Genomic DNA, 225715 nt, shown 5'->3' with positions numbered 1-225715 from the left:
CGATCTTGGATATGACAAATCGCTGGAAAGGGTAGCCGAAACCATTCCGGATGCCAAGGACCGGCTGGCCTATATCGCGACGCTGACCGAAAACTCGGCCGAGCGCGTGCTGAACGCCACCGACATCGCCAAACCGTTCCAGGACAATCTCGAACGCCAGGCGCAAGCGCTCAGCGAACGCTGGGAAAAGCTGTTCGCCAACCTGCTGAGCGTGGAAGAATTCAAGAACCTGGCGGCCGAAACCCGACAATACCTGAAGGACGTGCCCAGCCAGACCCAGGCGACCAATACCCAGTTGCTCGAAATCGTCATGGCGCAGGACTTCCAGGACCTGACCGGGCAGGTCATCAAGAAGATGATGGGCATGGTCAAGATTCTGGAAACCGAGCTGGTCAGCTTCCTGATCGAGTTCTCTCCCGACGAGAAAAAGGGCGAGCTCAACAGCAGCCTGCTGAACGGCCCCGTCATCAATCCGGAAGGCCGGACCGACGTGGTCAACAGCCAGCAGCAGGTAGACGATCTGCTGGAAAGCCTGGGCTTCTGAGCAACGCAAGCAAGAGCAGACAACGTACGACGCGTGGGGTGGAAAAATGAGCGAATTTGGCGGCATGGAAGAGTTGTTAGGGGACTTCCTGATGGAGTCCACCGACCTTCTGTCCGATGTGGACAACAAACTGGTCGAACTGGAAAAGCGTCCGGAAGACAAGGCGCTGCTCAATGATATCTTCCGCGGTTTCCATACCATCAAGGGCGGGGCGGGCTTTCTCAACGTCATCCCCATGGTCAACCTGTGCCACCGCACGGAAAACCTGTTCGACAAGCTGCGCAACGGCGAGCTGCACATCACCTCGGAAGTGATGGACGTGATTCTGGACGCGACCGGCATCGTGCGCGACATGTTCGGCACCCTGGGCCAGGGCCTGATGCCCGGCGACGCCGACCCCCGCATCTTGGCCGCGCTGGATGCCGCGCTGGCGGGCGAGCCGCTGACCGAAGCCGCGCCCGCCGCGCCGGAGCCGGCCGTCCAGCAAGCCGCTCCGGCCGCAGTCCCTGCCGCCGGCAGCCCGGACTGGAATCAGTTGTACCAAGCAGTCGCTCCCGCAGCCGCCGCTGCGGCCCCCGCGGCAGCGCCTGCCGCGCCAGTCGCCGCCGCGGCACCGGCGCCGGCGCGAGTGGATGCCCCGCCTCCGGCCGCCAAGCCGCCGGCTCCGAAGCCTGCGCAGCAAGCCAAGCCCAGCGGCAACGCTCCCGCCGCCAGCGGCCCGCAGGAAAACACCATCCGCATCGATACGGTGCGGCTCGACATGGTGCTCAACCTGTCCGGCGAAATCGGCTTGACCAAGAACCGCCTGACCACGCTGCGCACCGAAATTCTGCAAGGCAACCGCGACACCAACACGCTGCGCTCGCTGGACGAAGCCATCAGCCAGCTGGACCTGCTGGTGGGGGATCTGCAGAACGCGGTGATGAAAACCCGCATGCAACCTATCGGCCGCCTGTTCCAGAAATATCCGCGCTTGGCGCGCGACCTGGCGCGCCAATTGGGCAAGGAAGTGGAACTGGTGCTGTCCGGCGAGGAAACCGAGCTCGACAAGACCATGATCGAGGATCTGAACGATCCGCTGGTCCACCTGGTCCGCAACGCCGTCGACCATGGCATCGAGTCGCCTGAGGACCGAGTCGCCAGCGGCAAGAAGCCGCAAGCGCTGGTGCAATTGACCGCAGAACAGGTCGGCGACCACATCCTGATCGAGATCACCGACGACGGCAAGGGCATGAACCCGGACGCCCTGCGCCGCAAGGCGATCGAAAAGGGCCTGATCGATCAGGAAACCGCCAACTCGCTGGACGAGAAGCAGTGCCTGCAGCTGATCTTCCTGCCCGGCTTTTCCACCAAGGACCAGATTTCCAGCGTGTCCGGCCGCGGCGTCGGCATGGACGTGGTGCGCACCAACATCCAGAAACTGAACGGCCGCATCGACATCAACTCGGTAGGCGGCGAAGGCACCCGCATCAGCATCTCGCTGCCGCTGACCCTCGCCATCCTGCCAGTGCTGGTGGTGCGCGCCTGCAATCAACCGTTCGCCGTTCCGCTCGCCATGGTGCGCGAAATCATCACCATCGACAGCGGCGCCATCCAGGAGGTCTCGGGCAAGCCCACCATCGTGGTGCGCGATGAAATCCTGCCGCTGAAGACGCTGGCCGGCCTGCTGGGCTGGGCGCCGACGCAGAAGCCATACTTCGGCGTGCTGATGCAGTCCGCGGAAAAGTCCTTCATCCTGGCGATCGACTCCTTCGTCGGCCGCGACGACGTGGTGATCAAGCCGCTGCAGAACATCCGCCCCAAAGGCGTCGCCGGCGCGACGCTGTCCGGCGATGGCTCAGTCGTGCTGGTGCTCGATATGGAAGACCTGCTCGCCTCCAGCGAAAGCAACAACACCACGGTGCGGACGACGGATGTGATTGCCACCTAAGCTCACAGTAAGGTGCAAGAATGACCTCAAACACTGCCTTCATCGGACGGCAGCCGGTTCTGAACCGCAATCAGCAGCTCATAGGTTATGAGCTGCTTTTTCGTCCCAGCGGCGACGCAGTGGGCGTCGGCAAGCACACCGAGCTGCAGGCCGACACCGACGTATTGGTGAACACGCTCAACAATATGGGCACCAGCTGGCTGATAGGCAACAAGCTGGCCTTCATCAATATCGGCGAGACGATGCTCAACAGCGAGTTCCTTGAGCTGCTGCCGCCGCGCCGCATCATCCTCGACATCTCGCCGCGCATCGTGCCCAGCAACGAGTTGCTGTCGCGCGCGCGCCATCTGCGCGCGATGGGTTTCGGCATCGCGCTGGACGACTTCAGCTTCGAATCGCCGGCCGCCGCCTTCCTCGAACTCGCCAACTACGTCAAGCTGGACATCCAAAACCAGGACACCACCCGCTTCCAGATGCTGGCGGCGCGGCTGCGCAGCTACCCGCTGATCCGCATTGCCGAACGGGTGGAAACCCACGCCCAATTCCACCTGTGCAAGGAGCTGGGCATGGACGGCTTCCAGGGCTATTACTTCGCCAAGCCGGAAACGCTGGCCGCCAAGGTGATCCACCCCACCTTCAGCAACACCCTGGAGCTGCTCAACCTGCTGCGGCTGGATGCCGACATCCGCGACATCGAACAGGTGCTCAAGCGCGACGTGGCGCTGTCCTACAAGCTGCTGCGCTACGTGAACTCGGCGGCGGCGGGGCTCAACACCTCGATCAGCTCGTTCTCGCACGCCGTCACCGTGCTGGGTTACCAGAAGCTTTACCGCTGGCTGACCCTGCTGCTGGTCACCGCCTCCGACGACAACCATGCGCCGCCGGCGCTGCAGAAAACCGCGGTCACCCGCGGCCGCTTCATGGAGCTGCTGGGCATCACGCTGGGCGAACGCCACGACGTCAACGACAATCTGTTCATCGTCGGCCTGTTCAGCCTGCTGGACGTGCTGTTCGACATGCCGATGGACAAGATCATCGAACATCTGCAACTGCCCACTCCCATCACCGACGCGCTGCTGCACGAGCGCGGCGCCATGAGCCACTACCTGCGGCTGGCCAAGGCCTGCGAGGACGGCGGGCTAGATGGCGTGCCGCAATTGTGCGACCAACTGGGGCTCTCCAGCGAACAGCTGAACCAGGCCCACATCTCCGCGCTCGCCTGGGTGGAGGAACTGGGCTTATAATCCACAGCCTTGCAAGGTTGCCTCAAGCCCAATGAAACTGTTAGCCCTAGACACCTCCACCACCTATCTCTCCCTGGCGCTGAGCCTGGAAACGGAAACGCTGGTCTTCCACGAATGCGTCGCGCAGAAGCACGCCGAGCGCACGCTGCCGGAGGTGTCGCGCCTGCTCGCCGAGGCCGGCGTCGCGCTGTCGTCGCTGGACGGCATCGTCTTCGGCCAGGGCCCGGGCTCCTTCACCGGCCTGCGCATCGCCTGCGGCCTGGCCCAGGGCCTGGCCTACTCAGCCGACCTGCCCGTCACCGGCATCCCGACGCTGGACAATCTGGCCTGGCAAGCTGGAGAAGGCCAGGTGCTGGTCTGCTTCGACGCCCGCATGCAACAGGTCTACACCGCGCTCTACCAGACCGGCGCCGACTGGCGGCGCCTGTCGCCGATCAGCGTGATGTCCCCTGAAGACATCCGCCTCCCCGCCGGCACCACCCTGCTCGCCGGCGATGGCTTCGACAGCTATCCGCAGCTATTGGCCGACAGCCGCGCGCAATTGCCGCTGTCGCCCTTCCCGCGCCCCCATGCCGAAGCCTACATCCGCCTGGCCGAAAGCGGCCGCTATCCGGCCGGCCACCCGCGCGAGGCGGAACTGCTCTACGTACGCAACAAAGTGGCGCTGACCTCGGTCGAGCAGCAGCAGGTCCGCAGCCGATGAGCGTGGTCCGCCCGTTCAGCCCGGACGATCCGCAACGACTGGCCGATATCGAGCGGCAAGCCGCCGGGCACGCCTGGAGCGCTGGCCAGTACCGCGACGCCATCGCCGCCGGCTACCCATGCTACGGCGTATTCGACGACAGCGACGCGCTGCAAGGCTTCATGCTGGTGATGCGCGCGCTGGATGAAGCTGAGATCCTCAACATCGTCATCGCCAAATCGAATCAGGGGCTAGGGCTGGGTCGCCAGTTGCTGCGGCACGCGATGCTGGACCTCGCCGCCTCCGGCTGCCGCCGCCTGTTTCTCGAAGTGCGCGAAAGCAACGCCCCCGCCCTGCGCCTGTACCAGCATTGCCAGTTCCGCCAGTGCGGCATGCGCAAACACTATTACCCGACCCAGGATGGCCGCGAGCACGCCATCCTGATGGAGGCCGCCCTGTGAGCCGCAACAGCCTGCTGCAGCAAACCATGGGCCTGGGCCCGGCTTGGCAGCCGCGCGACGGCTGGTTCGAACAACACCCGGCGCTGCTGCTGCGCGCCCAGGCCGCCGCTCTGCCCGATGCCGAAGCGGAAACCTCGGCCCCAGCCATCGACGTCGCGCCGCAAGTCGCCATCGCCTCCATCCCGGCGGAAACGCCCAAGGCGGAAACGCTGCGCGAGCCCGCCCAGCCGCAGCCGGCGCCCGAGGCGGTGCCCGCCCCTGCCGCCCGCAGCGAAATGCCCCTGCTCGACTGGCCGCAGCTGGAGCGCCAGGTTGCCGACTGCCAGCGCTGCCGCCTGTGCGAAACCCGCATCCAGACGGTATTCGGCCGCGGCAATCCCAAGGCGCGCTGGCTGCTGATAGGCGAAGCGCCGGGCGAACAGGAGGACAGGCAGGGCCTGCCTTTCGTCGGCAAGGCAGGACAGCTGCTCGACAATATGCTGGCCGCCACCGGACTCGATCGCGAGCAGGACGTCTACATCGCCAACGTGCTCAAATGCCGGCCTCCGGGCAACCGCAATCCGGCCCCGGATGAAATCGCCGCCTGCCACGGCTATCTGCAGCAGCAGATCCGCCACATCCAGCCGACGCTGATCCTGGCGCTGGGCCGCTTCGCCGCCCAAACCCTGCTGCAGACCGAGGAGTCGATCGGTCGGCTGCGCGGCCGCGTCCACCGTTACCAGGACCTGCCGATGGTGGTCAGCTACCACCCCGCCTACCTGCTGCGCAATCAACCGGACAAAGCCAAGGCCTGGCAGGATCTGCTACTGGCCAGGCGCATCTTCCAACAGGCCGCCGGCCGCGGCTGATCCGCCCCGCCGCCAGCCATGAACGCGAAAAAGCCAGTCCGTGGACTGGCTTTTTCGCATGCACTCGCCGGCGGACGGGCCGCAGGCAATAAAAAACCCTTCTCCGTGCACCAGAGAAGGGCTCTTCAACCAACCGGAAACAAGGCTTACTTCAGCTTGGTTTCTTTGTACAGAACGTGCTTGCGGGCGACGGGATCAAACTTCTTGATCTCCATCTTTTCCGGCATAGTGCGCTTGTTCTTGGTGGTGGTGTAGAAGTGGCCGGTACCAGCAGTGGATTCCAGCTTGATTTTATCGCGCATGATGTGTACCTCAGTGCTTTATCTGGTTGACCGCTCAGATCTCGCCGCGAGCGCGCAGATCAGCCAGCACTACATCGATGCCAACTTTATCGATGGTACGCAGTGCAGCGTTGGATACGCGCAGGCGCACCCAGCGGTTTTCGCTCTCTACCCAGAACTTGCGATATTGCAGGTTCGGCAGGAAACGACGTTTAGTCTTGTTGTTGGCGTGGGAAACGTTGTTCCCGGTCATCGGACGCTTGCCGGTGACTTTGCAAACACGCGCCATGGTTAAACTCCCAAAACCGGTAAAAGCTGGATTTATAACATAAATAAAGCCAGACATTCAAGCATAAAACGCACCCTTGGTGCTGCCGGGTGCGATTCTCGTTCAAACATTCGGCGGGGATTGTAACGGATTCGCCACAGCGACGCGAGCACTATCTCCACAGCCGGCGTCCAGTGTTGCATTCTTTCCCGCAACAAGATGGCCACAGGTGATTTAACTTGCGACAAATTCAGGGTAAAATCCCGGATTCCCATAGAGCCGTAATCTCATGACCAAGTACATCTTCGTAACCGGCGGTGTGGTGTCCTCCCTGGGTAAGGGCATTGCCGCCGCGTCCATCGCCGCCATCCTCGAATCCCGCGGGCTGAAAGTCACCATGCTGAAGCTCGACCCGTACATCAACGTCGACCCGGGCACCATGAGCCCATTCCAGCATGGCGAAGTCTTCGTGACCGAAGACGGCGCGGAAACCGACCTGGACCTCGGCCACTACGAACGCTTCATCCAGGCCAAGATGAAGAAGAGCAACAACTTCACCACCGGCCAGGTGTACGAATCGGTCATCACCAAGGAACGCCGCGGCGACTACCTGGGCGGCACCGTGCAGGTGATTCCGCACATCACCGACGAAATCAAGCTGAAGATGAAGGAAGGCGCCGCTGACGCCGACATCGCCATCGTCGAAATCGGCGGCACGGTCGGCGACATCGAATCGCTGCCCTTCCTGGAAGCCATCCGCCAGATGCGCTCCAACCACGGCCGCAAGAACACGCTGTACGTGCACCTGTCCTACGTGCCCTACATCGCCACCGCCGGCGAAATCAAGACCAAGCCGACCCAGCACTCGGTGAAGGAACTGCGCGAAATCGGCATTCAGCCGGACATCCTGCTGTGCCGGATGGACCGCGAGCTGCCGGAAGACGAAAAACGCAAGATCGCGCTGTTCTGCAACGTCGAAGAGAACGCGGTGATCGGCTGTTACGACTCCGACTCCATCTACAAGGTGCCGGGCATGCTGCACGCCCAGGGCATCGACGACATCATCGCCGAACAGCTGCAACTGGACCTGCCCAAGGCCGATCTCGCCGTATGGGACGGCATCATCGACGCCATCCAGCATCCGGACCACGCCATCAACATCGCGATGGTGGGCAAGTACGTCGATCTGACCGAATCGTACAAGTCGCTGACCGAAGCACTGAAGCACGCCGGCATCCACACCCGCACCAGCGTCAACATCATCTATGTCGACTCCGAAGAGATCGATCGCGACGGCGCCGACTCGCTGAAGGACATGGACGCCATCCTGGTGCCGGGCGGCTTCGGCAAGCGCGGCGTGGAAGGCAAGATCAAGGCGGTGAAGTTCGCCCGCGAGAACAACATCCCCTACCTGGGCATCTGCCTGGGCATGCAGATCGCGCTGATCGAATACGCGCGCGACGTGGCGGGCCTCGCCGGCGCCAACTCCACCGAATTCGACCTCGACACCAACTACCCGGTGGTGGCGCTGATCGACGAGTGGGTGAACCACGACGGCAAGGTGGAAAAGCGCGACGAGAACTCCAACCTGGGCGGCACCATGCGCCTGGGCGGCCAGCAATGCGACCTGGTCGACGGCTCGCTGGCGGCGCGCGTCTACGGCAACACCGAGATCGTCGAGCGCCACCGCCACCGCTACGAAGTGAACAACTACTACATCCAGCGCCTGGAGCAAGCCGGCCTGACCATCAGCGGCCGTTCTTCCGGCCACGAAAAGCTGGTGGAAACCGTCGAGCTGGCCAACCACCGCTGGTTCTTTGCCTGCCAGTTCCACCCCGAGTTCACCTCCACTCCGCGCGACGGCCACCCGCTGTTCATCGCCTACGTGAAGGCCGCTCTGGCATACCAGGCTGACAAGCAAGGAAACTGAAGTAGATGAAATTGTGCGGATTTGAAGTCGGCCTGCAGCAGCCGCTGTTCCTGATCGCCGGTCCCAGCGTGATCGAAAGCGAACAGATGGCGCTGGACACCGCCGGCCAGCTGAAGGAGATCGCCCACGCGCTGGGCATCCACTTCATCTACAAGTCGAGCTACGACAAGGCCAGCTACACCTACGGCGGCTCGTTCCGCGGCTTCGGCATCGACGAAGGCCTGCGCATCCTGTCCGAGGTGAAGCGCCAGATCGAAGTGCCGGTGCTGACCGACGTCCACACCGAAAACGAAGTGGTCCAGGTGGCCAGCGTGGTGGACGTGCTGCAGACGCCGGCCTTCCTCAGCAGCCAGGCCGACTTCATCCGCGCAGTCGCCCAATGCGGCAAACCGGCAAACATCAAGAAGGGCCAGTTCATGGCCCCTGGCGACATGAGCCAGGTCATCCTCAAGGCCCGCGAAGCGGCGCGCGAAGCCGGCCTGGAGGAAGACAGCTTCATGGTCTGCGAGCGCGGCGCCTCGTTCGGCTACAACAACATGGTATCCGACATGCGCTCGCTCAGCATGTTGCGCGAAACCGGCTGTCCGGTGGTGTACGACGCCACCCACTCGGTCCAATTGCCCGGCAACGCCGCCGCCAGCCAGCGCCATTTCGTGCCGGTGCTGGCGCGCGCCGCGGTGGCCGCCGGCATCGCCGGCATCTTCCTGGAAACCCATCCGGCCCCCGCCCGCGCGATGTCCGACGGCCTCAACGCCTGGCCGCTGGCTCGCATCAAGGAATTGCTGACCACGCTCAAGGCGATGGACGAGCTGGTCAAGCAAACTCCCTGGCCTGAGCACTCGCTGTAATACACAGCCGGTAGAGTCCGCCGGGCAGGCCCGGCGAACCGCCTCTGCAAGTTCAACCGAAAGCTATGAAGGGAAAGACAATGAGTTCGATCGTTGACGTGGTAGCTCGCGAAATCCTGGACTCCCGCGGCAATCCGACCGTGGAAGCGGACGTATTGCTGGAATCCGGCGTGATGGGCCGCGCGGCGGTGCCGTCCGGCGCCTCCACCGGCACCCGGGAAGCCCTGGAACTGCGCGATGGCGACAAGAGCCGCTACCTGGGCAAGGGCGTGCTGAAGGCCGTAGACAACATCAATACCGAGATCTGCGAAGCGATCATCGGCCTGGACGCCTCCGACCAGACCTTCATCGACAAGACCCTGATCGAACTCGACGGCACCGAGACCAAGTCCCGCCTCGGCGCCAACGCCATGCTGGCCGTTTCGATGGCCGTGGCCCGCGCCGCCGCCGAAGACGCCGGCCTGCCGCTATACCGCTACCTGGGCGGCGCCGGCCCGATGGCGCTGCCGGTGCCGATGATGAACGTCATCAACGGCGGCGAACACGCGAACAACACCCTGGACATCCAGGAATTCATGATCATCCCGGTGGGCGCGCAAACCTTCCGCGAAGCGCTGCGCATGGGCGCCGAGATCTTCCACAACCTGCAGAAGATCTGCGACAAGAAGGGCTACGCCACCACCGTCGGCGACGAAGGCGGCTTCGCCCCCAACCTGGAAAGCCACGAAGACGCGATCAAGCTGATCCTGGAAGCCGTCGACACCGCCGGCTACGTCGCCGGCCAGGACGTGATGATCGCGCTGGACTGCGCCGCCTCCGAATTCTTCCGCGACGGCAAGTACCACCTGACCGCCGAGAAGCTGTCGCTGAGCTCGGAAGAGTTCGCCGACTACCTGGAAAACCTGGCCGACAAGTACCCGATCATCTCGATCGAGGACGGCATGTCCGAGCAGGACTGGGACGGCTGGAAGCTGCTGACCGAGCGTCTGGGCCAGAAGGTGCAGATCGTCGGCGACGACGTGTTCGTCACCAATCCGAAGATCCTGGCAGAAGGCATCGCCAAAGGCGTGGCCAACTCGCTGCTGGTGAAGGTGAATCAGATCGGCACGCTGTCGGAAACCCTGAAAGCAGTTGATCTGGCCAAGCGTTCCCGCTATACCTGCGTTATGAGCCACCGCTCGGGCGAGACCGAAGACAGCACCATCGCCGATCTGGCAGTCGCCACCAACTGCATGCAGATCAAGACCGGCTCCCTGTCGCGTTCCGACCGCATGGCCAAGTACAACCAACTGCTGCGCATCGAGGAAGAGTTGGGCGACGCCGCCCACTACCCGGGCCGCGCGGCTTTCTACCATCTGAAGTGATTGCATGCGCTGGCTGACCGTGACCCTGGTAACCGTGATCCTTGCCTTGCAATGGCCGCTGTGGTTCGGCAAGGGCAGTTGGCTCAGGGTCTGGCAGCTGGACAAACAGCTGCAGGAACAGCGGGCGACCACCCAAAAGCTGGTCGCCCGCAATGCCGCCCTTGACGCCGAAGTGCGCGACCTCAAGCAAGGCAGCGATGCGATAGAGGAAAGAGCTCGTAACGAACTTGGCATGATTCGCAACGGCGAAGTGTTCTTCCAACTGCTGGATCCCAGCAAGAACACCCCGCTGCCGAGTCACCCGATAACGGACACTCACTCCCACTGACAACCCATGATGGCAGGCCGCCTTAAAAGCACCAAGGTTTGGGCAATGACGACACAAAACCCTATCGAAGTGGCACGTGAAACCCTGAAGCAGCTGTCCACGCGGAAACTGCTGCCGACGCCGGAAAACTTCGAGCGGGTTTACCACGAGTTGACGCAAACCCCGATGGTGCGCGACAACAAGCTGGCCGTATTGCTATTGCGGGCGCTGGAAACCTTGCCGCAGGACAACGTCCAGGCCAAGGTCACCCTGTCGCGCCTGCGCCAGGCCCTGGACGAAAGCCGCTGGGAGCAGGCGCCGCAGCTCGTCATCGATTTCCTGCGCGGCAGCTTCGCCACCCAGCAGCTGTCGCAAAGCTGGGGCCTGCTGATCCAGAACCTGATGCGCAGCTGGGAAACCCGCCAGCCCGACCTGCCGCAACACCACAAGCAAAGCGCGCTGGAACGCGTGCTGATCAATTACGGCAATCAGCCGGAAGAACTCAACCAGAAACTGACCGCGCTGCTGCAAAACTGGAACGCCGCGCCCTCCCTCCGGGAAACCACCCCGCAGCCGGATGGCGCCGCGGATGCGGCGGATACCGGCGCGCCCGCCGCCGTTTCCGACAACTGGCTGTCGTGGCAGCGCACGCTGGCTTTCGCGCTCAAGCACGGACTGGAGCCGCGGCTGGCCAGCTACCCCGATCTGGTGGACTGCCTGGAAGGCCTGCTCAAGGAGCTGGACGGCGTCGCCGACGACGCCAGCCTCAACGCCTTCATGCCCAAGCTCAGGGCCTTCATGATCAAGCTGGAGCTGCAGTCGCAGCAGGAAGGCCGCCTCGCCTCCGGGCTCACCAACCTGTTGCGGCTGATGCTGGACAATGTGGCGGAGCTGAACCGCTCCGACGAATACCTGCTGGGCCAGGTCAGCTCGCTGCAGGAGCTGCTCACCCACGAACCGCTGTCGATGCAGCAGGTCTACCAGCTGGAAACCAGCCTGAAGGAAGTGATACGCAAGCAAGGCATGCTGAAAAGCTCGCTGGACGAAGCCGCCAGCTCGCTGCGCGCCTTGCTCGACCGCTTCGTCAGCCGGCTGGCGCTGATGACCGACAGCACCGACGAGTTCCACGCCAAGATCCAGACCCACAGCGAAAAGCTGAAGCAAACCAGCAATGTCGACGACCTGGGCGGCATCATCAGCGCGCTGATGGAAGACACCTCGATGATGCAGCTCGACCTCACCCGCTCGCGCGACGAGCTGATTTCCGCCAAGGAGCAGGTGGAAGCCGCCGAGCACCGCATCCACGAACTGGAAAACGCGCTGGAGGCCGCCAGCGCCAAGGTGAAGGAAGACCAGCTGACCGGCGCCTACAACCGCCGCGGCCTGGCCGAATATTTCCAGCGCGAGATCGGCCGCGCCGAGCGCACCGCGGCGCCGCTGTCGGTGGCGCTGATAGATGTCGACAACTTCAAGCAGCTGAACGACCGCTATGGCCACCTGGCCGGCGACGACGCGCTGAAATACCTGGTGGACACCATCAAGCACAGCCTGCGCCCGGCCGACATCGTCGCCCGCTTCGGCGGCGAGGAATTCGTGATCCTGATGCCGGACACGCCGGAGAACGAAGCCATCCTGACGGTGCAAAGGCTGCAACGCGAACTGACCAAAACCTTCTTCCTGGCCAACAACGACAAGCTGTTGATCACCTTCAGCGCCGGCGTCGCCCGCTGGCATCTGGGCGAACAGGAAACCGACGTGCTGGAGCGCGCCGACCACGCGATGTACCAGGCCAAGATCAACGGCAAGAACCGGGTCTGTTCCGCCGAGGAAGCGCTGGAGTAAGCAGACGCGGCCATGCGGAAGCGGGCAGGCGGCTCAGCCGCCTTTTTTCATGCCCTTGCCGGCGGCGGCGCGCTGGCGCCGCACTTCCTTGGGGTCGGCCAGCAGCGCGCGGTAGATCTCCACCCGGTCATGCTGGCGCAGCGGCGCGTCCGGCTTGACCGCCTTGCCGAAGACGCCCAGCTTCAGCGTGGCCATGTCCAGCTCCGGACACTGCGCCAGAATGCCGGACTCGGCCGTAGCCTGCGCCGCGGTGGCGCCTGCCGGCAGCCGCAGCGGCACCAGCCACTGCCGGTCCGGCCGCGCGTACGCCACTTCCACCTCCAACGTCTCAATCATTGCCGTACTTCCTGTCCGCTTCCTGGATGAAGGCGTCCACCAACGAACCCGAAATATGGCCGAACACCGGGCCGATCAGCTTCTCCAGGATGCGGCTGGAAAACTGGTAGCGCAGGCTGAATTCTATCTTGCAGCCGAAATCGCCCAGCGGCTTGAAGCGCCACAAACCCTCCAGCGACTCGAAAGGCCCGTCGACCAGCTCCATGTGGATGGACTCGTTCTCGACATTGCGGTTGCGGGTGGTGAAGTGCTGGCGCACCTTCAGGTAGTCGATGTGCAGGCTGGCCACCACCTGCCCCTCACCGCGCGACAACACCTCGGTCTTGCCGCACCAGGGCAGGAAACGGCTGTAGTGTTCGATATCGTCCACCAGCGCATACATCTGCGCCGGCGTGTGCGCCACCAGGACGCTTTTTTCGACATGCTGCATCGGCAAAAACCCGGCGCGGCCGGGGTCTCGGATCTGACAATCAAGCCGCAATTCTAGCAAAAACCGCCCCGCTCCGCCTTGGCGGCGGCCGCCAAGACGATATCTTCACGTCAAACCACTGAAAAGGCACGACTTTGGTTGCGCGCCGGCTTCTGCTACAATGGCGGATTCAAAGGAACCCGCCACACATGAGCATCATCCAGAACCGCAAGGCTTTCCACGACTACTTCATCGAGGAAGAACTCGAGGCCGGGCTTGTGCTGGAAGGGTGGGAGGTCAAGGCGATCCGCGCCGGCCGCGTGCAGCTGAAGGAAAGCTACGTCGACTGGAAAAACGGCGCCTTCTGGCTGATAGGCTGCCACATCACCCCTCTGCAATCCGCTTCCACCCACGTCAATCCCGACCCGGTGCGTCCGCGCAAGCTGCTGCTGTCGCAGGCCGAGATCAACCGTTTCATCGGCAAGGTGGAACGCGCCGGCTACACCATGATGGCGCTGGACCTCCACTACTCCAAGGGCAACGTCAAGGCCAATGTCGGCTTGGCCAAGGGCAAGAAGCTGCACGACAAGCGCGATACCGAGAAAGACCGCGAATGGCAGCGCGAGAAACAGCGCGTGATGAAGAGCCACCGGGGCGCGGCATGAAACGCGGCGCCGCCCTGCCCATCGCGCTGATCTGCCTGGGATGCGTCTGGCTGCTGAAAAGCACCGCCCTGCTGCCCAACACCACCACCCTGCTCGCCCTGCTGCTGTTCGCGGCGGGCGTGCTGCTATTGGCGCAGGACGGGTTCAACAAATCCACGCTGGTGACCAGCCCGATGCTGGCCTACACCGGCGCCGCCGTCTACGCGGTCGATCAGCTGGGCCTGCGCGTCAGCCACTTCGCGGCGGTGGGCATGGTGCTGATGGGCGTGCTGATGCTGGTGGCGCGCAGCGACGGCATACCGGAACGCCGCGAACCCCCGCGCCGGCTGCCGCCGGGCGACGACTGAGCGCACGCCGCCGCCAGTCTGAAAGACAAGTTTTTTTTCAAGCATTGACGATAATGGCTGTAACGGCCTGCATTACTTTTCAAGGATAGGCATGGACAAGATCCTCATTCTCGACTTCGGCTCCCAGGTCACCCAGCTGATCGCCCGCCGCGTACGCGAAGCTCACGTTTACTGTGAGCTTCATTCTTTCGACATGCCCATCGAAGAGATCAAGGCCTTCGCGCCCAAGGCCATCATCCTGTCCGGCGGCCCCAATTCGGTGTACGAATCCGACTACCAGGCCGACCCCAAGCTGTTCGAGCTGGGCGTGCCGGTGCTGGGCATCTGCTACGGCATGCAATTCATGGCCCAGACCCTGGGCGGCAAGGTGGAAAGCGGCGACAAGCGCGAGTTCGGCTACGCCCAGATCAAGGCCCGGCACCACTCCAAGCTGCTGGAAGGCCTGCAAGACCAGATCGATGACGCCGGCAACGGCTTCCTCGACGTGTGGATGAGCCACGGCGACAAAGTCACCACGCTGCCAGCCGGCTTCCAAGTCATCGCCGAGACCCCGTCCTGCCCGTACGCGGCGATGGCCGACGAGGCCCGCGGCTTCTACGGCGTGCAGTTCCACCCGGAAGTCACCCACACCAAGCGCGGCACCGAGATGATCCACCGCTTCGTGCTGCACGTGGCCGGCTGCAAACCCAGTTGGACCATGCCCAACTACATCGACGAAGCGGTGAAGAAGATCCGCGACCAAGTCGGCGACGAGGAAGTCATCCTCGGCCTGTCCGGCGGCGTGGACTCCTCGGTGGCCGCCGCGCTGATACACCGCGCCATCGGCGACCAACTGACCTGCGTCTTCGTCGACCACGGCCTGCTGCGTCTGAACGAAGGCAAGATGGTGATGGAAATGTTCGCGCAGAACCTGGGCGTCAAGGTGGTCCATGTGCAGGCCGAAGCCGATTTCATGGCCAAGCTGGCCGGCGAAAGCGACCCGGAGAAGAAGCGCAAGATCATCGGCGCGGAATTCATCGAAGTGTTCGACCGCGAATCCGGCAAGCTGACCAACGCCAAGTGGCTGGCCCAGGGCACCATCTACCCGGACGTGATCGAATCGGCCGGCGCCAAGACCAAAAAGGCGCACACCATCAAGAGCCACCACAATGTGGGCGGCCTGCCGGAAGACATGAACCTGAAGCTGCTGGAGCCGCTGCGCGAGCTGTTCAAGGACGAAGTGCGCCAGCTGGGCGTAGCCTTGGGCCTGCCGCACGACATGGTCTACCGCCACCCCTTCCCGGGCCCAGGCCTGGGCGTGCGCATCCTCGGCGAAGTGAAGAAGGAATACGCCGACCTGTTGCGCCAGGCCGACGCCATCTTCATCGAAGAGCTGCGCAACACCGTCGACGAGAAGACCGGCAAGAACTGGTACGAGCTGACCAGCCAGGCCTTCGCCGTGTTCCTGCCGGTGAAGTCGGTCGGCGTGATGGGCGACGGCCGGACCTACGACTACGTCGTCGCATTGCGCGCCGTGGTGACCAGCGACTTCATGACCGCGCACTGGGCCGAGCTGCCGTACAGCCTGCTGGGCCGCGCGTCCAACCGCATCATCAACGAAGTGCGCGGCATCAACCGCGTGGTCTACGACGTGTCCGGCAAGCCGCCGGCGACCATCGAGTGGGAATGATTCCGCGTCTCGCAATCGCTGGCGCGGACTAGCGCCAAGCCCCCCCTGAAACCCGCATTCGTGCGGGTTTTTTCATGCCTTCGTCTGGCAATGACTGGCAAGAATTGGCAATGCCAAGCGCTTAATTGTCGTGGCATCGCAGTCGGCATGCTTGTTTCGTGACGCCACGACCTTCGTTATGCCATGCCAAGCCAAACCGGCCACGCAAGAAACACATTGCTGCGGAGAAATCTCCAGCCCTCGGGCAGCCCAATGAGGCTCTTGGGGTGTCTAGGAAAGGACAAGCGATTCAGTTATTCTCCACCACCAATGGTATTTTCATGGTATTGGCTGGAGGCGCTGCCGCTTGACTGGCCAACACCACCAAGAGCGCCTGTAGCGACTTCATGGCATCGGCGTTGCGCGCCTGTCGGGCCCGGGGGATTGCCGCTGCGCGGGCTACTGAAACATCAAACCAAGGAAACGAGTCATGTGGAAATCGACGGCCGCCGCCCTTGCCCTGCTGATCCTCGCTGGCGCTGCCAGCGCTGGCGAACAGAGCGCCTGCGAACGCCTGCTGCGGAAATTGGGCCCGCAACTCGCCGACGCCAGTTGCGTCGAAAGCCCCGACCTGACGACTCGCAACTCCAACACCACGCCAGCCAACGACTCGCTGCCCGGCCTGCCGCCTTCGGCGTTCATGCCGCAAGCCGACCGCGACATACTCGTGGCGGATCCCGCCCACAGGCCGCCGATCAAGAAGGCGGTCCCCGGCTTGCAGATTCAGGCCCGTTTCGCCAAGGATCCGCTGGGGCAGGCGCGCTTCCTGCTGCGGCTGCCCAAGGACTGGAACGGCCGCCTTGTAGTGGCCGGCGCCTCCGGCGCCCGCAGCGAATTCAACGGCGACTTCGTCTGGAGCGATTACGTGCTGCAGAAAGGCTATGCCTATGCGTCGCAAAACAAGGGCGTGCTCAGCGCGTACGCGAGCACGGCGGCGGATCCGCTGGCCTGCCGCACTGGGACGCCGGACAATCCCCACTATGTCCACTACTACGACGATGATCCAGGCCAGGAATTCACCCGCTGGCGCGACTTCATGGTGATGGCTTCCGACTTGGCGCGCCGCGGCGTAGAGGCGCAGTATGGCCGCAAGCCGCGCTATACCTATGCGGTCGGCGCGTCGAACGGCGGCTATCAGGTGCGCCGCGCGATCGAAACCGCGCCGGAATCCTTCGACGGCGGCGTGGAGTGGGCCGGCACCTTCGTCGATCCCCGCGGGCCGAATCTGCTGACTGGCCTGCCTCCGGCCCTCCTCAACTACCCCGACTATCTCGCCTCCGGCCGCTCGCCCACCAGCACCGCCGCCTTGAACATCCTGGCGGCCGGCTATCCGCCCGATCTCGTAGCCGATACAGCAAATGGCCGGGTCTCGCTATGGGGCAATCACCATGACTCATTCTGGGAGCCCACGCAATGCCAATGGCAAAAGCGCCTGGATCCTGGCTACAACACCTATGGCGCCGGGCCGGACAGGTACAACTACTTGGCGCGGCTGTCCGCCTCGAAGGTGGGCGCCAATGTGGCGGCCATCGCCACCGACGGCAAGATCAAGCGTCCGCTGATCACGGTCGCCGGCACGATGGATGCGTTGCTGCCCATCGACCTCCATGCGCGTGCCTATGCGCGGCAGGTTGCCGCGGAGGGCGGCGAGCACGCCCAAGCCTATCGCCTCTACGAGATCCAGAACGGCAATCACGTCGAGCGCTACGCGAGCCTGTTCCCGCAGCTTGAGCTGGTCGAGCCGCACGCGCAGCGCGCCTTCGACTTGCTGGTCCGCTTTGTCGAACAGAAAACGCCGCTACCGCCCGGCCAATGCGTCGCTCGCGGCGGCACCATCGGCGATGCGCCTGCGCAGCCGGGGCACTGCCCAAATTTGCTGGCGCCTTGAGGCGTCCGCCATCAGGGTTTGCGGGTCAATGTCGCGAGGCATGATCGCTAGCGTGTTTAAAGGAATGCTGAAATGTTGAAAGCCACCGTCGGGAAGAAGCCAACCACTTCTTTCCGGACGTTCATTGGCGTAGGGATGGCGCTGTGCCATCTGACGATGAGCGCCGACGCTCGGGCCGACGACAACACCATCAGATGGCAAATGCCGGGCAATCCGCCGGTCACCATCACCGACGGCCCCGACAAGGGCCAGGGGTACGCGGACGTGTTTCTGCGATATTTCATTGAGCGCGCGCCCGAGTACAACAGCGTGATTGAACGCGCCAGCTTGGCGCGCGTCTCCGGCCTGATGAAGCAGGGAGAGCACGTTTGCCAGCCTAGCCTGCTCAAGACAGTAGAGCGCGAAGCGTATATGGAATTCAGCGACCCGGTCGAATTCGTGCTGCCGTATTACATCGTAATGCGATCGGATCGGACGGCCCGCCTGAAGGCCTACCGCGATGCCGACGGCGCCATAGACATCGCCCGGCTGATGCATGACCTATCGTTGACCACGGTCCGCCAAGAGATGCGGGGCTACCCGCCCGTCGTTCTGTCAGCCTTCACCGCGGCGGCCGGGCAGAAGAACATCCTCCAGACGAGCGCCGACGACGTGGGGCCTTTCAGCCAGCTGGCCAGCGGATGGGTGGACTACATCATCGCCTATCCGGACGAGGTCTATTGGTTCGCCAGGCACTTGAAACTGCCGACATCAATCAAGTTTGTTTACTTTCCCATCGCCGGCCACCCCAAATACACGATCGGCTATGCGGCTTGCACCAAGGGCGCTTGGGGACGGAAGATCGTCAAGCGGGTCAATGAAATCGTTGCCAAAGCCGGCAGACGTCCCCCGTGGATCGACGCCGAAGCCCGCTTGCTTGATCCGGAAGCGGCCAAACGCTACGAGGAGGTCTACGCCCGCTATTCTCCGTTCCGCAGGCAGGCCGACTAAACATGGATGCCAATCGCCAGGCAAAGGATAACGCCCAATCGCGCAACTCCCCTTTGATTTTCATGCCGCAGCGCGGCCTCGCGCGGCGCATGCTGGTCTGGATCATCTGCATCAGCACGACGGCGGCGCTGATCGCGACCTCGGTGCAATTGTTCTTCGACTACCGCAGCGATGTGTCCGAACTCGAGCAGGGCATGCGCTACATCGAGCAGAGCCAGCTGCCTGGCCTGGCCGACGCGGCCTGGAACTTCAACGTCGCCGGCATGCAGGTGCAGCTCGACGGCATCGGCCATTCCCCCTGGGTCGCCGGCGCCACGATCCACTACGGCCCCAGCCAGTCGGCCGCGCTGACAACCGGGCAGCTGGATGCTGACGCGGGGAGGCTCTTCAAGTACGTCTTGCGGCGCAACGGGGTGGTCGTTGGCAAGATCTACATCGAGCCCAATCTGCACACGCTCTATAGCCGCACCCTGGATCGCATTGGCATCGTATTGGCGACGCAGGGCGGCAAGTCGCTGGTGACTTCGATCAGCATCCTCTTGCTGATTTCCTGGATGATCACGCGGCATTTGACCCAGATGGCGGAGTTCGCCAGATCCTTCGAGCCGGGCAAGAGTTTCACGCCTTTTGTGCTACGCCGGCGCCCGCAAGGGCTGCGCGATGAGCTGAGCGTGCTGGTCGATGGACTCAACGATGCCTATGCCCGACTCCAAAAAGCGCACGAATTCCAGGTGCGCCACAACGAGATCCTGAGCCAGCAAGTCGAACTGCGAACGGCCGAACTGCTCGAAGCCCACCAGCAGCTGGCCCTGCTGGCCGTAACCGACAAGCTGACCGGCACGGTCAACCGCCGGGGCCTGGACGAGGTGTTCAAAAACGCCATGGCGCTGGCCGACCCTGACAGCCGTCCGCTTGCGATCATCCTGACCGACATCGACAGCTTCAAGTCCGTCAACGACAGCCGCGGGCATCTGGCGGGAGACGCCCTGCTTCAGGAATTCACCGGCATCTTGAATCGCGTGGTGCGGGCGACCGACACCGTGGGTCGCTGGGGCGGCGAAGAATTCCTGATTCTTTGTCCTCAGACCACTCTGGAACAGGCCTTGCGCCTGGCCGAGCACATGCGCGCCAGTGTGCAGGCGCATGCCTTTGCCGGGATAGGCAGCAAGACCAGCAGCTTCGGCGTCGCGGTTCTGCGCCAGGGAGAAACTGCGGACGATCTGGTGAGGCGGGCAGATGAAGCCCTGTATCAGGCCAAGAAGAGCGGGCGCAACAGAGTCTGCTCGGAAGCCCCGGATATCGTGAGCTGAACGTGAAAGAGATTCGGGTTCGCATGCGACGCAGAGCGTCGCGCTCCTAGCGCCCAAGCCTGGACTTCATGTAGGCCGCCTTTCATCGCGCCGCCTGAGTCCAAATGAAAATCCGGGTGCCGCGCGCAAGACCAATCATCAAACGGGAATCCATCCCTTCGCTCCGCCACCTCACCGCCCCGCTCCCGCGGGGCGTTTTTCATTGCCGGCTCCGCCAGGCTTGGCTGGCTTGTTCGCCGCCGCGCCTCAGCAAGATCAACACCATCAGCGCCGACAGCAAGGCCAGCGCTCCGGCCAGCAGCGCCCGCACCGGCAGGCTGCGCCATCCCAGCTGCGGCCCCTGCGGCAAGGCCGTCGTGAACAGGGCCGGCATGATGGTGAAGCAGATGGCGGCCGGCCAGCCGCCATCTGCCGCCTAAATCCCAGGTGCTCATGGAGCGGCTATTGTCCATGGCTGACGCCGCGCCGCCTATCGATGCCAGGGGAATATTATTATTCCCGCGGGATGCGATTCCCGCGCTAAACTGGCGGCCATGCAAACCAACCGCCCCGGCTCGCGGCGCCGCGCTTTCGCAGCGATGCGCCGACGGGGCTTTTTACAGCGGCCGGCCGATATCGGCGGCCCCAGCACTCCGTGATTGCCCATGACTGACTCCCGCTCGACAACCCTCACCCGCGCCGACTACCAGACCCTGGGCCTGGCGGCGCTGGGCGGCGCGCTGGAAATCTACGATTTCATCATCTTCGCCTTCTTCGCCACCACCCTCAGCAAGCTGTTCTTCCCGCCGCACATGCCGGAATGGCTGCGCCTGCTGCAGACCTTCGGCATCTTCGCCACCGGCTACCTGGCGCGGCCGCTGGGCGGCATCCTGATGGCCCATTTCGCCGACCGGCTGGGCCGCAAGCGCATCTTCAGCCTGACCATCCTGCTGATGGCCGGCCCTTGCCTGATCATCGGCCTGATGCCCACCTACACCGACATCGGCATCGCCGCCCCGCTGCTGCTGCTGGCCCTGCGCATCCTGCAGGGCGCGGCGGTGGGCGGGGAGGTGCCCAGCGCCTGGTCCTTCGTCGCCGAGCATGCGCCGCTACAACACCGCGGCTACGCGCTGGGGGTGCTGCAGGCCGGCCTGACCTTCGGCTACCTGCTGGGCGCGCTCACCGCCACCATCCTCGCCCGCGTGTTCACGCCGCAGGAAATGCTGGAATACGGCTGGCGCATCCCCTTCCTCCTGGGCGGGCCCTTCGGCCTTCTCGGCGTGTGGCTGCGCCGCTGGCTGGCCGAAACGCCTATCTTCCTGGCTATGCGCAGCCGCCAGGCGGAACAGGTCAGCTACCCCTTGCTGACGATCCTGAAGGAACACCGCGCTACCCTGCTGCCTGCGGCGCTGCTAACCTGCGTGCTCACCTCCGCCGTGGTGGTGCTGGTGGTGGTGACGCCCACATTGCTGCAGCAGCGCTTCGGCATGAGCGCCGACCATGCCTTCGGCCTCAGCAGCATAGGCATCGTATTTCTCAACCTGGGCTGCATCGTCGCCGGCCACGCCTGCGACCGCATCGGCCACCGCCGCAGCCTGCTGCTGTACAGCCTGTTGCTGCCGCTAGGCGTGGGGCTGCTCTACGCCTGCCTGATAGATGGCTGGGGCTGGCCGGGCCTGGCTTACGCCGTCGCCGGGCTATGTTGCGGCATCGTCGGCGTGGTGCCATCCATCATGGTGGCCATGTTCCCGGCCAAGGTGCGCGTATCCGGCATTTCCTTCACCTACAACATCGCCTATTCGATCTGGGCCAGCGTCACGCCGCTGCTGTTGATCGCCGCCATGCCCTGGAGTCCGTGGATCTGCGTCGCGTATTGCGCGGCAGTGGCGCTGGCGGGCATGTCCTGCGCCCGCGCCGCGCGGCCTGCACGGGAACCTTCGCTGGACGAAGCGCTCTACCAACGCGGATGAACCGCTTGACCAGGCGGTTTGACGCGGCCGCACCAGCCTGTTAGCTTGGTTTGACGCGGCCGGTCCACGCCGCGTCTGCGTTTTGAGTTGTCTTCTTTCATCATTGCCAGGAGGTCGCCATGTCGAATGCCGCCATCGCCAAGGAAAAAGAACAGCTGCTGGATGACGTACGCCAGGTTTTGGCCAGCACCGAAGAACTGATCGACGCCGCCGCCGACGACGGCAGCGCGCACAGCAAGGAATTGCGCAAACGCCTCAGCGAAAAGCTGGGCACCGCCAAGGCCAAGCTGCGCGACGCCGAAGTCGCCGTGGTCGGCAGGGCCAAGGAAGCCGCCAAGGCCACCGACGAATACGTGCACGAAAACCCGTGGAAATCCATAGGCATCGCCGCCGGCGTGGGCTTCCTGCTGGGCATGCTGGTCTCGCGCCGCTGACCGGCATGTCGGAACCGACCCGCCCGCCCCGTCCCGGCACCCTGCGCTCCTTCGCCAACGGGGCGGCGGCGCTGCTGCTCACCCGCGCCGAACTGATGGCGCTGGAGGCGCAGGAATGGAAGGACGACATCGTCGGCAATCTGCTGCAAGGCATGCTGGGGGTGGTGTTGCTGGGCTGCGGCCTGATCGCCGCGGTGCTGGCGCTGTGGGCGCTGACGCCGGTCGAATGGCGGCTGGCGGTGATGGCCGGTCTGGCCCTGCTGCTGGGCGGCGCCGGTGCCGCGCTGCTGCTTGGCCTGCGGCGCAAGCTGCGCGAGCAGCCGGCGCCGTTCGCCGTCACCCTGGAAGAGGCCCGCAAAGACTGGGCCGCGCTGGGGCCGGGGGGGGAGCGGCCATGACGCCGCAGGACCGCGCGCTGAAAAAACAGCTGCTGGTGATGAAGGGCGAAGCCCTGCGCGTCAAGCTGAAGCTGGAAAAACAGAAATTGCTGGAGCCGCTGCGCTGGGCCGGCGAGGGTTTCGCGCTGTGGCGCGCCCCTGGCCAGCTAGGCGCCGCGCTCGATATTCTGGGCAAGCTGCTGCCGAACGAAAAGCTGGGCCGCTGGCTCAAAGGCGGCGGCCGGCTGCTGGCCGCCTGGCGTCTGTTCGGCCGCTGGCTCAAGCGCTGAGCGCGCGGCCCGTCTCCCGATCAGGCGTTCGCCGCGCCGGCATCCGCCGACACATTGATATTCACATCCATCTGGCCGTTGAGCGCCGCCATCGCCTCAGGACCGCCCTTCAGGATCTTGTCGACATCCTCCAGATCCTTGTCCGCCCGCTTCATATCGTCTTTCAGGTCGCGCGAATTCGGGTCTTTCTGAGTTTGCAGCTGCTGCGCCATCTGCTTGATGAAGGCCTGCACCATCTTCAGCACCTGTCGGATCTGCTCGATGTCCGGATCGCCGGCCACCGGGTTGCCGTTGGCCAGCATGTTGCGCAGCGCCGCCTGCGGGTCGACATTGCCGGAATCTCCCTGCGCGTCGGTCTGCCCGGGGGCTTGCGCGTTCGCATTCGCGTCGGCCGCCGACGCCTCCTGCGCGGTGTTCTGGCCGGACGCGGCTTGCTGCGCGTCGGCTCCGTCAGCGGCGGCAGGCGCCGCCTGGGCCGACGAAGCCGCGGCGGCCGCCTCCGCGCTTGCCGCCTGCGCGTCCGAGTCGCCTCCAGAGCCCGCATCCGAACCTGCGGAAGCCTCGGCGGCGGAAGATGCCGCGGCCCCGCCGGACGCCTGATCCCCGCCCACATTGACCGCCATCTGCTGGTCGGCCGCGTTCTGGGTCATGCTGCTGACCAGGTCTTTCAACTCGCGCGCCAGGCGCGCCAGCTGGGTGGCAAGCGCCCGCAAACTCGCCTTGTCGCGGGTGACCATCATCATCTGGCGCAGCGCATCCGCCTGCTGCTTGAGCATTTTTTTCTGGATGTCGTCGGCCTGCGGGCTCTGGCGCTGGGCCGGGCGGTTCAGGTCCACCCGCAGCTTTTGCATGTAGTCCTGCCAGCCGCGGTTCAGCGCCTGCTGCAAATCGTTGGGGGCAGTGGACAGCCGGGCGGCCTGTGACTGGGCCTGGGCGTCGGCGGAGGAAGACGACGGCGCGGCATCGGTGGACGGCTTGGCGGCGATGCTCGTCCTCTGCCACAGATCCAGCCTGGACACGGAGGATTGGGGAGTGATCACGGACATGATTCGGCTTTCTGCTATTTTTCAACTCATATCGGCAACAATTTGGTTTTCTTGATGCCAATCGGCATGTTGGCGGCAACAGCCTGCTCGGCCGCCGGGCGCGCCGGCTTGGTCGCCGCCGCCAAACCGGCGATAATGGCAAGATCCCGCAACCGCATCCGCCCGATCCCGTGACGCTGACCTCCCCCCCGCTTCCTCCCTCGGCCCTCGCCTGGCTGGCCGAACAGGACATCCATTCCCAGCCGCAGCTGCAAGCGCGCGGCGCGGTCACCGCTTTCCTGCTGCTGAAGGCGGCCGGCCATACCGTGACCCGCCGCCTGCTGTTCGCGCTGGAGGCCGCGGCGCGCGGCATCCACTGGCAGCAGCTGGAAGAAAGCGACAAGGCGGCGTTGCTGCGCCGCCTGGCCGAGCACCCGCCGGTGTCCCTGCCCCCTCCGCTGGCGGCAAGCCTGGACTACCTGCGGCAGGCGCGAGAGCTGGCGGCGCAGGCCGCGACCGAGGGCGAGGTGCCGGTCGGCGCGCTGGTGGTGAAGAACGGGGAAATCATCGGCCGCGGCTACAACCAGCCTATCGGCCGCCACGACCCGTCCGCCCACGCCGAAATGCAGGCGCTGCGCGACGCCGCGGCGCGCTTGGGCAACTACCGGCTGGACGGCTGCGACCTGTACGTCACGCTGGAGCCCTGTCCGATGTGCAGCGGCGCCATCCTGCACGCGCGCATCGCGCGGGTGGTCTACGGCGCGCGCGACGCCAAGACCGGCGCGGCCGGCAGCACCGTCGACCTGTTCGCCGATCCGCGGCTCAACCACCACGCGGCAGTGTTCGGCGGCGTGGACGCCGACGCCTGCGCCGAGCAGCTGTCCGCCTTCTTCCGCCAGCGCCGCCAAGATGCGGCGGGAGGCTGAGATGCGTTGCCTCCTCGTCCTGCTGCTGGCCGGCCTCGCCCATTCGTGCCTGGCGGCCGACGACGCCGCCGCGCTGATTCTGCAGGCGCAGACGGCGGCGCCGCTGCAAGCCACCCACCCCAATGCCCGCCATTACGGCGAGCCGTGGATCTGGGTAGGAGTGCGATCGCAGACGCTGCGGCTGCTGGACGGCTGGGGCCGGGTAGAAAAGGAATACGCGGTATCGACCGCGAAAAACGGCGTCGGCGAAATGAGCGGCAGCTACCAGACGCCGCGCGGCTGGCACACGGTCTGCGACAAGATCGGCGCCGGCGCGGCGGAAAACACCATCATCTTCCGCCGCCAGGTGACGCCGTGGAAGTACACGCCGGAACTGCACGCCCAGTATCCGAACAAGGACTGGATCCTGACCCGCATCCTGTGGCTGTGCGGCCAGGAGCCCGGCATCAACCAAGGCGGGGATGTCGACAGCTACGACCGCGCCATCTACATCCACGGCGCCGGCGATCATGTACCATGGGGCAGGCCCAGCTCGCTGGGCTGCGTCCGCATGAAGAACCACGATGTGATTGAACTGTTCGATGCCGCGCCGACCGGCATCGATGTATGGATAGACGAGAACGCCTGATGCACTCCGCACTGACCCTGAGCACCCCCGCGCTGCTGTTCCCCGCCATTTCCCTGCTGCTGCTGGCCTACACCAACCGCTTTCTGGGCCTGGCCGGCATCATCCGCAACCTGTACGAAGAGTACCGCGACAGCCAGGACCCGAAAATCCTGCGCCAGATCGGCAATCTGCGCACCCGCATCACGCTGATCAAGTGGATGCAGTTTCTCGGCATCGGCAGCCTGTTTCTCTGCACGGTGGCGATGTTCCAGGTCTACACCGGCTGGCAGGCATGGGGGGAGATCACCTTCGGCGTCAGCCTGCTGTGCATGATAGGCTCGCTGGCGGTATCGCTGCTGGAATTGGTGCGCTCGTCCGACGCGCTCAACATCCTGCTGTCCGACCTGCAGGCAGAATACGAGCGCCGGCGCTGACTCAGCAGCCGTAGCCGGGGAAATCCTGCGGCGCGTCCTTGCGCGCCACCATCAGGTGCAGCGGCAGCTCCACCCGCCGCGTCTGGCTGGGCGAGCCCCAGGCGCGCGCGATGCGCAGGCTGGCGTCGTCCAGGATGTTCTCCCCCAGCGCCTGCTTGCACAGCTTGCTGGCCGAAGTGGTATTGAGAAAGCCGAGGAAATGCTCCAGCGTCCAGTCGTTGACGATGGAAAAGCTGGGCGCTTTCAATAGCGGCAGCGGACAGCCGCTGCTGCGAAAATCATCCCACAACAGCTGGCAGCGGCTGGACCAGAACGGCTCGATGATCGACCACAGCACGCTGCAGGCGCGGTCTATCTCCGGCGTCACCACGCAGTGGTGATAGCCCCAGGCGGCGAAGATGCCGCCCGGCTTCAACACCCGCCGCACCTCCGGCCAGAACGAAGGATGGTGGAACCAATGCAAGGCCTGCGACACGCAGACCAGGTCGAAGCAGTCGTCGTCGAACGGCGTCACCTCCGCCGGGCATTCGCGGTAATACACCTGGGTGTGCGGTTCGGCCGCAGACAGCTGGTTGGAGCTGATATCGGTGGCGTCCACCCGGGCGAAACTCTGCCCCAAGCGCACCGCGGTCTGGCCGCTGCCGGTCGCGCAATCCCATGCCCGCGCATAGCCGGGGCACAGCGGCAGCAGCCAGCCATACAGCGCCTCCGGGTAGGAAGGACGATAACGCGCGTACAGATCGGCGTACAGGCTGAAGGTGGCGACGGAGGCGGGAGACATATTCATTACTCGTTAGGTAAAAACACTGAAACAATGCCGTGAACATTTTCAGTATGTATGACGCAAGCGTCAGATTTGCAAGACAAAAATCAATATTTCCTCTCCGGCTGCAAGTGGTTGCAGCCAAGCAGCAACACCAAGCCCTCCAATCGGCTTCCCCTGCCCAGCGGCCCGCTCCTCGAGCGCCCGCGCCTTCGCTTTCAGCGCGCAACTTTCTCTTTTCCGCATATCGGCACGCGCTGACAGCCAATACCGCAAATGACATAATAAGAACAATTACATAATTAAAACGATTTTTTACTCCAAATTCAAAGTTTGGAGCCTTCCGTGAAACATGATAATGAAAGTGCACAGCATGCCGACCTTTACGCGCAAGCTTCTTCCCCTTTTGACCCTCAGCGTTCTCGCAGCCTGCGGCGGCGGCGGCTCCGGCAGCTCTGGCAGCGCGCCCTCCCAAAACAACAATGCCTCGGCTCGCTACCATGTCGCCGGCCAGGTGCAAAAAGGGCCATTCATTTTCGGCTCGCAAATCTGGATTTCCGAGCTGGACGACAAGCTGTCGCCGACCGGCAAAGTCTATATGACGCAAACCAAGGATGACCTGGGCAACTTCGGCATTCCCGGCTCCGTCAACACGAAACTGGTGGAGCTGACCGGCAGCGGCTATTACATGAACGAGTTGACCGGCACGCTATCCACCGCGCCGGTCACTCTGAATGCGGTGGCAGACCTGAGCGTGTCCAAATCGCTGACCATCAATCTGCTGACCACCTTGCAAGCGCCGCGCTTGAAGGCATTGATGGCTGGCGGCAGCGACTATCAAACCGCATACAACCAGTCGCGCAACGAAGTGCTGGCGGTATTCGGCATAGATCCCGCCAAAGTCGACAGTCTCGGCTCATTGTTCGATATGCGCATCAACGGCAATGCGGATCAAGACTCCATCTTGCTGGCAACCTCTGTCATTCTATCTCAGGCAGCGAAAAATCAGGCTTTGCAAGCCAATACCGATACTGCCGAACTGTCCCACCTGATCAGCACCATCGCCAGCGACCTAGCCAATAACGGCAAACTGTCCTCCCAATCGCTGCAAGATCAACTCTCCGTTGCCGCCACCCAGATCGACTTGGACGCGGTAAGGAGGAACGTCGAAACCTATTACACCAAGCGTGGTATCCAACTGGTCGCGCCCAAGTTTGAAGAATGGATCGACAAAGACAACAGCCAGACCATTCCGCGCAGGCTTGTTCCCACTAGCGGCTTGTCTTTCCAGGACAGCGCCGACGCCAATCCGGAGCAGATCTACTCCAGCAACGCAGTGAAAATATCTGGTTTGAAAGATGGCCAGGCTGCCATCCTGAGGTTGAATGGAACCGGCACGCTTCTGAAGAATGACAAGGCCGTCACGACGGACTCGTTTGTTAAAAACAATGATGTCATACAACTGAAAGATGCCGCGCCATCGTTCAACGAAGAAAAAAGCAATACGGTCCAAATAGGCTCCAGCACCGCCACTTGGAAAATAAAGAGCGCATCCACCCACCTCAGGATTGATGATCAGAACGGTGGCCTGTTCCCCGCCCCCGGCGTCGAGCAAGCCTATATATTTCTTCACCAAAGCCAGTTCATTGCCTTCCGATTTACTCCAAGCGCGGATTTCATCGCCAAATACTCGGGGGTCGATGTCAATGCCGTAGGCGGCGCCGTAGTCTCCAACCTCAGCATCTACTCCGATAACAATAACAACCCTGACCAAGCATTGATCACTTCGAATGAGAAAACCAGCCTGTACAAGAAGTTGATTACCGGAGGCTCGGTCAGAGAGTTCATCCCCAACTCGGTTCAATATCGTCTTGGCTCTAGTGGAGTTCAACTCAAAGCCAATAAGAATTACTGGATAGTGCTAGCGATGACAGTCCCGGACTTTCCCATGGCGGGACTTCAAGGGGGAAAGGGAAAAACATCGCAATATGATGGAACACTGAAACTCAGCAAGAATGGAACGATGTGGTGCTCGCAACCCTCTGAAAGAGACACGCCCTGCTTCAACAATTACATATCGCCAGCATCATTCTGGCTAGCCGATTAAGCCCAACAAAAAAGCCGCCTTTCCAAGGCGGCTTTTTTTCATCCATACCATGCTGACGCATGGCTCAGGATGGTCTTCCCGGCATGCGAATCACAACGCCGCGCTCACCGGAATCTTGCCGATCTTCACCCGCCATTCCGCCGGGCCGGTGTTATGCACCGAGGTGCCACAGGAATCCACCGCCACCGTCACCGGCATGTCCTTGACCTCGAATTCGTAGATCGCCTCCATGCCCAGATCGGCGAAGCCCACCACCTTGGACGCCTTGATCGCCTTGGACACCAGGTAGGCGGAGCCGCCGACGGCCATCAGGTACACAGCCTTGTTGTCCTTGATCGCCTCGATCGCCGCCGGGCCGCGCTCGGCCTTGCCTATCATGCCCAAGAGCCCCGTCTGCTCCAGCATCTGGCGGGTGAACTTGTCCATGCGGGTGGCGGTGGTCGGGCCGGCCGGGCCGACGACTTCCTCGCGCACCGGATCCACCGGGCCGACGTAGTAGATGAAGCGGTTGGTGAAGTCCACCGGCAGCTTCTCGCCCTTGTTCAGCATGTCCACCATGCGCTTGTGGGCGGCATCGCGGCCGGTCAGGATTTTGCCGTTCAAGAGCAGCACGTCGCCCGGCTGCCAGCTGGCCACTTCTTCGCGGGTGATCTTGTCCAAGTCGACGCGCTTGCCGTTGGACGGGTCGTAAGTGATGTCCGGCCAGTCTTCCAGGCTAGGCGGCTCCAGATGCGCCGGGCCGTTGCCGTCCAGGTGGAAATGGATGTGGCGGGTGGCGGCGCAGTTCGGAATCATCGCCACCGGCAAGGACGCCGCATGAGTCGGGTAGTCCAGGATCTTGACGTCCAGCACCGTGGTCAGGCCGCCCAGGCCCTGCGCGCCGATGCCCAGCGCGTTGACCTTCTCGAACAGCTCCAGGCGCAGCGCTTCGACGCGGGACAATTCCTCGCCGGCGGCGGCCTTGGCCTTCAGTTCGTGGATGTCGACGTGGTCCATCAACGACTCTTTCGCCAGCAGCATCGCCTTTTCCGGCGTGCCGCCGATGCCCAGGCCGAGGATGCCCGGCGGACACCAGCCGGCGCCCATGGTCGGCACGGTTTTCAGCACCCAGTCGACGATGGAGTCGGACGGATTCAGCATCACCATCTTCGACTTGTTCTCCGAACCGCCGCCCTTGGCCGCGCAGATCACCTCCACCTGGTCGCCTTCGACGATCTCGAAGTGCACCACCGCCGGGGTGTTGTCCTTGGAGTTCTGGCGCTTGCCGGCCGGGTCCAGCAGCACCGAGGCGCGCAGCTTGTTGTCCGGATGGTTGTAGGCGCGGCGCACGCCTTCGTTGACCATCTCCTGCACGCTGAGCTGGGCGTCCCACTGCACTTTCATGCCCACTTTCAGGAACACCACGGCGATGCCGGTATCCTGGCAGATCGGGCGCTGCCCTTCCGCGCACATGCGGCTGTTGACCAGGATCTGCGCCATCGCGTCCTTGGCGGCGGCGCTCTCCTCGTTCAGGTAGGCCTGGTACAGCGCGTCGATATAGTCTTTCGGGTGGTAGCAGCTGATGTACTGGAAGGCATCGGCGATGCTCTGGATGAAGTCGTCCTGCCGGATGATGGTCATAAGGCTGTCTCGAGAAACCGGGCGCCGAGGCGGCCGCCCGTGAATTACCCCGCCGCCGGCGCCTCGCTCTGCCTGCGCCCAGCGGCAACTAAAAACCTGGTTCTGATTGTAACACTCTCCGTCATGAACTTTGACCCCGGACAAGGCGCGATGCCGGCCATTCTGCGCGGCGCGCCATGAAAAAAGCCGCCCGGCTCTCGCCGCGGCGGCTGCATATTGGCGAAGGCCGGCGCTCACTCGCTGGTGCTGGTGTTCCAGTACGCCTGGCTGATGTAGGGATGGGCGGCCAGCGCGGCGGCGATGCGGTCCAGCTCGTCGGAATCCACCGATGTCGCCAGCAAGGTGGCCGTCATCTCCACCTCGTCGTCGCTGAACGATTCCACGTCCAGGTCGCCCACCGGGTAGTTGGCCTGCTCCAGCAGTTCGCCCACCTGCGCCAGCGCCCGCTTCTGCTCGTCGCGGCTGGCGATCACGCACAACTGATAGGTGACTTCGCTGGTTTCATCGTCGATCGGCCGGCGGTTGATGGAATTCACCACCGGCCGCAGCAGCGTATTCACCGCCAGCACGAACAGCGTGGTGAGCAGCGCCTGGCCCAGCATGCCCGCCCCGGCGCAGGCGCCGGTGGCGGCCGAGCCCCACAGCGTGGCGGCGGTGTTCAGGCCGCGCACGTTCAGCCCTTCCTTCATGATGGTGCCGGCGCCGAGGAAGCCCACGCCGGACACCACGTAGGCCACCACGCGGGAAGCGCTGCCGGCTCCATCCAGTTGCAAGGCCATGTTGACGAAGGCCGCCGCGCTCACCGCCACCAGCGCGTTGGTGCGCAAGCCGGCGGTGCGCTGGCGGTATTGCCGCTCCAGGCCGATCACGGTGCCGGAGACGAAGGCCGTCGCCAGGCAGATCAAGGTATGCAACATGCCGAACAGATCAAGATCGAACAGATTGTGCAGGTTGTAATGCATGCGCCCTCCTGCTTGTTGAATGTTGTTGTCTAAGGTACGTGCATCGTGGCATTCGATGAAAACCACCATGCCCAGGCCCTAATGCGAAAACCGCCCGTAAGGGGCGGCTTCGCACCGCCGGCGCGCGGAATCCGCGTCGCCGGCCACACCTTAACCCGCCTGTCAGTGGGCGAGCAAGGCGACCTCCGCCACCTTGTACACCACCATGATGACCGCCACCACCAGATAGCCGCGCAGCACGCCCATCCACAGACGGTTGCTGCGCGACAGCACCATGGGCTTCAGCTGCGCCAGCGGCGGCATTCGCCAGTTGTGCATGTACAGCTTGCTCGGCTTGGCTTCTTCGGCCAGGTCGGCGCCGGTTTCGGCGTCGCGGCGCAGCTTGACGGTGTGCGCGGCGATCACCACGATGCCGCCGACGATGCCGCCGCCCACCAGGATGTTGATGATGGTCTGGCTGCTGATGTCCGGCCACAGTACGGAAGCGGTCAGGATCACCGACAGCAGTACCAGCACCGCGGCGACGGCGCCGGTGAACAGATTGGTCCAGCGGCCGTTCACCCACGGGCCCAGCACTTCCTTGTCGTTGCACAGCAGCAGCAGGAACACCGATGCGGACGGCAGCAGCACGCCGGCCAGGGTTTGCACCGCGTTGGTCAGCAGGCCCAGCGGCACGCCCGGAATCAGCACCAGCGCGGCGGCGCCGGCGATCAGCAGGAAGTAAACCAGGTAGAAAGCGCGCGCGTCGCTCGGCTTGCGATGCAGCGAGTGCTTCATGTTCAGCACGTCGGCCAGCGCATAGGCGGTGGACAGCGATACCGCGCTGGCGCCGATCAGGCTGGCGTCGATCAAGGCCACCGAGAACAGCACGCCGGCCAGATGGCTGTGGTACTTGCCCAGGCCCGCGGCCACGGCGCCGGCGTCCTGGAAATTGCCGAATTCCGGCTTGCCGGCGAACAGCGCGGCGGCCATGGCGATGATGGCGATGGCGCCGATCAGCACCATCACGATGCCCAGCCACAGGTCGGCGCGCTCGTACTTGATGAAGCGCGGCGTGATGCGCTTGTCGATCACGTAGCTTTGCTGAAAGAACAGCTGCCACGGCGCCACGGTGGTGCCGACGATGCCGATGATCAGCAACATCACGTCGGACAGCTTGCCGCCGGCCGGCATGCCGGGCACGAACAGGTCATGGCCGATCTGCGCCATCGGCGGGTGCACCATCATGAACACCGGCACCAGCAGCAGGCTGAACACCACCAATATCATCGAGAAGCGCTCGAAACGGCGGAAATCGCCGGTACTGGCCGCGGCCATCACCAGCAGCGCGGCCGCCACCACCCCCCACTCCTTGGGCAAGCCCAGGTACTGCAGCGCCAGCGTGATGCCGATGAATTCGGTGACGATGGTCAGCGCGTTCAGCAGGAACAGGTCGATGGCGCTGAAAGCGCCCCAGAATTTGCCGAAGCGCTCCAGGATCAGCCGGGCGTGGCCGACGCCGGTGACCGCGCCCAGGCGCAGCACCATTTCCTGGTTCACATACAGCACCGGGATCAGCAGGATCAGCGTCCACAGCAAGGAGGTGCCGTAGTTCTGGCCGGCCTGCGAATACGTGCTGAAGGCGCCGGCGTCGTTGTCGCCCACCATCACGATCAGGCCGGGGCCCAGGATGGCCAGCAGCGTGCGCAGACGCTGCCAAATGCCCTTGCGAGCCGCCACATCGCCGTGGCGGATGGTGCCGAACGCACCGCGGATGTCGCCGATGTGGGCGCTATCCAGTACAGCTTCGTTTTTGATTGGATTGGTCATTGTCATCTCCCGACCGGCGGCCAAGGGAGGGCCGCCCGTCGTTTTGCAAGCAAACGAAGGCATGCGGGCATGGCGCGGCCTCGCCATCGGAACGGGGCACCAGCCGCCGTCCGCGGCAAACGCGGCATGCGCAAACCTGACTCGGCGCTCCGTGCATGGCGGAGCGCAGTAATCAAGCAGTAACTAGCAACAATGGTATGGGTAGATACGCGGCGGCAGCCCGTATGGCTGCCCAAGATGCGCACCGTCTCGCCTCGCGGCAAGACAGCGGCCATTCAGAATGGAAGCTATGCCTTTGCCGGTCGGCACGACCCTGTCGTTAACCAACTACTACTGCAACTTTCCAAGGCATCAGCCCCCAGTAACGAAAACGCCGCGATGTTAATCCCGCGGCGGAAAACACGTCAACCACCTGATGACATCGCGATTTTGCGGCGCAACAGGCCGGCCGGCAGCAAACTGCCACAAGCCGCCGCGCCGCCTCTCTCAGCAAAAAATTTCATCCCGCAACTGCACTATGCGCGCAATAAAAAGCCAAATCGCCACGGTAATTTTTTGTGAACAAAATGTATTATTTATTTACAAAAGCCTCCCTGCGCGCCGGCCGCAACCGCAAAACCCCCTGCCCCATCGCCACGCCCAGCAGGATCAGGCCGCCGCCGACCCAGTGGTAATGGTGGATGGTCTCGCCCAGCATCGCGCTGGCCATCAAGGCGGTGAACAAAGGCAACAGGTTCATGAAGATGGCGGTGCGGTCGCTGCCCAGCTTCTGGATGCCGTGCATCCACAGATAGGCGGCAAACAGCGAGGAGCCGATGCCGGCGAACAGCACCAGCCCCGCGCCCTCGGCCGGAATGGCCATGCTGCGCGCGGTCAGCGTGAGCGGCAGCAACAGCAGCACCGCCAGGCTGGCCTGCAGATAGAGGTTGACCCAGGAGCCGAACGGCGGCGCCCAGCGCCGCAGCAAAATGCCGTACAGCGCGTAGGACGCCGCGCCGGCCAGGATCAGCCCGTCGCCGATATTGATGCCGTTGGACAACAGGCCGAGCGGATCGCCCTTGCCCAGCAGATACACCACGCCGGACAGCGACACCGCCACGCCCAGCCAGGCCGGCGCGGATACCTTCTGGCGGAACACCGCGGCGTTCAGCAGCAGGCCCAGCAGCGGCACCATCGCGGTGATCACCCCCATATTGGTGGCGCTGGTGCTGTGCGCCGCGTAATAGGCCAGGCACTGGAACATCACCATGCCCAACGCCGACAGCGCCAGAAACTTGCCCAGCCAGGGCTTCAGCTCGCGCGCGCGGCGGCGCACCGTCGGCAGGCAGAACGGCGTCAGCACCAACGCCGCCACCAGCCAGCGGTAAATGGAGATCGCCGCCGGGTCCAGCACGTTCGCGGCGGCTTTGGAGACAATCACGTTGGCGGCCCAGATCAGCACCGCCAGCAGGGGAAACAGCATGGCCATCACAGCCTCCTTCTATTCGATGCCATCCATTCTAAAGTCGTCTGTTATGGACGATATAATGCAAAACAGACAATCCGCTCAGGCAAACCGGACAAGATGAGCCCAGACCAGGACGACTACTTCGCCAGCGACGCCGCGCTGCCGGAACCCGCGCCGCTGACCTTCCGCTACCACCGCTTCACGCCGAAAAGCGAATTCGCCCGCCACCGCCACCGCTGGGGCCAGCTCAGCCGCATCAATCTGGGCCTGGTGGAGCTGCTGCTGGACGACGGCAAGGTGGTGGCACCGGCGCAATACCTGCTGTGGACGCCGCCGGAAGTGCCACACGCCGCTTATGTGCGGCAAGCCATGCACTACATCTCGATCTACGTCAGCGGCGACATCGCCGCGCGGCTGCCGGCCCACACCTGCCTGATCGAACAGACGCCGCTGGTGCGCGCGCTGCTCGACGATTTCGCCCAGCGCCGCATCGTCTCTCCCGTCGATCCATGGGACATCCGCCAGGCCGAGCTGCTATGCCAGCGGCTGCTGGAATCGGGCCGCGAGGCCAGCTATCTGCCGGACAGCGGCCAGAAACTGCTGCGGCCGATACTGGACGCCATCCGCCACGACCCGAGCGACGCGACGCCGCTGAAAGCATGGGCGGAACGGGTGTTCAGCACCGAACGCACGCTGGCACGGCTGTTCCAGCGCGAGCTGGGCATGAGCTTCGGCCAGTGGCGCGGCCGGGCGCGGCTGCTGGAGGCGCTGTCGCGGCTGAAGCAGGGCGACAGCGTGCAGGACATCTCGGCGCGGCTGGGCTACGCCACGCCGTCGGCCTTCATCGCCATGTTCCAGAAACAGCTGGGCGCGTCGCCGGAACGCTATCGCCGGCAGCTGCTGGAAGGCGGCCAGTGGGACGAGCTCAGCGCTTGAACAAGGCCAGCGCCAGCTCGCGCTGCGCGGCGTGGTCGACGATGGGGTGCGGGTAGTCGCGCCCCAACTGGATGCCGGCGTCCCGCAGCTGCTCCGGCTTCGCCTGCCACGGCGCGTGGATCAGCTTGTCCGGCAGCCGCGCCAGCTCCGGCGCGTAGCGGCGGATGAAGCGGCCGTCGGGGTCGAACTTCTCGCTCTGGCTGACCGGGTTGAAAATGCGGAAATAAGGCTGGGCGTCGCAGCCGGTGCTGGCCGCCCACTGCCAGCCGCCGTTATTGGCCGCTAGGTCGAAGTCCAGCAGTTTCTCGGCGAAATAGCGCTCGCCCCAGCGCCAGTCTATCAACAGGTCTTTCACCAGAAAGCTGGCCGCCACCATGCGCAGCCGGTTGTGCATGTAGCCGCTGCGGTTCAGCTGCCGCATCGCCGCGTCCACCAGCGGATAGCCGGTGCGCCCTTCCCGCCAGGCCGCGAACCAATCCGCATCATTGGGAAACGGCAGCGCGTCGTATTCCGGCTTGAACGCGTGGCCCACCACATCCGGCCGATGCCACAGCACCTGCTGGTAGAAATCGCGCCAGATCAGCTCGCTCAGCCAGGTCATCGCGCCCTCGCCGCCGTCATGCCAGGCATAGGCCGCCAGCCGGCGGATGGAGATGGTGCCGAAACGCAGGTGGACGCTGAGGTAGGACACGCCCTTGACGCCGGGGAAGTCGCGCTGCGTCTTGTATCGGCCGATCCGGCTGGCGAAGTCGGCGAACAAGGCCTCCGCGCCGTCCGCGCCCGCCCGCACCGGCAGCGCGGACAGATCGCTGGGCAGAAAGCCGATGTCGGCCAGGCTCGGCATCGCCTCGGTCTGGCGCGGCAAGAGCGCGTCCAGATAGCGCCGCACCGGGTAGGCCTGCAGATGAAACGGCGTCAGCGTTTTCAGCCAGGCGTTCTTGTACGGCGTGAACACCGAGAACGGCTTGCCGGCGCCGGTCAGCACCTCGTCGGTGTCGAAGATCGCCTGGTCCTTCGCCGCATGGAAAGCGATGCCGCGCTCGGACAAGCGCCGCGCCACCTCGGCGTCGCGTTCGCGCGCCGCCGGCTCGTAGTCGCGGTTGCAGAACACCGCGTCGGCGCCCAGTTGTGCCGCCAACTTCGGGATTTCGTCGGCCGGCAGGCCATGGCGCACCAGCAGATCGCCGCCCAGCGCGTTCAGCTCCGCCTTCAGCGCCGCCACGCTCTGGTGGATGAAATCGACGCGGCGGTCGTCGCGCGGCAGCGCGTCCAGAATCGCGGCGTCGAACACGAACACCGGCGCCGCCGCCTCGCTGAGCTTCAGCGCGTGGTAGAAGGCGGCGTGGTCGTCCAGCCGCAAGTCGCGGCGCAGCCACACCAGCGCCATCCGATAGCGTTTGCTCATATTGGGTCTCTTTCGGCGGATGGGGACGCGGTCAGGCCGGCATCCCACGGCGGCGCGTCGCCGCCCAGTTTTTCGTCCAGAAAATCGATGAAGGCGCGCGCCTTGGCCGGCAGGCCGCGCTGCGGATACACCGCGTGGACGGCGTGCGCGGGCAGCGGGTAAGCGCTCAGCACCTCCACCAGCCGGCCGGCCGCCAGGTCCGCGCCGACGATGAAAGTGGGCATTTCGCAAATGCCCAGTCCGGCCAGCAGCGCGTCGCGCCTGGCCTCGCTGTTGTTGACCTGGTAATTGCCGCGCGGCGGCACGCGGATTTCGCCGTCCGGCCCGCTGAAAACCCAGCTGGCGCCGCCGCGGTAATAGGAATAATGGATGCAGTTGTGCCCGACCAGCTCCGCCGGATGCGCCGGCGCGCCATGCGCGGCCAGATAGGCTGGCGACGCGCACACCACCACCCGGCACGGCGCCAGACGGCGCGCCACCATGCGGTTGTCCGGCAAATTGCCGATGCGCACCGCCAGGTCGTAACCGCCCTCCACCAGGTCCACCATCCGGTCGTCCATCGCCAGATCCAGCTGGATGTCCGGGTAGCGGCGCAGGAATTCGGCCACCAGCGGCGACAGGTGCAGGCGGCCGAAAGCCATCGGCGCGGCGACGCGCAGCAAGCCTTGCGGCCGCCCCTGCAGGCCGGCGGCCGCCTCTTCCGCCTCATTCGCCAGCGCCAGGGCGGCGCGGGCGCGGTCGTAATAGCGCTCGCCGGCTTCGGTCAGGCTCAGGCTGCGGGTGGTGCGCTGCAGCAGGCGCACGTTCAGCCCGGCCTCCAGTTGCTGGACGCGCTTGCTGACCGCGGATTTGGTCAGCCCCAGCCGTTCGGCGGCGGCAGAGAAACTGCCGGCCTCGACCACGGCGACGAAGATCGGCATCGCGGTGAAATGCTCCATTCAATTGTCCACTTTTTATCCGAAATCAGTTTCCACAAATACGGATTATCAGTCAATGGGACACAATGTACAGTTCCGGCATCCCGCTTCGCCAACCGTCAAGCCAGCCGGCCGCGCGGCGCGCGGATTCAAAAAAAGGATTTCGCCATGCCCTCCCATCCCCTGCCCGCCCGGCCGCTCAGCGATTACGCGCTGGGCGCGCTGGCCTTGTCCGCCGGCGCGCTGCTGGCCCTGATGATCCACTGCAACAGCCGGCTGGCGGCCGCCAGCGATCCGTTGACCGCCTCCTGGATCGCCCACGCCGCAGGCACCTTCGCCGCCTGGCTGCTATGGGCGGCCTGGCGGCGTCCCGGGCCTGCCGCCGGACCGGCGCCGCGCTGGGCGTATCTGGGCGGCGTGCCCGGCGCGCTGACGGTGGCGCTGGCCGCCATCGCCGTCAACAGCCCGCTGGGCCTGGCCGGCACGCTGGCGCTGGCCATGGTCGGGCAGGTGCTCTTCGGCCTGCTGGCGGACCATTTCGGCTGGCTCGGCATGCTGCGGCGCCGGCTGGGCCGCAGCGATGCGCTGGCGGCGCTGCTGGTGTTGGCCGGTTGCGCCATACTGATTTTCGGAGCCTGAGTCATGCTGATCGTCATCGCCGCCGCCATCGCCAACGGCCTGTGCATAGGCGGCAGCCGCGCCGTCAACGGCAAACTGGGCCAACATCGCGGCGCGCTGGTCGCGTCGTTCTGGAACCATCTGGGCGGCCTGCTGTTTCTCAGCCTGCTGCTGGCCGCGTCGGGGGCAATGCCGCGCCTGCCGGCGCACGCCCCCTGGCACGCCTGGTGCGGCGGCGTCATCGGCGCGCTGTTCGTCGCGCTCAACAGCTTCGCGCTGCCGCGGCTGGGCACGATGAAAACCGCGCTGCTGGTGATCGCCGGCCAGATGCTGGCTGGCGTGCTGATCGACCACCTGGCTGCGGGCGGCGGCAAATCCGCGCCTATCCAGCTGGCCGGCGCCGCATTGATCGCGCTGGGCCTGTTCGCGTCCCGGCGCGCCGCGGCTCAGGCTTCCCAACCGCCGACAGCGGCGCGGCAGGCCTGAAACCCGTCCATCAGCCGCGCGGCGCCAGCATGATCACCGCCATCCCGGCCAGCGCCAGCCCGCAGCCCAACGCGTCCCAGCGGTCCGGCCGGATGCCGTCCACCAGCCACAGCCAGCCCAGCGCCACCGTGATGTAAACCCCGCCGTAAGCCGCGTAGACGCGGCCGGCGGCGGCCGGGTGCAGCGTCAGCAACCAGGCGAACAGCGCCAGCGATGCCGCCGCCGGCGCCAACAGCCAAACCGGCTTGCCTTGGCGCAACACCAGCCAGGGCAGATAGCAGCCGACGATTTCCGCCAGCGCGGTCAAGGCGAACAAGCCGCCCATCCGCAATAAATTCGATATCAGTTCCACGCGCTCTTTCTTCTTTGCGCCGCCCTCCCGGCGGCCGGCCATTGTACCGTTTCGCTATCGGCGCGATTTGAAAAGGCAAATTCCCAGGCGGCGCGCGCCGGCCTAACATCCAGCTACGCATATGACATAAAAAGGAGCAAGCCATGACGCCATTCGCTATCAGAGGGATAGACCATATCGTGCTGCGGGTACGCGACCCGGAAGGCTCGGCGCGGTTTTACCGCGAAGTGCTGGGCTGCGAGGTGGTGAAGCGGCAGGAAAGCCTGGGCCTGGTTCATCTGGACGCCGGCAGCGCGTTGATCGACCTGTTGAACGCCGAGGCGGCCGACGGCGGCACCGCCAATGTCGACCATTTCTGCCTGCGCGTCGAACCGTTCGACGAAATCGCCATCCTGGCGCATCTGGCCAGCCATGGCATCGAGGCGGAGCCGGCCAGGCAGCGCTTCGGCGCCGAAGGCCGCGGGCCGTCGGTCTATCTGCCCGATCCGGACGGCAATGTGATAGAGCTCAAAGGCCCGCCCTCTGCCTGAGCGCCGGACAAGCCGCGGTGCATGCGGATGATGGCCTCGCCGGTGGGGCTGGCGATGATGTCGCGCAGCGTGTAGCCGTCCAGCGTCTGGAAAAAGGCCTGCAGCGCGGCATCCAGCGCCACTTTCAGCCGGCAACCGCCGAACAGCGCGCACGGCGGCTCGGCGCAGTCGATCAACTGCGACAAGCCTTCCAGCGTGCGCACCACCTCGCCCAGCCGGTAGTGCTCCGGCGGTTTCGCCAGCGCCAGGCCGCCGCCCTTGCCGCGGCTGGTCGCCAGCCAGCCCTGCTGCGCCATGAAGTGCACCACCTTGACCAGGTGGTTGCGCGAAATGACGAAGCGCTCGGCGATCTCCGGGATGGTGGCCAGTTGGCCGGGCTCCAGCCCGGTCAGGTACATCAGCACGCGCAGGCCGAGGTCGGTGAAACGGGTCAGTTGCATGATGAGTGCCGCATCGATGGGGTTCACAGGAATCAATGGCCGGCAGCATACCCCGGATCGGCGCTCCGCCTCAATCGGCCCGGGCCCGGCTCAGTCCGCAGACGGATTGGAGCCGAACACCTCGTAATGGATGCGCGCCGGCGCCACGCCTTGCCGCAGCAGGCTGCCGCGCTGGACATCCATGAAGCCAAGCGGGCCGCACAGGTAGTAATCGGCGTCCGGCAGCAGCGCCAATTCGCGCAGCGCGTCCAGTTGCAGCCGTCCCGCCGCGTGGTAATCCACCCCGGCCAGATCCTGCGCCCGCGGCTGCTCGTAGCAGATGTGCAGCTTGAGCCGCGCATGGCGCTCCGCCAATTGGCGCAGCTTGTGCTTCATCGCATGCGCGCCGCCATGGCGCGCGGCGTGCAGGAAGCGGATTTCGCGCTGGCCGCCCTGGCGCAGCAATTGGCCCAGCATCGCCAGCATCGGCGTCTGGCCGACGCCGGCGCTGATCAGCACCACCGGCCCGGCGCCGTCTTCGTTCAGGCAGAAATCGCCCTGCGGCGCGCTCAGTTCCAGCACGTCGCCCACCGCCACTTCGCGGTGCAGCAGATTGGACATCCGCCCGGCCGGCTTGCCCGGGCCGGCATCCTCGCGTTTGACGGAAATGCGCAGGTGCTCGCCGTTGGGCGCATCGGACAGGCTGTACTGGCGCGGCTGGCTCAGTCCCCATTCCGGCACGAAGCGCTTCACCGACACGTACTGGCCGGGCCGGAAGCCGGGCAAGGCGCCGCCATCGCTCGGCTCCAGGTAGAACGAAGCGATTTCCTCGCTCTCCGCCTCCTTGCGCACCACCCGGAACGGCCGCCAGCCGCTCCAGCCGCCATCGGCGTTGACCGTGTCCCGGTACAAATCGTTTTCCAGCCCAGCCATCAACGCCGCCAACTGGCCATAGGCCTCGGCCCAAGCCTGGATCAGGTCGTCGCCGGCGGCATCGCCCAGCACTTCGCGAATGGAAGCCAGCAAATGCTTGCCGACGATAGGATAGTGCTCGGCGCGGATGCCCAGGCTGACATGCTTGTGCGCGACGCGGGTCAGCACCGGCAACAGCGGCGACGGATCATCGATATGCTGCGCGTAGGCCAGCACCGCCATCGCCAGCGCCTGCTGCTGCTGGCCGGAATGCTGATGACCCTGGTTGAACAGGTGTTTCAGCTCCGGATTGTGCTCGAACATGCGGCGGTAGAAATGGCTGGTCAACGCCACGCCGTGTTGTTGCAATACCGGCACGGTAGCCTTAACCAGGGCACGAGTGGATGCGCTCAGCATATTGACTCCTTTAAGATTTATATTAAATATATCTTTAATAGCCGGAAAAAGCCTCTCTGCGAGAGGCCTCCGATTTAAGATGTAAAAATAATACATCTTATTTTGATCCCTGTCAGCACCACCATCGCGATTCAGTGGCCGCTATAGGCTGCGGCCGGGTTTTCACTCGGCGCGGCTCAAGAGAAATCGAAGTCGATCACCTGATAGAAGGCGTTGCCGGTATCGGCCACCTCCCACACCGCCAGCACCACGTGATAGCCCTGCCGCTGCGGCATCCGCATCATGTGGATGGTCGGCTCCGGCGGCATCAGTTCGGCGCTGTGCTCCCAATAGGGCTGGGCGCTCATCTCCACCTTGTAGAAAGGCTCGGACTCGAACTGCGCGCGGCTCAACGGCTGGTTCGGATTCCAGTCCGCCTTGGTGATGAAGTAGTTCCAGCGCCGGGTCAGGTGGCGGGCGTGGTAGCTCCACTGAAACTCCATCTCCTGGCCGGACTTGGCCGGATGCTTGGCCCAGCGCTCGGCGCTTTGCTCGTCCAGCACCGCCGAGTGCGCCTGGCCGGCGCTGGCGATCTTGCCGTCGGCCGGCGGCGCCGCGTTGGGGGTATCGGTCGGCGCCAGCGGATCCATCAGGCCGGCCACCGCCGCCGGGAAAAACTTGCCGCTTTCCAGGCCATTGACGTGCCAGCTTTGCAGCGGGCACTGCGCGTTGACGCCGTCCACGCAGAGCTGGCCGCGCGACTCCGGCTTGAACACCTGGCCATGTCTGGGTTGCATGCCGGCTTTCGATTCCATCTTGGTTTGGCTCATGAAAACCCCCTTGGTTAATGTCAGGAAATACAGCCGGCGCCGCCAAGCGGCGGCGAAGCGGCTGCCCGCAGCGTAGCCATTCCGCCACGACTGCTGGCTGGCCTTTTTGACTGGCGCGCCGGGGCCAAGCGGCTGCTGCTGGCCATTCTGCCGGCCCCGCTGCGCCATTCACGGCCGCTCTCACGCCAGCATCGCCAGTCATGCCTGTTAATTCGAACATGCCATTTGAGATTTATTTGATATATTTAGTAGTAAAACTACATTGACATCAGGCAAAACCTGTAGTCGAGGGCAGACAAAACTACAAATGGAGACTACCTCATGCGCCACCCCTTACCTGCGCGTCCCGCCCTGCTGGGCTTGTTGATCGCCAGCCTGTTCAGTCCTCTCGCCCATGCCGCCGAAGCCTTCGGCAGCCCCGGCGACACGCCAGTGCGCGGCCCAGCGGCCAAATCCTTTGTCGGCACCGCCGTCGGCAGCCCATCCAAGGTGTACTTCACCGGCTATCGCGGCGTGGTGTCAGAGGTGTACTACCCGGTGCTGGACACGCCGGAATCGGTGGACTTGCAGTTTCTGGTGGGCGACGCCGGCAAGACTTTCGTCGATGAGGAAAAGCGCCAGGCCTACTCCGCCGGGCAAACCGACGCCCGCACCATGAGCTGGATCGCCAGCACTGGCAACGCCGGCCACAACTGGCAGATCAGCAAGCGCATCTTCGCCGACCCCAATCACGACACGCTGATCCAGCGCGTGACCTTCACCGCGCTGAACGGCCACACCGTCGGCGACTTCAATCTCTACGTCCTGTTCAAGCCTTATCTCGACAACGCCGGCAGCGGCAACAGCGCGCAGACCGTGGCGGCCGCCGGCGGCTACGCGCTGGCAGCCAGCCACAACAGCCGCGCCTCCGCGCTGATGGCCAGCCAGCCATGGAAAACGGTCAACGGCCAAGCCATGCTGTCCAACGGCTTCGTCGGCCAGAGCGACGGCTGGACCGATCTGATAGGCAGCGGCGACAACACCATGGACTGGAGCTTCAGTTCCGCCACCAATGGCAATGTGGCGCAGACAGGCTGGCTGGACCTGGGCGATCCCACCGCCACCAGCGTGTCCTTCGACGTGGCGCTGGGCTTCGGCGCCAGCCAGAGCGACGCCGTCAACAGCGCCGCCGCCTCGCTGGGCTCCGACCTCACCGCCGCCCAGCAACAGTACGACAAGGCCTGGCACGCCTACACCGCCGGCCTGTCCACCCAGGGCGGCCTGGCCGACGACCGCTACTACCTGGCGGCGATGACGCTGAAAACCATGCAGGACAAGAGCAACGGCGCGATGATCGCCGGCATCGGCACGCCGTGGGGCGAGACCCAGGGCGACGCCAACCAGGGCGGCTACCACCTGGTGTGGCCGCGCGACCTGTTCAAGTTCGCCAACGCCTTGACCACCGCCGGCGACACCGCCACCGCCACCACGGTGGTCAATTACCTGTTCAACACCCTGCAGCAGGCCAGCAACTGCGGCGCGGCCGAATACAACGCCGCCGGCTGCGCGGCCGGCTACAGCCGCGTCGGCCGCTTCCCGCAAAACGCCTGGATCAGCGGCTGGCCTTACTGGCAAGGCACCCAGATGGACGAGCAGGCGATGCCCATCCTGCTGGCCTGGCGGCTAGGGTCGGCCGTGTCCAATCCGCTATGGCCCAAAATCAAGCTGACCGCCGACTACATCGTCGCCACCGGCCCGTGGAGCTATCAGGAACGCTGGGAAGAGAATTCCGGCTATTCGCCGTCCACCCTCGCCGCCGAGATCGCCGGCCTGGTGGCCGCCGCCGACATCGCCCGCAACAATGGCGACGACGCCAGCGCCGGCCGCTATTTGTCCGCGGCGGACTATTGGCAGCAAAGCGTCGCCGCCTGGACCTACACCACCAGCGGCAGCTTCGGCAACGGCAGCTACTATCTCCGCATCAACCCGGCCGCGCGCGCCGGCAGCGGCGCCGACCGCGCCAGCTTCAACCCGTCCGCCGGGCCGGACACGCCGCAAACGCTGATGGTGAAAAACGGCGGCGGCAACCACGACGCCCGCCGCGTGGTGGACGGCGGCTTCCTGGAGCTGGTGCGCATGGGCGTCAAGCGCGCCAACGACCCCACCATCGTCAACACCATCAATGTGTTCGACAGCGTGCTGGGACAGAATCTGGCGCTGCCCGGCGCGCCCGCCCTGCCGTATAACGCCTGGTTCCGCTACAACTTCGACGGCTACGGCGAACACAACGACGGCAGCGATTTCAACGGCACGGGCGCCGGCCGCCTGTGGCCGATCTTCACCGCCGAGCGCGGCATGTACGAGATCGCCCGCCAAGGCAGCGCTGCCGCCGGCCAGCCCTACTTCGCCACGCTGAAGCTGCTGGCCACGCCGGAAGGCATGCTGCCGGAACAAGTGTGGTCCAACAGCGCCATGTTGCCGGACGGCTGGGCGGTGAGCACGCCGGCCGGCTATCTGCCTGGCGCGCCGACCAAGTCGATGGCGCCGCTGAACTGGGCGATGGGCGAATACATCAGCCTGCTGGCCTCTATCCACGCCGGACGGGTGGTCGACATCCCGCAAGTGGTGTGCGCGCGCTACAACAACTGCCGCGCCGCGCCCAAGGCCGGCGAGGTGCCGGTTGACATCAACGTGACCGCCAGCACCCAATGGGGCCAGCAGATCTACGTCACCGGCAACGCGCGCGCTTTGGGCAACTGGAACACCGATCTGGGCATTCCGCTGGACGCGGCCGCTTACCCGGCTTGGCAAAACGGCGTCAACCTGCCGGCCGGCCAGCAGATCGCCTACAAGTACTACCGCAAGAACGCCGACGGCAGCGTGACTTGGGAAAGCCTGTCCGGCAACCGCAGCCTGCAGACGCCGGCCAGCGGCAGCCTTAACCTGAACGACCAGGTGAGCTGGTGACCCCGCGCCGCGCCTGGACTGCCGCCCTGCTATTGACCGCGGCGGCGGCCGGCGGCGCGGTCTGGCGGCTATGGCCGGCGCAGGCGCCCTCGCCGCCGCCGGCTGTCGCCAAGCGGCCTGCCGCCATTTTGCCGACCCGACCCATCGTCCATCAGGCCACGCCGGCCCAGCCCTGGCGGCCGCCCGCGCGCCCGGCCCTGCCGCCGGTGAAGAAAGGCGGCAACAGCTGGCGGCCGGAGGCGGCGCCGGTGGCGGCCAAGGTGGAAGTCCAGCGCGGCGCGCCGGACATGCCGGACGCGCAGCCTCTGCCCAGGCCGCCCGATCCTTGATCCCGCCGGCGCAGGCCCGCTCCGGCGGGCCTTTTTCTTGCTTGATCTGCGTCGTTCCCGCGACCGAACCCCATCGTCAAATCAAGACACAAGGAGAATCAAGATGCCGCACCGGGAAGTCTTCGCGCTCGACGCCGCGCAAACCGAAGCCTGGCTGCCGGAATTGGCCGAACTGCTGCACGCCTGCGTGCATGGAGGCGCCAGCATCCATTTCGTGCAGCCTTTCACTCTGGAGCAAGCCACCGCCTTCTGGCGCGACAGCACCCTGCTCGGCGTCGCCGGCGGCGGCCGCGTGCTGCTGGCCGCGCTGGTGGATGGAGAACTGGCCGGCAGCGCGCAGTTGGACTGCGGCACCCCGCCCAACCAGCCGCACCGCGCCGAGGTATGCAAGCTTTTGGTGCATCCGGACTACCGCCGCCAGGGCGTCGCCCGCGCCTTGATGGCAGAGCTGGAGGCGCAGGCGCGCCTGCGCAAGCGCAGCCTGCTGACGCTGGACACCGCCAGCGGCGACCATGCCGAACCGCTCTATCTGTCATTGGGCTATCAGGAGGCCGGACGGATTCCCGGCTACGCCTGGGACGGCCGCGGCGAAAAACTGCAGGCCACCACGCTGATGTACAAGACGCTTTAGACGCGAAAAAGCCGGGCAAGCCCGGCTTTTGCTGTTTGTAAAAGTCCTCCGCTCACACGCGTTGCTCGGCCAGCGCTTTCTTGCCGCCCCAGCCCAGCAGGCGCAGAGCGAAGCATCCCAGATACAGCACGCCCAGCGCGAACGCGATGTCGCCCGGCACCCGCAGCCACACCAGGTTCTGCATCAGCGCCGAGTGCACCACCTCCGGCGAACGCGCGTACCACAGGCCATGCTCGACGCTGGCCCAGGCCTGGTAGATGCCGGATGGCAGGATGGACAGAAACACCATCATGAACAAGCCGATATTGAGCAGCCAGAACGCCGGCTTCAGCAGGCGGTTGTCCCATCGCTGCGCATCAGACACCCCGCGCAGGCAAAACAGCATCAGCCCTATGCCCAGCATGCCGTAGACGCCGAACAGCGCCGCGTGGCCGTGGGCCGGCGTCATGTTCAGGCCCTGCACGTAGTACAGCGAGATCGGCGGATTGATGGCGAAGCCCAGCAGGCCCGCGCCCACCGTGTTCCACACGCCGACGGCGACGAAGCACAGGATCGCCCACTTGTAGCGCTCCACCCATGGCGCGGCGCCGGCCCGGCGGTAAGTCTGCCAGCCCTCGAAACCCACCAGCGCCAGCGGCACCACCTCGAACGCCGAGAATACCGCGCCGACGGAGATCACCGCGGTGGACGCGCCGGTGAAATACAGGTGGTGCAGCGTGCCCAGGATGCCGCCGAACAGGAAAACCATGGTTTCCAGCACGATGGCGCGGTTGGCGCTGCTCATGCGGATCAGGCCCAGCCGCGCGAAGATCAGCGCCACCACCGCGGTGGCGAAAACCTCGAAGAAGCCCTCCACCCACAGGTGCACCAGCCACCAGCGCCAGTACTCGATCATCGAATAATGGGTGCGCTGGCCCCAGGCCAGCGAGGTGGCGTAAAACAGGCCGATGCAGGCCGCGGACAGCAGCAGCATCGCGATCAGGCTGCGGCCTTCGGTTTCCTTATCGCGCAGCGCAGGCAGCAGCGCGCGCGCCACCAGAAACAGCCAGAACAACAAGCCGACGAACAGCAGGATTTGCCACACCCGCCCCATGCTGGTGTAGGCCAGCCCCTGGTTGCCGATCCAGAAGCTGAAATCGGTGCCCAGACGCTGCAAGGTACCCACCCAGCCGGTGACGGTGGAACCGACGACGATGAAGACCAGCGCCCAGAACAGCGCGTCCACGCCCAGCTTCTGATGCTTGGGCTCATGACCGGACAATAGCGGCGCGATGTAGAGGCCGGTGGCCAGCCAGGCGGTGGCGATCCACAGCACGCCGAACTGGGTGTGGATGGTGCGGCTCACCACCCAGGGCAGCACCTCGGCCAACGGGATGCCGAAGAAGCTGTGGCCTTCCACCGCGTAGTGAGCGGTGATGGCGCCCATGCCCACCTGGGTCAGCAACAGGCCGATCACCACATAAAAATACTTGCGGGTGGCGCGCATCGACGGCGTGGCCTTGAGCCGGCCCAGCGGGTCGGCATCCGGCACCTGCGCGGGCTCCTCGCCTTCGCCGGCGGCCATGTGGTACCACACCATCGCGGCGATGCCCGCCAGCATCAGGATCACGCTGGCGATCGACCACATGCCGTTGGCGGCGGTCGGCGCGTTGCCGACCAGCGGCTCATGCGGCCAGTTATTGGTGTAGGACACGCCAGCTTCGCCGGGACGGTCGGCGGCGGCGGACCAGGCGGACCAGAAGAAGAACGCCGATACCGCCACGCGGTCGTCGGCCGACGGCAGCGCGTCGGCAGTCATCGCGTACTGCTCGCGCAGCGTGTCGAAGGCCGGATCGGCGCTGTACAGGCCCTGGTAATGCCGGGCCGTTTCGCGCGCGGCGGCTGCGCGGGCCGCGCTTAGCGTCAGCGTGCCGCTGGCCGCGTCATAGCCGTTGGCGCGCATCTCGCGGCGCAGTTCGGCGTCCAGCATGCCTTGCCGGCCGATATCCAACTGCGCGTAAGCCATGCCGAAACGCTGCCGCGCCCAATCCTCGCGCAGCGCCAGCGCCTCGCGGTGCAGCCAGTCGGCCGACCAGTCCGGCGCCACATAGCTGCCATGTCCCCACACCGTGCCCAATTGCTGGCCGCCGGACGCCAGCCAGGCTTGCTGGCCGCGGCGGATCTGCTCGCCGGTGAACAAAGCCTTGCCGCCGACATCCCGCACCATGGCGGGAATCGGCGGCGCAGCCTGGTAAATCTCCCTGCCCATGTAAAGCAGGGCCGAAAACGACAGCAGGCACACCAGTGCCAGCCATCCCCATAAACGCCGTGTCGATCGCATACGCTCCCCCTTTCGCAGGGCCGGGACATGAAATTAAAAATGCATGATACATACACCTTTAAAAGATGTATAGTTTGCACATTTTTAAATTTCAAATACCCCGCGCCAAGAGCAAACCGCCTTGCCGGCAGCCTGTCGGCTCAAGCCGCTTTGGCACTCGCATGCGCAACGCCGTGCGGACAAGTTCCCGACCGCGGCGGCCGCATCGAAGTCATTCGTACTTTAGGACAGGTCCAGCCATCGCAGACCAATCATGCATCACCCAAGCAGCAGGCCGGTGGTCAAGCCAGACGGCATGGCATCGAATACCTGAAAGAAAACTGCAAAAATCCTGCCATCTGCCAACCTATCGCCATCGCCGCCGCAGCCGCTTGGCGCCGCGGCAATTTCTGAATATCCGCCATCGCCGCCCGGATCGCCACCCGTAGCAATACGCATTGGCCAAGCGGCTCCGGACGCCGCCGCCTCGCCGCATCCCCCTGTGCTATATGCAAGAACAGGCCGGGAGCCATGCAAAAGGCATGTCCCGTTGTGACGATAAAAACAGGAACCAAGGTGATGGCCATGTCGACAAGATACCCCGCTCTGCTGCTAGTGCTGCTGAGCCTGGCCGGCTGCAAGGAGTCGCAGCCCAAGCCCGGCACCGTGCTGGATGAGGCCAAACAGGCCAAACGCACCGCGGAATCGTTCCCCGCCGCCGACGAGGACTATTTCCACGCGATGGACAGCGGCGTGAAGCTGGATGCCGACGAAGTGAAAGGCCGCAACACCTGGCTGGTCTGGACCGGCGGCAACGATAGGCTGTGGGACACCCTGGCCACCGTCAGCGTCGGCAACCTCGACCTGCTCAAGACCCTGTCCTCCCATCCCGGCCTCAAATTCGGCCGGGACAGCCGCTGGGACTACCTGGGCCTGGTCAACGAACCCTGTTTTGAAAAGGCCACCGGCCCCGACCCGCAGCGTTTCGGCCTGTGGCTGGACCACCGCAGCGCCAACTGCCCGAAGGACCCCTTCGAGAACGAGCAGAAATATCCCGGCGTGGCGCTGGGCGCCCGCGGCAAGAACCTGCCTGCCGGCTCTTACTACGGCTACGCCACCGGGGTGGTGGGACTGCGGCTTTTCCCCAACCCCGCCTTCGACGAAGCCGCGGCGAAAAAATGGGACCCCAAGCGCTATTACGAAGACCCCAGCTATTACAACGACAAGGACCTGATCCGGCCCTACCGGGTGGGGATGTCGTGCGCGTTCTGCCACGTCGGCCCCAATCCAGTGAATCCGCCGGCTAATCCGGAGCATCCGAAGTGGGAAAACCTCAGCTCCAATGTCGGCGCGCAGTACTTCTGGGTGGACCGGATCTTCTCCTGGCAGGCCGATCCCGGCAATTTCGCCTTCCAACTTTTCCATACCGCGCGTCCGGGCACGCTCGACACCTCGCTGATCTCGACCGACTCCATCAATAACCCGCGCACCATGAACGCCGTCTACGACCTGGTCCCGCGGCTGGAGCTGGCCAAGCGCTGGGGCAAGGAAACCCTGGCCGGCGGCGGCCTCGACAACAAACAGTTCAACGACTTCGTCAAGGATGGGCCGCTGACCCAGTTCTACAAAGCGCCAAACACCGTCTGGACGCCGCGGGTGCTGAAGGATGGCTCGGACTCGGTCGGGGCGCTTGGCGCATTGAACCGGGTGTATCTGAACATCGGCCTGTTCAGCGAAGAATGGCTATTGCACTTCCGTCCGCTGATCGGCGGCAAAACCATCACGCCGATAGAGATCAAGGTCGCCAACAAAAACTCGGTCTACTGGCAGGCCACGGAAAACCAGACGCCCGACATGGCCCTGTTCTTCCTGAAAAGCACCGACCCGCACAAGCTCAAGGACGCGCCCGGCGGCGAACAATACCTTAGCAAGGACGCCGCCCAGCTGACCCGCGGCAAGGTGGTGTTCGCCGAAAACTGCGCGCGCTGCCACTCCAGCAAGCTGCCGCCCGAAGTACCGGCGCTGGACCCGACCCAGGGTTGCGCCGGGCCCGACTACCTGAGCTGCTTCAACAAGTACTGGGAGTCGACCAAGACCGAGCGCTTCAAATCCGAGATGCGGAAAATCGTGCTGGCCGACGACTTCCTGAAAGACAACTACCTGTCCACCGAGCTGCGCGTGCCGGTGACGCTGCTGGAAACCAACGCCTGCAGCCCGCTGGCCCGCAATGCGCTGAAGGACAATATCTGGGACAACTTCTCGTCGCAAACCTACAAGGACCTGCCGTCGGTGGGCAGCATCACCGTCCACAACCCGTTCACCGGCCAGCCCTGGCAGTACAAGATGCCGGCCGGCGGACGCGGCTACACCCGGCCCGCCTCGCTGATCAGCGTCTGGTCGACCGCGCCCTTCCTGCTCAACAACACCGTGGGCAAGTTCAACCCCAGCCCCTCGGTGGCCGGACGCATGGACTCGTTCAACGACTCCATCCGCCAGATGCTGTGGCCGGAAACCCGGCAGAAGGATTCGGTGCTGGGCGACAAGGTGCCGGGCGTGATAGACCGCACCACCGCGCGCAGCTACCTGCGAGTGCCGATAGGCTATCTGCCTGACTCCCTGCAGGAACTTCAAGGCCCGCTGCAACGCTATCTGCCCTGGCTGTTCGGCGACGACTCGCTGGAAATCGGCCCGATCCCGGCCGGCACCCCGGTCAACCTGATCGCCAACCTGGAGCTGGTGCTGGAAAACCCCAGCCTGGGCGAGCGGCTGAAACACGACAAAAAGCTGGTATCGGTATTGCTCAAGCTGATCCACGACCTGAAGGCGCTGCCCAAGGACGCCAGCGACGAGGAAGCGCGCAAGGTATTCGCCAACCTAGCCCAGCCGCTGCTGGAGCTGAGCACCTGCCCCGACTTCGTCGTCAACCGCGGCCATTATTTCGGCACCCGCTACATGAAGGGCGAAGCCGGGCTGAGCGATAGCGACAAGCTGGCGCTGATCGAATTCCTGAAAACCTTCTGAGGATGGCGGGCATGAGCGCGGACAGCAATCGTTCCACCGATTACGAATACATCGTCGTCGGCTCCGGCGCGGGCGGCGGCACCCTGGCCGCCCGGCTGGCCGAGGAAGGGCATAGCGTGCTGCTGCTGGAAGCAGGCGGCGACCCGTACCGGCTGCAAGGGGGGGATGCCTGGCAGCCGGACGCCGACCGGCTGCCGGACGACTACAATGTGCCGGTGTTCCACGCGCTGGCGTCGGAAAACAAGGCGATGAAGCTGGATTACTTCGTCCGCCACTATCGCAACGACGAACAACAGCGGCGCGACCCCAAGTACCGGGCCGAGTGGGATGGCCAGCGGGTGGACGGCGTGCTCTACCCGCGCTCCGGCACGCTGGGCGGCTGCACCGCCCACAACGCCATGATCACCGTCTACCCGCACAACGCCGACTGGGACAACATCGCCCAGCTGACCGGCGACGCCAGTTGGGCGTCCGGCCTGATGCGCCGCTATTTCCAAAAACTGGAAAACTGCCACCACCGCCCGCTGTACCGCTGGCTGGGCAAGTTCTGCATCAACCCCACCCGCCACGGCTGGAAAGGCTGGCTGCAAACGGAAAAAGCGATACCGGAGTCCGCGCTGGGCGACGCCGGCCTGGTCGACACCCTGCTGGTCTCGCTGGACAAGGCCTTCAACGAGGTGGACGTGCCGCACAGCAGCTGGCGCTGGTTGCTGCAGGGGCAGGCCGATCCCAACGACTGGCGGCTGGTGCGCGACAACGCCGTCGGCGTCTGCTACCCGCCGCTGGCCACCCGCAACCACCAGCGCAACGGCAGCCGCGAGCGGGTAATCGATGTGGCGCAACGCTTCCCTAACCGCCTGCACATAGAGCTGGACGCGCTGGCCACCCAGGTGCTGTTCGACGAGCGCAACCGCGCCACCGGCGTCGAATACCTGAAGGGAGAAAAGCTCTACCGCGCCTTCCACCAGCCGGGCAGCGGCGGCGAAAAACGCGCAGCCCGCGCCAGCCGCGAAGTCATCCTGTGCGGCGGCGCGTTCAACACCCCGCAATTGCTGATGCTGTCCGGCATCGGCCCGGCCGCGCACCTGCAGCAGCACGGCATCCCGGTGCGGGTGGACCTGCCCGGCGTGGGGCAGAACCTGCAGGACCGCTACGAAGTAGGCGTGGTCAATCGGATGAACTTCAAGCACTGGGAAGTGCTGAAAGGCGCGGAATTCGCCAAGGGCGACCCGCAATACCAGCAATGGGAGCAAGGCCGCAAGGGCGTCTACACCACCAATGGCGCGGTGCTGGCCGTGATCAAGCGCTCGGCCAAGGAAAGGCCGCTTCCCGACCTGTTCTGCTTCGCGCTGCTGGGCCTGTTCAAAGGCTACTTCCCCGGTTACTCCCGGCTGTTTCCCGAACACCTGAACTACCTGACCTGGGCGATTCTCAAGGCCCACACCAACAACCGCGCCGGCACCGTGACGCTGCGCTCGGCCGACCCGCGCGACCCGCCGCAAATCGACTTCCACTACTTCGAGGAGGGCAGCGCCGGCGGCGAACAAGACCTGGACTCGGTGGTGGACGGGATCAAGTTCGTGCGCACCCTGACCGCCGATCTGAAAAAACAAAAGCTGATCGCGGAAGAAGAGCTGCCAGGGGATGCGGTGCAAACCGACGATGAACTGCGTCAGTTTGTCCGCGACAACGCCTGGGGCCACCATGCCTCCTGCAGCTGCGCGATAGGCCCGCGCGAACAGAACGGCGTGCTGGACAGCGATTTCAGGGTATACGGGGTGCACGGCCTGCGGGTGGTCGACGCCTCGGTGTTTCCGCGCATCCCCGGTTTCTTCATCGTTTCCGCCGTCTACATGATCGCGGAAAAGGCGGCGGACGCCATCCTGGCCGACGCCGGATGACCACTCCTCCAACCCGGACAAGCCAGGTCAACGGAAAGCGCAAGCATGGACTCCCAAGCTGAGACATCTCTCTCCAAATGGCAAGACGTATTGCGGGCAGAACGGGCCAGCATCGCCGCGGCCAGGCAGGCCGAGGACATACCACGCCCAGCCGGCCCCGACGGCGCCGACATCCCCCAGGACGCCATGATAGGGCTGGCCTTCTCCGGCGGCGGCATACGCAGCGCCACCTTCAATCTGGGCGTGCTGCAGGCGCTGGCCAAAACCGGCTGGCTGCAGCAAATGGACTATCTGTCCACCGTGTCCGGCGGCGGCTATATAGGCAGCTGGCTATCCGCGCTGAAGCGCCGGCTGCGGCCCAAGGAAACCATAAACCAGACGCTGACCGATCTGCAGGGCCGGGCGCCGGCCATTCAGTTCCTGCGCGAGTACAGCAACTACCTGACGCCGAAAACCGGCCTGTTCAGCCTGGACACCCTGTCCGCGGTCGTCACCTACGGCCGCAACCTGGTTCTCAACCAGTTCGTGCTGCTGTGCTTCCTGACCGCGCTGTTGCTATGCCCGCACATGCTGGTGGCGTTCGCCGGCTACGCCGCCACCTACCCCGGCGGCGACATGATGTCGCTGGCGGTGGCCGTGCTGGCCGCCATTTTCTCCGCGCGGCAGGCCCGCGACACAGTGAACGACGGTTTGCAGGCCGCCAAACCCGCCGCCGCGTCCACCAGCGTGGCCTTGCTGCTGATCTTCGTCTACGCGGTGTCCATCCTGGCGCTGTCCCGGCTGAAGCAAGGCAATCTGGCGTGGCATGAACTGTCCCTGACGCCATTCCTGCTGATCTGCAGCCCGGCTTACGCGCTCTACTGGGCGATTCTGGCGCACGGCTTCACCCAGCTGAACAATCGCGGCTACCGGCGCAGCGTGTGCTGGGCGCTGCTGGCCGGCTTGATCGGCGGCGGCGGGTTGTGGCTGATGCTGCAGGCGCTGGACTATCTGCTGCCGGTGCGGCAAGAGCCGTTCCTGGCCTGGCATGTGATCGGCTTCGGCTTCGTGCTGCTGCCGGCAGCCTTCATCATGACCGCAACCGCGCATATCGGCCTGGTCAAACGCAGCTTTTCGGAACTGCAGCGCGAATGGTGGTCGCGGCTGGGCGCGCTGCTGCTGGTGAGCGACCTGGCGCTGCTGCTGGTTTTCGCCATGGTGGCGCTGGCGCTGCCCTTGGTCGAGGTGGCCGACGACTGGATACGCAACGCGGTATTGCCGGCCTGGCTGCTGTCCACGCTGGCCGCAGTATGGCAAGGCCAGTCCGCCGCCACCAGCGGCAAGGAAAAGGGGGATTGGCGCGAATGGGTGGCCAAGATCGGGCCCTATGTGTTCATCGCCGGCCTGCTGCTGCTGGTCAGCGCGCTGCTGAGCTGGCTGCTGACCTATTTCAAAACCACCGGCGCCCAGTGGGCGCTAAGCGACAATCCCTGTCCCGACTACCGCTGCGACCTCGCCGAGTGGGCCAGCCTGCACTTCCAGGCCTCGCACGACGCCGGCCACGGCGGCCTGTTGTACCTGCTGCTGCTGGCGGCCAGCCTGGCGGTCGGCATTTTCGCCTCGTCGCGGATAGACATCAACGTCTTCTCCTTGCACAACTTCTACCGCAACCGGCTGACCCGTTGCTACCTGGGCGCCAGCAACCGCCTGCGATCGGAGCGCGTCAATCGCTTCACCGGCTTTTGCGCCGAAGACGACATGGCGATGTCCGAGCTGGCCAGGGCGAATCCGGTGCAGCGCCCCTACCACCTGATCAACACCGCTCTCAACCTGGTATCCGGCTCCGACCTGGCCTGGCAGCAACGCAAGGCCGCGTCCTTCACTTTCTCGCCGCTGTATTGCGGCTACAAATTCCCGGACACCGCTCCGCACCCGGTAGACGTGTTTGTCCGCACCGCCGACTACCTGCAGGACGACCCCTCGGCGCTGGAGGCGGGCCCGATGCTGGGCTCGCTGGTGGCCACCTCCGGCGCGGCGGTCAGCCCCAACCAGGGCTACCACAGCTCGCCGGCGGTGAGCTTCCTGCTGACGGTGTTCAATGTCAGGCTGGGCCGCTGGTGCCCCAACCCCAACCGGGCCAGCGCCGCCCAACTGCGGGAAATGTCGCCGCCGGTCAGCTGGCGCTACCTGCTGGACGAATTGTTCGGCCGGACCAACGCCGAATCGGGCTTCGTCTACCTGAGCGACGGCGGCCATTTTGAAAACCTGGGCATCTACGAACTGGCGCGGCGCGAATGCGCGCTGATCATCGCCTGCGACGCCGGCCAGGACGAAAACATGACCTTCGAAGACCTGGGCAACGCGATACGCAAATGCCGGATAGACCTGGGCGCGGAAATCCGCATCGATGTGGACAGCATCCGCATCGATGCCACCACCGGCTACAGTCCGTCGTGCTGCCAAATGGGCGACATCTTCTACGCGTCAGGCAAGCGCGGCCGGCTGCTGTACCTGAAACCCTGCCTACGCGGCCACGGCGCCGAGCCGGTGGACGTGCTGCAGTACAAGGCGGCGAACCCGTCCTTCCCGCACCAATCCACGTTGAACCAATGGTTCGACGAGTCGCAATTCGAAAGCTATCGCAAGCTGGGCCTGTGCATAGGAGAAACCGCGCTGGCCGAATTAAGCCGCCCCGCCAGGGCGCCTGATGCAGCAGATCCGGCCTAGCCCGCCTGCCGCCGCCGGGGTCCGGCCCCCTGAACCCGGACCCGCTCGCGCTCGGCATCGAACCGCGCGCAGGCTGACGAAATCCAGCCGGCGAAGGCCTGGGTTTCCCGCCGCGATGGGTCGCGGCCAAGCAGCGCATAGCGCGCCGGCGACGCCACCCAGCGGCCGAACACATCCACCAGCCTGCCGCTTTGCAGCTCGTCCCACACCAGCGCGGTGCGGGCCATCGCCACGCCCTCGTGGTTCAACGCCATGCCCAGCGCCAGGCTGGACAGGTTGAACTGCGCGCCGCCCAGCAGCGGCAGCCAATCGGGCCGCGCCGCCTGCAGCCATAGCCGCCATTCGGCGAAAGCTTCGGCCCCGTCCCAGGGCGAGGCGTCATGCAGCATCGCGATGCCATCCATGGATTCGCCGGCGGCGAAGGCCGGATGGCGCGCCAGGTAAGCCGGCGTGGCGACCGGCAGCAGGTATTCGTCCAGCAACGGTACCGCCTGCGGCGGGACATGGCTCGCGGCGTCGTAGCGGATGGCGATGTCCGCCCCGGCCATGCCGCCATCCGGCGGCTGAAACTCCGCCAGCAGCCGCAACGGCACCTCAGGCGCCAGGCGTTGGAATTCGGTCAAGCGCGGCATCAGCCAGCGCAGCGCGAAGGAAGGCACGCAGCTCAGTTGCAGCGGGGCCGCGTCCGCACCCAATCGCGCCAGGGTCTGCTCGATTTCGCCCAGCGCGGCGGAAACCGTCCGCAGCAGCGCGCCGCCCTTGTCGGTCAGCCCCAGCGCGCTGCCGCGCGCGAACAGCCGGTAGCCCAGCCGCTCCTCCAGCTTGCGGACCTGCTGACTGACCGCGCTTTGCGTCAGATGCAATTCCTGCGCCGCCCGGGTGAAACTGAGCAGGCGTCCGGCGGCCTCGAAACTCCTGAGCGCGCCCAACATGGATGAATCCAGCATCGGCATTAGCCTGGCTAATGATGTAAACAGCAATTATCGCTTCCGGCCCGCGGCTTGTCTCGCTACGATTGACCGGTCAATCACTTCACGCCGCCTCTTTGCCATGCCCCCTTCCCTCCCCGCCTCGCTATCAGCCCAGCTGCTGTCGAAACGCGCCATGCTATGGCTAAACGATCAGGCCGGCGTCGCGCCGATGCCGCCGCGTCCGCAAGCCGCCGATATCGAATCCGCCCGAACGCGGCTGCAGCGCTGCCAAGGCCTGCTGGCGCGCTTGTTTCCCGACTTGTCCGCCTGCGGCGGCGTCATCGCGTCGCCGCTGCTGCCGTTGGCCAAGCTGCAACAAGCGCAAGGCGGCGACGCCGCGCGGGAAGGCGCATGGCTGCTGAAAGCCGACCATGCGCTGCCGGTGGCCGGCTCGATCAAGGCCAGGGGCGGTTTTCACGAGGTGCTGGCGCTGGCGGAGGAATTAGCCCTGCGCCACGGCCTGCTGGATGCGGCCGGCGACCGCGCCGCGCTGGCGGAACCCGCTGCGCGCGCCTGCTTCTCCCAATACACCGTGATGGTCGGCAGCACCGGCAATCTGGGCATGAGCATCGGGCTGATCGCCGCCGCGCTGGGATTCCGCGCCGTGGTCCACATGTCGGTGGAAGCCAAAGCCTGGAAGAAGGACAGGCTGCGCCGCCACGGCGTGCAGGTAATCGAGCACGCCGGCGATTACGCGCAAGCCGTCGCCGCCGGCCGCGCCGCCGCCGCGGCCGATCCGGCCACGCATTTCGTCGACGACGAGCAATCGCTGGCGCTGTTTCTCGGCTACGCCGCCGCCGCCCGCGAATTGGCGGAGCAATTGCGCGCCGCCGGCCGCGCGGTGGACGCCGAGCGCCCGCTGTTCGTCTACCTGCCTTGCGGCGTCGGCGGCGCGCCCGGCGGCATCGCCTTCGGCCTGAAGGCGCTGTACGGCGAGCATGTCCACTGCTTCTTCGCCGAACCGGCCGCCTCGCCCTGCATGCTGGTGCAACTGGCCACCGGCGCCGCCGCCCCGGTATCGGTTTACGATATCGGCCTGGACAACCGCACCGAGGCCGACGGCCTGGCGGTGGGCCTGGCATCGCCGCTGGCCAGCCCGCTGATGGCCAGGCTGCTGTCCGGCGTGTTCACCGTGGAGGACGCGCAGCTGTTCACCGGGCTGCTCCAGTTGTTCGAAACCGAGGGCATCGCGCTGGAACCATCCGCCGCCGCCGGCCTGCCCGGCCCGGACTGGATCTGCCGCTCGGCGGCCGGCCGCGCCTATCTCGACCTCCACGGCCTGGCCGGCCGGCTGGGCAGCGCCACTCACGTGATCTGGTCTACCGGCGGCTCGCTGGTGCCGGAAGCCGAACATGAGCGCTTCCGCGCCGAAGGCCGCCGCCTGCGGGATCGCCAAGCCCAATAACACCGGGCCTCGCGCCGGAAAATGGCCGCGCGCGGACAGCCTGACTGTCTGTTGCGCGCCACAACCACGGCTGGAGAATTCGCCTCCGGCTTGAAACTAGACGACTGGTCTAGTAGTATCAAGCCATGTCACGAGCCAACCACACCGCCGATACCCGCGAACACCTGCTTGCTACAGGAGAGGAAATCATCCTGGGCAAAGGCTTCGCCGCTGTCGGCCTGGCGGAAATCCTGTCCAGCGCCGGCGTGCCCAAGGGGTCGTTCTACCATTACTTCCAGTCCAAGGAAGGATATGGCGTGGAGTTGCTGCGTCGTTATTTCCTCAATTACGACGAGCAGCTGGTGCTGCGGCTGCGGCCGGAAGCCGGCCCCGCCCGCGACTCGCTGCTCAAGTATTTCAACGGCTGGGTCAGCCAGCACCGCTGCGATGCGCAAAGCCATACCTGCCTGGCGGTGAAGCTGGCGGCGGAAGTGTCCGATCTGTCCGAGCCGATGCGCGAAGCGCTGGCGGAAGGCATGGGCCGGGTGATTTCCCGCCTGGCCGACGCCATCCGCCGCGGCCAGCAAGAAGGCAGCCTGTGCGTGCATCTGCCGGCGGACGAACTTGCCGCCAGCCTGTACAGCCTGTGGGTGGGAAGCGCGCTCTTGTACAAGGTGCAACGCTCCGCCCAGCCCATGCTCAATGCGCTGAAGCTGACCGAAACCATGTTGAAGGTTCCCTCCGCCGCCAACTGCGGCGCCTGAGCCGCTTGAACCGCCCGCTGCTTGCAGCGGGCTTTGTTGACACACAATCTAGACGACCGGTCTATTAAATGGAGTTGTCATGAACGAAACCTTGCAACTGATGCAGCAACACCGCAGCGTGCGCAGCTATCAGGACAAGCCCATTTCCCAGCAAACGCTGGACGCGGTGCTGGACGCCGCCTGGAAGGGCCCCACCTCGATCAACGGCCAGCAAGTCTCGCTGGTGGTGGTGCAGGACGCCGAACAGCGCCAGCGCATCGCCGAAATCGCCGGCGGCCAGCCCTGGATCGCCCAGGCGCCGGTCTTCATCGCCGTGGTGATCGATTTCCACAAAACCCGGCTGGGCGTGGAGATGGCCGGCGCCCAGCAGACGATACACAACAGCGTGGAAGCCTTCGCCGTGGGCGCGGTGGATGCCGGCATCGCGCTGGGCAATCTGATGACCGCCGCGCGCTCCGCCGGGCTCGGCGTGGTGCCGATCGGCGGCATCCGCCGCGATCCGCAGGCAATGATAGAACTGTTGCAATTGCCGGAACTGACCTTCCCGCTGGTGGGCCTGGCGCTGGGCCACCCCGATCAGGAAGGCAGCGTGAAGCCCCGTCTGCCGCGCGACAGCTTCGTCCACAACGGCCAGTACCAGGCGGAAGCCCTGCCCGGCCACATCGCCGCCTACGACGAAACCCTGCGCCAGTACTGGCAAGACATCGGCCGCGGCGACGGCGAGCCCTGGAGCCGCAATACCGCCGGCTACTACCGCAACGTTTACTTCCCCAAGGTTGCCCCCGTCGCGCGCAGCCAGGGTTTTGGCTTCGATCAATAAGCCGCTTTTTCATCCTCGAGGATCCCGACATGCAAGCCGATAAACTGTTCACCCCGCTGATCATGGGCGCCGTCACTCTGGCCAACCGCGTGGCGATGGCGCCGCTGACCCGCCTGCGCAACATCGAGCCGGGCGACGTGCCCGGCCCGCTGGCCAAGGAATACTACCGCCAGCGCGCCAGCGCCGGCCTGATCGTGGCCGAAGGCACCCACATCTCGCCCACCGCCAAGGGCTACGCCGGCGCGCCCGGCATCTATAGCGAAGAGCAGGTGAAAGCCTGGAGCGAAGTGACCGGCGCCGTGCACGAGGCCGGCGGCAAGATCGCGCTGCAGCTGTGGCACACCGGCCGCATCTCGCACCGCTCGCTGCAACCTAACGGCGACGCGCCGGTCGGCCCGTCCGCCATCCAGGCCGACAGCCGCACCAATATCCGCGCCGCCGACGGCAGCTTGGTGCGCGAGCAATGCGACACGCCGCGCGCGCTGGAAATCGAGGAAATCGACGACATCCTCGAAGACTACCGCCGCGCCACCGACAACGCGCGCCGCGCCGGCTTCGATCTGGTGGAAATCCACGGCGCCCACGGCTATCTGCTGGACCAGTTCCTGTCGCCGCAGGCCAATGTCCGCGCCGACCAGTATGGCGGCAGCGTGGAAAACCGCGCCCGCTTCCTGTTGCAGGTCGTCGACGCCGTGGTCGGCGAATGGGACGCCGCCCACGTCGGCATCCGCATCTCGCCGCTGGGCATCTTCAATGGCGTCAGCAACACCGACCAACTGGAGATGGCGCTGTACCTGGCCGAGCAGCTGGCCAAGCGCAAGCTCGCCTTCCTCCACATCTCCGAACCCGACTGGGCCGGCGGCCCCAAGCTGGACGAAACTTTCCGCGCCGAGCTGCGCAAACGCTACCCGGGCGTGATCGTCGGCGCCGGCGGCTACACCGCGGAGAAAGCCGAAACCCTGATCAAGCAAGGTTATATCGACGCCGCCGCCTTCGGCCGCAGCTACATCGCCAACCCGGACCTGGTGGAGCGGCTGAAACGCAACGCGCCGCTGAACCCGCCGCAAGCGGAAACCTTCTACGGCGGCGGCGCGGAAGGCTATACCGACTACCCCGCGCTGTAAGCTCCCAAGCAAGCCCCGCCTGCCGGCGGGGCTTTTCCACGGCTGCTCAGCCTATCGACGCCTGCGCCTGGCGTTCGACGATGGCGCTGGCGATCCGCAGCGCCAGCGCGCCGGCATCGGCGATAGACTGGTTCTGCGCGGCGACCTGCGCGCCTTCGAACACCAGCATCAGCTCGCTCGCCGTATCCTCCGGCGACGCGAGGCCGGCGGCCCGGCACAAGCCCGCCAGCCGCCGCCACTGGCCTTGCTTGTATTCCGCTATCAGCTTGCGGCCGACGTGCTCTCTGTCCGGCAGCTCCGCGATCGAATTGATGAACGGACAGCCGCGGTGCGACCAGGCGCCGGCGTCGTCGGCGAAAAAGGCCGCCCACCCCAGAATCTGCGCGCGCGGATCGCCGGCGTGCTCGGCCGCTATGGCGTCGAACGCGCGCCAGTAGCCGGCTATCACCTGGCGCAGCCATTCCGCCAGCAGCGCGTCTTTCGACTGGAAGTGTCGATACAGCGCCATCTTGGTGGTATTCGCCCGGGCGGCGATCGCCTCGACGCCGGTCGCGCGGATGCCATCGTTGTAAAACAGTTCGCCTGCCGCCTCGAGGAGACGCTCCCGCGGCGGGACCGAAGAATCGGCCGCTTTTCGCTTGTTCATTTTGCCATCCGTCTTGACGATGATACCGATCGGTATCATCATTCCCATGCAGTGATACCGAACGGTATCACTCCTCTCCGGCTCATGTCGAGCCGGAGCATCCGCCATGGGAATCAGCGATGCAACTTTCGGAATATGCGCAATACGACGCGGTGGGCCTGGGCCAGCTTGTCGCGCGGGGCGAAGTCAGCCCGCAAGAATTGGCCGAAACGGCGCTGCGGGCGTGCGCGGCGGTCAATCCTCACATCAACGCAGTCATCGAAACCTGGCAGCCCGAGCTGGCCGACGCCGCCGCGGCGCTGGAGCGCGGATCGCCGCTAGCCGGCGTGCCCTTCCTGATAAAGGACGTCGGCGTCGCCATGGCGGGCAGAAAGATAGAATTCGGCAGCCGGCTGGCGCAGGGCTTCACCGCCGCCGCCGACTCCATCCTGATGCGGCGCTTCCGCCAAGCGGGGCTGGCCACGCTGGGGCGGACCACCACGCCCGAATTCGCCTGGAGCGGCACCACCGAATCCGCGCTCTGCGGCCCGACCCGCAACCCCTGGAACGCGGCGCGCGGCGCGGGCGGCTCCAGCGGCGGCGCCGCGGCGGCGGTGGCCGCCGGTATCGTGCCGATCGCGCATGCGACCGACGCCGCCGGCTCCATCCGCATCCCGGCCGCCGCCAGCGGCGTGTTCGGCCTCAAGCCCACGCGTGGCCGCGTATCCAATGGCCCGATTCTCGACGAGGCCATCCACGGCCTGGCCGCGCAGCTGGGCGTCAGCCGCTCGGTGCGCGACAGCGCCGCGCTGCTCGACGCCGCGCGCGGCGCGGACGGCGGCCAGCCCTTCTCCATCGCGGAACCCGCCGGCAGTTATTTCGCGCAAGTCGGCGCCGAGCCTGGCCGGCTGCGGATAGGCGTGATGGCGCAAGCCTGGGGCGGCCAGCGCACCGCCGCCGCCGTCCTCGAGCGGCTGGCCGAAGCGACGCGGCTGTGCGAATCGCTCGGCCACATCGTAGAGGAAGCGGCGCTTCCCCTGGGTTGCAGCTGGGACGCCTTCGTCCATGCCAGCTCCGTGCTATGGGCCGCCAACATCGCAGTGTGGATCGACGACATGGCGGCAGCCACCGGACGGCAGATCGACCTGTCCACGCTGGAGCAGCAGACGCTGGCCGTCTACCGGACCGGACATGGGATGCGCGGCGTCGAGATCGTGCGGGCGCTGGACTTGCGCAACGCCGTCACCCGCAGCGTCGCGGCTTTCTTCACGCGCTACGATCTGCTGCTGACGCCGACGCTGCCCGAGCTGGCGCCGCCCATCGGCAGTTATGCCGCCGACACGGCAAGCATGGACGGCCATCAATGGACCGCGCATGTGATGGGCGGTTCGCCGTTCACGCCGGCATTCAACGCCGCAGGCGTGCCGGCCATGTCGGTGCCCTTGTTCCAGGATGCGGCGTCGGCGTTGCCGGTCGGCATGCAGTTCGTCGCGCCGGCCGGACGCGAGGACAGGCTGTTCCGGCTGGCCGGCCAGCTGGAGCGCAGCCTGCCGTGGGCGGACCGCAAGCCCGCCATCTGGGCTGGCCGCGATCCACGCGCGGAACCCGCTTGCCGCCATGATGACAACAGGATTTGAAACGCGCTACAGTCTGGGATTGGCCGCCGCCGCGAGCGGCGCGCCGCCACAACAGAAAGCCCTGCACGCCGCCGGCGGCAAGGGCTCCGCCCCCAGGAGAACATCATGAAGACCAGACTGCTCGCATCCGCGGCCCTGCTGTTGGCCACGCAGGCTCACGCGGCGGCAGATCCCTACCTATGGCTGGAGAACATCCAGGGCAAGGATGCGCTGCAATGGGTGAAGCAGCAGAACGAGCACACCAGCCGGGAAGTGGAGAACTGGCAAGATTTCTCCGCGCTGAAGCAAGGCATCCTGTCCGTTCTCGACTCCGGCGCCCGCATTCCCGCCATCGAAAAGATAGGCGGCCGCTACTACAACTTCTGGCGCGACGCCCAGCATCCGCGCGGACTGTGGCGCAGTGCCACGCTGGACGAATACCGCAAGGCCGACCCCGCCTGGGAAACCGTGCTGGACCTGGACCAGCTGGCCAAGGATGAAAAAGAAAACTGGGTATGGCAGGGCGCCGACTGCGTCAAGCCCAGGCAAGACCGCTGCCTGATCCGCCTGAGCCGCGGCGGCGGCGACGCCGCGGTGGTGCGCGAGTTCGACCTGCCGGCCAAGCGCTTCCTCGCCGACGGCTTCGTGGTGCCGGAAGCCAAGAGCGAAGTCAACTGGGCCGACCGCGACACACTGTACGTCGCCACCGATTTCGGCAAGGGCACGCTGACCGCCTCCGGCTACCCGCGCATCGTCAAGGCATGGAAGCGCGGTCAGCCGCTGGCCGACGCCGCCACGCTGTTCGAGGGCAAGCAAACCGACATCTCGGTCAACGCCGACGGCATCGACACCGCCGGCCAGCACTACGACGTGATCAGCCAGGGCACCAGCTTCTTCACCAACGACACCTATCTGAAGCGCGACGGCAAATGGCTGAAGCTGGACAAGCCCGGCCATGTCGAGGCGTCTTTCCACGGCGCCTGGCTGCTGTTGCGGCCGCGCCAGAACTGGCAGGTCGGCGGCCATGACTGGAAGGCCGGCAGCCTGCTGGCGGTGAAGGTGGACGACTACCTGCAAGGCAAGCGCGATTTCGCCGCGCTGTTCCAACCGACCGCCACCACCTCGCTGGGCGGCAGCGCCGGCACCCGCGACGCGCTGATCCTGACCGTGCTCGACAACGTCAAGAGCCGGCTGGTGGAATGGAAGGTGGCGGACGGCAAGTGGCGCTCGCGCCCGGTGGCCGCGCCCGGCTACGGCAGCATAGACGTCAGCCCGGTGGACAGCGACAGCTCCAATGACTACTTCTTCACCTTCACCGACTTCCTGACGCCGACCTCGCTGTCGCTGGCCCACATCGGCAGCGACGCGCGCGAGCCGCTGAAGCAGCAGCCGGCCTTCTTCGACGCCAAGCCCTACCGCATCCAGCAGTTCTTCGCCCGCTCCAACGACGGCACCCGGGTGCCTTACTTCGTGGTGGCGCGCAAAGACTTGAAGCTCAACGGCAAGAACCCGACCCTGCTATACGGCTACGGCGGCTTCGAGGTTTCGCTGACGCCCTATTACAGCGGCGCCTTGGGCAAGGCCTGGCTGGAGCGAGGCGGCGTCTACGTGCTGGGCAACATCCGCGGCGGCGGCGAATACGGCCCGGCCTGGCATGAGGCGGCGCTGAAACACAAGCGCCAGAAAGCCTACGACGATTTCTCGTCCATCGCCAAAGACCTGTCGCGCCGCGGCATCGCCGACGCGCGCCACCTGGGCATCAAGGGCGGCAGCAACGGCGGCCTGCTGATGGGCGTGATGCTGACCAAGTATCCGCAACTGTTCCACGCCATCGTCTGCCAGGTGCCGCTCTTGGACATGAAGCGCTTCAACAAGCTGCTGGCCGGCGCCAGCTGGATGGACGAATACGGCAACCCGGACCAGCCGTCCGACTGGGCCTACATCAAGCGCTACTCGCCGTACCAGAACATTCGCCCCGGCACCCGCTACCCGGCCACGCTGTTCGTCACCTCCACGCTGGACGACCGCGTTCATCCCGGCCATGCCCGCAAGATGTTCGCCGCGATGAAGCAGATCGGCGCCGACGTCCGCTACTACGAGCGCACCGAGGGCGGCCACGGCTCCGCCGCCAATCACGACGAAGAGGCGCGCATCGCCGCGATGGAATACGCGTTCTTGTGGAAGCAACTGCGCTGAATCCGCTCCAGGCCCCGCTCCGACGGGGCTTTTTTCATCCGCGCCGCCGGCCGGCGAATGCAATTTGAATGAGTCGCGCCGCTTCCTATAATGGTCAATGAGGCCCGCTGCCGGCCCCAACCTCCCCGGTTTTTTTTCAGGAGCGGCAACTTGTCCACCTTCCGTTCCCGCATCTGGTCGCGGCCCGAACTGCGCGTTGCCGTCGTTTTCGTCTGCACGATGATCGCGGTCACCGCGGCGGTGGTGTTCCAGACCGGCCTGCACCAGCGCCAGCAGCTGTTGTCCGCCTACCAGATCCGCCTGGGCTACGTCACCCACACCCGCGACGCCATCCTGCGCAACCAATTCGACCAACTGGCGCGCGACGTGCGTTTCCTCAGCGCCACCCCGCCGGTCTCCGGCATCGTCCGCGCCAGCGCGCACGGCGGCGTCGACCCGCAGGAAAACTCCACGATGGCGGCCTGGCACAGCCGCCTCGCCTCCATCTTCAGCGCCTTCCTCGCCGCCAATCCCGAATTTTCCTCTGTCCGCTTCATCGGCATCGCCAACGATGGCAAAGAACTGGCGCGGGTGGAGCGCAATGCCCAAGACCAGGTGGAGGTCACCCCCGCGGCGAAACTGCAGGCGCACGGCGACCGCGACTACATGCAGGAAACCATCCGCCTGGAAACCGGGCAGGTGTACTTCTCCGACATCAACCTAGGCTCCCGCCACCGCGACGCCAGCGGCAACACCGCGGTGCCGACCATCCGGGTGGCCACGCCGATACGCGACGCCGGCGGCAAAACCTTCGGCATCGTCATCATCAATTTCGACGCCCGCAATCTGCTGGCCTCGCTGTTCCAGAGCATCCCGGTGGAACTGAAGCTTTACGTCACCAATCAGGGCGGCGACTACCTGGCCCAACCCGACCCCAGCCGCGTCTTCGGCTTCGAAAAGAACCTGCAATGGCGCTGGAGCGACGACTTCCAGCCGACCACCCCGTTGCTGGGGCAGCCGGAAGGCCTGCAGGCCTACTCGTCGCCGCACGGCACCGCCTATGTGCGCTCGATCAACATCCCGTTCAACCCGGCCTTCCCCAACCACTACTGCACCGTGTACGCGGTGCTGCCTGACGAGGCGGTGGCGGGCATGGTGGCCACCACCCGGCGCGCCACGCTGGCCACCTCGCTGGGCATCTTCCTGCTGATCGGCGCCGTCGCCTCGCTCTACCTGAGGAAATACCGGCAGGCCAGCGCGCGGCAGGCCGAACTGGCCGCCATCGTGGAAAGCTCGCACGACGCCATCATCGGCTGCACGCCCGACGGCACCGTCAGCAGCTGGAACGCCGGCGCCGAAAAAATGTTCCTCTACCCGGCCGCGGAAACGCTTTCCCGCAAATTGACCGAGCTGATCGTGCCGCCCGAGATCGAACCGCTGCTGCGGGAACTGCGCCAGGATGGCGTGCAGAACAGCTTCAACAGCTCACTCCACACCCGCGAAGGCCTGCTGCTGGACGTCGCCATCACCATGTCGCCGATCCAAAGCCGCGACAACCGGCTAAGCGGCTTCGCGCTGACCATCCGCGACATCACCGACCAGAAAGCCACTGAAAAGCGCATCCGCGAGTTGAACGCCTCGCTGGAGCAACAGGTGGAGGCGCGCACCGCGCAAATCCGCATTTACTCGGCGCTGCAGAACGCCATCCTGGCCAATGCCGGCTACGCCATCATCGCCACCGATCTCTCCGGCATGATCACGCTGTTCAATCCAGCGGCGGAACGCATGCTGGGATACCGCGCCGACGAGATGATAGGCCGGCAGCCGCTGACGCGGCTGCACCGCCAGAGCGAGCTGGCCGCGCAGGCGGCCAGCTTGTCGCAGGAGCTGAGCGAGGAAATCCAGGCCGGCTTCGATGCCATCGTCGCCCGCTCCCGCCACGGCCTGAGCAATGAAAGCCAGTGGACCTACACCCGCCGCGACGGCCGCCTGTTCCCGGTGCAGCTGACCGTCTCCACTCTGGAAAACGAGGCCGGCGAGGCAAGCGGCTATCTCGGCATCGCGGCCGACATCACCGAGCGCGAACAGGACCGGCGCGCGCTGGAGTCGGCGCGCGACCAACTGGAAAAAGCCGCCGAGGTGGCCGAACTGGGCATCTGGCGTTGGGAGATCAACAGCGACACCCTGGAATGGAATGACCGGATGTTCGAGATTTACGACATCCCCAAATCCTTCAGGGTGTTCGGCCTGTACTACAACCACTGGCGCTCTCGCGTCCACCCGGACGATATCGCGATGGCCGAACACAAGCTGCAGGGCGCGCTGGAAGGCAGCGACGTCTACAACCCCACCTTCCGCATCGTCCGCCAGGACGGCGAAATCCGCTACCTGCAGGCCGCGGCGCTGATCGAATACGAAGCCGACGGCAAGCCCGGCCGCGTGCTGGGCATCAACCGCGACATCACCAGCCAGCGGGAGCAGGAGGACTGGCTGCTGGAGGCCAAGGCCGCCGCCGACAGCGCCAACCGCGCCAAATCGGAATTCCTGGCCAATATGAGCCATGAAATCCGCACGCCGATGAACGCCATTCTCGGCATGCTGCAGCTGCTGCAGCAGACCGGGCTGGACAACCGCCAGGCGGACTACACCGACAAGGCCGCCACGGCGGCGCGCACCTTGCTGGCCATCCTCAACGACATCCTGGACTTCTCGCGGGTCGAGGCCGGCAAGCTCACGCTGGACCCTCACCCCTTCAGCATCGACAAGCTGCTGCGCGACATCGGCGTGATCCTGTCCGCCAATGTCGGCGACAAGGATGTCGAGATCCTGTTCGACATCGATCCGGCGCTGCCGGACGAAATCGTCGCCGACGCCCTGCGTCTGCAACAGATCCTGATCAACCTGTCCGGCAACGCCATCAAGTTCACCGAGCGCGGGGAAGTGGTGCTGTCGGCCCGGCTGCAACAACAGGACGAGAACCGGCTGACCATCGCCTTCGCCATCCGCGACACCGGCATCGGGATTTCTGCCGAACAATGCCAGCGCATCTTCGAAGGCTTTTCGCAAGCCGAAACCTCCACCGCCCGCCGCTACGGCGGCTCCGGCCTGGGCCTGGCGATCAGCCAGCGCCTGGTCAGCCTGATGGGCGGCCAGCTGAGCGTGGCAAGCGAGCAAGGCCAGGGCAGCACCTTCAGCTTCACCATCGAATGCGAGACGGCGCAGCCCCCCCCGCTGGCTCCGCCCGCCGGCATCGTCTCGCTGCATAATCTGAGCTGCCTGGTGATAGAGGACAACGACACCGCCAGGCAAACGCAAAGCGCCATCCTGCGCTCCTTCGGCTGGCAGGTGGATGTCGCCGGCAGCGGCGAGGAAGCGCTGGCCATGGTGGCCGAAGGGCGGGACTACAACATCGTCCTGATAGACTGGAAGATGCCCGGCATGGATGGCTGGGAAACCTGCAGCCGGCTGCGCGCGATGCAAAGCGGCCGGCACACCCCTGTCATCGTGATGGTGAGCGCCTACGGGCGCGAACTGTTCGCCCAGCGGCAACAGCGCGACCCCGATCTGTTCGACAGCATGCTGGTGAAACCGGTCACCGCCTCGATGCTGTTCGACGCCGTCGCCGACGCCCAGGCCAGCCATGGCGAGCCCGCGCCGACGCCGATCCGCCCGGCGAACCTCGCCCCCCGGCTGAGCAGGCTGCGCCTGCTGCTGGTGGAGGACAACCCGACCAACCAGCAGGTCGCCCGCGAACTACTGGGCCACGAAGGCGCGGAAGTGGCGGTGGCCGATTGCGGCCAGGCGGCGCTGCAGGCAGTGCATGACGCCGCGCCGCTATACGATCTGGTGCTGATGGACATCCAGATGCCGGACATGGACGGCTACACCGTCACCCGGCGCATACGCGCCGACCATCCCGCCGACCAACTGCCCATCATCGCCATGACCGCCAATGTGATGCCGGCGGACCGCGAGGCCGCGCTAGAGGCCGGAATGAACGACCACGTCGGCAAGCCCTTCGATCTGGCGCAGCTGGTGGAAGTGATCCAGCGCCATACCGGCAGGCCCGCCGCGCCGCCGCCGGCCCCTCCCCCGCAACCGCGGCCCGCGGACGGCAAGCAAACGCTGAACAGCCAGGCCGCCATCCCGCGCTTCGGCGGCAATCTGCAGATCTACCGCCATACCCTGCTCAGTTTCTGCGATGAAATCCATTCGCTGCTGCGCGACCTGGAGGATGCCCGCGCCAGCCAGCGCCGGGACAAGGCCGTCCAGGCCCTGCACACCCTGAAGGGCCTGGCCGCCACCGTCGGCGCCGAAGAATTGGCGGCGCTGGCCGCGGCGGAGGAAAAAACCATGCGCGACCCGGAACAGCGCTGGCCCGACAATCCGGAGCCGCTGCGCCAGGCCGCGCAGCGGGCGGAAGCCGCCGCCCAGGAAGAGGCGGAACGGCTTCCCCATGGCGCGGCGCCCGCCGCGCGGGCCGACACGGACGCCGAAGACCTGCACATCGGCCTCGCCAGCCTGCGGCACATGCTGAATACGGCTAATCTTGAAGCGATGCATGTCTTCGAGCAGCTGCGCCAGCAGCATTACCACGCCATGCCGGGCGAGTTCGACCAGCTCAGCGACGCCATCATGAGGATGAACTTCGCTGCGGCGGCCCGCCTGTGCGCGGATATCCTGCAACGAGCCAAGGTGGATCAGCTATGAGCGCCAATCTATCCGCAGAAGCCCCCGCCCCGGCCTTTCACCGCGGCCGGATACTGGTCGTGGACGATCAGCCCAGCAATATCATGGTCGCCCACCAGATATTGCAGTCCGAACATGAGGTATTCATGGCCACCAGCGGCGAACAAGCGCTGGCTTTCTGTCAGAATGCCCCGCCCGACCTGCTGCTGCTGGATGTGGAAATGCCGGGCATGAACGGCATGGAGGTGTGCCGGCACCTGAAACAGGAGCCCGCCACCCAGGGCATACCGGTCATTTTCGTGACCGGCCATCAAAGCCAGGAACAGGAGGCGGCCTGCTGGGAGGCCGGCGCGGTAGATTTCGTCACCAAGCCGGTGACGCCGGCCACCTTGCGCAACCGGGTCAACGTCCACCTCACCTTGAAACACCAGGCCGACCAGTTGCGTGCGCTGGCCTTCACCGACGGGCTGACCGGCATCGCCAACCGGCGCTACTTCGACGCGCAATTCGACAAGGTCTGGCGTCATTGCCTGCGCCACGGCTCGTCCTTGGCCTTGATCATGTCCGATGTCGATCATTTCAAGAAATACAATGATCGCTACGGGCACACGATGGGCGACGAATGCCTGCGCCAGATCGCCCGCACCCTGCAGCTGCAGCTGAACCGGCCTTACGACCTGGCCGCGCGCTTCGGCGGCGAGGAATTCGTCTGCCTGATGCCGGAAACCAGCCTGGCCGGCGCGGTGTCGGTGGCCATCAAGATGGAGGCGGCGATCCGCGCGCTGCAGATCGAACACGCCGATTCGCAACCGGACCACACCGTCACCCTCAGCCTGGGCGTGGCCGCCATGGCGCCGGATGCGGACAGCGACGGCCGGCATCTGATGAAAATGGCCGACGACCAGCTCTATCTGGCCAAGAATACCGGCCGCGGCCGCATCTGCGCCGTCTAGCCGCGGAGCCGCTCAATGCGGGCGCGGGTGGCGAATCACCAGCAAGGAAATGTCGTCGCTGGCCGCGCCGCCTTGCATATGGGCCGTCACCGCCTCCAGCACGCTTTCTCCTATCCGCGCCGGCCAGCCCTTGCCCGCGGCCGCCACCACGCCCGGCAGGCCAAACATCTCTCCGGCGCCGTTTTTCGCCTCGGTGATGCCGTCGGAGCTGACCACCAGCACTTGGGAAGGCCGCCATTCCAGCGACTGCATCGAATCGTCGAACGCCTCCGACGGCAGAATGCCTAACGGGGGATGGGAGGATTTGCAGCTGCCTATCACCTGGGCCTGGTCGTTGAACAGCAACACGCAGGGCACGCCCCCGTTCCAGATGTTCAGCCGCCGCCCTTCCGGTTCGATGGCGATCAGCGCCGCGGCGACGAAACGCCCGCCCGGCAGCAGGCGGTGCAGCTTCTGATTGACCCCCCTGGCGATCTCGGCCATGCCGCAGCCGGCCAGGGTCATTTCATAGAAGCAATCGATAGCCGGCAGCGCGCTGATGGCCGCCGTCAGGCCATGGCCGGTGCAGTCGGCCAACATGATGTGTTCGCCGCCGGATGGCGGCTGGCAGATGATGATCAGGTCGCCGTTGAAGCTGGCGGCAGGGCTCAGGTATTGCCAGACATACTCCGGCTGGGATGTGCGCTGGCCGATCAGCCGCTCGATCAGTTCCAGCGCCAGCTGCTGCTCGACCTCGTTCTCGCGGAAGTACTTTTCCAGCCGCACCGCGTCCTGGTTGATCTGGTTCTGCATCTCGGCGATGCGCAGGAAGACATGGATCTTGGCCGACAGCAAATCGAAGCTCACCGGCTTGGCCAGGTAGTCGTCGCCGCCCGATTTCAACCCGCCGACCACGCTTTCCAGTTCGTTCAGGCTGGTCAGGAAAATGATGGGCACCCAGTGTTCGCCGAACATCCGCCGCAGCTCGGCCGTCGCCTGCAGGCCGTCCATTTCGGGCATGATGACATCCATCAGGATCAGGTCCGGCAGATGATCCCGACAATAGGCCACCGCCTCCAGGCCATTCTTGGCCGACACGCACCGATATCCCAGTTCCATGATGAACTGTTCGATGAAATACCGGTTGGTGGCGCTATCCTCTACCAGCAAGATGGTCGTCGACGACATCGCTCCCTCTAGCCTTGTCCGCTGCCGGTCGGCATGACATCGCGTCCCGGCTGCACGCCGGACCGCCTCCTGTCGATAGCATAGCCCACTATCCGCCCGCGCTGCGGCACATCTATCGCACCAGTCCCGTAGGCCATGCCGCGGCGCAACCAAAATGCAAACATCCCCGCCGGCGGCATCGCGCGCGGCGGGGATGGGCGTGCTCAGACAATCGTCCGCTTACTGCTGCGCCGGGGTGTTCTCGGCGAAGTATTCATGGTTGTCGGCATTGTCCAAGGCCTGGGCCGGGTTGCTCTTGGCCAGGCTCTTGGCGCCGGCCTGGCCATAGACATGGTCCTGGGTGCCCGCCACCACGGTGAAGTGCGACAACTCATGCACCAGGGTGCCGCCCTTGGAGTCGGTGCCCTTGGTCGGCGCGGTCCAGAAAGCGCCGCACAGATAGACGGTGTACGGCTGCCCCGGATAGACGTAGGCATAAGTGCCGCCGTCGGTGCAGCTGCAATCCAGCTTGATCGGCTTGCTGTCCAGCGCATCCTTGATGTTGACGTAATGCGACTTGGCGGTGGTCCAGTTGGCCTGGCTGTACTTGCCGAACCAAGTGGTGAAGCGCGGCGTGCCGGACGGCGTGCCGGCCAGGTAGGCCGCCGTTTCGCTGGCCATGGCGCTGGCGGCCAGCACGCCGTCGCGCGATTGCGACTGCTGGCTGACCGAGCAATTGCCGGCGTAGCTGACGCCGCTGACCGCGCTGCGGCTGAGCACCTGCCACTCCTGCTTGGCCGCCTTGGACTTGGTCAGCAAGGGGCTGACGCTGCCGGCGCTGTAGGCGCCCACCACATTGGAGGAAATGGCCTCGTCGGCCTGCGGCGCGGCCGCCTGCTTGGCATTGACGCCCGCCGGCAGGCTGCGGTTGAGCACCTTGTTGCTGCTGCTTTCAAAACGGACGCTCAGCTGGCCCGGCTTGGACAGGTCGTAATACTCGGACACCCTCACCTTGGCGTTCAGCGTGGCGCCGGGCGCCAGCGCCACGGTGTCGCGCAGCGACGGCACCACGCGCTTGTAGCGCGGGCCCAGGTACTCGGCCGGCTTGCCGTTCACATTCACCGCCAGAAACTGCTCCTGCAGTTCCTTGCCGGGCACGAACCAGCGGTACACGTGCAAGGTCTCCTTGCCGGTATTGCGGTAAGTCAAAGCGACGTCAACGTCCTGACCCGCGCTGACCACCGGCTGCCCCAGGCTGACCTGCAGGTCGCCGGCGTGAGCGGCGGAAGCCGCCAACAGCAAAGCCGCGGCCACGGCTGGCAATCTCTTGTCCATTGTTTTCCCCTTATTGGATGGGTATTTTCTAAATCACGGAAAGTTATAAAGCACGCATTCATCATGCGCAGATAATTAATTGCATGAACAAGTCATGATCGCAATCAATAAAATTACCGGCGTTGCAATATTTCCACATGTCATAAAAATGGCGCCATTTCGCCGCCAACATCGCCGGGCTATAGTGGGGTAAAATTTAAGGTTTCCTGCGCCGGGTGAGACCGATCCCGGCGCGCTGTCGCAACCCTCGACTGTTTTTCGACGGACTATGAATCAAGCATCTGAAAAAGCCCTGGTAGTGCTCTCCGGCGGCCAGGACTCCACCACCTGCCTGTACTGGGCGCTGCGGCGCTTCGGCGCCGGCAATGTAGAAGCGGTGACCTTCGACTACGGCCAGCGCCACCGCGTGGAATTGGCCGCCGCGAAGAAAATCGCCGCCCTCGCCGGCGTGCGCCAGACCGTGCTGCCGATCGATACCTTCGCCGCCATCGGCGGCAATGCGCTGACCGACGACGGCATCGCGCCGGAAACCGGCGCGCGCGACGACGACGCGCTGCCCAATACCTTCGTGCCGGGCCGCAATCTGGTATTTCTCACCTTCGCCGCCGCCTTCGGCTATACCCGCGGCGCCCGCCACCTGGTGACCGGCGTGGCCCAGACCGACTACTCCGGCTACCCGGACTGCCGCGAAAACACCCTGAAAGCGCTGGAAGTGGCGCTGCGCCTCGGCATGGACAGCCGGGTCGAGCTGCACACGCCGTTGATGTACCTGTCCAAGGCCGAAACCGTGACGCTGGCGCAACAGGTGGGGGCCATGGAAGCCCTGGCCTGGAGCCATACCTGTTACAACGGCGAGGTGCCGCCCTGCGGCCACTGCGCCTCCTGCGAACTGCGCGCCAAAGGCTTCGCCGAGGCCGGCGTGGCCGACCCGCTGGTATCCCGCTGCCAGGCCGAAGCGCAAGGAAACTGACATGCACGCCTGTTACATGATGGCCGGCGCCGGCTTCGAAGCGGCGCGGCAGCTGCATGCCGCCCCCGGCCGCGAAGCGCGCCCGCACGGCCACAGCTTCCGTCTCGGCGTCCGCGCCGAAGCCCAATACACCGATCAGACGACGCTGCAAGCCGCGGTTGAAGCCGCGGCGGCGGCGCTCGACTATGCCGACTTGAACACCGCGCTGGCCGCCTGCGACGATCTGGCGCTAGCCCGCCACCTGGCCGAGGCCCTGCCCCATCCGGCGGCCATCCGGCTGCAAAGCGCGCCGGACCGCGGCGTGATGCTGGACGGCGCCCAAGCGCTGGTCTGGCTGAATACTTCGTTCGAGGCCGCCCACCATCTGCCGCACGTGCCGTCCGGCCACAAATGCGGCCGCCTGCACGGCCACGGCTTCGGCGTGCGCATCGTCGCCGACGCCGCGCGCTGCGGCCAGGACGACTTGGCGCGCGCCTGGGCGCCGCTGCGCGGCCGCCTCAACCACCGCTACCTGAACGATATCGCCGGCCTCGACAATCCCACCAGCGAAGTGCTGGCGCAATGGCTGCACCAGCAATTGCGGGACGCGCTGCCCGGCCTCGCCTGGGTGGAAGTGCGGGAGACCCACAGCGCCGGCAGCCAGTTCGACGGCAAACGCTTCCGCATCTGGAAGGAACAGCGCTTCGAAAGCGCGATGCCGTTCGACGCCGCCGGCAATTACACCGGCCACAGCTACCTGGTGCGCCTGATGCTGTCCGGCGGCATCGACCGCACCATGGGCTGGCTGCTGGACTTCGGCGACGTCAAGGACCGCTTCAAGCCGATCTACCGCCAGCTGGACCACAATCCGCTGGACAAGCTGGCCGGGCTGCGCAGCCGGGACAACGCCGCGGTGGCGGAATGGGTCCACGCCCAGCTGTCGCCGCTGGTGCCGGAGCTGGCTCGCGTCGACCTGATGGAAAACGAAAACGCCGGCGTCTCGCTGCATTTCCATCAGGACATGCGCTGGCCGCTGCTGTAAGCCATTCACATCGGGAACCGCAGTGACTACCTATACCGTCAAGGAAATTTTCTACACGCTGCAAGGCGAGGGCCGCCAGGCCGGCCGCGCCGCGGTGTTCTGCCGCTTCGCCGGCTGCAATCTGTGGTCGGGCCGCGAGGAAGACCGCGCCAAGGCCGTTTGCCGATTCTGCGACACCGACTTCGTCGGCGCCGGCCCTGACGGCGGCAAGTTCGACGGCGCCGAGGCCCTGGCCAAGCGCATCGCCGCCGAATGGCCGCAAGACGCCGGCGGCTCGCCCTACGTGGTGTGCACCGGCGGCGAGCCGCTGCTGCAATTGGATGCGGAGTTGGTCGACGCCTTGCACACCGAAGGCTTCGAGATCGCCGTCGAAACCAACGGCACCGTCGCCGCGCCCGCCGGGCTGGACTGGATCTGCGTCAGTCCCAAGGCCGGTTCGGAGCTGAAACAGCTGGCGGGCGACGAGCTGAAGCTGGTCTATCCGCAAGCCGCCCAGATGCCGGAAAGCGTCGCCCATCTGGACTTCGGCACCTTCTACCTGCAGCCTATGGACGGCCCCGACCTGGCCGCCAACACCCGCGCCGCCATCGCCTACTGCATGGCGCATCCGCAGTGGCGGCTATCGGTGCAAACCCACAAGGTGGTGAATATCCGCTGATCGACAACAGGCCTCCTCCGGGGCCTGTTTTTTTACCGCGCCGCGCGCGGCTCATCAGGCCTCCGCCTCCCCGCCCCCGCCAGCTCGCATCAAGCGCGGCCCGCCGCCCTATCGGGCACAAGGTCCGGCCGCGGCTATGTATCGATCATGAAGCCGACTATAACGACAGCAGCGTCCGCAACCGATGCCGCGCGGCAAATTTTTTCCGCCGCCGCGTAAGAAAGCCGGAAGCGCCCCGACTCAACCATTGTCAGGCGATGTTTCAGCGCGACAAGGCTGTAAGCATCCGCCGCTTCCGGCGACCAATCGCCATCACCCGAAACGGGTGAACTACCCAGGAGAAAGCCATGAACCGCAACAAGACTCTGATCGCCACCGCCTTCGGCGCCGTCATCGCCATGGGCGCTCTCGCCAGCGCGCCGGCTGCCGCCGCCGACAAGGACCAGTGCTTCGGCATCGCCAAAGCCGGCCAGAACGACTGCAAGAACGCCAGCCACGCCTGCGCAGGCCAGGCCAAGACCGACAACGACCCCGCCGACTTCAAGCTGGTGCCGGCCGGCACTTGCCAGCAGATGGGCGGTCAAACCAAGCCGATGTGATTTTCCAGAGTGGCAAGGCCATTCGCTTTGAGTACCATACGCCCACCCGATGGCAGCCGCGCTGCCGGGCAATCAACCCCAAGGAGTCAGACATGAAACAGAGCAAAGCCCTCATCGCCTCCGCGCTCGGCGCCGTCATCGCCATGGGCGCTCTCGCCAGCGCGCCGGCCGCCGCCGCCGACAAGGAAAAGTGTTACGGCATCGCCCAGGCCGGCAAGAATGACTGCGCCTCGGCGACCGGCGCCCACTCCTGCGCCGGCCAGGCCAAGATGGACAAGGACCCGGGCGACTGGAAATACGTAGCCAAGGGCAGCTGCGAGAAAATGGGCGGCAGCACCACCGTCAAGAAATAAGTCCCCCGCCCAGGCCCGCCGCGCGGCGGGCCTCCCCTCTCAGGAAAGCATCGATGCCCCCCCTGCCCAATGTCTGCGGCATAGGCCTGCGCGCCCCGCATTACCGCGAAGCACTGGAAACCCTGCCGCCCCTTGGCTGGGTAGAGGTGCACAGCGAAAATTTCTTCGACGGCGGCACCCCGCTCGCCATGCTGCGGCGCGTGGCCGAAAACTGGCCGCTGTCCCTGCACGGCGTAGGCCTGGGCCTGGGCTCCTGTCCGCGCCCCGACGCCGGTCATCTGGCCTCGTTGAAGCGCTTGGTGGACGAGCTGTCCCCGGCCTCCGTTTCCGAACATCTGTCTTTCAATCATTCGCCGTCGCGCTATGTGAACGATTTGCTGCCGGTACCCTACACCCGGGCCGCCCTCGACGCCGTCGCCGGCCACGTCATGGAAACCCAGGACGCGCTGCGCCGCCCCATCCTGCTGGAAAACCTGTCCAGCTACGTCGAATTTCCCGGCAATGAAATGAACGAGGGCGAATTCCTGGCCGAGCTGGTGCGTCTCACCGGCTGCGGCATCCTTCTGGACGTCAACAACCTCTACGTCAACCGCATCAATCTGGGCACAGACACCCGCGCCGTGCTGTCCGCGCTGCCGGCCGAAGCGATAGGCGAAATCCATCTCGCCGGCTACAGCGAGCGCGAAGGCATGCTGGTGGACACCCACAGCCAGCCGGTGCACGAAGGCGTCTGGCAGCTGTTCCGCGAAGTGATCCGCCAGATCGGCCCGCGGCCGACGCTGATAGAGTGGGATCTGGACATACCGCCGCTGGCGGTGTTGGAGGCCGAGGCCGCCAAGGCCCAGGCGCTGCTGGAGGCCCGACATGAACTGGCATGACTGGCAAAGCGCGCTGCTGGAAGCCATCGCCGATCCGGCCCAGCCCGCGCCTGCCGCCGAACTGGGCCTGCGCGCCGACGGGCTGGCGGTCTACCGCAACAACTACCGTGTCGGCCTGATCGACACGCTGGCCCACAGCCACCCGGTCTGCCGGCAACTGGTGGGCGAGGAGTTTTTCACCGCCCTAGCGCGGGAGTACGTCAAGACTCACGCCTCGCACAGCGGCAATCTGCATCTGTACGGCGCGTCGTTTTCCGATTTCATCGCCGGCTTCGAGCACTGCCGCGAGCTGCCCTATCTGGCTGACGTCGCCCGCCTGGAATGGGCCGCGCACCGCAGCTATTACGCCGCCGACGCCGAGGCGCTGGACAGCGGCGCGCTGGCGGCCTTCGCGCCGGAACAATGGGAGCAGCTGATTTTCACGCCGCTGCCCGGCGTGGCGCTATGCGCCGCCGACAGCCCGGCGCTCAGCATCTGGCTCGCCCACCGCGACGGCGGCTCGCTGGAAGGCATATTGCAACGCCCGGCCGAAAACGCACTGGTGTTCCGCCTGCGCGGCGAAGTCCAGGCGCAAGCGCTGGACCCCGCCCGCTACTCCTTCTACGCCGCGCTGTTCGCCGGGGCGGCGTTGGAACGCGCCATCCCCCCGGCGCTGCAGACCGACGAAAACTTCGACCTGCAAGCGGCCTTGTTCGGCCTGTTCCAACCCGCCCTGCTCTCGTCCATCCATCTACAAGGCGCACCCGCATGAATAAACTTATCCAGGCGCCGGTTTGCGGCTACCAGCTGCTGATCCGCTGCGCCAACCTGCTGCAACCCCTGGTGCTGCTGCTGTTGCGGCTATGGATCGCCAATGTGTTCTTCAGCTCCGGCCTGACCAAGATCGCCGACTGGGACGTGACGCTGGCCCTGTTCAGCGACGAATACCACGTGCCGCTGCTGCCGCCCGCCGTCGCCGCGGTGATGGCCACCTGCGGCGAGCTGGGCCTGTCCTCGCTGCTGGCGGCGGGACTGGGCGGCCGCTTCGCCGCCGCCGGACTGTTCATTCTCAACGCCGTCGCCGTCATCAGCTACCCTGACCTGACCGAGGCCACGCGCCAGTTCCACTATTTCTGGGGCGCGCAGATCCTGGTGCTGCTGGCTTTCGGCCCCGGACTGCTGTCCTTGGACCGGTTGGTGCAATGGCGGCTGCAAAAACGCGGCGGCGCAGAAGGCTGACAAAACCCGCCGGCCAGGCGGTAAACGGCGCAAGACGTGGCATAATAAAGCCAATCCTTCCCATGCCGACCGCACCATGAGCGCACAGAAAACCCTGGTAGTCCTCGCCCCGCAACCGGACCCGCAACATCTCGCCGACATCGCCCGCCTGGCCGGCGGCCAGCCTACCGTCGGCGAGGGAGCCGCGCGCATCCGCGCAGTCCTGCCGGAACACCGCCGGCAAGCGATCGAACAGTGCCGGCGCCACGGCTACGACGCTGCCTACGTCGACAGCGACAAGCGCTTGGGCGACTTCGGCCTGCTGGTGTCCGACATGGACTCCACACTGATCAACATCGAATGCATCGATGAAATCGCCGACATCAAGGGCCTCAAACCGCAAGTGGCGGAAATCACCGAGCGGGCGATGCGCGGCGAACTCGACTTCGGCGCCGCGCTGAAGGAAAGGGTGGCGCTGCTGGCGGGCCTGCCGGAGTCGGCGCTGGAACAGGTATACCGCGAGCGGCTGCGGCTGAATCCCGGCGCCGAGGCGCTGCTGGCCGCCTGCCGCGGCCTGGGGATCAAGACCCTGCTGGTGTCGGGCGGCTTCACCTATTTCACCGACAGGCTGAAGGCCGACTACGGCCTCGACTACGCCTACGCCAACCAGCTGGAGATCGTCGACGGCCGCCTGACCGGCCGCTTGACCGGCGACATCATCGACGCCGCCGCCAAGCAGCGGCTGCTGATGGCGACCCGCGACGCGCTGCAGCTGCGGGCCGACCAGGTGTTGGCGGTCGGCGACGGCGCCAACGACCTGCCTATGCTGCGGGAGGCCGGCGTCGGCATCGCCTATCACGCCAAACCCATGGTCAGCGCCGAGGCCGACATCGCGATCGAACGCGGCGGCCTGGACGCCATTCTGCAGCTATTTCTCTGAGCGACGGACATGCAAGACGCCAAAGCGCCGGACCTTCCGCAACTGGACACCGTCAGTTTCGACGCCGACCTGCCGTTTCAAGTCCAGGAGCGCGAAGGCGACTATTCGCCGCGACTGCAAAGAGAAACCCGGCTGGCGCTGCGCGTGCTGGCCGCGCCGGGAGAAACGCCCGATGACAGCAACCCCGTGCTGCTGCGGCTGGAGGCCAAGCTGGACCTGGCGCTGGAAGTCTCCCTGCTGGAGCGCCACCCCGACCGCCCCGCCTGCACGCCCTGCCGCCTGGGCCTGAGCGCGGTGGCCTGGTGCGACAGCCGGGCCTGGGCGCCGGGCCAAGCGCTGCTGATCTCGCTCTACCCCAACCCGGACTCGGCGCTCAGCCTATGCCTGAACGGCCGCGTGATCCAGTGCGATAGCCAATCGCCGCAGCGCCATCTGCTGGTGGCCGACATCAGCGGATCGTTCGACCTGGACACCCACCTGATGTGGGAAAAGTGGGTGTTCCGCCGCCACCGCCGCGCCATACTGGAGCGCTGAGACGGCAGCCCCTCAGCCGCCGGTCATCGACATGAAGCGCACCAGCTTCTGTGGCTGCTCGCGAAACTCATGGCGCTCCGGCTTCAGCTCTATCGCCTGCCGAATCGCCGCCTCCAGGCCGGCATCGTCTATGCCGGCGCGCAACAGTGGCCGCAGCTCCATTTTTTCCTCCTGCCCCAAACACATGTACAACGTGCCGTCCACCGACAGGCGCACGCGGTTGCAGGTGGCGCAGAAGTGTTGCGAGATCGGGGTGATCACGCCCAGCGAGAAAGCGCCGTCGGCGCTGCTCCAGTAGCGGGCCGGACCGCCGCCCAAGGAGACGGCCTGCGCCGATAAGCCAAACTGCCGGCTCAGCCGTTGCAGCACCGGCTGCAGATCCAGATATTGCGCGGCGCGGCCGGTATCGCCCATCGGCATCGCCTCGATCAGCCGCAATACCAGGCCATGCTCGATGCAGAAGGCCACCATAGACTCGATGTCCTGCTCGTTGACCCCGCGCATCGCCACCATATTGATCTTGATCGGCGCGAAACCGGCCTCCTTGGCCGCCATCAGGCCATCCAGCACGCGCGGCAGGCTGTCGCGGCCGGTAATCCGTTCGACGCAGTCGCGGCGCAGGGAATCCAGGCTGAGGTTCAGCCGGCGCACGCCGGCCTGCTTCAACTCCAGAGCGTGGCGCCGCAGCTGGGTGCCATTGGTGGTCAGCGACAAATCCTCCAGCCCGGGCAGGGCAGACAGCCTGGCCGCCAGTTGCGGCAGATTGCGTCTGAGCAGCGGTTCGCCGCCGGTCAGGCGCACGCGGCGGGTGCCCAGCCGGGCGAATACGGCGACCACTCGCTCGATCTCGTCGAAAGTCAGCCAGTTGGCCGGCTCCTCGAAACCCTTGAAACCCTTGGGCAGACAATAGTTGCAGCGCAAGTCGCAGCGGTCGGTCACCGACAGCCGCAGGTACTCGATGGCTCGACCAAAACGGTCAATCAGCATGCCTCCTCCAACCCCTTCTTCCACTTGATTCCTTCTTAGTCGCCATTTCAGACGCGATCTGTCGCGATTCCGGTTCTTATACGCCGCCGGACATCGCAACAGCTAACAAGCTCTATCTGAATTGTACTGCAGTCGCCATGACTTCACCGTCCAACATCATCGGTAGCCAACAAAACCCAATCGCATAAAACGCCAGCAAGGCTGGACCAGCCTTGCAAGCCCTTTCATCAGGCAAAATGCATCAAACCAACCGCAAAATAGAATGAAAGCACAATCAATTTAATATTGAGATCAACAACTTAGCAATAATTTACTGACAAATTTGTCACACAGAATGTTACAAAAACACTCAACTTGTCACAATTCGCCGTTCTTATACTGGTCCCGCCAGTTTATTCAAACTGGATATCCGGCACTCATCAAAACAAGCCGCGCAAACGGCGAAAGCCGCCGGATAGGGCCGCCATCCGCCGCGCCGGCGGCAAGCGGTCCGGACCCTCAAAGGAGAACTAGAAACATGGCAAATGCCTTCAAAATAAAAATGGTGGTCGCCGCCCTGGCGGCAGCGGTTTCTTCCAGCGCGATGGCCGCCGCCGCCCTCGATCTGGGCAAGGTGGAACAAGCCGCGCCATCCAAAACCTTGACCGTGACCGTAGCGCTCAACCTGCGCGACCGTGATGCCGCCACCCGTTATCTGCAGGCCGTTCACAGCCCGGCGGACGCCAACTACCACAAATTCCTGACCCCGGCCGAATTTCGCTCCCGCTTCGCGCCCAACGACGCCACCGTCAACCGCGTCAGCGCCCGCTTGCAAGCCGCCGGCCTGACCGTGAAGCGCATAGGCAGCACCCTGCTGCAAGTCAGCGGCCCGGCCGCCACCGTGCAGCAAGCCTTCGGCGCAGAAGTCCACGTATTCCAGAACAAGACCGCCGTGCAGGGCACCGCCCGCTACATCGCCCCGGTGCGCGCCGGCACGCCCAAGGTCGACCTGAGCGACGTGCAGGCCGTCATCGGCCTGGACAGCCGCCCGCACTTCCGCCCGCACCTGCGCCAGGTTCCCAACCACCTGCAACCGTCGCTGAGCAAGGGCGCCAGCGCCGTCACCAGCGGCAACGCCCCCGGCCAGTGGACCGTGACCGACCTGGCGCGCCACTACGACATCACCCCGCTCTACAACAAGGGCATCCATGGCAAGGGCAGCACCATCGGCATCGTCACCCTGGCCAGCTTCACCCCATCCGACGCCTTCCAGTACTGGAGCGCAGTCGGCCTCAGCACCGACCCCAACCGCCTGAGCGTAGTCAACATCGACGGCGGCCCGGGCGCGCCCAGCGATGCCGGCGGTTCCGACGAGACCACGCTGGACGTCGAACAGTCCGGCGGCATCGCGCCGGACGCCAAGATCATCGTCTACCAGGCGCCCAACACCACCCAAGGCTTCGTCGACGCTTTCGCGCAGGCGATTGAAAGCAATGCCGCCGACACCGTATCGGTAAGCTGGGGCGAATGGGAATGGTTCGACCAGCAAAGCCAAGCGGTGGACCCGGTGAACGGCAAGACCACCAATGTGCTGCAGGCCTACCACGACCTGTTCCTGCAGGCCGCGCTGCAAGGCCAAACCCTGTTCGCGGCGTCCGGCGACTCCGGCGCCTACGATGTCAACCGCGCCGCGCCGCTGCCGCAATACAACAAGGTATTGTCGGTGGACAGCCCGGCCAACCAGCAATTCATCACCGCCGCCGGCGCCACCACCGTGCCCACCACCCTCACCTTCCACCCCAACGGCAAGGAAATGAAGGTGAAGATCTCCAGCGAGCGCGCCTGGGGATGGGACTACCTGAGCGGCCTGTGCAAGGCGCTGGGCAAAGACCAAGTAGCGTGCGGCATCTTCCCGGTGGGCGATGGCGGCGGCGTCAGCGGCTTCATCAGCCGCCCGTTCTACCAGAACTGGATTCCTGGCATGCAGAACACCCCGGCCGGCCAGCAACTGGTGGATACCAGCCAGACCCCGCCGCAGGTGATAGGCAGCATCCCGGCCAACTTCAAGGGCCGCAACCTGCCTGACATCTCGATGAACGGCGACCCGGAAACCGGCTACGTGGTGTACTACACCTCCGACAAGACCGGCTTCTCCATCCAGAGCAACAGCGGCGGCACCAGCTTCGTCGCGCCGCAACTGGCCGGCATCACCGCGCTGCTCAACCAGTCGATGGGCGGCCGCCTGGGCCTGCTCAACTTCTCGCTGTACAGCCTGCTGGCGACCGGCCACGCCTACCACGGCTCCGGCCACCACGGCGCGCCGCTGCGCGACATCACCGCCGGCGGCAACTGGGGCTACAACGCGCATCGCGGCTACGATCAGGCCACCGGCGTCGGCGCGCCCGACGTCGCCAACCTGGACGCGGCGCTGCATCGCTACTTCTGGTTCTGATCCGGCCCTCGTGTCGGCAATGCAAACGGCCTTCGCTCGCGAAGGCCGTTTTTCCATTGGGCGCGAAGCGCATCTGCCGCCGCAGGATCTCTGACCGCTTCTTTGCTGCCATGCCGCCGATCAGGCGGCAAATCGGCGGGACGGGATAAGCGTTGCCCCCACGGCAACATGCGCGGATGCGCATGATTGCACCCCTGCCGCCGCGCGCCGCGGCTGTAACAGGCCGCAGTGGTTTAAGCGGCAGCGCGCCGCTTTGCGCCCATGAAAAAAGCGCCCGCGCAGCGGACGCTTTCTGCCGGATAAGGACTTAGCGGCAACGATGATGGCGATGCTTGTGCCGGCAGCGATAGCGGCCGTCGCCGCGCGCTTCGCGGCTGCCCGACTTGCCATAACCGTTGCCGATGGCCGCTCCGGCGCCGCCGCCTATCGCCCCGCCAATGATGGCGCCGTCGCGCCCACCCACCGAATGGCCGATTGCAGCGCCAGCCGCGCCGCCCAGGGCGCCGCCGACGATGGTATTGGTCGCGGTGTCGGCAAACGCCGCGGAGGCGGACAAGGCCAGACCGGCGGCCAGTATCAGAATGCTTGGCTTCATTTCATACACCCGCTTGAAAATTGAAGCCCGAGCATAAGGCTTGCGCCGGCAGTCGTCTGTATCTAAATGTTAGCGATTGTTCGCATTTTGTTTAGCAGCCCGCTCCTTCACTGCTGCAAATAGTCATACACCACCGATCCCAGGTCCAGCGTCAGATCGCAGATGAAATGCCGCGCCGACAGCACCTCCAATACCGGCAAGTCCGCCACCGGCGCCAGCGCGTGGGGATGCAGCTCCAGGGAAGCCGGCGCGCTCCAAGCGCCTTTTATCACCACATTGCTGGTATGGTAGCGCACCAATTCGCAGATCCGCGGCGTGCCGTCGACGTGCGGAATGATCTTCAACAGGAAATTGGGTTCAGCCAGGCTGGCCTCCAGCGCCACCTGGTCGAGCTGCTGGTATTTGTAGCCCATGGTGCCGGTGGCGATGCGCAGGGGGCCGAAATCCAGGCTGCCGATCAGGGTGTCGCCGCAAACCTCCAGCTTCGGCCGGCCCGCTTTCTTGGGAAACCCCCATAACTCGCGTCCTCCAGCCAGCGGCGGCTGATCATCAAGAAACATCGCATGGGAATAACTGCCGCGCACGCCGCGGAACGTGACCGGAATCACCTGTCCGCTTTCCGAATAATCGCCGAAGCCGGTGGAGTCCGGCATCCGGATGAACTCATATTTGACGATATCGCCATCCGCCTGCAACGGCTCCGGCAATACCGCCTGGATCGCATCGGGATCGGTGCGGTAAGTGATGACCATATACTCGCGGTTGTAAAACCGGTACGGTCCCGGCGGGTAGGCCGGGCTGGTAAGGGGCATGGCGAAGGCACGGCTACGCACTTCATGCGGCTTCATAGAGAGGACTCCTTGGAAAACACACAGAATGGCAAAATATGCCGAACGGGTGATTCAAGCTAGATGATTCAACATATTCCGCGGCTGACTCCATCTCAATACGCAAAACTGCTAGGCTTCCCCCCGCCAACGCGCCCGCATAGCTTGCCGTGTTGACTCCGGCCCTCGCCCCGCCTCATCATGGCCATGGCGCGAACATCCACGCCACATCAACCACAGGACAAAACATGAACGCCGCCAAGAAAATCCGCCGCTTCCTGGAGGAAGGGCACGATCCTCAGCAAATGCAGGTGCTCAAGGAATTGGCGGCCGCCCTGGAAATGGGCCGCTCCTTCGATTTGAGCCAGCTGTACGATATCGATATGCGCTACTTCGAAGTCGCTATCGACCTGTTGAAAGACTGGCGTTTCGATCATCACATCAGCGCGCGCAGCAAGTTGCTGGAGCAACTGCTGACCGAAATCGCCCCCTCGCAACAAGCCGCACCCGCAACGGAAGAGCGCGGCAGGGAAAAACGCAAAGGCTAAGCCAGGGAAGGCGCGACGGCCTTCCAGCACTGTTGGGCAGCGCTGTCGCAGCCAAGTTCCAGCAACACCATCACCCGCCATGCCTCCCAAGCGTCAACCGGATTGGCAGCCCCAAGCAGAATGGCGTCGCGCACCCCGGCGTAATACCGCATGTAGTCGCCGGCGCCAGCCGGCCTTTCGACAGCCTCGCTCCCCGCGAGCAGCAAGCGCCCCGGCCGCGGGTCCCCTCCCCATCCCGCCTGTCCAGGCCGATCGCCTGCCTTCAACGCATCCTCCTGCGTATCCAAACCATATTTGGCATAGCTGCCCGCGGTGCCGTGGATGATGAAACGCGGCCCGGCATCCGCCGCCAAGGCGCTGGCATGCAAAATCACCCGCTTGTCGGCATAACGCAACTGGGCATGGAACCAGTCATCCGCCTGGGCCCCATCGCGCAAAGCGGCCAGCTCCAGAGAAATCGCCTCTGGCAAGCCCCACAGCTGCACCGCCTGGTCCAGCAAGTGCGGCCCCAGGTCATACCACAAGCCCGCGCCCGCCTGCGCCGACTCTCGCCAGCGTTGCCGCACATGCGGCCGATAACGGTCAAAATGGGACTCAAAATGCGTTACCCTCCCCAGCACCCCATCAGCCAACAGCTGCCGCACCGCGAGAAAATCCGCGTCCCAACGCCGATTGTGGAATACCGACAATAACAACCCGGCCTGCTCGGCCTGGAGCGCCAACCCGCGAGCCTCCACCGCCCTCACCGTAAACGGTTTGTCCACCACGACATGCTTTCCCGCCGCCAGCGCGGCGCTGGCCAGGGCGAAATGACTATCGTTCGGGGTGGCGATCACCACCAGATCCACCTCGCTCCCTGTCAACAACGCCTCAGGAGATGGAAAAACCTGCGCGGCCGGCAATGCGCTGCGAACCAGCTCGGCCCTGCTGGATGCCACCGCGGCCAGCTTGATGCCAGGCGTCGCCGACAGGAGCGGCGCATGAAACGTCGCACCCGCATAGCCAAAACCCATCAGACCCACTCTCAATTGATCAGGCATATTTTTCTCCGGCAATGAACGCATGATACGGCTAGCTGGCAATGTAAAAAACCCCAGCCGAACGGATGGGGTTGAGAACAAAGTGAGACATGCATAGGCACTGACAGGGCCATTCCATCGAACCAGGCTCTCTCCCCCTCGTCCCGCCAAAGCGGTGAGGCACATGACCGGGCCGGAAACGGCAAAGCCCCGCGGGGCGGGGCAGAAACGCAGAAACCCCAGCTCATCGAGCTGGGGTTCTGTATGGGGCGTCTGGCGGTGTCCTACTTTCACATGGCGAATGCCACACTATCATCGGCGCTAAGGCGTTTCACGGTCCTGTTCGGGATGGGAAGGCGTGGGACCACCTCGCTATGGCCACCAGACATAAACTGTACAAACTTAAAGAAGCCCGAACCCGTCTCTCAGACAGATTCGCATATATTCGGTATTTGACGTACGTCGCACATCCACTCTCTTGTGTCTCAGTTTCCCAAGCCACTCAAATGATAGGATCAAGCCTCACGAGCAATTAGTATCGGTTAGCTTCACGCCTCACAGCGCTTCCACACCCGACCTATCAACGTCCTGGTCTCGAACGACTCTTCAGGGAGGTCAAGCCTCCAGGGAAGTCTCATCTTCAGGCAAGTTTCCCGCTTAGATGCTTTCAGCGGTTATCTCTTCCGAACTTAGCTACCCGGCGATGCCACTGGCGTGACAACCGGTACACCAGAGGTTCGTCCACTCCGGTCCTCTCGTACTAGGAGCAGCCCCCGTCAAACTTCCAACGCCCACTGCAGATAGGGACCAAACTGTCTCACGACGTTTTGAACCCAGCTCACGTACCACTTTAAATGGCGAACAGCCATACCCTTGGGACCGGCTACAGCCCCAGGATGTGATGAGCCGACATCGAGGTGCCAAACACCGCCGTCGATGTGAACTCTTGGGCGGTATCAGCCTGTTATCCCCGGAGTACCTTTTATCCGTTGAGCGATGGCCCTTCCATTCAGAACCACCGGATCACTATGTCCTGCTTTCGCACCTGCTCGACTTGTCGGTCTCGCAGTTAAGCTACCTTTTGCCATTGCACTATCAGCACGATTTCCGACCGTACCTAGGTAACCTTCGAACTCCTCCGTTACACTTTGGGAGGAGACCGCCCCAGTCAAACTGCCTACCATGCACTGTCCCCAATCCGGATCACGGACCAAGGTTAGAACCTCAAAGGGGTCAGGGTGGTATTTCAAGGTCGGCTCCACCAGAACTAGCGTCCTGGCTTCAAAGCCTCCCACCTATCCTACACAAACCACTTCAAAGTCCAATGCAAAGCTACAGTAAAGGTTCACGGGGTCTTTCCGTCTAGCAGCGGGTAGATTGCATCTTCACAAACACTTCAACTTCGCTGAGTCTCAGGAGGAGACAGTGTGGCCATCGTTACGCCATTCGTGCGGGTCGGAACTTACCCGACAAGGAATTTCGCTACCTTAGGACCGTTATAGTTACGGCCGCCGTTTACTGGGGCTTCGATCAAGAGCTTGCACCCCATCACTTAACCTTCCAGCACCGGGCAGGCGTCACACCGTATACGTCCACTTTCGTGTTGGCACAGTGCTGTGTTTTTGTTAAACAGTCGCAGCCACCGATTCTCTGCGACCTGTCAAAGCTTCGGACGCGAAGTCCTACACCTCAACAGGCATACCTTCTCCCGAAGTTACGGTATCAATTTGCCGAGTTCCTTCTCCTGAGTTCTCTCAAGCGCCTTAGAATTCTCATCCTGCCCACCTGTGTCGGTTTGCGGTACGGTTCTTGTGCAGCTGAAGCTTAGTGGCTTTTCCTGGAAGCGTGGTATCAGTCACTTCAGGTCCGTAGACCCTCGTTATCACGTCTCGGCGTTAAAGAAGAGCGGATTTGCCTACTCTTCACGCCTACCGGCTTGAACAGACTATTCCAACAGTCTGCTGACCTAACCTTCTCCGTCCCCACATCGCACTGCACAAAAGTACGGGAATTTTAACCCGTTTCCCATCGACTACGCTTTTCAGCCTCGCCTTAGGGGCCGACTCACCCTACGCCGATGAACGTTGCGTAGGAAACCTTGGGCTTTCGGCGAGCGGGCTTTTCACCCGCTTTATCGCTACTCATGTCAGCATTCGCACTTCTGATATCTCCAGCATCCCTTACGAGACACCTTCACAGACCTACAGAACGCTCCCCTACCACGGACGCTTACGCGCCCATCCGCAGCTTCGGTTATCAGTTTGAGCCCCGTTACATCTTCCGCGCAGGACGACTCGACCAGTGAGCTATTACGCTTTCTTTAAATGATGGCTGCTTCTAAGCCAACATCCTGGCTGTCTATGCCTTCCCACTTCGTTTACCACTTAACTGATCATTTGGGACCTTAGCTGGCGGTCTGGGTTGTTTCCCTCTTGACGATGGACGTTAGCACCCACCGTCTGTCTCCCATGCTTGCACTTTCCGGTATTCAGAGTTTGCCATGGTTTGGTAAATCGCAATGACCCCCTAGCCATAACAGTGCTTTACCCCCGGAAGTGATACATGAGGCACTACCTAAATAGTTTTCGGGGAGAACCAGCTATCTCCGAGTTTGTTTAGCCTTTCACCCCTATCCACAGCTCATCCCCTAGTTTTGCAACACTAGTGGGTTCGGACCTCCAGTGCGTGTTACCGCACCTTCATCCTGGCCATGGATAGATCACTCGGTTTCGGGTCTACGCCCAGCAACTAAAGCGCCCTATTCGGACTCGGTTTCCCTACGCCTCCCCTATTCGGTTAAGCTTGCTACTGAACGTAAGTCGCTGACCCATTATACAAAAGGTACGCAGTCACGGAACAAGTCCGCTCCCACTGTTTGTATGCATCCGGTTTCAGGTTCTATTTCACTCCCCTCCCGGGGTTCTTTTCGCCTTTCCCTCACGGTACTGGTTCACTATCGGTCGATCACGAGTATTTAGCCTTGGAGGATGGTCCCCCCATATTCAGACAGGATTTCGCGTGTCCCGCCCTACTTCTCGTATGCTTAGTACCAAGAATGCGTTTTCGTGTACGGGGCTATCACCCACTACGGCGGTCCTTTCCATGAACCTTCCACTAACGCAATCTCTATCACATACAGGCTGTTCCGCGTTCGCTCGCCACTACTTACGGAATCTCGGTTGATTTCTTTTCCTTCAGCTACTTAGATGTTTCAGTTCGCTGAGTTCGCTTCCTCTGACCTATGTATTCAGTCAGGGATGACCCCTAAGGGCCGGGTTTCCCCATTCGGATATCGCGGGATCAAAGCTCTATTGCCAGCTCCCCCGCGCTTTTCGCAGGCTTACACGTCCTTCATCGCCTGTGATCGCCAAGGCATCCACCAGATGCACTTAGTCGCTTGACCCTATCATTTCAGCAGCCTAAGCCACTAAAACAACAAGTGTGTTTGTGCGACGACTGCACCGCCCCTTTTGATATGGCGACGCAGCCTTTGATACAATCAAATACCCAAGATGACGATTCATTCAACGAAAGACTTAACTCTCGCTGTTTGTTTCGCCGTCTTAATATATTCGGCTTCTTCAGTTTGTTAAAGATCGGGCGTATTGCTGAGCAGCTTTCGCTGCACGCGAACAACGCAAACAGAATCAAACTCGATCAAGTTCGTTTTTGTTTGCACTGTAAGTGGTGGAGGATGACGGGATCGAACCGACGACCCCCTGCTTGCAAAGCAGGTGCTCTCCCAACTGAGCTAATCCCCCAACTGGTGGGTCTGGTAGGACTCGAACCTACGACCCCTGCGTTATCAACACAGTGCTCTAACCAGCTGAGCTACAAACCCAGTCAACTTCTCAGCACTGAATCTCTTCGATCCAGCTGCCCTTAACGCGAATAACCGATAGGCTGTAAGTGCTTGGCGATCGCCTTCTCTAGAAAGGAGGTGATCCAGCCGCAGGTTCCCCTACGGCTACCTTGTTACGACTTCACCCCAGTCATGAATCCCACCGTGGTAAGCGGCCTCCTTGCGGTTAGCCTACCCACTTCTGGTGAAACTCACTCCCATGGTGTGACGGGCGGTGTGTACAAGACCCGGGAACGTATTCACCGCAGCATGCTGATCTGCGATTACTAGCGATTCCGACTTCACGCACTCGAGTTGCAGAGTGCGATCCGGACTACGATCGGTTTTATGAGATTGGCACCACCTCGCGGCTTAGCGACCCTCTGTACCGACCATTGTATGACGTGTGAAGCCCTGCTCATAAGGGCCATGAGGACTTGACGTCATCCCCACCTTCCTCCGGTTTGTCACCGGCAGTCTCATTAGAGTGCCCAACTAAATGATGGCAACTAATGACAAGGGTTGCGCTCGTTGCGGGACTTAACCCAACATCTCACGACACGAGCTGACGACAGCCATGCAGCACCTGTGTTACGGCTCCCTTTCGGGCACCAAGATATCTCTACCAAGTTCCGTACATGTCAAGAGCAGGTAAGGTTTTTCGCGTTGCATCGAATTAATCCACATCATCCACCGCTTGTGCGGGTCCCCGTCAATTCCTTTGAGTTTTAACCTTGCGGCCGTACTCCCCAGGCGGTCAATTTCACGCGTTAGCTACGCTACCAAGGATTCAAACCCCCAACAGCTAATTGACATCGTTTAGGGCGTGGACTACCAGGGTATCTAATCCTGTTTGCTCCCCACGCTTTCGTGCATGAGCGTCAGTGTCATCCCAGGGGGCTGCCTTCGCCATCGGTATTCCTCCGCATCTCTACGCATTTCACTGCTACACGCGGAATTCTACCCCCCTCTGACGCACTCTAGTCTTGCAGTCTCCAATGCCGTTCCCAGGTTGAGCCCGGGGCTTTCACATCAGACTTGCAAAACCGCCTGCGCACGCTTTACGCCCAGTAATTCCGATTAACGCTTGCACCCTACGTATTACCGCGGCTGCTGGCACGTAGTTAGCCGGTGCTTATTCTTCCGGTACTGTCATCCCCGCCAGGTATTAACCAGCGGGATTTCCTCCCGAACAAAAGTCCTTTACAACCCGAAGGCCTTCTTCAGACACGCGGCATGGCTGGATCAGGCTTGCGCCCATTGTCCAAAATTCCCCACTGCTGCCTCCCGTAGGAGTCTGGGCCGTGTCTCAGTCCCAGTGTGGCGGATCATCCTCTCAGACCCGCTACTGATCGTCGCCTTGGTGAGCTCTTACCTCACCAACTAGCTAATCAGACATCGGCTGCTCGTATAACGTGAGGCCTTACGGTCCCCCACTTTCCCCCTCAGGGCGTATGCGGTATTAATCCGGCTTTCGCCGAGCTATCCCCCATTACACGGTACATTCCGATGCGTTACTCACCCGTTCGCCACTCGTCAGCGGTGCAAGCACCCTGTTACCGTTCGACTTGCATGTGTAAAGCATGCCGCCAGCGTTCAATCTGAGCCAGGATCAAACTCTTCAGTTCAATCTCATAGCAAATTTTCTGGCACGCAAGTTCAAAGAAATAAACAAGTATCTCTTGTCTCTTGCAGTGCAAGTTTTTGGCTTTCGCCAAACACTTACACCTATCGGTTATTCTGTCTGTTAAAGAGCGGTGCCGATCGCTGCGTCGTCATCACCGGAACCGTTTCGTTTCCGCTGTTTCGTTCGCTGCGTCAGCTGAGGAGGCGAACTATACGCCCGGGACCCGCACCCGTCAACACCTTTCGCGACAAAAATTGAAAGATTTTCGGCGGAAATCGCTAAGTGGCTGATATGTAACAAAACCATAACTTCAGCAGGCCGCAAAAAGTCTCCCTCTGGCACCCGAGCCGCCGTGGAGCCTCTTTCTCCGCCAGCCCGAAAGCACAAAAAAAAATCGGCCAGCGCGATCTGCGCTGGCCGGTCTTGGATACCTATTAATATAGATAGCGTCCAATCACTCCTCGTCGCGACGCTTGCCATTCCCCTTGATCGCCACACGACGCTTGCGTGCCGCCGGCTGCCTTTCCTCCCCGACAACAGGCGTGGACGTCGCAGCGCTGACTTGAGCTTCAGGCTCTGCTTGAGCAGCAGGCTTCGCTTGAGCAGCAGGCTTCGCTTGAGCAGCAGGCTTCGCTTGAGCAGCAGGCTTCGCTTGAGCAGCAGGCTTACCCTGCTCGACGGCCTGAGCGGCTGGCGCAGCGACAGCTTCAGCCGCACGGTTCCGCCCCGCAGTTTGGCGGCTACGTCCCTTTGGCGCCGCCGGCAAGCCTGCCGGCTTGCTTTCCCGCGCCTCCGGCGCTTCCGCCGCGGGCGCTGCTCGGTTTCCGCGACTGCGCCGCGACGACCTGGGCGCATCGCCTTCGGTCTTGCCAGAGGCAGCCGACGTCTCTGAAACGACTGGCGTTTCGCGCACCAGCGCGAAATCCACCTGGGCGCTTTCCAGATTGGCGCCCATCACTTTAACGGTCAACGCGTCGCCCAGCCGGTACTGCATGCCGCTCTTCTCGCCGACTATCGCCTGGATGTCCTTCTTGAAGTGGAAGTAGTCCTTGCCCAACTCGGAGATATGCACCAAACCTTCGACATACACGTCGTCCAGCAACACAAATACGCCGAAGCTTGTGACCGCGCTGATCTTGCCCTGGAAAACCTCGCCCACCTTGTCGCGCATATAGTAGGTTTTCAGCCAGGACTCGACGTCGCGGCTGGCATCGTCGGCGCGGCGCTCGGTCATCGAACAATGCACGCCCAAGGCAGCCCACTTGCCCGGCTTGTACTTTTCGTTCTTCAGCACCGCCTTGATCGCGCGGTGCACCAGCAAGTCGGGGTAACGGCGGATAGGCGAGGTGAAATGGGTATATGCCTCGTACGCCAAGCCGAAGTGGCCGTTGTTCTCCTGGGTGTACACCGCCTGCTGCATCGAGCGCAGCAGCATGGTCTGCAGCACCGGCGCGTCGGAGCGGCCGTGGATCTGCTCCGCCAAAACGGCGTAATCCTTGGCGCTGGGCTTGTCCGCGCCGCCCAGCGTCAGGCCGACCAGGCGCAGATAGGCGCGCAGGTTTTCCAGTTTTTCCGGCGTCGGCCCCTCGTGCACCCGGTACAGCGCCTTGTGGCCGCTCTTCAGCAGGAAATCCGCCGAGCAGACGTTGGCCGCCAGCATGCACTCTTCGATCAGGCGATGCGCGTCGTTGCGCACCACCGGCACGATGCGGTCAATCTTGCCGCTATCGTTGAAGATCATCTGGGTTTCGACCGAATCGAACTCGATGGCGCCGCGCTTGGCGCGCGCCGCCAGCAGAATCTTGAACAGCGCGTACAAATCTTTCACGTGCGGCAGCATCGGATGATCGCTGCCGTTCTGCAGCCAATCCCACACCTGGTTGTAGGTCAACCGGGCCTTGGAGCGCATCACCGCCGGATAGAACTGGTACTTCTTCACTTCGCCCTTGGCGTTGATCTGCATGTCGCAGACCATGCACATGCGCTCCACATCCGGATTGAGCGAGCAGATGCCATTGGACAACGCCTCCGGCAGCATCGGGATCACCCGGCGCGGGAAGTAAACCGAGGTGCCGCGATTGAGCGCCTCCTTATCCAATGCGTCTGCCGGCTGCACATAGAAGCTGACGTCGGCGATGGCCACCACCAGGCGGAAGCCCTTGCCTTTCTTTTCCGCGTACACCGCGTCGTCGAAATCGCGCGCGGTTTCGCCATCGATGGTGACCAGCGGCAGCTCGCGCAAATCGACGCGATCCTTGCTCCAATCCTTCTTGCGCACTTTCTTCGGCGTTTCCTTCGCCTGCAGCAGCGCGTCGTCGGGGAAGCGGTGCGGCAGATCGTGCTTGCGCAGCGCGATCTCGATCTCCATGCCCGGATCGGCATAATTGCCCAGAACCTCCGTCACCTGGCCGACCGGCTGGTGGTGGGCATCCGGCTGCTGCAGGATCTCCACCATCACCACCTGGCCCTCCTTGGCGCCGGCCTCGCCGCCCGGTTCGATCAGAATACTATGGTTGATGCGCTTGTCTTCCGGCAGCACCACCCACACGCCGCGCTCGCGCTGGATGCGGCCGACCAGGCGGGTGACCGCGTGCTCCAGCACCTCCACGATGCGGCCCTCCTGCCGGCCGCGCCTGTCCACGCCCGACGGCCGCACCATCACGCGATCGCCGTGCATCACTTTTTTCATTTCGCGTTCAGGCAGGAAGATATCCGCGCCGGAACCTTCGCCCTCATCCGGCATCGCGAAGCCGAAGCCATCGCGGTGGCCGGACACCTTGCAGCGGACCAGATCCAGTTTCTGGGCGACGCAGACCGCGCCCTTGCGATTGATGATGACCTCGCCGTCACGCTCCATCGCGCGCAGGCGGCGTTCAAAGTAGAGAATCTCGGCCGGAGCGATCGACAGCATCTGCGCCAATTCGTCCGGAAACAGCGGCACCCCCTGCTCGGCGAGAATCTGCATCAAGAACTCGCGGCTGGGCAAGGGATTGGAATATTTGAGTTTTTCCCGCTCCAGGAAAGGATCCTGGTCACGCAGGGAAAGCTTTTTTTGTTTTTTTTGCGATTCAGCCATTGACACCCTCAATATTATGTCTATAATTCGCATCTCGTTGCAGCTATGCAACAGATGATACAGCAAAGCGATGCCCAGGTGGCGGAATTGGTAGACGCACTAGGTTCAGGTCCTAGCGCCCGCAAGGGTGTGGAAGTTCGAGTCTTCTCTTGGGCACCATCTTACTATTGTAAGCTTGTCGCTTTGCTGGCATCATAAAATCTGGTTGGCCCAGGTGGCGGAATTGGTAGACGCACTAGGTTCAGGTCCTAGCGCCCGCAAGGGTGTGGAAGTTCGAGTCTTCTCTTGGGCACCAACATGATTTATAGTATGTAAGGCCTTACAGCCAGCAGTATTTTGTTGCCCAGGTGGCGGAATTGGTAGACGCACTAGGTTCAGGTCCTAGCGCCCGCAAGGGTGTGGAAGTTCGAGTCTTCTCTTGGGCACCAACAAAATTCAGTAAGGTCAGCGCTTAGCCGCTGGCTGGAAGTAGACAATTTGCTTTGCCCAGGTGGCGGAATTGGTAGACGCACTAGGTTCAGGTCCTAGCGCCCGCAAGGGTGTGGAAGTTCGAGTCTTCTCTTGGGCACCAAATGAAAAAAGCCGCAGATCTCTGATCTGCGGCTTTTTTGCGTTTGTCGTCCCCGCGAGGGAAGCCGGCGTCGTCGGCCCCCTGCTTCTGTTTACTTTTCCTCTCCGCCCTCATGGCCCGCCGATACCTGCTGGCCGGCATCCCGCTCCAGGCTGAGGAACAGCAGGCTGGACAAGGCGGTCAGGCTGCCCATGAACAGGAAGGCGTGGCCGAAATCGCCGGCCGTCAGCTGCTGATGGCCCTGCAGCCAGGACGCGGCCTGCAAGGCAAACGCCCCCACCGTCACGCCAAAGCCCGCCGCCAGCTGTTGCGCGACGCTGGACAGGCTGGTGGCTTGGCTCAGTCTATCCTTGTCCACATCGGCGAATGTGATGGCGTTGAGGCTGGTGAACTGCAGCGAGCGCAGACAACCGCCCAGCACGAACACCATCAGCAACACCCAATGCGGCGTGTCCGCCTGGAACAGCGCGTACACCGCCACCGAGCAACCAGCCAGAATGCTGTTCAACACCAGCACCCGGCGGAAACCGAAGCGCTGCAGCACCTTGGCCACTATCGTTTTCATTCCTATCGCGCCCATCGCGGTGGAGCAAGTGAGCAGGCCGGATTCAAACGGCGAAAAACCGAAGCCCAACTGCAACATCAGCGGCAACAGGAAGGGAATGGTGCCGATCCCGACGCGGAACATGAAGCCCCCGACCACCCCGGCATTGAAAGTGGGCAGCCTCAGCAGCGACAAGTCCAGCAGCGGATGCTGCTGGCGGCGGTAATGCCACAGGTAGATCAGCAGCAGCGCGCCCCCCAGCAGGCTGAGCCAGATCGACGCCGTCACCGACAACATGTGCTTGCCCTCGGTGGCCAGCCCCAACATCAGCATCGACAGGCCGGCGCCGGTCAGCAGGAAGCCCCACCAATCCAGCCGCGGCACCTCGTCCTCTTTCAGATTGGCGATGAAACGGCCGGCCAGAGCCAGCCCCAGCAGACCAATGGGGATGTTGATCAGAAAAATCCAGCGCCAATGGAAATAGGTGCTGATGAAGCCGCCCAGCGGCGGCCCAATCACCGGCCCCAGCAGCGCCGGCACCGTCAGATAGCTGAGCGCCCGCACCAGGTCCGCCTTGTCTATGGTGCGCAGAATCACCAGCCGTCCGACCGGCACCATCATCGCGCCGCCTATGCCTTGCAGAAAGCGCGCCATCACGAAGCCGTGCAGGCTGCTGGTGACGGCGCACAGCAGCGATCCCAGCATGAACACCAGAATGGCGGAACGGAAAATGCGGCGCGCGCCGAAGCGGTCGGCCATCCAGCCGCTGATCGGGATGAACACCGCCAGGCTGACCAGATAAGACGTCAGCGCCAGTTTCAGCGAGATCGGATCGACGCCGAGCTCCAGCGCGATGACGGGCAAAGAAGTGGAGATCACGGTGGCGTCCATGTTTTCCATGAACAGGGCCGTGGCGACAATCAACGGCGTCAGCATGCCGGGGGCGATTTTCAACTGCATGACGAAGGGATGAGGGTGACTAGTCATCCAGTTTACCATCTGGAACCGCGCAAAGCCGTACGGACAAAAACAAAAGCCACCCGGACACCGGGTGGCTGATCTCGGTCTGTGCGCCTTATTTGCGGTCGAAAGCCAACGCGCTGGTGAAGTCGCCCATCGGACGGCCGCCGTTGCGCACCAGGGCGGCATCGCGCCCCGCCACGCCCGGCAACGCCTTCAGCCCGAAACGTCGGGTCAGGAAGCGCAGGATGGAGCCGGTATCGTACTGGGTATGGTCGACATAGCCTTTCTTGGCGAAAGGCGAAATCAGGATGGCCGGAATGCGGGTGCCCGGCCCCCAGCGGTCGCCCTTCGGCACTTGCGCGTGGTCGTAGAAACCGCCGTTTTCGTCATAGGTCACCACCACCAGCATATTGCTCCACTGCGGGCTTTGCTGCAGCTTGGCGATCACCGAAGCGATATGGGCGTCGCCGTCGGCCACGCTGGCGTAGCCGGAATGCTGATTCAAGTTGCCCTGCGGCTTGTAGAAGGCCACTTGCGGCAACTTGCCGGCCGCGGCGTCCGCCAGGAAGCTCTGGTCGAAATCCTTCAGATGCGCATTGCGGTAATCCGCCTGCGCGGCGGGATCGAAAGCGGCGAAATAGTTGAAGGGCTGGTGGTGCGGCTGGAAGTTGGGTTGGCTGCCGTTATAGATATTGCCGCGATCGGCCAGCGAAGCCGCCCAGCCGCCGGAATACCAGGCCCAGCTGATTTTCTTGGCGTCCAGACGATCGGCGATCGTCGCCTGGCTTTGCGCCGGCAGCGTGGTCGACTTGCTTGGATCGGCATACTGGGCCTTGTCCGCCGGCGCATTGCCGCTGGGCTGGAACGGCGGCTGCATGGTGTTCACCGCATAGTATTTGCCGGCGCTGTCCTTCGGCGTCAGGTTGCCGTCATTCAGGTATTTGGCAGTGCCGGACAACACCGAAGCCGGCGCATTGGCGGCCGGCGTCAGACGCAGGAAATTGCCTTTCGCATCGGTGTCTATCGCCGAGATGCTGCCCTTGGCCGGCGAAGTATCCGCATTCGGATATTCCGGCGCGCAGGCGCAAACCAGATATTGGTGATTGAGGAAGGAGCCGCCGAAAGCGCCCATGAAGAAATTGTCGGCCAGCGTGTACTGCTGCGCCAGCTTCCACATCGCCATCTGGCTGCCGTCGTAATAGCCCATAGACAAGCCGCCGGCGTCGGAATAGGCGGCGAATTTGTCATTGGCGCCGCCATTGATCTGCATCTGGTTGTTATAGAAGCGGTGCACCAAGTCGCGCGTCACCACCGATTGCGGCACCACCACGCCGGTGCCGTTCAGGCCCTTGGGGTCGTCGATCTGGAACGGCTTGTTGGCGAAATTCATGGTCTGCGCCTGGGTCAGCGTCACCGTCTGGCCGGCGGCGGTCAGGCCTCCCCAGGTGGGCGGCAATACCGGCAGCGCGGAATTGTCGAAATCCTTCTGCGGCGAGTACTGGCCCCTGGATGCCGGATTCACGCCCGGAATGCCGTCGGCGCCGGGGAACAGGCCGTACAGATTGTCGAAGCCGCGGTTTTCGGCGTAGATCACCACCACGTTCTTGATGTCGCTCAGCGCCATGCGCTTGTGCAGGCTGGCCTTGATGTCGCCGCCGTTGCCCGCCTCCTTCACCGCGTCCGCGATCGCGTCGATGTTCTGGTTGATGGCCGCCTTCAGCGTCGCCTTGATGTCGGGATCGCTTTCCTTGTTATGGTCTGCCATCACCTTGTCCGCAGGCACGCCCAGGCGGTCGGCCACCGCATTGCGCGCCGCGTTCAGATCGCCGCCGTTGCTGTCCATCAGATCCGCCACTTCCGTCGTCAGCGAACTGACCACACCGCCGCTGTTCGCCGGCGCGCGGAATACCAGCGGCTGGGTCACCGCCGCCGCTGTGCCGGTATCGGGATCGTAGCGGGTGGCGTCGGTGCCCACCTCCACCACCAGCGCGCCGCGGCCGTTCAAGCTGAACGCGCCGTTGTCGTCGGTATAGGCGCTGGGCTCTCCCGCGTCGCAACGGCCGTTGCCATTGCTATCGAGACACACTTTGGCATGGCGGAAATAGCTGCCGGTGACCACGCCGCTGGTGGCGTTGGCGGAAGGGCTGGAAGAGCTGCCGCAGGCGCTCAGCACGGCGGCGCTGATCAGGGTCAGCGCCAGTCCACAGGTCAGGCGATTCATCGCGCATTTCCTAAATTTAAGAAGGGAAGCGCGGATTATCACCATGGAATGTTACACTCCATTTACATTCTGTTAATTTTCTTCGTAGTGGAACAATCGCCGCAGCCATCGCGCGATTTCATATTTTTGTCATTTTTTTGCCTTACAGTCGCCGCCAACTCATCCTCCGCCCATGCCATGCACGCTTCCACCCCCTGGTTATTGACCCTCAGCTTGATTGTCGGCGGCGCCCTGGCCGTCTCCGCGGCAGCCTCGCACGCCACCCCGGCCGCCAAACCGGCATACGCCGACGCCAGCTACACGCCCGGCGCCCATCCGCCATCCGCCAAACAACTGGAAGCACTGGGCAAGCAATTGTTCTTCGATCGCGGCCTGTCGGCATCGGGCCGGATGTCCTGCGCCAGCTGCCACAGCCCCGACCACGCCTACGGCCCGCCCAACGGCCTCGCCGCGCAGCTTGGCGGCATGGATGGCAAGCAGCCGGGCACCCGCGCCGTGCCGTCCTTGCGTTATCTGCAGAACGTGCCAGCCTTCAGCGAACACTTTCACGACAACGACGGCAACGACAGCGAAGACGCCGGCCCCACCGGCGGCTTCACCTGGGACGGCCGCGCAGATTCCACCCATAGCCAAGCCGCGCTGCCTCTGCTGGCCGCCAACGAAATGGCCAACGGTACGGCGGAAAACGTCGCCAGGAAACTGCAGGCATCGCCCGTGGCCGCCACTTTCCGCCAACTATTCGGCAAGGATGTCTTCCAGCGCCCGAAGCAAGCCTTCGACAAGGCCGTGCTGGCGCTGGAAGTATTCCAGCAGAATCCCGCCGAGTTTTATCCCTATAGCAGCAAGTACGATGCCTATTTGCGCGGCCAGGCCCAGCTCTCCGCCGCGGAAATGCGCGGCCTGAGGGTTTTCAATGACCCGGCCAAGGGCAATTGCGCGTCCTGCCACCTGAGCCAGCGCAGCGAGAGCGGCGCCTTCCCCTCCTTCAGCGACTTCGGCCACATCGCGGTCGGCGCGCCGCGCAATCCGGACATCGCCGCCAACCGCGACGGCCACTATTACGACCTGGGGCTGTGCGGCCCGGCCCGCACCGACTTCCGCAACCGCGCCGACTACTGCGGCCTGTTCCGCACGCCGGGCCTGCGCAACGTCGCCACCCGCAAAGTGTTTTTCCACAACGGCGTCTTCCACGACTTGCGCCAGGTGCTGCGCTTCTACGCCGAACGCGACGTGAAGCCGGAAAAATGGTACCCGGCCGGCCAGAATGGCAAACTGGCCAAGTTCGACGACCTGCCGGCGCGCTACCAGGGCAACGTCAATATGGAAGCGCCGTTCGGCGGCAAGAAAGGCGGCAAGCCGGCCTATGGCGAACGCGACATCGACGACATGCTGGCTTTCCTGAAAACGCTGAACGACGGCTATCAGCCGGGCAAGCGCGGCTGAGCGCGGAGGCAGCCCCGCACTGCCCATCTCCACCTATGATGAACAGATACACAGGCGCCATAGGAGAATCGCCATGACTGTGCAGCGCATCGTCGCCAACCTCGCCGCCGCCGACCCCGCCCGCGCCGACGCGTTCTACCGCGGCCTGCTGGGCCTGGACCTCATCATGGACCACGGCTGGATCCGCACCTATGGAGCCGACAGCCGAATGCAAACCCAGCTCAGCTTCGCCAGCGAAGGCGGCTCCGGCGCGCCGCTGCCTGCGCTGTCGATCGAAGTCGACAACCTGGACCAGGTTCTAGCGCGCGCGCGTGAAGCCGGCGTCGCCATCGAATACGGCCCGGCCAGCGAGCCGTGGGGCGTGCGGCGCTTCTTCGTCCGCGATCCGTTCGGCACCCTCGTCAACATCCTGCAGCACGAATAGCGCGCCGCCGGCCGCGCCGGGCAAACAAAAAGCCCACCGCGTCGCGGTGGGCTTATTCATGCGGCAACCGTAGGGCTTACAGGCCGTAGGGGTGATCCAGCACGATGGTCTCTTCGCGGTCCGGACCGGTGGAGACGATGGCAACCGGCGCGCCGCATACTTCGGCGATGCGGGTCAGGTAGGCCTGGGCGTTGACCGGCAGGTCTTCCCAGCGCTTGGCGCCGAAAGTGGATTCGGTCCAGCCCGGCATGCTCTCGTAGATCGGTTCGCACTTGGTCACCGCGTCGGAGCCGAACGGCAGGATGTCCACGCGCTGGCCGTCCAGCATGTAGCCGACGCACAGCTTGATCTCTTCCAGGCCATCCATCACGTCCAGCTTGGTCACGCACAGGCCGGTCACGCCGTTGATCTGGATGGAGCGCTTCAGCGCGGCGGCATCGAACCAGCCGCAGCGGCGCGGGCGGCCGGTGACCGAGCCGAACTCGTTGCCGCGCTTGGCCAGGAACATGCCGATCTCGTTGTCCTGCTCGGTCGGGAACGGGCCGGAGCCGACGCGGGTGGTGTAGCCCTTGACGATGCCCAGCACGTAGTTGAGCATCTGCGGCGCCACGCCGGCGCCCGGCGCGGCCGCGCCGGCCACGCAGTTGGACGAGGTGACGAAGGGGTAGGTGCCGTGGTCGATGTCCAGCAGCGTGCCTTGCGCGCCTTCGAACAACAGCGGCACGCCGGCCTGGTTCATGTCGTACAGCGTGCGCGACACATCCGCCACCATCGGCTTGATGCGCTCGGCCAGCAGCATGGTCTGCGCCAGGATGTCGTCGAAGCTTACCGGCTCGGCCTGGAACAGCTGGGTCAGCAGGAAGTTGTAGTAATCGACGTTTTCGCGCAGCTTGACGGCGAAGCCGGCCGGGTCGAACAGGTCGATCACCTTCAGCGCGCGGCGCGCCACCTTGTCTTCGTAGCAGGGGCCGATGCCGCGGCCGGTGGTGCCGATCTTGGCTTCGCCCTTGGCGGCTTCGCGCGCCTGGTCCAGCGCTACGTGATACGGCAGGATCAGCGGGCAGCCTTCGGCGATCTTCAGGCGGGCGGTCACGTTGACGCCGGCCTCTTCCAGTTCGCCGATTTCCTTCAGCAGCGCCTCGGGCGACAGCACTACGCCATTGCCGATGTAGCATTCCACGTCGGGACGCAGGATGCCGGACGGGATCAGGCGCAGCACGGTTTTCTTGCCGCCGACCACCAGGGTGTGGCCAGCGTTGTGGCCGCCCTGGAAGCGCACGACCGCGCGCGCGTGGTCGGTCAGCCAGTCAACGATCTTGCCCTTGCCTTCGTCACCCCACTGGGTGCCAATCACGACAACGTTCTTGGACATTGGAAAAAACCTCTTCTTCAGTCAGATTCAAACAAAAATCAGTTAAAAGGAGCCAGTTGCCATCCATCGGCAGCAGGCACCAGCTCGCGGTCGCAATTAAGCGCCACCGCGGACTCTCCCAGGTAGTCGACCACCACCATTTCGCCGGCGGCGCGCAGGCGCGCCACCTCTTCCGCCGCGGCCGGCAGATGGCGGGCCGCCACCCGCACGCCGCGGGACGAGTCCCGCTCCGGCAGGATGCGCACCAGATCGCGCAGATCCAGGCTGAAGCCGGTGGCGGGACGGGCGCGGCCGAAACGGCGGCCCACGTTGTCGTAGCGGCCGCCGCGGGCGATGGCGTCGGACCAGCCCGGCGCATAGGCGGCGAACATCAAGCCGGTATGGTAGAAATCGCCGCGCAGCTCCGCCAGATCGAAGCTCAGCTCCACCCGGCCTTGCACCGCGCGGGCGATGGCAGCCAGCTGCATCAGGCCCAGCTCGACCTCCGGCAGCGAAGGCAGGCGGGTGCGCGCCTTGTCCAGCACGCTGGCCGGGCCATACAGCTCCGGCAGCGCGAGGAAGGCGCTCTTGTACGGCTCGGCCACGCCGGCCACCAGCTCGGCAATGCTCGCGACGTCCTTGTTCTGCAGCAGGCTGAACAGCTCGCGCGTCACCTCCGGCGCCAGGCCGGCGGCGGCGGCCAGGCCGCGGAAGATGGCGATATGGCCGACATCCAGCCTTAGCTTCTTCACGCCGGCTTTTTCCAGCGTCGACAGCATCAGGTCGATGATTTCCAGGTCGGCCTCGATGCCGGCGTAGCCATACAGCTCGGCCCCCACCTGCAGCGGCTCGCGCGAGCTGGTCAGGCCGGACGGACGGCTGTGCACCACGCTGCCGGCGTAGCACAGGCGGGTGACGCCGGTGCGGCCGCCCAGCAGGTGGGCGTCGATGCGCGCCACCTGCGGCGTGATGTCGGCGCGCAGGCCGAGCTGGCGTCCGGACAGCTGGTCATCCAGCTTGAAGGTTTTCAGGTCCAGCGTGACGTCGCCTTCGCTGACCAGGGAATCGATGTACTCGATCAGCGGCGGCAGCACCAGCTCGTAGCCGGCCACGCGGAAGCCTTCCAGCATCGCGGCCTTGGCCGACTCAACCTGCCGGGCGGTGGCCGGCAGGATGTCGGCGATATATTCGGGTAACAGCCAGTTGCGCATTTCGTTTCAACAGAATAAAAGGCGGGGTGGTCGCCCGCCTTGTTATCAGCAAACTGGCCAGGTCGCCCCGGCCAGTCTTCTTAAAAACCTCAGATTGTCAGTCCGCTACTTGCCTTTGCCCTGCCCCGCCTGCGGATTCTTCAGGTACTTGAAGAAGTCGCTGCTCGGGTCCAGCACCAGCACATCGCTCTTGTTCTTGAACGATTCCTTGTAGGCGTCCATGCTGCGCCAGAACGCGTAGAACTCCGGGTTCTTGCCGTAAGCCTCGGCGTAAATCGCCGCCGCCTTGGCGTCGCCCTGCCCCTTCAGCGCCTGCGCCTTGCTGTAAGCCTCCGCCAGGATCACCTCGCGCTGCTTGTCGGCTTCGGCCCGCACCCGCTCTGCGTCGGCAGCGCCTTCGCTGCGCAGCTGGCTGGCCACGGTACGACGCTCGGACTGCATGCGGTCGTAGACGGAACTGCTTATTTTATCCGGAAAATCGACGCGTTTTAAGCGCACGTCGAGAATTTCCACACCTATTTTACGCGCATCCGCGTCCGCGCGCTTGCGAACCGTCTCCATCACCTGGTCGCGCTGGCCGGAAATGACGTCGGCAACCGTTTTCTGGCCGAACTCGGCGCGCAGGCCGTCATTGATGGTTTGCTTCAGGCGCGCCACCGCGGCGGCCTCGGAACCAACGCTCTTATAGAACTGTGACACATCTACCACACGCCACTTCACGAAGCTGTCCACCAGCACGTTCTTCTTCTCGCGGGTGTTGAACAGCTCGGGCGCTTCGGCGTCGATGGTCTGCACGCGGCGATCGAAATAACGGACGTTCTGCAGCAGCGGAATCTTGAACTGGATGCCCGGCTGGGAGATCACCTTCACGACCTCGCCGAACTGGAATACCAGCGCGAACTGGCGCTGATCGACGGTAAACAGCGACAGGCTGGCGACAAACAACGCGCCCACGACCGCCACCACGGCGGGAATCATTCTTTCCATCATCGCTCCGCTCCAAAGAAATCGCGACCGCGCGAAATTTCGCGCCCGTTCTTAGCCGCCGGCGGCGTGGCCGTGGCGGGAGCGGAGGCTGCGGGAGCCTGCGGCGCGGCGGGGGATGCGGGAGCCGACATCTGCATCAGCTTGTCCAGCGGCAGGTAGAGCAGGTTATTGCCGCCCTTTTGATCGACCAGCACCTTGCTGCTGCTGTTCATGATTTGCTGCATCATGTCCAGGTACATGCGCTCGCGCATGACCTTGGGCGCCTTGTTGTATTCGGACAACACTTGTTTGAAACGCTCGGCGTCGCCCTGGGCGCGCGCCACCACCTGCTGCTGGTAGCCTTCGGCTTCCTGCTGCAGCCGCGCCGCCATGCCCTTGGCCTTGGGCACCACCTCGTTGGCGTAGGCCATGCCCTCGTTCAGCAGCTTGTCCTTGTCCTGGCCGGCCTTCACCGCGTCGTCGAACGCCGCCAGCACCGCTTGCGGCGGCTGCACGTCGTTGATGTTGACCTTGGCGATGCGGATGCCCACCGCGTAGCGGTCGAGCACGTCCTGGATCACCTTGCGCGCTTCGGCGGCGATCTGGGCGCGGCCTTCGTTCAGCACGAAGTCCACCTTGTTGCGGCCCACCACCTCGCGGATCGCGGTTTCCGCCGCCTGCTTGACGATGTCCTTGGCGTCGCGCTCGCGCGCGGCGTTGTTGAACAGGAAGGCGCGCGCGTCCTTGATGTCGTACTGCACCGACAGCTGCACATCGATGATGTTCTGGTCGGCGGTCAGCATCAGCGACTCTTCCGGCACGCGGTTCTGCGCGCTGCCGCGATAGCCGACTTCCACGCTGCGCAACTCGGTCAGGTTGACGATTTCCACCTTTTCGAACGGATACGGCGCATGCCATTGCAGGCCGGGTTCGGTCAGGCGATTGAAGCTGCCCAGGCGCAGCACCACGCCCTCTTCGCGGGCGTCCACCACGTAAAAGCCGCTGGCCAGCCACAAGGCTGCCAGCACGCCGACCACGGCGAGGGCGCCGCCTTTGTAGGATGGCGGCGCGCCGGCGCCGCCCGGGCGGCCGGCGGTAGGCTTCGCCCCCAATAGGCGGGCCAGTTTCTGGTTCAGGTTACGGAACACTTCATCGAGGTCCGGCGGCCCATTCTGGCCGTTCCGGCCACGGTTCGGGTCATTCTGCGACATGCTCGTATGGTTCTTTATGGTTATTTGCGGAAGGTTGCACCCTTTCGGCAATCGCCTCGCGCAAGAGTTCCAGCCCGATGCCCTTCAGCGCCGACACCCGCACCGCGGCGATTTCGCCGTTTTCGCCGCGTTCGATTTCCGGCGGCAGATCCTTCAAGTCGCACTTGTTCCACACGATCAGCTGCGGGATGCCGTCGGCGTCGATCTCGGCCAGCACCTTGTTCACCTCGTCGATCTGCGCGTCGCGCGTCTCGTTGGCGCAATCGACCACGTGCAGCAGCAGATCGGCTTGCACCGTTTCCTCCAGCGTGGCGCGGAAGGCCGCCACCAAGGTGTGGGGCAGGTCGCGGATGAAGCCGACGGTGTCGGACAGCACCACCGAGCAATCGTGATGGAGGAACAGCTTGCGGCTGGTGGTGTCCAGCGTGGCGAACAGCTGGTCGGCGGCGTAGATGTTGGCCTTGGTCAGCGCATTGAACAGCGTGGACTTGCCGGCGTTGGTGTAGCCGACGATGGACACCGAGGCGATGCCGGCGCGGGTGCGGCTCTTGCGCTGGGTGCTGCGCTGGCGCTGCACCTGGGCCAACCGGTCCTTCAGCGACTTCACCCGGATGCCGAGCAGGCGGCGGTCGGTCTCCAGCTGCGTTTCGCCGGGACCGCGCAGGCCGATGCCGCCCTTTTGCCGCTCCAGGTGGGTCCAGCCGCGCACCAGGCGGGTGGACAGGTGCGACAGCTGCGCCAGCTCCACCTGCAGCTTGCCTTCGTGGCTGCGCGCGCGCTGGGCGAAGATGTCGAGAATCAGGCTGTTGCGGTCTATCACCCGGCATTGCAGCGCGCGCTCCAAATTGCGCTCCTGGCCGGGGGACAAGGCGTGATTGAAGATCACCACATTGGCGCCGGTGGCGCGCACCACGGCGGCAATCTCCTCCACCTTGCCCTTGCCGGCGAACAAGGCGGCGTCCGGGCGCTGGCGCTTGCCCTCCACCTTGCCCAGAATCTCCACATTGCTGCTGCGCACCAGCTCGGCGCACTCCGCAACGCTTTCCTGGTAATCGGCATCACCAAAATCCAGGCTGACCAGAACGGCCTGGTCGCCTAAGTCGGGACGATCAAACACGGTTTGCTACACCATATTGAGTACGGCGATAAATGACAAAGGCCGAGTGACCGCATCTTGCGATGCGGCCAATCGGCCCGGTCTGTGCGGCGGCGCCTTAAGCGTCCTGCGCCTGTTCCTGCTTTTGCGCCGGATGTTCGTGCGGGATGCTGACCGGGCGGGCCGGCACCACGGTGGAGATGGCGTGCTTATAGACCATCTGGGTCACAGTGTTCTTCAGCAGCACCACGTACTGGTCGAAGGATTCGACCTGACCCTGCAGCTTGATGCCGTTGACCAGATAGATGGAGACCGGCACGTGTTCCTTGCGCAGGATATTCAGGAACGGGTCTTGTAACATTTGCCCTTTAGAGCTCATTCGTTTTTCTCCGAATCGTTGATTGTTGTATTGACTATGCAGCGAACAGCGGCGGCCTGCTTATTTTTAGCAGAAAACATTCCGCCGTACTATTTTTTGCTGCTTTTGCCGTAGCGAACTTCTTTTTCCCTGCCCCGCATCTTGGACATCGGCTTGGGCTTGGCGCGAGACTTTTCCTTGCCTTCCTCGGTGTCGAACGGGTTTTCCGACGACTTGTACTGCACCCTCAGCGGGGTACCCTGCAGTTTGAACACTTTCCGGAAAGTATGTTCCAGATAGCGGGTGTAACTGGCCGGTATATTGTCCAGCGCGTTGCCGTGCACGACGATGATCGGCGGGTTCTGGCCGCCCTGGTGCGCATAGCGCATCTTGGGACGGATCAGGCCCGAACGCGGCGGCTGCTGGCGCTCCAGCGCCACCTGCAACACCCGCGTCAGCTTCGGCGTCGCCAGCTTCACCATCGCCGCGCGATAGGCTTCGTCGATGGATTTGAACAAGTCTGCCACACCGCGGCCCTCGATGGCCGAGATGTAATGAAACTTCGCAAAATCGAGGAAGTTCAGCTTGCGGGCGATCTCGCGGCGAACATTGTCCTTCTGCTCGCTGTCCAGGTTGTCCCACTTGTTGACCGCCACCACCAGCGCGCGCCCCGCCTCCAGCGCGAAGCCGGCGATGGTGGCGTCCTGCTCGGAGATGTCCAGCTGCGCGTCCAGCACCAGCACCGCGACGTTGGCGTCTTCGATCGCCTTCATGGTCTTGATGACGGAAAACTTCTCCAGCATCTCGTTGACCTTGGCGCGGCGGCGCACGCCTGCGGTGTCGATGATGGTATAGGTATGGCCTTCGCGCTCAAAATCAATATAGATGCTGTCGCGCGTGGTGCCGGCCTGGTCGAATGCGATCACCCGCTCTTCGCCCAGGATGGCGTTCACCAGCGTGGATTTGCCGACATTGGGCCGGCCGATGACGGCAAACTTCGGATGGCGGCTTTCTTCTTCCTCCACTTCGTCAGGGAAGGTTTCCAGCACCAGTTCCATCAGTTCGCGCACGCCGTCGCCGTGGGCGGCGGAAATCACCAGCGGCTCGCCCAGCGCCAGTTCGTGGAACTCGGCGCCGGCGATGGCGTGGCGCATGCCCTCGGCCTTGTTGACCGCCAGGTAGACCGGACGGTCAAGCTGGCGCAGGCGGTTGGCGATGATCTTGTCTTGCGGCGTCAGGCCGGAGCGGCCGTCCACCAGGAACACCACGGCGTCCGCCTCGTCGACGGCCTGCAGCGTCTGCTTGGCCATTTCGAACAGGATGCCTTCGTCGACCACCGGCTCGAAACCGCCGGTGTCGACCACCAGGTACGGCTTCTCGCCCACGCGGCCTTGGCCGTAGTGGCGGTCGCGCGTCAGGCCCGGCTGGTCGGCGACCAAGGCGTCGCGGCTGCGGGTCAGCCGGTTGAAGAGGGTCGACTTGCCCACATTTGGGCGGCCGACCAGAGCTACGGTAGGTTTCATGTAATACTGCTTTTTATCCCAGATTCAGCATCGCCAGGCGGCCGTCCTGCCCCTGGATCAGGGCGGAGGAACCGAGCGATACCGGTTGATTGACCGGCCCGGAGGTGCCGATCTTGCTGCGTCCGACAATGCTGCCGCTCTCGTTGGATAGCAGATGGGCATAGCCTTCGCCATCCACAACCAGCACGAAGCGCCCGATCATGGCCGGGCCGGAAACATTGCGGTACTTGAGTTCATCGTTTTTCCAGAGATTGCGCCCGCTCTGGCGGTCGTAAGCCCAGATCGAGCCGTCCTCGGCCGTCACGTAGACATTGCGCGCGTCCATGGCCAAACCGCGGCTGGACGACACCTCGCGGCCCCACAACAGGCTGCCGTTGCGCGCCTCGAAGCAGGCGACGCGGCCCTGGTAGGCCACCGCGCACACCTGGCCGCCGTCGTAAGCCGGGCGGCTGGTCACGTCGGTGACGCGCTCCAGCTCGGTGGCGCCGCGCGGCGTGGCCACCGCGCCTTGCCACAGCGTGTTGCCGGTCTGCGGATTGACGATGTCCAGGCGGCCGCCGGCCTGCCCCACCATCACCGCCTCCTTGCCCACCGCGCGCATCGAACCGTTGTTGCGCACGGTCAGTTGCGGCAGCACATTGCCCACCGACCACTGCTGCTTGCCGTCCGCCAGGCTGAAGCCGGTCAGGCGGGCGTCGTTGGTGCGCACCACCACGATGTCGCCGGCGATCTGCGGCGCCTCCAGCATCAGGCTGGTCAGCGGCTGCTGCCAGACGATCTTGCCGCTCTTGCGGTCCACCGCCAGCAGCTTGGCGTCGGCGCTGCCGACCAGCACCACGTCGCCGCTGACGGCGACGCCGCTGGCGAGCGCGCGCTTGAGCGCCACATCGGCCTGCACGCGGCCGCTGAGCGCGTCGACGCTGCGGATGCGGCCTTCGGCGTCGGCGCTCACCACATTGCCGCTATCGTAGACCGGCAGGAAGCTGGACGCCGGGCCCGCCTGCTGCAGCGACCATTTCACATCCAGCGCCTGCAGCGGCTTGATGTTGGCCAGCGGCGTCGGCTGGAACTGGGAAGAGCCTTCGAACCAGCTGGCGCAGCCGGCCAGCAGCATCGAGGACAGAACGGTGGTAAGCAACAGTTGGCGGCGCATGCGGTCAGGCTCCCAGCGCGTCGAGTTTGGTCTGGACCAGCTGGCGGACCGGGCTTTCTTCCACCAGCTTGGCCAGGGCGGCCTTGTAAGCGTCGCGGGCGGCGGCGTTGTCGCCCTTGGCGACGAACACATCGCCCTTCAGCTCCAGGTACTGCGCGTCGAAAGCGGCCGGGTGCTCCTGATTCAGCTCGGAGATGGCGGCGTCGTACTGCTTCTGATCCAGGTGCAGCGAGGCCAGGCGCATGCGGGCGATGGCCTGGATCGCCTCATCCTTGCCGTTTTTCGCCGCCCATTCCAGCTGGCTGGCCGCCAGCGCCGGGTCGTTCTTGTCGAACGCGGCCTTGGCCAGCACCAGCGCGCTGCGGCTGGCGTAGATGGTGCCGGCGTATTCGCCCTGCAGCAGCTGGGCCGCGGACTTCAGCTTGGCGATGTCCTTGGCGGCCACCGCGCTGTCCACCGCCTCATAGGCTGCGGCGGCTTTCTCGGACTGCTCCTTCTGGTGCCACTGGTAGCCCTTGAAGCCGAAGGTGCCCAGGCAAACCGCCAGCACCGCGCCGCCGATCAGCTTGCCCCATTGCTGCCAGAATGCCTTCAGCGAATCGATCTGTTCCTGTTCCTGCAAGTCGAACGCCATTGCGTTCCCCTTTCTATCAAGCTTTCAGAGTGGCGAGGGTGGCCAGAACCGCATCGGCCGCCACGGTCTGCTGGGCGATGTCGGCGCGCAGCGCCTTGATCACCACCTGACCGGCCTGGATTTCGTTTTCACCGACGATCAGCGCGAACTCGGCGCCGCTGCCGTCAGCCTTTTTCATTTGCGACTTGAAGCTGGCTTCGCCCAGATGCTGCACCACCGAGTAGCCGGCGGCGCGCAGGGTTTGCGCCAGTTTCATCGAGTACAGGCCTGCGCCCTCGCCCTGGTTGACCAGGTAGACATCGACGCTGCGCTGCGCCGGCAACAGGTTCTTGTCCTGCAACAGCAGGAGCACGCGCTCCATGCCCATGCCGAAGCCGATGCCGGGCGCGGCCTTGCCGCCCAGTTGCTCCACCAGTCCGTCGTAGCGGCCGCCGGCGCAGACGGTGCCCTGGGCGCCCAGCTCGCTGGTCACCCACTCGAACACCGAGCGGTTATAGTAATCGAGACCGCGCACCAAGCGCGGATTTTCGACGAATTCTATGCCCAGCGCGGCGATCATCGCCTTCCAGCCGGCATAGTGGGCGCGCGACTCCTCGCCCAGGTAGTCGGACAACTTGGGCGCGTTGTCGGCCATCTCCTGCAGCGCCGGGTTCTTGGTGTCCAGCACGCGCAGCGGGTTGGTGTACAGGCGGCGCTTGCCGTCCTCGTCCAGGATGTCGACGTGGCCCTCCAGATACGCGATCAGCGCCTCGCGGTGGGCGGCGCGCTCTTCGGCGTTGCCCAGCGAGTTGATCTCCAGCCGCACGTACTGGCTGATGCCCAGGCGGCGCCACAGATCGGCGGTCATCGCGATGATTTCGGCGTCGATGTCCGGACCGGCCAGGCCCAGCGCCTCCACGCCCACCTGGTGGAACTGGCGGTAGCGGCCCTTCTGCGGGCGCTCATGGCGGTACATCGGCCCCATGTACCACAGCTTGGGCGCGGCGTTGTAGAGCAGATTGTGCTCGACCACCGCGCGCAGGGTGCCGGCGGTGCCTTCCGGGCGCAGCGTCAGGCTGTCGCCGTTCAGGCTGTCTACGAAGGTGTACATTTCCTTCTCGACGATGTCGGTCACCTCGCCGATGGAGCGCACGAACAGCGGCGTGCCCTCGACGATGGGGGTGCGGATGTTCTGGTAGCCGTAATCGGCCAGCAGCTTGCGCAGCACCCCTTCAAAATATTCCCACTGGTACGACTCGGCCGGCAGCACATCGTTCATGCCCTTGACCGCTTGGTATTTCTGACTCATTGCTGTCTTCTTGTATCCGCTTGATCTGAATTATCTGGCGTCCACCGGACGGATGGGAATGGTGCGAGGCGCCGGCGCCTCGCGGCGCTTGGCGCCGCCCTCGCCGTAACGGGTTCGCACATAGTCGTCGACGATGGCGGTGAATTCCGCCGGGATGTTGTCGCCCTTCAGCGTCACATCCTTCTGGCCATCGACATACACCGGCGCCACCGGCACTTCGCCGGTGCCGGGCAAGCTGATGCCGATGTCGGCGAGCTTGGATTCGCCCGGGCCGTTCACCACGCAACCCATCACCGCCACTTTCATGTCCTCGACGCCCGGGTACTGCAAGCGCCATACCGGCATCTGCTCGCGCAGATAGCCCTGGATATGGTCGGCCAGTTCCTGGAAGAAAGTGCTGGTGGTGCGGCCGCAGCCGGGACAGGCGGTGACCAGCGGCGTGAAGCTGCGCAGGCCCATGGTCTGCAGCAGCTCCTGCGCCACCACCACTTCCTTGGTGCGCGCCTCGCCCGGCTGCGGCGTCAGCGAGATGCGGATGGTGTCGCCGATGCCTTCCTGCAGCAATACCGCCAGCGCGGCGCTGGAGGCGACGATGCCCTTGCTGCCCATGCCGGCCTCGGTCAGCCCCAGGTGCAAGGGGTAATCGCAGCGGCCGCCCAACTCGCGGTAGACGCTGATCAGATCCTGCACATTGCTGACCTTGCACGACAGAATGATGTTGTTCGGCGACAGGCCGAGCTCCACCGCTTTCTCGGCCGACTCCAGCGCCGACACGATCAGCGCCTCCTGCATCAGCTTGGGCAGCGGCAGCGGCTGGGCGGCGCGGCTGTTGGCGTCCATCATCCGCGCCAGCAGCGCCTGGTCCAGGCTGCCCCAGTTGACGCCGATGCGCACCGCCTTGTCATGCTCCATCGCGGTGCGGATCATGAAGGCGAACTTGTCGTCGCCCTTGGCGCCCTTGCCGACATTGCCCGGGTTGATCCGGTACTTGGCCAGCGCCTTCGCGCAGTCCGGGAATTCCTTCAGCAGGCGGTCGCCGTTGAAGTGGAAATCGCCGACCAGCGGCGCGTCGCAGCCCATATCGTCGAGCCGGCGGCGAATTTCCGCCACCTGGGCCGCAGCCTCCGGCGAGTTGACGGTGATGCGCACGACTTCGGAGCCGGCCTGAGCCAGCTGGTACACCTGTTCCACAGTGGCGGCCGCGTCGGCGGTGTCGGTATTGGTCATCGACTGCACCACCACCGGCGCGTCCGAGCCCACCAAAACATGCCCCACCCGCACCTGGCGGGTCAGGCGGCGCGCGATGTTCACGCTATCCATTCGCTACCCTACGCATTACTTGAGTTGAATCTTGGCGGTGGTGCCGCGGATCTTGCCGCTCAAATCCACCGGCTTGCCGTTGTAGTTCAGTTCCACCTGGCTGGCGTTGCCCACCACCACCTTGAACGGCGCGAGGCCGGTCACTTCGGTGGCGTTGCCCGGCTGCATCACCTGATAGATCAGGCGGCGGCCATTGGCGTCCTGCACCGACACCCAGGCCGCGTCCTTGACATTGACGCTGACGCGGTCACTTCCTTCTGCCTGCGGCGCGCTGGCGGCGGCAGGCTTGGCGACTTTTACCGCGGCCGCGGCGCTGGCCACGGGCTTCGCCACTGGCTTGGCGGCGGCCTGCGGAGCCGACGCCTGCGGCTTGCCCTGCGCAGCGGGCGCCGGAGCCGCGGCAACCGGCGCGGAAGCGGCCTTGTCCGCTGCGGGCGCAACGGCCTGCGCGGCCGAGGCCTCACGTTGCTGGGTCAGCATCGGCGCCAGCTGGTTGTCGGCGCTGCCGGCCTGCTTGGCGGCGGAGTCGGCGTCGCGGTTGGCGTACCAGGCGCCGCCGCCGGCCAATGCGGCCGCCACCACCAGCAAGGCCAACCATTTGCCGGCGCCGCCGCCGGCCGGCGCCGGTTCCGGCTCTTCCGCTTCATGAGCGGTTTCGCGCGCCGCGGTGCCCTTGACCAGATTGGCCACTTCATTGACCGCGGATGGGAAATGCTGCTCCAGCGCCTGCATCAGCGGCTCGGGATCCACTTCCAGAAAGCGCGCGTAATTGCGGACAAAGCCGCGGACGAAGGTCGCGCCCGGCAGCGCGTCGAAATCGTCGCGTTCTATTGCGTCCAATTGCCTGAGCGACAGTTTCAGCCTGTCAGCCACTTCCCCCAGGCCAAGGCCGGCCGCTTCGCGGGCGGCTTTCAAGCGGGCGCCGATACCGCTGGGCATAGGCGAGTCGTGATGTTCGATTTTTTTTTCCATCCTCAGCTTCCACTCAACAGCAGTTGTGTTTCCCTGGAGTCCGGATACCGGTTTTTCAGCGCATTGGCGCATTCGCCTTCCAAAGCGCCGTCACCGGTCTTGCGGGCGATTCTGGCTCCCAGCCACAGGTCGGCCGCGGTCAAACCGTTTTGGCCGCCGTTGCGCAGCCGTCCGAAATAGAAGGCGGCGAGCTTGGCGTTGCCCAGGCCCAGGTGCATTTCGGCCAGTTCGCGCAGCGCCGGCGCATAGTCCGGCGCCAGCCGCAGCGCGCCCAGCAGGTAATCGTTGGCCTGCTCGGTTTGCCCCAGCTTGGCGCTGCAGCGCCCCAGATTGAGGTAGGCCGCTTGCGGCGCGTCGTACAGCGGATTGGCCAGCGCCTTCTGGAACAGCGCCAGCGAATCCTGTGCCCGGCCGTGCTCGCACAGGAACAGACCGTAATTGTTGTTGGCTTCCGAATTGGCCGGATCCAGCCGCAGCGCCTGCCGGAAGTCGTCTTCGGCCAGACCGTTCTGCTGCAGCAGGCCCAGCACGTAGGCGCGGGTCACGTAGGCGGTGATGAAGGACGGATCCGCCTTCACCGCCTGGTTGGCGTTGTCCAGCGCCGATTTCAGATTGCCGATGCGGGCATACTCCACCGCCAGCTGGCTGCGGATCTGCGCCAGCTCGCGGACGTTGCCCGCGGCCATGGCGAAAGTGGAAACGCCAAATGCCAACAGCCATCCAGCCCACCACTTTCGCCATGTCATCATAGTTTCTTGTCCTCGACTATCTGCATCCACTTGGCCTGGCGCCGCGTCTTGTCCTGCACCTGGCCGGCCAGCTGGCCGCAGGCGGCGTCGATGTCGTCGCCGCGCGTCTTGCGCACCGTGACCACATATCCTCGTTCTTGCAGAATTTCACGGAAAATGCGAATCGCGTTGTTGCTGGAGCGATCATAACCCGAGTTAGGGAACGGGTTGAACGGGATCAGGTTGAACTTGCACGGCACCTCCCGCACCAATTCCAGCAATTGGCGAGCATGTTCCGGTCTATCGTTGACCCCGTCAAGCATCACATATTCGAAGGTGATGAAATCGCGCGGCGCCTTTTCCAGATAGCGACGGCAGGCCGCCATCAGCTCCGCCAGCGGATATTTCTTGTTGATGGGCACGATTTCGTCGCGGATCGCGTCGTTCGGCGCATGCAGCGACACCGCCAGCGCCACCGGGCACTCCTCGCGCAGCCGGTCCATTTGCGGCACCAGGCCGGAGGTGGACAGCGTCACGCGGCGGCGGCTCAAACCGTAGCCATGGTCGTCCAGCATGATCTGCATCGCGCTGACCACGTTGTCGAAGTTGGCCAGCGGCTCGCCCATGCCCATCATCACCACGTTGGACACCACACGCTCGTTTTTCGGCGTCACGCCCATCGCCTTGTTCGCCCACCACAGCTGGCCGATGATCTCGGCGGTGCTGAGGTTGCGGTTGAATCCCTGGCGGCCGGTGGAGCAGAACGTGCACTCCAGCGCGCAACCCACCTGGGATGACACGCACAAGGTGCCGCGGTCGTCTTCCGGAATGAACACGGTTTCCACACCGTTGCCGGTGCCGACGTCGAGCAGCCACTTGCGGGTGCCATCACTGGACTCCTGCCCGGTCATCAGCGAAGGCACGCCCACCACGGCGCGCTCGTGCAGCTTGGCGCGCAGGCTCTTGGCAAGGTCGGTCATCGCGTCGAAATCGGCTTCGGCCATCTGGTGCATCCAGCGCATCACTTGCTTGGCGCGGAACGGCTTCTCGCCCATTTCTGCGAAATGCTGGGTGAGTTGGTCCAGATTGAAGTCGAGCAGGTTGGTTTTCATGCAATCCTCAAGAGGGAAAAGAGGCCGCCTCAGACGACGGCAGCCTCCGGTCGATCAACTACCTATATCTGAGATTAGCGCGAGCTGATCTCGGAAGCGGCGAAGAAGTAGGCCACTTCGATGGCAGCGTTTTCCACGCTGTCGGAACCGTGAACGGCGTTGGCGTCGATCGATTCGGCGAAATCGGCGCGGATGGTGCCGGCGTCAGCCTTCTTCGGGTCGGTGGCGCCCATCAGTTCGCGGTTCTTCAGCACGGCGTTTTCGCCCTCCAGCGCCTGGATCATCACCGGGCCGGAAACCATGAAGTCAACCAGGTCCTTGAAGAAAGGACGCTCTTTGTGCACGGCGTAGAAGCCCTCGGCTTCGGCGCGCGACAGCTGCTTCATCTTGGCGGCCACGACCTTCAGGCCGGCGGACTCGAAGCGGTCGTAGATTTTGCCGATGACGTTCTTGGCTACGGCGTCCGGCTTAACGATGGACAAGGTACGTTCAATTGCCATATAAATTCTCCCTAACGACAAGACAAGTGGCTAAACTTGAGTATTATTACGCCACTCGGGTTACCCAATTCTGACGAACCCGCTATTTTAGCAGTGTTTTCAAACACGTGCTGCACATTCCATCCAGGCACCATGCGCGAACAAAACCAACAGCAACCGCCGGCCGACGGCGACAATGAATCCGACCTCAACAGCAAGCTGAAAAAACGGCTATGGATCGCCGGCGGGCTGGTTGCCGTCGCGCTGGCCGCGATTCCGCTGATGGACGCGCTGACCAAACCCAAGATGGACATGAGCAGCGACGCGCAAAGCCCCAGCTCCGGCAAGATCGTCAAACCGGCGGCATCCAGCCCGTCAGCCGGCGCCATCGCGCTGCCCAAAGCCGCCAGCGCCGCCGCGGAGCAAAGCAGCGCCCCCGCCGCCGAACCCGCCAGCCGCGCGCCGGCGACGCCGGCCGAAACCAGCCCCGCCAGCCCGGACCTCAGCAAGACCCCAGCCGTCGCCAACCAGCAGGCCAGCCGCCACGCCGGCGCCTCCCACCCCGCAGCGCAGAACAAGCCGGCCGCGCCGGAAAAAACGCCGCCAGCCGCCCGCGAAGCGCCGCCGCAAACCGCCCGCCAGCCGCCCCCTCCCACCCGCAACGCCGCGGCCGCCCCGCAGCCCGCCGCCCAGCAAGAGGCGCCGCCGGCCAAAATCGCCGCCGAAGCCCCCGCCAAGGCGCAGCCCGCCGGCAGCTCGGTCGGCTACCAGGTGCAACTGGGCCTGTTCGCCAGCATGGGCAACGCGCAAAAGCTGGTCAAAGACCTGCAAAAACACGGCATCGCCGCCCACACCGTCACCCGCGTGCAATTGGGCCCCTTCAAAACCCGCGCCGAAGCCGACGACGCGATGAGCAAGCTGCGCAGCCTGGGCTATTCGCCACTGCTGGCCGCCGAAGGCCAATAAGCCGGACAGCAAAAAGGCCCGCTAAGCGGGCCTTTTTTATTTATGCTGCCGATTTCATTCGGATATTCAAACAAGCGCATTCACCGGCGCGCCATGCGAAAAGCCCCCAAGCTTTCGCCTGGGGGCTTTTCATATTTCTGGCAGGCGATACAGGGCTCGAACCTGTGACCCTCGGAATCAAAATCCGATGCTCTACCAACTGAGCTAACCGCCAACACTATCTCGCTTCGTTTCCGTCGCGAGAGAAGACAATATTACCTGCGCTCTTTTATTCATGCAAGCGTTTTTTTGATTCTTTTTGAATTTCAATCAAAATCGCTTGCCGCAGATAAATTCGGAAAACAGAACTGGCTTTTCCGTTTGTCGGAATGGTGCCGGTAAGAGGAGTCGAACCCCCGACCTTCGCATTACGAATGCGCTGCTCTACCAACTGAGCTATACCGGCAAACCAACTTGTTAAAAAAGCCCTGATTCTCGTTTTGGAAAATCAAGGCTTTTTTTGAATCCTGGTCGGAGTGAGAGGATTCGAACCTCCGGCCTCTACGTCCCGAACGTAGCGCTCTACCAGGCTAAGCTACACTCCGATTCACTTCATTTCCGACTTGCGTCGAGAGAAGGTAATTTACAGCAGATTTAACTTTTGCACAAGCTATTTTGTTTAACTGGTCGGAGTGAGAGGATTCGAACCTCCGGCCTCTACGTCCCGAACGTAGCGCTCTACCAGGCTAAGCTACACTCCGACGACCGGCTAAACTGCTTGCCTCCGAAAAACTGCTGCTGCATCGCTTGCTGCGGTACAATCAGCGGCTTCAGAGGACGCGCATTATGGAACAAATATGTGGTTTAGGCAACTATCTTTTTATCGTTTGAACGCAGAAAGCCTGGTCGACGCTGACAAGCTGTTGCAGGCATTGGAAAAACGTCCGTTCCAGCCCTGCATGGGACTGGATTGGTTCAGCGAAGGCTGGGTGGCGCCGGCCGGCCATCTGGACGCTCCGGTCTATGCCGCGCGCGGCAGCTTGATGGTGTCGATGCGGCGCGAAGACAAGGTGCTGCCCGCCTCCGTCATCCGCGACTTCGTCGACATGAAAGTGCAGGAGATAGAAGACAAGGAGCTGCGCAAGGTTGGCCGCAAGGAGAAACTGGCGCTGAAGGAACAGGTCACCGACGACCTGCTGCCGCGCGCCTTCGTGCGCAGCGGCCGCACCAGCGCCTATCTGGACATCCAGCGCGGCTGGCTGATGGTGGACTCCGGCACCGCCAGCAAGGCCGAGGCGCTGGTTTCCAAGCTGCGCGAGGCGCTGCCGCCCTTCCCCGCCGCCCTGCCGCGCACCAAGCTGGCGCCGCACGCGGCGATGACCGACTGGCTGGCGGCCGGCGAAGCGCCGGGCGGCTTCGAGCTGGACGCCGATTGCGAACTGAAGGACAGCAGCGAAAACGGCGCGGTGGTGCGCTGCAGCCGCATCGACCTCACCAGCGACGAAATCCGCCAGCACATCGCCACCGGCAAGCAGGCCACCAAGCTGGGCCTGATCTGGAATGAAAAGATCCGCTTCCAGCTGACCGACACGCTGCAACTGAAGCGCATCCAGTTCTTGGACGTGCTGCAGGAGGAAGCCAGCCAGGCTGGCGACGACCGCGAAAGCCTGTTCGCCGCCACCTTCCTCTTGATGAGCGAAGAGCTGGGCGAACTGGTCAGCGCGCTGGTGGAGGCGCTGGGCGGCCTGGAGGACAGCCAGGCGCTGCCGGCGCTGGACCAGCCGCAGGCCGAAGCCGCGCCCGCCTCCGGCAGCGTCGACGTCCCCTGGGACTGAGCCCGCCGCCATCCTCTCCGAACCCGGCCATGCCGGGTTTTTTTACGTCCGGCGTCGGCGCGAGATTGAACAAAAGCCGGCCATAGCTTAAATCTAACTATCAAACAGAAACAATTAATTTAACAAAGCTATGAAACTTGCGGATACTGCAGCCATCCACTATCGGGAGCGTGTCATGAAGCAAAGTTGGCGCAACGCCTTGCTGGAAATGTGGTCCGGCTTCGCCTGGCTGCAATGAGTTCCCTTCCGTAGATTCGCCCACTCAAGGAGAAAGCAGGATGAGCAAGCACAACCTCACCACCGCCGCCGGCGCGCCGGTCGTCGACAACCAGAACGTGCAGACTGCCGGCCCGCGCGGTCCGATGCTGCTGCAGGATGTCTGGTACCTGGAGAAACTGGCCCACTTCGACCGCGAAGTGATTCCTGAGCGGCGGATGCACGCCAAGGGATCCGGCGCCTTCGGCACTTTCACCGTCACCCATGACATCAGCCGCTACACCCGCGCCGCGCTGTTTTCCGACATCGGCAAGCAGACCGACCTGTTCCTGCGCTTCTCCACCGTGGCAGGCGAGCGCGGCGCGGCCGACGCCGAACGCGACATCCGCGGCTTCGCCGTCAAGTTCTACACCGAGGAAGGCAACTGGGACCTGGTGGGCAACAACACGCCGGTATTCTTCCTGCGCGACCCGCTGAAATTCCCCGACCTCAACCGCGCGGTGAAGCGCAATCCGTACACCAATATGCGCGACGCCAACGCCAACTGGGACTTCTGGACCCTGTTGCCGGAGGCGCTGCACCAGGTCACCATCGTGATGAGCGACCGCGGCATCCCGGCCAGCTACCGCCACATGCACGGCTTCGGCAGCCACACCTTCAGCCTGATCAGCGCCAAGGGCGAGCGCCACTGGGTGAAGTTCCACTTCCACACCCAGCAAGGCATCCAGAACCTCAGCGACGCCGAGGCCGAGGCGCTGGTGGGCCGCGATCGCGAAAGCGCGCAGCGCGATCTGCTGGAAAGCATAGAGCGCGGCGATTTCCCGCGCTGGACCCTGTACATCCAGGTGATGACCGAAGCCCAGGCCGACGCTTGTCCCTTCAATCCCTTCGACCTGACCAAGGTGTGGTCGCACAAGGCCTATCCGCTGATCGAAGTGGGCGTGCTGGAGCTGAACCGCAATCCGCAAAACTACTTCGCCGAGGTGGAGCAAGCGGCATTCAACCCGGCCAACGTGGTGCCGGGCATCAGCTTCTCGCCCGACCGCATGCTGCAAGGCCGCTTGTTCGCCTACGGCGACGCCGAGCGCTACCGGCTGGGCGTCAATCACCACCTGATCCCGGTCAACGCGCCGCGCTGCCCCTTCCACAACAGCTACCACCGCGACGGCGCGATGCGGGTGGACAACAACGCCGGCGCCACCATCGGCTACGAACCCAACAGCCAGGGCAAGTGGCAGCAGCAGCCGGCATACGACGAACCGCCGCTGGCGCTGCAAGGCAACGCCTACCACTACGACTTCCGCGCCGACGACGACGATTACTACAGCCAGCCCGGCGCGCTGTTCCGGCTGATGACGCCGGCCCAGCAACAAGTGCTGTTCGACAACACCGCCCGCGCGATGGGCGGCGTCGACGAGGCGATCCAGCGCCGCCACATCGCCAACTGCGCCAAAGCCGATCCCGCCTACGGCGCCGGCGTGGCCAAGGCGCTGGGCCTGAAGATCTGACGCTGAGCTGAACGGCCGGCCGGGCGAAAGCTCCGCCGGCTTTTTCTTCCTTCTTGATTTAAATGATAATCATTATCATTATTATGGAAAGCCATTCACGTGAGAGTTGCCATGCAAACCGTCAGCCCCTTCCCTTCCCGCCACAAGGCGGGCAAAACCGCCCCCTCGCCGCGCCGCCGCTGGCGGCGTTGGCTGGGCCTGGCCATCTTCTGCGCCGGCTGCCTGCTGTGGCTGCAACACGGCGTAGCCCCCGCGCCGCGCCCCGTGGCGGCATCGGCCGCGCGTTGAGCCGATATTTATTGAACCAAAGTAAACAATTAAGTGAGAAAACCAGCGTTTTTTTAACCGCCATGCCGGCGTAAGCTGTTGCCATACCCTCATTGCAGGCAACAGATCATGACTACCCGACAACCCTCGCTGTTCATTTCCCACGGCGCGCCGACGCTGCCGATAGAAGACAGCCCCACCCGCCACTTCCTGGAGCAACTGGGCCGCGACTGGCCGCGCCCGCGCGCCATCGTCATCGTGTCCGCCCACTGGGAGGCCCGCGCTCTCACCGTCAATCTGCAGCCCCGGCCCGATACGATGTACGACTTCGGCGGCTTCCCGCCGGTGCTGCGCACGCTGCGCTACCCCGCCGCCACCGACGCGGCGCTGGCAGAGCGCGTGGTCGGCCTGCTGGACCAAGCCGGCCTGCCGGTGGCCGCCACCGCCGAGCGGCCGCTGGACCACGGCATGTGGACGCCGCTGCTGCTGATGTTCCCCCAGGCCGACATCCCGCTGGTGATGATCTCGCTGCACCACCAGGCCGGCGCCGCCGAGCACTACGCGCTGGGCCAGGCCTTGCGCCCGCTGCGCGACGACAACGTGCTGGTGATAGGCAGCGGCAGCTACACCCATAATCTGTGGGAGCTGAGCCCGGAAGGCAGCGAACGCGCGCCTTGGGCGGCGGGCTTCGCCGACTGGATGGACCAGGCGCTGCGGGACAACCGCCGCGACGACATCATCCACTGGCAACAGCGCGCGCCCTATCCGAACGAAAACCATCCCAGCGACGAACACTTCCAGCCGCTGCTGGTGGCGCTAGGCGCATCGAACGACGAAGCGGCGCCGGTCAAGCTGCACGACGACTGGCGGATGGGTTCGCTGTCGATGGCGTGCTGGCGCTTCGATTGAGCGAACCGCGCCTACAGGGTGCGCAGCCTGCCGCGGAAGTCATCGAGGCGGCGGTAGCCCTTGGCCCGCATCAGCGCCGCCAGCTCGGCGGCGATGCGGGCGAAAGCGCCCGGCCCTTCCTGATGCAGGCAAGTGCCCACCTGCACCGCGCGCGCGCCGGCCAGGATGTGCATGAAAGCTTCGCGGCCGCTTTTCACCCCGCCGCAGCCGACCACGTCCTTGCCCGGCAGCAGCCGGCAAAACTCGCGCACATTGGCCAGCGCGGTCGGCAGCACGTAATCGCCGCCCAGTCCGCCCAGGCCATCCTTGGGCTTGATCACCACCGCTTCGCTGTCGACATCCACCACCAGGCCGTTGCCGATTGAATTGATGCAGGTGACGAAGGCCAGCCGCCGGTGGCGGTTCAATATCTCCGCCATCGCGGCGAAATGGGCGGGATCGAAGTAAGGCGGCAGCTTGACGCCGTACAGTCCGGGATAAGCGGCGTCGAACGCGTCCAGCGCTTCGGCCGTCGCCCCGAAGTCGTAGCCCAGTTGCGGCTTGCCCGGCACATTGGGGCAGGACAGATTGATCTCCGGCAGCGCCGGCAGGCCTGCCTCCGCCAAACGGCGCAACATCGCGCAGTTGTCGTCCAGCGTCAGACCGGACAAGGACAGGAACAGCGGCTTGCCGCCGCCGTCGCCATAGCGCCGGGCGAAATCCAGGTAATAGTCGAAGCCGCGATTGGGCAAGCCCATCGAATTGATGCTGCCCAGCGGCGTCGGATGGTAGCGCGGCTCGGGGTTGCCGTCGCGCGGCGCCAGCGTCGCGCTCTTGGTGATCAGCGCGGCGGCGGCGGAAGCGCGCAGCGCCGCCAACTCGTCCTCCTCGCGGCACCAGACGCCGGAGGCGTTGTACAGGCAGCCGGGCATGGCGCGGCCCAGCCAGGTGACGGACAGGTCTACCGCATGGTCGTCGGACATCGGGATCTTTCAATTGAGAATGGAATGCCCTGGATTGTGCGGAAAAACGCCGGCCGCGGCGCTGAGCGCGGTCAAGACCTGCGCGCGCGGCAAAGAAAATGCCCGGCTTGGCCGGGCATGTGGTCGATGGCGGCGAACGCTTACATCTGCGCCTGCTGGTAATTCGCCAGGCCGGTCATCTCGATCAGCTTCAGCTGCTGCTCCAGCCAGTGGGCGTGATCGTTCTCGGTTTCCTCCAGCAGCACCATCAGCGCGTCGCGGGTGACGTAGTCGCGCACGCTCTCGCAATGGGCGACCACTTCCTTCAGCAAGGCGCCGACACGGTATTCCACCTCCAGATCGGCCTTCAGCATCGTCGGCACGTCTTCGCCCACCTGGATCGGCACGCGGCGCGCCACATTGGGCTTGCCTTGCAGGAACAGGGTGCGGGCGATCAGCGCGCGGGCATGCTCCAGTTCGTCCTCGCGCTCATGGTCGATGCGTTCGAACAGCTTGTTCAGCCCCATGTCCTTGTACATCTCGGCATGGATGAAATACTGGTCGGCGGCGGACAGCTCTTCGGCCAGCAGGTCGTTGAGCAGCGCTATGGTCTTGGGATCGCCTTGCATATTGTTACCTTGTTGTTCTGGTGACTCAAGCCGTCATTCTAGGCGCTCAGCGCGCCAGATGCACCCCCTGGTAGAAGGCGAACGACAGCAGCCAGGCCAACAGCACCGACCAGCCGGCCGACATCGCGGCGAAGCCCCAGCTCTTGGATTCGCGCTGCATCGCCGCCACCGTGGACAGGCAGGGCACGTACACCAGCGTGAAGATCAGGAAGCTCATCGCCGACGCCCAGTCCAGATGCTGGACCAGCGCCCCGCCCAGGCCAGCCTCCGACACGCCGTAGATCACCGCCAGGCTGCCCAGCAGGATCTCCTTGGCGATGAAGCCGAACAGCAGCGCCACCGCCAGCTCGGCGCGGATGCCTATCGGGTCCAGCAGCGGCGACATCGCCTCGCCCAGCGCATAGGCCAGCGTCTTGCCGCCGCCGGCCGGAATGTGGGTCAGCAGCCACACCATCACCACGCCGGCCAGGATGAAAGTGGAGGCCAGGCGCAAAAAGGCGCTGACCTCGCCCGTCGCCCGCGCCAGCATGTGGCGCGCGCCGGGCAACCGGTACGGCGGCACCTCCAGCAAGAAAGCCTCGTCGCCGCGATAGCGATGCTTGAACACCCAGGCGGTGACGATGGCGGCGACGAAAGTCATCAGATACAGGCTGGACACCACCCATGGCGCCTGGCTTTTGCTGAACAGGATGCCGGCGAAGAACACCACTACCTGCAGCCGCGCCGAGCACAAGGAAAACGGGATCACCAGCATGGTCAGCAGCCGCTGCTTGCGCTCGCGCATGACCCGGGTGCCCAGGATGGCCGGCACATTACAGCCGAAGCCCATCAGCTGCATCACGAAGCCGCGGCCGTCCAGCCCCAGCCTGGCCATCATCGCGTCGGTCAGGAATGCCGCGCGCGCCAGATAGCCGCTATCCTCCACCATCGCCATCAGCACGAAGAACACGAACAGAATGGGCGCGAAAGTCAGCACCGTGGCCACCCCCTGCCACACGCCGTCCAGCAACAGGCTCTGCAGAATGGCCGGCACGGAAGAAAGCGCCGGCGCCAGCGCGTGGTCCTTGACCCAGTCCAGGCCGCCGCCGACCGCGTCCTGCAGCGGCGTGCCGATCTGGTAAGTGAGATTGAACAGCAGCGCCATGAAGGCGAAAAACAAGGGCAGGCCCAGCCACGGGTGCAGCAGCCAGCGGTCGACCTTTTCCGTCAGCAGCGTCGGCAGCACCGGCGGCAGCCGCCAGCAGCCGTCCAGCTGGCGGCGGGCCAGGTCTATCGCCTGCTGCGATTCCGGCACGCTCTCCAGTTGCGCGTGAACAGCCGGCTCAGCGCGGGAGGCCAGCCGGTTCAGCCCCTCCATCAGCCTGGGCCAGCCTTCCATCCGCTTGGCCGAGATCAGGACAACCGGCGTCCGCAGCCGCTCGGACAGCGCGTCCGCGTCGATGGACACCCCCAGCAGCCTGGCCTCGTCGGCCATGTTCAACGCCAGCAGGCAAGGCAGGCCGCTGGCTATCATTTGCAAGGCCAGCGGCAACTGGCGATCCAGCTGGCTGGCGTTGAGCACCAGCACCGCGCCGTCGAATGGCGCGGCCAGCAGCACGTCGCGCACCACCGCCTCGTCGTCGGAATAGCCGGTCAGGTCGTTGATGCCGGGCAGGTCGACCAGCTCCACCATCTTGCCGCCAAGCAGCAAGCGGGCGCTGATCAGGTCCACGGTGAGGCCGGGCCAGTTGCCCACCCGCTGCGACATGCCAGTCAGACGGTTGAACAGGGTGGACTTGCCGGTATTGGGCAGGCCTATCAGGGCGAAGCGCTTCATGCCGCGGCCCTCACCTGGATGCGGCGCGCCAGGCTGCGGCGCAACAGGAAGCGGGTGGCCCCCACCTCCAGCAATAGCGGGCCGCCCCAGGGCGCGGCCTTGAGCAGATGGAAGCGGCCGCCCGGCACCAGGCCGAAGGCCGCCACGCGGCGGAACACCTCGTCGGCCAGATCCAGGCTGGCCACCACGCCGGCTTGGCCGGCGGGAAAAACATCCAGAGAAGGCATGGGTTGAGAATCCTGACAATAACGCGAATAATTTGCATTAGTATATCCGCCTCGCCGCGCCCGCCCTGCGGCAAATCGTCGCAATCCGCGCCGCGCTTGACCCTGGTCAAGCCCGCCTCGCCGCCGCGCCAAAGGCAATGCCTTGCCATTTCCATAGCCTGGCGATGCGCTAAGCGGTTAAAATCGCAGCCATTGCGAAATCGACACACAGGCCCAAAACCATGAGCATCAAATCGGACAAGTGGATCCGCCGCATGGCGGACGAGCACGGCATGATAGAGCCGTTCGAAGCCAACCAGGTGAAAATGGCCGCCGACGGCCAGAAGCTGATCTCCTACGGCACCTCCAGCTACGGCTACGATATCCGCTGCGCCGACGAATTCAAGGTGTTCACCAATATCAACAGCACCATCGTCGATCCGAAGAGCTTCGACCCGAACTCCTTCGTCGAAGTGTCGGGCAAAGGCTATTGCATCATCCCGCCCAACAGCTTCGCGCTGGCGCGCACGGTGGAATACTTCCGCATTCCGCGCAGCGTGCTGACCGTTTGCCTCGGCAAGTCCACCTACGCGCGCTGCGGCATCATCGTCAATGTCACCCCGTTCGAACCGGAATGGGAAGGCTATGTGACGCTGGAGTTTTCCAACACCACGCCGCTGCCGGCCAAGATCTACGCCAACGAGGGCGTGGCGCAAGTGCTGTTCTTCGAATCGGACGAAGTCTGCGACGTGTCGTACAAGGACCGCGCCGGCAAATACCAGGGCCAGGTGGGCGTCACCCTGCCCCGCCCCTGAACGCGACTCGTCGCACGGGAAAAGGATGGCCTCGGCCATCCTTTTTTGTTTGCGCCGCATGCAAAAGCCGCTCGCATTTTCCGGCATCTGTTCTAGGCTAAACAAAGGGTTAGCCGACATCCCGGTTGTGCCAACCCTTTGCACAGCAAGCTGTTTCTTCTTGGGGCGTCGCGGTTCCCCCTTGCCGCTGCGCCCCCTTTTTATGCCTCGCGCCCCCGTCTTCTCTCGCCAGAGCCGCCGATTTCGCGGCACAATCCGGCCATGAACCTATACGACTTCTCCTTCCGCCGCCTGGACGGCGTCGAACAGCCTCTGGCCGGCTATCGCGGCAAGGTCATGCTGCTGGTCAACACCGCCAGCCAATGCGGCTTCACGCCGCAGTACGCCGGGCTGGAACAACTGCACCAGCGCTTCGCGGACCAGGGGCTGGTGGTGATCGGCTTTCCCTGCAACCAGTTCGGCCGCCAGGAGCCGGGCGACGCCGCCCAAATCGGCGCGTTCTGCCAGAAGAACTACGGCGTGGATTTCACGATGGCGGACAAGGTGGAGGTCAACGGCGGCGGCGCCCACCCGCTGTGGGCCTATCTGAAACAGCAGAAGCGCGGCCTGCTGGGCCGGCCGGTGCGCTGGAACTTCAGCAAATTCCTGGTGGACCGCCAGGGCCGGGTGGTGGCGCGCTTCGCGCCGTTCACCCGCCCGGACAAGCTGGCCGCCAACATAGAGGCGCTGCTGAAATGACGGAAACCAGGCGGCTCGCGCCGGCCTGGTTTCGCTATCCCGCCGCGACGGCGGGGATGGGGCGGCGCCGCCCCGTTCAAGAATCTATGCAACGCCTGGCGTGCGCCGCCAGCAGGTCGAGATCGTCATCCAGATGCTCCTGGATGTCCGCCAGCGCCGCGCGCAGCACCGCAGCGGCCAGTTCCGCCTGATCGCCGTTGAACACATGCGCCAGGACTCTCAGCTCGCGGCAAGCGGTGATGTCCAGCGGCACTTCCAAGGTGCGCACCGCCACCAGCTCCAACTCGGCCATCGCGTCAGGATCCCCGGCGCGCTGAGTTTCCAACTCCGCCAGCAAGGTCTTCAAGGCCAATCCCATTCCGCCCTCCCTGTCAGTTCGCCATTCCGCCGGGCTCGCGCCCGGCCCCACGGTCAACCGCACCCGCCCATGCGCCCGCGCCGGCCGGCAAACGCGGACTCTTTGAACATAGGCCAAGCCGGCGAGAAAAGCAGCGCCTAGCAGCGGGCCTCGAAGCCGGCCAGAACATTGACCACATTGGTGCCTATTGGCTCCACCGCGTAGCCGCCTTCCAGGCAGAACAAGGTCGGCAGCTTCAGACCGGCCAGCCTGGCGCCCAGGGTGACGAAGTCGGGCGAATCCAGCCGGAAACGCGAGATCGGATCGCCCTGATAGGTGTCGACGCCCAGCGACACCACCAGCGCCTCGGCGCCGAAGCGAGCGATCTGCTCCAGCGCGCAGTCCAGCGCGACAAACCAGGTGCTGACGCAGGCGCCGGCCGGCAGCGGAAAGTTGAAGTTGTAGCCCAGCCCCTCGCCCGTGCCCTTTTCGTCGGCGAAACCGAGAAAAAACGGGTACTCGGTGGCCGGGTCGCCGTGTATCGACAGAAACAGCACATCGGAACGCGCATAAAAGATGTCCTGGGTGCCGTTGCCGTGGTGATAGTCGACATCCAGCACCGCCACCTTGCGCAGGCCGTGCTCGCGCAGCGCCTGCGCGGCGATGGCGGCGTTGTTGAAGAAACAATAGCCGCCGCAATAGTCGCGCGCGGCATGATGGCCGGGCGGCCGGGTCAGCGCGAACGCCGCCCGCTCGCCGCCGATCAGCCGCTCCACCCCGGTGAGCGCGCAATCGGCGGCGGCGGTGATGGCCGGCCAGGTGCCGGCGGTGAGCGGCGTGCCGCAATCCATCGAGTAATAGCAGAGCTGGCCTTCCACCTGCTCCGGCACCCTTTCGCGCAGCCGGCGGATCTGCCACATCTTGGGCAGCGCGTCGTGGTAGCGTCCCAGCGCGCTCCAGCGCTGCCAGGCGCTTTCCAGGAAGCGGACATAGCCGTCGTCATGCACGGCGAGGATCGGCGCCAGGCCATGGCGGCGCGGGTGGATCACGTCGCCCAGCTCACGCTCGCGCACGGCGGCCAGCACCATGTCGGCGCGGGATGGGGTTTCAAAGCAGGGCTTGAGGGTGCCGTCGATCAGCTCGGCGCGGCCGTGCTGCAGGCGATGGGATTCGGAATAGATGGTGAGCATGATTTTTCCAGGTTTGGAAAACTTCATGCTCCCGCCGCGGCCGCGCCGCGGTCAATCGCTGATGCCGTCAAACTTGCGCCAGCGCAAGCGCCGTTCAGGACACCTCGCCCGCCACGTAATACCAGCGGCCGTCCTCGCAGACGAAGCGGCTGACCTCGCGCAGTTTTTCCGCCTTGCCGCCCACCTTGTAGCGGGCGACGAATTCGACGATGCCGGCGGCGTCGCCGGCCAGTCCCGCCTCGCAGCGCAACACCTCCAGCGCGATCCACTTGACCACCCCGGCGTCCTCGGCCAGATCCAGCGCGGCCGGCCGCGTCGACGCGTGCCAGGTCGCCAGCAGGTAATCTTCCCGGCCCAGCGCGTAGGCGCTGAAGCGCGAACGCATCAAGGCCTGGGCGCTGGGCGCCGGCGGCGCGTCGGCCGCCAGATACCGGCCGCAGCAGGCGGACAGCTCGCCGCCGCCGCAGGGACAGGCGGCCTTGGCTTGTTTCTTCGACTTCATCAGTAACCCAGCGGCGGCAAACCGTACAGTTTCAGCAGAAAATTGGTGAAAGCCGGATCGGCAGGCTTGGGCGAATACTTCGGCCAGCGCCGCATCCACTCGCGCAGGTGCTGCTCGAGCCGGGAGCGGAAGGCGTCGGAATCGATGCGGCCTGCCTCGCGCTCGACCGTCAACTGGCGGTAGACCGCGAAGTTGTCGTTGTCGACCGGGTTGGCGCCGGCTATCCGCAGCCGGGCGGCGCCCAGCTGGTCGGCGGCGGCGGTGCGGGTGAGCGCGCCGCTCTTCACCTGGTCGGCCAGGCGGTTGGCCTCGGCCAGCAATTGATCGACCTTGTCGGCGGCGCGCGACGGCGCCGGCCGGGACGAAGCCCCCGTGCCGGAATGGACCGGCGCCCCCAGTTGCTGCAGCGCGCTGCACGCGGTCAGCGAACCGAGCAGGGAGAAAGCGATAAGCTGTCTTTTCATGCCGGCCATTGTAGCCCGCCCTGCCCGCGCGCCGTCAACGGCAAAGACATGGCGATGGATGGCGCGGACATGAAAAAGCCCGGCGCGGGCCGGGCTGGATGGCGGCGGATGGCTCAGGCCAGATGTTCGAACAGCGCCGTGGACAGATAGCGCTCGCCGAACGACGGAATCACCACCACGATCAGCTTGCCGGCGTTTTCCGGCCGTTTGGCCAGTTGCAGCGCCGACCACACCGCCGCGCCGGACGAGATGCCGACCAGGATGCCTTCCTTGGTGGCCACTTCGCGCGCGGTCTGCATCGCGTCGTCGTTCTTGACGCGGATGATCTCGTCGTAAATGCCGGTATTCAGGATGGCCGGCACGAAGCCCGCGCCTATGCCCTGGATCGGGTGCGGCCCCTTGGCGCCGCCGGACAGCACCGGCGAGGCGTCCGGCTCCACCGCGACGATCTGCACGCCGGGCTTCCTCGCCTTCAACACCTCGCCGACGCCGGTGATGGTGCCGCCGGTGCCCACGCCGGCCACGAAGATGTCGACCTGGCCGTCGGTGTCGTTCCACACTTCTTCGGCGGTGGTATGGCGGTGGATTTCCGGATTGGCCGGGTTCTCGAACTGCTGTGGCATGAAATAGGTGTCGGGAAACTCGTCGACCAGCGCCTTGGCCTTGGCGATGGCGCCGCCCATGCCGTCCGGCCCCGGGGTCAGGATCAGCTCGGCGCCGTAGGCCTTCAGCAGTTGCCGGCGTTCCTTGCTCATGGTTTCCGGCATGGTGATCGCCAGCTTGTAGCCGCGCGCCGCGCACACCATCGCCAGGCCGATGCCGGTATTGCCGGAGGTGGGCTCGACGATGACGGTGTTCGGGCCGATCTTGCCGGCCTTCTCCGCCGCGTCCAGCATCGCCACCGCGATGCGGTCCTTGACGCTGTGCGCCGGGTTGAAGAACTCCAGCTTGGCCACCACGGTGGCGCCGACGCCGTCGGTGACGCGGTTGAGCCTGACCAGCGGCGTGTTGCCGATCAGGTCGGTAATGGTATGGGCGATGCGCATAGTCTTATTCCTCATTTGCCGACAATATCTGCAATGATATTCCCCAGCATCATAATCAATCGCTAGAATCCCACCTAATATTGTTTGCTTATATCCAGCAAACCAACAAAACACATCCCGCATGGCCGCGCCGCGCGGCTTTGTTATAGTCAATGGAAACACAGGCCAGACACCCATGCCCACCCAGGAAACCCTGATTCCGCTAGCCGGCTGGCGCCGCAAGCTTTACATCGTCATCTACGAGGCCGATACCCGCGCCGGCCGCCTGTTCGACCTGACGCTGACGCTGGCCATCCTGATTTCCGTCGCCTGCGTGATGCTGGAAAGCGTGGCCGCCGTGCGGCAGCGCTACGGCACGCTGCTGAGCGTATTGGACTGGGCTTTCACGATACTGTTCACCGTCGAGTACGCGTTGCGGCTGATCTGCGTGCACAAGCCGCTGCGCTACGTGAAAAGCTTTTTCGGCGTGATCGACCTCTTGTCCATCCTGCCGCTGTACCTGGGCCTGTTCATCCCGGAAAGCCGCTTCCTGGCCGACGTGCGCATACTGCGCCTGCTCAGGATGTTCCGCATACTCAAACTCAGCCGCCACCTGAGCGAGGCGCTGGAGCTGCGGCGCGCACTGGCCGCCAGCCGGCGCAAGATCACGGTGTTCCTCGCCACCGTCATCTTGCTGGTGATCATCCTGGGCACGCTGATGTACGTGATCGAGGGGCCGGAGCACGGCTTCACCAGCATCCCGATCAGCATCTACTGGGCCATCGTCACCCTGACCACGGTGGGCTTCGGCGACATCACGCCCAAAACGCCGCTGGGCCAGGCGCTGGCCAGCCTGGTGATGATCACCGGCTACGGCATCATCGCGGTGCCCACCGGCATCGTCACCGCCGAAATCGCCCGCAGCAAGCCCGCCGCCAACGCCGACAACCAGTCGGCCACCCGGCTGTGCCCGCATTGCTTCAGCGAGGGCCATGACTGGGACGCCCGCTTCTGCAAGCACTGCGGCGGCCAGCTGCCGCGCCCCGCCCGCGACCAAGTCAGCTGAGCGCCCGCCGATAGGCGGCCAGCGCCCGCGCGTCGAACGCCACCAGCCGCACCAGGCGCAGGCTATGCGGCCCGCGCCGCAGCCAGTCGCGCAGCGCCGCAGCCGCCACCCTGCAGGCATGGTCGAGCGGATAGCCGTAAGCGCCGCAGCTGATAGCTGGAAACGCGATGCTGGCTATGCCCTGCTGCTCCGCCAACGCCAGGCAGCTGCGGTAGCAGGCGGCCAGCAGGGCCGCCTCGCCGCAAGCGCCTCCCCGCCAAACCGGACCGACGGTATGGATCACATAACGCGCCGGCAGCAGATAGCCTTGGGTCAAGCGCGCCTCGCCGGTCGGACAACCGCCCAAGCCGCGGCACTCGGCCAGCAAGCCTGGTCCGGCGGCGCGATGGATGGCGCCGTCCACGCCGCCGCCGCCCAGCAGGCTGCTGTTGGCGGCATTGACGATGGCGTCCACCTGCTGCGCGGTGATATCGCCCTGACAGCACTGCAACCAGTCGCTTTGCATGAATCCGTCCTCCCTCACCCATGAACGGGATGATGCGCTGCCAAGCGCCCTGGCTCTTGGTATCATGTCGCACTGGCCCGCCGCCGCCGCGCGACAACCTGTTGCATACCAGTCAGCGCCCGAAAGCCGGTTTGCTGCTGCGCAAATAGCAAGCGTTTACTCGAGCCTGCGGCGGAAAAACATCATGCCATTGGCAATACCACGCCGCCGCGCCAAGCGGATGCAGGCCCCTCGGGCAACGCCCCTCGTTTCCGCCCCGAGCTGTGGATAACTTTGTTGATAAGCCGGTGCATAGCTGGCGCGGATGCCCGTCGGCACAGGCTTGCGGCGATTTTTTCACTCGGGGATTGATTTTTGCAAGCCATTGATTCGATTATGTTTTAACTCCGATATCAAACACTACGCAAGCGTTGCCCCCGAGGTGGACATTGAATAATTACTCCAGCGAGCCATTGTGGATCACTTGACAAGACAGAATTTTTTTGATCGCAGCCAGGATGTGATCAGCGTCTCCTCTCTCAACCGCATGGCGCGCGACTTGCTGGAAGCCGGCATTCCGCCGGTATGGATAGGCGGAGAAATCTCCAATCTGACGCTGGCCGCTTCCGGCCACGCCTACTTCTCGCTGAAGGACGGCGGCGCGCAGGTGCGTTGCGTGATGTTCCGCCACAAGGTGTCGGCGCTGCCTTTCCGTCCCCGCGAAGGCATGCAGGTGGAGCTGCGCGGCCAGGTGACGCTGTACGAGGCGCGCGGCGATTTTCAGATCAATGTCGGCGAGATGCGCTCGGCTGGCCTGGGGCGGCTATTCGAAGCCTTCGAGCGGCTGAAGGCCAAACTGCAAGCGGAAGGGCTGTTCGATAACGGCCGCAAGCGCGAGCTGCCCGCCCACCCCGCCGCCATCGGCATCGTCACCTCGCCGGCAGCCGCCGCGCTGCGCGACGTGGTCAGCACGCTGCGCCGCCGCATGCCCGGCATTCCGCTGATCCTCTACCCGGCCCAGGTGCAGGGCGAAGGATCGGCGCAGCAAATCGCCAAGGCCATCCAGACCGCGGGAGAACGGCGCGAGGTGGAGGTGCTGATCGTCTGCCGCGGCGGCGGCAGCATAGAGGACTTGTGGTCGTTCAACGAGGAAGTCGTCGCCCGCGCCGTGGCCGCTTGCCCGATTCCCACCGTCAGCGGCGTCGGCCATGAAACCGATTTCACCATCTGCGACTTCGTCGCCGACCGCCGCGCGCCGACCCCCACCGCCGCCGCGGAACTAGTGTCGCCCAACCGCGAGCACCTGGCCATGCAGCTGGAACAGACCCGCCGCGGACTGGAGCGCGCGCTGAGCCGGCTGCTGATGGACAAGACCCAGCAACTGGACTTTCTGGGCCGCCGCCTGCTGCATCCGGGCGCCAAGCTGCAGGCGCGGCGCGAACGGCTGGCTGCGCTGTCGCAAGGGCTGCGCCGGCGCGTCGACGCCGCCTTCGAACAAGGCCGCTGGCGGCTGCAGCTGGCTGGCAGCCGCATGGCCCGCCATCAGCCCGATTTCGGCGCCCTGTCGCAATCGCTGCGGCAACGGCAAGACCGGCTGCAGCGCGCGCGCGACAGGCTGCTGGACAACCGCCGCCAGCAGCTGGCGCAGCTGTCCGCCACGCTGACCGCCCTCAACCCGGAGGCGGTGCTGGCGCGCGGCTACGCCATCGTGCAAAAGCGCGACGGCAAGGCGGTGAAGCATCCGTCCGAGCTGCTCAACCACGAGAAAGTGACATTGCGGCTGGCCGAGGGCAGCACCGAGGCCCGCATCGAGCATCCGCAGGGGGCGCAGCCGGAACTGCCTTTCTGAGCGCAGCAATCAGCAGCGGGACGCGCTTGCGTCCTTCCCAGCCTCAGGGCTTGCCGAACGAGGTAACCGGGCTGCCGCGATGAATCTGGTCGGCCAAGTCCTGCATCGCCTGGTCCGTCAACACCTCGGTCTTCCCGCCGCGGTGCGGAATATTGCTGCCGGTGAGATACTTCGGCTCTTCGCGCCCGGAGTCATCGCCTGCCACGGCGCTGGCGCCGGGCGTTGTGGCGCAAGCGGCCAGCAACAGGGCGCAAGATAGCAAGGGCATCAGTTTGGCAAGGTTCATCGCGGCTTTATCCATGGTTGAGTCATCGGCGGGAGCCTGCCCTGGCGCGGTAGCCAAGCCGCAGGCTGACGTTTTATGCAAACATGCTATTCAAGCCCGCGCCGAATGTAAATGCCAGGCACCATCCCCGACAAAAAAAGCCTGCGACCATCGCAGGCTTTTTTCTTGTCGGCCGCGCCAAAGCGCCATCAAGCTTGCCGCAGCGCCGGCGGCAGAGCGAACACCGTGCTCTCCTCTACGCCGGGCAATTCGGCAACCTGGCCGATGCCGAAAGTCTTGATGCGGTCTATCACCGCCTGCACCAGCACTTCCGGCGCGCTGGCCCCGGCGGTGAGGCCCACCCGCTGCTTGCCGACAAACCATTGCGGCTCCAGCAGGCTGGCATTGTCCACCATATAGGCGTCCACGCCCTTCAACGCCGCCACTTCGCGCAAGCGGTTGGAGTTGGAGCTGTTGGGCGAGCCCACCACGATCACGATGTCGCAGTCCTCCGCCAGCTGCTTGACCGCATCCTGGCGGTTTTGCGTGGCGTAGCAGATATCGTCCTTCTTCGGACTGTGTATCGCCGGGAAGCGGGCTTTCAGCGCTTCGATGATGTCGCGGGTCTCATCCACCGACAAGGTAGTCTGGCTGACATAGGACAGCGCGTCCGGCCGCGCCACCTGGAGCGTGGCGACATCGGCGACGGTCTGCACCAGGTACATGCCGCCATCCACCTGGCCCATGGTGCCCTCCACCTCCGGATGGCCGGCGTGGCCTATCATGATGATTTCCATGCCGGCCTTGTGCATGCGCTTCACTTCCACGTGCACCTTGGTCACCAGCGGACAGGTGGCGTCGAACACCTGCAGCCCCAGCGCCTCGGCCTCGGCGCGCACCGACAGCGGCACGCCGTGCGCGGAATAGATCAAGGTGCTGCCTGCCGGCACGTCCTTCAACTCCTCGATGAACACCGCGCCCTTGCCGCGCAGGTCATCCACCACGAAACGGTTGTGCACCACTTCGTGGCGCACGTAGATGGGCGCGCCGTACAGCTCGATGGCGCGCTCGACGATGGCGATGGCTCGGTCAACGCCAGCGCAGAAGCCGCGCGGATTGGCGAGCATGATGGTCTTCGTCATCCGTATTTCCTCGATCCGGCCGCGCGAAAGCGTTGCCGGCGTAGCCGCGCATGGCCCGCCCGCGGGCCATCGCGATGTTTCCCGCCATCGCGCTCAGCGCGACGGTTTTTTAAAGCTGTCCAGCACCATCAAGGCGGCGCCGACGCAGATGAAGGAGTCCGCCAGATTGAACGCCGGGTAGTACCACTGGTTGTAGTAGTGGACCATGATGAAATCGATCACATGGCCATAGGCCAGACGGTCGATCACATTGCCCAGCGCCCCGCCGATGATGAAGGCGGCGGCCAGGTTCATCAGGCCGGAGAAGCGGCCCTTGACGATATTCCAGCCCAGCCAGCCCGACACCGCGAACGCGAGCACGGTGAACAGATACTTCTGCCAGCCGCCGGCATCGTGCAGGAAGCTGAAGGCCGCGCCCGGATTGTAAACCAGCGTGAAGCTGAAAAAGCCTTCCACTACCGAGCGGACTTCGCCGTACTGGAAATGGCCGTTGAAATAAAGCTTGCTGAACTGGTCGAGCACGATGACCAGCGCCGCCAGCACGAACCATTTGGACCAGCGGCGGGCCCCAGGCATAGTCATTGCAGAATCCATCAATCAGTTTCCATGGGCTGGCGGGGCCGCCATGGCGGCCCCGCGTCAGACGGTCAGGCGTGGCGGCGATGCTCGCCCTGGCCGTCCAGATTGTCGACGCAGCGGCCGCAGACCGCGCCGTGGCCAGCCTGGCGGCCCACGTCGGCGCGGTAGTGCCAGCAACGCTCGCACTTGTCGTGCGTCGAGGCGTGAACTCGCACCGCGACTTCCGTCGCCTCCTTGACGCTGGCCTTGGAGACGATCAGCACGAACTTCAGCTCGTCGCCCAGGCTCAGCAACTGCTGCGCCTGCGCGACCGGCGCGTCGATCTCGATTTCGGCCTGCAGCGAGGAGCCCAGCTTGTCGGCGCTGCGCAGTTCTTCGATTTGCTTGTTGACCTGCGCGCGCAGCTCGCGGATGGCCTGCCACTTGCCGGCCAGCGCCTGTTCGCGCTCCGGCGCCTGGCTCGGGAACTCATGCCAGATGTGGTACAGCGTCGATTCTTCCTCGCTGTCCACCAGCACGTTCCACGCCTCGTCGGCGGTGAAGCACAGTATGGGCGCCACCATCAGCAACAGGCTGCGGGTGATGTGATACAAGGCGGTCTGCGCGCTGCGGCGGGCGTGGCTGTCGGCCTGGGTGGTGTACAGGCGGTCCTTGATCACGTCCAGGTAGAATGCGCCCAGGTCTTCCGAACAGTAGCCGACCACGTCCTGCACCACGTGGTGGAAGGCGTAGCGGGAGTACAGCTCGCCCACCACTTTTTCCTGCACCTCGCGGGCGCGCAGCAGCGCGTACTGGTCGAGTTCCACCATGTCCGCCAGCGGCACCGTGTTCTCCAGCGGGCTGAAATCGGACAGATTGGCCAGCAGGAAGCGGATGGTGTTGCGCAGGCGGCGGTAGCTTTCGGTGGTGCGCTTCAGGATTTCCTGCGACAGCGACATGTCGCCGGAGTAGTCGGCGCTGGCCACCCACAAGCGCAGGATGTCCGCGCCCAGCGTGCCGCATATTTCCTCGGGCGCGATGCCGTTGCCCTTGGACTTGGACATCTTGTAGCCCTTGTCATCGACAGTGAAGCCGTGGGTCAACAGCTGCTTGTACGGCGCGCGGCCGATGGTGGCGCAGCCGGTCTTCAGCGACGACTGGAACCAGCCGCGGTGCTGGTCGGAGCCTTCCAGGTACAGGTCGGCCGGCCAGGCCAGCTCCGGGCGCTGCTTCAGCACCGCGAAGTGGGTGGCGCCGGAGTCGAACCACACGTCCAGCGTGTCGGTCAGCTTGCGGTATTGCTCGGCCTCGTCGCCCAGCAATTCCTTGGCGTCCAGGCTGAACCAGGCTTCGATGCCCTGCTGCTCGATGCGCAGCGCCACTTCTTCCAGCAGCTGGGCGGAGCGCGGATGCAGCTCGCCCGATTCCTTGTGGATGAAGAAGGTCATCGGCACGCCCCAGTTGCGCTGGCGCGATACGCACCAGTCGGGGCTGTTCTTGATCATCGCGTCCAGGCGGGCGCGGCCCCAGGACGGGAAGAATTCGGTGGCGTCCACCGCGCGCTGGCTGACTTCGCGCAGCGTCTCGCCGCCATTGGCCTGGCGGTCCATGCTGATGAACCACTGCGGCGTGGCGCGGAAGATGATAGGCGTCTTGTGGCGCCAGCAATGCGGGTAGCTGTGCTCCAGCTTGGCCTTGTGCACCAGCGCGCCGTGCGATTCCAGCGTTTCGATCACGCGCGGATTGGCGTCCCATACCAGCATGCCGGCGAAGATTTCGGTGGTGCTCTTGTAGCGGCCGTCGTCGGCCACCGGATTGGCGATCGGCAGCTTGTACTGCAGACCGGCCTGGAAGTCTTCCAGGCCGTGGGCCGGCGCGGTGTGCACCAGGCCGGTGCCGGCGTCGGTGGTGACGTGATCGCCCAGGATCACCGGCACCTGGCGGGCATAGAACGGGTGCTGCAGCTGGATCAGCTCCAGCGCCTCGCCCTTGGCTTCGCCCAGCACGCGGTACTCGTCCACGCCGTAGCGCTTCATCGCCGACTCGACCAGATCCTTGCCCAGAATCAGCTTGCCCCTGGGCGTGTCCACCAGCTGGTAATCCAGATTGGCGCCGGCGGCGACCGCCTGGTTGGCCGGCAGCGTCCACGGCGTGGTGGTCCAGATCACCGCCATCGCGCCATTGGCGTCGGCGCCGAAAGCGGCGCCGGCCTTGTCGGCGTCGACTACCTTGAAGCCGACGTCGATCGCCGGCGACACCTTGTCTTCGTATTCCACTTCGGCTTCGGCCAGCGACGAGCCGCACTCGATGCACCAGTGCACCGGCTTCTCGCCCTTGGTCAGGTAGCCGTTTTCATGGATCTTGCCGAGGGTGCGGACGATGTCGGCCTCGGTCTTGAAGTCCATGGTCAGATAGGGATTGTCCCAGTCGCCCAGCACGCCCAGGCGGATGAAGCCCTTCTTCTGGCGCGCCACCTGCTCCTTGGCGTATTCGCGGCACAGCTCGCGGAACTTGGCGGCTGGAATGTCCTTGCCGTGCAGCTTTTCCACCATCAGCTCGATCGGCAGGCCGTGGCAGTCCCAGCCCGGCACGTAAGGCGCGTCGAAACCGGCCAGCGTCTTGGAGCGGACGATGATGTCCTTCAGCACCTTGTTGACCGCGTGGCCCAGGTGGATGTCGTTGTTGGCGTACGGCGGGCCGTCATGCAGGATGAACTTGGGACGGCCGGCGGACAGCTTGCGCAGCTTTTCATAGCGCTTCTCTTCCTGCCAGCGCTTGACCCAGGCCGGTTCGCGTTTGGCCAGATCCCCGCGCATGGCGAAGGGTGTATCCAGCAGGTTTACGGTTTTACGATAATCGATGCTCATGCCTGCTCTCGCTGCAAACTTGTCAAATAGGTCTTGGCACTGGCCGCGTCGCGCTCTATCTGCGCCACCAGTGTCGCCAAATCATCATAGCGCGCTTCATCGCGCAGCTTCTTCAGGAATCGTACGGTCAGACGCTTGCCGTAGAGGTCGCCGGCAAAATCGAACAGGTGCACTTCCAGCTTGTAGTCAGGCGTGTCGCTGACCGTGGGGTTCAGCCCCAGGCTGGCCACGCCGCCCAGGCGGCCGAACGGCGTATCCGCCTCCACCACGAATACCCCCTGCAATGCCGGCTTCAGGTGCGGCAGATGGATGTTCGCGGTCGGAAAGCCTATGGTACGCCCCAGTTTCTTGCCATGCATCACCTTGCCCGATATCCGGTAGCAGCTGCCCAGCAGCGAAGTCGCGGAATCCAGGTCGCCGGCGGCCAGCCTCTCCCGCACCAGGGTGCTGGAAGCGCGCTCGCCCTGCACCAGCACCGACGGCATCGCTTCGGTGGCGAAATGCGGACAGGACGCCAGCAAGTCGAAATTCCCCTTGCGGGCAAAGCCAAACTGGAAATCATCGCCGATCAGCAGGTAACGGGTTTTCAGCTCCTCAACCAGCACTTTGTCGACAAATTCGCCGGCCGGCATATTCGAGAAGCTGTGGTTGAAGCGGTAGACGAACACATAGTCGACCAGGCCCAACTCCTCCAGCATCACGAACTTGTCGCGCAGCGTCGACAGGCGCGCCGGCGGGTTGCCGCGGCTGAAGAACTCGCGCGGGTGCGGCTCGAAAGTCAGCAAGGCGGTCGGCATGCCGCGCGCGCGCGCCTCAAGGCGCAACCGTTCCAGCATGCGTCGGTGCCCCTGGTGCACGCCATCGAAGTTGCCGATGGTCAAGGCGCAGCCCGGCAGGGCGAAGCGACGCGGATCTCCCAGAAATACCTGCATTGGCGGTCTTTACATACATCCTGAAACCTTCGATTGTATCCGCCAGCGGTCAATAGCGTCCAGCCGTTATCGGCTGCGCAAAAAAACAAAAAACCCCGCGCGAAGCACGGGGTTTTTTTTGATTCAAACCGGAACGATTAGTTAGCCGGCTTTTCGACTACGGATTCTTTAACCGCGTCGATCACAACTTCTACGCGACGATCAGACTCGATGCAAGCCTTGATCTCGGCGTTTTGCTTCTTGTTCTTCACGTAGCGCGGGAACTTGGCCTTGCACTCTTCGGTCATCTTGGCTTCAGCCTTGCCCTTGCCTACGGCAGTGATCTTCTCGGCCGGAACGCCAGCGTTCTCGAAGTAAGCCTTGACAGCGTCAGCGCGCTTCTGGGACAGAGCGTTGTTCAGCTTGTCGGAACCCATGAAGTCGGTGTAACCGTCGATTTCAACACCGTTCAGGTGGCCTTGGCCGGCGTGAGCCTTCAGCTTGGCGACCAGCGGGTCCAGTTCGTTCTTGGCGTCCGGACGCAGGGTGTTCTTGTTGAAGTCGAACAGAACCTTGGCGGACAGGGTAACTTTTTCCTTCACGGAAACCATAACCGGCTTCGGCGCTTCTTTTACGACTACCGGCTTGGCCGCTTCGCGATCGCCGCACTCAACCAGGCCGTCCTTGGCCTTGTCGAAGTAGGTGGTCTTCCAGCATTCGCCGTAGCTGTTGCGGGTCACTGCGTCGGTGGATTGGTCTACGGCGTAACCCGGTTTAGCAGCAAAAGCGCTAGCAGAAACCAACAGGGCGGCAACCAGTGCGCTCAGTTTCAGCTGTTTAGTCATGTTATTCCCTCTTTAATCTATAAAATGGGTAGCAATGCGGGCTGACGCAAAGACCACGCGAACAAGTTGACTGCAAACATCAGAGATGGCTACATGCTGTGTTAATGCAGTTAACCCGCACTATAGGAATGCAGCAACACCATGTCAACACGGGGCACGGCGCAAAGTCATTATAGCGTTGCATAAATACATCACATTTCGCTAATGATTTGCGCAACCTGTCTCCCCTATGCGACACATTACTGTTATGTGACGCGTCTGCGAAACAGTGGCAATGGCTGTCGATATGTTACTTGATAGCTATCGCTGAAAGTATTGTAATAATCACCATCCCCCAGCGCTTTGCCATCCTTGATCTGGAAAGCATCGAACCCCACCTGCCACAAGGGTCGGATCAAATCCGCCCACACATCGCCCACCGCTCTCAGCTCGCCGGCATAATCATAGCGTTCGCGCAGCAGCCTGGCGAGGCTGTATCCACGGCCGTCGGTGAATGCCGGAAAGTCAATGGCAATCAGGACAAGGTCGGCCAGGTACGGCTCCAGCAGCGCCGGATCGTCGTCCGGCGCCAGGCACACCCCGACCCGGCCGCCGCGCGCCTGCCATTTGCCGGCATCCGCCAGCCAAGCGGCCAGCGGGACGATCACGTCGCTATCGGCGGGAGATGCCGGCAAGGCGCCCTGCTCGTCCGGCAGCAAGCGCGTCCAGCCGTCCGCGCGGATGCGTCCATCCTTAATGTACTGGGGCATACACCCTCTCCTTGAAAGGCTCCACGCCGACGCGGCGCAGCGTATCGATAAAGGGCTCGCCCGCCTGGCGGCGCTCCAGGTAGACCTGCATGATTTTCGAGAACGCGCGCGGCACATCGGCCTGGGCGAACGAGGGGCCGATCACCTTGCCTATGGTGGTATCCCGCCCCTGGCTGCCGCCCAGCGTGATCTGGTACCACTCCTCGCCGTTCTTGTCGACGCCGAGAATGCCGATATTGCCGATATGGTGGTGGCCGCAGGCATTCATGCAGCCGGAGAAGTTGCAGGCGATGTCGCCCAGGTCGTACAGGTAGTCCAGGTCGTCGAAGGTCTGCTGGATGGCGTTGGCCACCGGGATGGAACGGGCATTGGCCAGCGAGCAGAAGTCGCCGCCGGGGCAGCTGATGATGTCGGTCAAGAGGCCGATATTGGGCGTGGCCATCCGCGCCTGGCGCGCCTCCAGCCACAAGGCGTGCAGATCCTTCTGCGCCACGTCCGGCAACACCAGGTTCTGCTCGTGCGCCACCCGCAATTCGCCGAAGCCGAAGCGGTCGGCCCAGTCGGCGGCGGCGTCCATCTGCGCGTCGGTGATGTCTCCGGGCGGCGCGCCGGTTTCCTTCAGCGACAGGATCACCGAGCGGTAGCCCGTCTGGCGGTGGGGCCGGGTATTGCGCTCATACCAGCGGGCGAAAGCCTTGTCTTCGGCCAGCGCCGATCGCAGCGCTTCCGGCATGTCCGCCAGCGGCTGGTAGTCCGGATCGACGAAGAAGCTGGCGTAATGGGCGACGTCCTCATCGCGCAAGGTGGACGGGCCGTCCTTCAGGTGCAGCCATTCGTCCTCGACCTTGGCGGCGAAGCCTTCGCGCGTCATCGCCTTGACCAGGATCTTGATGCGCGCCTTGTATTTGTTGTCGCGGCGGCCGAAGCGGTTGTACACCCGCAGCACCGCGTCCAGATAGGTCAAGAGATGCTGGCGCGGCAGGAATTCGCGCACCACCTCGCCCACCATGGGCGTGCGGCCCAGGCCGCCGCCCACCATCACGCGGAAGCCCACTTCGCCGGCTTCGTTGCGGCTGACATGCAGGCCGATGTCGTGGACCATGGTGGCGGCGCGGTCTTCCTCGCTGCCCGATACCGCGATCTTGAACTTGCGCGGCAGGAAGCTGAACTCCGGGTGCATGGTGCTCCACTGGCGGATGATCTCGCAGTAGGGGCGCGGGTCGAACAGCTGGTCGGCCGCCACGCCGGCGAAGGCGTCGGTGGTGGTGTTGCGCACGCAGTTGCCGGAAGTCTGGATCGCGTGCATCTCCACTGTCGACAGTTCTTCCAGGATGTCCGGCACGCTGGAGAGCACCGGCCAGTTGAACTGGATGTTCTGCCGGGTGGTGAGGTGGCCGTAGCCCTTGTCGTAGCGGCGGGCGATGTCGGCCAGCTTGCGCAGCTGCTCGCTGCGCAGATGGCCGTAGGGAATGGCCACCCGCAACATCGGCGCGTGGCGCTGGATATAGAGGCCATTCATCAGCCGCAGCGGCCGGAATTCGTCTTCGGACAGCTCGCCTGCCAGGAAACGGCGGGTCTGGTCGCGGAACTGGGCGACGCGTTCCTTCACCAGGCGATGGTCTACTTCGTCATATCGATACATGTTTGGATTCCAGCGGGAATGCCGACGGCTGCGGGCCGGCAGGATCAGACGGGGCGTTGCAGCGGGCTGGCTTTCACATGCAGCCCGCATTCCTTGGTTTCCGGGTTTTCCCACCACCAGCGGCCGGCGCGGATATCCTCGCCGACGCTGATGGCGCGGGTACAGGGCGCGCAGCCTATCGACGGGTAATGGCGGTCGTGCAGCGCGTTGTACGGCACCTGGCGTTCGCGCAGGTACTGCCATACCTCGGCCTCGGTCCAGTCCAGCAGCGGGCTGAATTTCTGCAAGCCGTTGTCGGCGTCGTATTCCTGGCTGGCCAGATCCTGCCGGGTCGGGGACTGTTCGCGCCGCAGGCCGGTGATCCAGGCCGAGCGGCCCGCCAGCGCGCGCCTGAGCGGCTCGATCTTGCGCACCTGGCAACAGGACTTGCGCAGATCGACGCTTTGGTAGAAACCATTGATGCCGTGCAGGTTGACGTATTGCTCGGTGGCGGCGGTGTCGGGGAAATAGACCCTGACCGGGTGCCCGGGGTAGCGTTCAGCCACCTGCTGCATCAACGCGTAGGTTTCCGCCGGCAGCCGGCCGGTATCCAGGCTGAAGCTCTGCAGCGGCAGGCCCAGGCTGGCGATCAGGTCGGTCAGCACCATGTCTTCGGCGCCGTAGCTGTTGGCGAGCGCCGCGTCGGGATGCGCTTGGGCTATGGTTTTCAGCAGGGCCGTGGTGGCGGCGAGTTTGGACTCCAGGCTCATCGAGCGCTCCGGGGATGGTTCGAGGGTATCCTAACCAAAGCGCTTATAAACCTAAAAGAATATTGTGTTAGTATTTAATTACTACAGGTTTTATAGAGGGCAGGCCGACAAAATGAAGCTACAACAACTTCGCTACCTGGTGGAAGTGGCCAAGCAGGGGCTGAACGTTTCCGAAGCCGCTGAGAAGCTGCACACCTCGCAGCCCGGCATATCCAAGCAGATCCGCCTGCTGGAGGACGAGCTGGGCATCCAGGTGTTCATCCGCAACGGCAAGCGGGTGGTGTCGGTGTCCGAGCCGGGCAAGGAAGTGCTGCGCATTTCCGAGCGCATCCTGCGCGAAGCGCAAAATCTCAAGCGGGTCGGCGACGAATTCTCCCGCGAGTCGGAAGGCGCGCTGACCATCGCCACCACCCACACCCAGGCGCGCTACGCGCTGCCGCAGGCCATCGCCGAATTCGTGCGCCGCTATCCCAAGGTGCGGCTGTCGCTGAAACAGGGCAGCCCGACGCAGATCTGCGAAATGGTGGTGTCCGGCGAAGCCGACCTCGCCATCGCCACCGAGGGCATCTCGCTGTACAAGGAACTGGCGATGCTGCCCTGTTATGAGTGGAACCGCTCGGTGGTAGTGCCGCGCGGCCACCCGCTCAGCCAGCTGGACCGCAAGATGACGCTGGCCGACATCGCCGACTACCCGATCGTCACCTACGATTTCGCCTTCGCCGGCCGCTCCAAGATCAACAAATCGTTCGCCGACCAGGGCCTGACGCCCAATGTGGTGCTGACCGCCATCGACACCGACGTGATCAAGACCTACGTCTCGCTCGGCCTCGGCATCGGCATCATCGCCAGTATGGCCTTCGAGCCGGAACGCGACCAGAACCTGGTGGCGATCGACGCCGGCCACCTGTTCGAGCCGTCGACCACCAAGATCGGCATCCGCAAGGACGCCTATCTGCGCGGTTTCGCCTACACTTTCGTCGAGCTGTTCGCGCCGCACCTGCACCGCCGCGAGGTGGATTCCGCGCTGCTGGCCCACGAGGGCGAGCTGGACGACTAGCCGCATCCGCGCCGCCAACGACAACGCCCCGGCAAGCCGGGGCGTTTTTCATGGACGGACCGGGCGCTTACAGCGTCAGGCCGCCTGTCACCTCGATCGCGGCGCCGTTGATGTAGCTGGCCTCGTCCGACGCCAGGAAGGCGTAAACGTTGGCGATCTCCGCCGGATCGGCCATGCGGCGCATCGGCACCTTGTCTTCCATAGCCTGCAGCACCTTCTCCGGCATCGCCTTCAGAATGGGGGTGGCGACGAAGCCCGGGCACACCGCGTTGGCGCGGATGCCCTTCTTGCCCAGCTCCTTGGCCCAGGTCTTGACGAAGCCGATCACGCCGAACTTGGCCGCAGCGTAGTTGGTTTGGCCGAAGTTGCCGTAGACGCCCACCACCGACGAGGCGTTCAGAATCACGCCGCCGCCCTGCTCCACCATGGTGTCCACCACGGCGCGGGCACAGTTGTAGACGCCCTTCAGGTTGATGTCGATCACCTTGTCGAACTGGTCTTCGCTCATCTTGATCAACTGCGCGTCCTGGACGATGCCGGCGTTGTTGACCAGTACGTCGATGCGGCCGCAGCGGGTTTTCAAGTCGGCCACCATGTCGGCGATCTGGGCCTTGTCGGTCACATCCACCCGATAGCCGTAGGCCTCGCCGCCCAGCGCCTTCAGTTCATCGACGACGGTCTTGACCGCGTCCGGGTTCAGGTCGCACACCGCGACGATGGCGCCTTCCTTGACGAATTTCTCGGCGGTGGCCTTGCCGATGCCGCTGGCCGAACCGGTGATGATGGACACTTTCCCTTTTAAACGCATGGTATTCCCTTCTTTCACTTTGCAGATCTCACCAGGTCACCAGGACGGATGAGCACGTGATGTCTCCAGCATCGGCCTTCCTGGCCGGGTCCCTGATTATTGTTGTCGCGCCGGGGACGGCGCCCATGAAAAAGCGGGAGTTTGTGCACCGCAATATAGCGCACGCCCTCCCGCCGGTAAAGCTACGGCCTGTGACAGACCGTATCCAAATTTACTCCAGACCCTTGCTGGCCAGGTAATCTTCGTAATTGCCGGTGTAGTAGTCGTAGCCGCCCTTGCCGTCCAGCTCCAGCACATGGGTGGCCAGGCTGCTGACGAACTGGCGGTCGTGCGAAACGAAGATCAGCGTGCCCTTGTACTTTTCCAGCGCCATGTTCAGGGATTCGATCGACTCCATGTCCATGTGGTTGGTCGGCTCGTCCATGATCATCACGTTCGGCTTCTGCAGGATCAGCTTGCCGTACAGCATGCGGCCCTTCTCGCCGCCCGACAGCACGCGCACCGCCTTGCCCACTTCGTCGCCGCCGAACAAGAGCCGGCCCAGCGTGCCGCGGATCACCTGCTCGTCGTCGCCTTCCTGGCCCCACTCGCGCATCCACTCGGTCAGCGTCATGTCGGAGTCGAAATCGGCTTCATGGTCCTGGGCGAAGTAGCCGATCTGCGCCTTTTCCGCCCACTTGATGCTGCCGTAGTCGGCGCTCAGGCCTTCGGCGAACTTGGCTTCGAAGGCGCCGGCCAACAGCTTGACCAGCGAGGTCTTGCCGGCGCCGTTCGGCCCGATGACGGCCAGGCGCGCGCCGGCTTCCAGAATCAGGTTCAAATCCTTGAAGAGCACCTTGTTCTCATAAGCCTTGTTCAGGCTCTCCACCTCCACCGCCTGACGGTGCAGCTTGAACTTGTCGTCCATTTCGAAGCGGATGAACGGGTTCTGGCGGCTGGATGGCTTCACTTCCACCATCTCGGACTTCAGCTTGTCCACCTGCTTCAGACGGCTGGTTGCCTGGCGGGCCTTGGACTTGTTGGCGGAGAAGCGGGCCACAAACTCCTGCAGCTCCTGGATCCGCTCCTTGGCCTTGCTGTTGGACGACAGCTGGCGCTCGCGCGCCTGAGCCGACGCGATCATGTAGTCGTCGTAGTTGCCCGGGTAGATGCGGATGGTGTTGTAGTCCAGGTCCGCCATGTGGGTGCACACCGAGTTCAGGAAGTGGCGGTCGTGCGAAATGATGATCATGGTGGAGTTGCGCTCGTTCAGCACATGCTCCAGCCAGCGGATGGTGTTGATGTCCAGGTTGTTGGTCGGTTCGTCCAGCAACAGGATGTCCGGATTGGAGAACAGCGCCTGCGCCAGCAGCACCCGCAGCTTCCAGCCCGGGGCCACTTCGCTCATCGGGCCGAAATGCTGCTCCACCGGAATGCCGACGCCCATCAGGAGCTCGCCGGCGCGCGCCTCGGCGGTGTAGCCGTCGTACTCGGCGAACTTGGCTTCCAGTTCGGCCGCGTGCATGTAATCGTCTTCGGTGGCTTCCAGATTGGCGTAGATGGCGTCGCGTTCGCTCATCGCCGCCCACATCTCGGTATGGCCCATCATCACCACGTCGATCACGCGCTGATCTTCGTAGCCGAACTGGTCCTGGCGCAGTTTGCCGAGGCGCAGGCCGTTTTCGATGGCCACTTCGCCGGCGGTCTGTTCCAGGTCGCCGCCCAGAATCTTCATGAAAGTGGATTTGCCGGAACCGTTGGCGCCGATCAGGCCGTAACGGTTGCCTTCGCCGAATTTGACGGAAACCTTCTCGAACAAGGGTTTCACGCCAAACTGCATGGTAATGTTGCTTGTGGTAATCACGCTGTGGGATCCTTCAGCCAGCTCGCCGTAAGTATCGGAAAAACGTAGGATTCTAGCACAATCGCCCGGCATTCCCGAAGCCCCCGCCGCCGCTTCGCCACGAACTTTTGCCAGCCAGACGAATTCCGCTACAATCGTAAACCTTGTAAATCCTTATCCCAGATAGGCAGAACTATGCTTACCGGCAGCTTGGTAGCTCTGGTCACACCGATGTCGCAGGATGGCGCGGTGGACTTCGCAGCGTTGCAACGATTGGTTGAGTTCCACATCGAAAACGGCACTGCCGGCATCGTCGCCGTCGGCACCACCGGCGAATCGGCCACGTTGTCTGTGGAAGAACACATCGAAGTGGTCGCCGCCGTAGTCAAATACGCCGCCGGACGCGTCAAGGTCATCGCCGGAGCCGGCGGCAACGCCACCGCCGAAGCCATCGAACTGGGACAGCGCTCGGCCGACGCCGGCGCCGACATGGTGCTGTCGGTGGTGCCCTACTACAACAAGCCCACCCAGGAAGGCATCTACCAGCACTTCAAGGCCATCGCCGACGCGAGCCCGCTGCCGGTCATCCTTTATAATGTCCCCGGCCGCACCGTCGCCGACATGAGCAACGACACCGCGCTGCGCCTGGCCGAGCACCCGAACATCGTCGGCCTGAAGGACGCCACCGGCGACATCGGCCGCGCCTGCGACCTGGCGCTGCGCGCGCCGAAGGATTTCGCGCTGTACTCCGGCGACGACGCCACCGGCATGGCGTTCATGCTGTGCGGCGGCCATGGCGTGATCTCGGTCACCGCCAATATCGCGCCCAAGCAAATGAGCGCGCTATGCGTGGCCGCCACCTCCGGCGACGCGCGTCAGGCCCGCGCGATCAACGACAAGCTGCAAGGCCTGCACAAGCAGCTGTTCATCGAACCCAACCCTATCCCGGCCAAGTGGGCCCTCGTCCGGATGCAACACATCCGCGAAGGCATCCGCCTGCCGCTCACCCCGCTCAGCCAAGCTGCCGAGGCAGCCGTCGAAGCGGCCCTGAAACAAGCAGAAATCCTTTGATCATCCCCTGCACGATGGGAGTCCGCATGAAACACAGCGCGTCCGTCGCGATTCTGTTGGCAACTGGCATGATGGCCGCTTGCAGCACCCCGCAACCGCTTAGCAAGCCTCTGGATTATCAGTCCGACGCCCCAAAAGCCACGGCTAACAGCCTGGAGGTGCCGCCGGATCTGACCACCCCGCAGATCCAGAACAAGTACAACCTGCCCGGCGGCGTCACGACCGCCAGCGCCGATCCCGCCGTCGCCGCCGCCACGTCCCCGATCGCCATCAATCAACTGGACAAGGTGCGCATGGAGCGCGCCGGCACCCAGCGCTGGCTGCTGGTCGGCGACAAAAAGGCCGCCGAACTGTGGCCGGTGCTGAAGGCCTTCTGGCAAGAAAACGGCTTCGTCATCAAAACCGAAGACCCGAGCGTCGGCATCATGGAAACCGACTGGGCGGAAAACCGCGCCAAACTGCCCAACGACGGCCTGCGCAAACTGCTGGAAACCGTCGGCCTGGGCAGCGTCTACTCCACCGGCGAACGCGACAAGTTCCGCATCCGCCTGGAAAACACGCCGCAAGGCACCGAGGTTTACTTCTCGCACCGCGGCATGGAAGAGGTCTACGCCGACAACAGCAAGACCAACACCATCTGGCAGGCTCGCCCGACCGACCCCAATCTGGAAGCCGAGCTGCTGGGCCGCTTCATGATCCGCCTGGGCATGACCGAAGAGAAAGCCAAGGCGCAGGTTCAGCAAACGCTGGCCAAGCCGGCCAAGCCGCAAGACCCTATCGTAGACGGCCAACTGCAGCTGGCCGACGGCTTCGACCGCGCCTGGCGCCGCGTAGGCCTGGCGCTGGACCGTGTCGGCCTGATCGTCACCGACCGCGACCGCTCGCAAGGCCTGTACTACGTGAAGCCGGCCAAGGGCGAGACCGACAGCAAGGAAGACTCCGGCAGCGGCTTCTGGTCCAGCCTGGCTTTCTGGAAGAGCGGCGACGGCAAGGCGGTGAAACCGACCGAGCAGGAATACCGCATCAAGCTGCTGGAACAGACCGGCGGCAGCACCACGCTGCAAATTCAGGACAAGCAGGGCAAGCCGCTGTCCGACGACTTCGTCAAAGCCGCGCTGGGCAAGCTGCAAACCGAGCTGCAATAACGCAACAACCGGCAGGCGAAAAAACAACAGCCCGCGATAGCGGGCTGTTTTTTATGCTGGACACATCTGTTTATCAGGCAGAATGGGGCTGAGGCCCTAATTACAACCACTCCGCGCCATGCGGGCCGCAATATGTAACGTTTTGTATTCGGCGGCAATATCTGTGGCTTTTCCACCAAATTTACAACTATCGCTAACAAGCCGCCGGAAGACAGACGCAAAAAAACCGGCCGAAGCCGGTTTTTTCGATGTTGCTCGCCGCGAATTACTTAGCAGCGGAAGCAGCCGGAGCGGAAGCGTCAGCAGCCGGAGCGGAAGCAGCCGGAGCGGAAGCTTCAGCGGCCGGAGCGGAAGCGGCCGGAGCGGAAGCTTCAACTGCGGGAGCGGAAGCTTCAGCCGGAGCTTCTTTCTTACCGCAAGCGGACAGGGCTACGGCCAGCAGGGCAGCAACGAGGAGCGACTGTTTCATTTTTTCTTTACCTTTGAGGATAAGTTGAACAAGACGTCAGTTATCGCACGGTCTCGACAATAAGCCGGGCGACTGAAAATCCATCAGTGAGCAAATTGTATCACGAAAAAAATAGCTGTATAGAGGGCAAAAATCTAAAAAAACCACATTGCCAATCTAAGCCGGGCAATGGATGGCGCGGACACAAAAACGGGCGTTTACCCCCCAAATGCAGCCGTCCATCGCGTTGCCGATTCGATACAAGCGCAAAAACTGTTGCTATTGTGCTACATCAGTCAGCAAATGCCAATAACCTGACAGATAGCCATCGTACAAAGAAGCCAGCATATCGGCCGAGAATGTCCCCGGCGCCAGCTTGCGCTGGTTGGCGAATTGCCGCCAATGCGCGAAATCGCCGGCGTCCGCCGCCAGTTTCTCGCCGTTGCAGTAGACGCAGTCGTCGCAGAACAGGATCTGGCTCTTGCGATCCAGCGCCAGCCCCTGGCTCGCCAGCGCCTCGGCGAACTCGTCCTCGTCCAGTTCCTCCTCCGGCGCATCGTAGAACACATGCGCCTTGGGTTCGGTCAGATAGTGGCCGAGAAAGTCGCATACCGTGTCCTTGTCCCAGCGGATGCGCGACAGCAGGCCGGACACCTGTTCAATCATTTCCGCGCTGATGCGCGCCGGATCGGCTTGCAGCTTCAGGTTCGGGTCGGCGTACACGCCGTCCAGGCACATCCGGTCCTGCAGATAGACCAGGAACTGGGTCGCCAGCTCCTGCGCGGGCGGCGCGCGGAAACCTATCGAATAGGTCATGCCCGGCTCCAGCGCCACGCCGTGGTGCGCATAGTGCGGCGGCAGGTACAGCATGTCGCCGTGCTCCAGCACGAACTCCTCCTCCACCCGGAAGTCTTTCAATACGCGGATGGGGGCATCCTCGATGAAATCGTCGTCGTGCTGCGCCGAGATCTGCCAGCGCTTGCGCCCGCCCACCTGCAGCAGGAACACGTCATAGGCGTCGAAGTGCGGCCCCACCGTGCCGCCGGGCGGCGCATAGCTGATCATCAGATCGTCCAGCCTGGCATAAGGGATGAAATTGAAGCGCCACAGAATCTCGTCGATATGCGGCAGATGGTGGTTCACCCCCTGCACCAGCAGGGTCCAGTCGGTTTCCGCCAGCCGGCGGAAACGGGAAGCGCGGAACGGGCCGCGCTCCAGATGCCAGCGCCCCCGCTTGAATTCGATGAGCCTGGACTCCGCGTCGTCGCGCTGCGCCAGCTCGGACAAAACGGAGAAATCGACGTGCGGGCCGACATCGGTCAAGGCGCCGCGGATCAGCAGCGGCTTCTTGTGCCAGTATTCGGCCAGGAATTGTTCGGGCGACATGCCGCCCAGTAGAGTTGTCGTGTTCATTGCGGTGTCACGGGACCTAAGATGCCCGTCTATGGTTTACAATACGGCCAGGCGCGCGAGCGCGCTATCTTGCGGTGGAAGGAACACCCTCGGGACCGTCCCTGTCAAGTTTTTTTCACCATCCCTCACGGATATCCAACTCATGCAAATCGCCAAAAACACCATCGTCACCCTCCACTACGAGATGTTCGATGTCGACAACAACCTCCTCGACAAGACCGAAGAGCCGATCAGCTACCTGCACGGCGGCTACGACGGCATCTTCCCGCTGGTGGAAGAAGCGCTGGAAGGCAAGAACGTTGGCGAATCCGTCGACGTGAAGCTGACTGCCGACGACGCTTTCGGCGATCCGGAAGAAGAGCTGGTCCGCGTGGAAGACCTGGAAGTGTTCCCGGCCGATGTCGAAATCGGCATGGTGTTCGAAGCTGACGATCCGGAAACCGGCGAACTGCTGCTGTTCCGCGTCACCGACATCGCCGACGGCAAGGCCATCGTCGACGCCAACCACCCGCTGGCCGGCCAGAGCATCCGCTTCGCCGCCAAGGTGGTGGAAGTCCGCGCCGCCTCCGCCGAAGAAATCAGCCATGGCCACGCCCACGGCGAACACGGCCATCATCATTGATGCGCCGCGGGCGGCATGAAACGCCATAGCCGCCCCAGGGCGGGCCCGGAGGCCCGCCCTTGTCTTTTCTAGTGGCCCGAGCGGCCCAGCCTGACAAATCCCCACAGCAGCACGGCGGCCCCGATCGCCACCCGCAGCCAGTACTCGGCGAACACTCCGTGATGTCCCAATTGCCAGGCCAGCGAGCCGGCCAACAGCACCAGCAGGATCATCCAGGCGGTCCGGGTGATGTCGCGCGCCCAGCCGCCGGGCCAAGCGTGGCGCAGCGCCAGCCGCATCGTCGCCCAGCCCAGCAAGGCGCCGGCCAACAGGTCCAGCGGCCAATGCACGCCGATGGCGATGCGCGACAGCAGCACCGCCGCCGCCAATAGACACCAGGCCGCGGCCCAGCCCCACCTCGCGCCATGCCGGGCGAAGGTGGCCAGCGCCGCCGCCGCCATCGCGTGGCCGGATGGGAAAGAGCCGTTGCCCGGCAGACGGTCCAGCAAATCCACCGCCCCCGGCGGCAGCACCAGCGGCGGCCTGGGCACCGCGAAGCCGGCCTTGAGCGCCACCGCCAGCACGATGGCGGCGACGCTGCCCGCCAGCAGCGCCGGCAGCCGTTGCGGCGCGCGCCAGCTCAGCGCGAGCAGCAAGGCCAGCACCGTCGGCCAATCGCCGAACACGCTGGCGAAACGCCAAAACGGCGCGGGCAGCTGCTGCAGCCAGGGATGGAGCGCCAGAAACAATTGCCGGTTGGCCTCCGGCCACAGCGCGAGGCAGGCGATCGGCGGCGTCAGCAGCCACGCGGGCCAGCAGGATTTCCATCGCAGCGACATCGCTCAGCCCGCTTTGCGCCCGATGGTGACGCGGTCCTGGCCGGCCAGGTCGCGGATGGTTTCCACCTGGCTCAAACCAGAGTCGGCAAACAGCGCCCTCACCGCCTCGCCCTGATCGTAGCCGTGCTCGACCATCAGCCAGCCACCGTCGGCCAGCCGCGCCGGCGCGCCGGCGGCGATCTCGCGCAGGCAGGCCAGGCCGTCGGCCTCGTCGGTCAGCGCGCCGCGCGGTTCGAAGCGCAGGTCGCCTTCGGCCAGATGATGGTCGCCGCGCTCGATATACGGCGGATTGGACACGATCAAATCGAAGCGAGCGTCGGCGTCCAGCGGGGCGAACCAGCTGCCCAGCCGGAAATCGACGCGGGCAGCCAGCGCATCGGCATTGCCGCGCGCGACAGCCAGCGCGTCGGCGGAGACATCGACCGCCCCCACCGACCAGCCCGGCGCTTCCAGCGCCAGCGTGACGGCGATGATGCCGCTGCCGGTGCCCAGATCCACCGCCCGCGCCGGAGCGGCCGGATCGACGCAGGCCAGCGCCAGCTCAATCAAATGTTCGGTTTCCGGCCGCGGGATCAGCACCGCCGGACTCACCTGGAAATCGCGGCCGTAGAATTCGCGCGCGCCAATCAGATAGGCCATAGGCTCGCCGGCCAGCCGGCGCGCGGCCAGCGCGTCGAAAGCCGCGGCGATATCGGCGGCCAGCTCGCGTTCCGGGTGGCCGACGATGGCGGCATGCGTCAGGCCGGGCCAGACGCGCATCAGCAGCATGCGGCTTTCCAGCCGCGGCAGGGAGTGGCGGCGCAGCGCCTGTTCGATAGTCAGCATCATGTATCTACAATAGGAATAGCGTGGCGAGGCCGAGGAAAATCAGGAAGCCGCCGGAATCGGTGCAGGCGGTGATCAGCACGCTGGAACCCAGCGCCGGGTCCTTGCCCAGCTTCTGCATCAGCGTCGGAATCATCACCCCCATGGTGGCGGCCAACATCAGGTTCAACGTCATCGCCGCCAGCATCACCAGTCCCAGCGAGGCGCTGCCGTACAGCAGCCAGGCGATGGCGCCGATCACGCTGCCCCACACCATGCCGTTGATCACGCTGACGCCCAGCTCCTTGCGCCACAGCCGGCCGGTCTGGCCTATCCGCATCTGGCCCATCGCCAGCGCGCGCACGATCATGGTGATGGTCTGGTTGCCAGAGTTGCCGCCGATGCCGGCGACGATGGGCATCAAGGCCGCCAGCGCCACCAACTGCGCGATGGAGTGCTCGAACGCGCCTATCACCCGCGAGGCGAAGAAGGCGGTGCAAAGATTGATCGCCAGCCACGACCAGCGGTTCTTCACCGAATCCATCACCGGCGCGAACAGGTCTTCCTCTTCCTTCAGGCCGGCCAGGTTCCGCACTTCGCTGTCGGACTCCTCGCGGATCACGTCCACCATCGCGTCCACCGTCAGCCGGCCCAGCAGCACGCCGCGCTCGTCCACCACCGGCGCGGTCACCAAGTCGTAGCGCTCGAACGCCAGAGCGGCGTCCAGCGCCGCCTCGTCGGGGTGGAAGCTCACCACCTCGGTGGCCATTGCCTGCGCCACTTCGGCGTCGGGGTCGGACACCAGCAGCTTGCGGATGGACAGCACGCCCTTCAGCCGGCCGGCTTCGTCGGTGACGAAGATCTTGTCGGTCTGGCCCGGCAATTCGTCGAAGCGCCGCAGGTAGCGCAGCACCACTTCGCAGCTGACATCGGCGCGGATGGTCACCAGCTCGAAATCCATCAGCGCGCCGACGCGGTCGTCGTCGTAGGACAGCACCGCCTGCAACTGGCCGCGCTCTTCCTCGTCCAACCGTCCCATCACCTCGTACACCACCTGGCGCGGCAGGTCCGGCGCCAGTTCGGCCAGCTCGTCGGCCTCCAGGCCGCTCACCGCCGCCACCAGCCGTTCCTGGTCCATCACTTCGACCAGCGATTCGCGCACCGCGTCGGACACCTCCAGCAGGATGGCGCCGCCGCGGGCGGCCTCGGCCATGTCCCAGGCCAGCAGGCGGTCCTCCAGCGGCAGCGCCTCCAGGATGTGGGCGATGTCGGCCGGATGCAGCTGCGCCAGCTTCTGGCGCAATTCGGTCAGATTATGTTGCGGCGCCAAGCCGTCGGCGGCCGCGGATTCGGCCGCGTCCTGGCGCGATACAAGATGTTCCAGCTGGCGTTGGCGCTCGATCAGGCTTTGCACCAGGCCCAGGCTTTCTTGCAGACGATCGGCGGATTGTTGCTTGTAGGCAACCGTCATGCACGTCTCCTTCCGCCCACAGGGCGCACAAGGTGCAGACGGTGTGAGGCGGGCTTATTCGCTAAGGGTGTAACGGGATTGGATTACGGGATAACTGGGTAAGTCCATTGCGCTCACCGCGGCTTGCGCGCGGCAACCGGAAAGAAAGTCGCGATTGTAACATATCGTCAAAATCGGCTCCAGCCGGCCCCTGCCGGGGCCGGCCGCGGCGCGGCTCAGGGCAATTCGACGTAAGCCATGCGCCGCTGGATGATGCGGGTCTTCCGCGCCAGGCCCGGCGCGTTGCGGTGGGCGTCGTAATAGCGCGGATTGGGCACCATCGCCGCCAGCTTGGCGGCCTGGGACGAGGACAGCCTGGCCGCGCTGGTATGGTAGTAGTAGCGCGCGGCGGCCTCGGCGCCGAACACGCCGTCGCCCCACTCGATCACGTTGAGGTAGATCTCATAGATGCGGCGCTTGTCCAGCACCGCTTCCAGCATCATGGTGATCAGCGCCTCCTCCAGCTTGCGCCACGGCGTCTTGCCGCTGGACAGGAACAGGTTCTTGGCCAGTTGCTGGCTGATGGTAGAGCCGCCGGCGACGATCTTGCCCTTCTTCAGGTTTTTCTCGAACGCCGCCTCGATGCCGTCCCAGTCGAAGCCTTCGTGGTCGACGAACCTGGCGTCCTCCGACGCGATCAGCGCCCGCTTCAGATTCGGCGAGATTTTCGCGTACGGCACCCAGCGCTGGCTCAATTCGGCGTCCGGATCGTCGGCCTGCATCTTGGCCAGCCGCTCGTTCATGAAGGAGCTGGCGCTGGGATTGTGGTCGCGCCAATAGACGACATGGCCGAACACCCACAGGTTATACAGCACAAAAGCGGCCACCAGGGCCGCCAGGATCTTCAACAGGATGCGCGACATGCTCAGGCTAACACTTCCCTCAGCATATTGGTCACCTTGCGGGTGTCGGGCTGGATCCCGCGCCAGATGGAGAAGGACTCGGCCGCCTGCTCCACCAGCATGCCCAGGCCGTCGGCCAGCATGCCGGCGTTTTCTCCCTGGGCCCGTTGCAGGAAAGGCGTCAGGCCGCTGCTGTACACCATGTCGTAAGCCAGGGTGCGGGCGGTGAACACGCCATGCGGCAGCGGCGGCATCTCGTTGCTCAGGCTGGTGGAGGTGGCGTTGATGATGATGTCGAAGCTGCGGCCCGCCAGCGCGTCGTAGCCGACGGCCTCCACCTTGCCGTAGCGGGCGAAATGGTGCGCCAGCGCCTCGGCCTTGATCACGGTGCGGTTGGCGATGGTCAGGCTGGCCGGCTTTTGCTGCAGGATGGGCTCCAGCACGCCGCGCACCGCGCCGCCGGCGCCCAGGATCAGCACGCGCTGGCCGGCGATCGGGTAGTCCAGGTTTTCCACGATGTCGCGCACCAGGCCGACGCCGTCGGTGTTGTCGCCGTAGACCTTGCCGTCGCGGAAGGTCAGCGTGTTCACCGCCTCGGCGGCGCGGGCGCGCTCGGTCACTTCCTGCGCGAAGCGGAAGGCGTCGCCCTTGAACGGCAGCGTGATATTGAGACCCTTGCCGCCGGCGGCGACGAAGGCCTCCACCTGCGGGCGGAAGGCGCCCAGTTCGGCGAACAGCTTTTCATAGCTGATGTCCTGGCCCAAGGCCCGGGCGAACTCCTGATGGATGAACGGAGACTGGCTGTGCGAAATCGGGTTGCCGATAACGGCGTAACGGTCGGTCATGGTCGGCTTTCCAAAATGTGCGCCGCGCGCGGCGGCGGGTTCAGGCCACACTTTGCCGCGTTACGCCGCAAACTTCAACCGCCGCCGTCAATCCTGTCAGCCCTGCATCCAGGGCAGGCCGCGCTGGCGCCAGCCGCCGACAGAGTTGCGATGGCCGCTGGCGTCCAGATCGCCCTCGAAGCCTTCCAGCACGTTGTACACCTCGCTGTAGCCGTTGGCCGCCGCCAGCCGCGCCACCTGGTCGGAGCGCGCGCCGGAGCGGCACATCACCAGCAGCACCGCCTCCGGATCCACCTGATGCGTCAGCTGCGCCAGGAAATTGGGGTTGGCCGCCATGCCCGGGTAGCTTTTCCATTCGATGTTCACCGCGCCGGGCACCGTGCCGACGAACTGCCATTCGGCATGGCTGCGCACGTCCAGCAGCACCGTCTTGGGCAAGGACTGCAGCAATTCATAGGCTTCATCCGGCAGCAGCGCGCCGCTGTAGGGCAGACCGGAGCGCTCGGCGCGCTGATGGGCGGTTTGCAGAATCTGCTTCACTTTGCTCATGCTGTTTTCCTCCTGCAATAAGGATGGCGTATGTTGCCGATTATCTGCCCACTCGCCGCGACTGGCAATTCGCACCAAGTTAGTGCATGGCAAAACAGCCAGCACCAGGATGGTTCACAATTCGGCATTCCAGCCGGCTGGCTAAGGCTATCCGCCTATGACACAATGCAACAGCAGCGATTTTGGAGCTGGCACGCTTCCTGCTTAAAGCCGGGCGTACCGATTTTTTCGCACTTGCCCTTGGGTGCACGTTGCCTTTCAGGAGATAAACCATGGCAGTAGCCGACGTAGTCAAGCTGATCCAAGAAAACGACGTCAAATTTGTCGATCTGCGCTTTACCGATACCCGCGGCAAAGAGCAGCACGTCTCCATCCCGGCCCATGTGCTGCTGGAAGACGCCGACGCCTGGTTCGAACGCGGCCACGCCTTCGACGGCTCCTCCATCGCCGGCTGGAAAGGCATCCAGGCATCCGACATGCTGCTGATGGCCGACCCGGCCACCGCCCGCATCGACCCGTTCTTCGACGAGCCGACCGTATTCATGTCCTGCGACGTGATCGACCCGGCCGACGGCAAGGGCTACGACCGCGACCCGCGCTCCATCGCCAAGCGCGCCGAAGCCTATCTGAAGGCCTCCGGCGTCGGCGACACCGCCTACTTCGGCCCGGAGCCGGAATTCTTCATCTTCGACAGCATCACCTGGGGCACCGACATGTCCGGCTGCTTCGTCAAGATCAAGGCCGAAGAAGCGGCCTGGGCCTCGGCTGAAGAATTCGAAGGCGGCAACATGGGCCACCGTCCGGGCGTCAAGGGCGGCTACTTCCCGGTGCCGCCGGTGGATTCGTCGCAAGACATCCGCTCCGCGATGGTGCTGCTGCTGGAAGAGCTGGGCGTGCCGGTGGAAGTGCACCACCACGAAGTGGCCACCGCTGGCCAGAACGAAATCGGCACCAAGTTCAGCACGCTGACCCAGCGCGCCGACTGGACCCAGATCCTGAAATACGTGGTGCACAACGTCGCCCACAGCTACGGCAAGACCGCCACCTTCATGCCCAAGCCCATCGTCGGCGACAATGGCTCCGGCATGCACGTGCACCAATCGATCTGGAAAGACGGCGTCAACCTGTTCGCCGGCGACGGCTACGCCGGCCTGTCCGATACCGCGCTGTACTACATCGGCGGCATCATCAAGCACGCCAAGGCGCTGAACGCCATCACCAACCCGGGCACCAACTCCTACAAACGCCTGGTGCCGCACTACGAAGCGCCGGTGAAGCTGGCCTATTCGGCCAAGAACCGCTCCGCCTCGGTGCGCATCCCGCACGTGGCCAGCCCGAAAGGCCGCCGCATCGAAACCCGCTTCCCGGATCCGCTGGCCAACCCGTACCTGTGCTTCTCCGCGCTGCTGATGGCCGGCCTCGACGGCATCCAGAACAAGATCCACCCGGGCGACGCGGCCGACAAGAACCTGTACGACCTGCCGCCGGAAGAAGACAAGCTGATCCCGACCGTATGCGCCAGCCTGGACGAAGCCCTGGCGGCGCTGGACAAGGACCGCGAGTTCCTGACCCGCGGCGGCGTGTTCTCCAACGATTGGATCGACTCCTACATCGAGCTGAAGATGCAGGAAGTCAACCTGACCCGCATGACCACCCACCCGGTGGAATTCGCGATGTACTACTCGCTGTAAGCGCCAAGCGCCCATGCGGGAAAAACGGCAGCCTCGGCTGCCGTTTTTTTGCGCCCCGGCCTCAAGCATATATGACGCAGACCGCCGATTTGCTTATCATGGAAGCGCACTCTAACCAGCCTCCGACGATGAAAACATTAGCCCTTCTCCTGCTGCTGGCCTGCGGCGGCGTCCAGGCGGCCACCATCTACAAGTACGTGGACGCCAACGGCAACGTCACCTACACCAATGTGCCGATCCGCGGCGCGCAGCCGATCAAGCTGAATCCGCTTTCATCCTACCCCGGCGGCAAGAGCGGCGGCGCCTCCGCCGGCAAGCCGGCCGCGTCCGGCGGCTACCCCAGCGTGGACGCCAATATCCAGAAGCAGCGCGACAATGGCCGCAAGAAAATCCTGGAACAGGAATTGGCCAACGAGGCGAAGGCGCTGGATGCCGCCAAGAAGGCGCTGGCCGACGGCAAGGCCACCCGCCTGGGCGACGAGGCGCGCAACTACCAGAAATACCTGGACCGGGTGCAGAAACTGCAGGACGAGGTCACCGACCGCCAGAAGAATGTCGAGGCGCTGCGCCGCGAGCTGGGCATGTGATGGCTTAACGCACCAGTTTAGTGCAAACTTAAGCCGCCGCGCCGCGTCCGCGCGCCATTCCGTCCCGCTCCGGGGCTGGCCCGCTTATTGCTGGGCAAGATGGCCGCGGCCGCGCCCACCACCCGAAACCGGAACCCCATGCCCCTACCCAGCTTTGCCGGACTGGAACTGCTAGACACCCCGGTGCTCATCTGCGACGCCGCAGCCTCGCTGCGCTTCGTCAACCCCGCCTGCGAAAACCTGCTGGCGCTGGGCAGCCGCGAAATGCTGCGCCACAGCCTGCTGGAGCTGTTCCAGCCCTGCCCCGCGCTGCGCCAGGCGCTCACCACCGCGCTGCTGCAAGGCGCCAGCTACATCGAGCACGACCTGGAACTGAAGCCGCAGCACAACGACGCCGTGCTGCACGTGGCGCTGACCATCACCCCGGTAGACGCCGACGGCAGCCTGGCGCTGATCGAACTGCGGCCGCTGGACCAGCAGCTGAAAATCGCCAATGAGGAGCGCTCTCTGCTGCAGCACCAGGCCAACCGCGAGCTGATCCGCAACCTGGCGCACGAAATCAAAAACCCGCTGGGCGGCATCCGCGGCGCGGCCCAGCTGTTGGAGCACGAGCTGGCCGACCGCCCCGAGCTGAAGGAATACACCGCGGTCATCACCGAAGAGGCGCTGCGCCTGCAGGCGCTGGTGGACCGGCTGCTGGCGCCGCACCGCAGCCACAGCCGCGCGCCGATCAACATCCACGAGGTGCTGGAGCGGGTGCGCAGCATCGCGCTGGCCCAGCATCCGCAAGGCCTGGCGGTGATCCGCGACTACGACACCAGCCTGCCGCTGCTGTCGGCCGACAAGGAACAGCTGATCCAGGTGGTGCTCAACATCGTCAACAACGCGGTGCAGGCGCTGCGCGGCCAGGGCCGCATCGTGCTGCGCACCCGGGTGGCCCGCCAGATCACGCTGGCGCGCAAACGCCACCAGCTGGCACTGAAATTGCAAATCGAGGACAACGGCCCCGGCGTGCCCGACGACATCCGCGACCACATCTTCTACCCGCTGGTCACCGGCCGCGCCGAAGGCACCGGCCTGGGGCTGACGCTGGCGCAGGCCTTCGTCCACCAGCACGGCGGCAGCATAGAGTTCGAATCGCGCCCAGGCCAGACCTGCTTCACCGTGCTGCTGCCCTTCGCCGCCGACGCGGCGAGCTGACACCTAAAAGAACGCTCAGGAGACACGCAATATGACCAAGCCGGTCTGGATCATCGACGACGACAAGGCGATACGCTGGGTGCTGGAAAAGGCGCTGACCCGCGCCGAGATCGGCTTCGACAGTTTCTCCAGCGCCGACGACGCGCTGAACGCGCTGTACGACGCCACCCCGCAGGCCATCATTTCCGACATCCGCATGCCCGGCACCGACGGCCTGAAATTCCTGGCCAAGGTGAAGAACGAGCATCCGCAGCTGCCGGTGATCATCATGACCGCCCACTCCGACCTGGACTCCGCGGTATCGGCGTTCCAGGGCGGCGCCTTCGAATATCTGCCCAAGCCCTTCGACATCGACCAGGCGGTGCTGCTGATCGAGCGCGCGCTGGCGGAAAGCCAGGCGCAGGCCGCCGGCCCGGACAGCCCGGAGGCGATGCCGGTGCTGCTGGGCCAGGCGCCGGCGATGCAGGACGTGTTCCGCGCCATCGGCCGGCTGGCCCAGTCCAGCGTCACGGTGCTGATCACCGGCGAATCCGGCACCGGCAAGGAAAGGGTGGCGGAAGCGCTGCATCGCCATTCGGTGCGCTCAGGCAAGCCCTTCATCGCGCTCAATACCGCGGCGATCCCGAAGGACCTGCTGGAGTCGGAACTGTTCGGCCACGAAAAAGGCGCCTTCACCGGCGCGCTGGCCGCCCGCCGCGGCCGTTTCGAGGAGGCAGAGGGCGGCACGCTGTTCCTCGACGAAATCGGCGACATGCCGACCGAGCTGCAGACGCGGCTGCTGCGCGTGTTGTCCGACGGCCATTTCTACCGCGTCGGCGGCCACACCCCGATCAAGGCCAATGTGCGGGTGATCGCCGCCACCCACCAGAACCTGGAGCAGCGGGTGCGCGACGGCCAGTTCCGCGAAGACCTGTACCACCGCCTCAACGTGATCCGGCTGCGGCTGCCGCCGCTGCGCGAGCGGCGCGAGGACATCCCGCTCCTGACCCGCCACTTCCTGGCCAAGAGCGCGTCCCAGCTGGGCGTGGAGGCCAAGCGCCTGTCCGAGGCGGCGATGGCGCTGATCCAGCGCAGCGCCTTCAGCGGCAATGTGCGCGAACTGGAAAACCTGTGCCAGTGGATCTGCGTGATGGCGCCGGGCCAGACGGTGGAGGTGGCGGACCTGCCGCCGGAATTGCGCGACCCGCAGGGCCAGCCGGCCGCTGCGGCGGCATCCGGCTGGGATCAGCAATTGGCCGAGGAAATCCGCCAGCGCCTGCTAGCCGGCGAAACCGGCATCGTCGACGAGCTCACCCACCGCTTCGAAAGCTGCTGCATCCGCGCCGGCCTCGCCCACACCGGCGGCCGGCGGGTGGAGGCGGCTCACCTGCTGGGCTGGGGCCGCAATACGCTGACGCGGAAAATCCAGGAGCTGGGCCTGGACCATGGCGATCCGAGCTGACAATTATTAATCATACAATTCCAAGCAGCCGGCATCATCTTTAAGCAATACTGATAGAATCAGGCCAAATCCCTCTTGCCCGATTCATCCGATGCCACGCCTTGTCCTCGCTCTGGCCTGCCTGACGCCCCTGGCCGCGCCGGCCGCGCCGCTGCAGATCGCGATCAGCGACGCGCTCACCAGCCCGTACGTGATCGAAGATCCGTCCGCCGCCGCGCCGCCGCGCGGCCGCGCCATCGAGCTGGCCCAGGCCGCGCTGGAGCATTGCCGACTGGATGGCGGCTTCAGCCGCCAACCCGGCGAGCGCATCGTGCAGAATCTGGCGCTGAACCGCATCGACAGCGCGCTGCTGCTGTCCTACAAGAGCGAGCGCGCCGGCCAGATGGCCTTTCCGATGCGCGCCGGCCAGGCCGACCCGGAACGCCGGATGGCCACCTTCCACTACGCGTTCTATGTCCGCAGCGACAGCCGCCTGCGCTGGAACGGGCGCGCGCTGGTCGGCCTCGCCGGCGCGGTCGGCATCAACCAGGGCTGGTCGATAGGCCGCGACCTGCTGTCGCAAGGCATCCCGGTGGAGGAAAGCCACGGCATCGCCGACAACTTCGCCAAGCTGCAGGCCGGCCGCACCGACGCCTACGCATTGCATCAGCTGGCCGGCGACCTCTACCTGCGCCACCACCCGGAGCTGAAAATCCGCCGCCTGTCGCCGCCGCTGCAAAGCAAGACCTATTACTGGGTGTTCAGCCGCGGCTACGCCAGCCGGCATCCGCAGCAGGTGGACTGCCTGTGGCGGCAAATGCCGGCCCTGCGCGCGCGCTATCTGCCGGAAAGCGTCGCCGCGCGCTGACTCAGCCGTAGCGCGCCAGCTCGCGGACCCAATCCAGCCTGCCGTCCTCGGCCGGCGCCGGCGCCGCGTCCAGCAACTGCGGCGGCACGAACCAGCACACCTCGAACAGCAGCCCGTCCGGATCGTGGCCGTAGACGCTTTTGTGCACGCCGTGGTCTTCCTCCATGCCCAGCTTGCCAAGCGCGGCCAGCTCGTCGCGGATGCGCTTCAATTCCGCCAGGGTGTCCACCTCCCAGGCCAGGTGGTACAGGCCGGCCTTGGGCTGATGCGGGTCCGGCGTCTCGCCGCGCGGGCTGAACGGGCCGGAGCGTTGCTGGCCCAGATTGCGGCTGAACAGCGCCAGATCGTGGTCGTTGTCCGAATGCGCGGCCTGGGTGAACACCGCGCGGCTGGAGCCGGCGTCGCCCTTGGGGCGGAAGCCCAGCACATCGCGGTAGAAAGCGGTGCTGCCGGCCACGTCGCTGACGTAAAGCACGGCGTGGTTGAGTCGTTTGATGCCCATATCGATTCCTGTGATGCCCATTGAAATGGCCAGCCCTGATCGGCCGGCCGCAGCCGGCTGTTCAGATATGCCTGGCCCAGGCCGCGCAAGGGCGGCGGCGCGCAGGCCAGCCAGCGGTTGAAATGCGGGCAGGCGCTTGCCGCCGACGCGCGCGGCGATGCCGCCCAGCGCCCCCCCCCGTCCATTCCCGCCTTCGTTTCCGCGGCCCGCCCCGGCATTCTGAATGAATAAGCCGCCCGGACTCAAGCCGGCAAAGGCGACAGCCCCGGCAGGCTGGCGAAGCTGCAGTCCCGCACCGTCTGCAGAAAGTCCTGCATGTAGGCCTGGCCGGCGTCGTCGCCGCGCAGCGCCGCGTACAGCTCGCTCTGCAGGCCCGCCTCCCCTACCTGGCGCGCCACCACGTAGCCGCGCTCCAGGTAGGGCTGCACCGTCCAGTACGGCAGCACCGCCACCCCGCGCCGGCTGGCCACCAGCTGGATGATGGCGATGGTCAGCTCGGCGGTGCGCCGCGCCGGGTTGACGCCGGCCGGCAGCAGCACCTTGCGCAGCAGATCCAGCATATCGTCCGGCACCGGGTAGTGGATCAGCGTTTCGCCGACGAAATCCTCGGCCCGCCAGCAGGCCTTGCCGGCCAGCGGGTGTTCGCGCGCGGCGATCGCCACCATTTCGTAGGCAAACAGCGGTTGGTGGACGATGCCGGCCTGCGCCTCGGCCTCGGACACGATGGCGAGATCGGCGCGGCCGCTCAGCAGCAGGCCCACCGGGTCCGCGTGGAAGCCCGACACGATGTCCAGCTCCACCGCCGGCCAGTGCTGGCGGAACTGGTCCATCGCCGGCATCAACCAGTCGAAGCAAGTGTGGCACTCCACCGCCACCCGGATTTCGCCGGCCTCGCCCTGGCGGATGCGCGCCAGGTCGCGCTCGGCCGCCGCCACCCGCGCCAGCAGATCGCGCGCCAGCCTGAGCAGCCGCTCGCCGGCCGGCGTGAAGCGCAAGGGCTGGGTCTTGCGTTCGAACAAGGCCAGGCCGTACGCCGTCTCCAGCTGTTTCAACTGATGCGACAGCGCCGACTGGGTCAGGTACACCCGTTGCGCGGCCTGCGACACGCTGCCGCTTTCCGCCAGCGCCAGCAGGCTTTTCAAATGCCTAAGCTCCAGCACGCTCATCATCGATTCCATTCATGCTGAACAACAAAATAATGAGTTTGAATCATACATCACAATGACAGATGCTTGTTCCATCACGACACAAGGAGCAAGCGATGACCACCACCCACCTGCCGGGCTTCCCCCGCATCGGCGCCAAGCGCGAACTGAAAATCCTGCTGGAAAGCTACTGGAAGCGCGACATCTGCGAAGCCGAGCTGCTCGCCGGCGCGCGCGAACTGCGCCAACGCCACTGGCTGCTGCAAAAAGGCGCCGGCGTCGATCTGCCGCCGGTCGGCGATTTCTCGCTGTACGACCATGTGCTGGACGCGCAGCTGCTGGTGGGCGCCGCGCCGGCGCGCTTCGGTTTCGCCGCCGACGCCATCGACACTGAGCGCTACTTCCAGCTGGCGCGCGGCAATGCCAGCCAGCCGGCGCTGGAAATGACCAAGTGGTTCGACACCAATTATCACTACCTGGTGCCGGAATGGCAGACAGACACCGCGTTCCGCGCCCAGCCGGAGCGGCTGCTCGGCCAGGTCCGCGAAGCTCTGGCGCTAGGCGTGCGCGCCAAGCCGGTGCTGCTCGGCCCGCTCAGCCTGCTGTGGCTGGGCAAGTGCAAGGGCCGGACGTTCGAACGGCTGCAATTGCTGCCCGGCCTGCTGGCCGCCTATCGGCAAATCCTGGCCGCGCTGCGCGAAGCCGGCGTGGAATGGGTGCAGATCGACGAACCCATTCTGGCGCTGGACCTGCCGCCCGCCTGGCTGGACGCCTTCCCGGCCAGCTACCGGCAGCTGCAAGCCGACGCGCCGGCCATCCTGCTGGCCAGCTACTTCGGCGGCGTGGCCGAGCATGCCGATCTGCTCAAGGCGCTGCCGGTGGCCGGCCTGCACCTGGACCTGGCGCGCGCGCCGCAACAGCTGTCCGCCTTCTTGGCCGGCTTCCCGGCCGACAAGGTGCTGTCGGCCGGCGTCATCGATGGCCGCAACGTCTGGCGCGCCGACCTGTCCGCCATCCTGCGGCAGTTGCAGGCCGCCCACGCCCAGCTGGGCGACCGGCTATGGCTCGCGCCCAGCTGCTCGCTGCTGCACAGCCCCTTCGACCTGGCCGCCGAAATCGCGCTGGCTCCCGATATCAAAGCATGGCTGGCCTTCGCGGTGCAGAAACTGAACGAACTGAGAACCCTGCAGCGCGGCTTGCGGCTGGGCCGCGACGCCATCGCCGGCGAATTGGCCGGCAGCGACTTCGCCCAACAACAAAAACAGCACAGCCCGCTGATCCACCTTCCCGGGGTGCGCCAGCGCATCGCCGCGCTGCCCGCCGGCGCCGACCGCCGCGCCAGCCCCTACCCGGTCCGCGCCCCGCTGCAGCAGGCCTGGCTGCGCTTGCCGCCGCTGCCCACCACCACCATAGGATCCTTCCCGCAGACCGCGGCCATCCGCGCCAGCCGGGCCGCCTACAAACGCGGCGAACTGGCCGCCGCCGACTATCAAAAAGCGATGGAGGGCGAAATCGAGCTAGCGATCCGCCGCCAGGAAGCGCTGGGGCTGGATGTGCTGGTGCATGGCGAGGCCGAGCGCAACGACATGGTGGAATATTTCGGCGAGCAGCTGTCCGGCTTCGCCTTCACCGCCGGCGGCTGGGTGCAAAGCTACGGCAGCCGCTGCGTGAAGCCGCCCATCCTCTACGGCGATGTCAGCCGTCCCGCGGCGATGACCGTGGACTGGGCGCGCTACGCGCAAAGCCTGACCGCCAAGCCGGTGAAGGGCATGCTGACCGGGCCGGTCACCATCCTGCAGTGGAGCTTCGTCCGCGACGATCTCCCGCGCAGCGAAGTTTGCCGCCAGATCGCGCTGGCGCTGAATGACGAGGTGCGGGGTCTTGAGGCCGCCGGCATCCGCGTGATCCAGATCGACGAGCCGGCCATCCGCGAAGGCCTGCCGCTGAAGCGCGCCGACCGCGACGGCTACCTGGCCTGGGCCGGCCAGGCCTTCCGCCTGTCCTGCCACGGCGTCGACGACGCCACCCAGATCCATACCCATATGTGCTATTCGGAATTCGGCGACATCCTGCCGGCCATCGCCGCGCTGGACGCCGACGTGATCACCATCGAAACCTCGCGTTCGGACATGGCGCTGCTGGCGGACTTCAGCCGCTTCCGCTACCCCAACGCCATCGGCCCCGGCGTCTACGACATCCACAGCCCGCGCGTGCCGGCGCCTGCGGAAATCCGCCAGTTGCTGGAAAAAGCCTTGCAGGTGATTCCCGCCGCGCAGCTATGGGTGAACCCGGACTGCGGCCTGAAAACCCGCGACTGGCCGGAGGTGGAGGCGGCGCTGGCCGCCATGGTTCAGGTCGGCCGGGAGTTGCGGGAGGAGATCGCGCCAGCGGTTTGAGCAGCGCAAAAGCAGACGCCCCGGACAAGCCGGGGCGTCTTGGGAGGGGGAGGGGGCTGTTCGTCCATCACGGCTCCAGCATTCCCGGCGTCAGCATCAACTTCAGCCTGATCTGTTCCATGCCGTGGCGCTCGCGGCGGTTCAGCCACCACACCGAGCCCTTCTTCACGCTCCACAGCTGCTGCTGTTCAGCCAGCAGGCGCGCCGCTAGCCAGCCGATATACGGCTGATGGCCGACCAGCACCACCGCGCGCTCCGCATCCGGCCACCCCACCGCCGCCAGCACCTCGTCCACATCGGAACCGGGATTCAGCTCCGGCAGCACGGTATAGCTCTTGGCCAGGTAGTTGGCGGTCTGCTGCGAACGCTTGGCTTCCGAAGCCAGCAGCAGGTAATTGTCGGGCAGGCGCTGGCGCAGCCAGGACGCCATCTGGCTGGCCTGCTGCTGGCCGCGCCGGGTCAGCGCGCGCGACAGATCGTCGGCGCCCTCTTCCGCTTCGGCATGGCGCCACAAGATCAAATCCATATCGTTCTCCTTTTCTCGCCGGCGGCTTGTCTTCACGCCAAGCCAACCGCGCCCTGCATGCTAACCGACCTGCAGCCAGCGCACCAGCCATGGCAACAGCATCGCGGTGAACACGCCGTTCAGGCCCATCGCCAGCCCGGCGAAGGCGCCCGCGGCCTCGGAGAGATGGAATACCCGGGCGGTGCCGATGCCATGGGCGGTGACGCCGGTGGCCACGCCCATCAGCATGTCGTCGTCCCAGCCCAGCAGCCGGCACAGCGGCGGCGCCAGCACCGCGCCGACGATGCCGGACACGATCACGAACATTGCCGCCAGCTCCGGCGCGCCGCCCAGCTCGCCGGCCAGGCTCATCGCGATCGGCGTGGTCACCGCCCGGGTGGCCAGCGACACCAGCACCGCGTGGTCCAGGCCCAGCCACCAGCCCAGGCCGGCCGCGCTTGCCATGCCGGCCAGGCCGCCGACGCAGACGCTGAGCAGCAAGGGGACGGCGGCGCGCTTGAGCCGCGGCAGATTGCCGTACAGCGGCACCGCCAGCGCCACGGTGGCCGGCCCCAGCAACAGCTGGATGAAGCGCGCGCCGCCCATGTACTGCTGATAACTGCTGCCGCTCAGCCACAGCCATAGCAGCACCATCAACACGCCCAGCAGCACCGGGTTGGCCAGCGGGTGGCCATGGCCGCGCCGGCTGGCGGCCAGCGCCAGCCGGTAGGCCAGCAGGGTGACGAAAATGCCGGTCAGCGGCGAATCCAGCACGGCGGAGGGCAAAATCGGGATCATCTGCGCCTCCCCCGCAACAACAGCTTGAGCATGCCGGCGCTGACCAGCGCGGTGAGCAGCGTGGACGCCAGCAGAATCAGCAGCAGCTGCCAGCCATGGCTGCGCAGCAAGGGCGCGTAGGCCAGCAAGGCGCCGCCCGCCGGGATGAACAGCAAGGACATGTGGCCAAGAAAACGCGGCGCCTCGCGCTGCAGCGTGGCCGGCACCGCCCGGCGCAGCCAAAGGGTGGCGAACAGCAGCAGCATGCCCAGCACCGGGCCGGGCAGCGGCCAGCCGAAATGCCGCGCCAGCGCTTCTCCCAATAGTTGATACGCCAGCAGCCACAGCAACAGGTCCAGCATCTCGCCTCCCTCGGTTCACGCGGCTTTCATGATAACGGCAAGCCGGCCGCGCCGGGTAGCGACAAGCCCGCTCGGCTTTTGGCATAATGCGCGCCATGGTTAACGATGCCCAATGGCGCTGCGCGCCGCCCGTCCTGCCCGCCCCCGTACTGGATTGCCTGACCGAGCCCGCCTCGCTCAGCCTGCGCCTGCAGGCCGGCGGCCGCCGTTTCGCCGTGCGGGTGCTGGACCAGGGCGACAGCCGCGCGCTGCCCGACGAGGCCGAGGCGCTGGATCTGCCGCCCGGCGCGCCGCTGTACGCGCGCCATGTGCTGCTGACGCTGGACGAGACGCCGGTGGTGTACGCCCGCAGCGCCACCCGCCACGACTGCCCCGCCTGGATGCCGGTGCTGATGCGCGGCAGCCGCTCGCTGGGCCTGACCTTGTTCGGCGAATTGCCCGCGCTGCGGCGCGAGCCGCTGCATTACCAATTGCTGGACAGCCGCCATCCGCTGGCGGTAGAAGCCGCCGCCGCCGAAGCCGCCGAGACCTACCCGGCGCGGCGCTGCCGCTTCCTGCTGGACGGCTCGCCGCTGCTGCTGACCGAACTGTTCCTGCCCGCCCTGAAGGATTTACTGTGATCTCGTCCGCCACCCTCCGCGACCGCTACGACAACTACAAGCAGCTGATGCGCTGGGACAAGCCCATTGGCACCCTGCTGTTGCTATGGCCGACGCTGTGGGGCCTGTGGATCGCCGCCGACGGCAAACCCGACGCGCTGATCGCGGCCATCTTCTGCCTGGGCACCTTCCTGATGCGCTCGGCCGGCTGCGTGATCAACGACTACGCCGACCGCGATTTCGACGCCCATGTGGCGCGCACCAGCCAGCGGCCATTCGCCCGCGGCGCGGTCAGCAAGAAAGAGGCGCTGCTGCTGGCCGCCTTCCTCGCCCTGCTGTCCTTCCTGCTGGTGCTGCCGCTCAACCATCTCACCTGGCTGCTCAGCGTGCCGGCGGTGCTGATCGCCGCCAGCTACCCGTTCACCAAGCGCTTTTTCCCGATGCCGCAAGCCTACCTGGGCATCGCCTTTTCCTTCGGCATCCCGATGGCTTTCGCCGCCCAGACCAACCAGGTGCCCGCATTGGCCTGGATCCTGCTGCTGGCTAACGTATTCTGGGTGTTGGCCTACGATACCGCCTACGCCATCGCCGACAAGCCGGACGATCTGAAGATCGGCATCAAAACCTCGGCCATCACGCTCGGCGACTACGACGTCGCCGCGGTGATGGCCTTCCACCTGCTGTTCCTGGCGGTGATGGCCGGCGTGGGGCTGCGCCTCGGCCTGCTGTGGCCCTACTATCTGGGACTGGCGCTTGCCGCCGCGCTGATGGCGCTGCAATACCGCGACATCCGCCACCGCGACCGCGCGCTGTGCTTCAAGGCCTTCCTCGACAACAACCGCGTCGGCGCCGCCATTTTCGCCGGCCTGCTGCTCAGCTACTGGCTGCGCTAAGCCGGCGCCGATATGCCATTTACAATAAATTACATCTGAATGGCGCCGATTTCATGAACTTCCCCGCCTCCCCGCCGATCTGAGCATGGCCGGGTCCTGTCCCGGCACAGGGCATACACGCCGATACCAATAAGTCACACAGGAAGGTGAACATCATGAAAAAACTGCTGACCGCTCTGATCGCTGCTGCTTTCGCTGGTTCCGCTTTCGCCGCCCCGGCCGCATCCGCCCCGGCCGCCGAAAAGAAGATGGAACACAAGGCCGAGCACAAGAAGTCGCACCACAAGAAAGCGCACAAGAAGCACGCCTCCGGCGCCGCGCATGAAAAGCACAAAAAGGCTGAGCACAAGGCAGCCTCCGCCGCCAAGTAAGCCAGGCGTAAAAAAAGCTCCCGCAAGGGAGCTTTTTTCATGGCCGCACCACCTAGCGCACAGTGAACGGCAGCCGGTAGGCGGCCTTGCCGTCCTTCAGCTCCGCCACCCAGTTGCGGCTGCCGCTGACGCACATCGGCAGCGTCACCGTCGCCTTCCAGCCGGCGCCGTCGCGGACGAAGACGTAGCGGTTGAAACCCATGTCCATGTCCGGCATCGAAAAATCCACCGCCGGCGGCGTCTCGCCCGCCAGTCCGCTCAGCCGCAGCTCAAACGGCCGGCCATGCTCGGGCGGCGCGGAAAACGCCAGCCTCCCCCCGCCCGGCAAGGCGCAGCCGCCGCGGCCGATGTCGCAGGACAGCGTCAGCGGCTTGGCCGCCGCCGGCTTGTTGTGCAGATACCAGTAGATCAGCCCCGCCTTCAGCGCGCCGAAAACAATCAGCGCCACGCCCAGCCACAGCAGCTTGCGCTGCTTGGCCGTCATCGCCAGGCCCCGCGCATCAGCGCCACGCCGTGCGCGCCATGCTCGCGCGCCGGCGGCAGATCTTCGGCAGTCAGTCCGCCCAGCGCGTACACCGGCACCGGCACGCCGCCGGCCAGGCAGGCGGCAAAGCCGTCCCAACCCAACAACGCCGCGTCGGGATGGCTGGCGGTGGGCGCCACCGGGCTCAACAACGCGTAGTCCAGCCCCAGCTCGCCGGCGCGCGCCAATTCGTCCGCGCCGTGTATCGACGCGCCCACCCAGTCGAACGCAGGCCGCGCGGTCAGCGCGGCCAGCCGCGCGCCTGTCAGATGCACGCCATCCACCGGCCAGCCTTCCAGCCAGGCCGGATCGGCGTTGACCACCAGCTTGCCGCCGCGCGGACGGACGATGGCGGCGGCGCGGGCGACGAAATCGGCCAGCTCCTCATGCCCCATCCCATGCTCGCGCACCTGCACCATGCCCCAGTCGCGCTCGACCAGCCGCGCCAGCTGCGCCTCGACGCCGATCTCGGCGGCGCAGGTGATCGCATAGCAGGCCGGCAGCTCCAGCGATTTCAGTATCGGTCCGTTGGCCGGCAGCATCGGCGCCACCGTGTAGCGGCCCGGCCGCTGCCAGGCGAAAGACTGCGCCTCGCGCGGCTGCGGCTCGCCCTGCCAGTCCCAGATGCGGAAAAAGCGCAGGTGGACCGACGCGTGCTCGTAATGGTGGATCTTGGTCAGCCACGGCGTGGCGGCGGTGACGATGATGCCCATTTCCTCGTGAAACTCGCGCTTCAACGCCTCCAGCGGCGTCTCGCCCGGCTCCACCTTGCCGCCGGGAAACTCCCAGTAACCGGCGTAGGGCTTGCCCTCCGGGCGGCTGCCCAGCATGAAACCGCCATCCGGCCGCATCAGTGCGCCGGCCACCACCTCTATGATCTTGTTGCTCGTCATCTTTTCAATCTGTCGACTATGGGCGCGTGCCGCCCGGATTCATTTCTTGCCGGCCTGCTTGGCCAGCCTCTGGCTGCCGGCCCAATGGCTGGCGAATTGCCAGGCCACCCGGCCGGAGCGGCTGCCGCGCATCAGGCTCCATTGCAGCGCCGCGCGCTCGGCCTTGTCGCCGTATTTCAGGCCGAAATGGCCCAGCCACTCCTTCACCGCCGCCAGATAGGCGTCCTGGTCGAACGGGTAGAACGACAGCCACAGGCCGAAGCGGTCGGACAACGACACCTTCTCCTCCACCGCCTCGCCCGGGTGGATCTCGCCGTCCTTCAGCCAACCCTCGCGGTTGTCGGCCATCTGCTCGGCCAGCAGGTGGCGGCGGTTTGACGTCGCGTACACCAGCAGGTTGTCGCAGCGGCGCGAGAGGCCGCCATCCAGCGCGCTCTTCAGCGCCTTGTAGCCGGCGTCGCCGTGTTCGAACGACAGATCGTCGCAATACAGGATGAAGCGCTCCGGCCGGCCGGCCACCAGCTCCACCAGCTGCGGCAGGTCGGCCAAGTGTTCGCGGTCTATCTCGATCAGCCGCAGGCCATCGGCGCCGAACAAGGGCAGCAGCGCCTTCACCAGCGACGACTTGCCGGTGCCGCGCGCGCCGGTCAGCAGCGCGTTGTTGGCCGGCAGGCCGGCGACGAACTGGCGGGTGTTGGCCAGCAGCTGCTCGCGCTGGCTGTCCACCTGGGTCAGCCGCGCCAGCTCCACCGTATGCGGATCGCGCACCGCCTCCAGCCAGCCGGCCAGGCCCTGGCGGTGCCAGCGGAAGGCTTGCGCGCTCCAGTCCGGCTCGCGCCGCGGCGGCGGCAGCATCGGTTCCAGCCGGGTCAGCACCGCTTCGGCGCGGCGCAGGAAATCCTGCAAGGCGTCCATCGTTTCCCTTTCTGCACAGCGGATGACAAAACAGCCTGCGACGCGAGCGGCAGGCTGTCAAAACGCAACGCCGGCGGCAAAGCCGGCGCCCGGGGCAAGCGGGCCGTGCCCGGAATTCAATCGCGCAGCGAGATCACCGGCCAGCCGTGCGCTTCGGCATGGGCGCGCAGCTTGTCGTCCGGGTCCACCGCCACCGGCTTGTCCACCAGCTTCATCAGCGGCAGGTCGTTGTGCGAGTCGCTGTAGAAGAAGCTGGTGCCGTAGCTGTCCCAGCTTTCGCCGCGCTCGGCCAGCCATTGCTCGATGCGGGTGATCTTGCCTTCCTTGAAGCTCAACACGCCGGTCGGGCGGCCGGTGAAGTTGCCGTCGGCGTCCTCTTCCAGCTCGATGGCGATCAGGTGCTCGACGCCCAGGTCGCGGGCGATCGGGCCGGTGATGAAGCGGTTGGTGGCGGTGATGATGACGATCTGGTCGCCCTCAGCCGCGTGCGCCGCCAGACGTTGCCGCGCCTTGTTCGGGATCAGCGGCTTGATGTGGTTTTCCAGATAGTCGGCGTGCAATTCGTCCAGCTGGGCGCGGCTGAAGCGGGTCAGCGGCGCCAGGATGAAAGCCAGGTACTCCTGCATGTCCAGCGTGCCGTTCTGGTACTGGCGGTAGAAATAGCTGTTGCGCTCGTCGTACTGGGCGGCGTCCAGGATGCCGCGCTTGATCAGGAAGCGCGGCCATTCGAAGTCGGAATCGCCGGCCAGCAGCGTGTGGTCCAGATCGAACAGGGCGAGATTGCGTTGGGTGGGGGTGGCTGTCGTCATGATTCCGGGGTGGCGGTTTGCAAAACGTTTTTCACCAGCGGCACGGTGATCGGCCGCCTCATCGCCAGCGAGTAGCGGTCCAGCATGTCTATCATGCCGATCAGGCTGGACAGGTCGCGCCGCCAGTGGGTGAGCAGGTAGCGGTAGACATCGTCCGGAATCGACAGCTGGCGCGTGGCGGCGTGGCTGCGCAAGGCGGCCAGCTTGTCGTCGTCGGACAGCGCCTTCACTTCCAGCACCAGTCCCCAGCCCAGCCGGGTGCGCAGATCGTCGCGCACCGACAAGGCCATCGGCGGATTGCGCCCGGCCATCAGCAGCCGCGATTCGCCGCTTTCCTTCAGCGAGTTGTAGAAGGAGAACAGCGTGATCTGGTCGTCCGGCGCCAGGTCGTCGACGTGGTCCACCGCGATGAAGCTGGCCTCGCGCGCGAAGTCCGGCAGATGGTCGCCCTTGCCGTCCAGATAGATGGCGGCGCGCCCCAGCCGCTCGGCGTGGGCGATCCAGGCCTGCAGCAGATGGGTCTTGCCGCAACCGGGCTCGCCCCATAGATAAATGAAGCGTTCGCCTTCGGTGGCGGTCAGGGCCGTGATCACCTCGCGGTTGCGCTCGGCCAGGAAATTGTCGAAGGCCGGCAGCGGCGTGGGCGTGAGATCGAGTACGAGCTGGTCCAAAGTTACTGTGCTGCGCTGTGTTTTGACATCAATTGTTCGATTTTACGCCGATACGGCCCTTCGGTGGAACCGCCTTTTGCCGCGGCGGCGGCGACGGACGCGGCGATGTCGCCGCCCGCGAAAAACCGCCCGCCGCTTTTGCCAGCCTGTTTGCCATTTTTCAGTTAAAATACAGTGCTTTCGCACCGGCGAAAGCTTGATGTAAAAATATTTCAAGTTTGCAGAAAGCGAGTTTATCTTGAATACCACGTCCCTCAGTTACCGTGATGCCGGCGTAGACATCGACGCCGGCGACGCGCTGGTCGAAAACATCAAGCCTTTTGCCAAGCGCACCATGCGCCCGGAAGTGCTCGGCGGCATCGGCGGTTTCGGCGCACTGGTGGAGATTTCCAAGAAGTACAAGGAACCGGTGCTGGTATCCGGCACCGACGGCGTCGGCACCAAGCTGAAACTGGCCTTCGACTGGAACCGCCACGACACCGTCGGCATCGACCTGGTGGCGATGAGCGTCAACGACATCCTGGTGCAGGGCGCCGAGCCGCTGTTCTTCCTCGACTACTTCGCCTGCGGCAAGCTGGACGTGGCGCAGGCCACCGAGGTGATCAAGGGCATCGCCGCCGGCTGCGAGATGGCCGGCTGCGCGCTGACCGGCGGCGAAACCGCCGAAATGCCGGGCATGTACCCGGCCGGCGAGTACGATCTGGCCGGCTTCGCCGTCGGCGTGGTGGAAAAGAGCAAGGTGATTTCCGGCCGCGACATCGCCGCCGGCGACGTGGTGCTGGGCCTGGCCTCCAACGGCGTGCACTCCAACGGCTACAGCCTGGTGCGCAAGATCATCGACCGCGCGCAGCCGGAACTGGACGCGCCGTTCGACGGCGGCAAGACGCTGCGCGACGCGGTGATCGCCCCGACCCGCATCTACGTGAAGCCGCTGCTCAAGCTGATGGAAACCCTGCCGGTCAAGGGCATGGCCCACATCACCGGCGGCGGCATCACCGAGAACACCCCGCGCGTGCTGCCGGACAACGCCGTCGCCCAGATCGACGCCAAGAGCTGGGAACTACCCAAGCTGTTCCAGTGGCTGCAGCGCGAAGGCAAGGTGGACATCCAGGAGATGTACCGTACCTTCAACTGCGGCATCGGCATGGTGGTGGTGGTGGCGGCCGAACACGCCGAGCAGGCGATGGCGCTGCTGCGCGAAGCCGGCGAAACCGTCTATCGCATCGGCGCCGTCCGCGAGCGCCAGGGCGACGAGCACCAGACGCAGATCGCTTAAGGCTTAGCACACGCAGCCTTTTGCGCGCCGCTGGCCCCGCCGGCGGCGCTTGTCATTTGGCGGACGCCAATCCGAACACTGAGTAGACAACGGCACATGAAAAACATCGTCATCCTGATTTCCGGCCGCGGCTCCAATATGCAGGCCATCGTCAACGCCGGCATCGCCGGCGCCCGCGTCGCCGCGGTGATCGCCAACCGCCCGGACGCGGCCGGCCTCGCCTGGGCGGCCGAGCGCGGCATCGCCACCGCGGCGCTGGACCACAAGGCCTACCCCAGTCGGGAAGCCTTCGACGCCGCGCTGGCCGAGGCGATAGACGCCCACGCGCCCGATCTGGTGGTGCTGGCCGGCTTCATGCGCATCCTGACCGCAGGCTTCACCCGCCGCTACGAAGGCCGGATGCTGAACATCCATCCGTCGCTGCTGCCGGCCTTCCCCGGCCTGCACACCCACGAGCGCGCGCTGGAAATGGGCTGCAAACTGGCCGGATGCACGGTACACTTCGTCACCGCCGAGCTGGACCACGGCCCCATCGTCGCCCAGGGCGCGGTGAGCGTGCAGGACGGCGACACGCGGGACAGCCTGGCCGCGCGCGTGCTGAAGCTGGAACACCAGCTGTATCCGGAGGCGGTGCGCCGCTTCGCCGCCGGCGAGCTCTCCATCGTGAACGGCAAGGTGGCCAGCGGTCCGGCCGCCGCCTGCGATCTGATGTCCCCGCCGCCATCCTATAAGGTTTAAATGTCCCGCCGCCGTCTGCTATTGATCGCGCTGTTTCTGTCGCTGGCCCTGCACTTCGCGCTGCTGGGCTCCGGCATGCTGCCCGCCATCAGCCTGCCGCCGGCCGAAGACACCAAGCTGGAAAAGATAGACATCAAGATGCAGGCGATGGGGCTGGAAGAAGCGGCGCGCCCGGCGCCGCCAGCCGGCGCCGGCGTCAACCTGGCCCCGGCCGGCGGCGCGGCCAAACCCGCGCCGAAACCCAAACCAAAGCCGAAACCGCAGCGCAAAGCGGCCGCCTCGCAAGCGGCGGACGAACCGAAAGCCGCGGCGTCGGCGCCCGCGGCCGAAACCGCCGCCGGCCAAGGCGAGCGCGCCGCCAGCGCGCCACACGCCGAGACCGCCCCCGCACCGTCCGCCAGCGCGCCGCACGCGGAAACCCGGCATGCGGCGGCGCAGACCGCGTCCGAAGACGCGGCCAAACCGCAAGACCCAGCCGGCTTCCTGCACCCGCCGCAGCCGCTGCGCAAGTTCCCGGTCGCGGCCAAGCTCAGCTACCAGCTGTACTGGAACGGCGTCTACGCCGGAACCGGTGAGCTAAACTGGCAGCAAGGCCATGGCCGCTACCTGCTGGAAACCGTGGCGACGCCGGCGTTCGCCTACCGCATGTTCACCCGCGGCTATCGCTACCGGGTGGAAGGCGGCATAGACGCCGGCGGGCTGCGCCCGGACAGCATGCTGTCGTTCGAGGGCGACAAGGCCAAGGAAGAGGCCCGCTTCGACTACGCCGCCGGCCAGTTGCGCTACGGCATGGGCGCCGGACAGCAAGTGGCGCTGCGCGCCGGCGCGCAAGACATTTACAGCCTGGCCTTCCAGCTGGGGCTGAAGGGCGGACATCTGGGCGACAAGGCGCTGCAGATCACCACCGCCAAGAAAGTCTACGATTACCCGATGGCGCCGACTGGAGCCTTCGACTACGACACCAACGCCGGCAAGATGCGGGTCGCGGTGTTCCAGGCCAAAGGAGGCGGCGACACCACCGAATTCTGGCTGGCGACGGATTTCGCCAACCTGCCGGTGCGCATCACGCGCATCGACGACAAGAAGCGGATCGAGCTGCGCGCGGTCCGCATAGAAGTGAATGGCGCGCTGCAGTGGGAACTGCCGCCGCAACCGACGAGACTGAACAAGAATGCACATTAGCCATAGCCAACTGAAACACCTGGAAACCGTCATCGGACAGATGACCCGCTTCGACCGCCCGGCCGACGCCGTGCTGTCCGCCTATTTCCGCGAGCACAACAAGCTGGGCGGCGCCGACCGCCACCTGATCGCCGAAACCGCCTTCGGCGCGTTGCGCCGCCTGATCCAGCTGCGCGCGCTGATCGCGCCGGAGAAAGCCACGCCGCGCCGCCTGGCGCTGGTGGCGCTGATGAAATTCAACAAGCTGAACGTCAAGGAATTGACCGAAGCCACCAGCGCCGGCGAGCGCGAGTGGCTCGGCACGGTCAAAGGCAAGACGCTGGAAGACAGCCTGGAAATCCGCGCAGAGCTGCCGCAATGGGTGATCGAGCGCCTGGGCGAGCAGGAGCCGTCCGCGGTGGAGGCGCTGGGCCAGGGCCTGATGTCGATGGCGCCGCTGGACCTGCGCGTCAACACGCTGAAGATGAAGCGCGAAGAGCTGCTGGACCGCCTGAACGCCGAAGGCATCCATTGCGAAGCCACGCCGTACTCCCCGCTGGGCATCCGCCTGAAAGACAAGCCGGCGCTGTCCAAGCACGAGCTGTTCAAGGCCGGCGCCTTCGAGGTGCAGGACGAAGGCAGCCAGCTCTTGGGCCTGATCACCGGCGCGCGCCGCGGCGAAATGGTGGTGGACTTCTGCGCCGGCGCCGGCGGCAAAACGCTGCTGCTGGGCGCGCAGATGTCATCCAGCGGCCGCCTGTATGCGTTCGACGTGTCGGAAAAGCGCCTGGCCAACTTCAAACCGCGCCAAGCCCGCTCCGGCCTGTCCAATGTGCACCCGCAACTGCTGGCGCACGAAAACGACGCCAAGGTGAAACGCCTGGCCGGCAAGGCCGACCGCGTGCTGGTGGACGCCCCCTGCTCCGGCCTGGGCACCCTGCGCCGCAATCCGGACCTGAAATTCCGCCAGAGCCCGGACAGCGTCGCCGAACTGAACGCCAAGCAGGCGTCCATCCTCGCCTCCGCCTCGCGGCTGGTGAAGAGCGGCGGCCGCCTGGTCTACGCCACCTGCAGCCTGCTGCCGCAGGAAAACCAGGCCATCGTCGAGGCCTTCCTGGCCGAGCACGCCGACTTCCGCCTGCTGAAGATGGACGAGGTGCTGGCCGAGCAGAAAATCCCGCTGCAATGCGGCGATTACCTGGAGCTGAAACCCCATCTGCATAACACCGACGGCTTCTTCGCCGCGGTACTGGAACGCAGCGCCGGCTAAGCCTCTCAATCCGCTTCAGACACAGCCCGCCAGCGCCCCGCCCGCGGGCTGTTCTCGTATTGGATCGGCATTCGTAGTACATTAGCGCCTGATAATTCTATCTCGCCCGGCCCCCGGCCCTGGAGCACCGACCCGATGCAGGACTACCTCAGCCGCCGCAACAGCCGGCAGAAAATGAACCGCCAGCTGCGTTATCTCTACCTGTCCGCGGCCCAATGGCGGCGGCAACTGCCGGTATGGATCGCGGCCATCCTGATCGGCGTGGTGGCTTACGTGTTCGCGCTGGGCAGCCATCTGTCTCACGACCTGTTCTACCAGGCCTATTCCTATTCGCCATACTGGAGCCTCTTGATCACCCCGGCGGGCCTGGCGCTGGCGATCTGGATCATGCACCGCTTCTTCCCCGGCTCGGCCGGCGGCGGCATCCCGCAATCCATCGCCGCGCTGGAGCCCGGCATGGAAAAGCTGCGCGAGACCTGTTTCACGCTGCGCGCCGCCTTCGGCAAGGTGCTGCTGACGCTGATAGGCATCAGCTCCGGCGCCACCTTCGGCTACGAAGGCCCCATCGTCCAGGTCGGCGCCGCCATCAAGTACTCGCTGAACCGCAAGGCCGCGCTGCGCCACGAGGGCGCCGCGCGCAGCTTCATCCTGGCCGGCGCCGCCGCCGCGGTGGCCGCCGCCTTCAACGCGCCGCTGGCCGGCATCGTGTTCGCCATCGAGGAAATGGGCCGCACCTTCGACATGCGCGCCAGTTCCACCATTCTGCTGTCGGTGATCGTGGCCGGCCTCACCACCTTCGCCATCAACGGCAACTACAACTATTTCGGCGTGGTGCAGGTGGCGATGGACAGCAACCAGACCTGGCTGGCCATCCCGGTATGCGGCGTGATCGGCGGCCTGGTCGGCGGCCTGGCCTGCCGGGTGCTGCTGGCGCTGTCGCAGCGGCTGCCGGGCCCGCTGCACGGCTGGCGCGTCCGCTACCCGATACGCTTCGCCGCCGGCTGCGGCCTGGCGCTGGCGGTGATAGGCATCGCCAGCCACGGCAGCACCTTCGGCACCGGCTACTTCCGCGCCCGCGACATCATCGAAGGCCACGGCGCGGCGCTACAGGATTACGGCGCGCTGAAGCTGATCAGCATGTTCGTCAGCCACATCAGCGCGGTGCCTGGCGGCATGTTCGCGCCGTCGCTGGCGGTGGGCGCCGGCTTCGGCCTCAATATGTCACAGCTTCTGCCGTTCTTGCCGCAGACCATGGTGGTGCTGCTGGGCATGGTCGGCTTTTTCGCCGGCATGACCCGAGCGCCGATGACCGGTTTCGTCATCGTGATGGAAATGACCGACACCTCGGGCATGATCATTCCGCTGATGGCCACCGCGCTGGTCGCGGCGTCGGTTTCGCGGCTGGTCAGCCGCCGCGCGCTGTACGAGGGCCAAGTGCGGCTGTTCCTGCCGCAATGGCACGCCAGGCTTAGGCAAATTGACCAGCCCGGTGGCCGCACGTAGAATAACTTATTGAAAAGATCGGGTATTTGCCGGGCGGCGTCATCCCCCCGGCGCAACGCTAAGGATTGCACACATGTCGATTCAACAAGATATTCAACAAACCGTCGCCGCCAACACCGTGGTGCTGTTCATGAAGGGCTCGGCCCAGTTCCCGCAGTGCGGCTTCTCCTCGCGCGCGGTGCAGATCCTCAAGGCCTGCGGCGTCGAGGACTTCCTCACCGTGGACGTGCTGCGCGACCCGGACATCCGCCAGGGCATCAAGGACTTCTCCAACTGGCCGACCATTCCGCAGCTGTACGTGAAGGGCGAGTTCGTCGGCGGCTCCGACATCATGTACGAGATGTTCCAGAACGGCGAACTGCAGGAAATGCTGAAAGACCTGTAATCGCGGTCCTCACACGCTCCCCGACCCGGCTTTGGCCGGGTTTGTCGTTTGCGCCGCGGCAAATTTGTCCGCAAACGGACTTTATCCTGTGGATTTCCCGGCGCGAGAAGCGTTAAAATACGCACCCATACCACCCACGGCAGCCCTGCGGCTGCCGCTGTCATATGTATTCGAAAGCTGTTTGCCGCGCGAAACCTCCGCGGCAAGCAGCTTTTTGCCAAGGTAGGGAGCCAGAATTGAACATCACCATCGTCGATCACCCGCTGGTCCAGCACAAGCTGGGCCTGTTGCGCGAAGCGGACACCAGCACCATGAAATTCCGCCAGCTGACCCAGGAGTTGGCACGTCTGCTCGCTTACGAAGCCACCCGCGACTTCGAGCTGGAAACCGTCTCCATCGACGGCTGGTGCGGCAAGATAGACGTCAAGCAGATCAAGGGTAAGAAAGTGACCGTGGTGCCCATCCTGCGCGCCGGCATCGGCATGCTGGACGGCGTGCTCGACCTGGTGCCGTCGGCCAAGATCAGCGTGGTGGGCCTGGCCCGCAACGAAGAGACGCTGGAGCCGGTATCCTACTTTGAAAAATTCGTCGGCAATCTGGACGAGCGCATCGCCATCATCATCGACCCGATGCTGGCCACCGGCGGCTCGCTGATCGCCACCATCGACCTCCTGAAGCGCAACGGCTGCAAAACCATCAAGGCGGTGGTGATGGTGGCGGCGCCGGAAGGCGTGAAGATCGTCAACGACGCCCACCCGGACGTGCAAATCTATGCCGCTTCGCTCGACAGCCATCTGAACGAGCACGGCTACATCATCCCCGGCCTCGGCGATGCCGGCGACAAGATCTTCGGCACCAAGCAGCAGGCCTGATCGGCCATGCTTTTCCATCAGCCGCCCGTTGCCTCCGCAGCCGGCGGCTTTTTTGCAAGCCCGCAACGAGGAACGCCATGGACCGCTACGCCGCGATAGACGCCGACTTTCTCGCCCGCTTCCCCGGCGGCTTCCAGGACCCGGACTGGCAAACGCTCGCCCGCCGGCACAAAAGCTACGCCAAGGCCGAGGCGCTGTGCCAGAGCGAGCTGACCCGCGCCAAGCTGGACGCGGCGCTCGCCAGCGGCAAGCTGGCCGACGCCACCCACGCCTGCCGCCAGATCATCTCGCTGGCCACCACGGTCAGCACTTTCGAGAAGATCGCCTTCCGCAACTACCTGGACAACCGCGACCTGAACCTGCCCTTCGTTCAGGCGCTGCGCGATGTGTTGCATGATTTCGGCCCGGACAGCTTCGCCGCCTATGTGGACACGCTGACGATGGCGCGGACCGACCCCAAGGCCAACGCCGCCAAATGGCCGATCGTCAGCTGCTTCCTGGCCTGCTTCGATCCGCAGGTCCATGTCTGCGTCAAGCCGACGACGGTGAAGAAAGTGGCGGCGCGCCTGGGCGTGGACATTCGCTACCAAGCCAAGCCGAACTATGAATGCTACGAGGCGGTGCAGCGTATGGTGCAGGATTTCAAGCGCCGCAGCATGGTGGCTGCCGATGTCGACAATGTGCTGGCGCAGGCGGTGATGTATTGCGCCGTCTGAGCCCGACAAGATTACAAAACCAAAACAAGGAAGAATGATGATGCAACAACTGAAGCTGGCGGTGTCCGGCGCCCAGATCCTGTTCGTCGCCTTCGGCGCGCTGGTGCTGGTGCCGCTGCTCACCGGCCTGAATCCGGCGATGGCGCTACTGGGCGCCGGCCTCGGCACCCTGCTGTTCCAGGCCTGCACTGGTCGCCAGGTACCGATTTTCCTCGGCTCCTCCTTCGCCTTCATCGGCCCCATCATCTACTCGATCCACACCTGGGGCCAGGGCGCGACCATGTTCGGCCTGTTCGCCGCCGGCTTCATGTACTTCGTGTTCGCCGCCATCGTGCGCTGGCGCGGCATGGCGCTGGTCAACAAGTTGCTGCCGCCGGTGGTGATCGGCCCAGTGATCATGATCATCGGCCTGTCGGTCGCCACCGCCGCTTCCGGCATGGCGATGGGCCAGGCCGGCGGCAAGCAGGTGCTGCCGTATGAAACCTCGCTGCTGCTGGCGGCCATTTCGCTGACCACCACCATCGTCGTCTCCATCTACGCCCGCGGCATGTTCAAGCTGGTGCCCATCCTGGCCGGCGTCGTCGTCGGCTACATCGCGGCCGCCTTCCTCGGCGCGGTGGACTTCGCCAAACTGGCCGCCGCGCCGTGGTTCGCGGCGCCCGCCTTCCACAGCCCGGAAGTCAACTGGGCGGCAGCTGCCTTCATGCTGCCGGTGGCCATCGCCCCGGCCATCGAGCACATCGGCGGCGTGATGGCGATAGGCGGCGTCACCGGCAAGGATTACACCAAAGCCCCCGGCCTGCACCGCACGCTGGCCGGCGACGGCCTGGGCGTGTGCGTGGCCGGCCTGATCGGCGGCCCGCCGGTGACCACCTACGCCGAAGTGACCGGCGCGGTGATGATCACCCGCAACTTCAACCCGGTGACCATGACCTGGGCGGCCATCTTCGCCATCTGCATGGCCTTCTTCGGCAAGTTCAACGCGCTGCTGCAATCGATTCCGATGCCGGTGATGGGCGGCATCATGGTGCTGCTGTTCGGCACCATCGCCTCCATCGGCCTGAAGACGCTGATCGAGGCCAAGGTGGACCTGATGGAGCCGCGCAACCTGGTGATCATCTCGGTGGTGCTGACCGCCGGCATCGGCGGCCTGACGCTGAAGCTGGGCGACTTCGCGCTGGCCGGCGTCGGCCTGTGCTCGGTGCTGGCCATCGCCCTGAACCTGATCTTGCCGCGCCAGGCGGCCAGCCACGACGGCATCGTCGAAGGCCAGGACATCTAGCCTCCGGCGGCGGCTCCGCCATGGAGCCGCCGCGCCTAAGGCGCTGATTCTATAAACATGTTTACAATTGGGCACATGTCAAAGACGCTGACGCTGCCTACACTGCAATCAGCGCCTCGGCACGAGGCCGCGGCGCCGTTGACCGGAGCCAAACTGCTGCCCAACCCAGCTTCACTTGCCCACAGCGGCTTGACACGGCCTGACCTCCTACAGCAAAAAGGATAAAGCCATGTTGAAGACCATACTCGCCAGTTCCCTGTCTCTCCTGCTGCTTTCCGCATCGGCCATGGCCGGCAGCGACGGCCTGTCCGTGATGTGGGCGATGCGCGGCCGGATGGACGCCCAGTTGCACAACCAGCCGGCGCCGATGGTGCCACAGTTCAATTCCATCCCGTCCGACCGCTAAGCGCAAGCAGCCCCAACCGCCTGCCGCCGGCAGGCGGTTTCACGTCTCAGATCGTCAGCTCGCCGTCCGCCACCGCCCGCTCCAGCCGCTGCACGAACCATTGCAGCGCCCGCCCCGGCTGCTCCAGTTTCCAGGCGAAGCACATCGGCGGGAAGGTGCCGTTCTCCTCTTCCTCTTTCTCCACCAGATGGCCGCTGTCCAGCCAGCGCTGCACATGCGAGCGCGGCAGGTGGCCGCTGCCCAGCCCGGCCAGAATCGCCTTCAATTTGGCCTGGCTGCTGTGCACGGTCAGCACCTGCTGCCCTTCCAGCAAGCCGCCGGTGCGCGCCGGCAGGCGGCGCGAGGTATCGCCGACCGCCACCGCGCGATGGCGGCGCAGCAGATGCGGCGGCAGCGGATTGGGCGCGTCGGCCAGCGGGTGGCCGGCCGCCACCACCAGCGCGAAGTCGTAGTCGCCGATATTGCGGGTGAAATAATCGCCGGGCGGCGGCTGGTTGGGCGCGCCTATCACCAGGTCGGCGCGGTCGTCGTACAAGGCGTCCCAGATGCCGCCGAAGCTTTCGCGGATGAATTGCAGCCGGGTGTCGGACTGCAGTTGGTCGAAATCGGCGATGGATGGCAACAGCTGCTCGAAACCGACCAGGTCTCCCACCACGATGCGCAGCTTGTCCTCCCAGCCCTGAGCCTGCTTGCTGACCCTCAGCTCCAGCTGGCGCGCGGCGTCCAGCAGATGGCGGCCGTCGCGCAGCAGCCGCTCGCCGGCCGGCGTCAGCCGCGCGCGATGGCCGCTGCGGTCGTAGATCGCCACTCCCAGTCCCTGCTCCAGCTTCTGAATGGTGTAGGTCAAGGCCGACGGCACTTTGTACAAAGCCTCCGCCGCCGCGGCGAAACTGCCGTGCTGCTCGATCGCATCCAATACCTGCAGAGCTTCCAAAGTCAGTTTCATCTGCGCCACTCATTCATTTTTTTTGAACACTTTGTTCGGTTCTTTTCGATTTTATCGCGTTCAAAGCCGCAATAGAATGAATTCCGTAACAAGACACCAGCAAAAACCGAACAAGGCATCAATATTTTTGATCCATAACCACTTGCTGGCACCACACACAAATAAAGGAAACCGCCATGCTGAAGCAAACCACTCTTGCCGCCCTGTCCCTGATCCTGCTGTCCGGCGCCGCCATGGCCGGCAGCGACGGCTACGCCAACATGAAGGCGATGCGCGACCGCATGGCCAGCGAGCAAACCCAGCAAGTGCAGCAACAAGCGCCGGCGCAAAAGTAAGCCGCCGCTCCCGCTGGCCAAAAGACAACGCCGCGAACCTTCCGGTTCGCGGCGTTGTTTTGCGTTAAGCGCTCCTCAGTCAGGAGTCGGGACGCAAACGCCCCATCAGCAAGGCATCATGGTAAGCGCCGTTGCGGAACGAATGCGCGCGCATCCGCGCCTCCTCGACAAAGCCGAACTTGCGGTACAAGGCCTGCGCCGCCTGGTTGTCGGGATAAACCGTCAACTCGATCCGTTCGAAGCCTATCCAGCTGTCGGCCAGGTCCAGCATGGCCGCCATCAGCAGCGTGCCGACGCCGCGGCGCTGCCAGTCGCGGTGGACATTGATGCCCAAACCGGCGATATGCTCCAGCCTGGCTTCGTCCAGCCGCCACAAGCCGGCGCTGCCGACCACCTTGCCCGCCGCGTTCTGGCAAACCAGCTGATACCGCCCGGCGCACAGCAACTTGCCCATGCGCGAGGCCATGGTGGCGGAAGACGGGAAAGGCAGCTGCAGAGTATTGCCGTATACCGACGGGTCCGAGGCTAACTCTTGCAAATCGGCCGCGTCGGCCGGCTCCAGATGGCGGATGCGCAATTCGCTCATTTCCACTCCCCCTCGCGCAGCCGCGCCATCGCCAGCACATCGTGGTAAACGCCGTCGCGCAGCGCATAGGCGCGCAGCCGCGCTTCTTCGACGAAACCGAATTTGCGGTATAGGGCTTGCGCGCGCAGATTATCGGCGAACACCGTCAGCTCGATGCGGCGCAGTCCCTGCCAGTTGTCGGCCAAATCCAGCGTCGCCGCCATCAGCAGCGAGCCGACGCCGCGGCCATGCTGCGCGGAAGCGACGCCGATGCCGATTTCGGCGGCGCGCAGCAGGCGCTCGCGGCGGGCCGGGATCAGCGCGGCCCAGCCGATTGCCAGGCCAGCCGCGTCCACCGCCACCAGCACGGTTCGTCCTGGCTCGTGCTTCTGCAGCCATTCGCGGCGCTTGCTCAAGGCGGGGCAAGGCAGGCCCAGCATGGAACCGAATACCGCCGGGTCGCTGAACAGCGCGTTCAAGGCCTCGGCGTCGGATGGCTCGGCATGGCGGATGCGATAATCGTTCATGCTTGCGCCCTCCCCGGCCAGTTCAGCCGGCCCATCACCAGCACGTCTTCAAGCTTGCCTGCGCGCAGCTGCTCCTGCCGCATCCGCCCCTCGTACTCGAAGCCGCACTTTTCATACAACGCGATGGCGCGGGCATTGTCATGCACCACCTTCAGCTCGATGCGGATCAGCCCCAGCCAGTTGTCGGCCAGGTCGACGATGGCGCGCATCAAGGCCCCGCCCACCCCTTTGCCCTGCCAGTCGTCGCGCACGATCAGGAACAGGCTGGCGCTGTGGCGCACCCGCATGCCCTCGTTGACGATCAGGCCGACGGTGCCGACCACCTCGCCGTCGCCGCTACAGGCCACCAGTTGGTAAAGGTTGGCGGGCCGCTCGCTCAGCCGCTTTTCGGTGGCGGACAAAGGCTGATACGGCAATTGCAGGGTGTCGGGATACACGCTGGGAGCGGTCGTGATGCGATGGATGGCGGCGGCGTCGGAAGGTTCGACGGAACGAATCGACAAGGACTGGGACATGGCGGTCTCCGAAGTTGGTGGGCGCCGGCGGGATCGCCGCGTGGCCCGGCAGACCATCATGCCAAATATTTATTGTGCATAGCAATATAATTTTCAGCCCGACAAAAACCGGCCCGGCGTCGCGCCGAAACAGCGGCGGAAGGCGGCGATGAAGGCGCTGCTGTCGCAATAGCCCAGCTCCAGCGCGCAGAAACCCACCGCTCTCCCCTCCGCCAGCAGCGCCTGCGCCCGCATCATCCGCAGCCGCTCGCGCCATTCGCCCAGCCCCAGGCCGGTTTCGGCGCGGAAATGGCGGATCAGGCTGCGGCGCGACATGCCGATATGGCCGGCCCAGCGTTGCAGATCCCAATCCAATGCCGGCTCCCGCAGCAGATCTTGCGCCAGCCGGCGCAGCGCCGGATGCTTCGGCCACGGCAGGCAGGACGGGTGCGGCGCGGCCCAGCCCAGTTCATCCACCAGCACCTGCAGCAGGCGCGCCGCGGCCGCCGCGCCGCCCGCTTCCGGCCAGGCGGCCAGGCGCTGGAAGATGCCGTCCAGCAGGGGGCTGCCGCTCCATGCCTGCAGCTGCGCCGGCAGCCGATCCAGCGCCGCCCCGCGCCCCTCCAGGCTCCAGCCCTCCAGGTCGCCGTGATAATGCGCGCCATGCGGCAAGCCGGCCGGCAGCCAGCCCAGGCACCCCGCCGGCAGCAGCATGCGCCGCTCCGCGGCGACCAGCTCCAGCGCGCCGCGGCGGACCAGCGTCAGCTGGCCTCCTTCATGGGCATGCATGGCGGTGTGGTCGCCGGCCCGCCGCTTCAGCGGCGTCAGCCTGACGCCGCCAGCCATTAACGCATCCGCTGCCATATTGGCCCTTTTTCAATATTCATTGGCACTCTATACAAAGCGCGCCGATCGCGCCAGCGCGATACTGGCCTCACCCCAACCCAACAGGAGCCAAACCATGAAACCATCCATCCAGACCGTCGCCCACACCAACGAACTGGCCGCCATCAACAGCAAGGTGATCGCCGACGGCGAAACCCTGCCGGCGGTGAAGCTGCGCGACGGCAGCACGGTGCAGACCGGCACCGTCGCCGCCATGCTGGTCAATATCGCCGCCTATAACCGCGGCGAACGCGGCGAGGTGGAGCGCCAGCTGGAATTGGCCGTGCCGACCCTGTTCAAGGTCGGGCTGTTCGATCTGTTCCCGGTTGAGGAATGGCTGCGCGGCGATAATCCCGGCCGCGCCTTGCTGGGCGCGATGGCCGCCCTCCACCTGGCCGACCAGGCAAACAACACATAGGCATATTCCGGCCATGGCAAGGATGCCGGCGGCCGGCATTGGCGCTAAGCTGGCGGTTCGATTCCACCGGAGCTGAACATGCTGATGCAAAGACAGGACGCCGCGCTGCTGGTCGTCGACATCCAGGACAAGCTGCTGCCGGCGGTGCACGACGCCGACGGCCTGCTCAAACGCAGCCGCTGGCTGGTGGCCGCCGCGCGCGATCACCAGCTGCCCATCGTGTTTTCCGAGCAATACCCGCGCGGGCTGGGCGGCACGGCGGCGGCGCTGCGCGAGGCGGCGCCGGAAGCGCCAACGGTGGACAAGCTGCATTTCTCCTGCGTGGCGGCGGACTGTCTGCCGCCGCTGCTGACCGACAAGCGCCAGATCATCGTCTGCGGCATGGAGGCGCATGTCTGCGTGCTGCAGACCGCGTTGGAACTGCTGCAGGCCGGCAAGCAGGTATTCGTGGTGGCGGACGCGGTGTCCAGCCGCAAGGCCTCCGACGTGGAGCTGGCGCTGGCGCGGATGCGCGCGGCCGGCGCGCAGATCGTCAGCCGCGAGATGGTGCTGTTCGAGCTGCTGCGCCAATCCGGCAGCGATCACTTCAAACAGATGAGCCAACGCTACCTGATGGGCGAGCAGCCCTGAGCAGGCCGCGAAAATGAAGCGGGGTTGTCGAAGCTTACCTCTTCGACAACCCCGTTCCAATGGCGGCTGAGCCGCTCTCGTCCTCCCCTTTGCAGACTGGCGCTGCGGACCTTGCGGCCCCGCTCACTAGCTTGCCCTTTACTAAGCAAGCGCCGTGCCAGCCAACCATGCTCAGGCAAGTCAGGGTTTTGGCGCTGCGCTGATAATCAAACCAGCCAGGAATGCACCAAATTGGTGCAAAAATCAGTTAGCCAGCACCAAACTGAAACACAAATTAACATTACCCGTCACATAAAAGACAGAGACGTACTGGAACTGTCATGTTTTGCCCTTATTCTCATAGGTTGAAGCCGCAAACATAACAAGGAGAACGGATATGACCACCTTCCAGGAACAGCTGTCCACCCTGCCCGCCACCGACGGCGTCGCCGCCATCGTGCTGCTGAACCCGGCCGGCGAAGCCGTGCACCGGCTGGAAAACCAGCCCGGCACCGCCGGCTCGCTGCGCGTCTACCACGCGCTGGTGAAACGCCACGGCCACATCGACCGCAAGGCCGCGCGCGAGGGACTGGAATTGTTCGCCGAGCACACCGCCGCCGCCCGCGCGCAGCCGGGCAGCCATCCCAATATCGACCGCCTGCTGGCCATCGCCGAGCAGGACGCGCCCGGCCTGCGCGCCCGCCTGGTTTTGGCTAGCGAGGACTAAACGCCGCGCAGCGCCATCAGCGCGAAACCGGCGGCGATCGACGCCGCCGTCGTCGCCAGCCCCGGCAGGATGAAGCTGTGGTTGAACACCCAGCGGCCGATGCGGGTGCTGCCGGTGTAATCCATCTCCACCGCCGCGATCAGGCTGGGATAGCTCGGCAACACGTACACCCCCACCACCGCTGGAAAGATGGCTATCAGCGTCGGCGCAGCCAGCCCCAGCGACACCCCCAGCGGCATCATCACCTTGGTGGTGGCGCCCTGGCTGAACAGGATCACCGCCATGGTGAACACCGCGAAGGCGAACAGCCACGGCGCCTGGTGGATGATGCTGACGATATTGTGCTGGAACAACGGCAGATTGGCCTGGATGAAGGTATCGCTCATCCACGCCGCGCCCAGGATGGTGACGGCCGCCACCGCGCCGGAGCGGAACATGCTGCCGGACACCATCGCCTGCAGGTCGGCCTTGCACAACAGCACCGCCAACGCCGAATAGCTGAGCATGCACATCTGGATCACGTCCACCATCGCCACCGGCTCCAGGCCCTTCGCGCCTTGCCATGCGGGACGCAGCTGCGGCATGGCCGCCAGCAGCACGATCAGCGCCACCGTGAACAGAAACCCATACACCGACCAGGCCGCGGTGCGCGGCAGCGCTTGCACGCCGGCAGCCTGCGGCCGCGCGATGCCGCCCGATGCCAGCCGGTGCCGATACACCGGATCATCGGCCAGATCGCGGCCATAGCGCAACATCACCAGGCTGCCGGCCAGTGCGCCGATCAGAGTGGCCGGAATGCTGATCATGATGATGTCGGTCAGCGCCACGCCGTGCGGCGCCAGCACCGTGGCCAGCGCCACCGTGGCCGCCGAAACCGGGCAGGCGACGATGGCGTTTTGCGATGCCACCGTCAGGCCCGCCAACGGCCGCTCCGGCCGGATGCCGGTTTTCTCCGCCACTTCCACCACGATGGGCATCAGCGCCAGCGCGATGAAGCCGGTGCCGGCGAGAAAAGTGGACAGCCAGCCCACCAGCGGCGCCAGCAGCACGATATGGCGCGGGTTGCGCCGCAAGAAGCGCGCCGCGATGCCCACCATGTAGTCCAGCCCCCGGGCCGACTGCAACGCCGCCGAGGCGGTGATGACCGAGATGATGATCAGGATCACGTCTATCGGCGCGTGGCCGGGCTTGAGGCCGAAGACGAAAGTCAGGATGAACAGACCGGCGCCGCCGGTGACGCCCAGGCCGATGCCGCCCATGCGCACGCCGAGGAAAATGGCGCCCAGCACCACCAGAAGTTGCAGGTAAACCATGATGCGGCTCCCAAGATATCCGAGCCTGATTGTCCCAGCATCCTGGCGCCGCGTACTTGTCGAAAATCAGTACTTGCTTATGCAAAATCCGGCGACGAGCGCAAAGCCGTTCAGCGCTGCAGCGCCAGCGCCATGCGAATTTCGCAGCCGCCATGGCCGGTATCGCCCCAGCGCTCGTCCAGCAGGGCGAAGCCTTCCGCCCGGTACAGCGCCGTCGCCTCGGCCAGCGCAGCGGTGGTTTCCAGATAGCACTGGCGGTAGCCCAGCGCCCTGGCCTTGGCCAGCAGCAGCCGCAGCAGGCGCCGCCCCAGCCCGCGGCCGCGCAAGGCCGGGTCGAAATACATCTTCTGCAATTCGCACACGCCCTGGGCGCCGCCGGCCAGCGGCGCGATGCCGCCGCCGCCCAACAGCCGCCCGTCCGGCTCCACCACCACCAGGTAGCGCGAATCCAGCCGGTTGTACACCGGGAACAACGCGTCCAGCTGCGGATCCAGGAAGCTGCAGCCATCGCCCAGCCCGTACTCGGCCGACACCCGGCGGATCAGCGCCGCCAGCGGGCCGTTGTCGGCCGCCGCCAGCGGCCGGATCGCGAAGCCCTGCTGGCTGTCGGCGTCGCGCAGCGCGCGCCGGTACAACCTCAGGCCATCCTCCAGCCGGGCGCGCTCCGCCTCGTCCAGTTGCGCCAGCACCCGCGCCATGTCAGCGTCCATCGCCGCGTGCAGCCGCGCCAGCCAGTCGCGGCCGGAGCCGGTCAATTCGGCCTGCTTGCTGCGGCCGTCGGCCGGATCGGCGCGCCAGGCGATCAGCCCGCGCTCGGACAAACGCTGCAGCGGCCGGCTGCTATTGGATTTATCCACCCGCAAACGGTCCGCCAGCTGCTGATTGCTGGCCGGACCGCTTTCCAGCTCGATCAGCAGATGCGCCTCCACCGGCGTCAGCGCCACTTCGCCGCAATGGCTGGACAACATGCCCAGCGCGCGCACCACATCGCGCGACAATGCGCGCAGCTCCCTCTCCCGCATGGCGGCCCCCTCACTCAGTTGCGACACGCAACCATATCGTCATTCGTTGCGTATCGCAACCACTGTGGCGATAGGCGTGAAAAAACCCGCTCGAAAGCGGGTTTTTCTTCAAGCCGTCCTGAATCAGGAATTAGGCTTCAGCAACTACGACAACCTTGATCGGGCTCACAACGTCGTGGTGCAGGGCGATTTCGATGTCGTACTCGCCGATGGCCTTGAACGGGCCGTTCGGCAGGCGAACTTCGAAACGCTTCACTTCCACGCCGAACGCGGTCACGGCTTCAGCCACGTCCACATTGGTCACGGAGCCGAACAGACGACCGTCAACACCGGCTTTTTGAGCGATGGTGATAACAGCGTCAACCAGCTTTTCAGCGCGAACCTTGGCGTCGGCCAGGATTTCGGCTTGCTTGGCTTCCAGTTCGGCGCGGCGAGCTTCGAACTCTTTCAGGTTGTTTTCGGTCGCGCGCTTGGCTTTGCCTTGCGGGATCAGGAAGTTGCGGGCGAAGCCGTTCTTCACGTTGACCACGTCACCCAGTTGACCCAGGTTGGCAACTTTTTCGAGCAGAATGATTTGCATCTTTTAAGTTCCTTTCCCGGTCTTAGTGCTGGTCGGTGTACGGCAGGAAAGCCAGGAAGCGAGCACGCTTGATAGCGGTGGTCAGCTGACGCTGGTAGCGAGCCTTGGTACCGGTGATGCGAGCCGGGATGATTTTGCCGTTTTCGGCGATGAAATCCTTCAGGAGATCAACGGATTTGTAGTCGATTTCCTTGATGCCTTCTGCCGTGAAGCGGCAGAACTTCTTGCGCTTGAAGAGTTGACGAGCCATTTTGACTAACCTTTTACAAATTCAACATATTCGATATTGAGTACCAACCGCGGATTGCGCAGACTGCGCTGGCCAAGGAACCCGGTGACGTTGATCACCTGCCCCGCCAGTTTCCCGGAATGCTTCCGGGCGTCGTCGCCTATCCACACGGCCTGTATATCGCAGGCCACATCACGCTCGAATCCGCCAGCTGTCTGTCTAGACTGATGCTTGAGCCACATTTCCACTACCGGCAAGCCGGCGGGCGTGTATCTCAGCGCATCCTCGCGTTCAACCGTGACGGTCAATACCAGACGGTTCTGCAAGTCCGCTACCTCTGCCGATTAGGCAGAAGCTTCGGCCTCGGCTGCCGGCTGCTGGGCGTCCAGCAGGTTTTTAGCCTTTTCGTCCTTCATCATCGGGGACGCGTCGGTGATGGCGCGGTCCAGCTTGATGCTGAGGTGACGCAGAACAGCGTCGTTGAACTTGAAGGCGTGCTCGATCTCGGCCAGGGTTTCCGACTGGCACTCAACGTTCATCAGAACGTAGTGAGCTTTGTGCAGCTTCTGGATCGGGTAAGCCAGTTGGCGACGGCCCCAGTCTTCCAGACGGTGGATCTTGCCTTCGGCGGCCAGAACCATACCCTTGTAGCGTTCGATCATGGCCGGGACCTGTTCGGACTGGTCCGGGTGCACGATGAACACGATTTCGTAATGGCGCATGTGAACTCCTTTTGGCTATTCGTAGCCTTTTGCCATGCGGTTGCAAAAGGCAAGGTAGTAAACCGCAGCATTCTACGCACTTTGCCGCGGCCAGGCAAACTTTAAGCGCGATTTTTCAGCGACTTCGCGGCGCGGCGCCGGCAAAACGCGGCGCGTTTACAACTTCTTGCTGCGCTTGATGTTGACCACCACGCCGTCGCGCAAGGTGACGATGGTGGTGTAGGGAATGTTGCCGTTGGCCAGCCAAGACAGCTGGCGGGTAGTGGAGACGGTGGCGATGCCGCTGGCCAGCCCGCCCTGGTTGCTGTCGCTGCCGTAGTCGGGCTTGCCGACGATGGACACCAGCTCGGCCTCCAGCATGCCGTTGTGCAGCTTGATGAAGGTTTCGAACGGAATCGGGTCGGCGCAGGCCGCGCCGGTCAACAATAGCGCCGCGATGGCGAGTGTGGTTTTCATTGCATGTCTCCGGTAAGCGTGAACAGCATTAGAGGCGATAGGGATGCAGCAAGCGGAGTTGTTTTTCTGTCATGCGAGGAAAGTGGTAATTCCCACCCGACTCCCAAGACTTGGTCCCGGCAATGATCCCCAACTCCATCATTTGCCTCAACAACTCGTCATGGGGATAAAGGTAAAACTGCTCGCCATCACGAAAAGCGATATGGAGATTCTTGCCGCAGTACTTGCGGTCAAACAACAGTCGACAACCTTTCAGCTGCACCTTGAGAAAAGTCTCGCCGTCGATATGGCAGGCTATGAAATCGGCTCCCTGCCAGTCATCCGTCAAGCGCAGGCAGTTGAAGCCGTAATCCGCCAACACCGCCGCCAGCTTCTGGAAATTGTAGTTTTCCTTCTGCCTGGCATTCAGTTGGTCATACTCGACACGCGCCCAAGCCGCCATCGCTACGCGCCCTAGCGCACCTTCTTCACCACGTCGATCAGCTCGGTCACCATGCCGGTGGCGTCGCCCTGCTGCAAGGCGCGCGCCACGCAGCCTTTCATGTGGTTTTCCAGCAACTGCAGCGCCACCGCGTCCATCGCCGACTTCACCGCCGCCACCTGCGTCAGCACGTCGACGCAGTAGCGGTCGGCTTCTATCATGCCGCCGATGCCGCGCACCTGGCCCTCTATCCGCGCCAGCCGCTTCAGCAGCGCGGCCTTGCCCGGCTGCACCACCACCCGCTCGGCGGCGGGGGCGTCGTGGCAGCATTCCTCATGCGGGTGACGGGTATCGGTCATGACTCATCCTGAATTGTCGATGTCGGCATTATCGCGCATCCGGCGCCGGCGCGCCCGGCCTAGGCGCTGACATCCAGCATGCCCATCATGCCGGCGTTCTCGTGCTCCAGAATGTGGCAGTGGAACATGCGCGGCCCAGGCAGGTCCTGGCGGAAGCGTAGCCTCACCTTCTGCTCCGGCGGCACATTGACCACGTCGCGCCAGGCAAGGTAGGGTTCGCGCCGCCAGCCCTTGCCGTCATGCCGCTCGGTCACCTGGAACTGGGTGCCGTGCAGGTGGAAGGGGTGGTCCATATCGGCCTGATTGTCGATTTCCCACTCCTCCACCGCGCCGACCTTGCCGGTGAAGTCCATCCGATCCATGTCGAAGGTCTTGCCGTTGATCAGGAACATCGCCGCCGGATTGGCCATGTCCTCGCTGAACGCCACGCGGCGCCTCACCGCCGGCTTCGGCAGCGGCGCGATCGTCCGCAGCCTGGACGGCAGCGCCGCCTTCGCGACCGCCGGTCCGGCCTCAACATCCAGCAGCGGCAAAACCTTGTCCTGCTCCGGCCCCATCATCTTGCCGCGCGCGTACGGCAAGGCCAACAAGCCGGCCGGCTTGCCGGCGGCGAAACGGCCGGTGACGGCCAGCTCGGCCCGCGCCCCGGGCGGCAGCAATAACGAATCGATGCGGAGCGGCTTTTCGATCAGCCCGCCGTCGGTTCCCACCAGCCAGACCTCGTGCGCAGGCAGCGCCAGCTTCAGCACCCGGGCGCTGGTGGCGTTCCAGACGCGCCAGCGCTGGCGCTCGCCGACGCCCAGCGTCAGCTTCGGTTGCCAGGCGCCGTTGACCAGCACGAACTGGCCCTCGCGGCCGTCCATTTGGTCCGCCTCGCTATTGGCGGCGATTTGCCCCTGCTCGTCCAGCTTCAGGTCGGACAGCACCAGCCACCGTTCGGGCAGATGCGCCAGCGGATCGTCTCGGCGCTTCACCACTAACACCCCGGCCAGACCGCGGTATACCTGCTCGGCGGTATGGCCGTGCGGATGCGGGTGGTACCAATAAGTCCCAGCGCAGCCTGGCGGCAGCGCGAAGCGGTAGTCGCGCGTTTGGCCGGGCGCCACTGGATCGTGCGGATTGCCGTCCTGGTCGGCCGGAATCGGCAGACCGTGCCAATGCACGGTGGTAGCTTGCGGCAGGCGGTTGTCGAAGCGCAGATGCAGCGCATCGCCTTCGTACAGCTCGATGGCGGGCCCCGGCACGCTGTCGTTGTAGGCCCAGAAAGCGGTGGCCGCCTTGCCGGGCAGCAAGGGCAAATTCAGCGCGGCGGCAGTCAGACAGCCGCTGAGCGCGCCCTCCTTGCTCTCCAGCGGCAAGCGCGGCAACGCTGGCAACGGCTGGCCGCGCGCCAACTCCAGGCCGGCCGCTACCGGCGACGCGGCCGCGATATCCTGGCCGCCGTGTCCGGCATGGCTGGAAGCGGCCAGGGCCGGGCGGCCCAGCCAGGACGAGAGGGCCAGCGCGCCTCCCCACTGCATCACTTGTCGACGTTGCATCTCACGCTCCATCAGATACCCCACATGGGTATATTGAAACCTAGAGCGCGCCAACTGGCAACAGTTCCGCGCGGCCAAAAAAAACGGCAAGCCTGAGGCTTGCCGTTTTTGGGGATGAAGGCTGGCGCTTACTTGCCGACGTGCGGCGCCAGAGTGTGCAGCAGCTGCGCCAGCACTTTCGGGTTGGCGGCGACGATGTCGCCCGATTCCAGCCAACCCTGCTCGCCGGTGAAGTCGGTGACGATGCCGCCGGCTTCCTGCACGATCAGGCTGCCGGCCGCGATGTCCCACGGCTTCAGGTTCAGCTCGAAGAAGCCTTCGACGCGGCCGCAGGCCACATTGCACAGGTCGAGCGAGGCCGCGCCTTCGCGGCGCACGCCGGCGGCCTTGCCGATCACGTCCTTCAGCATGCCCATATACTGGTCCAGATAACTCTGGTCCGACACCGGGAAGCCGGTGGCGATCACGCACTCGTTCATCATGAAACGCTTGGACACGCGGATGCGGCGGTCGTTGAGGAAGGAACCCACGCCGCGCGAGGCGGTGAACAGGTCGTTGCGGCTGGGGTCGTACACCACCGCCTGCTGGATCTGGCCCTTGTGCGCCAGCGCGATGGAAATCGCGAACTGCTGGTGGCCGCGCAGGAAGTTGGTGGTGCCGTCGATGGGGTCGATGATCCACTCGTATTCGGAGGAGCCGACGCCTTTGGCGCCCGACTCTTCTGCTAGAATCGCGTGTTTCGGGTAGGCCTCGAGGATGGTTTGGATGATAGCCTCTTCGGCTGCGCGGTCCACCTCGGTAACGAAGTCATTGTGTTTCTTCTTCTCTACGCGAATGGTATCGAGGTTAAGCGACGCGCGCTGGATAACACTGCCAGCGCGGCGAGCGGCTTTAACCGCGACATTGAGCATCGGATGCATTGACGGCCTCTACACTTGAACAATGGGCAGGCGCGGCGTTCGATGACGCGACGCCTGCCGGTAACAATCTGGGTTAAGGAACAAAAAAACCCGACGCCTGGGCGCGGGCTTTTGATATATGCCCGCTATTTTAATGTGAAACCGCCAATGAATAAACCCCAAGTACCTGATTTTCTGAAAAACATCCGCATCGTGCTGGCCAGGCCCAACCATCCGGGCAACATCGGCTCGGCCGCTCGCGCGATGAAAACCATGGGGCTGACCCGCCTCTACCTGGTGGAACCCAAGGTGTTTCCCAGCGACGAAGCCAACGCGCTGGCCTCCGGCGCGGTGGACGTGCTGGAGAGCGCCACCGTGGTCGGCTCGCTGCAAGAGGCGCTGGCCGACGTCACCGTCGCCTGCGCGCTGACCAGCCGCCGCCGCGAGCTGACCACCCCGCTGTCCACCCCGCGCGAAACCACGCCCGAGCTGGTGGCGCGCGCGCGCGACGGCGAGCAGGTGGCGCTGGTTTTCGGCAACGAAACCTTCGGCCTGTCGATCGAGGAAGTGGAGCAGTGCAACCGCCTGGTCACCATCCCCGGCAACCCCGACTACTTCTCGCTGAACCTGGCGATGGCGGTGCAGGTGATGACCTACGAGCTGTTCAGCCACACCGGCGTGAACGTGGAATACCTGCGCGCCGACGGCGAAGCCGCCACCCAGGGCGAGGTGGAAGGCATGTGCGGCCACCTGGAGCAGGCGATGGACGACATCGGCTACTTCCGCCGCCGCAACAGCGAGCGGCTGATGCGCCGCATGCGCGCGCTGTTCAACCGCTCCGGCGTGCTGCGCGACGAAATCGACATCCTGCGCGGCTTCTTCAAGCAGGTGCAGCGCGCCGCCGACGGCAGCCTGAAGCGGGATGAAGACTGAACAGCCGTTCTCTCTGCCCTACGCGCACCCGGCGGTGCGCGATCTCGCCTTCCTGCTGACCTCCCCCTCCCCCTGGCAATCCGGCGCCGACCTGCCGCCCGAGCGGCTGCTGGGCGCCGACGGCGCGGCGCTGCTGGGCCGGCTGGAGCGCGAGCCGGCGCCGCTGCTGGACTGGCTGGCGGCAGCCCAGCACAGCCGGCTGGGAAAATATGCCGAACGCTTGCTTTCTTTCTGGTTTCGCGCCGCGCCGCACATTCGCCTGGCGGCGGAAAATCTCACCGTCATCAACGAAACGCGCCGCACCCTGGGCGAATTCGACTTCCTGCTGTGGCTGGACGGCGAACCCTGGCACCTGGAAACCGCCAGCAAATTCTACCTGCAACTGGGCAACGGGCCGGACACGCTGGTCGGCCCCAGCCTGCGCGATGCCTGGCGGCTGAAAGCGACCAAACTCGCAACACAATTGCAACTGAGCCGCCATCCCGCCGCCGCCGCGCAACTGCCCGATGGCTTCGCCGCCTGCCAGACCGGCGCGCGCCTGAGCGGCTGGCTGTTCTACCCCGCCGGCCAGGCCTGGCCGCCACCCTCCGGCGCATTGCGCGGCTGGCACGCGCCGCTGCTGCCGGCTTGGCCGCAAACGCTGCCCGGCTCGCGCTGGGCCTGGCTGCCGCGCCTGTCCTGGCTGGCGCCGGCCCTGCTCGACGCATCCCGCGTCCACAGCCAGGCCGCGCTGCGCGAACAACTGCTGGCCTGCGCCGCGCCGCAGCTGGTGGCGGAGCTGCAGCCGGCCGGCGGCGGCCTGTGGCGGGAGACGGCGCGCGGCTTCGTCACCCCGGACGGCTGGCCCGATCCGGCCCGGTTGGCGGAGCTGCAAAGCAAACTGCCGCAGCCATGAAAAAAGGCAGGTCCGAAGACCTGCCTTTTTTGCCCAGCGGCGGGCTCAGTGGCCGTTGGCGTGCACGCAGCCGGCGATCAGGTTTTTCAACTCCTCCACCTTCACCAGCTGGATGTGCTTGTGATCGACAGTGATCCAGCCCTGCTGCTGGAACTTGGACAGCGTGCGGCTGACCGTCTCCAGCTTCAGGCCGAGGAAGCTGCCGATTTCCTCGCGGCTCATCCGCAGGATGAAGTCGTTGGCGGCGAAGCCGCGGGTGGACAGCCGTTGCGACAGGTTCAGCAGGAAGGCGGCGATGCGCTCCTCCGCCTTCATATTGCCGAGCAGCAGCATCACGTTCTGGTCGCGCACGATCTCGCGGCTCATCAGCCGATAAAAGTGGTGCTGCAGGCTGGGAATGTCGCGGCTCAGCGACTCCATCCGGTTGAACGGCAGCTCGCACACCTCGCTGTCCTCCAGCGCGATGGCGTCGCAGCTGTGGTTGTTGGTGGAGATGCCGTCCAGGCCCATCAGCTCGCCGGACATCAAGAAGCCGGTCACCTGCTCGCGGCCGTCCTGGCTGGCGACGCAGGTCTTGAAGAAGCCGGTGCGCACCGCGTACAGCGACTTGAAGCCCTCGCCGCTGCGGAACAGGTACTCGCCGCGCTTCAGGCGGCGGCTCTGGCGGATCACCGTATCCAGCTGGCTCATCTCTTCGCGGTTGAGGCCGACCGGCAGGCACAGCTCGCGCAGGCTGCAGCTGGAGCAGGAAATTTTCAGTGTGTGTAACGCTGTATGGTTTTGTTCAGACATGCTGTGTTTGCTGCAAGCTGGTGAAGCTTGACCCTTGTCAATGCGGAATTCGCAGGTTTTGCGCAAATTTACCAGTCCACCAGAAGTTTTACCATCCGAATACGACATGAAAACCACCCATCCGTTTTCCCCCGCCCATTTCGAGTTCGACCGAGAGCTGATCGAACGCCTGGATGGGTCGGGACCAAGATACACGTCATACCCGACTGCGGATCGCTTTACGCCGGGTTTCTCAGCACATGACTACCAGCATGGTCTGCAGCAGCGCCGCATCGGCGCCAACCGCAAACCTTTATCATTGTACGCTCATATACCATTTTGCAACACAGTTTGTTATTACTGCGCCTGCAACAAGATCATCACCAAAAACAAGAGCAAGGCCGACCAATACCTGGACTACCTGGAAAAGGAAATCCTGCTGGTGGCCGAACAGCTGGGCTGCCGGGAAAAGGTGATACAGCTGCACTTCGGCGGCGGCACCCCCACCTTCCTCGACGACGGCCAGCTGGCGCGGCTGATGACCATGCTCGGCACGCATTTCGAGTTCCTGAGCGACGGAGAATATTCCATTGAGATCGATCCGCGCAAGGTAAAACGCGAAACCATGTTCCGCCTGGCAGAATATGGCTTCAACCGGATCAGCGTCGGCGTGCAGGATTTCGACCCCGCGGTGCAGCGCGCCGTCAACCGCGTGCAGAGCGAACAGGAAACCCGCCAGGTGATAGCAGCCGGGCGCGAGGCCGGCATGAAGTCGGTCAGCCTGGACCTGATCTACGGCCTGCCGCTGCAAAGCCGCGACTCGATGCTGCGCACGCTGGAAAAGGCCATCGCCCTCGATCCCGACCGGCTGGCGCTGTACAACTACGCCCACCTGCCGACGGTGTTCATGCCGCAGCGCCGCATCAACGAAGCCGACCTGCCCAGCGCAGCCGCCAAGCTGGACATCCTGCAGGACGCGGTCAAGATGCTGAGCGACGCCGGCTACGTGTTCATCGGCATGGACCACTTCGCCAAGCCGGACGACGAGCTGGCGGTGGCGCTGCGCCAGGGCCGGCTGCAACGCAATTTCCAGGGCTACTCCACCCACGCCGACTGCGACATGCTGGCTTTCGGCGTGTCGTCCATCGGCAAGGTGGGCTCCAGCTACAGCCAGAACGACAAGATGCTGGAAGGCTATTACGCCGCGCTGGACGAGGGGCGCCTGCCGGTGGTGCGCGGGCTGACGCTGGACAAGGACGACGTGCTGCGCCGCACCATCATCCAGGGGCTGATGTGCCGCTTCTCGCTGTCGATCGAGGCGATAGAAGACATCTACGCCATCAATTTCGCCCAATATTTTGCGGCGGAAATGCCACAGATACGCGAATTCCAGCAGCAGGGGCTGCTGTCTTTCGATGGCGACTTCCTGATGGTGGAGCCCAAGGGCCGCTTCCTGATCCGCAATATCGCCATGATTTTCGACCGCCACCTGCGCGAACGCCGCACCCACGCCCGCTACTCGAAGACCATCTGAGCGCCCCCGCCGGCCACCGCGCCGGCGGCCCTGGCCGCATCCTCCATGAATCCCGCCTTGCGCTAAGCGGATTCACTTATACAGTGAAGAGCGAAGCACGCCGTTCGCATGTCCGGTGCGGGAGCGTTGTAATCATGGTCGATATCGAAGGAGCCCCGCCATGTCCACCCCCATCGTCAGGCTGATGCAGCGCCTGAGCTATCCCCAGCGCTTCGCCGTGATCGGCCTGGTCTTCGCCATCGCCCTGCTCTATCTGGTATACGGCTTGTACCGCAGCAATCAGGACAATATCGACTCCACCGCCAAGGAAAGAGTGGGCGTGGTCTACATGCAACCGCTGGCCGCGATGCTGGCGCAAGCCCAGCAGGCCCAGGAGCTGGCAGTGCGCGCGGCCCTGGGCGACGCCCAGGCTGGCAACGAGCTGCCCGCCGCCGCCCAGCAGCTGCAGGCCAGATGGCAGGCGTTGCAGGACAGCAACAGCCGGCTGGGGGCGGAACTGGCCAGCGACGCCGCCTGGAAAGACGCCGCCGCAGCCTGGGACAAGCTGAAAACCGCGCCGGCCGGCTCGGCCGAACAATGGATAGCCGCCTACGGCAATCTCAGCGACAAGCTGAACAATCTGATCGGCGCCATCAGCGACAACTCCAACCTGACGCTGGACCCCGACATCGACACCTATTACCTGATGGACGCCGCCACCGCCAAGCTGACCACGCTGGTCAGCCATCTGGGCGAGGCCAACGCCGTCGCCGCGCTGGCAGCGGCCAACCATCCGCTCGCCCCCGCCCAGCGCGACCGGCTGGTGGAGCTGCGGCCGCTGATCGCCGAGGTCAACGACGGCCTGGCCGGCGACATCGCCAAGGCAGTCGCCTACAACCCCAGCCTGAAGCCGGACATGGCAACCCAGGCGGACAAGCTGGCGGCGGTGCTGAAAAACCAGCTGCCGGCGATAGACGACGCGGTCGGCGGCAAGACCGGCGCCGCCGGCCTCAAAGTGGCCGGCCACAGCGCCGACGCCGCCCAGGCCGTCTCCGCCTACATCGCCGCCGGCTTGCGGCAGCTGGACCAGCTGCTGCAAGCGCGGATAGACCGCACCGCCAATCAGCGCAACACCTATATCGCCATCGGCGTGGCGTCGATGCTGCTGGCCATTTTCCTGTTCCAGCAGCTCTATCTGTCGATCACGCTGCAGCTGGGCGGCGAGCCGCTTTACGTGCAACAGGTGGTGGAGCAGCTGGCGGCGGGCCGGCTGGACACCCGCATCCAATTGCGCGACCGCGATGAAATCAGCCTGCTGGCGGCGATCCGCCAGATGCGCAACCAGCTGCGGGAAACCGTGGCCCAGCTGCTGGACACCGCGCGCGAAACCCACCGCGCGGCCGACGCGATGGCGCTGAGCGCGCAAAGCATCACCGCCGGCAGCGCCCAGCAGAACGAGGCCGCCGCCAGCATGGCCGCGGCGATAGAGCAGCTGAGCACCAGCCTGTCGGTATGCGCCGAGCAGTCGGAACAGGCCGACCGCCTGTCCAGCGACGCCGCCAGCCGCTCATCCGACGGCAACCGGGTGATCGCCGCCACCGCCAGCAGCATGGACGGCATCGTCCGCGACGTGTCGTCGGTGTCCGACACCATCTCCGACCTGGGCCGCCAATCCCAATCCATCGCCGGGATCGTCGACGTGATCCGCGACGTCGCCGATCAGACCAATCTCTTGGCCCTGAACGCGGCGATCGAGGCGGCGCGCGCCGGCGAAATGGGCCGCGGCTTCGCTGTGGTGGCCGACGAAGTGAGAAAGCTGGCCGAGCGCACCGCGCTGTCCACCACCGAGATCAGCACTATCGTCGGCCAGATCCAGAACACCGCGCAAAAGGGCAACGACAGCATGCAGCTGGGCATGAAAGCCATCATGACCGGCCAGGAGCGCGCCCGCGAGGCGGGCTCCAGCATGGACAACATCCGCCACTGCGTCGGCGACGTACTGGACAGCATCCACCAGATCACGTCCTCGCTGCGCGAACAAAGCAGCGCCAGCCAGACGCTGGCGCTGAGCGTGGAGCAGGTGGCGCGGATGTCCGAGCAAAACAGCCTGGCGATGCGCGACAGCGCGCAAACCGCCGGCGAACTGCAGGCGATCTCGCAGCGGCTGATGGGGCTGGCCGAGCGCTTCACCGTCTGAGCCGGCCAGCAAAAAGCCCGCCGGATGCGGCGGGCTGGGTCATCGCAAACAAACCGCCGCGCTTACCAGATGCCCTTCTCCACCTTGGCGGCCAGCTCCGGATACTGGTCCGCCTTGAATTCCGGCGCGGCGACGCCGGCCTTCAGCTGGCGCTGGTAATCGCCCAGCACGATGAAGAAATAGCGCGACAGCAGCGCGATGGCCGCCAGATTGATCAGCGCCATCAGCCCCATCGCCAGGTCGGCCATGTCCCACACCAGCGGCAAGCTGGCCAGCGAGCCGAACAGCACCATCGCCAGCACCACCAGGCGGAAGGCCAGCAATGCTTTCTTGCTGTTGCGGATGAACTCGACGTTGCCCTCGGCGTAAGCGTAATTGCCGAGAATGGACGAGAAGGCGAACAGGAACATCGCCACCGCCAGGAAGGACACGCCTATCGGGCCGAACTGCGACTCGATGGCCTTCTGCGTCAGCGCCACCCCGCTCAGGCCCTGGTCGTGCGCGCCGGACAACAGGATGATGGCGGCGGTGGCGGTGCAAATCACCATGGTGTCGATGAACACGCCGAACATCTGGATCGCGCCCTGGCTGGCCGGATGTTTGGAAGTGGCCGTCGCCGCGGCATTCGGCGCCGAGCCCATGCCGGCCTCGTTGGAAAACAGGCCGCGCTTGATGCCCAGCATCATCGCCTGGCTCACCGCGTAGCCGGCCACGCCGCCGGCGGCCTGCTCCAGCCCCAGCGCGCTCTTGACGATCAGCAGCACCAGGCCCGGCAGTTCCGCCGCGTGAATGGCCAGCACGTAGAAGGCCATCACCAGATAGATCAGCGCCATCACCGGCACCAGCCATTCCGCCACCCGCGCCACCGCGCGCACGCCGCCGAAGATCACCGGCGCGGTCAGCGCCACCAGCGCCAGCCCCACCGCCCACGGCTGCCAGCCCCAGGCGCCCTGGGTGGCGGCGACGATGGAGTTGGCCTGCACCGCGTTGAACACCAGGCCGAAAGCCAGGATCAGGCACAGCGCGAACAACACCCCCAGCCAGCGCTGGCCCAGGCCTTTCTGGATGTAGTAGGCCGGGCCGCCGCGGAAGGTGTCGTCGTGGTGGCTGGTCTTGAACAGCTGCGCCAGCGTCGATTCGACAAAGGCGCTGGACATGCCGAGCAAGGCGGTCAGCCACATCCAGAACACCGCGCCGGGGCCGCCAGCGGCGATGGCGATGGCCACCCCGGCGATATTGCCGGTGCCGACCCGGCTGGCCAGCCCGGTGGCGAAGGCCTGGAACGGCGAGATGTCGTCCTTGCTGACATGGCCGCCGCGGCCGCCCACCATCTCGCGCCAGCCGCGGGAAAACAGCCGCAGCTGCAGCAGGCCGGAACGCAGGCTGAAATACAGGCCGACCGCCAGCAGCAGGGCGATCAGGATCTTGCCCCACAGCACGTCGTTGATCGCGCCGATCAAAGAATGAAACAACTGCATGATTCTCCTTAGGACATCTGAGCGAAGCCCTCCCCGTTCCGGCGGCGCAGGCCGCGGAAGCGAAGGAGGGAAAGTTTGGAACAGTCCCGGTCTGACGCCGGGATGGGAACGATGCCGTGAGAGCCGGCATGGCATTCGGTGTGAGCCCCTGCCGAATATCGCCCGCGCGCAAGCGCGATCGGGTCGAATCTAGCAAAAGAAAGCGATTGATGGCAATTCAACGTTGACCATGCCGGATAAACGGCGAAATCATTGCCAGCCGCTCAGCGCTATATAAGAAAAAAGAAGTCCGGCCCAGCCCGGCTTAGCAACGGATAGACCCGCGCGCGCATGCGGATGGCAAGGCGAACCTCCGGCGCAACAAATATTCCCGTCCGCCGCGTCCGGCATCGCGATGCTAAGCTGAAGCGAATGGCGGCGCGCGCGGCGGCCATTCCCAGTCCGAAGGCGAAATGATGAAATACGGCAGCGTCCTGTTCCTGCTCTGGAGCCTGTTCTGCATGGCGGCCGCCCCCGCTCCCTGGCGGCTGGTCGCCGACGCCAGCTTCGAACCCTACAGTTATCTGGGGCAGGACGAGCGCACGCCGCAAGGGCTGGATGTGGAACTGGTGCGGGCGGTGATGCTAGAAATCGGCGCGCCGTTTCGCATCAGCCTGCTGCCGTGGGAAAGAGTGAAACTGCAGTTGGCGCAGAAGGAAGCGGATGCCGGCTTCGTCTTCACCGGCACCGCCGAGCGGCGCGCGCAATACGATCTGGTGGGGCCGCTGCGCAAGGGCCAAACCGTGTTCATCACCCTGAGCCAGGGCCCGCTGCAATACTGGCGCGTGCTGGACGACCTCAAGCCCTACCTGATAGGCCAGGTGCACGGCTACGCCTACGACACCGATTTCGACAAGGCGGATCTGGAGCGCGATCTGCACGCCACCTCGCCGCGCCAGCTGGTGGCGATGCTGCTGGCCGGCAGGGTGGATGTCATCGTCGGCGACAAGCTGCAGCTGCTGTATTTCATCCAGCAACTACAGGGGGAAAGCCAGGTGCGGGTACTGTCCAAGCCGCTGGTGGAAATGCCGCGCTACGTGGCCTTCGCCAAGGGAGATCCGCGCGCGCGGCAGTTCGAGGCGGCGCTGAAGCGGCTGCAGCAGAACGGCGCGCTGCAGCCGATATTCCAGCGCTGGTCGCAGCGCTGATCTAGCCGCGCGCCGGCAGCAGATCCAGCCTGTCGGTGCACAGGCTGTCCACGCCCCAGGCCAGCAGCCGGCGGGCATCGGCCGGGTCGTTGACCGTGTAGCACAGCAATTGGTAGCCGGCGGCCTTGATGCCGCGCGCCAGCGGCTCGGTCAGGGTTTTATGGTCGCAATGCAGCGCCACGCAATCCAGCTCCGCCAGAATGGCGCGCCAGTCGGCCGGGATCTCCTCGCACAGGAAGGCGCGCGGCAGCGCCGGCTCGGCGGCCTGGGCCGCGCGCAGCGCCTCGATCTCGAACGAGGACAGCAAAGGCGGCACCGCCGCGCCTGCCCACAGCCGCGCGGCTTCTTGCGCCACCAGCCGGCCGGTTTCCTCGAAACGGCCCGGGCAGGGCTTGATCTCGATATTCAGCAACATATCCTGCGCCAGGCAATAGGCCGCCACATTGGCCAGCGTAGGCAACGCCTCGCCGGCGAAAGCGCCGCCCTTCCAGCCGCCGGCGTCCAGCTGCGACAGCTCGGCCATGGTCTTGCCCTGGGCTGCGCCCTGGCCGTTGCTGGTGCGGTCCACCGTGTCGTCGTGCAGCAGGAAGCAGACTTTGTCGGCCGACAGCTTCACATCGCACTCGGCGGCGCGGTAGCCGTAGCGAATGCCTTCGCGGAAGCCGGCGACGGTGTTTTCCGGCGCCAGCGTGCCGCCGCCGCGGTGGGCGACGAGTTCAGGATACGGCCAGGCTTGCTTGTTCTGCTGCGGCATGCGCGATTCTCCGTTGATTCTCTGCGTCGAACAGGTGCAGCGCCTCGGCGCGCACCGATAATTCCAGCCGGCTGCCGGCCTCCGGACGCTGGCCGTGCGCCAGCCGCGCCACCACGTTGTGGCCGGCCATCAGGCCGTAAACGTAATTGTCGGCGCCCAGCATCTCGATGCTGTCCACCCGCAGGCTGAGCGCCTCGCCGCCCTCGTCCGCCGCGCGCAAATGCTCGGGCCGGATGCCGACCTTCAGCTTGCGGCCGGCCAGCGCCGGATTGGCCGCCGGCAGCGCCAGCGACACGCCGTCGCCCAGCAGCAGCCGCTCGCCGCGCTCGTCCGCCTGCGCGTCGAACAGATTCATTCCCGGCGAGCCCATGAAGCCGGCGACGAAGGCGCTGGCCGGCCGGTCGTAGATTTCGTCCGGCGCGCCGATCTGCTCGATATGGCCCTTGTTCAATACGATCACGCGGTCGGCCAGCGTCATCGCCTCCACCTGGTCGTGGGTGACGTACAGGCTGGTGGTGGCCAGCCGGCGATGCAGGCGCTGGATTTCCAGCCGCATCTGGCCGCGCAGCTTGGCGTCGAGGTTGGACAGCGGCTCGTCGAACAGGAACACCGCCGGCTCGCGCACGATGGCGCGGCCCATCGCCACGCGCTGGCGCTGGCCGCCGGACAGCTCGCGCGGCTTGCGCTGCAACAGCTGCTCCAGCTCCAGCACCGCCGCCACCTTCAGCACCCGCTCCATCACCTCGGCCTTTTTCAGGCCCTTGAGCTTGAGCGCGTAGCCCATGTTCTCCGCCACCGTCATGTGCGGATACAGCGCGTAGTTCTGGAACACCATCGCAATGTCGCGGTCCTTGGGCTCCAGCTGATTCACCAGCCGCTCGCCGATGCGGATCTCGCCGTCCTCGGTGCTCTCCAGCCCGGCCACCATCCGCAGCAGCGTGGACTTGCCGCAGCCGGACGGGCCGACGATGACCACGAACTCGCCGTCGGCGATCTCCACCGAAATCTCTTCCAGCACCCGGCGCTCAGCGCCGGGATAGCGCTTGGCGATGTTCTTCAGACTTAGTTTTGCCATTTGGCGCTCTTTCTCATTTCTCGTTGTCCACCAGGCCCTTGACGAACCAGCGCTGCATGCCGATCACCACCAGCAGCGGCGGCAGCAGGGTCAAGAGCGCGGACGCCATCACCAGGTGCCACTGCACCGCGCCCTCGCCCAGCATGCCCTTGATCGCGATCACCGAAGTGGACATCGCCGGATCGTGGGTGACCAAGAGCGGCCACAGATACTGGTTCCAGCCGTAGATGAAGGTGATCACGAACAAGGCCGCGATATTGGTGCGCGACAAGGGCAGCACCACGTCGATCAGGAAGCGGATCGGCCCCGCGCCGTCCACCCGCGACGCCTCCATCAATTCCTTGGGCAGCGTCATGAAGAACTGCCGCAGCAGGAAGGTGGCGGTGGCGGACGCGATCAAGGGCAGCGTCAGGCCGGTATAGCTGTTGATCAGCCCCATCTTGGTCACCACTTCCACCGTCGGGAAGATGCGCACTTCCACCGGCAGCATCAGCGTGGCGAAGATCAGCGCGAAGCCGGTCTTGCGGAACGGGAAGCGGAAATAGACGATGGCGTAAGCCGACAGGAAGGAAATCACGATCTTGCCGACGGCGATCAGCATCGCCATCACGAAGCTGTTCCACAGCGTGCGCGCCAACGGCACCGCCAACCCGCCGCTGCCGCTCCACAGCACGGTGGAGAGGTTGGTCCACAGCTGGCTGCCGGGCAGCAGCGACAGCGGCACCCGCGTCACCTGATCGGCGTCCTGGCTGGCGGCGGCGAACATCAGATACAAGGGGAAGGCCACCACCAGCATGCCCGCGATCAGCATCGCGTGGCAGAACAGGTCCAGCCCTTTGCGGTTCTCCACCATCAGTACTGCACCTTTCTTTCCACGTAACGGAACTGGACCAGCGTCAACAGGCCGACCACCGCCATCAGCACCACCGACTGCGCGGCCGAGCTGCCCAGATCCAGGCCCTTGAAGCCTTCCAGGTATACCTTGAGGATCATGGTCTCGGTGGACTTGCCCGGCCCTCCGCCGGTGGCCGCGTCTATCACCGCGAAGGTATCGAAGAAGGCGTACACCAGGTTGACCACCAGCAGGAAGAAACTGGTCGGCGACAACAGCGGAAACACCAGGTCGCGGAAGCGGCGCAGAGGGCCGGCGCCGTCTATCGCGGCGGCTTCAATCAAGGACGCCGGTATCGCCTGCAGGCCGGCGTAGAAGAACAGGAAGTTGTAGCTGATCTGCTTCCAGGCCGAAGCCAGCACCACCAAGAGCAGCGCCTGGCCGCCGTTGAGCGCGTGGTTCCACTCGTAGCCGGCCTCGCGCAGCAGATAGCTGATCCAGCCGAGACTGGGGTTGAACAGGAACAGCCACAGCACCGCCACCACCGACGGCGCGATCGCGTACGGAGCGATCAGCACCGTCTGGTAGATGCGGCGGCCGCGCGTGATCTGGTTGGCCATCACCGCCAGGATCAGCGCGCTGCCGGTGCCCAGCAAGGTCACCAGCGCGCTGAACAGCAGCGTGGTCTGGATGGTGCCCAGATACAGCGGGTCATGGAACAGCAGGCTGAAATTGGCCAGGCCGACGAACTGGCTGTCCAGGCCGAACGGGTCCTGCTGCTGCACCGACTGCCACAAGGCCTCCAGCGCCGGCCACAGGAAGAAGATCAAGGTGATCGCCAGCTGCGGCGCCATCAAGGCGAAGCCCAGCCAGCGATTGGAAAAATGAATGCGATTCTGCATGCGTGGACTCTATCGAGAAAAACGGGCGGCCTCGCGGCGCGCCCGTTTCCGGAGGGATCAGTTGGCGGTTTTCTCGAAACGGCGCAGCAGCTCGTTGCCGCGCAGCACGGCGCTGTCCAGCGCCTGCTTGGCGGTCTTCTTGCCGGTCCACACCTCTTCCAGCTCCTCGTCCATCACGGTGCGGATCTGCGGCATATAGCCCAGGCGCAGGCCGCGGGTGTAGGACTTGGGCGGCTTGTTCTGCATCTGGCGGGTGGCGATGTCGGCGCCCGGGTTCTTGTCGTAGAAGCCCTGCTTGCGCGACAAATCATAGGCGGCGTTCACCACCGGCAGATAGCCGGTGTCCTGGTGCCATTTGGCCATCACTTCCGGCGACACCAGCATCTTGAAGAAGCGCGCCACGCCCTTGTATTCGGCCGGGGATTTGCCGGCCATCACCCACAGGCTGGCGCCGCCGATCAAGGCGTTCTGCGGCGCGCCCTTCACCGCCGGATCATACGGCATCATGCCCATGCCGAAGTTGAACTTGGCGTTCTTGCGGATATTGGCCAGCGAGCCGGAGCTGCCGGTCATGATGCCGCACTCGCCGCTGTAGAACTTCAGCGTGGCCTCGTCCTTGCGGCCGGCGTAGCTGAAGGCGCCGTCCTTGGCCATCTTGGCCAGGAATTCGATGTGCTTGACCTGCACCGGGCCGTTGAACTGCAGCGTCGCGCCGGCGCCGCCGAAGCCGTTGTCCAGGCTGGCGAACGGCAGGCTGTGCCAGGCGCTGAAGTTCTCCAGTTGCACCCAGCCCTGCCAGCCGGTGCTGTAGCCGCAGCGCATGCCGGAAGCCTTCAGCTTGGCGGCGGCGGCGGCCAGTTCCGGCCAGGTCTTGGGCGGCGCCTCCGGCAGGCCGGCTTTCTTGAACGCGTCCTTGTTGTAGTACAGCACCGGGGTGGAAGCATTAAACGGCAAGGACAGCAGGTGGCCGGTCTTGGCGTCGCTGTAATAGCTGGCCACCGCCGGAATGAAGGCCTTCTCGTCCAGTTTCTCGCCGGCGTCGGCCATCACCTGGTACACCGGCTTGACCGCCTTCTTGGCCTGGATCATGGTGGCGGTGCCCACTTCGAACACCTGCACGATGGCCGGCGCGTTGCCGCTGCGGTAGGCGGCGATGGCGGCCGCCAGCGATTCGTCGTACTGGCCCTTGTACACCGGCACCACCTTGTAGTCTTTCTGGCTGGCGTTGAACTGCGCGGCGATGGCGTTGACCCGGTCGCCGAGCGAGCCTTCCATCGAATGCCAGAACTGGATTTCGGTGGCGGCGTGAGCCGGCAGCGACAAGGCCAGCGTCAGCGGCGCGAGCGCGGCGGCGCGGCGTAAAGTGCGGGAAAGGGCTAGGGACATCGGCTTCTCCATTTATCATTATGGCGGCTGGCATTCACGCGGCGGATTGTGGCCGGGCAAAATGACAGTATCGTTACAATAATATGACATTAAGTTTACATCAAGGCGCAAAAATGGAATGAAGACGCAAAAAAAGCGCGCCATGCAGGCGCGCTTTTTGGTTTTCCTCCGCTCATTACTGATAGCTGAGCTTGTCGGCCTTGCCCCAGAACACCCGATAGGCGAAGGCTGTGTAGCCGATGATGCAGGGCAGCACCACGATGGCGCCCCACAATATCACCCACAGCGCCTCCGGATCGGCCGCCGCCTGCCAGATGGTCATCTGCCCCAGCACCACTTCCGGGAACACGCTGTAAGCCAGCCCCCAGAACGACAGCAGCACGATGCCGACGCTGGCGGCGAACGGCAGCCAGCAGAAGGCATCGTTGCCCGCCGCCTGGCGCCGCGCCAGCCGCGGCAGGCTGAGCATCAACAGGCCGAACAGCGCCAGCGAGCCCAGCGGCAGCGGCAACAACAGCAGGAACTGCGGCAGCGCGAACCATTTGGCGGCGATGGCCGGATTGGCCAGCGGCGTCACCAGCGACACCGCCGCCACCGCGGCGCCGGCGCCGTATAGGCTCAGTTGCGCCCAACGTATCGCCTTGGCCTGCAGCGTGCCGTGGGTTTTCATCACCAGCCAGCAGGCGCCCAGCAGCGCGTAGGCCAAGGCCAGGCCGACGCCGACCACCAGCGAGAACAACCAGGACGTGGAGCTATCGGCGAAGCCGGTCAGGTAGCGGCCCAGCATCACCCCCTGCGCCAGCGCCGCCAGCAGCGAGCCGCCGGCGAACGCGGCGTTCCACCACGGCTTGTGCGGGTCCTGCGCCTTGACGCGGAAATCGAAGGCTACGCCGCGCAGGATCAGCCCCACCAGCATCGCCAGCACCGGCAGATAGAGCGCGCCGAACACCACGCCGTGCGCCAGCGGGAAGGCCACCAACAGCAAGCCCGCGCCCAACACCAGCCAGGTCTCGTTGGCGTCCCAGAACGGCCCGATCGACGCGATCATCAGATCTTTCTCTTCGTCGTCCGCCAGCGGCAGCAGGATGCCGACGCCCAGGTCGAAGCCATCCAGCACCACGTACACCAGCATGGACAGCGCCATCAGTCCGGCGAAAATCGCCGGCAGGAAATATGCCTCGTTCATGCCAGTTGCTCCTTCAGTTGCTTGGCGTCGGCCGTCTCATGCGCGCCGGCCTTGCGCGCCAGGTGGAACAATACCGAGATGTAGGCCAGCAGCAGCAGCGCGTACAGCGCGAGGTAGGTGCCCAGGGAAGTGAACAGCATCGGCGCAGTGGCCTTGCCCGCCGCCTGGGCGGTGGTCAGCACCCCGGTCACCAGCCAGGGCTGGCGGCCGATCTCGGTGACGAACCAGCCGGCCAGCGTGGCGATCCAGCCGGCGAAGGTCATGCCCACCAGCAGGCGCGCCAGCGGCTTGGCCAGCTCGCCGCGCTTCTTCAACTGCCAGGCCGCCAGCCAGGAGGCCAGCAGCATCAGGCCGCCCATCGCCACCATCACGCGGAAGCTCCAGAACACCTTGGCCACCGGCGGGTGCTGCTCGAACTCGTTCAGGCCCTTGATCTCGCCGCCCCACTTATGGGTGAGGATCAGGCTGCCCAATTCGGGCACGCCGACCGCATAATCGTTGCTGCGGGTTTCGGCGTTGGGCAGCGCGAACAACAGCAGCGGCACATTCTTCTCGGTATGCCAGATGCCTTCTATCGCCGCCAGCTTGGCCGGCTGGTGCTTCAGCGTATTGAGGCCGTGCATGTCGCCGACGAACATCTGCAGCGGAATCAGCAACGCCGCCAGGAACACCCCGCTCTTCAGCGCCAGCATCACGCCGCGGCCGCGGTCGCCGCGCAGGTAGCGGTAAGCGGACAGGCCTGCGATCAGGAAAGCCACAGTCAGGCCGGAGGCCAGCAGCATATGGGTCAGCCGGTACGGCATCGACGGATTGAAGATGACTTCAATCCAGCTGAGCACATGGGCGCGGCCGTCGCGCATCACGAAGCCGGCCGGGGTCTGCATCCAGGAATTGAGCGCGATGATCCAGAACGCCGACAGCGTGTTGCCGCCCGCCACCAGCAGCGTGGCCAGCGTGTGCACCTTCTCCGGCACCCGGGAGCGGCCGAACAGCATGATGCCGAGGAAACCGGCCTCCAGGAAGAAAGCCGTCAGGATCTCGTAAGCCAATAGCGGGCCGGCGATATTGCCCACCGTCTGCATATAGCCGGGCCAGTTGGTGCCGAACTGGAAGCTCATGGTCACCCCGGACACCACGCCCAGCGCGAACGACAGCGCGAAGATCTTCACCCAGAAGGCGTAGGCGTCCATCCAGCCCTGGTCGCCGGTCTGGCGGAAGCGCACCTTGAAGAACAGCAACACCCAGGCCATCGCGATATTGATGGTGGGAAACAGGATATGAAAGGAGATGTTGGTGGCGAACTGGATGCGCGCCAGCGTGACGGGGTCGAGTTCCATGGTCTACTCCTTTTCTTCTTCGCGATGGCCCAGCCGCGATAGCGACTGAGTGAACTGCAGCACCTTCTGCACCTGCGAGCCCAGCTTCATCAGCCGCTGCAGCGTCTCCACGTCCATGTGCTGGATGTCGGAAAACCAGGTGGTGACCAATTCGATCAGCTGGTACATCTCCTTCATCCTGGCCTGCGCGTGCTGCTCGGCCTCGCTGGCCGGATGCTCCATCATCGCGCCGCGCAGCATGGTCAGCGTCGGCTCCACCTCGCGCTTCTTGCGCTCCTCGGCCAGGGTCTTGAAGATCAGCCACACGTCTTCCGGCGTGGAGAAGTATTCGCGGCGGTCGCCGGGAAAATGCTGCAGCTTGACCAGCCGCCACGACTGCAGCTCCTTCAGCCCCATGCTGACGTTGGAGCGGGAACAGCCTATCGCCTCGCCGATCTCGTCGGCGTTCAGCGGTTTTTCCGATACGTACAGCAAGGCGTAGATCTGGCCGACGGTGCGGTTGATGCCCCAGCGGCTGCCCATCTCGCCGAAGTGCAGCACGAAGGCCTGCACCAGAGGTGGTGTGTTCATGATTTTCTCAATTTTCAGTAATTTCTGAAACTTTGATATGAATCATAATTGCCGGGAATAGTTCGGGTCAAGATGAACAAGGTATGATCTGTAGGCTTGACCCTATTTCCACGTCATGAATCAGGACGCGAAAAAGGCCATGCGCGGCATGGCCCGGATGCGGCACCTCGCCGCCTCACAACAGCAGGATGGCGCGGAAATCGTTGACGTTGGTGTGGGTGGGCCCGGTGACCAGCAGATCACCCAGCGCCGCGAAGAAACCGTAGCCGTCGTTGTCGGCCAACCGCGCGCCGGCATCCACGCCCAGCGCCGCCGCCCGCGCCAGCGTGTCCGGCGAAATAAAAGCGCCGGCGTTGTCCTCGCTGCCGTCTATGCCGTCGGTGTCCGCCGCCAGCGCGTATACGCCCGGCAAGCCGTTCAGCGCGATGGCCAGCGAGAGCAGAAACTCGCTGTTGCGCCCGCCCCTGCCCTTGCCCTTCAAGGTCACCGTGGTCTCGCCGCCGGACAGGATCAGCGCCGGCCTGGCCACCGGCGAGCCGTGCGCGGCGATCTGGCGCGCGATACCGGCGTGGACCTTGGCCGCCTCGCGCGCCTCGCCTTCTATGCTGTCGCCCAGCAACAGCACGTTCAGCCCCAGCCGCTTCGCCTCGGCCGCCGCCGCCCGCAAGGCCAGCTGCGGCGTCGCGATCAGCCGGTATTCGGCATGCGCCAGCCTGGCGTCGCCGGGCGCGGGCGTCTCGTCCGGCTCCGCCGCCAGCAATGCCGTTGCGGCGGGCGGCAAGGTCAAACCATATTTGGCGACCACCGCGCGGGCATCGGCATAGGTGCTTGGGTCCGCCTCCGTCGGGCCGGAGGCGATCACCGCCGGATCGTCGCCCACCACGTCGGAAATCGCCAGCGTCACCAGTTTGGCCGGCGCGCAGGCCAGCGCCAGCCGTCCGCCCTTGATGGCGGAGAGATGCTTGCGCACCGCGTTCATTTCATCGATGCCGGCGCCGCAGGCCAGCAACTGCCGGCTGACCTCCTGCTTGTCCGCCAGGCTGACGCCATCGGCTGGCAGGGTCAGCAAGGCTGATCCGCCGCCGGACAACAGGCAGATCACCAGATCGTCGGCGGTCAATCCGCTCACGGCCTCCAGTATCCGCTGCGCGGCCGCGCAGCCCGCCTTATCCGGCACCGGGTGCGCGGCCTCCAGCACTGCTATCCGCTCGGTCGCCACCGCATGGCCGTAACGCGTCGCCACCACGCCGGACAATTCGCCCGGCCAGGCCCGCTCCAACTCCCGCGCCATCGCCGCGGCGGCCTTGCCGGCGCCGACAACCACGGTGCGGCCTTTAGTCGGCGGCGGCAGATGATCGACCAGCCGTTTCGGCAGCGCGCTGGCGACGGCCGCGTCGAACAGACGGCGCAGCGTGGATTGCGAGTCAAGATCGGACATGACGGGTTCTCCAATGGCGATGACGCCATTTTGCCGCAGCCGGCCGCGGCTGACACCCCCGCCGCCGCGCGTTAGAATGGCGGCGATTCCAACGCCCCGCCTTCATTCGGGGCGTTACGCATTTTCCCAGACCGACACAAGAGCAGAGCCCGACACCCGATGAGCACGCCCCAGCACACCCCGATGATGGCCCAATATTTCGCCCTCAAGCGCGACCACGCAGACAAGCTGCTGTTCTACCGCATGGGCGATTTCTACGAGCTGTTCTACGAGGATGCGGAAAAGGCGGCGCGGCTGTTGGACATCACGCTGACCGCGCGCGGCGCCAGCGCCGGCGTGCCGATCAAGATGGCCGGCATCCCCTACCACGCCGCCGAGGGCTATCTGGCGCGGCTGGTGAAGATGGGCGAATCGGTGGCCATCGCCGAGCAGATCGGCGATCCGGCACTGGCCAAAGGCCCGGTGGAGCGCAAGGTGGTGCGCATCGTCACGCCGGGCACGCTGACCGACGCCGCGCTCTTGGACGACAAGCGCGACAACCTGGTGCTGGCGGTCAATATGGTGAAAGGCGTGCTGGGCCTGGCCTGGCTGTCTCTCGCCAGCGGCGAGTTCAAGGTGATGCAGGCCGATGTGGAAGACCTCTCCAGCGAGCTGGAGCGGCTGAAGCCGGCCGAGCTGGTGATCCCGGACGACACCGGCCTGGCCACCTTCGAAGGCATCTCGACGCCGAAGAAAAAGCTGCCACCGTGGCAGTTCGACATCGAATCGTCGAAGCTGGCGCTGACCCGCCACTTCGGCACCCGCGACCTGGCCGGCTTCGGCGCCGACACGCTGCCAGTGGCCGTCGGCGCTGCAGGCGCCTTGCTGGAATACGTGAAGTCCACCCAGGGCGTGAACCCGGCCCACATCGCCGCGCTGTCGGTGGAGGAAGCCGGCGAACTGATCCGCATGGACGCCGCCACCCGCCGCAATCTGGAATTGACCGAAACCATACGCGGCGAATCCTCGCCGACGCTGGCGTCGCTGCTCGACACCTGCGCCACCAGCATGGGCAGCCGCCTGCTCGGCCACTGGCTGCACCACCCGATGCGCAACCACGGCAAGCTGGCGCGCCGCCACGGCGCGGTGCGCGCGCTGCTGGCGCGCTACCAGGACATCCACGCCGAGCTGGACCAGGTATCGGACATCGAACGCATCACCTCGCGGGTGGCGCTGCGCTCCGCCCGCCCGCGCGACCTGTCGGCGCTGCGCGACTCGCTGACCGCGCTGGCCGGCGTCAAGGCGCTGGCGGCCTCGCTGGACTCCGAGCTGCTGAAGGAACTGGCCGGCGTGCTGCCGGTCGATTCGCCGGTGCAAAAGATGCTGGTCGCGTCCATCCTGCCGGAACCTGCCACCTTCCTGCGCGACGGCGGCGTGATCAACAACGGTTTCAGCCCGACGCTGGACGAACTGCGCGCCATCCAGACCGATTGCGGCGACTTCCTCTTGAAACTGGAAGCGCGCGAGAAAGAACGCACCGGCATCACCACGCTGAAGGTGGAATTCAACCGCGTGCACGGCTTCTACATCGAGGTGTCCAAGGCGCAGTCGGACAAGGTGCCGGACGACTACCGCCGCCGCCAGACGCTGAAGAACGCCGAACGCTACATCACGCCGGAACTGAAGGAATTCGAGGACAAGGCGCTGACCGCGCAGGACCGCGCGCTGGCGCTGGAAAAGCAGCTGTACGAGGCGCTGCTGGACGAGTTGGCCCCGCACATCACCGAGCTGAAGCTGATCGCCCAGGCGGTGGCGGCGCTCGACGTGCTGTCCGCCTTCGCCCAGCGCGCCGCCATCGGCAATTACGCCGAGCCGCAATTCGTGCCGGAACCCAAGCTCGACATCGTCGCCGGCCGCCACCCGGTGGTGGAGGCGGAAGTGGAGCGCTTCATCGCCAACGACACCAGGCTATCCGCCGAGCGCAAGCTGCTCTTGATCACCGGCCCGAACATGGGCGGTAAATCCACCTATATGCGGCAAAACGCGCTGATCACGCTCTTGGCCCACGTCGGCAGCTTCGTGCCCGCCGATTCCGCGGTGATCGGCCCGATAGACCGCATCTTCACCCGCATCGGCGCCAGCGACGACCTGGCCGGCGGCCGCTCCACCTTCATGGTGGAGATGACCGAAACCGCCAACATCCTCAACAACGCCAGCGAGCACTCGCTGGTGCTGATGGACGAAGTGGGCCGCGGGACGTCCACTTTTGATGGCTTGGCGCTGGCCTGGGCCATCGCCCGCGCATTGATTGAAAAGAACCGCGCCTATACTTTGTTCGCCACCCACTATTTCGAACTGACCACGCTGGCCGGCGAATACCCGGCGGTGGCCAACGTGCACCTGTCGGCGGTGGAGCACAAGGACCGCATCGTATTCCTGCACCACGTGGAGGACGGCCCGGCCAGCCAGAGCTATGGCCTGGCGGTGGCGCAGTTGGCGGGCGTGCCGGGCAAGGTAATCCGCGACGCGCGCCGCCACCTGGCCGACCTGGAAAACCAGTCGGCCGCGCGGGTGCAGCCGGACCTGTTCGCCGCGCCAGCGCCAGCCGCCGAACCGGAGCCGCATCCGGCGCTGGAAAAGCTGCAGGAACTAAACCCGGACAATCTCAGTCCACGACAGGCAATGGAAATATTGTACGAACTCAAGAAACTGACCGATTGAACAGCTATCAGGCTGGACGTTATCTATTATTACTAAATAGTAGTATTGATAAAGGAGCAATATGATGTCGTTTGAAACCGCCTCCGCCGTATCCAGTCTGAGCCAGCTTCTCGGCCAGATCGAGGACGACGGAACCATCGCCCTATCCGATATCCGGGAGAAGGCCAACCAGGAACTCTCCTACTTCGCCAATCTGGCGCAGCAGGAGTTGCACCAGTTCGACATCAGCATGCCGCCGGCGATCAGCCTGGTCAGCAATGATCAATGTCAGCTGGTATTGGAAAATCAGCATCCGCATGAAGCCGAGATCCATGAGTGGCTGGATGGCAACCTGATCCTGGCCCGCAAGTTCAAGGAAATTGAGGTTCTGTTCGAGCTAGTCCGCGCCGCGGAAAGCGCCGGCGAGCTGTTTTCGGAAAACTCGAACTTCCACATCGGCCTGACCAGCGCGGGTCCGATCGCCTACTTCGAGGATCATCATTCCCACTAGCGGCATCTTCCGTGAACGCCATTACAGCGCGCCAGAAAGCGCGCAAACAAAACGGGGAAGCCATGCTTCCCCGTTTGTCATGGCAGCGCGGAAATTCGACGCGCGGACAGGCCGTCAGGGCTTCTTGCCGCGGGCGAAACGGAAAGTCGGCGCCTTGCCGCCCCTGTCCGCCGCCTGAGCCTGGCGCGGCGGCGTCCTGTCGCCGGGCTTGCCGCCGCGGCCGGCGGACGCGCTCCGCGGCAACGCTGCCAAATCCACCTCCAGCGCGCGCATCTCGCCCGGCTGCAGGCCGTCCAGTTTCCACGGGCCGATGGCCACCCGCACCAGGCGCAGGGTCGGCAGTCCGGCCTTGGCGGTCATCCGCCGCACCTGGCGGTTCTTGCCTTCGCTGATGATGATTTCCAGCCAGCAATCCGGCACCGTCTTGCGAAAACGCACCGGCGGATTGCGCGGCCACAACTCCGGATTATCGATGCGCCGCACTTCGGCCGGCCGGGTGACGAAGTCGCCCAGGTCCACGCCGCGGCGCAGCAGCTCCAGCTGTTCCTCTTTCGGCTCGCCCTCCACCTGCACCCAGTAGGTCTTGGGCAGCTTCCAGCGCGGGTCGGCGATGCGGTGCTGCAGCGTGCCGTCGCCGGTCAGCAACAACAGGCCTTCGCTGTCGGTATCCAGCCGGCCGGCTGGATAGACGCCGGGCTGCTGCACGCAGGACTTCAGCGTTGGATGCGTGGGGTGGTCGGAAAACTGGCAGATCACGCCATACGGCTTGTTGAGCAGAATCAGCTGGGGCATGCGGCGAAAATGGTGAAATGAAGTAGGCGAATGATAGCAGGCCAGGCCGCCGCGCGGCCGGCTATCCCGCGCCGCTAGCCTTCGCCGCCGAACCTGGCGGCGCTCGAACAGGTGTTTTATTCGCATCCGAACGCCAGCCGGCCAGTTATCAGGCATAAAAGTTTCAGTTGCGCCGCCAACCAAGCCGATGAGAAGGGGTATAATTCGCTTTTGAAAATTGCCCTAGAGCCGCCGAATGCGCGCATCCGGCCGGCCGCGCGCTCCGACACGCCCGGCGCTGTCGTCCGAGCGCTAAACTCTTCGCGCAATCGTTCTGTCATCACAAGATCAACATGGAGATAGAGTCATGCCTGCAGAACAATCGAAAATCATCTATACCCTCACCGACGAAGCGCCGGCGCTGGCGACCAGCTCCTTCCTGCCCATCGTCCAGGCCTTCGCGGGTTCCGCCGGCGTTCAGGTAGACACCGCCGACATCTCCGTGGCCTCCCGCGTGCTGGCCGAATTCCCCGACTATCTGACCGACGCGCAGAAAGTCCCCAATACCCTGGCCGAGCTCGGCAAGCTGACGCTGCAGCCGGAAGCCAACATCATCAAGCTGCCCAACATCAGCGCCTCGGTGGCGCAGTTGGTTGCCTGCGTCAAGGAGCTGCAGTCCAAGGGCTACAATGTTCCGGACTACCCGGAAAACCCGGCCAACGACGCCGAGAAGGCGATCAAGGACCGCTACTCCAAGTGTCTGGGATCGGCGGTGAACCCGGTGCTGCGCGAAGGCAACTCGGACCGCCGCGCGCCGCTGGCGGTGAAGAACTACGCCAAGAAACACCCGCACTCGATGGGCGAATGGAAGCAGTGGTCGCAGACCCACGTCTCCCACATGCACCACGGCGACTTCTACCACGGCGAAAAGTCCATCACGCTGGACAAGGCGCGCGAAGTCAAGATGGAGCTGACGACCAAGAGCGGCGAGACCGTAGTGTTGAAGCCCAAGGTCGCGCTGCAGGCCGGCGAGATCATCGACTCGATGTTCATGAGCAAGAAGGCGCTGTGCGACTTCTACGAACGCGAGATGGAAGACTGCCGCGAATCCGGCATCCTGTTTTCCTTGCACGTGAAGGCCACCATGATGAAGGTGTCCCACCCCATCGTGTTCGGCCACTGCGTCAAGATCTACTACAAGGACGCGTTCGAGAAGCACGGCAAGCTGTTCGACGAGCTGGGCGTCAACGTCAACAACGGCATGGCCACGCTGTACGAAAAAATCGAAACCCTGCCGGCCTCCAAGCGCGAAGAAATCATCCGCGACCTGCACGCCTGCCAGGAACACCGTCCGCGCCTGGCGATGGTGGACTCCGCCAAGGGCATCACCAACTTCCACTCGCCGAACGACATCATCGTCGACGCGTCGATGCCGGCCATGATCCGCGCCGGCGGCAAGATGTGGGGCGCCGACGGCAAGCCTTACGACGCCAAGGCCGTGATGCCGGAATCGACCTTCGCCCGCATTTACCAGGAGATGATCAACTTCTGCAAATGGCACGGCAACTTCGACCCGCGCACCATGGGCACCGTGCCCAACGTCGGCCTGATGGCGCAAAAAGCCGAGGAATACGGCTCCCACGACAAGACCTTTGAAATCCAGCAAGACGGCGTCGCCAACATCGTCGACCTCGCCACCGGCGAAGTGCTGCTCTCCCAGAACGTGGAAGCCGGCGACATCTGGCGCATGTGCCAGGTGAAGGATGCGCCGATCCGCGACTGGGTGAAGCTGGCCGTGACCCGCGCCCGCAACTCCGGCATGCCGGCGGTGTTCTGGCTGGACCCGTACCGCCCGCACGAGAACGAGCTGATCAAGAAGGTGCACGCCTACCTGAAGGATCACGACACCAACGGCCTCGACATTCACATCATGTCGCAGGTGCGCGCGATGCGCTTCACGCTGGAACGCGTGGCCCGCGGCCTCGACACCATCTCGGTCACCGGCAACATCCTGCGCGACTACCTGACCGACCTGTTCCCTATCATGGAGCTGGGCACCTCGGCCAAGATGCTGTCCATCGTGCCGCTGATGGCCGGCGGCGGCATGTACGAAACCGGCGCCGGCGGTTCGGCGCCGAAGCACGTGCAGCAGCTCTTGGAAGAGAACCACCTGCGCTGGGACAGCCTGGGCGAATTCCTGGCGCTGGCGGTATCGCTGGAAGACCTGGGCATCAAGACCGGCAACGCCAAGGCCAAGATCCTGGCCAAAACGCTGGATCTGGCCACCGGCAAGCTCCTGGACGAGAACAAGTCCCCGTCGCGCCGCACCGGCGAGCTGGACAACCGCGGCAGCCAGTTCTACCTGTCCATGTACTGGGCGCAGGCGCTGGCCGAGCAGGCGGAAGACAAGGATCTGCAAGCCCGCTTCGCACCGGTAGCCAAGCAACTGGCCGACAACGAGCAAACGATCCTGGCCGAACTGAAGGCCGTGCAAGGCAAGAGCGCCGACATCGGCGGCTACTACCTGCCGGACGCCGCCAAGTGCAGCGCGGTGATGCGCCCGAGCGCCACCTTCAACGCCGCCATCGCGGCGGTGCAAGGCTAAGCGTCTCCGCCCGCGTCAACCAGGCCCCCGGATGTCCGGGGGCTTTTTTCATGCCGGCTGCCGGCGCCTGCGCATCGGCAAATGAAAAGCCCGCCAGAGGCGGGCTTTTTTGAATACGACTTACAGCCCACCGCGCGGCGGGGCTGCGGCAGAACCGCCCTTAGGCAGCGTTCTGGATGTTCGACGCTTGCTTGCCCTTCGGGCCGGACACCACTTCAAAGCTTACGCGCTGACCCTCTTTCAGGGTCTTGAAGCCTTGCATGTTGATGGCCGAAAAGTGAGCGAACAGATCTTCGCCGCCTTCGTCCGGGGTAATAAAGCCGAAGCCTTTTGCGTCATTGAACCACTTCACGGTACCAAATGCCATTTCACATCCTTGGGAAAAAAGGCTGGTGAAGCCGACCAACTTAGAGCTTAATAGACTTTGACAAGATGCTGTGACGCAAAATGCCAAACAGTTAAGCCAAGCACCAGCTGCATTTCTACGCAACCCGGGCAGTGCCGTCAAGTGATTGCCGGCTTGAGTCCCCCCTTGAAAAAAAGTCAGAGGGAACCAAAATTGAAGTAAGGCACCGTTTCCATGAAAGTCGACATGTCCACCTCGGTCAAAGACGATGCCCAGCTTGAGGCGTCACGGGTTAGGGAAAACCCGCCCCCGATGTATAAGGTGTTGTTATTGAACGATGATTTTACCCCGATGGACTTCGTGGTGCAGGTTCTCCAGCAGTTCTTCCACATGAACCGCGAGAAAGCCACACACATCATGCTGCAAGTCCACACGCAAGGTCACGGCGTGTGTGGCGTTTATACCAAAGACGTGGCTGCAACGAAGGTCGAGCAGGTGTTGCAATATGCGAAAGCGCATCAGCATCCGCTTCAGTGCGTAATGGAGGAAAACTGATGATTGCCCAGGAGCTTGAAGTAAGCCTGCACATGGCGTTCATGGACGCACGGCGCAAGCGCCACGAGTTCATCAGCGTGGAGCATCTGCTGCTCGCGATGACCGACAACCCGTCGGCCGCAGAAGTTTTGCGAGCTTGCGGCGCCAATATCGACCAACTGAAGAAGCAACTATCCGACTTCATCGACGAGCACACGCCCACCGTGCCCGGCGAAACCGAGGTCGAGACCCAACCGACGCTGGGATTCCAACGCGTGATCCAGCGCGCGATCCTGCACGTGCAATCGTCCGGCAAGAAGGAAGTGTCGGGCGCCAACATCCTGGTCGCCATCTTCGGCGAAAAGGATTCGCACGCGGTCTACTACCTGCACCAGCAAGGCATTTCGCGGCTGGACGTCGTCAACTTCATCTCGCACGGCATCACCAAGCAGCGGTCGCAGCAGCCGCCGCAGGAACCGCGCGACAACAGCGGCAACGATGTCGAGAACGAAGAGCAGAGCACCGGTCCGGGCGGGGCGCTGGAGAATTACACCCAGAACCTCAACCAGATGGCGCGCGACGGCAAGATCGACCCATTGATCGGCCGCGAGCACGAACTGGAGCGCACGGTGCAGATCCTTTGCCGCCGCCGCAAGAACAACCCGCTGCTGGTCGGCGAGGCCGGTGTCGGCAAGACCGCCATCGCCGAAGGGCTGGCGCGGCGCATCGTCGGCGGCGAAGTGCCGGAAATCCTGGCCAAGTCGACCGTCTACGCGCTGGACATGGGCGCGCTCTTGGCCGGCACCAAGTATCGCGGCGATTTCGAGCAGCGGCTGAAGGCGGTGATCAAGCAGCTGACCGACGACAGCAACGCGATCCTGTTCATCGACGAGATCCACACGCTGATCGGCGCCGGCGCGGCTTCCGGCGGCACGCTGGACGCCTCCAACCTG

217 protein-coding genes, 9 tRNA genes, 3 rRNA genes and 1 pseudogene (2 of these 230 only partly in view) are annotated in these 225715 nt (G+C 64.7%); 110 read left to right on the top strand and 120 right to left on the bottom strand.

The window, feature by feature from the left end; translation table 11 throughout:
- The 6 genes in view from cheZ to U6115_RS07175 are tightly spaced (at most 46 nt apart) and all read left to right on the top strand, a layout consistent with a single transcriptional unit that may run on beyond the window.
- Positions 1–544: the 3' portion of a protein phosphatase CheZ gene (gene cheZ / locus U6115_RS07200; RefSeq protein WP_043574738.1), read on the top strand. The gene continues 209 nt to the left of window position 1, outside the view; 544 of the gene's 753 nt are visible here — the last part of the coding sequence; the start codon falls outside the window, past its left edge; its stop codon occupies positions 542–544.
- 46 nt (positions 545–590) lie between these two features.
- Complete coding sequence (locus U6115_RS07195; protein ID WP_043574261.1) at positions 591–2474, top strand: chemotaxis protein CheA; 1884 nt, start codon at positions 591–593, stop codon at positions 2472–2474.
- Between the two features lie 20 nt (positions 2475–2494).
- Positions 2495–3718 (top strand): EAL and HDOD domain-containing protein, encoded by a 1224-nt coding sequence (locus tag U6115_RS07190; RefSeq protein ID WP_043574259.1) that lies wholly within the window; start codon positions 2495–2497, stop codon positions 3716–3718.
- A gap of 31 nt (positions 3719–3749) precedes the next feature.
- Complete coding sequence (gene tsaB, locus U6115_RS07185; RefSeq protein ID WP_043574258.1) at positions 3750–4421, top strand: tRNA (adenosine(37)-N6)-threonylcarbamoyltransferase complex dimerization subunit type 1 TsaB; 672 nt, start codon at positions 3750–3752, stop codon at positions 4419–4421.
- A complete protein-coding gene (gene rimI, locus U6115_RS07180; RefSeq protein ID WP_043574256.1) occupies positions 4418–4861 on the top strand; it encodes a ribosomal protein S18-alanine N-acetyltransferase in 444 nt (147 codons plus the stop codon). The genes tsaB and rimI overlap by 4 nt, the downstream gene beginning before the upstream one ends.
- Positions 4858–5709 carry a uracil-DNA glycosylase gene (locus tag U6115_RS07175; protein ID WP_043574253.1) on the top strand — a complete coding sequence of 284 codons (852 nt, stop codon included), beginning with the start codon at positions 4858–4860 and terminating at the stop codon, positions 5707–5709. Before rimI ends, U6115_RS07175 begins: the two co-directional genes overlap by 4 nt.
- 146 nt (positions 5710–5855) lie before the next feature.
- On the opposite strand, the gene rpmG is transcribed toward U6115_RS07175, so the two are convergent.
- Positions 5856–6011, bottom strand: coding sequence for a 50S ribosomal protein L33 (gene rpmG, locus U6115_RS07170; RefSeq protein ID WP_017506994.1), 156 nt, complete (start codon positions 6009–6011; stop codon positions 5856–5858).
- Positions 6012–6045: 34 nt separating this feature from the next.
- On the bottom strand, positions 6046–6279 hold the full coding sequence (rpmB, locus tag U6115_RS07165) for a 50S ribosomal protein L28 (protein WP_011137003.1): 234 nt from the start codon (positions 6277–6279) through the stop codon (positions 6046–6048).
- A 268-nt stretch (positions 6280–6547) separates the two neighbouring features.
- On the opposite strand from rpmB, the gene U6115_RS07160 reads away from it, so the two are divergent.
- The 5 genes from U6115_RS07160 (at position 6548) to U6115_RS07140 (ending at position 12549) form a co-directional block, all read left to right on the top strand.
- Positions 6548–8188: a CTP synthase gene (locus U6115_RS07160; protein WP_043574245.1), complete on the top strand. Its 1641-nt coding sequence runs from the start codon at positions 6548–6550 to the stop codon at positions 8186–8188.
- A gap of 5 nt (positions 8189–8193) precedes the next feature.
- Entirely contained in the window at positions 8194–9036 is an 843-nt protein-coding gene (gene kdsA, locus U6115_RS07155; protein WP_043574243.1) for a 3-deoxy-8-phosphooctulonate synthase, read from the top strand.
- 80 nt (positions 9037–9116) lie between these two features.
- Positions 9117–10400: a phosphopyruvate hydratase gene (gene eno, locus U6115_RS07150; RefSeq protein WP_043574242.1), complete on the top strand. Its 1284-nt coding sequence runs from the start codon at positions 9117–9119 to the stop codon at positions 10398–10400.
- Between the two features lie 4 nt (positions 10401–10404).
- Entirely contained in the window at positions 10405–10728 is a 324-nt protein-coding gene (gene ftsB, locus U6115_RS07145; protein ID WP_043574237.1) for a cell division protein FtsB, read from the top strand.
- A 45-nt stretch (positions 10729–10773) separates the two neighbouring features.
- Positions 10774–12549 carry a GGDEF domain-containing protein gene (locus U6115_RS07140; protein ID WP_043574234.1) on the top strand — a complete coding sequence of 592 codons (1776 nt, stop codon included), beginning with the start codon at positions 10774–10776 and terminating at the stop codon, positions 12547–12549.
- A gap of 33 nt (positions 12550–12582) precedes the next feature.
- Here the strand turns inward: U6115_RS07140 and U6115_RS07135 are convergent, their stop codons facing one another.
- Entirely contained in the window at positions 12583–12885 is a 303-nt protein-coding gene (locus tag U6115_RS07135) for an RnfH family protein (protein ID WP_043574231.1), read from the bottom strand.
- A complete protein-coding gene (locus U6115_RS07130) occupies positions 12878–13315 on the bottom strand; it encodes a type II toxin-antitoxin system RatA family toxin (protein ID WP_043574228.1) in 438 nt (145 codons plus the stop codon). Before U6115_RS07130 ends, U6115_RS07135 begins: the two co-directional genes overlap by 8 nt.
- 167 nt (positions 13316–13482) lie before the next feature.
- On the opposite strand from U6115_RS07130, the gene smpB reads away from it, so the two are divergent.
- The 6 genes from smpB (at position 13483) to U6115_RS07100 (ending at position 20202) form a co-directional block, all read left to right on the top strand.
- Positions 13483–13959: an SsrA-binding protein SmpB gene (gene smpB, locus U6115_RS07125; RefSeq protein WP_255361852.1), complete on the top strand. Its 477-nt coding sequence runs from the start codon at positions 13483–13485 to the stop codon at positions 13957–13959.
- Complete coding sequence (locus U6115_RS07120; RefSeq protein WP_043574224.1) at positions 13956–14306, top strand: hypothetical protein; 351 nt, start codon at positions 13956–13958, stop codon at positions 14304–14306. The genes smpB and U6115_RS07120 overlap by 4 nt, the downstream gene beginning before the upstream one ends.
- An 85-nt stretch (positions 14307–14391) precedes the next feature.
- On the top strand, positions 14392–15975 hold the full coding sequence (gene guaA, locus U6115_RS07115; protein ID WP_101527465.1) for a glutamine-hydrolyzing GMP synthase: 1584 nt from the start codon (positions 14392–14394) through the stop codon (positions 15973–15975).
- 469 nt (positions 15976–16444) lie between these two features.
- Positions 16445–17902, top strand: a complete 1458-nt coding sequence (locus U6115_RS07110; RefSeq protein ID WP_043574220.1) for a 3-hydroxybutyrate oligomer hydrolase family protein — start codon at positions 16445–16447, stop codon at positions 17900–17902.
- A gap of 72 nt (positions 17903–17974) precedes the next feature.
- The gene (locus U6115_RS07105; protein ID WP_043574218.1) at positions 17975–18892 is read left to right on the top strand and encodes a hypothetical protein; all 918 of its coding nucleotides are present in this window, start codon (positions 17975–17977) and stop codon (positions 18890–18892) included.
- Positions 18893–18894: 2 nt separating this feature from the next.
- On the top strand, positions 18895–20202 hold the full coding sequence (locus U6115_RS07100; RefSeq protein WP_052258007.1) for a sensor domain-containing diguanylate cyclase: 1308 nt from the start codon (positions 18895–18897) through the stop codon (positions 20200–20202).
- 199 nt (positions 20203–20401) lie between these two features.
- On the opposite strand, the gene U6115_RS07095 is transcribed toward U6115_RS07100, so the two are convergent.
- Positions 20402–20575: a hypothetical protein gene (locus U6115_RS07095; protein ID WP_155294742.1), complete on the bottom strand. Its 174-nt coding sequence runs from the start codon at positions 20573–20575 to the stop codon at positions 20402–20404.
- 271 nt (positions 20576–20846) lie between these two features.
- Here U6115_RS07095 and U6115_RS07090 point away from each other — a divergent pair, with 271 nt between their 5' ends.
- From U6115_RS07090 to U6115_RS07075, 4 genes are all read left to right on the top strand, one after another.
- Positions 20847–22151, top strand: coding sequence for an MFS transporter (locus U6115_RS07090; protein ID WP_043574216.1), 1305 nt, complete (start codon positions 20847–20849; stop codon positions 22149–22151).
- Positions 22152–22270: 119 nt separating this feature from the next.
- Positions 22271–22585, top strand: coding sequence for an ElaB/YgaM/YqjD family protein (locus U6115_RS07085; RefSeq protein ID WP_043574214.1), 315 nt, complete (start codon positions 22271–22273; stop codon positions 22583–22585).
- Positions 22586–22590: 5 nt separating this feature from the next.
- Positions 22591–22983: a phage holin family protein gene (locus U6115_RS07080; RefSeq protein WP_043574211.1), complete on the top strand. Its 393-nt coding sequence runs from the start codon at positions 22591–22593 to the stop codon at positions 22981–22983.
- On the top strand, positions 22980–23252 hold the full coding sequence (locus U6115_RS07075) for a hypothetical protein (RefSeq protein WP_043574208.1): 273 nt from the start codon (positions 22980–22982) through the stop codon (positions 23250–23252). Before U6115_RS07080 ends, U6115_RS07075 begins: the two co-directional genes overlap by 4 nt.
- 20 nt (positions 23253–23272) lie before the next feature.
- Here U6115_RS07075 and U6115_RS07070 read toward each other — a convergent pair whose 3' ends face one another.
- Positions 23273–24298 carry a hypothetical protein gene (locus U6115_RS07070; protein WP_043574205.1) on the bottom strand — a complete coding sequence of 342 codons (1026 nt, stop codon included), beginning with the start codon at positions 24296–24298 and terminating at the stop codon, positions 23273–23275.
- Between the two features lie 26 nt (positions 24299–24324).
- Positions 24325–24456 carry a hypothetical protein gene (locus U6115_RS07065; RefSeq protein WP_255361840.1) on the bottom strand — a complete coding sequence of 44 codons (132 nt, stop codon included), beginning with the start codon at positions 24454–24456 and terminating at the stop codon, positions 24325–24327.
- 12 nt (positions 24457–24468) lie between these two features.
- Between U6115_RS07065 and tadA the strand changes: the two genes are divergently transcribed.
- Genes tadA through U6115_RS07050 form a run of 3 tightly spaced genes read left to right on the top strand, consistent with a single transcriptional unit; the run spans position 24469 to position 26244 of the window.
- On the top strand, positions 24469–25203 hold the full coding sequence (tadA, locus tag U6115_RS07060; protein ID WP_052258006.1) for a tRNA adenosine(34) deaminase TadA: 735 nt from the start codon (positions 24469–24471) through the stop codon (positions 25201–25203).
- A 1-nt stretch (position 25204) separates the two neighbouring features.
- Positions 25205–25831: a L,D-transpeptidase gene (locus tag U6115_RS07055; RefSeq protein ID WP_043574202.1), complete on the top strand. Its 627-nt coding sequence runs from the start codon at positions 25205–25207 to the stop codon at positions 25829–25831.
- Positions 25831–26244 carry a DUF2721 domain-containing protein gene (locus tag U6115_RS07050; protein ID WP_043574200.1) on the top strand — a complete coding sequence of 138 codons (414 nt, stop codon included), beginning with the start codon at positions 25831–25833 and terminating at the stop codon, positions 26242–26244. Before U6115_RS07055 ends, U6115_RS07050 begins: the two co-directional genes overlap by 1 nt.
- A 1-nt stretch (position 26245) precedes the next feature.
- Here the strand turns inward: U6115_RS07050 and U6115_RS07045 are convergent, their stop codons facing one another.
- Positions 26246–27025, bottom strand: a complete 780-nt coding sequence (locus U6115_RS07045) for a class I SAM-dependent methyltransferase (protein WP_047243471.1) — start codon at positions 27023–27025, stop codon at positions 26246–26248.
- A 340-nt stretch (positions 27026–27365) separates the two neighbouring features.
- Between U6115_RS07045 and U6115_RS07040 the strand changes: the two genes are divergently transcribed.
- Positions 27366–29114: a hypothetical protein gene (locus tag U6115_RS07040; protein ID WP_146008358.1), complete on the top strand. Its 1749-nt coding sequence runs from the start codon at positions 27366–27368 to the stop codon at positions 29112–29114.
- Positions 29115–29204: 90 nt separating this feature from the next.
- Here the strand turns inward: U6115_RS07040 and U6115_RS07035 are convergent, their stop codons facing one another.
- The 3 genes from U6115_RS07035 to U6115_RS07025 form a co-directional block, all read right to left on the bottom strand.
- On the bottom strand, positions 29205–30734 hold the full coding sequence (locus U6115_RS07035; RefSeq protein ID WP_043574196.1) for a fumarate hydratase: 1530 nt from the start codon (positions 30732–30734) through the stop codon (positions 29205–29207).
- 233 nt (positions 30735–30967) lie between these two features.
- Positions 30968–31696, bottom strand: a complete 729-nt coding sequence (locus tag U6115_RS07030) for an MgtC/SapB family protein (protein ID WP_047237568.1) — start codon at positions 31694–31696, stop codon at positions 30968–30970.
- Between the two features lie 162 nt (positions 31697–31858).
- Complete coding sequence (locus U6115_RS07025) at positions 31859–33505, bottom strand: Nramp family divalent metal transporter (RefSeq protein WP_043574194.1); 1647 nt, start codon at positions 33503–33505, stop codon at positions 31859–31861.
- Between the two features lie 237 nt (positions 33506–33742).
- Here U6115_RS07025 and U6115_RS07020 point away from each other — a divergent pair, with 237 nt between their 5' ends.
- Positions 33743–34066 (top strand): hypothetical protein, encoded by a 324-nt coding sequence (locus tag U6115_RS07020; RefSeq protein WP_146008359.1) that lies wholly within the window; start codon positions 33743–33745, stop codon positions 34064–34066.
- A 10-nt stretch (positions 34067–34076) separates the two neighbouring features.
- On the opposite strand, the gene U6115_RS07015 is transcribed toward U6115_RS07020, so the two are convergent.
- Entirely contained in the window at positions 34077–34973 is an 897-nt protein-coding gene (locus tag U6115_RS07015) for a DMT family transporter (RefSeq protein ID WP_043574192.1), read from the bottom strand.
- Positions 34974–35069: 96 nt separating this feature from the next.
- Between U6115_RS07015 and U6115_RS07010 the strand changes: the two genes are divergently transcribed.
- Positions 35070–35888 (top strand): AraC family transcriptional regulator, encoded by an 819-nt coding sequence (locus U6115_RS07010; RefSeq protein WP_043574190.1) that lies wholly within the window; start codon positions 35070–35072, stop codon positions 35886–35888.
- Here U6115_RS07010 and U6115_RS07005 read toward each other — a convergent pair.
- Entirely contained in the window at positions 35878–37293 is a 1416-nt protein-coding gene (locus U6115_RS07005) for a cryptochrome/photolyase family protein (protein ID WP_059184290.1), read from the bottom strand. The two genes, U6115_RS07010 and U6115_RS07005, sit on opposite strands and share 11 nt — an antisense overlap.
- Positions 37290–38231 (bottom strand): LysR family transcriptional regulator, encoded by a 942-nt coding sequence (locus tag U6115_RS07000; protein WP_047237571.1) that lies wholly within the window; start codon positions 38229–38231, stop codon positions 37290–37292. Before U6115_RS07000 ends, U6115_RS07005 begins: the two co-directional genes overlap by 4 nt.
- 147 nt (positions 38232–38378) lie before the next feature.
- Between U6115_RS07000 and U6115_RS06995 the strand changes: the two genes are divergently transcribed.
- Positions 38379–38849, top strand: a complete 471-nt coding sequence (locus tag U6115_RS06995) for a DMT family transporter (RefSeq protein ID WP_052258425.1) — start codon at positions 38379–38381, stop codon at positions 38847–38849.
- Between the two features lie 3 nt (positions 38850–38852).
- Positions 38853–39314, top strand: a complete 462-nt coding sequence (locus tag U6115_RS06990; RefSeq protein ID WP_043580731.1) for a DMT family transporter — start codon at positions 38853–38855, stop codon at positions 39312–39314.
- A 10-nt stretch (positions 39315–39324) separates the two neighbouring features.
- Here the strand turns inward: U6115_RS06990 and U6115_RS06985 are convergent, their stop codons facing one another.
- Entirely contained in the window at positions 39325–39639 is a 315-nt protein-coding gene (locus U6115_RS06985) for a YnfA family protein (protein WP_230623453.1), read from the bottom strand.
- A gap of 170 nt (positions 39640–39809) precedes the next feature.
- On the opposite strand from U6115_RS06985, the gene U6115_RS06980 reads away from it, so the two are divergent.
- Positions 39810–40196 carry a VOC family protein gene (locus U6115_RS06980; RefSeq protein WP_043580733.1) on the top strand — a complete coding sequence of 129 codons (387 nt, stop codon included), beginning with the start codon at positions 39810–39812 and terminating at the stop codon, positions 40194–40196.
- Here U6115_RS06980 and U6115_RS06975 read toward each other — a convergent pair.
- From U6115_RS06975 to U6115_RS06965, 3 genes are all read right to left on the bottom strand, one after another.
- Positions 40139–40636 carry an Rrf2 family transcriptional regulator gene (locus U6115_RS06975; RefSeq protein WP_080770354.1) on the bottom strand — a complete coding sequence of 166 codons (498 nt, stop codon included), beginning with the start codon at positions 40634–40636 and terminating at the stop codon, positions 40139–40141. The two genes, U6115_RS06980 and U6115_RS06975, sit on opposite strands and share 58 nt — an antisense overlap.
- 90 nt (positions 40637–40726) lie before the next feature.
- Positions 40727–41944, bottom strand: a complete 1218-nt coding sequence (hmpA, locus tag U6115_RS06970; protein WP_043580735.1) for an NO-inducible flavohemoprotein — start codon at positions 41942–41944, stop codon at positions 40727–40729.
- Between the two features lie 176 nt (positions 41945–42120).
- Entirely contained in the window at positions 42121–42753 is a 633-nt protein-coding gene (locus U6115_RS06965; protein ID WP_052258429.1) for a lytic polysaccharide monooxygenase auxiliary activity family 9 protein, read from the bottom strand.
- A 321-nt stretch (positions 42754–43074) separates the two neighbouring features.
- On the opposite strand from U6115_RS06965, the gene U6115_RS06960 reads away from it, so the two are divergent.
- From U6115_RS06960 to U6115_RS06950, 3 genes are all read left to right on the top strand, one after another.
- Positions 43075–45699 carry a glycoside hydrolase family 15 protein gene (locus U6115_RS06960; protein WP_043580737.1) on the top strand — a complete coding sequence of 875 codons (2625 nt, stop codon included), beginning with the start codon at positions 43075–43077 and terminating at the stop codon, positions 45697–45699.
- Positions 45696–46028, top strand: coding sequence for a hypothetical protein (locus U6115_RS06955; protein WP_052258426.1), 333 nt, complete (start codon positions 45696–45698; stop codon positions 46026–46028). Before U6115_RS06960 ends, U6115_RS06955 begins: the two co-directional genes overlap by 4 nt.
- A gap of 103 nt (positions 46029–46131) precedes the next feature.
- A complete protein-coding gene (locus U6115_RS06950) occupies positions 46132–46659 on the top strand; it encodes a GNAT family N-acetyltransferase (protein WP_043580740.1) in 528 nt (175 codons plus the stop codon).
- Between the two features lie 52 nt (positions 46660–46711).
- Here U6115_RS06950 and U6115_RS06945 read toward each other — a convergent pair whose 3' ends face one another.
- Positions 46712–48979 (bottom strand): nitric-oxide reductase large subunit, encoded by a 2268-nt coding sequence (locus U6115_RS06945; protein WP_043580742.1) that lies wholly within the window; start codon positions 48977–48979, stop codon positions 46712–46714.
- A 27-nt stretch (positions 48980–49006) separates the two neighbouring features.
- Between U6115_RS06945 and U6115_RS06940 the strand changes: the two genes are divergently transcribed.
- From U6115_RS06940 to U6115_RS06925, 4 genes are all read left to right on the top strand, one after another.
- Positions 49007–49372, top strand: coding sequence for a hypothetical protein (locus U6115_RS06940; protein WP_146008360.1), 366 nt, complete (start codon positions 49007–49009; stop codon positions 49370–49372).
- Between the two features lie 171 nt (positions 49373–49543).
- A complete protein-coding gene (locus U6115_RS06935; protein ID WP_043580807.1) occupies positions 49544–51979 on the top strand; it encodes a hypothetical protein in 2436 nt (811 codons plus the stop codon).
- A gap of 11 nt (positions 51980–51990) precedes the next feature.
- A complete protein-coding gene (locus U6115_RS06930; protein ID WP_043580810.1) occupies positions 51991–53880 on the top strand; it encodes a GMC family oxidoreductase in 1890 nt (629 codons plus the stop codon).
- 45 nt (positions 53881–53925) lie between these two features.
- Positions 53926–56586 carry a patatin-like phospholipase family protein gene (locus U6115_RS06925; protein ID WP_080770355.1) on the top strand — a complete coding sequence of 887 codons (2661 nt, stop codon included), beginning with the start codon at positions 53926–53928 and terminating at the stop codon, positions 56584–56586.
- On the opposite strand, the gene U6115_RS06920 is transcribed toward U6115_RS06925, so the two are convergent.
- Positions 56583–57533 (bottom strand): LysR family transcriptional regulator, encoded by a 951-nt coding sequence (locus U6115_RS06920; protein ID WP_101527509.1) that lies wholly within the window; start codon positions 57531–57533, stop codon positions 56583–56585. The genes U6115_RS06925 and U6115_RS06920 overlap by 4 nt on opposite strands.
- 103 nt (positions 57534–57636) lie before the next feature.
- On the opposite strand from U6115_RS06920, the gene U6115_RS06915 reads away from it, so the two are divergent.
- From U6115_RS06915 to nemA, 4 genes are all read left to right on the top strand, one after another.
- Entirely contained in the window at positions 57637–58962 is a 1326-nt protein-coding gene (locus tag U6115_RS06915; RefSeq protein WP_043580746.1) for a D-serine ammonia-lyase, read from the top strand.
- Between the two features lie 125 nt (positions 58963–59087).
- Positions 59088–59705, top strand: a complete 618-nt coding sequence (locus U6115_RS06910) for a TetR/AcrR family transcriptional regulator (protein WP_043580748.1) — start codon at positions 59088–59090, stop codon at positions 59703–59705.
- A gap of 79 nt (positions 59706–59784) precedes the next feature.
- Positions 59785–60525 carry an NADPH-dependent oxidoreductase gene (locus U6115_RS06905; protein WP_043580751.1) on the top strand — a complete coding sequence of 247 codons (741 nt, stop codon included), beginning with the start codon at positions 59785–59787 and terminating at the stop codon, positions 60523–60525.
- A gap of 29 nt (positions 60526–60554) precedes the next feature.
- Positions 60555–61649: an alkene reductase gene (gene nemA, locus U6115_RS06900; protein ID WP_043580754.1), complete on the top strand. Its 1095-nt coding sequence runs from the start codon at positions 60555–60557 to the stop codon at positions 61647–61649.
- A 46-nt stretch (positions 61650–61695) separates the two neighbouring features.
- On the opposite strand, the gene U6115_RS06895 is transcribed toward nemA, so the two are convergent.
- Complete coding sequence (locus tag U6115_RS06895) at positions 61696–62295, bottom strand: TetR/AcrR family transcriptional regulator (RefSeq protein WP_043580814.1); 600 nt, start codon at positions 62293–62295, stop codon at positions 61696–61698.
- A gap of 119 nt (positions 62296–62414) precedes the next feature.
- Here U6115_RS06895 and U6115_RS06890 point away from each other — a divergent pair, with 119 nt between their 5' ends.
- From U6115_RS06890 to U6115_RS06875, 4 genes are all read left to right on the top strand, one after another.
- The gene (locus tag U6115_RS06890) at positions 62415–63911 is read left to right on the top strand and encodes an amidase (protein ID WP_047257820.1); all 1497 of its coding nucleotides are present in this window, start codon (positions 62415–62417) and stop codon (positions 63909–63911) included.
- 105 nt (positions 63912–64016) lie between these two features.
- Positions 64017–66086 carry a prolyl oligopeptidase family serine peptidase gene (locus tag U6115_RS06885; protein ID WP_043580756.1) on the top strand — a complete coding sequence of 690 codons (2070 nt, stop codon included), beginning with the start codon at positions 64017–64019 and terminating at the stop codon, positions 66084–66086.
- Positions 66087–66236: 150 nt separating this feature from the next.
- On the top strand, positions 66237–70775 hold the full coding sequence (locus U6115_RS06880; RefSeq protein WP_043580758.1) for a response regulator: 4539 nt from the start codon (positions 66237–66239) through the stop codon (positions 70773–70775).
- Entirely contained in the window at positions 70772–71707 is a 936-nt protein-coding gene (locus U6115_RS06875) for a diguanylate cyclase (RefSeq protein ID WP_043580760.1), read from the top strand. The genes U6115_RS06880 and U6115_RS06875 overlap by 4 nt, the downstream gene beginning before the upstream one ends.
- Before the next feature lie 12 nt (positions 71708–71719).
- Here U6115_RS06875 and U6115_RS06870 read toward each other — a convergent pair whose 3' ends face one another.
- Positions 71720–72874 (bottom strand): PP2C family protein-serine/threonine phosphatase, encoded by a 1155-nt coding sequence (locus tag U6115_RS06870; protein ID WP_043580762.1) that lies wholly within the window; start codon positions 72872–72874, stop codon positions 71720–71722.
- A gap of 219 nt (positions 72875–73093) precedes the next feature.
- Positions 73094–74188: a M35 family metallo-endopeptidase gene (locus tag U6115_RS06865; protein WP_043580764.1), complete on the bottom strand. Its 1095-nt coding sequence runs from the start codon at positions 74186–74188 to the stop codon at positions 73094–73096.
- A gap of 268 nt (positions 74189–74456) precedes the next feature.
- Between U6115_RS06865 and queC the strand changes: the two genes are divergently transcribed.
- The 10 genes from queC (at position 74457) to U6115_RS06805 (ending at position 81338) form a co-directional block, all read left to right on the top strand.
- Positions 74457–75158, top strand: coding sequence for a 7-cyano-7-deazaguanine synthase QueC (gene queC, locus U6115_RS06860; protein ID WP_043580766.1), 702 nt, complete (start codon positions 74457–74459; stop codon positions 75156–75158).
- A 1-nt stretch (position 75159) separates the two neighbouring features.
- Positions 75160–76179: a 6-pyruvoyl trahydropterin synthase family protein gene (locus tag U6115_RS22840; protein ID WP_043580768.1), complete on the top strand. Its 1020-nt coding sequence runs from the start codon at positions 75160–75162 to the stop codon at positions 76177–76179.
- 22 nt (positions 76180–76201) lie between these two features.
- Positions 76202–76837 (top strand): 7-carboxy-7-deazaguanine synthase, encoded by a 636-nt coding sequence (gene queE, locus U6115_RS06840; protein WP_043580770.1) that lies wholly within the window; start codon positions 76202–76204, stop codon positions 76835–76837.
- 347 nt (positions 76838–77184) lie between these two features.
- Positions 77185–77436 carry a BufA1 family periplasmic bufferin-type metallophore gene (locus tag U6115_RS06835; RefSeq protein ID WP_043580772.1) on the top strand — a complete coding sequence of 84 codons (252 nt, stop codon included), beginning with the start codon at positions 77185–77187 and terminating at the stop codon, positions 77434–77436.
- A 92-nt stretch (positions 77437–77528) separates the two neighbouring features.
- On the top strand, positions 77529–77789 hold the full coding sequence (locus U6115_RS06830) for a BufA1 family periplasmic bufferin-type metallophore (protein ID WP_043580775.1): 261 nt from the start codon (positions 77529–77531) through the stop codon (positions 77787–77789).
- 53 nt (positions 77790–77842) lie between these two features.
- On the top strand, positions 77843–78667 hold the full coding sequence (gene bufB, locus U6115_RS06825) for an MNIO family bufferin maturase (RefSeq protein ID WP_043580777.1): 825 nt from the start codon (positions 77843–77845) through the stop codon (positions 78665–78667).
- Positions 78654–79418 (top strand): HvfC/BufC N-terminal domain-containing protein, encoded by a 765-nt coding sequence (locus U6115_RS06820; protein ID WP_043580779.1) that lies wholly within the window; start codon positions 78654–78656, stop codon positions 79416–79418. The genes bufB and U6115_RS06820 overlap by 14 nt, the downstream gene beginning before the upstream one ends.
- Complete coding sequence (locus tag U6115_RS06815; RefSeq protein WP_043580781.1) at positions 79415–79885, top strand: DoxX family protein; 471 nt, start codon at positions 79415–79417, stop codon at positions 79883–79885. Before U6115_RS06820 ends, U6115_RS06815 begins: the two co-directional genes overlap by 4 nt.
- A 76-nt stretch (positions 79886–79961) precedes the next feature.
- Entirely contained in the window at positions 79962–80804 is an 843-nt protein-coding gene (serB, locus tag U6115_RS06810) for a phosphoserine phosphatase SerB (RefSeq protein WP_043580783.1), read from the top strand.
- 9 nt (positions 80805–80813) lie between these two features.
- Positions 80814–81338, top strand: coding sequence for a hypothetical protein (locus U6115_RS06805; RefSeq protein ID WP_043580785.1), 525 nt, complete (start codon positions 80814–80816; stop codon positions 81336–81338).
- A 12-nt stretch (positions 81339–81350) separates the two neighbouring features.
- Here U6115_RS06805 and moaA read toward each other — a convergent pair whose 3' ends face one another.
- A complete protein-coding gene (gene moaA, locus U6115_RS06800) occupies positions 81351–82325 on the bottom strand; it encodes a GTP 3',8-cyclase MoaA (RefSeq protein WP_043580788.1) in 975 nt (324 codons plus the stop codon).
- Between the two features lie 517 nt (positions 82326–82842).
- On the opposite strand from moaA, the gene U6115_RS06795 reads away from it, so the two are divergent.
- Positions 82843–84756: a S53 family peptidase gene (locus tag U6115_RS06795; RefSeq protein WP_043580790.1), complete on the top strand. Its 1914-nt coding sequence runs from the start codon at positions 82843–82845 to the stop codon at positions 84754–84756.
- A 307-nt stretch (positions 84757–85063) separates the two neighbouring features.
- On the opposite strand, the gene U6115_RS06790 is transcribed toward U6115_RS06795, so the two are convergent.
- Together U6115_RS06790 and U6115_RS06785 are read right to left on the bottom strand one after the other, a co-directional pair.
- A complete protein-coding gene (locus tag U6115_RS06790) occupies positions 85064–85351 on the bottom strand; it encodes a glycine zipper domain-containing protein (RefSeq protein ID WP_047238753.1) in 288 nt (95 codons plus the stop codon).
- Between the two features lie 107 nt (positions 85352–85458).
- Positions 85459–86199, bottom strand: coding sequence for an acetoacetate decarboxylase (locus tag U6115_RS06785; protein ID WP_043580792.1), 741 nt, complete (start codon positions 86197–86199; stop codon positions 85459–85461).
- Between the two features lie 227 nt (positions 86200–86426).
- On the opposite strand from U6115_RS06785, the gene U6115_RS06780 reads away from it, so the two are divergent.
- Positions 86427–86726, top strand: a complete 300-nt coding sequence (locus tag U6115_RS06780) for a hypothetical protein (protein WP_181243169.1) — start codon at positions 86427–86429, stop codon at positions 86724–86726.
- On the opposite strand, the gene U6115_RS06775 is transcribed toward U6115_RS06780, so the two are convergent.
- The 7 genes from U6115_RS06775 to rnr all read right to left on the bottom strand — a co-directional run bounded on the left by U6115_RS06775 (position 86723) and on the right by rnr (position 96289).
- Complete coding sequence (locus tag U6115_RS06775; RefSeq protein ID WP_043580794.1) at positions 86723–87766, bottom strand: oxidoreductase; 1044 nt, start codon at positions 87764–87766, stop codon at positions 86723–86725. The two genes, U6115_RS06780 and U6115_RS06775, sit on opposite strands and share 4 nt — an antisense overlap.
- A 250-nt stretch (positions 87767–88016) precedes the next feature.
- Positions 88017–88131, bottom strand: a 5S ribosomal RNA gene (rrf, locus tag U6115_RS06770).
- 125 nt (positions 88132–88256) lie between these two features.
- Positions 88257–91148: ribosomal RNA gene (locus tag U6115_RS06765) — 23S ribosomal RNA — on the bottom strand.
- 282 nt (positions 91149–91430) lie between these two features.
- Positions 91431–91506: transfer RNA gene (locus U6115_RS06760), tRNA-Ala, on the bottom strand.
- 3 nt (positions 91507–91509) lie between these two features.
- Positions 91510–91586: transfer RNA gene (locus U6115_RS06755), tRNA-Ile, on the bottom strand.
- A gap of 92 nt (positions 91587–91678) precedes the next feature.
- Positions 91679–93214 (bottom strand): 16S ribosomal RNA (locus U6115_RS06750).
- Together the 16S, 23S and 5S rRNA genes with 2 tRNA genes alongside form the textbook arrangement of a ribosomal RNA operon.
- 453 nt (positions 93215–93667) lie before the next feature.
- Positions 93668–96289 (bottom strand): ribonuclease R, encoded by a 2622-nt coding sequence (gene rnr / locus U6115_RS06745; RefSeq protein WP_080770250.1) that lies wholly within the window; start codon positions 96287–96289, stop codon positions 93668–93670.
- A 72-nt stretch (positions 96290–96361) separates the two neighbouring features.
- Here rnr and U6115_RS06740 point away from each other — a divergent pair.
- The 4 genes from U6115_RS06740 to U6115_RS06725 all read left to right on the top strand — a co-directional run bounded on the left by U6115_RS06740 (position 96362) and on the right by U6115_RS06725 (position 96860).
- Positions 96362–96448 (top strand) — tRNA-Leu (locus U6115_RS06740).
- A gap of 49 nt (positions 96449–96497) precedes the next feature.
- A tRNA-Leu gene (locus tag U6115_RS06735) sits at positions 96498–96584 on the top strand.
- 46 nt (positions 96585–96630) lie between these two features.
- Positions 96631–96717: transfer RNA gene (locus U6115_RS06730), tRNA-Leu, on the top strand.
- Between the two features lie 56 nt (positions 96718–96773).
- A tRNA-Leu gene (locus U6115_RS06725) sits at positions 96774–96860 on the top strand.
- 91 nt (positions 96861–96951) lie between these two features.
- On the opposite strand, the gene U6115_RS06720 is transcribed toward U6115_RS06725, so the two are convergent.
- Both U6115_RS06720 and U6115_RS06715 read right to left on the bottom strand, forming a co-directional pair.
- Positions 96952–98391, bottom strand: coding sequence for a DHA2 family efflux MFS transporter permease subunit (locus U6115_RS06720; RefSeq protein WP_230623384.1), 1440 nt, complete (start codon positions 98389–98391; stop codon positions 96952–96954).
- Positions 98392–98479: 88 nt separating this feature from the next.
- Positions 98480–100588, bottom strand: coding sequence for an acid phosphatase (locus tag U6115_RS06715; protein ID WP_043576265.1), 2109 nt, complete (start codon positions 100586–100588; stop codon positions 98480–98482).
- 177 nt (positions 100589–100765) lie between these two features.
- Between U6115_RS06715 and U6115_RS06710 the strand changes: the two genes are divergently transcribed.
- Together U6115_RS06710 and U6115_RS06705 are read left to right on the top strand one after the other, a co-directional pair.
- Positions 100766–102031 carry a cytochrome-c peroxidase gene (locus U6115_RS06710; RefSeq protein WP_043576268.1) on the top strand — a complete coding sequence of 422 codons (1266 nt, stop codon included), beginning with the start codon at positions 100766–100768 and terminating at the stop codon, positions 102029–102031.
- A 73-nt stretch (positions 102032–102104) separates the two neighbouring features.
- Entirely contained in the window at positions 102105–102455 is a 351-nt protein-coding gene (locus U6115_RS06705) for a VOC family protein (protein WP_043576271.1), read from the top strand.
- 76 nt (positions 102456–102531) lie between these two features.
- Here the strand turns inward: U6115_RS06705 and U6115_RS06700 are convergent, their stop codons facing one another.
- The 15 genes from U6115_RS06700 to ndk form a co-directional block, all read right to left on the bottom strand.
- Positions 102532–103827 (bottom strand): adenylosuccinate synthase, encoded by a 1296-nt coding sequence (locus U6115_RS06700; RefSeq protein ID WP_043576274.1) that lies wholly within the window; start codon positions 103825–103827, stop codon positions 102532–102534.
- A gap of 38 nt (positions 103828–103865) precedes the next feature.
- Positions 103866–105017: an ATP phosphoribosyltransferase regulatory subunit gene (locus tag U6115_RS06695; RefSeq protein ID WP_043576276.1), complete on the bottom strand. Its 1152-nt coding sequence runs from the start codon at positions 105015–105017 to the stop codon at positions 103866–103868.
- Between the two features lie 105 nt (positions 105018–105122).
- Entirely contained in the window at positions 105123–106004 is an 882-nt protein-coding gene (gene hflC, locus U6115_RS06690) for a protease modulator HflC (protein ID WP_043576712.1), read from the bottom strand.
- The gene (gene hflK, locus U6115_RS06685; RefSeq protein WP_043576279.1) at positions 106004–107194 is read right to left on the bottom strand and encodes an FtsH protease activity modulator HflK; all 1191 of its coding nucleotides are present in this window, start codon (positions 107192–107194) and stop codon (positions 106004–106006) included. The genes hflC and hflK overlap by 1 nt, the downstream gene beginning before the upstream one ends.
- On the bottom strand, positions 107181–108311 hold the full coding sequence (gene hflX, locus U6115_RS06680) for a ribosome rescue GTPase HflX (RefSeq protein ID WP_043576282.1): 1131 nt from the start codon (positions 108309–108311) through the stop codon (positions 107181–107183). The genes hflK and hflX overlap by 14 nt, the downstream gene beginning before the upstream one ends.
- 97 nt (positions 108312–108408) lie before the next feature.
- Positions 108409–108669, bottom strand: coding sequence for an RNA chaperone Hfq (gene hfq, locus U6115_RS06675; protein ID WP_043576283.1), 261 nt, complete (start codon positions 108667–108669; stop codon positions 108409–108411).
- Between the two features lie 89 nt (positions 108670–108758).
- Positions 108759–110171 carry a ribosome biogenesis GTPase Der gene (der, locus tag U6115_RS06670; protein ID WP_043576286.1) on the bottom strand — a complete coding sequence of 471 codons (1413 nt, stop codon included), beginning with the start codon at positions 110169–110171 and terminating at the stop codon, positions 108759–108761.
- 13 nt (positions 110172–110184) lie between these two features.
- Entirely contained in the window at positions 110185–111324 is a 1140-nt protein-coding gene (gene bamB, locus U6115_RS06665) for an outer membrane protein assembly factor BamB (protein ID WP_043576288.1), read from the bottom strand.
- Positions 111325–111328: 4 nt separating this feature from the next.
- Positions 111329–111958, bottom strand: coding sequence for a YfgM family protein (locus U6115_RS06660; RefSeq protein WP_043576291.1), 630 nt, complete (start codon positions 111956–111958; stop codon positions 111329–111331).
- Positions 111959–111974: 16 nt separating this feature from the next.
- The gene (hisS, locus tag U6115_RS06655; RefSeq protein ID WP_043576293.1) at positions 111975–113246 is read right to left on the bottom strand and encodes a histidine--tRNA ligase; all 1272 of its coding nucleotides are present in this window, start codon (positions 113244–113246) and stop codon (positions 111975–111977) included.
- 30 nt (positions 113247–113276) lie between these two features.
- Positions 113277–114566, bottom strand: a complete 1290-nt coding sequence (ispG, locus tag U6115_RS06650; RefSeq protein ID WP_043576295.1) for a flavodoxin-dependent (E)-4-hydroxy-3-methylbut-2-enyl-diphosphate synthase — start codon at positions 114564–114566, stop codon at positions 113277–113279.
- A 15-nt stretch (positions 114567–114581) separates the two neighbouring features.
- Positions 114582–115538: a helix-turn-helix domain-containing protein gene (locus tag U6115_RS06645; protein WP_043576298.1), complete on the bottom strand. Its 957-nt coding sequence runs from the start codon at positions 115536–115538 to the stop codon at positions 114582–114584.
- Positions 115539–115540: 2 nt separating this feature from the next.
- On the bottom strand, positions 115541–116251 hold the full coding sequence (gene pilW, locus U6115_RS06640) for a type IV pilus biogenesis/stability protein PilW (RefSeq protein WP_047236366.1): 711 nt from the start codon (positions 116249–116251) through the stop codon (positions 115541–115543).
- A gap of 32 nt (positions 116252–116283) precedes the next feature.
- Entirely contained in the window at positions 116284–117378 is a 1095-nt protein-coding gene (rlmN, locus tag U6115_RS06635) for a dual-specificity RNA methyltransferase RlmN (protein WP_043576302.1), read from the bottom strand.
- A 74-nt stretch (positions 117379–117452) separates the two neighbouring features.
- Positions 117453–117878: a nucleoside-diphosphate kinase gene (ndk, locus tag U6115_RS06630; protein WP_043576304.1), complete on the bottom strand. Its 426-nt coding sequence runs from the start codon at positions 117876–117878 to the stop codon at positions 117453–117455.
- 132 nt (positions 117879–118010) lie between these two features.
- On the opposite strand from ndk, the gene U6115_RS06625 reads away from it, so the two are divergent.
- Positions 118011–118823 carry an SPOR domain-containing protein gene (locus U6115_RS06625; protein WP_043576307.1) on the top strand — a complete coding sequence of 271 codons (813 nt, stop codon included), beginning with the start codon at positions 118011–118013 and terminating at the stop codon, positions 118821–118823.
- Positions 118824–119192: 369 nt separating this feature from the next.
- Here U6115_RS06625 and U6115_RS06620 read toward each other — a convergent pair.
- The 3 genes from U6115_RS06620 to U6115_RS06610 all read right to left on the bottom strand — a co-directional run bounded on the left by U6115_RS06620 (position 119193) and on the right by U6115_RS06610 (position 119563).
- Positions 119193–119268: transfer RNA gene (locus U6115_RS06620), tRNA-Thr, on the bottom strand.
- Positions 119269–119330: 62 nt separating this feature from the next.
- A tRNA-Pro gene (locus tag U6115_RS06615) sits at positions 119331–119407 on the bottom strand.
- Positions 119408–119486: 79 nt separating this feature from the next.
- A tRNA-Pro gene (locus U6115_RS06610) sits at positions 119487–119563 on the bottom strand.
- 96 nt (positions 119564–119659) lie between these two features.
- Between U6115_RS06610 and U6115_RS06605 the strand changes: the two genes are divergently transcribed.
- From U6115_RS06605 to U6115_RS06590, 4 genes are all read left to right on the top strand, one after another.
- Positions 119660–120637 carry a recombination-associated protein RdgC gene (locus U6115_RS06605; RefSeq protein WP_043576309.1) on the top strand — a complete coding sequence of 326 codons (978 nt, stop codon included), beginning with the start codon at positions 119660–119662 and terminating at the stop codon, positions 120635–120637.
- Between the two features lie 278 nt (positions 120638–120915).
- Positions 120916–122361 (top strand): catalase, encoded by a 1446-nt coding sequence (locus U6115_RS06600; RefSeq protein WP_043576313.1) that lies wholly within the window; start codon positions 120916–120918, stop codon positions 122359–122361.
- Between the two features lie 111 nt (positions 122362–122472).
- Positions 122473–122649, top strand: a complete 177-nt coding sequence (locus tag U6115_RS06595) for a hypothetical protein (RefSeq protein ID WP_155294746.1) — start codon at positions 122473–122475, stop codon at positions 122647–122649.
- A 108-nt stretch (positions 122650–122757) separates the two neighbouring features.
- Positions 122758–123537, top strand: coding sequence for a DODA-type extradiol aromatic ring-opening family dioxygenase (locus U6115_RS06590; protein WP_043576315.1), 780 nt, complete (start codon positions 122758–122760; stop codon positions 123535–123537).
- A gap of 11 nt (positions 123538–123548) precedes the next feature.
- On the opposite strand, the gene U6115_RS06585 is transcribed toward U6115_RS06590, so the two are convergent.
- The 4 genes from U6115_RS06585 to U6115_RS06570 all read right to left on the bottom strand — a co-directional run bounded on the left by U6115_RS06585 (position 123549) and on the right by U6115_RS06570 (position 127150).
- The gene (locus U6115_RS06585) at positions 123549–124499 is read right to left on the bottom strand and encodes a dihydroorotate oxidase (RefSeq protein ID WP_076098112.1); all 951 of its coding nucleotides are present in this window, start codon (positions 124497–124499) and stop codon (positions 123549–123551) included.
- Between the two features lie 140 nt (positions 124500–124639).
- On the bottom strand, positions 124640–125107 hold the full coding sequence (gene bfr, locus U6115_RS06580; protein WP_043576317.1) for a bacterioferritin: 468 nt from the start codon (positions 125105–125107) through the stop codon (positions 124640–124642).
- Between the two features lie 46 nt (positions 125108–125153).
- Positions 125154–126923, bottom strand: coding sequence for a ferrous iron transport protein B (gene feoB, locus U6115_RS06575; protein WP_043576319.1), 1770 nt, complete (start codon positions 126921–126923; stop codon positions 125154–125156).
- On the bottom strand, positions 126920–127150 hold the full coding sequence (locus tag U6115_RS06570) for a FeoA family protein (protein ID WP_047236362.1): 231 nt from the start codon (positions 127148–127150) through the stop codon (positions 126920–126922). Before U6115_RS06570 ends, feoB begins: the two co-directional genes overlap by 4 nt.
- Before the next feature lie 221 nt (positions 127151–127371).
- Between U6115_RS06570 and dcd the strand changes: the two genes are divergently transcribed.
- Together dcd and U6115_RS06560 are read left to right on the top strand one after the other, a co-directional pair.
- Entirely contained in the window at positions 127372–127944 is a 573-nt protein-coding gene (gene dcd / locus U6115_RS06565) for a dCTP deaminase (RefSeq protein WP_043576322.1), read from the top strand.
- 261 nt (positions 127945–128205) lie between these two features.
- On the top strand, positions 128206–128682 hold the full coding sequence (locus tag U6115_RS06560) for a glutathione peroxidase (protein WP_043576324.1): 477 nt from the start codon (positions 128206–128208) through the stop codon (positions 128680–128682).
- Between the two features lie 76 nt (positions 128683–128758).
- Here U6115_RS06560 and U6115_RS06555 read toward each other — a convergent pair whose 3' ends face one another.
- From U6115_RS06555 to cysK, 5 genes are all read right to left on the bottom strand, one after another.
- Entirely contained in the window at positions 128759–129040 is a 282-nt protein-coding gene (locus tag U6115_RS06555; RefSeq protein WP_043576326.1) for a hypothetical protein, read from the bottom strand.
- A gap of 137 nt (positions 129041–129177) precedes the next feature.
- Positions 129178–130209, bottom strand: coding sequence for a histone deacetylase family protein (locus tag U6115_RS06550; RefSeq protein ID WP_043576328.1), 1032 nt, complete (start codon positions 130207–130209; stop codon positions 129178–129180).
- 94 nt (positions 130210–130303) lie between these two features.
- Entirely contained in the window at positions 130304–130711 is a 408-nt protein-coding gene (locus U6115_RS06545; RefSeq protein WP_043576329.1) for a YchJ family protein, read from the bottom strand.
- Positions 130711–131175 carry a hypothetical protein gene (locus tag U6115_RS06540; RefSeq protein ID WP_043576717.1) on the bottom strand — a complete coding sequence of 155 codons (465 nt, stop codon included), beginning with the start codon at positions 131173–131175 and terminating at the stop codon, positions 130711–130713. Before U6115_RS06540 ends, U6115_RS06545 begins: the two co-directional genes overlap by 1 nt.
- Positions 131176–131288: 113 nt before the next feature.
- Entirely contained in the window at positions 131289–132221 is a 933-nt protein-coding gene (gene cysK / locus U6115_RS06535) for a cysteine synthase A (RefSeq protein WP_043576331.1), read from the bottom strand.
- Positions 132222–132396: 175 nt separating this feature from the next.
- On the opposite strand from cysK, the gene U6115_RS06530 reads away from it, so the two are divergent.
- On the top strand, positions 132397–133266 hold the full coding sequence (locus tag U6115_RS06530) for an ion transporter (protein WP_043576333.1): 870 nt from the start codon (positions 132397–132399) through the stop codon (positions 133264–133266).
- On the opposite strand, the gene U6115_RS06525 is transcribed toward U6115_RS06530, so the two are convergent.
- A complete protein-coding gene (locus U6115_RS06525; protein ID WP_043576334.1) occupies positions 133259–133771 on the bottom strand; it encodes an O-acetyl-ADP-ribose deacetylase in 513 nt (170 codons plus the stop codon). The two genes, U6115_RS06530 and U6115_RS06525, sit on opposite strands and share 8 nt — an antisense overlap.
- Positions 133772–134234: 463 nt before the next feature.
- Here U6115_RS06525 and xseA point away from each other — a divergent pair, with 463 nt between their 5' ends.
- On the top strand, positions 134235–135599 hold the full coding sequence (gene xseA / locus U6115_RS06520; RefSeq protein ID WP_043576336.1) for an exodeoxyribonuclease VII large subunit: 1365 nt from the start codon (positions 134235–134237) through the stop codon (positions 135597–135599).
- 43 nt (positions 135600–135642) lie between these two features.
- On the opposite strand, the gene U6115_RS06515 is transcribed toward xseA, so the two are convergent.
- From U6115_RS06515 to U6115_RS06475, 9 genes are all read right to left on the bottom strand, one after another.
- Positions 135643–135885 carry a hypothetical protein gene (locus U6115_RS06515; RefSeq protein ID WP_043576338.1) on the bottom strand — a complete coding sequence of 81 codons (243 nt, stop codon included), beginning with the start codon at positions 135883–135885 and terminating at the stop codon, positions 135643–135645.
- 188 nt (positions 135886–136073) lie between these two features.
- Positions 136074–137006, bottom strand: a complete 933-nt coding sequence (gene ispH, locus U6115_RS06510) for a 4-hydroxy-3-methylbut-2-enyl diphosphate reductase (protein WP_043576340.1) — start codon at positions 137004–137006, stop codon at positions 136074–136076.
- A gap of 93 nt (positions 137007–137099) precedes the next feature.
- Positions 137100–137582 (bottom strand): signal peptidase II, encoded by a 483-nt coding sequence (gene lspA, locus U6115_RS06505; protein ID WP_230623389.1) that lies wholly within the window; start codon positions 137580–137582, stop codon positions 137100–137102.
- 71 nt (positions 137583–137653) lie between these two features.
- Positions 137654–140431, bottom strand: coding sequence for an isoleucine--tRNA ligase (ileS, locus tag U6115_RS06500; protein WP_043576345.1), 2778 nt, complete (start codon positions 140429–140431; stop codon positions 137654–137656).
- Positions 140428–141363, bottom strand: a complete 936-nt coding sequence (locus U6115_RS06495; protein ID WP_043576348.1) for a bifunctional riboflavin kinase/FAD synthetase — start codon at positions 141361–141363, stop codon at positions 140428–140430. Before U6115_RS06495 ends, ileS begins: the two co-directional genes overlap by 4 nt.
- A 137-nt stretch (positions 141364–141500) precedes the next feature.
- The gene (locus U6115_RS06490; protein ID WP_043576350.1) at positions 141501–142187 is read right to left on the bottom strand and encodes an OmpA family protein; all 687 of its coding nucleotides are present in this window, start codon (positions 142185–142187) and stop codon (positions 141501–141503) included.
- Positions 142188–142432: 245 nt separating this feature from the next.
- Positions 142433–142936, bottom strand: a complete 504-nt coding sequence (locus tag U6115_RS06485; RefSeq protein WP_043576353.1) for a DUF934 domain-containing protein — start codon at positions 142934–142936, stop codon at positions 142433–142435.
- Positions 142920–144578 (bottom strand): nitrite/sulfite reductase, encoded by a 1659-nt coding sequence (locus U6115_RS06480; protein ID WP_043576356.1) that lies wholly within the window; start codon positions 144576–144578, stop codon positions 142920–142922. Before U6115_RS06480 ends, U6115_RS06485 begins: the two co-directional genes overlap by 17 nt.
- 44 nt (positions 144579–144622) lie before the next feature.
- Entirely contained in the window at positions 144623–145327 is a 705-nt protein-coding gene (locus tag U6115_RS06475; protein ID WP_043576359.1) for a phosphoadenylyl-sulfate reductase, read from the bottom strand.
- Positions 145328–145439: 112 nt separating this feature from the next.
- Here U6115_RS06475 and cysB point away from each other — a divergent pair, with 112 nt between their 5' ends.
- On the top strand, positions 145440–146384 hold the full coding sequence (cysB, locus tag U6115_RS06470) for an HTH-type transcriptional regulator CysB (protein WP_043576361.1): 945 nt from the start codon (positions 145440–145442) through the stop codon (positions 146382–146384).
- A gap of 67 nt (positions 146385–146451) precedes the next feature.
- Here cysB and fabG read toward each other — a convergent pair whose 3' ends face one another.
- Positions 146452–147192 carry a 3-oxoacyl-ACP reductase FabG gene (gene fabG, locus U6115_RS06465; RefSeq protein ID WP_043576363.1) on the bottom strand — a complete coding sequence of 247 codons (741 nt, stop codon included), beginning with the start codon at positions 147190–147192 and terminating at the stop codon, positions 146452–146454.
- Between the two features lie 211 nt (positions 147193–147403).
- Positions 147404–149035, bottom strand: a complete 1632-nt coding sequence (locus U6115_RS06460) for an ABC-F family ATPase (RefSeq protein WP_043576366.1) — start codon at positions 149033–149035, stop codon at positions 147404–147406.
- Positions 149036–149209: 174 nt separating this feature from the next.
- Between U6115_RS06460 and dapA the strand changes: the two genes are divergently transcribed.
- Positions 149210–150085: a 4-hydroxy-tetrahydrodipicolinate synthase gene (gene dapA, locus U6115_RS06455; RefSeq protein WP_043576369.1), complete on the top strand. Its 876-nt coding sequence runs from the start codon at positions 149210–149212 to the stop codon at positions 150083–150085.
- A gap of 26 nt (positions 150086–150111) precedes the next feature.
- Positions 150112–151230: an outer membrane protein assembly factor BamC gene (bamC, locus tag U6115_RS06450; RefSeq protein WP_043576373.1), complete on the top strand. Its 1119-nt coding sequence runs from the start codon at positions 150112–150114 to the stop codon at positions 151228–151230.
- A 727-nt stretch (positions 151231–151957) separates the two neighbouring features.
- Here bamC and U6115_RS06445 read toward each other — a convergent pair.
- Positions 151958–153091 (bottom strand): ribosomal protein uL16 3-hydroxylase, encoded by a 1134-nt coding sequence (locus tag U6115_RS06445; protein WP_043576376.1) that lies wholly within the window; start codon positions 153089–153091, stop codon positions 151958–151960.
- A 142-nt stretch (positions 153092–153233) separates the two neighbouring features.
- Here U6115_RS06445 and U6115_RS06440 point away from each other — a divergent pair, with 142 nt between their 5' ends.
- Positions 153234–153713: an FKBP-type peptidyl-prolyl cis-trans isomerase gene (locus tag U6115_RS06440; RefSeq protein ID WP_043576379.1), complete on the top strand. Its 480-nt coding sequence runs from the start codon at positions 153234–153236 to the stop codon at positions 153711–153713.
- A 68-nt stretch (positions 153714–153781) separates the two neighbouring features.
- Here U6115_RS06440 and U6115_RS06435 read toward each other — a convergent pair whose 3' ends face one another.
- From U6115_RS06435 to U6115_RS06410, 6 genes are all read right to left on the bottom strand, one after another.
- Positions 153782–154531: a phosphatase PAP2 family protein gene (locus tag U6115_RS06435; protein ID WP_043576382.1), complete on the bottom strand. Its 750-nt coding sequence runs from the start codon at positions 154529–154531 to the stop codon at positions 153782–153784.
- 3 nt (positions 154532–154534) lie between these two features.
- The gene (gene prmC / locus U6115_RS06430; protein WP_043576718.1) at positions 154535–155353 is read right to left on the bottom strand and encodes a peptide chain release factor N(5)-glutamine methyltransferase; all 819 of its coding nucleotides are present in this window, start codon (positions 155351–155353) and stop codon (positions 154535–154537) included.
- 10 nt (positions 155354–155363) lie between these two features.
- Positions 155364–156806, bottom strand: a complete 1443-nt coding sequence (mgtE, locus tag U6115_RS06425) for a magnesium transporter (protein ID WP_043576384.1) — start codon at positions 156804–156806, stop codon at positions 155364–155366.
- Between the two features lie 215 nt (positions 156807–157021).
- Complete coding sequence (gene mtgA, locus U6115_RS06420) at positions 157022–157708, bottom strand: monofunctional biosynthetic peptidoglycan transglycosylase (protein WP_043576386.1); 687 nt, start codon at positions 157706–157708, stop codon at positions 157022–157024.
- 2 nt (positions 157709–157710) lie between these two features.
- Positions 157711–158532, bottom strand: coding sequence for a shikimate dehydrogenase (gene aroE / locus U6115_RS06415; RefSeq protein WP_043576391.1), 822 nt, complete (start codon positions 158530–158532; stop codon positions 157711–157713).
- Positions 158533–158628: 96 nt separating this feature from the next.
- A complete protein-coding gene (locus tag U6115_RS06410) occupies positions 158629–159081 on the bottom strand; it encodes a rhodanese-like domain-containing protein (protein WP_043576392.1) in 453 nt (150 codons plus the stop codon).
- 272 nt (positions 159082–159353) lie between these two features.
- Between U6115_RS06410 and glnA the strand changes: the two genes are divergently transcribed.
- From glnA to U6115_RS06385, 5 genes are all read left to right on the top strand, one after another.
- A complete protein-coding gene (gene glnA, locus U6115_RS06405; RefSeq protein ID WP_043576394.1) occupies positions 159354–160772 on the top strand; it encodes a glutamate--ammonia ligase in 1419 nt (472 codons plus the stop codon).
- Positions 160773–160900: 128 nt separating this feature from the next.
- A complete protein-coding gene (locus U6115_RS06400; protein WP_043576395.1) occupies positions 160901–161359 on the top strand; it encodes a DUF4124 domain-containing protein in 459 nt (152 codons plus the stop codon).
- Positions 161360–161497: 138 nt separating this feature from the next.
- Entirely contained in the window at positions 161498–162559 is a 1062-nt protein-coding gene (gene glnL / locus U6115_RS06395) for a nitrogen regulation protein NR(II) (protein ID WP_043576396.1), read from the top strand.
- 31 nt (positions 162560–162590) lie between these two features.
- The gene (gene ntrC, locus U6115_RS06390) at positions 162591–164000 is read left to right on the top strand and encodes a nitrogen regulation protein NR(I) (protein WP_043576398.1); all 1410 of its coding nucleotides are present in this window, start codon (positions 162591–162593) and stop codon (positions 163998–164000) included.
- A 91-nt stretch (positions 164001–164091) separates the two neighbouring features.
- Positions 164092–164847, top strand: coding sequence for a type 2 periplasmic-binding domain-containing protein (locus U6115_RS06385; protein WP_043576399.1), 756 nt, complete (start codon positions 164092–164094; stop codon positions 164845–164847).
- A gap of 1 nt (position 164848) precedes the next feature.
- Here the strand turns inward: U6115_RS06385 and U6115_RS06380 are convergent, their stop codons facing one another.
- Both U6115_RS06380 and U6115_RS06375 read right to left on the bottom strand, forming a co-directional pair.
- Complete coding sequence (locus U6115_RS06380) at positions 164849–165349, bottom strand: VOC family protein (protein ID WP_043576401.1); 501 nt, start codon at positions 165347–165349, stop codon at positions 164849–164851.
- Positions 165350–165591: 242 nt separating this feature from the next.
- Positions 165592–166518, bottom strand: coding sequence for a LysR family transcriptional regulator (locus U6115_RS06375; protein ID WP_043576719.1), 927 nt, complete (start codon positions 166516–166518; stop codon positions 165592–165594).
- A gap of 92 nt (positions 166519–166610) precedes the next feature.
- Here U6115_RS06375 and metE point away from each other — a divergent pair, with 92 nt between their 5' ends.
- Entirely contained in the window at positions 166611–168890 is a 2280-nt protein-coding gene (metE, locus tag U6115_RS06370; protein ID WP_043576403.1) for a 5-methyltetrahydropteroyltriglutamate--homocysteine S-methyltransferase, read from the top strand.
- A gap of 67 nt (positions 168891–168957) precedes the next feature.
- On the opposite strand, the gene U6115_RS06365 is transcribed toward metE, so the two are convergent.
- The 3 genes from U6115_RS06365 to U6115_RS06355 are packed head-to-tail and all read right to left on the bottom strand — an operon-like array spanning position 168958 to position 170534.
- Entirely contained in the window at positions 168958–169416 is a 459-nt protein-coding gene (locus tag U6115_RS06365) for a SixA phosphatase family protein (protein WP_043576405.1), read from the bottom strand.
- Positions 169417–169476: 60 nt separating this feature from the next.
- Complete coding sequence (locus U6115_RS06360; RefSeq protein WP_043576406.1) at positions 169477–170193, bottom strand: LrgB family protein; 717 nt, start codon at positions 170191–170193, stop codon at positions 169477–169479.
- Positions 170190–170534 (bottom strand): CidA/LrgA family protein, encoded by a 345-nt coding sequence (locus U6115_RS06355; RefSeq protein WP_043576409.1) that lies wholly within the window; start codon positions 170532–170534, stop codon positions 170190–170192. The genes U6115_RS06360 and U6115_RS06355 overlap by 4 nt, the downstream gene beginning before the upstream one ends.
- Before the next feature lie 95 nt (positions 170535–170629).
- Here U6115_RS06355 and U6115_RS06350 point away from each other — a divergent pair, with 95 nt between their 5' ends.
- From U6115_RS06350 to U6115_RS06340, 3 genes are all read left to right on the top strand, one after another.
- Complete coding sequence (locus tag U6115_RS06350) at positions 170630–171154, top strand: chorismate--pyruvate lyase family protein (protein WP_230623385.1); 525 nt, start codon at positions 170630–170632, stop codon at positions 171152–171154.
- A complete protein-coding gene (gene ubiA, locus U6115_RS06345) occupies positions 171154–172026 on the top strand; it encodes a 4-hydroxybenzoate octaprenyltransferase (protein ID WP_043576721.1) in 873 nt (290 codons plus the stop codon). The genes U6115_RS06350 and ubiA overlap by 1 nt, the downstream gene beginning before the upstream one ends.
- 155 nt (positions 172027–172181) lie before the next feature.
- A complete protein-coding gene (locus tag U6115_RS06340) occupies positions 172182–172397 on the top strand; it encodes a hypothetical protein (protein ID WP_043576415.1) in 216 nt (71 codons plus the stop codon).
- A gap of 52 nt (positions 172398–172449) precedes the next feature.
- On the opposite strand, the gene U6115_RS06335 is transcribed toward U6115_RS06340, so the two are convergent.
- The 5 genes from U6115_RS06335 to hda form a co-directional block, all read right to left on the bottom strand.
- The gene (locus tag U6115_RS06335; RefSeq protein ID WP_043576418.1) at positions 172450–172881 is read right to left on the bottom strand and encodes a hypothetical protein; all 432 of its coding nucleotides are present in this window, start codon (positions 172879–172881) and stop codon (positions 172450–172452) included.
- A complete protein-coding gene (locus U6115_RS06330) occupies positions 172878–173813 on the bottom strand; it encodes a Nudix family hydrolase (RefSeq protein ID WP_043576420.1) in 936 nt (311 codons plus the stop codon). The genes U6115_RS06335 and U6115_RS06330 overlap by 4 nt, the downstream gene beginning before the upstream one ends.
- Before the next feature lie 39 nt (positions 173814–173852).
- On the bottom strand, positions 173853–174728 hold the full coding sequence (locus tag U6115_RS06325; RefSeq protein ID WP_043576422.1) for an ATP-binding protein: 876 nt from the start codon (positions 174726–174728) through the stop codon (positions 173853–173855).
- A gap of 116 nt (positions 174729–174844) precedes the next feature.
- On the bottom strand, positions 174845–175537 hold the full coding sequence (locus tag U6115_RS06320; protein ID WP_043576424.1) for a histidinol-phosphatase: 693 nt from the start codon (positions 175535–175537) through the stop codon (positions 174845–174847).
- Positions 175534–176208 carry a DnaA regulatory inactivator Hda gene (gene hda / locus U6115_RS06315; protein ID WP_043576426.1) on the bottom strand — a complete coding sequence of 225 codons (675 nt, stop codon included), beginning with the start codon at positions 176206–176208 and terminating at the stop codon, positions 175534–175536. The genes U6115_RS06320 and hda overlap by 4 nt, the downstream gene beginning before the upstream one ends.
- Positions 176209–176240: 32 nt before the next feature.
- On the opposite strand from hda, the gene U6115_RS06310 reads away from it, so the two are divergent.
- The 11 genes from U6115_RS06310 (at position 176241) to U6115_RS06260 (ending at position 185817) form a co-directional block, all read left to right on the top strand.
- On the top strand, positions 176241–176408 hold the full coding sequence (locus U6115_RS06310) for a hypothetical protein (protein WP_155294747.1): 168 nt from the start codon (positions 176241–176243) through the stop codon (positions 176406–176408).
- A 38-nt stretch (positions 176409–176446) separates the two neighbouring features.
- Positions 176447–177484 (top strand): phosphoribosylformylglycinamidine cyclo-ligase, encoded by a 1038-nt coding sequence (gene purM, locus U6115_RS06305; protein ID WP_043576428.1) that lies wholly within the window; start codon positions 176447–176449, stop codon positions 177482–177484.
- Between the two features lie 96 nt (positions 177485–177580).
- Positions 177581–178222 (top strand): phosphoribosylglycinamide formyltransferase, encoded by a 642-nt coding sequence (gene purN, locus U6115_RS06300; protein WP_043576431.1) that lies wholly within the window; start codon positions 177581–177583, stop codon positions 178220–178222.
- On the top strand, positions 178223–179404 hold the full coding sequence (locus tag U6115_RS06295) for a DUF3108 domain-containing protein (RefSeq protein WP_052258106.1): 1182 nt from the start codon (positions 178223–178225) through the stop codon (positions 179402–179404). It begins immediately after the preceding gene.
- Positions 179400–180653, top strand: coding sequence for an RsmB/NOP family class I SAM-dependent RNA methyltransferase (locus tag U6115_RS06290; protein WP_197465963.1), 1254 nt, complete (start codon positions 179400–179402; stop codon positions 180651–180653). Before U6115_RS06295 ends, U6115_RS06290 begins: the two co-directional genes overlap by 5 nt.
- 135 nt (positions 180654–180788) lie before the next feature.
- Entirely contained in the window at positions 180789–182156 is a 1368-nt protein-coding gene (locus U6115_RS06285) for a chloride channel protein (protein ID WP_047238071.1), read from the top strand.
- Positions 182157–182229: 73 nt separating this feature from the next.
- On the top strand, positions 182230–182541 hold the full coding sequence (grxD, locus tag U6115_RS06280; RefSeq protein WP_043576435.1) for a Grx4 family monothiol glutaredoxin: 312 nt from the start codon (positions 182230–182232) through the stop codon (positions 182539–182541).
- A 236-nt stretch (positions 182542–182777) separates the two neighbouring features.
- A complete protein-coding gene (upp, locus tag U6115_RS06275; RefSeq protein ID WP_043576437.1) occupies positions 182778–183413 on the top strand; it encodes a uracil phosphoribosyltransferase in 636 nt (211 codons plus the stop codon).
- Between the two features lie 77 nt (positions 183414–183490).
- Positions 183491–184129: a hypothetical protein gene (locus U6115_RS06270; RefSeq protein ID WP_043576439.1), complete on the top strand. Its 639-nt coding sequence runs from the start codon at positions 183491–183493 to the stop codon at positions 184127–184129.
- A gap of 40 nt (positions 184130–184169) precedes the next feature.
- Positions 184170–185411 (top strand): uracil-xanthine permease family protein, encoded by a 1242-nt coding sequence (locus tag U6115_RS06265; RefSeq protein ID WP_101527510.1) that lies wholly within the window; start codon positions 184170–184172, stop codon positions 185409–185411.
- A 229-nt stretch (positions 185412–185640) separates the two neighbouring features.
- Positions 185641–185817, top strand: a complete 177-nt coding sequence (locus U6115_RS06260) for a hypothetical protein (RefSeq protein WP_162837606.1) — start codon at positions 185641–185643, stop codon at positions 185815–185817.
- 46 nt (positions 185818–185863) lie between these two features.
- Here the strand turns inward: U6115_RS06260 and U6115_RS06255 are convergent, their stop codons facing one another.
- Positions 185864–186763, bottom strand: coding sequence for a LysR family transcriptional regulator (locus U6115_RS06255; RefSeq protein ID WP_043576443.1), 900 nt, complete (start codon positions 186761–186763; stop codon positions 185864–185866).
- Between the two features lie 176 nt (positions 186764–186939).
- On the opposite strand from U6115_RS06255, the gene U6115_RS06250 reads away from it, so the two are divergent.
- Positions 186940–187098: a hypothetical protein gene (locus U6115_RS06250; protein ID WP_162837607.1), complete on the top strand. Its 159-nt coding sequence runs from the start codon at positions 186940–186942 to the stop codon at positions 187096–187098.
- Positions 187099–187177: 79 nt separating this feature from the next.
- Here the strand turns inward: U6115_RS06250 and U6115_RS06245 are convergent, their stop codons facing one another.
- The 4 genes from U6115_RS06245 to U6115_RS06230 form a co-directional block, all read right to left on the bottom strand.
- Positions 187178–187684 carry a GNAT family N-acetyltransferase gene (locus U6115_RS06245; RefSeq protein WP_043576445.1) on the bottom strand — a complete coding sequence of 169 codons (507 nt, stop codon included), beginning with the start codon at positions 187682–187684 and terminating at the stop codon, positions 187178–187180.
- Complete coding sequence (locus U6115_RS06240) at positions 187681–188190, bottom strand: GNAT family N-acetyltransferase (protein WP_043576447.1); 510 nt, start codon at positions 188188–188190, stop codon at positions 187681–187683. The genes U6115_RS06245 and U6115_RS06240 overlap by 4 nt, the downstream gene beginning before the upstream one ends.
- A complete protein-coding gene (locus U6115_RS06235; protein ID WP_043576449.1) occupies positions 188187–188705 on the bottom strand; it encodes a GNAT family N-acetyltransferase in 519 nt (172 codons plus the stop codon). Before U6115_RS06235 ends, U6115_RS06240 begins: the two co-directional genes overlap by 4 nt.
- A gap of 93 nt (positions 188706–188798) precedes the next feature.
- Positions 188799–189530, bottom strand: a complete 732-nt coding sequence (locus U6115_RS06230) for an AraC family transcriptional regulator (protein WP_047238074.1) — start codon at positions 189528–189530, stop codon at positions 188799–188801.
- Between the two features lie 115 nt (positions 189531–189645).
- Between U6115_RS06230 and U6115_RS06225 the strand changes: the two genes are divergently transcribed.
- The 3 genes from U6115_RS06225 (at position 189646) to U6115_RS06215 (ending at position 191323) form a co-directional block, all read left to right on the top strand.
- Positions 189646–189987 (top strand): DUF7709 family protein, encoded by a 342-nt coding sequence (locus U6115_RS06225; protein WP_043576452.1) that lies wholly within the window; start codon positions 189646–189648, stop codon positions 189985–189987.
- Between the two features lie 78 nt (positions 189988–190065).
- The gene (locus tag U6115_RS06220) at positions 190066–190617 is read left to right on the top strand and encodes a hydrolase (protein ID WP_043576453.1); all 552 of its coding nucleotides are present in this window, start codon (positions 190066–190068) and stop codon (positions 190615–190617) included.
- Positions 190618–190993: 376 nt separating this feature from the next.
- Positions 190994–191323: a DUF2322 family protein gene (locus tag U6115_RS06215; RefSeq protein WP_043576456.1), complete on the top strand. Its 330-nt coding sequence runs from the start codon at positions 190994–190996 to the stop codon at positions 191321–191323.
- Here the strand turns inward: U6115_RS06215 and U6115_RS06210 are convergent.
- The 11 genes from U6115_RS06210 to U6115_RS06160 form a co-directional block, all read right to left on the bottom strand.
- Positions 191320–192636, bottom strand: a complete 1317-nt coding sequence (locus U6115_RS06210) for an anaerobic C4-dicarboxylate transporter family protein (RefSeq protein WP_043576458.1) — start codon at positions 192634–192636, stop codon at positions 191320–191322. The genes U6115_RS06215 and U6115_RS06210 overlap by 4 nt on opposite strands.
- A gap of 110 nt (positions 192637–192746) precedes the next feature.
- Complete coding sequence (locus U6115_RS06205) at positions 192747–193685, bottom strand: MarR family winged helix-turn-helix transcriptional regulator (protein WP_230623386.1); 939 nt, start codon at positions 193683–193685, stop codon at positions 192747–192749.
- A gap of 103 nt (positions 193686–193788) precedes the next feature.
- On the bottom strand, positions 193789–194238 hold the full coding sequence (rplI, locus tag U6115_RS06200) for a 50S ribosomal protein L9 (RefSeq protein ID WP_043576464.1): 450 nt from the start codon (positions 194236–194238) through the stop codon (positions 193789–193791).
- 22 nt (positions 194239–194260) lie between these two features.
- Positions 194261–194488, bottom strand: coding sequence for a 30S ribosomal protein S18 (rpsR, locus tag U6115_RS06195; protein ID WP_011137185.1), 228 nt, complete (start codon positions 194486–194488; stop codon positions 194261–194263).
- 5 nt (positions 194489–194493) lie between these two features.
- Positions 194494–194793 (bottom strand): primosomal replication protein N, encoded by a 300-nt coding sequence (gene priB / locus U6115_RS06190; protein ID WP_021476674.1) that lies wholly within the window; start codon positions 194791–194793, stop codon positions 194494–194496.
- Positions 194794–194811: 18 nt separating this feature from the next.
- Positions 194812–195189 (bottom strand): 30S ribosomal protein S6, encoded by a 378-nt coding sequence (gene rpsF, locus U6115_RS06185; RefSeq protein ID WP_021476675.1) that lies wholly within the window; start codon positions 195187–195189, stop codon positions 194812–194814.
- Positions 195190–195345: 156 nt separating this feature from the next.
- The gene (locus U6115_RS06180; protein WP_052258107.1) at positions 195346–195645 is read right to left on the bottom strand and encodes a hypothetical protein; all 300 of its coding nucleotides are present in this window, start codon (positions 195643–195645) and stop codon (positions 195346–195348) included.
- 28 nt (positions 195646–195673) lie between these two features.
- Positions 195674–196087: a hypothetical protein gene (locus U6115_RS06175; protein ID WP_043576468.1), complete on the bottom strand. Its 414-nt coding sequence runs from the start codon at positions 196085–196087 to the stop codon at positions 195674–195676.
- 11 nt (positions 196088–196098) lie between these two features.
- Positions 196099–196425: a metal-sensitive transcriptional regulator gene (locus U6115_RS06170; protein ID WP_043576471.1), complete on the bottom strand. Its 327-nt coding sequence runs from the start codon at positions 196423–196425 to the stop codon at positions 196099–196101.
- 59 nt (positions 196426–196484) lie between these two features.
- Complete coding sequence (locus U6115_RS06165) at positions 196485–197963, bottom strand: multicopper oxidase family protein (protein ID WP_043576473.1); 1479 nt, start codon at positions 197961–197963, stop codon at positions 196485–196487.
- A 128-nt stretch (positions 197964–198091) separates the two neighbouring features.
- Entirely contained in the window at positions 198092–198883 is a 792-nt protein-coding gene (locus tag U6115_RS06160) for an inositol monophosphatase family protein (protein WP_043576476.1), read from the bottom strand.
- Between the two features lie 147 nt (positions 198884–199030).
- Between U6115_RS06160 and U6115_RS06155 the strand changes: the two genes are divergently transcribed.
- Positions 199031–199795 (top strand): RNA methyltransferase, encoded by a 765-nt coding sequence (locus tag U6115_RS06155; protein WP_043576479.1) that lies wholly within the window; start codon positions 199031–199033, stop codon positions 199793–199795.
- Positions 199785–200690: a DUF1853 family protein gene (locus tag U6115_RS06150; protein ID WP_080770251.1), complete on the top strand. Its 906-nt coding sequence runs from the start codon at positions 199785–199787 to the stop codon at positions 200688–200690. The genes U6115_RS06155 and U6115_RS06150 overlap by 11 nt, the downstream gene beginning before the upstream one ends.
- Before the next feature lie 45 nt (positions 200691–200735).
- Here the strand turns inward: U6115_RS06150 and fnr are convergent, their stop codons facing one another.
- Positions 200736–201482, bottom strand: a complete 747-nt coding sequence (fnr, locus tag U6115_RS06145; RefSeq protein WP_043576482.1) for a fumarate/nitrate reduction transcriptional regulator Fnr — start codon at positions 201480–201482, stop codon at positions 200736–200738.
- A 106-nt stretch (positions 201483–201588) separates the two neighbouring features.
- On the opposite strand from fnr, the gene hemN reads away from it, so the two are divergent.
- Together hemN and U6115_RS06135 are read left to right on the top strand one after the other, a co-directional pair.
- Positions 201589–202995 (top strand): oxygen-independent coproporphyrinogen III oxidase, encoded by a 1407-nt coding sequence (hemN, locus tag U6115_RS06140; protein WP_043576486.1) that lies wholly within the window; start codon positions 201589–201591, stop codon positions 202993–202995.
- A 160-nt stretch (positions 202996–203155) separates the two neighbouring features.
- Positions 203156–205171, top strand: coding sequence for a methyl-accepting chemotaxis protein (locus U6115_RS06135; protein ID WP_043576488.1), 2016 nt, complete (start codon positions 203156–203158; stop codon positions 205169–205171).
- A gap of 62 nt (positions 205172–205233) precedes the next feature.
- On the opposite strand, the gene U6115_RS06130 is transcribed toward U6115_RS06135, so the two are convergent.
- Positions 205234–206649: an alanine/glycine:cation symporter family protein gene (locus U6115_RS06130; protein WP_043576491.1), complete on the bottom strand. Its 1416-nt coding sequence runs from the start codon at positions 206647–206649 to the stop codon at positions 205234–205236.
- 452 nt (positions 206650–207101) lie between these two features.
- Here U6115_RS06130 and U6115_RS06125 point away from each other — a divergent pair, with 452 nt between their 5' ends.
- Positions 207102–207836, top strand: a complete 735-nt coding sequence (locus tag U6115_RS06125) for a substrate-binding periplasmic protein (RefSeq protein ID WP_197465960.1) — start codon at positions 207102–207104, stop codon at positions 207834–207836.
- Between the two features lies 1 nt (position 207837).
- Here U6115_RS06125 and ugpQ read toward each other — a convergent pair whose 3' ends face one another.
- The 9 genes from ugpQ to U6115_RS06080 all read right to left on the bottom strand — a co-directional run bounded on the left by ugpQ (position 207838) and on the right by U6115_RS06080 (position 217316).
- Positions 207838–208590: a glycerophosphodiester phosphodiesterase gene (gene ugpQ, locus U6115_RS06120; RefSeq protein WP_043576493.1), complete on the bottom strand. Its 753-nt coding sequence runs from the start codon at positions 208588–208590 to the stop codon at positions 207838–207840.
- The gene (locus U6115_RS06115; RefSeq protein WP_043576498.1) at positions 208553–209665 is read right to left on the bottom strand and encodes a sn-glycerol-3-phosphate import ATP-binding protein UgpC; all 1113 of its coding nucleotides are present in this window, start codon (positions 209663–209665) and stop codon (positions 208553–208555) included. Before U6115_RS06115 ends, ugpQ begins: the two co-directional genes overlap by 38 nt.
- 13 nt (positions 209666–209678) lie before the next feature.
- Positions 209679–210518: a sn-glycerol-3-phosphate ABC transporter permease UgpE gene (gene ugpE, locus U6115_RS06110; protein WP_043576500.1), complete on the bottom strand. Its 840-nt coding sequence runs from the start codon at positions 210516–210518 to the stop codon at positions 209679–209681.
- Positions 210518–211399 (bottom strand): sn-glycerol-3-phosphate ABC transporter permease UgpA, encoded by an 882-nt coding sequence (gene ugpA / locus U6115_RS06105; protein WP_043576503.1) that lies wholly within the window; start codon positions 211397–211399, stop codon positions 210518–210520. Before ugpA ends, ugpE begins: the two co-directional genes overlap by 1 nt.
- 57 nt (positions 211400–211456) lie before the next feature.
- A complete protein-coding gene (ugpB, locus tag U6115_RS06100; RefSeq protein ID WP_043576735.1) occupies positions 211457–212785 on the bottom strand; it encodes a sn-glycerol-3-phosphate ABC transporter substrate-binding protein UgpB in 1329 nt (442 codons plus the stop codon).
- A 175-nt stretch (positions 212786–212960) separates the two neighbouring features.
- Complete coding sequence (locus U6115_RS06095) at positions 212961–213971, bottom strand: cytochrome d ubiquinol oxidase subunit II (RefSeq protein WP_043576506.1); 1011 nt, start codon at positions 213969–213971, stop codon at positions 212961–212963.
- Positions 213968–215308, bottom strand: a complete 1341-nt coding sequence (locus U6115_RS06090; protein WP_043576508.1) for a cytochrome ubiquinol oxidase subunit I — start codon at positions 215306–215308, stop codon at positions 213968–213970. The genes U6115_RS06095 and U6115_RS06090 overlap by 4 nt, the downstream gene beginning before the upstream one ends.
- Before the next feature lie 3 nt (positions 215309–215311).
- A complete protein-coding gene (locus tag U6115_RS06085) occupies positions 215312–215878 on the bottom strand; it encodes a GbsR/MarR family transcriptional regulator (protein WP_043576511.1) in 567 nt (188 codons plus the stop codon).
- A 175-nt stretch (positions 215879–216053) separates the two neighbouring features.
- Complete coding sequence (locus U6115_RS06080) at positions 216054–217316, bottom strand: glycerate kinase type-2 family protein (RefSeq protein ID WP_043576515.1); 1263 nt, start codon at positions 217314–217316, stop codon at positions 216054–216056.
- Positions 217317–217475: 159 nt separating this feature from the next.
- On the opposite strand from U6115_RS06080, the gene mutS reads away from it, so the two are divergent.
- Both mutS and U6115_RS06070 read left to right on the top strand, forming a co-directional pair.
- Entirely contained in the window at positions 217476–220016 is a 2541-nt protein-coding gene (gene mutS, locus U6115_RS06075; protein ID WP_043576519.1) for a DNA mismatch repair protein MutS, read from the top strand.
- 61 nt (positions 220017–220077) lie between these two features.
- Positions 220078–220506 (top strand): hypothetical protein, encoded by a 429-nt coding sequence (locus U6115_RS06070; RefSeq protein WP_230623387.1) that lies wholly within the window; start codon positions 220078–220080, stop codon positions 220504–220506.
- A 267-nt stretch (positions 220507–220773) separates the two neighbouring features.
- Here the strand turns inward: U6115_RS06070 and U6115_RS06065 are convergent.
- Positions 220774–221298, bottom strand: a pseudogene (locus tag U6115_RS06065) (pseudouridine synthase); the annotation flags it as partial.
- Positions 221299–221644: 346 nt separating this feature from the next.
- Here U6115_RS06065 and U6115_RS06060 point away from each other — a divergent pair.
- Complete coding sequence (locus U6115_RS06060; protein ID WP_043576525.1) at positions 221645–223882, top strand: NADP-dependent isocitrate dehydrogenase; 2238 nt, start codon at positions 221645–221647, stop codon at positions 223880–223882.
- Between the two features lie 160 nt (positions 223883–224042).
- Here the strand turns inward: U6115_RS06060 and U6115_RS06055 are convergent, their stop codons facing one another.
- The gene (locus U6115_RS06055; protein WP_043576527.1) at positions 224043–224249 is read right to left on the bottom strand and encodes a cold-shock protein; all 207 of its coding nucleotides are present in this window, start codon (positions 224247–224249) and stop codon (positions 224043–224045) included.
- Positions 224250–224462: 213 nt separating this feature from the next.
- Between U6115_RS06055 and clpS the strand changes: the two genes are divergently transcribed.
- Both clpS and clpA read left to right on the top strand, forming a co-directional pair.
- On the top strand, positions 224463–224783 hold the full coding sequence (clpS, locus tag U6115_RS06050; protein ID WP_011137215.1) for an ATP-dependent Clp protease adapter ClpS: 321 nt from the start codon (positions 224463–224465) through the stop codon (positions 224781–224783).
- Positions 224783–225715, top strand: the start of a protein-coding gene (clpA, locus tag U6115_RS06045) for an ATP-dependent Clp protease ATP-binding subunit ClpA (protein ID WP_043576533.1). 1347 nt of this gene lie beyond the right edge of the window; the window shows 933 of its 2280 coding nt (coding positions 1–933); it begins with the start codon at positions 224783–224785; its stop codon lies off the right edge, out of view. Before clpS ends, clpA begins: the two co-directional genes overlap by 1 nt.

The sequence above is a fragment of the Chromobacterium subtsugae genome (genome assembly GCF_035919665.1).
Classification (GTDB): Bacteria; Pseudomonadota; Gammaproteobacteria; order Burkholderiales; family Chromobacteriaceae; genus Chromobacterium; species Chromobacterium subtsugae.
The sequence above is the reverse complement of the archived record's forward strand: the minus strand, read 5'-3'. Positions and strand labels throughout refer to the sequence as shown.

What these genes read in the sequence shown, in the direction of transcription:
- tsaB (WP_043574258.1), top strand. Translation starts at nt 3,750, where the DNA reads ATGAAACTGTTAGCCCTAGACACCTCCACCACCTATCTCTCCCTGGCG.
- hfq (WP_043576283.1), bottom strand. Translation starts at nt 108,669, where the DNA reads ATGAGCTCTAAAGGGCAAATGTTACAAGACCCGTTCCTGAATATCCTG.
- U6115_RS06980 (WP_043580733.1), top strand. Translation starts at nt 39,810, where the DNA reads ATGACGCCATTCGCTATCAGAGGGATAGACCATATCGTGCTGCGGGTA.
- U6115_RS07010 (WP_043574190.1), top strand. Translation starts at nt 35,070, where the DNA reads ATGAGCCCAGACCAGGACGACTACTTCGCCAGCGACGCCGCGCTGCCG.
- U6115_RS06705 (WP_043576271.1), top strand. Translation starts at nt 102,105, where the DNA reads ATGACTGTGCAGCGCATCGTCGCCAACCTCGCCGCCGCCGACCCCGCC.
- U6115_RS06995 (WP_052258425.1), top strand. Translation starts at nt 38,379, where the DNA reads ATGCCCTCCCATCCCCTGCCCGCCCGGCCGCTCAGCGATTACGCGCTG.
- U6115_RS06515 (WP_043576338.1), bottom strand. Translation starts at nt 135,885, where the DNA reads ATGAACCTTGCCAAACTGATGCCCTTGCTATCTTGCGCCCTGTTGCTG.
- U6115_RS06220 (WP_043576453.1), top strand. Translation starts at nt 190,066, where the DNA reads ATGCTGATGCAAAGACAGGACGCCGCGCTGCTGGTCGTCGACATCCAG.
- U6115_RS06645 (WP_043576298.1), bottom strand. Translation starts at nt 115,538, where the DNA reads ATGGAAAAAAAAATCGAACATCACGACTCGCCTATGCCCAGCGGTATC.
- U6115_RS06135 (WP_043576488.1), top strand. Translation starts at nt 203,156, where the DNA reads ATGTCCACCCCCATCGTCAGGCTGATGCAGCGCCTGAGCTATCCCCAG.
- U6115_RS06215 (WP_043576456.1), top strand. Translation starts at nt 190,994, where the DNA reads ATGACCACCTTCCAGGAACAGCTGTCCACCCTGCCCGCCACCGACGGC.
- ugpE (WP_043576500.1), bottom strand. Translation starts at nt 210,518, where the DNA reads ATGGTGGAGAACCGCAAAGGGCTGGACCTGTTCTGCCACGCGATGCTG.
- U6115_RS06080 (WP_043576515.1), bottom strand. Translation starts at nt 217,316, where the DNA reads ATGTCCGATCTTGACTCGCAATCCACGCTGCGCCGTCTGTTCGACGCG.
- bufB (WP_043580777.1), top strand. Translation starts at nt 77,843, where the DNA reads ATGCCCCCCCTGCCCAATGTCTGCGGCATAGGCCTGCGCGCCCCGCAT.
- U6115_RS07140 (WP_043574234.1), top strand. Translation starts at nt 10,774, where the DNA reads ATGACGACACAAAACCCTATCGAAGTGGCACGTGAAACCCTGAAGCAG.
- grxD (WP_043576435.1), top strand. Translation starts at nt 182,230, where the DNA reads ATGTCGATTCAACAAGATATTCAACAAACCGTCGCCGCCAACACCGTG.
- U6115_RS06785 (WP_043580792.1), bottom strand. Translation starts at nt 86,199, where the DNA reads ATGAAGCCGCATGAAGTGCGTAGCCGTGCCTTCGCCATGCCCCTTACC.
- U6115_RS06165 (WP_043576473.1), bottom strand. Translation starts at nt 197,963, where the DNA reads ATGCAACGTCGACAAGTGATGCAGTGGGGAGGCGCGCTGGCCCTCTCG.
- aroE (WP_043576391.1), bottom strand. Translation starts at nt 158,532, where the DNA reads ATGACCGACCGTTACGCCGTTATCGGCAACCCGATTTCGCACAGCCAG.
- U6115_RS07050 (WP_043574200.1), top strand. Translation starts at nt 25,831, where the DNA reads ATGCACTCCGCACTGACCCTGAGCACCCCCGCGCTGCTGTTCCCCGCC.
- U6115_RS06360 (WP_043576406.1), bottom strand. Translation starts at nt 170,193, where the DNA reads ATGATCCCGATTTTGCCCTCCGCCGTGCTGGATTCGCCGCTGACCGGC.
- U6115_RS06095 (WP_043576506.1), bottom strand. Translation starts at nt 213,971, where the DNA reads ATGAACGAGGCATATTTCCTGCCGGCGATTTTCGCCGGACTGATGGCG.
- U6115_RS06935 (WP_043580807.1), top strand. Translation starts at nt 49,544, where the DNA reads ATGTCGACAAGATACCCCGCTCTGCTGCTAGTGCTGCTGAGCCTGGCC.
- U6115_RS06180 (WP_052258107.1), bottom strand. Translation starts at nt 195,645, where the DNA reads ATGAAAACCACACTCGCCATCGCGGCGCTATTGTTGACCGGCGCGGCC.
- U6115_RS06720 (WP_230623384.1), bottom strand. Translation starts at nt 98,391, where the DNA reads ATGACTAGTCACCCTCATCCCTTCGTCATGCAGTTGAAAATCGCCCCC.
- U6115_RS06490 (WP_043576350.1), bottom strand. Translation starts at nt 142,187, where the DNA reads ATGACTAAACAGCTGAAACTGAGCGCACTGGTTGCCGCCCTGTTGGTT.
- U6115_RS07110 (WP_043574220.1), top strand. Translation starts at nt 16,445, where the DNA reads ATGTGGAAATCGACGGCCGCCGCCCTTGCCCTGCTGATCCTCGCTGGC.
- U6115_RS07190 (WP_043574259.1), top strand. Translation starts at nt 2,495, where the DNA reads ATGACCTCAAACACTGCCTTCATCGGACGGCAGCCGGTTCTGAACCGC.
- U6115_RS06545 (WP_043576329.1), bottom strand. Translation starts at nt 130,711, where the DNA reads ATGAAGTCGAAGAAACAAGCCAAGGCCGCCTGTCCCTGCGGCGGCGGC.
- U6115_RS06905 (WP_043580751.1), top strand. Translation starts at nt 59,785, where the DNA reads ATGAACGAAACCTTGCAACTGATGCAGCAACACCGCAGCGTGCGCAGC.
- U6115_RS06795 (WP_043580790.1), top strand. Translation starts at nt 82,843, where the DNA reads ATGGCAAATGCCTTCAAAATAAAAATGGTGGTCGCCGCCCTGGCGGCA.
- ndk (WP_043576304.1), bottom strand. Translation starts at nt 117,878, where the DNA reads ATGGCAATTGAACGTACCTTGTCCATCGTTAAGCCGGACGCCGTAGCC.
- hflK (WP_043576279.1), bottom strand. Translation starts at nt 107,194, where the DNA reads ATGTCGCAGAATGACCCGAACCGTGGCCGGAACGGCCAGAATGGGCCG.
- der (WP_043576286.1), bottom strand. Translation starts at nt 110,171, where the DNA reads ATGAAACCTACCGTAGCTCTGGTCGGCCGCCCAAATGTGGGCAAGTCG.
- U6115_RS06385 (WP_043576399.1), top strand. Translation starts at nt 164,092, where the DNA reads ATGCCACGCCTTGTCCTCGCTCTGGCCTGCCTGACGCCCCTGGCCGCG.
- bfr (WP_043576317.1), bottom strand. Translation starts at nt 125,107, where the DNA reads ATGCAAGGCGATCCCAAGACCATAGCGCTGCTCAACGACCTGCTGGCC.
- U6115_RS06250 (WP_162837607.1), top strand. Translation starts at nt 186,940, where the DNA reads ATGCTGAAGCAAACCACTCTTGCCGCCCTGTCCCTGATCCTGCTGTCC.
- U6115_RS07070 (WP_043574205.1), bottom strand. Translation starts at nt 24,298, where the DNA reads ATGTCCGTGATCACTCCCCAATCCTCCGTGTCCAGGCTGGATCTGTGG.
- U6115_RS06780 (WP_181243169.1), top strand. Translation starts at nt 86,427, where the DNA reads ATGAACGCCGCCAAGAAAATCCGCCGCTTCCTGGAGGAAGGGCACGAT.
- queC (WP_043580766.1), top strand. Translation starts at nt 74,457, where the DNA reads ATGAATCAAGCATCTGAAAAAGCCCTGGTAGTGCTCTCCGGCGGCCAG.
- U6115_RS06925 (WP_080770355.1), top strand. Translation starts at nt 53,926, where the DNA reads ATGGACTCCCAAGCTGAGACATCTCTCTCCAAATGGCAAGACGTATTG.
- U6115_RS22840 (WP_043580768.1), top strand. Translation starts at nt 75,160, where the DNA reads ATGCACGCCTGTTACATGATGGCCGGCGCCGGCTTCGAAGCGGCGCGG.
- U6115_RS07040 (WP_146008358.1), top strand. Translation starts at nt 27,366, where the DNA reads ATGAAAGTGCACAGCATGCCGACCTTTACGCGCAAGCTTCTTCCCCTT.
- bamC (WP_043576373.1), top strand. Translation starts at nt 150,112, where the DNA reads ATGAAACACAGCGCGTCCGTCGCGATTCTGTTGGCAACTGGCATGATG.
- rnr (WP_080770250.1), bottom strand. Translation starts at nt 96,289, where the DNA reads ATGGCTGAATCGCAAAAAAAACAAAAAAAGCTTTCCCTGCGTGACCAG.
- U6115_RS06285 (WP_047238071.1), top strand. Translation starts at nt 180,789, where the DNA reads ATGCAGGACTACCTCAGCCGCCGCAACAGCCGGCAGAAAATGAACCGC.
- U6115_RS06660 (WP_043576291.1), bottom strand. Translation starts at nt 111,958, where the DNA reads ATGGCGTTCGACTTGCAGGAACAGGAACAGATCGATTCGCTGAAGGCA.
- U6115_RS06475 (WP_043576359.1), bottom strand. Translation starts at nt 145,327, where the DNA reads ATGAGCCTGGAGTCCAAACTCGCCGCCACCACGGCCCTGCTGAAAACC.
- U6115_RS06715 (WP_043576265.1), bottom strand. Translation starts at nt 100,588, where the DNA reads ATGAATCGCCTGACCTGTGGACTGGCGCTGACCCTGATCAGCGCCGCC.
- U6115_RS06930 (WP_043580810.1), top strand. Translation starts at nt 51,991, where the DNA reads ATGAGCGCGGACAGCAATCGTTCCACCGATTACGAATACATCGTCGTC.
- U6115_RS06355 (WP_043576409.1), bottom strand. Translation starts at nt 170,534, where the DNA reads ATGCTGGACCTGTTGCTGTGGCTGCTGGCGTATCAACTATTGGGAGAA.
- U6115_RS06225 (WP_043576452.1), top strand. Translation starts at nt 189,646, where the DNA reads ATGAAACCATCCATCCAGACCGTCGCCCACACCAACGAACTGGCCGCC.
- cysB (WP_043576361.1), top strand. Translation starts at nt 145,440, where the DNA reads ATGAAGCTACAACAACTTCGCTACCTGGTGGAAGTGGCCAAGCAGGGG.
- ntrC (WP_043576398.1), top strand. Translation starts at nt 162,591, where the DNA reads ATGACCAAGCCGGTCTGGATCATCGACGACGACAAGGCGATACGCTGG.
- U6115_RS07065 (WP_255361840.1), bottom strand. Translation starts at nt 24,456, where the DNA reads ATGCGGTTGCGGGATCTTGCCATTATCGCCGGTTTGGCGGCGGCGACC.
- U6115_RS06895 (WP_043580814.1), bottom strand. Translation starts at nt 62,295, where the DNA reads ATGAACAAGCGAAAAGCGGCCGATTCTTCGGTCCCGCCGCGGGAGCGT.
- U6115_RS06805 (WP_043580785.1), top strand. Translation starts at nt 80,814, where the DNA reads ATGCAAGACGCCAAAGCGCCGGACCTTCCGCAACTGGACACCGTCAGT.
- bamB (WP_043576288.1), bottom strand. Translation starts at nt 111,324, where the DNA reads ATGCGCCGCCAACTGTTGCTTACCACCGTTCTGTCCTCGATGCTGCTG.
- U6115_RS07120 (WP_043574224.1), top strand. Translation starts at nt 13,956, where the DNA reads ATGAAACGCGGCGCCGCCCTGCCCATCGCGCTGATCTGCCTGGGATGC.
- U6115_RS07090 (WP_043574216.1), top strand. Translation starts at nt 20,847, where the DNA reads ATGACTGACTCCCGCTCGACAACCCTCACCCGCGCCGACTACCAGACC.
- eno (WP_043574242.1), top strand. Translation starts at nt 9,117, where the DNA reads ATGAGTTCGATCGTTGACGTGGTAGCTCGCGAAATCCTGGACTCCCGC.
- cysK (WP_043576331.1), bottom strand. Translation starts at nt 132,221, where the DNA reads ATGCGCATCGCCCATACCATTACCGACCTGATCGGCAACACGCCGCTG.
- rplI (WP_043576464.1), bottom strand. Translation starts at nt 194,238, where the DNA reads ATGCAAATCATTCTGCTCGAAAAAGTTGCCAACCTGGGTCAACTGGGT.
- U6115_RS07055 (WP_043574202.1), top strand. Translation starts at nt 25,205, where the DNA reads ATGCGTTGCCTCCTCGTCCTGCTGCTGGCCGGCCTCGCCCATTCGTGC.
- rpsF (WP_021476675.1), bottom strand. Translation starts at nt 195,189, where the DNA reads ATGCGCCATTACGAAATCGTGTTCATCGTGCACCCGGACCAGTCCGAA.
- rpmB (WP_011137003.1), bottom strand. Translation starts at nt 6,279, where the DNA reads ATGGCGCGTGTTTGCAAAGTCACCGGCAAGCGTCCGATGACCGGGAAC.
- U6115_RS06160 (WP_043576476.1), bottom strand. Translation starts at nt 198,883, where the DNA reads ATGCATCCGATGCTCAATGTCGCGGTTAAAGCCGCTCGCCGCGCTGGC.
- U6115_RS07020 (WP_146008359.1), top strand. Translation starts at nt 33,743, where the DNA reads ATGCGCACCGTCTCGCCTCGCGGCAAGACAGCGGCCATTCAGAATGGA.
- U6115_RS06130 (WP_043576491.1), bottom strand. Translation starts at nt 206,649, where the DNA reads ATGCAGTTGTTTCATTCTTTGATCGGCGCGATCAACGACGTGCTGTGG.
- mgtE (WP_043576384.1), bottom strand. Translation starts at nt 156,806, where the DNA reads ATGACGGTTGCCTACAAGCAACAATCCGCCGATCGTCTGCAAGAAAGC.
- U6115_RS06055 (WP_043576527.1), bottom strand. Translation starts at nt 224,249, where the DNA reads ATGGCATTTGGTACCGTGAAGTGGTTCAATGACGCAAAAGGCTTCGGC.
- U6115_RS06710 (WP_043576268.1), top strand. Translation starts at nt 100,766, where the DNA reads ATGCACGCTTCCACCCCCTGGTTATTGACCCTCAGCTTGATTGTCGGC.
- U6115_RS06070 (WP_230623387.1), top strand. Translation starts at nt 220,078, where the DNA reads ATGATGTCGTTTGAAACCGCCTCCGCCGTATCCAGTCTGAGCCAGCTT.
- U6115_RS06380 (WP_043576401.1), bottom strand. Translation starts at nt 165,349, where the DNA reads ATGGGCATCAAACGACTCAACCACGCCGTGCTTTACGTCAGCGACGTG.
- rpmG (WP_017506994.1), bottom strand. Translation starts at nt 6,011, where the DNA reads ATGCGCGATAAAATCAAGCTGGAATCCACTGCTGGTACCGGCCACTTC.
- U6115_RS06445 (WP_043576376.1), bottom strand. Translation starts at nt 153,091, where the DNA reads ATGAACACGACAACTCTACTGGGCGGCATGTCGCCCGAACAATTCCTG.
- U6115_RS06990 (WP_043580731.1), top strand. Translation starts at nt 38,853, where the DNA reads ATGCTGATCGTCATCGCCGCCGCCATCGCCAACGGCCTGTGCATAGGC.
- ispG (WP_043576295.1), bottom strand. Translation starts at nt 114,566, where the DNA reads ATGGATAGCGTGAACATCGCGCGCCGCCTGACCCGCCAGGTGCGGGTG.
- U6115_RS06985 (WP_230623453.1), bottom strand. Translation starts at nt 39,639, where the DNA reads ATGGGCGGCTTGTTCGCCTTGACCGCGCTGGCGGAAATCGTCGGCTGC.
- U6115_RS06585 (WP_076098112.1), bottom strand. Translation starts at nt 124,499, where the DNA reads ATGTCCGACGACCATGCGGTAGACCTGTCCGTCACCTGGCTGGGCCGC.
- U6115_RS06330 (WP_043576420.1), bottom strand. Translation starts at nt 173,813, where the DNA reads ATGACGAGCAACAAGATCATAGAGGTGGTGGCCGGCGCACTGATGCGG.
- U6115_RS06830 (WP_043580775.1), top strand. Translation starts at nt 77,529, where the DNA reads ATGAAACAGAGCAAAGCCCTCATCGCCTCCGCGCTCGGCGCCGTCATC.
- U6115_RS06945 (WP_043580742.1), bottom strand. Translation starts at nt 48,979, where the DNA reads ATGCGATCGACACGGCGTTTATGGGGATGGCTGGCACTGGTGTGCCTG.
- U6115_RS06595 (WP_155294746.1), top strand. Translation starts at nt 122,473, where the DNA reads ATGCAAACCGTCAGCCCCTTCCCTTCCCGCCACAAGGCGGGCAAAACC.
- ugpQ (WP_043576493.1), bottom strand. Translation starts at nt 208,590, where the DNA reads ATGCCGCAGCAGAACAAGCAAGCCTGGCCGTATCCTGAACTCGTCGCC.
- U6115_RS06975 (WP_080770354.1), bottom strand. Translation starts at nt 40,636, where the DNA reads ATGCAACTGACCCGTTTCACCGACCTCGGCCTGCGCGTGCTGATGTAC.
- U6115_RS06600 (WP_043576313.1), top strand. Translation starts at nt 120,916, where the DNA reads ATGAGCAAGCACAACCTCACCACCGCCGCCGGCGCGCCGGTCGTCGAC.
- U6115_RS06400 (WP_043576395.1), top strand. Translation starts at nt 160,901, where the DNA reads ATGAAAACATTAGCCCTTCTCCTGCTGCTGGCCTGCGGCGGCGTCCAG.
- U6115_RS06320 (WP_043576424.1), bottom strand. Translation starts at nt 175,537, where the DNA reads ATGACGACAGCCACCCCCACCCAACGCAATCTCGCCCTGTTCGATCTG.
- glnA (WP_043576394.1), top strand. Translation starts at nt 159,354, where the DNA reads ATGGCAGTAGCCGACGTAGTCAAGCTGATCCAAGAAAACGACGTCAAA.
- U6115_RS06265 (WP_101527510.1), top strand. Translation starts at nt 184,170, where the DNA reads ATGCAACAACTGAAGCTGGCGGTGTCCGGCGCCCAGATCCTGTTCGTC.
- U6115_RS07130 (WP_043574228.1), bottom strand. Translation starts at nt 13,315, where the DNA reads ATGCAGCATGTCGAAAAAAGCGTCCTGGTGGCGCACACGCCGGCGCAG.
- ugpB (WP_043576735.1), bottom strand. Translation starts at nt 212,785, where the DNA reads ATGTCCCTAGCCCTTTCCCGCACTTTACGCCGCGCCGCCGCGCTCGCG.
- U6115_RS07075 (WP_043574208.1), top strand. Translation starts at nt 22,980, where the DNA reads ATGACGCCGCAGGACCGCGCGCTGAAAAAACAGCTGCTGGTGATGAAG.
- U6115_RS06920 (WP_101527509.1), bottom strand. Translation starts at nt 57,533, where the DNA reads ATGCTGGATTCATCCATGTTGGGCGCGCTCAGGAGTTTCGAGGCCGCC.
- U6115_RS06090 (WP_043576508.1), bottom strand. Translation starts at nt 215,308, where the DNA reads ATGGAACTCGACCCCGTCACGCTGGCGCGCATCCAGTTCGCCACCAAC.
- U6115_RS07025 (WP_043574194.1), bottom strand. Translation starts at nt 33,505, where the DNA reads ATGACCAATCCAATCAAAAACGAAGCTGTACTGGATAGCGCCCACATC.
- U6115_RS07100 (WP_052258007.1), top strand. Translation starts at nt 18,895, where the DNA reads ATGGATGCCAATCGCCAGGCAAAGGATAACGCCCAATCGCGCAACTCC.
- U6115_RS06365 (WP_043576405.1), bottom strand. Translation starts at nt 169,416, where the DNA reads ATGGATTTGATCTTGTGGCGCCATGCCGAAGCGGAAGAGGGCGCCGAC.
- purN (WP_043576431.1), top strand. Translation starts at nt 177,581, where the DNA reads ATGAAAAACATCGTCATCCTGATTTCCGGCCGCGGCTCCAATATGCAG.
- U6115_RS06865 (WP_043580764.1), bottom strand. Translation starts at nt 74,188, where the DNA reads ATGGACAAGAGATTGCCAGCCGTGGCCGCGGCTTTGCTGTTGGCGGCT.
- ispH (WP_043576340.1), bottom strand. Translation starts at nt 137,006, where the DNA reads ATGACGAAGACCATCATGCTCGCCAATCCGCGCGGCTTCTGCGCTGGC.
- U6115_RS06240 (WP_043576447.1), bottom strand. Translation starts at nt 188,190, where the DNA reads ATGAACGATTATCGCATCCGCCATGCCGAGCCATCCGACGCCGAGGCC.
- U6115_RS06245 (WP_043576445.1), bottom strand. Translation starts at nt 187,684, where the DNA reads ATGAGCGAATTGCGCATCCGCCATCTGGAGCCGGCCGACGCGGCCGAT.
- rlmN (WP_043576302.1), bottom strand. Translation starts at nt 117,378, where the DNA reads ATGAAAACCAACCTGCTCGACTTCAATCTGGACCAACTCACCCAGCAT.
- U6115_RS06910 (WP_043580748.1), top strand. Translation starts at nt 59,088, where the DNA reads ATGTCACGAGCCAACCACACCGCCGATACCCGCGAACACCTGCTTGCT.
- U6115_RS06060 (WP_043576525.1), top strand. Translation starts at nt 221,645, where the DNA reads ATGCCTGCAGAACAATCGAAAATCATCTATACCCTCACCGACGAAGCG.
- U6115_RS06940 (WP_146008360.1), top strand. Translation starts at nt 49,007, where the DNA reads ATGAAATTAAAAATGCATGATACATACACCTTTAAAAGATGTATAGTT.
- ileS (WP_043576345.1), bottom strand. Translation starts at nt 140,431, where the DNA reads ATGAGCATCGATTATCGTAAAACCGTAAACCTGCTGGATACACCCTTC.
- U6115_RS06350 (WP_230623385.1), top strand. Translation starts at nt 170,630, where the DNA reads ATGGTTAACGATGCCCAATGGCGCTGCGCGCCGCCCGTCCTGCCCGCC.
- glnL (WP_043576396.1), top strand. Translation starts at nt 161,498, where the DNA reads ATGCCCCTACCCAGCTTTGCCGGACTGGAACTGCTAGACACCCCGGTG.
- U6115_RS06570 (WP_047236362.1), bottom strand. Translation starts at nt 127,150, where the DNA reads ATGCCTTCTCTGGATGTTTTTCCCGCCGGCCAAGCCGGCGTGGTGGCC.
- U6115_RS07000 (WP_047237571.1), bottom strand. Translation starts at nt 38,231, where the DNA reads ATGGAGCATTTCACCGCGATGCCGATCTTCGTCGCCGTGGTCGAGGCC.
- hflC (WP_043576712.1), bottom strand. Translation starts at nt 106,004, where the DNA reads ATGGAAAGAATGATTCCCGCCGTGGTGGCGGTCGTGGGCGCGTTGTTT.
- lspA (WP_230623389.1), bottom strand. Translation starts at nt 137,582, where the DNA reads ATGCCTGGGGCCCGCCGCTGGTCCAAATGGTTCGTGCTGGCGGCGCTG.
- U6115_RS06790 (WP_047238753.1), bottom strand. Translation starts at nt 85,351, where the DNA reads ATGAAGCCAAGCATTCTGATACTGGCCGCCGGTCTGGCCTTGTCCGCC.
- U6115_RS06270 (WP_043576439.1), top strand. Translation starts at nt 183,491, where the DNA reads ATGGACCGCTACGCCGCGATAGACGCCGACTTTCTCGCCCGCTTCCCC.
- U6115_RS06115 (WP_043576498.1), bottom strand. Translation starts at nt 209,665, where the DNA reads ATGGCAAAACTAAGTCTGAAGAACATCGCCAAGCGCTATCCCGGCGCT.
- U6115_RS06885 (WP_043580756.1), top strand. Translation starts at nt 64,017, where the DNA reads ATGAAGACCAGACTGCTCGCATCCGCGGCCCTGCTGTTGGCCACGCAG.
- U6115_RS06555 (WP_043576326.1), bottom strand. Translation starts at nt 129,040, where the DNA reads ATGGGATTGGCCTTGAAGACCTTGCTGGCGGAGTTGGAAACTCAGCGC.
- U6115_RS06625 (WP_043576307.1), top strand. Translation starts at nt 118,011, where the DNA reads ATGCGCGAACAAAACCAACAGCAACCGCCGGCCGACGGCGACAATGAA.
- U6115_RS06605 (WP_043576309.1), top strand. Translation starts at nt 119,660, where the DNA reads ATGTGGTTTAGGCAACTATCTTTTTATCGTTTGAACGCAGAAAGCCTG.
- U6115_RS06125 (WP_197465960.1), top strand. Translation starts at nt 207,102, where the DNA reads ATGATGAAATACGGCAGCGTCCTGTTCCTGCTCTGGAGCCTGTTCTGC.
- feoB (WP_043576319.1), bottom strand. Translation starts at nt 126,923, where the DNA reads ATGAAGCGCTTCGCCCTGATAGGCCTGCCCAATACCGGCAAGTCCACC.
- U6115_RS06435 (WP_043576382.1), bottom strand. Translation starts at nt 154,531, where the DNA reads ATGTCGCTGCGATGGAAATCCTGCTGGCCCGCGTGGCTGCTGACGCCG.
- fabG (WP_043576363.1), bottom strand. Translation starts at nt 147,192, where the DNA reads ATGCGTTTAAAAGGGAAAGTGTCCATCATCACCGGTTCGGCCAGCGGC.
- U6115_RS06915 (WP_043580746.1), top strand. Translation starts at nt 57,637, where the DNA reads ATGCCCCCTTCCCTCCCCGCCTCGCTATCAGCCCAGCTGCTGTCGAAA.
- U6115_RS06170 (WP_043576471.1), bottom strand. Translation starts at nt 196,425, where the DNA reads ATGACCGATACCCGTCACCCGCATGAGGAATGCTGCCACGACGCCCCC.
- U6115_RS06775 (WP_043580794.1), bottom strand. Translation starts at nt 87,766, where the DNA reads ATGCCTGATCAATTGAGAGTGGGTCTGATGGGTTTTGGCTATGCGGGT.
- U6115_RS06155 (WP_043576479.1), top strand. Translation starts at nt 199,031, where the DNA reads ATGAATAAACCCCAAGTACCTGATTTTCTGAAAAACATCCGCATCGTG.
- serB (WP_043580783.1), top strand. Translation starts at nt 79,962, where the DNA reads ATGAGCGCACAGAAAACCCTGGTAGTCCTCGCCCCGCAACCGGACCCG.
- U6115_RS06965 (WP_052258429.1), bottom strand. Translation starts at nt 42,753, where the DNA reads ATGAGCCAAACCAAGATGGAATCGAAAGCCGGCATGCAACCCAGACAT.
- U6115_RS06325 (WP_043576422.1), bottom strand. Translation starts at nt 174,728, where the DNA reads ATGGACGCCTTGCAGGATTTCCTGCGCCGCGCCGAAGCGGTGCTGACC.
- U6115_RS06150 (WP_080770251.1), top strand. Translation starts at nt 199,785, where the DNA reads ATGAAGACTGAACAGCCGTTCTCTCTGCCCTACGCGCACCCGGCGGTG.
- mutS (WP_043576519.1), top strand. Translation starts at nt 217,476, where the DNA reads ATGAGCACGCCCCAGCACACCCCGATGATGGCCCAATATTTCGCCCTC.
- U6115_RS07005 (WP_059184290.1), bottom strand. Translation starts at nt 37,293, where the DNA reads ATGAGCAAACGCTATCGGATGGCGCTGGTGTGGCTGCGCCGCGACTTG.
- U6115_RS07160 (WP_043574245.1), top strand. Translation starts at nt 6,548, where the DNA reads ATGACCAAGTACATCTTCGTAACCGGCGGTGTGGTGTCCTCCCTGGGT.
- U6115_RS06890 (WP_047257820.1), top strand. Translation starts at nt 62,415, where the DNA reads ATGCAACTTTCGGAATATGCGCAATACGACGCGGTGGGCCTGGGCCAG.
- U6115_RS07015 (WP_043574192.1), bottom strand. Translation starts at nt 34,973, where the DNA reads ATGGCCATGCTGTTTCCCCTGCTGGCGGTGCTGATCTGGGCCGCCAAC.
- U6115_RS06695 (WP_043576276.1), bottom strand. Translation starts at nt 105,017, where the DNA reads ATGCGCAACTGGCTGTTACCCGAATATATCGCCGACATCCTGCCGGCC.
- U6115_RS06700 (WP_043576274.1), bottom strand. Translation starts at nt 103,827, where the DNA reads ATGTCCAAGAACGTTGTCGTGATTGGCACCCAGTGGGGTGACGAAGGC.
- U6115_RS06530 (WP_043576333.1), top strand. Translation starts at nt 132,397, where the DNA reads ATGCCCACCCAGGAAACCCTGATTCCGCTAGCCGGCTGGCGCCGCAAG.
- U6115_RS06495 (WP_043576348.1), bottom strand. Translation starts at nt 141,363, where the DNA reads ATGCAGGTATTTCTGGGAGATCCGCGTCGCTTCGCCCTGCCGGGCTGC.
- U6115_RS06260 (WP_162837606.1), top strand. Translation starts at nt 185,641, where the DNA reads ATGTTGAAGACCATACTCGCCAGTTCCCTGTCTCTCCTGCTGCTTTCC.
- U6115_RS06590 (WP_043576315.1), top strand. Translation starts at nt 122,758, where the DNA reads ATGACTACCCGACAACCCTCGCTGTTCATTTCCCACGGCGCGCCGACG.
- U6115_RS07030 (WP_047237568.1), bottom strand. Translation starts at nt 31,696, where the DNA reads ATGCATTACAACCTGCACAATCTGTTCGATCTTGATCTGTTCGGCATG.
- U6115_RS06525 (WP_043576334.1), bottom strand. Translation starts at nt 133,771, where the DNA reads ATGCAAAGCGACTGGTTGCAGTGCTGTCAGGGCGATATCACCGCGCAG.
- U6115_RS07135 (WP_043574231.1), bottom strand. Translation starts at nt 12,885, where the DNA reads ATGATTGAGACGTTGGAGGTGGAAGTGGCGTACGCGCGGCCGGACCGG.
- ftsB (WP_043574237.1), top strand. Translation starts at nt 10,405, where the DNA reads ATGCGCTGGCTGACCGTGACCCTGGTAACCGTGATCCTTGCCTTGCAA.
- metE (WP_043576403.1), top strand. Translation starts at nt 166,611, where the DNA reads ATGACCACCACCCACCTGCCGGGCTTCCCCCGCATCGGCGCCAAGCGC.
- U6115_RS06440 (WP_043576379.1), top strand. Translation starts at nt 153,234, where the DNA reads ATGCAAATCGCCAAAAACACCATCGTCACCCTCCACTACGAGATGTTC.
- nemA (WP_043580754.1), top strand. Translation starts at nt 60,555, where the DNA reads ATGCAAGCCGATAAACTGTTCACCCCGCTGATCATGGGCGCCGTCACT.
- U6115_RS06560 (WP_043576324.1), top strand. Translation starts at nt 128,206, where the DNA reads ATGAACCTATACGACTTCTCCTTCCGCCGCCTGGACGGCGTCGAACAG.
- U6115_RS06255 (WP_043576443.1), bottom strand. Translation starts at nt 186,763, where the DNA reads ATGAAACTGACTTTGGAAGCTCTGCAGGTATTGGATGCGATCGAGCAG.
- U6115_RS06815 (WP_043580781.1), top strand. Translation starts at nt 79,415, where the DNA reads ATGAATAAACTTATCCAGGCGCCGGTTTGCGGCTACCAGCTGCTGATC.
- U6115_RS06295 (WP_052258106.1), top strand. Translation starts at nt 178,223, where the DNA reads ATGTCCCGCCGCCGTCTGCTATTGATCGCGCTGTTTCTGTCGCTGGCC.
- U6115_RS07085 (WP_043574214.1), top strand. Translation starts at nt 22,271, where the DNA reads ATGTCGAATGCCGCCATCGCCAAGGAAAAAGAACAGCTGCTGGATGAC.
- U6115_RS06375 (WP_043576719.1), bottom strand. Translation starts at nt 166,518, where the DNA reads ATGATGAGCGTGCTGGAGCTTAGGCATTTGAAAAGCCTGCTGGCGCTG.
- dapA (WP_043576369.1), top strand. Translation starts at nt 149,210, where the DNA reads ATGCTTACCGGCAGCTTGGTAGCTCTGGTCACACCGATGTCGCAGGAT.
- U6115_RS07035 (WP_043574196.1), bottom strand. Translation starts at nt 30,734, where the DNA reads ATGACCATCATCCGGCAGGACGACTTCATCCAGAGCATCGCCGATGCC.
- dcd (WP_043576322.1), top strand. Translation starts at nt 127,372, where the DNA reads ATGAGCATCAAATCGGACAAGTGGATCCGCCGCATGGCGGACGAGCAC.
- U6115_RS06540 (WP_043576717.1), bottom strand. Translation starts at nt 131,175, where the DNA reads ATGAAAAGACAGCTTATCGCTTTCTCCCTGCTCGGTTCGCTGACCGCG.
- hemN (WP_043576486.1), top strand. Translation starts at nt 201,589, where the DNA reads ATGAAAACCACCCATCCGTTTTCCCCCGCCCATTTCGAGTTCGACCGA.
- U6115_RS06410 (WP_043576392.1), bottom strand. Translation starts at nt 159,081, where the DNA reads ATGAGCAAAGTGAAGCAGATTCTGCAAACCGCCCATCAGCGCGCCGAG.
- U6115_RS06210 (WP_043576458.1), bottom strand. Translation starts at nt 192,636, where the DNA reads ATGGTTTACCTGCAACTTCTGGTGGTGCTGGGCGCCATTTTCCTCGGC.
- rpsR (WP_011137185.1), bottom strand. Translation starts at nt 194,488, where the DNA reads ATGGCTCGTCAACTCTTCAAGCGCAAGAAGTTCTGCCGCTTCACGGCA.
- U6115_RS06235 (WP_043576449.1), bottom strand. Translation starts at nt 188,705, where the DNA reads ATGTCCCAGTCCTTGTCGATTCGTTCCGTCGAACCTTCCGACGCCGCC.
- U6115_RS06175 (WP_043576468.1), bottom strand. Translation starts at nt 196,087, where the DNA reads ATGGCGGCTTGGGCGCGTGTCGAGTATGACCAACTGAATGCCAGGCAG.
- moaA (WP_043580788.1), bottom strand. Translation starts at nt 82,325, where the DNA reads ATGCTGATTGACCGTTTTGGTCGAGCCATCGAGTACCTGCGGCTGTCG.
- U6115_RS06950 (WP_043580740.1), top strand. Translation starts at nt 46,132, where the DNA reads ATGCCGCACCGGGAAGTCTTCGCGCTCGACGCCGCGCAAACCGAAGCC.
- U6115_RS06875 (WP_043580760.1), top strand. Translation starts at nt 70,772, where the DNA reads ATGAGCGCCAATCTATCCGCAGAAGCCCCCGCCCCGGCCTTTCACCGC.
- U6115_RS07195 (WP_043574261.1), top strand. Translation starts at nt 591, where the DNA reads ATGAGCGAATTTGGCGGCATGGAAGAGTTGTTAGGGGACTTCCTGATG.
- U6115_RS06480 (WP_043576356.1), bottom strand. Translation starts at nt 144,578, where the DNA reads ATGTATCGATATGACGAAGTAGACCATCGCCTGGTGAAGGAACGCGTC.
- U6115_RS06335 (WP_043576418.1), bottom strand. Translation starts at nt 172,881, where the DNA reads ATGACGGCCAAGCAGCGCAAGCTGCTGTGGCTGGGCGTGGCGCTGATT.
- ugpA (WP_043576503.1), bottom strand. Translation starts at nt 211,399, where the DNA reads ATGCAGAATCGCATTCATTTTTCCAATCGCTGGCTGGGCTTCGCCTTG.
- U6115_RS06835 (WP_043580772.1), top strand. Translation starts at nt 77,185, where the DNA reads ATGAACCGCAACAAGACTCTGATCGCCACCGCCTTCGGCGCCGTCATC.
- hmpA (WP_043580735.1), bottom strand. Translation starts at nt 41,944, where the DNA reads ATGCTGAGCGCATCCACTCGTGCCCTGGTTAAGGCTACCGTGCCGGTA.
- U6115_RS07105 (WP_043574218.1), top strand. Translation starts at nt 17,975, where the DNA reads ATGTTGAAAGCCACCGTCGGGAAGAAGCCAACCACTTCTTTCCGGACG.
- fnr (WP_043576482.1), bottom strand. Translation starts at nt 201,482, where the DNA reads ATGTCTGAACAAAACCATACAGCGTTACACACACTGAAAATTTCCTGC.
- U6115_RS06230 (WP_047238074.1), bottom strand. Translation starts at nt 189,530, where the DNA reads ATGGCTGGCGGCGTCAGGCTGACGCCGCTGAAGCGGCGGGCCGGCGAC.
- U6115_RS06820 (WP_043580779.1), top strand. Translation starts at nt 78,654, where the DNA reads ATGAACTGGCATGACTGGCAAAGCGCGCTGCTGGAAGCCATCGCCGAT.
- U6115_RS06340 (WP_043576415.1), top strand. Translation starts at nt 172,182, where the DNA reads ATGAAAAAACTGCTGACCGCTCTGATCGCTGCTGCTTTCGCTGGTTCC.
- mtgA (WP_043576386.1), bottom strand. Translation starts at nt 157,708, where the DNA reads ATGTCGCGCATCCTGTTGAAGATCCTGGCGGCCCTGGTGGCCGCTTTT.
- U6115_RS07095 (WP_155294742.1), bottom strand. Translation starts at nt 20,575, where the DNA reads ATGCCGGCCCTGTTCACGACGGCCTTGCCGCAGGGGCCGCAGCTGGGA.
- U6115_RS07080 (WP_043574211.1), top strand. Translation starts at nt 22,591, where the DNA reads ATGTCGGAACCGACCCGCCCGCCCCGTCCCGGCACCCTGCGCTCCTTC.
- U6115_RS06550 (WP_043576328.1), bottom strand. Translation starts at nt 130,209, where the DNA reads ATGCTCACCATCTATTCCGAATCCCATCGCCTGCAGCACGGCCGCGCC.
- hisS (WP_043576293.1), bottom strand. Translation starts at nt 113,246, where the DNA reads ATGAGTCAGAAATACCAAGCGGTCAAGGGCATGAACGATGTGCTGCCG.
- clpS (WP_011137215.1), top strand. Translation starts at nt 224,463, where the DNA reads ATGAAAGTCGACATGTCCACCTCGGTCAAAGACGATGCCCAGCTTGAG.
- U6115_RS07045 (WP_047243471.1), bottom strand. Translation starts at nt 27,025, where the DNA reads ATGTCTCCCGCCTCCGTCGCCACCTTCAGCCTGTACGCCGATCTGTAC.
- U6115_RS06960 (WP_043580737.1), top strand. Translation starts at nt 43,075, where the DNA reads ATGCGCCACCCCTTACCTGCGCGTCCCGCCCTGCTGGGCTTGTTGATC.
- kdsA (WP_043574243.1), top strand. Translation starts at nt 8,194, where the DNA reads ATGAAATTGTGCGGATTTGAAGTCGGCCTGCAGCAGCCGCTGTTCCTG.
- U6115_RS06085 (WP_043576511.1), bottom strand. Translation starts at nt 215,878, where the DNA reads ATGAACACACCACCTCTGGTGCAGGCCTTCGTGCTGCACTTCGGCGAG.
- U6115_RS06485 (WP_043576353.1), bottom strand. Translation starts at nt 142,936, where the DNA reads ATGCCCCAGTACATTAAGGATGGACGCATCCGCGCGGACGGCTGGACG.
- rimI (WP_043574256.1), top strand. Translation starts at nt 4,418, where the DNA reads ATGAGCGTGGTCCGCCCGTTCAGCCCGGACGATCCGCAACGACTGGCC.
- U6115_RS06870 (WP_043580762.1), bottom strand. Translation starts at nt 72,874, where the DNA reads ATGTCGTCGACGACCATCTTGCTGGTAGAGGATAGCGCCACCAACCGG.